This is a genomic window from Pseudomonadota bacterium (assembly GCA_038533575.1).
Classification (GTDB): domain Bacteria; phylum Pseudomonadota; class Alphaproteobacteria; order Rhodobacterales; family Rhodobacteraceae; genus Shimia_B.
Map to the genome: position 1 here is coordinate 51,069 of JBCAYL010000004.1, position 185,777 is coordinate 236,845.

Below are 185,777 nucleotides of genomic sequence, written 5' to 3' on the forward strand. Positions count from 1 at the left end.
GCGCTAGACGTGCTCGGCCCCGGCTTCGGCCGCATGGGGGCCGCGCTCGCGGCGATGGGGCTGGGTGAGGCGGATATCGACACCGTGCTCGTCACCCACATGCATCCCGATCACGTGGGCGGCCTCCTCGGCGAGGGCGGCGCGGCCTTCTCGCAGGCGGAGGTCATCGTCTCAGAAGCCGAAGTCGCCTTCTGGTCGGACGCGTCCATGCGCGCGGCGGCCCCGGCGGAGGCGCAGGGCCTCTTCGATCTCGCCGCCGGGGTCATCGGGGCCTATGGCGACCGTCTCACGCAGGTGGCCGACGGGGCCGAGGTCGCTCCCGGCATCACCCTCATGGTGTCTCCAGGTCACACGATGGGCCACGGCCTTCTCATGATCGATGGCGGGGACGCGCAGGTGCTCATGGTGGCCGATACGCTGCATTCCGCGGATGTGCATACCGTGCTGCCCGACACCGGCTTCGGCTTCGACACCGACCCCGCGCTCGCTGCCGAGAGCCGACGCCGCGTCTTCGACATGGCCGCCGCCGACCAGATGCTCATCGCGGGAAGTCACGTGCATTTCCCGGGCTTCGGGCGCATTCGCGCCGAGGGCGGAGCCTACCGTTACGCGCCGGCCACCTGGCTCTGAGCACGGCGCCGCAGGCCGGTCGCAAAGGGTGAGGCACAAAAAAGGCGGCCAAAGAGGCCGCCTTTTCGAATTCTGCAGGGCGTCGTTTAGAAGCCGAGCCCTTCGTACTTCTTCTTGAACTTCGAGACGCGGCCGCCGGTATCCATGAGCTTGGCATTGCCGCCGGTCCAGGCCGGATGCACGGAAGGGTCGATGTCGAGCGAGATCTGGTCGCCGTCCTTGCCCCAGGTGGAGCGCATCTTCACGATGTCGCCGTTCGTCATCTTGACGTCGATGAAGTGGTAGTCGGGATGGGTATCTTTTTTCATCTGACTTACGCTTTCTTCGGCTTGTAGGTGGTGTCTTCCGCGATCCGGGCGGACTTGCCGCGACGCGAGCGCAGGTAATAGAGCTTGGCACGGCGGACGCGGCCGCGGCGCACGACGGTGATGCTATCGATGTTGGTGGAGTGCAGCGGGAAGACGCGCTCCACGCCTTCGCCGAAGGAGATCTTGCGCACCGTGAAGGAGCCGGCGATGCCCTCGCCGTTCTTGCGCGCGATGCACACACCTTCGTAATTCTGGACGCGGGTCCGGGTGCCTTCGGTCACCTTGTAACCGACGCGCACGGTATCGCCCGCCTTGAAGTCTGGGATGTCTTTCCCGAGGGCGGCGACTTGTTCCGCCTCGAGGGTTGCGATGAGGTCCATCTGGCCTCTCCTTTCCATGTGACGACGCGGTTTGCCCGCGGATGAGTTTGTTCTTTGCTGCGCGGCACGTCCCCGCAAACGACCGAAGCGCCGAGTCACCCCGGCGCCGCGATGTGGCTGCTATACGGAGCGCGGTCGCGCGTGGCAAGGGCGGGATGCCTCTGGCGGCCCTCCGGGGGGAGTATTTTGGGCCAATGGAAGGCGGAACAGATCCCTTCTTCCACTGGCTCCAAATACTCCGGGGAGTGTGAGGGGCTGGCCCCTCACTCCTTGCGGTGCAGCTTGTCCCAGAGGTCGGGGCGGCGCGCCTTGGTCAGCGCCTCGCTCTGCTCCCGTCGCCAGGCCGCGACCTTGCCGTGGTCGCCGCAGGTCAGCACGTCGGGGATCGTGCGGCCCTGCCACTCGGCGGGGCGGGTGAAGTGCGGATGCTCGAGGAGGCCCGCGCTGTGGCTTTCCTCCTCGGTGGACGCTTCGTTACCGAGGACGCCCGGCAGGAGGCGGATGCAGGCGTCGAGCAGGACCTGCGCGGCGAGTTCGCCGCCGGTGAGGACGTAATCGCCGATGGACACTTCCTGCATCCCGTAATGTGCGATCGCGCGCTCATCGACGCCCTCGAAGCGGCCGCAGAGAACAGTACAGCCGGGACCGGCGGCGAGGTCGCGGGCCATGGCCTGGCTGAACGGCGCGCCCCGGGGCGACATGTAGAGGATCGGGCCCGGCCCCGCGGCGGCCTCCACCGCGCGGCCCACGATATCGGCGCGCAGCACCATGCCCGCGCCGCCGCCCGCGGGCTTGTCGTCCACGTTCCGGTGCTTGCCCTCGCCGAAGAGCCGGAGATCGGTGGTGTGGAGCTGCCAGCGGCCCTCCTTGAGCGCCTTGCCGGTGAGCGAGGCCCCGAGAACGCCGGGAAAGGTCTCGGGAAAGAGCGTGATGACCCGCGCGGTCCAGGCGCCCGCGATCTCTTCGCGCTCCATGAGCGCGCGAGGCTCTGCAGTGGCGCGGATGGATTTGCGCCCGTGGGAGAGCGCCATCAGAAGACGCCCTCGGGCGGGTCCGCCACGATCCGCTGTGCCCCGAGATCCACCGTGGGCACGGCCTCCTGCGTGAAGGGCAGGAGCACCGTCTCCGAGGAGCCGGGCAGCTTCACCTCGAGGATGTCCGTGGCCCCGTGGTTGAGCACGGCCTTCACGGTGCCGAGCGTGCCGCCGCCGGGATCGACGACGGCAAGCCCGATGAGGTCGGAGTAGTAGTACTCGTCATCCGGCAGCTGGGGCAGGGCGGCGCGCTCCGCATAGAGCCGCGTGCCCTTGAGCGCATCGGCGTCCTCTTTGGAGCGGACCCCGGAGAGGCGACCGATGAGGCCCTTATCGACCGCACGGTCGATCTGGACGGTGAAGCGCCGCGCACCCGCCTCATCGCTCAACGCGCCGTAATCGCCCAACGCCAGCGGGTCCGCGCAGAAGCTTTTGAGCCGCACTTCGCCGCTCACGCCAAAGGCGCCGGCGATCGCGCCCACGCAGACCCTGTCTTCGGTCATTGGATCACCTCTTCGAGCATCTCCCGCGCGGCGCAGGTGAGCCAGGGCCCCCAATCCGCTTCCACGGCACAGGTCTCGCGGGCCTCGGCGCGCTCGTAGGTGAGCCCCGCGCCGAAGGCCACGCTGACCAGGATCGCCGACCGGATGAGCCGCAGCATGGGGTGCTTACTCCTCTGCCGCTGCCTCTGCGGCCGGTGCCTCCTCGGCGGGGGCTTCCTCAGCCGGTGCTGCGGCGGCTTCAGCGGCTGCTGCAGCCTTTGCGGCCTTCTCCTCGGCGCGCTCCTGGGCTTTCTTGCCGGGCTTGGCTTTCTGCGGATTGTTGCGCTCCGTCTTGTCGCGGGCGCCGGCGGCCTCGAGCATGCGGGCGATCCGGTCGGTGGGCTGCGCGCCCTTGCCGAGCCAGTACTCCACGCGCTCCATGTCCATCTTCACGCGGTCCTCGCTGTCCTTCGGGAGGAGCGGATTGTAGGTGCCGAGCTTTTCGATGAAGCGGCCGTCGCGGGGCATGCGACTGTCGGCGGCGACGATGCGGTAGAACGGGCGCTTCTTGGTGCCGCCGCGGGCGAGACGAATTTTCATGGCCATGGTGTGATTTCCTTCAGGTTCTGTCTTGGTGTGTTTTGTGGTGCTGAATGACTTCAGCGATGATGAAGTTCAGGAACTTCTTGGCGAATTCGGGATCGAGATCCGCGCGCTTCGCCAAATCTTCGAGCCGTGCGATCTGCGCGTCTTCGCGCGCGGGATCGGACGGGGGAAGGTCGTGCTGGGCCTTGAGCACGCCCACGGCCTGGGTGTGCTTGAACCGCTCGCCCAGCGTGTAGACGAGGATCGCGTCGAGGCGGTCGATCGACTCGCGGTGGCCCTTGAGGATCTGGGCGGCTTTCTCGGCATCGCTCATGACCGGGCCTCCTCCTTGATGTAGCGGTAGGTGACGGTGTCGTCGGCTTTCTCCGCATCCGTGTCGCGGGTGCCGCCCAGGCGGGTGGCCAGCGCGATGGAGCGCGTGTTCTCGTGGTCGATATAGGAAACCAGCGTCCTGAGCCCGAGCGCGCTGAAGGCGTAGTCGCGCGCGGCTGTGGCGGCCTCGAAGGCAATGCTTTTGCCCTCGGCCTCCGGCAGGAACATGAAGCCAAGCTCTGGTTCGTCATCGCCCGGCTCGAAGCCGATGAGGACGAAGCCCTGGACCTCACCTTCCGCTTCGACCGTCCAGATGCCGTGGCCGCGCAGGATCCACGTCGCGACGAGCTGGCCAAAATCTGCCCAGGCGTGGTCACGACTGGGGATCTCGCCGTAGATGAAGCGTGCCGAGGGCTGTTCGGCGATCCGCGCATAGGCCGCGAAGTCTTCGATCCGAGGCGCGCGCAACGTCAGGCGCTCCGTCGTGAGAACAGGTACGAGGGCCTGCATGGCGTCCGCCAACACCACGGAGGGCCCGGTGGCCGGGAGCTCGTGAGGCAACGTCATGCCAGCGCCTCCGGCCCCGGGTGGCGCCAGATGTTCATGGTGCCGTAGACCTCGTGGGTGAACGGCCCCTCCTGGGTGCATCCCATCCGTCGCGCCAGCGCTGCGGACGGGCCATTGCCCTCGGCCACGAGGCTGATGACGGTGCTCCAGCCGAGCGTCCCGTAGGCCCAGTTGCGCGTGGCCAGGGCGGCCTCGGTGGCGTAGCCCTTGCCCTCATGGCCGTTCATCAGGTCCCAGCCGAGCTCGGGCTCGGGCCAGCCATGGGGGTTCCACGGGCCGACCAGGCCCACCATCTCGCCTGTTTCGGTCAGCTCAACCGCGAAGCGGCCATAGCCGCGCAGCGTCCAGTGGCCGATCTCGGCGGCCAGCACGCGCCAGCTCCGCTCCGCAGTCAGAGGACCCCCCACGAAGGACGACCGGTCATCCGCGTAGAAGTCGGCAAGCGGCGCGAAGTGGCGTGCGCCGGGCGCGGTGAGCGTGAGCCGTTCGGTCTGGAGGGTCGGGATCATGCCGCCGCCTCCGGGTGCATGTAGACGAGGCAGGGCCCGGTGGAGGGATGCGCGGCCGCGGGATCGAGCCGTGCGCCCATGCGTTCCGCAACGGCGATGGAGGCGGCATTGCCCTCCGCGATGTAGCTGACCACGCGCGTCCAGCCGAGTGTGTCCCGCGCCCAGCCGAGCGCGGCGCGTCCAGCCTCGGTGGCAAAGCCATGGCCTTCATCCTCGGCGCGCCAGATGTGCCAGCCGATCTCATGGTCGGCCCATCCTTCGGGATACCACGGGCCGATGAGGCCGATCGCGCGGTCCTGGTCCTTGCGAATGACGGTAAAGAGCCCGTAGCCCCGGAGGTTCCAATGGCCGAAGAACATCGCCGCCTTGCGCCAGCTGTCGGGACGCGGCGCCGGGCCGCCGACGAAGCGGCTGCGATCGGTCTCGTAGAAGTCCTGCACGGCGGACAGTTCGCTGCCATCGGGCTTGCGCAGGATCAGGCGCTCGGTTTCGATGAAGAACTTGGTCATGCGATCATTCCGCGCCGCGCTTGACCCGGGGCTAGACACAGGGCCTCACGCTCACCTGAAAGAGCGAGGTCCCGGGTCAAGCCCGGGACGGGGAGGGCATGCGTCGCCGTCACTTCTTCTTCCCGAACCCGCTGAGACCCGGGGGCAGGGCGGGCCCGCCAAGGCCGGGCAGACCGCCCGCACCGGTGCCACGGGGCATCGCGCCCATCTTGCCCATCTGCGCCTGCGCGGCGGCGATCTCCGCCTCCGACGGTCCGCCCTTCATGCCGAACATGCCGCCGAGCTGCTTCATGAGGCCCTTGCCGCCCTTGCGGCCGAGCTTCTTCATCATGTCCGACATCTGGCGGTGCTGCTTGAGGAGGCGGTTGAGCTCCTGCACTTCGAGCCCCGCGCCCTTGGCGATGCGCTTCTTGCGGGACGCCTGGAGGAGCTGCGGATTGGCGCGCTCCTTCTTCGTCATGGACTGGATGAGGGCGACCTGCCGCTTGAGCATCTTGTCGTCGATGCCGGCCTCGGCCATCTGCCCCTTCATCTTTCCGACGCCGGGCATCATGGACATCATGCCCTCCATACCGCCCATCTTCATCATCTGCTCGAGCTGCATCTTGAGGTCGTTCATGTTGAACTGGCCCTTCTGGAAGCGCTTCATCATGCGCTCGGCCTGTTCCTGCTCGACGACTTCCTGCGCCTTCTCCACGAGAGAGACGATGTCGCCCATGCCGAGGATGCGGCCCGCGATGCGCTCGGGCTCGAAGGTCTCGAGCGCGTCCATCTTTTCGCCGAGGCCGACGAACTTGATGGGCTTGCCCGTAACCGCGCGCATGGAAAGGGCCGCACCGCCGCGCCCGTCGCCATCCATCCGCGTCAGCACGACGCCGGTGATGCCGATGCGGTCGTCGAAGTTCTGCGCGGTGTTCACGGCGTCCTGGCCGGTGAGGCCGTCGACGACGAGGATGGTTTCGCGCGGGGTGGCCACGTCGCGGACCTGCTCCACCTGCGTCATCAGCTCTTCGTCGATCGAAAGCCTGCCCGCTGTGTCGAGCATGTAGACGTCATAGCCCCCCATCGCGGCCTGCTGCTTGGCGCGCTTGGCGATGGCGACGGGGTCCTGTCCCTTCACGATGGGCAGCGTGTCGACCCCGATTTGGGTGCCCAGGATCGCGAGCTGATCCATGGCCGCCGGGCGGTTAACGTCGAGCGAGGCCATGAGCACGCGCTTGCCTTCGCGCTCGCTCAGCCGTTTGGCGAGCTTCGCCGTCGTCGTCGTCTTACCGCCGCCCTGGAGGCCCACCATGAGGAGCGGCGCGGGCGGGTTATCGATCTTGAGCGACCCAGGCTCTCCTTCGCCTGCAAGGACGTGGACCAGCTCGTCATGGACGATCTTGACGACCTGCTGGCCCGGCGTGACCGATTTCGTCACGGCCTGCCCGGTGGCCTTCTCCTGAACAGCCTTCACGAAGTCCCGCGCCACGGTGAGCGACACATCCGCTTCGAGCAGAGCCACCCGCACCTCGCGGAGCGCGGTCTTGACGTCGTCCTCGCTCAGTGCGCCCTGCTTCGTCAGCCGGTCGAAGACGCCAGAGAGGCGGTCTGACAGATTCTCGAACATGGGCGCAGCCCTCCGTGATGATGCGTCTGGGCCCTATGTGAGCCCTCGGCGGCGAATTCCAAAGGCCCAATGCAGAACGGCCCCCACGGGCGAAACTCGCTGGTGGGGGGCGATCCTGGCCGGAGCCTGAGGACCGGAAAGCACACAACTCTCCGGAATTGGCGGCGCGTATGGCCCAAGGCGTGCCCCGCGTCAAGCGCCGCGCCCGCCCGGTCAGGCAACGATCGGGGCCGAGCCGCAAGACGTCGGGCGCGCGGGCCCGCCTTCTTTGTGCACCGTACCTCGGGGTCCGGGGCAGAGCCCCGGTTCCACCCTCACCTCAGGCGCGGGACCCAGTGCAGCGCGCTGAGCACAAGCGTGGCGATGAGCAGAAGGATGAGGTGGGCGAAGGGCAAGCTCGTGAAGGTCGTGATCGCGGAGAGCCCGGTCACCATCGTGCCCGTCAGCACCAGCGCCGCCCAGCGGGCCGTGAGCGCAGGCCAGAGCGCCAGCGCGCCGAACGTCTCCACGGAGCCCGTCACGAAGCGGATCCACTGCCCGAAGCCGAGCTCGGCATAGAGCATCACGTCCCGCGGATCGCCCGTGAGTTTGCGCAGGCCATAGTAGAGGAAGGCGAGGGAGAGGAGCGCCGTCAGCGCCAGTCGGGTCGGTCTCAGCATGGGAGCGGACATAAGGCAGCGCGCTGAAAAAGCGACAGCCCGCGGCGGAGGGAGGGCGCGCCGCGGGCTGTCTGGTTTGCGTCCTGCGTTGGGAGGGTCGATCCCGCGGACTGCGTGTCTGTTGTTACGGATGTGGGGAGCGCTGTCGAAGGTTCCAGCTTTGTGACAGCGCCCTCACGGGGGCCTGAAGCGTGTTACGCCGCAAGCGCCTCCACCCGATCATTGGCCGATTTCAGGCTCGCCTCAGCATCGAGCGCCATCTGGTCGGCGGCGACGAGCTCCACGTCGGTGATCCCGATGAAGCCCAGGGCGAACTTGAGGTAACCCGTGGCGAAATCGATCTCGGAGCCGACCTTCGTGCCGCCCGAGGCGGTGACGATTATGGCGCGCTTGCCCTCGAGGAGGCCTTGCGGTCCGGTGTCGGTGTATTTGAAGGTGATGCCGGCGCGCGCCACCTGGTCGATCCAGGCCTTCAGAGCGGCGGGGATGCCGAAATTGTAGATCGGTGCGCCGATGACGAGCGTGTCGGCCGCCATAAGTTCTTCGATGAGCGTGTCCGAACCCGCGAGCGCGGCTTTCTGCGCGGCGCTGCGCTCGTTCGGCGCGGTCCAGTTGGCCGCGAGCCAGCCTTCGTCGAGGAGGTCGATCCCGTCGCTGAGGTCGCGGGTGATGACGCGCTCGGCGCCGAGGCGGGCCGTGACCTTCTCGGTGAGGTCGCGGGTCACGGAGCCTTCCTTGCGGGCGGAGGCGTCGATGCGGAGGATGGTCTGTGCCATGTCGGTGTGTCCTTGGTCGGCAGGGCGATGCGCCCCGGGATGCGCGATATTTGCTCCCTCTTGTCGCGCACGCAATCTGCGAATATAGACCTCTCATGTGAGGATTTGCACATGAGGCTTCCATGGATAATTGGGACGAAGTGCGCACCGCCTTCCAGGTGGCGCGGCTGGGGACGGTGAGCGGCGCGGCGGAGGTTCTGGGCGTCCACCACGCCACCGTCATCCGCCATATCGACGCGCTCGAAGGCAAGCTCGGCGTGAAGCTCTTCCAGCGGCACGCGCGGGGTTACACGGCCACGGAGGCCGGCAATGACCTCCTCCTCGTCGCGCAAACCACCGATGACCAATTCGCCCAGCTCGCCGGCCGTCTGAAGGGCCGCGGCGCGTCCGTCACGGGCGAGCTCGTGGTGACCTCGCTGGCCACCTTCTCGCCCATGCTCGCCCCGGTGCTCGCGGCCTTCCGCGAAGAGCATCCTGAGCTCACCGTGCGCTACCTCACCGGCGACCGGCTCTTCCGGCTGGAATACGGAGAGGCCCACGTCGCTATCCGCGCGGGGGCGGCGCCCGATCAGCCCGACAATGTCGTGCAGCCCTTCGTGCGCCAGGGCCTCGCGCTCTACGCTGCCGATTTCTACAAGGAGCGGCACGGCCTCCCGAAGGATGAAAGCGAGTTCAAGGACCACTTCTTCGTAGGCCACGACCAGGAGACGCGCGCGCCCTTCAACATGTGGCTGCGCGATCACGTGCCCATGGAAAACATCGTCTACCGCACTGCAGACAACCGCTCCAACGAGGACGGCGTCGTGGCGGGGGCGGGGATCGGCTTCCTGCCGGTGAAGGTGGCCGAGCGCTACAGCAATCTTACCATGGTCACCCCGCCGCGCCCGGAATGGAGCGCACCGCTCTGGCTCGTCACCCATGTGGACCTGCACCGCACCGCAAAGGTCCAGAGCTTCCTCGCGTTTCTCAAGGAGGCGGCCAAGAGCTGGGAGGCATGAGCGAGGCGCACTGCGGCCACCTCGCGATGCTGGCCTTTTCGGCGCTCGTAGCGGGCTCATTCGCGCTGGGCGCGCAGGCCGCGAACCTTCTCGATCCCGCGGCGCTAAACGCCGTGCGCTTCGTCATCGCCGCCGCCGTCATCGGAGTGCTCGGTCTCGCCACGGGCGCGTTCCGGCCGGGCGATGGCGCGGCGCCTTGGCGCTACCTCGTGCTCGGCGCGCTCTTCTCGGCCTATTTCTACCTCATGTTCGAGGGCCTGAAGACGGCGCCTCCCGTCTCGGCGGCGGCGGTCTTCACGCTAACGCCGCTGATGGCGGCGGGCTTCGGTTGGGTGCTGCTCCGGCAGCGGACGACGGGCCGCATGGCGCTGGCTCTGGCGCTCGGGGCAGCGGGCGCGCTCTGGGTTATTTTTCGCGCGGATCTGGCCGCGCTGCTTGCCTTCGAGATCGGCCGAGGCGAGGCGATCTACTTCTTTGGGTGCCTGGCGCACGCGGTCTACACGCCCATGGTCGCGCGGTTGAACCGCGGCGAGAACCCCATCGCCTTTTCCTTCGGCACGCTCCTCGCCGGCGGTCTTCTCCTCGGCCTCTTTGGCGCGCCGGAGATCCTCTCGGCCGAGTGGGGCGCGCTGCCATCGATCGTCTGGATCACGATCCTCTACACCGCCATCGCCGCCAGCGCGGCGACCTTCGTGCTCCTGCAATACGCGACGCTGCGCCTCCCGTCGGCGAAGGTCATGGCCTACACCTACCTCACGCCGAGCTGGGTCATCCTCTGGCAGATCGCATTGGTGGGCGACGTGCCCGCGCCGCTCGTGCTGGGCGGCGTGGTCCTGACGGCCACCGCGCTCCTCATGCTCCTCAAGAGCGAGGCCGCCCCGCCGTCGGATGGACGAGAGGATCTCGAGGGCCTCGGAGCGGGCCCCCGCTCCTAGCTTTCGGCGGGGGCGTCCGGCAATTCGCGGGCGAGGAAGGCCTCGAAGGCCTCCAGATTGACCGCCTCGAACTGGCCAAAGCTCTGCATCCACACGGATGCGTCGCGCAGCGCGTCCGGCTCGAGCTTGCACCACTTCACCCGGCCCCGCTTTTCCTGGCTGACGAGGCCCGCGGCGGTTAGGACGCCTAGATGCTTGGAAATGGCGGCCAGCGACATCTCGAAGGGCTCGGCCACGTCGGTGACGGCCATGTCGTCCTCCAAGAGCATCTGGAGGATCGCGCGGCGCGTGGGATCGGCGAGGGCAGCGAAGACGGTATCGAGACTGGCCATGGGGCGGCGTAGCCCGGCGCGGGCGGTCGGATCAAGCTCCGGGCCCCGATCCTCAACTGATTGGTTGAATCTTCCGCGCCGGACCTCCGGCGGTGAGGCGTGGCCGATCGTGATCAATGGCTCGAATAATCTGTTTTATTTCCGTAACTTGCCGGCGTCTCCCCGGCCCGTCACCCGCAATTGACTTCACCAGCCCCGTTGCATACCACCTCCGCGAGTTCCGCAGGAGGCTCCGGTGAGCGACGAAAAGCGCATGGCTGAGCTGGAGGCGCGCCTCGCAGCCGCCAAAGCGCGTCACGAGGCCGAGCCGCCCCGCGGAGACGAGCACTATACGATGGCCAATGTGGCCTGGCGCATGGTGATCGAGCTGGTGGCGGGCATCGTCGTCGGTTTCGGGATTGGGATCGGGCTGGACAGCCTCTTCGGCACTACGCCGATCTTCCTTATCCTGTTCATATTGTTTGGCCTTGCGGCGGGCATCAACGTGATGATGCGCACTGCCAAGGAGGTCCAGGAGAAGCAGGCGGCCGAGGCTGCCAAGGAGAACGCGGATGGCTGACGGCACGGAGGGCGGTGGTCTCTCGATCAAGCCCATGGATCAGTTCGAGGTGAAGTCGCTCTTCGGCGCGGGCGACGGTGGCATCGGCATGTTCACCATCACCAACGTCACGCTCTGGATGGCGCTGGCGGTGGTGGCGACGGTGCTGACCTTCGTGGTGGCCACGCGGGGCCGCGCCGTGATCCCGAGCCGCGCACAGTCTGTCGCCGAGCTCTTTTACGGCTTCGTGCACAACATGGTCGTCGATGTGGCGGGCAAGGACGCTGTGAAGTTCTTTCCCTACATCATGACGCTCTTCGTTTTCATCTTCTTCGCGAACTTCCTCGGGCTCATCCCGATGAGCTTCACGACCACCTCGCACATCGCGGTCACGGCCGTCCTCGCGCTCGGCGTCTTTCTGACGGTCACCATCGTGGGCTTCGTCAAGAATGGCGCGGGCTTTCTCAGCCTCTTCTGGGTCTCGGCCGCACCGCTGCCGCTGCGCCCGGTGCTCGCGATCATCGAGATCATCTCTTACTTCGTGCGCCCGGTGAGCCACTCCATTCGTTTGGCCGGCAACATGATGGCCGGTCACGCGGTCCTGAAGGTGTTCGCGGGCTTTGCCGCGGCGGGCATCGCATTCGCACCGGTTTCAGTGATCGCCGTGACGGCGGTCTACGGGCTCGAGGTGCTGGTATCGGCCATCCAGGCCTACGTCTTCACCATTCTCACCTGCGTGTATCTCAAGGACGCACTGCACCCGCATCACTAAGGTTCGGTGCGCGGCTCGCGCACCCTACGATTAACGGCGGACAGCCCGCCAAGGACTTCCAAGCTCAAGGAGATAAGGACATGGAAGGCGATATCGCACAAATGGGTCAATTCATCGGCGCAGGCCTCGCAGCCATCGGCTCGGGCGCAGCTGCCATCGGTGTGGGCCACGTGGCCGGCAACTTCCTCGCCGGCGCCCTGCGCAACCCGTCCGCCGCCGGCGGCCAGACCGCAACGCTCTTCATCGGCATCGCATTCGCAGAAGCGCTCGGGATCTTCTCGTTCCTCGTCGCTCTGCTCCTGATGTTCGCCGTCTGATACTCCGTCCTTTGAGCTGCCCCGGCCCCTCGATGTAGGGTGTCGGGGTGACCTCATCCTGCTAGGAGGACAGCATGGCTGACGAAGCCACCGCGGCAGAGGGCGCAGCAAGCAGCCCGGGCATGCCGCAACTCGATTTCTCGACGTTCCCGAACCAGATCCTTTGGCTCGTGGTGACGCTCGTCGTGATCTACTTCATCCTGGCGCGCGTGGCGTTGCCGCGGATCGGGGGCGTCTTGGCCGAACGTGCCGGGACGATCACCAACGACATCGCCGCGGCGGAGGAGTTGAAATCCCGCGCCGCCGACGCCGAAGAGGCCTACAACAAGGCCCTCGCCGATGCGCGCTCGGAAGCGCAGAAGATCGCCGCCAAGACCAAGGCAGACATTCAGGCGCAGCTCGATAAGGAGCTCGAGAAGGCCGATGCCGAGATCGCGGCCCGCACGGCGGAAAGCGAGAAGGCCATCGCCGCCATCCGTGAAAGCGCCGTTGAGAGCATCGCCGAGGTTGCACGCGACACCGCGGGCGAGATCGTCTCGGCCCTGGGCGGCAAGGCCGACGAGAAGGCCGTGAGCGCTGCTATCGACGACCGGATGAAAGGATAAAGCCATGCGCAAGCTTCTGATCCTCGCCGCCATGGTCGCTGCGAGCCCGGCCCTCGCCTATTCGGAGAAGAACCCCTTCACCGCCCGGTTCTGGTCTCTCGGGAACAGTGACTTCGTCGTCGCGATCTCGTTCTTCGTCTTTATCGGCGTTCTCGTCTACTTCGGCGTGCCGAAGCTCCTGATGAAGATGCTCGATGACCGCGCCGCGGGCATCAAGTCCGAGCTCGACGAGGCCCGCGCGCTCCGCGAGGAGGCGCAGGCGCTGCTCGCATCCTATGAGCGCAAGCAGAAAGATGTGCAGAACCAGGCCGATGACATCGTCGCCAATGCGCGCGAGGAGGCCGAAGCGGCCGCAGAGCAGGCCAAGGCCGACATCTCGCGTTCCGTGGAGCGGCGCCTCGCCGCCGCTGAAGAGCAGATCGCCTCTGCCGAGGCCGCAGCCGTGAAAGAGGTCCGGGACCGCGCCATCGCTGTCGCCGTCGCTGCCGCGGGCGACATCATGGCCAAGGGGCTCTCTGCCGCCGAGGCCAACAAGTTCATCGACGCAGGCATCGCGGAGGTGGAGGCGAAGCTCCACTGAGCGCGCTGAGCATGAATTCAAAAGGCCCTTCCTCGCGCCGCGGGGGAGGGCCTTTCTTTTGTGCGGGGGGCGTCAGCGCGTCTTTTCGTGCTCGAGCCGCTGGCGCGCGATGGTCTCGTGGCGGAGTGCCAGCCGGTGATCGCGCAGGCAGCTTTCGACATAGGCGAGGTGGTCTTCGACCGCTTTCCGCGCCCGGGCTGCATCACGCTCCTGCAGTGCCGCGTTGATGGCGCGGTGCTGGGTGAGAAGCTTCGTGCGCGTGGTGCGCTGGGCGAACATGATCTTCCGGTTGTAAAACACCCCTTCGCGGAGCAGCCCGAACATGGAGCGCATCATGTGCAGCATGACGGTGTTGTGCGAAGCCTCGATGATCGCGAGGTGGAACTCGGCATCGAGCGCCGCCTCGTCCGCGCCGCTGCGCTTCTTGTGCGCGACTTCCATCTTGTCCATGACCTCCGCGATCACGGCGAGGTCCGTTTCCGAGGCGCGGCGGGCCGCGCGTTCGGCAGCCAGCCCCTCGAGATCACGGCGGAAGGACAGGTAGTCGAAGACAGCCTCGTCGTGGCGCTCGAAGAGGCGCACGAGGGCGGGAGAGAAAGCGGGCGTGAGGACGTCGGCGACAAAGACCCCGGCCCCCGCGCGGCTCTCCACGAGCCCGTCCTCCGCGAGGCTCGCGATGGCCTCCCGGAGCGACGGCCGCGAAACCCCCAGCCTGTCGGCAAGGTCGCGCTCCGCCGGAAGCCGCTCTCCCGGCCGCAGGATGCCGCGCAGGATCAAGAGCTCGATCTGCGTGACAACGGCGGCGCTCAGGCGCTCGGACTGGATCTTTTCGAAAGGCATGGCGTCACTCCGGCGCCGAGTATCGGACGCGGCGCCGGAGCGTGCAAGTTCACGCGGTCGGGTTGATGACGATATCGACCCGGCGGTTCTGCCGCTTGCCCTCGGGCGTGAGGTTGTCGGCGATGGGCTGGCTTTCGCCGCGACCCAGCGAGTTGATCCGGAAGCCCGCCACGCCGTTCTGCTGGAGGATACCGGCCACGGAGGCCGCGCGGCGCTCCGAAAGGGCCTGGTTGAACTCGGCGGTGCCGTCGCTGTCGGTGTGGCCGATGACGGTCACGGTGCTGTCGGGGAAGCGCTGGAGGTTGGCCGCGAGGCTGCGGATGTCTCCCTGCAGATCCGGGCGCAGCGTGGCGCTGCCGCTGTCGAAGAGAATGTCCTGGGGCATGCGCACGATGAGCTGGTTGCCCTGGCGGATCACCACGACCTGACCGGAGAGCTGCTGCCTGAGAGCGGCCTCCTGTCTGTCCACCTGCTGGCCGATGACAGCGCCCGCGCCCGCGCCAACGGCGGCCCCGATGATCGCGCCGCGCGCCTCGTTGTCGGAGGTCGCCGCGCCGAGGATGGCGCCGGTCACGGCGCCGGCGAGCGCGCCCTGCTGCGTGCGGTTCTGATCGGGGGCGGCGGGGTCGAAGGTGGCCGGGTCTGTGCAGGCCGCCAGCGCAGTGAGCGAAAGGGCGGCGATGAACATGGGTGCTTTTGGCATGGAGGGTCTCTTTGATGGACAAATGCGTGCCGAGGCCGGGGCCTGACTCGCCCCGTTATGTGGAGGAGAGCCCGCGTTATGCAATAACAAGCTCCTCTTAGCCCGTCGGAGCACGATCAGGCGGCGGTTTCCTGCGCCTCGGACCTTGCCGCCTCGTAGGCGAGAATCGTGCGCTTCACCGGCAGACCCCAATGATATCCGCCCAGCCCGCCGGATTTGCGCAGCGCCCGGTGGCAGGGGATGAGGTAGCTGATCGGATTGCGCCCCACGGCGGTGCCCACGGCGCGGGTGGCCTTGGGCGCGCCCACGGCCTGCGCGATCTCGCTGTAGGTCGTGACCTGTCCGGAGGGGATGCGCATGAGCGCTTCCCAGACCTTGATCTGAAGCGGGCGCCCCACGAGGAGAAGACGCGCCTCGCGCCCGGCCCCGGCGGCGCCCGTCCCGAAGGCCGCGGCAATGTCGGCCGCGAGAACATCCGGCGCCTCAATATAGCGCGCCTCGGGCCAGCGGCTCCGCATGTCGGCCATGGCCTCCGCGCGCCCGCATTCCTCCGCGAAAGCGAGACCGCAGAGGCCGCGCTCCGTCCCCATGGCCAGCGCGTCGCCGAAGGGCGTGTCGAACCAGCCATAGGAAATGACCTGTGCGGCGCCCCCGCGGGCGAAGTCGCCGGGGCTCATCGCCTCCCAACGCAGGAATAGATCGTGGAGCCGGGACGTCCCCGAGAGCCCCACGGCATGGGCCGTCTCAAGCGTGGTGAACCGTTCTTTCAGAAGCGATTTGGCGTGGCCCAGCGTCAGGTATTGCTGGAAGCGCTTGGGCGAGACGCCGGCCCAGGCGGTGAACGTGCGCTGGAAGTGCTCGGGCGAGAGCCCGGCCTCGCGGGCCAGCGCCTCGAGCTTGATCGGGGCATCGGCAGCATCGATGGCCGAGATTGCGCGACCGATGATGTGGTAGTGATAGCTGTGGTCCATGGTGGGGCTCGCATCTGTCATGGCCTAGGACGCTAAGACTTGCGCAGCGCGCCTGCGACCCGATTCTTGACGAAACGGCGTGGGCGCGGAATGGGGCCACACAATGAGGTGCGCGAGCCCCCTGGGCGTAGTCCGGCCCCCGCGGAAGGGCCAAGCGCTGCGGCGCGGCATCCGCCTCGGCGGAAGAGCGCCGCATTTTCGCTAGGATCATGTCCTTTGAGCCTCAGTGGGCGGCCAAGCACGAGAACGTGCATAAGATGTGGTTTTCTTTGGCAAGAACCTATGTATGGATTTCACTACGCCGACCTGGAGCGCCGCGAATGACTGCCAAGACGTTTCTCTTTGCCATGGGGGCCGGAGCCCTCTGCGCTGCGAGTGCGCAAGCGGAGACGTCGCTCGCCTTCTCCTTGGGGGTCGGCGCGCAGGTGCAGCAGGATTACTTCGGCTCCGAGGATTACAGCGTGGGGCCCACGGGCTCCTTCAGCCCGCAATACCTGCGTCTCGGGACGCTGGAATTCGGGAACCAGGACCCGAATGTGGAGACCTTCGGTTTCTTTCCGCGCGGGTCCTTCCGCTTCATCGGGGAGCGCAGCGCCGACGACAATTCCGAACTCACGGGGCTCGAAGACATCGATCTGAGCGTGGAGCTCGGCGGCGGTGTGGGCTTCCGCGGCGAAGCGTTCCAGGCCTTTGCGGACCTGCGCTACGGCGTCGTGGGCCATGAAAGCCTCGTGGCGGAAGTGGGCGCGGACGCGATCCTGCGCCCGGCCAACGACGTGACCCTCACGGTGGGCCCCCGTGCTCTTTGGGGCTCGGAGGACTACGCGCAGACCTACTTTGGCGTGACGGCGGCGGAAGAAGCGGCTTCCGCCTTCACGGAGTTCGAGCCCGACAGCGGGCTTGTGAGCGCGGGCATCGAGGCCGCGATCACCTACGATTTCAATTCCGACTGGGCCCTGCGCGGCACGGCCACGTGGGACCGGTTCGTAGGCGATGCCGCCGACAGCCCCATCGTCGAGGAAGAGGATGCCTTCGGCCTTTCCGTGCAGGTGATCCGCAGCTTCGCCTTCTGATCTGGCGCGCCCGGCAACGGCGCGCTAGGTGACACGGCCATGGCCAAGCCCGCAAAACAACTGAGCTATCCCGTCATGCGCGCGATCTTTGCGCGCTTCGCGGCCGCCGAGCCCGAGCCGCGCGGCGAGCTCGACCATGTGAACGCATTCACGCTCGTCGTTGCCGTCGCGCTTTCGGCGCAGGCCACCGACAAGGGCGTCAACAAGGCCACAGCCACGCTCTTCAAGGTCGCCGACACGCCCGAAAAGATGCTCGCGCTGGGGGAAGAGGGCGTCATCGAGCACATCAAGACGATCGGTCTTTTCCGCAACAAGGCCAAGAACGTCATCAAGCTCTCCCGGATCCTCGTGGAGGAGTATGGCGGCGAGGTCCCCAACAGCCGCGCGGCGCTCGAGAGCCTGCCCGGCGTGGGGCGCAAGACCGCCAACGTGGTGCTCAACATGTGGTGGGGCCACCCCGCGCAGGCGGTGGACACGCATATCTTCCGCGTGGGCAATCGCACGGGCATTGCGCCGGGCAAGGATGTCGTGGCCGTGGAGCGCGCCATCGAGGACAACGTTCCAGTCGACTTCCAGCGCCACGCCCATCACTGGCTTATCCTCCATGGCCGGTATATCTGCACCGCGCGCAAACCTCGCTGCGAGGATTGCGTGATCTCGGATCTGGTGGGCTGCAAGGAGAGCTGTGCGTGACGAAGACCTATGACGTGGTGGGGATGGGCAATGCCGTCTCCGACGTGATCGCCCCGGCCTCCGACGCCTTCCTCGATCACATGGGCATCGAGAAAGGGATCATGCAACTTGTCGAGCAGGCGCGGGCGCAGGTGCTCTATGCCGCCATGGGCGAGCGCACCGAGACGCCCGGGGGCTCTGTGGCCAATACCATCGCGGGGCTCGGATCGCTTGGGTTGAAGACCGCCTTCGTGGGCCGCGTGGCCGATGACAGCCTCGGCCGGACCTACGCCACGGCCATGGCCGAGCAGGGCACGGATTTTCCAAATGCGCCGGTGGCGGGCGCGGGACTGCCCACCTCGCATTCGATGATCTTCGTGTCGCCGGACGGCGAGCGCTCCATGAATACCTATCTCGGGATCTCAGCGGAGGTGGGGCCCGAGCACCTGCCCGACGGCGTCTTCGAGGATTGCGCCTACCTCTTCTTCGAGGGCTACCTCTTCGACAAGGATCCCGGGAAGGCCGCGTTCTACGCGGCGGCCGAGCGGACCCGGGGGGCCGGGGGCAAGGCCGGCATCACGCTCTCGGATCCGTTCTGCGTCGAGCGTCACCGCGCGGATTTCCGGACCCTCGTGGCGGGCGCGCTCGACTACGTCATCGGCAACGAGGCGGAGCTCTTGTCGCTCTACGAGGTGACGGACGTGGATGCGGCCCTCGCGGCGGCCGCGGATGATTGCGAGCTCGTGGTCTGCACGCGATCGGGGCGCGGCGTGGCGATCCAGCGGGGCGCGGAGCGCGTGGATGTGCCGGTGAAGACGGTAACGCCGGTGGATGCCACCGGCGCGGGCGATCAGTTCGCGGCGGGCTTTCTCAACGGTCTCGTGACGGGCCAGTCGCTCGCCGCGGCGGGGCGCATGGGCTGCGTGGCCGCCGCCGAGGTTATCAGCCATATGGGCCCCCGCCCGGAGGCCGACCTGCGCCAGCTCTTCGTCGCCCACGGGATCTGACACGCGCCATGGCGGCCCCGCGGGCCGTCGCGGTCTCCGCTCAGGCCGACCGCGCCGCGGGGCGGTCGATGGCGTGCCCAACCGTGCGGAGCCAGAGGGCATCGATGGCGTCGAGCGCGTCCAGATCCGGCGTGATGTGATCAAAGAACCCGGTGGGTGTCTCGTAGCCGAGCGCCGCCTCCGCGGCCTCGGCCTGTGCGGCGGGTGAAGCATCGAGGACCGGGACGGCGTCGAGGTCCCCCGGCGTGGCGCGCGGGTATGTGAGGCGAGACGGGCCCGAACTCAGGTTGAGAAGGCGGCAGCCCTGCCGCGCGGCGTGCCACTGTGCGCGGGCCGACTTGGCCTCGAGCGACCTCAGCGAGGCGTCGCGGCGCAAGGGGTCAGGGCGGCCTTGCCCGTAGAAATGGGTCTGCCCGGTGGCGGGATAGACCATGTCGCAGCCCAGCACGGCGATGATGCGCGGCCGCAAGGCGTGGAGCGCCCAGTAGGTGGCGGTGAAGGCCATGGTGGCCCCGCCGAAGAGAAAGCCCCCATGGGTGTTCTGAGCGGGAACGAAGGTGGTCTCGTCGATCAGGCGGCCTGTTGGCTGGTCGGGCTTTTTGTCCTCGGGGAAGTCCCGCGGGAACACGAGGTCATCCCAATCCGCGCGCACGCGCCAGGCATTGTTGATCGCGACAACCCTTTCCCACGGAGTGCGAGGCCAGGCCCGGGCGGAGAGCGCGCTCGGCCCGGAGCCGAGGAGGAGAACGATCATGGCCGCGCCTTTCGTGAGCAGCGCCCTTGATAAAACGGCGGGCAGGGCACGACAAGCGCAGGCAGACGGGGACGTGCGCGACAGTCGGCGTGATCCGTGCGGGACGGACCTCTTTCTCCGCTGCGCTTCGAAATTCGACCCGCCCGCCCGAATCCGTCCGAGGCGCTCAGTCGCCGAGCTTGGCGTGGACTTCTTCGAGATCGATCTCGCCCGTGGGCATCTTGTTGGCCGGGTTCTCGAAATCGTAGCGGAAGAGCTCGAAGTCCTTTTTGTAGATCTCGTAGACGAGATGCATGGACAGATCATCAAAGTAGTCTTCCACCGGGAAGGCGCGCTTGGGGCCGTGGCCCTCGCTCTCGTTGAAGCGCGGCACGTCCTTGAGCTTGATCTTTTTCGGCGTCTTGATCGATTTCAGGACGTCCTGCATCCCGTCGTTGAACTGCTCCGTCCAGAAAATCTTGTCGTAGCGCCCGCCATTGACGATGAATGTCGAGATGTGGCCGGACATGGCCGACCAGTGGATGTCGGGCTCCATGGGACGCCGCCAGCGGATCGTGTCGCGCGCGAAGAGCAGGAAGCGGCGGAAGCTCTTGATCTGGTCGAATTCGAAATCGTCCTCCGGCGCGCCCACCTCGATCCCGTATTTCTGGATGAGCAGCGGCACGAGGTTGCCCCGGTAGCGCTTGCCGTTCCTCTGGATGCCGCAGATCTTGTCGAAGAATGAGCTCAGGATGCGGGTGTAGGGATTGCGCACGCAGGTGAAGGCGTAGCTTTTGTGCCCCTCGACATTGGCGGTGATGAGCGGCTGGCTCTTTTCGATGGCCCACTTGTGTAGGCCCGCGGTGGCATCGTGGATATCGCCGTCAAAGAACGTCCCGTGATCCGAATAGAACATGATCTGGCCGATGGTCGAGCAGGCGCATTTGGGCACCACGCGGTACACCACGCTTTCGCTCTCTGTCATCCAGGTGCCTGGAAAGCCCATATGCTCCGCCTCGCTCAGGTCGTCGGCTTTTGTTACGCAATGAATCGCAAACAAAAGCTGTTTATTCAACGGTCGTTCACTTAGCTTTGGCTAAAACCTCACAAGAGGTCACAGGCAGCACCGGAGCCCCATCCATCCATGGCAAAGATCGCCTACATCTTGCTCTGCCATAAGGACCCGAAGTCCGTGATCGAGCAGGCGCGCCGCCTGACGGCGGTGGGGGATGCCGTGTCGATCCATTTCGACAGGAGCGCGAATACCGCCGATTGTGCTCTGATCCGCGAGGCCCTGGGCGAGAACCCCCGGGTGACATTCGCCAAGCGCCGCGTGAAATGCGGGTGGGGAGAATGGTCGCTCGTGCGCGCATCGCTCAACGCGCTCGAGGCGGCGGTGGACGCCTTCCCGCAGGCCACGCACTTCTACATGCTCTCCGGCGATTGCATGCCCACGAAAAGCGCTGAATACGCCCATGCGTTCCTCGATGCGCGCGACGTCGACTACATCGAGAGCTTCGATTTCTTCACCTCCGACTGGATCAAGACCGGCATGAAGGAAGATCGGCTGATCTACCGGCATGTCTTCAACGAGCGGCAGCAGAAGAAGCGCTTTTACTGGTCCTACCACTTCCAGAAATGGGCGGGGCTGACGCGGGAGGTCCCCAGCGACATCCAGATGATGATCGGCTCGCAATGGTGGTGCTTGCGGCGGACCACGGTGGAGAAGGTTCTCGACTTCGCGAAGACGCGCCGGGACGTGATGCGCTTCTTTGCCACCACGTGGATCCCCGACGAGACCTTCTTCCAGACGCTGGTGCGCCATCTCGTGCCCAGCGCGGAGATCGAGGAGCGCTCGCCCACGTTCAAGATGTTCACCGATTACGGGATGCCGCTGACCTTCTACAACGATCAGTACGACCTGCTTCTGAGCCAGGACGCGCTCTTCGCGCGCAAGATCAGCCCCCATGCCAAGGAGCTCAAGACGCGGCTGGGGCGGCTCTACGCGGCCAAGGGCGTGCGCTTTGACATCTCCAACGAGGGCAAGCAGCTCTTCGAGTTCCTCACCGGGCGGGGCCGCGAGGGACGACGCTTCGCGCCGCGCTTCTGGGAGCAGGCCGCGAGCCTCGGGCGCGACCGGGAGCTCATGATCGTCGTCTGTAAGAAGTGGCACGTGGCCAAGCGGCTCATCGCGCGCATCAAGCAGGAGACGAACCTGCCCGTCATCGAGTACCTCTTCCACGAGGAGGACACGCGCCTGCCCGACCTCGGCGGGATCCAGTCCACCCTGGAGAAACGCACGCGCCACCGGCGCGCGCTCATGGGGATGCTCTTCGATTACTACGAGACGGACCGGCTGCTCATCTGCCTCGATCCGTCGAGCTTCGATCTGATGATGGATTTCGAGCATGACCGCTCGAAGACGAAGATCCTCGAGGTCGCCTGCGTCTTCACTGACGAATACCTGCTCGGCCATGCCGCCCGCGTGGGCCTCGCGGGGGACCGTTCTCCGCCCGAGACGATCGAGCGGCTTTTGCCCACGATCCGGCGTGACGTGGTCTTCGAGCACGAGCGGCTGCGCGATGCGGGCTTCAAGCACTACCACCGCATCAGCGAGGGCGAGACGCCGGAGCAGATGGCCGTTCCGCTCGGCGCGTTCCTCGATCTGCCGCCCGACAAGGCGGGCGCGGTGGCTGCGACGGATTACCTCTTCGTGGATTGAGCGCTGGTCCCGCCGGAGTGCCCGCTATGTCGGTGTCCGTAGCACTCCATGGAGGACAGGATGGTTTTAAAGACGATGGTGAAGCTCAAGATGCTCGGTCTGGCCGGGCAGGTGGTGACCGGCGCGTTCATCAACGGCGCGCTCATTGGTGCCGGCGTGACGGCCGCAGGGCTCATGGCCGCCAAGGCCGCGCAGGACAAGAGCAAGACGTCGGGCTGAGGCGCTCCGGAGGACCCGCGGCCGAATAGAGGCGTGCGAGGGGCCCTGCGCCGCTCAGAAAGGCGTTGTGGCCCGTCCCACCCTGGGGAAAGGTGCCCCGGAAGGAGACGATACTCATGCCCTACGCCTACGACCCCGAGAATATCTTCGCCAAGATCCTGCGGGGTGAGATCCCGAATACCACGGTGCTTGAGACCGATCACTCGCTCGCCTTCCGCGACATCAATCCGCTGGCGCCGGAGCACGTGCTCGTCATCCCCAAGGGGGGCTACGTGAATTACGATCACTTTGCCGCCGAAGCCTCCGACGCGGAAATCATAGACTTCACCCGCACTATCCGGGCAGTGACCGAGGCGCTGGGCGTCGAGCCCGGATCGGGCGGCGCTGGCTACCGGCTTCTGTCAAATGCCGGCGAGGACGCGATCCAGGAAGTGCCGCATCTCCATGTGCACGTGGTCGCGGGCCGCAACTTGGGTCGGATGCTGCAGCCCGCGCGCTAGCGCTCAGGCGATCCCGTGGGCCACGACCTGCCCGGGATGCGCCTCGGCCCAGGCCTCAAGGCAGGCCAGAACATCGTCACGCCCCGCATGTCGGATCGCCGGTTCGGGCAACGCCACGCCCGCCCGGAGCGCCATCTCGAGGCAGGCCACGTGGTCCTGATTGTCCACCTGCGGCGCGTTCTCCGAGCCATGGATGATCGTCGACAGGAGCGTCCCGCCATAGCCGTTGATGTGGCTCAGATCCGGCTTCATCTCGAGGAAAAAGGCCATGTTCTCCGGCAGCCCCCACCAGCCCGCGCCTTGGACGGGGGTCATGCCCATCCGGTCGGGCCGGTCCCATTCGAGCCCCGCCGCGAAGAATGCCTTGAGCCTCGGGAGCTGGTCGGTGAAGCCCGCGAGGTCGGCGGCAAGGCTCCGCGCCTCGTCGGGCAGGCGCGCGGGGTCGATGGGCCCGTCGCCCGTCAGGAGCCGCTCGAGCATCTCGGGCATGTCCGTGGGCGCGCCGAGCCGGGCCAGCGCCTCCGCGCCCGCCTCGTTGCCGTAAAGCCGCGCCACCGCGTAGGCCCCAAGCCCGTTGCGCCGCGCGTCGAGATCGGCCCCGCGCGCCACGAGGAGCTCGAACATCGGGGCACCACAGAGCCGCTGGGCCGCGTGGTGCAGTGCCGACAGTCCCACCGCCGCGGGGCCGCTCGGATGGTGAGAAATGCCTTCGTTGACGTCCCAGCCGCTATCGAGCAGCAGCTCGACGGCCCGCACATCGTCAAAATCCATCGCCCGGTAGGGCGCGTTGGTGCCCTCGGGCCGCGCGCCAAAGGCGAGCAGCAGTTCGAGCGCCGCGAGATCGCGCTGCTCTGTGGCGTGGTAGAGCGATTCGTTGTCGTTCGGATCGGCGCCGTGCTCGAGGAGCCACCGCGCGAGATCGAGGTTTCTGGCGTGATCGATCGCGCCGTAGAGCGCGGGCAGGGTGTAGGGTTCGTCGCCGCCCGCCGTGAACGCGTCATTCACATCCGCGTCCGCCGCCACGAGCATCTGCGCCACGCGAACGGCGTCCGCCGGGTCGCCGAAGCCAAGCCGCCCCCACTGCGAAAAGCACAGGTGACACATGGCGCGCCGCGGCCCGTGCTGCGCCACGGCGAGGCTCGCATCCTCGCCGAGCGCGCGCTCCACCGCGTCGAGATCGTAGGTCGCGCAGGCCAGCGCGAAATGCCCCTCCACGAGGTCGGGCGCATCCGCCAGGAGCCGCTCGATCCAGCCTTTCTGCCCGAAAAAGAGCGCGCGCTTGAGCCGCTCCTGCGCTGCAGCGCGCCCCAGGCCACGGGCCTCAACAGCCACCTTCAGCTTCGGCCAGCTCTCAAAGCCGCGCTCGAGCGCCACGGCGTGGAGAAAATCCGCGTGCTTCAGCGGGGATTTCTGCCCCAGCCATTGCGCCACCTGAAGCCGGGCCTGCCGGTCATTGGCGTCGTAGGATTTGTGTAAGAGCTTGGCCTCACGTTTCAGGCCATCGAGCGACAGATCGTTCATCGGGTGTCCTCCGCAATCCGCTCCAAGGTCCGTTCACTGAAGGAGCGCGGGTCCATCCGCTATGTATCTTCCGTCGTATCGGGCGGCGCGAGCTTTCCACGGACCGGCGGCCTGCCCAGGGGCCTTGCCCGAAAAGGTAGCCGATCGCTGGACGCTCCACAACGGCGCGATTAGTCTGGCCCCGCTGCCAGAGGAACCCCCATGACCGAACAAGCCTACCAGGTGCTCGCCCGGAAGTACCGGCCCGAAACCTTCGCCGACCTCGTGGGGCAGGACGCGATGGTGCGCACGCTGAAGAACGCCTTCGAGGCCGACCGGATCGCGCAGGCCTTCATCATGACAGGCATTCGGGGCACGGGCAAAACCACCACCGCGCGGATCATCGCCAAGGGCATGAACTGCATCGGGCCCGACGGGAACGGCGGGCCCACAACGGAGCCCTGCGGGGCGTGCGAGCACTGCACGGCGATCATGGAAGGGCGGCATGTCGACGTCCTCGAGATGGACGCGGCCTCCAATACCGGCGTGGCCAATATCCGCGAGATCATCGACAGCGTGCATTACCGGGCCGCCTCAGCGCGCTACAAGGTCTACATCATCGACGAGGTGCACATGCTGTCGACGGGCGCGTTCAACGCGCTCCTGAAGACGCTGGAAGAGCCCCCCGCCCACGTGAAGTTCATCTTCGCCACGACCGAGATCAGGAAGGTCCCGGTTACGGTGCTGTCGCGCTGCCAGCGCTTTGACCTGCGCCGCATCGAGCCCGAAGACATGGTCTCGATGCTTGCCCGCATCGCCAAGGCCGAGGGCGCCCAGATCGCCGAGGATGCGCTGGCGCTTATCACCCGCGCCGCCGAGGGCTCCGCGCGGGACGCGCAGTCGCTCCTCGATCAGGCGATCTCCCACGGCGCCGGCGAGACGACCGCCGAGCAGGTCCGCGCGATGCTCGGCCTCGCGGACCGGGGAAGGGTGCTCGATCTCTTCGACATGATCATGAAAGGCGATGCCGCGGGCGCGCTCGCCGAGCTCTCGGGCCAATACGCCGACGGGGCAGATCCCATGGCCGTCCTGCGCGATCTGGCCGAGATCACGCACTGGATCAGCGTGGTGAAGATCACGCCAGACGCCGCCGAGGACCCGACCATCGGCCCCGACGAGCGCGCGCGGGGGCAGGCCATGGCCGAGGCGCTGCCCATGCGCGTGCTCACGCGGCAATGGCAGATGCTGCTCACGGCGCTCGACGAGGTGGGGCGCAGCCCCAATGCCATGATGGCTGCGGAGATGGCGATCATCCGTCTGACCCACGTGGCCGAGCTGCCCGCGCCGGACGACCTGGTGCGGAAGCTCAAGGACACTCCCGCACCGCCACCGATGCCTTCCGCGCCCGCTGGGCCTCATGACGGAGGTTCCGGGCCAGGCCCGGGACACGGCATGCCTGCCGATACACCACGCGCCGATGCCCCGCGCGCCGTGGCGCAGCCCTCGGGCGCGGCGACGGCGCTCGCGGCGGCCCCGGCACCGGGCCTCGAACGGTACGCGCGCTTCGAAGACGTGGTCGAACTCATTCGCACCCACCGCGACGGCAAGCTCCTCGTGGACGTGGAGGCGGGCATTCGCCTCGTCTCCTACGCCCCCGGCCGCATCACCTTCACCCCCTCGGAGGAGGCGACGCCGGACCTCGCACAGCGCCTTGGCGCCCGGCTCCAGAGCTGGACGGGCAATCGCTGGGCGGTGATCGTGGAGGATGGCGGCGCGGCTCCTACGCTCAAGGAGACACTGAACGCCGAGCGGATCCGTCTCGAGGACGCGGCCCGTGCCCATCCCATGGTCCAGGCCGTTTTCGAGGCCTTTCCCGGCGCAAAGATCATCGACATCCGCACGCCCGAGGCCATCGCCGCGGAAGCCGAAGGCGAGGCGTTGCAGGCCGTTGAAGACGAATGGGACCCGTTCGACGAGGACTAGCCGCGCCGTCCCGTGACCCCGGATACAGCGGGATGCGCGCCATGGCGGCCCGTCGCTCCCGCCGCCACAATCCGAGCCATTGGTTGCATTGCCGCGCCCATGGCCGCATCTAAGCCAAAAGGAGACCTCACATGCTCAAGGGACTAGGCGGCCTCGGCGACATGGCCGGGATGATGAAGAAGGCGCAGGAGATGCAGTCGAAGATGGCCGAGCTCCAGGAGAGCCTCGCCACGCTCACGGTCGTGGGTGAAAGCGGCGCGGGCCTCGTGAAGGCCACGGCCACGGCCAAGGGCGAGCTCACGGGCCTCGATATCGACCCCTCGATCTTCGATCCCAACGAAAAGGAAGTGGTCGAAGACCTCATCCTCGCCGCCATCAAGGAGGCGCAGGCCAAGGCCCAGCAGAAGAGCCAGGACGAGATGTCGAAGCTCACCCAGGAGATGGGCCTGCCGGCGGACATGAAGCTGCCCTTCTGAGGTCGGACGGAGCGGCACCTAATGGCCGACGATATCTCCTCCCTCGAGACGCTCATCGAGCTGATGGCCCGCTTGCCGGGCCTCGGGCCCCGCTCTGCGCGGCGCGCGGCGCTCCATCTCGTGAAGAAGCGCGGGCAGCTCCTCGGGCCCCTCGCGGAGGCCATGGCGGATGTGGCGCGGAGCGCGCGGGAATGCCTGAATTGCGGCAACATCACCACCTCCGACCGCTGCGCCATCTGCACCTCGCCCAAGCGCGCCACCGGAGAGATCTGCGTGGTCGAGGACGTGGCCGATCTCTGGGCGATGGAGCGCGCGGGCGTGTTTCGCGGGCGCTACCATGTCCTCGGCGGGACGCTCTCGGCGCTCGACGCGGTGGGCCCCGAGGAGCTGCGCATCCCGCGCCTCATGGCGCGTATCCCGGAGGAGGCGGTGACCGAGGTGATCCTCGCGCTCCCCGCCACGGTCGACGGCCAGACGACTGCGCATTACATCGCAAGCGAGCTGCCCGGCGTCACGGTCACGAGCCTCGCGCAGGGGGTGCCCGTGGGCGGCGAACTCGACTATCTCGATGACGGCACCATCTCCGCGGCGCTCAAGGCCCGAAAGAGCTTCTGACAGCGGGTCCGTTGGCGCCATAGGGTCCAAAGACTTTTGGGAAAAGTCTTGGAAAAAGTCTTCGAAGACTTTTTGCGCTCCGCCGCGGGATCAGCGAAAATTGCGAGGTCGGAGGCCCGCTGCCGCATCCTCCGCGAGCGCGGCGATCCGATTGGCCCGCGTCTCGGGCTTCTTGGCGGTCTTGATGAATTCGAGCATCCCGCGTTTCACGCTGCGGGGATAGGCCTCCCACACCGCGCGCGCGGTTCCGGCTGCGTCGAGCGCTTCGGCCAGATCGGTGGGCACCTCAAGGCGCTCCACATCATCGAGAAAACTCCACATGCCGTTCTCTTGCGCCCGCGCGATCGCGGCCTCTCCCGCCGGGGTCATGAGCCCCGCCGCGCGCGCCTCCTCCACCTTCGCCTTGTTCACCGCCGACCACGCGCTCGTGGCGCGCCTCGGGGCCACGCGCACCGACGAGCGGTCGACGTCGACGCCGCGTGTGACGGCGTCCACCCAGCCCCAGCACAGGAGCTCGGAGATGAGATCGCCGATGGGCGTATAATGGTCGGTGTGCTTCTTCCAAAAGACGAGCCAGACGCCGTCCCCGCGCGCGTGATGATCCGCGAGCCAGGCCCGGAGATCGGCGCGGCTTCGCACCTCCACGCTTTCGAGCTCAGCCAAAGCGCGGCGGCCTTTTCTGGATATTGGCGGCCACGGCCTCCATCTGGTTCGGCGTCCCGATGAGCGCGCCCTGAAGCTGGGCCTCGAGGGCGAGGGCCTCGGGCCCGCCGGTCCAGGCCTCCTCGACGAGACGCTTCGAGGCCGCGACCGCGTCGGGCGACCGCGCTGCGATCTCTGCTGCCAGTGCCTCTGCCCGCGCGCGTGGCGCCTCGCTCAGCTCGGTGACGAGCCCGTGGCGCTCCGCCTCCCGGCCGGACATCACACGCCCCGTCATCATCAGCACCTTGGCCGCGTCGGCGCGCAGGAGCCGGGGCAGCGTTGCCGTGATCCCCATGTCGGGGACGAGGCCCCATTTCGCCTCCATGATCGAGAGCCGCGTGTCCGGGTGCACGATGCGAATGTCGGCGCCGAGCGCGAGCTGGAGCCCCGCGCCGAAGCAGAGCCCCTCGACCGCGGCGATCACCGGCACGGGAAGCCGCGTCCAGCAGAGCATGGGAGCCTGGAAGGCATTGGCCCCCTCCGCGTCCCGCGTGGCCAGCATCTGCGAGAGCTTCGCCGGATCGGCTGCCATCTGCCCCATGACGGCCAAGTCGATCCCCGCCGAGAAGACGCCGCCCGCGCCCGTGAGGATCACGGCCCGGAGCCCCGGCTGCGCCTCGAGCGCCGCGCAGGTCGACACGAGGGCCTCCAGCAGCTCGAGGCTCATGGCGTTCTTTTTTTCCGGACGTGACAGCGTGACTGTGGCGATGCCGTCCTCGGTCTCCAGCTTGATCGGCATCAGGGGCGCTCCGTCGTCGTGATCCACTCCCCGGGTTGTAACGCGCCGATCCGCCAGGGCCCAATAGCCACCCGCACCAGACGCAGCGTCGGATGCCCAACCGCTGCCGTCATGCGCCGCACCTGCCGGTTTTTGCCCTCCCGGATCGTGAGCCGGAGCCAGCTGTCAGGCACGGACTTCCGCACCCGCACGGGCGGGTCGCGGGGCCAAAGCGCGGGGGGCGCGATTGGATCGGCCTTGGCCGGGCGGGTGGCCCCGTCCTTGAGTGTCACGCCCTTGCGCAGAGCGGCCAGCGCAGCGTCGTCCGGCACCCCCTCCACCTGCACGAGGTAGGTCTTGGGAAGCTTGAACTTCGGCGACGCGACGCGCGCCTGCAGCCGCCCGTCATCGGTGAGCACGAGGAGCCCCTCGCTGTCCCGGTCGAGCCGCCCCGCGGCGTACACGCCCGGCTGGTCGATGAAGCGCGCGAGACCGGGCCAGCGGCCCTCGTCGGTGAACTGGCTCAGCACGTTCATGGGCTTGTTGAAGAGGACGATCATCGCGTGCTCTCGCTCCCCGGCGCTGCGGTCACGCCGCCTTTCGCGCCCCCGTTCGCGAGGGGCCACGGCGACCCGCTCCCGTCGGCGCCAGCCTCATCGATCAGCGCGCCTCGACCTGCTCGATCACGCTCACGATCCGCTCCGCGATGGCCCTTGATCCCTTGACCGAGGGGTGAATGCGGTCCAATGCGTGAAAGCTCCGGTCGCCCGAGGGCACGAGCGTCCGGTTCGACAGGAGCCAAACCCCGTCCATGCCGCGCGCCATGAGCTCCACGCGGCGCTCCATCTCATCGCCCTCATCCCGGCAATGCTCGATGGGCGAGCCGAAGCCCGGCGAGCGCAGGTAGCCCACATACAGCACGCGCGCGCCATCGTCCCTTATGCGGGCCACGAGCTCCGGCAGGATCCCCGCATCGCCCTCGGGCGTGATCACGCGCGACATCCGCTCGCCGCATCCATCGCAGCCGCAGCCGAGCCACAGATCGTTGCCACCGCCATTGAGCACCACCCAGTCGTGGGCACCGGGCTCGTATTGCCGGCTGATCCCGCGCATCATCGCGCCGGTGAGCGCGTTGTTATCGACGTCCTCGCCCAATCTGCGCTCCACCCAGTTGGGCACCGCGCGGCCGGTGAGCACGTGGGTGGCCATCATCGAATCGCCCAGAAGCTGGATGCGGGGGCCGGTTTCCGCAGCAGCCGACCCGGCCCAGAGGGCGGCAAGAAAAATCACAAAACGCATGTTTCGTCCCTGCAAAACGCCCCGCCCACGTCTGTCTAGCGTAGGCGCGCCCGCTGTTTAAGACGCAATCACGCGAGGGCGCGCACGGGGCCGTCGAGAAGGGCCATGATGTCACTGAAATACCCGCCGGAGCGTGCCGGGCGCGTGGGGTCCGAGGTGAGCGCCACAGCGAGGCCCGCGCGGCGGTCCGCGGCGATGATCTGCCCGCCATAGCCGCGCCCCAGGGCCCAGCCCGAGCGGGAGAGGAACCAGCCGTAGCCATAGCCCAGCCCCGACCAGCGCGAGTGCGTGCGCGGCTCGAGCGAGGCCGCGATCCAGCGCTCGGGGATCACCTCCGCGCCGCCATGGCGGCCGCCATCGCGCAGGAGCGTGGCGATTTCGAGCATGGCGGTGGGGCGGAGCGCCATCTCGTTGCCGCCGAGGTAGTAGCCCTCCGGCGCGCGCGTCCAGGGCGGGATCTCGATGCCGAGCGGCCCGCCAAGCCGCTGCCGGGCCTGCGCCAGGAGGGAGCGGCCCGTGGCTTCCGCGAGTGCGGCGCCCAGCACGTGGGTGGAGCCCGTGGAGTAGAGGAGCGGGCCGCCCGGCGATGCCACGAAGGGGCGCGACAGCGCGTCCCGCACCCAGTTGGGAGAGCTCACCCAGCCGCCGTAATTCGCCCCCGATGTCCGCTCGAGCCCGGCGCGCAGCGTCACGAGGTCCTCGAGCGTGATCGCGCCCGCCCCCGCCGTTGCTCCGGAGAGAAGGCCAGGTGCCACTTCCGAGAGCGGCATCGTCACGCTCTCGATTTCGCCGCGGGCGATGGCCGCGCCGAGAAGGAGCGCCACGATGCTCTTGGAGACCGACTTGATGTTGGCTGGCCGCGCGAGCCCCGGGCCACGCGGCGCGGCGGCAAAGGCGAGCGTGTCACCGACCCGAACCTGGAGGGAGTGAAGCTGCGGCAGTTCAGCGATGGCCGCGGACAGGTCCTGCGCCCGGAGCGGGGCAGGGGCCGCGAGGGCGGCGGCGGAACCGGCAAGGAAAGCGCGACGAGAGATCATGTGTCTTAGCTGGGGGTAGGGCCCGACTTGCCAAGGCCCAAGGCGCTCACGAGCCCGTGGTCTCGGCCTCGATCATGTCCACTCGGGTGGCGTGGCGCCCACCCTCGAAGGCAGTGTCAAGAAAGGCATCCACGATCGCGAGCGCGAGCCCTTCGCCCACCACCCGCGCGCCGAGGCTGAGCATGTTGGCATCGTTGTGGGCCCGGATCATGGCCGCCGAGAACGTGTCGGCGCAGACCCCACACCGGATGCCCGGCACCTTGTTGGCGGCCATCATGATGCCCTGACCGGTGCCGCAGAGGATGATCCCGAGATCCGCGCCACCGGAGGCGACGCGCTCCGCCGCTGCCTTGCCGTGCACGGGATAATGCGTGCTCTCGGGCGTTTCGGGCCCGATATCGCGCACGTCATAGCCGCGCGCCTCGCAATGCCGCGCCACGGCCTGGCGGAGGTCGATGGCCGCGTGATCGGAGGAAAGTACGATGCGTCGTGTCATGGCGCTCCCCTACCGCCTTCCGCCGTCGGCGCAAGCCCCGATCGGCGCGGGGCACGGGCCTTCTTTGTGCCCCGTACCTCCCCCGGAGGGCCGCCGGAGGCATCCTCGGCCGGCCCGGGGCGCTGAGGGGCGCGGAGGCTTGGCTCAATGCGCCTCGGCCCAGTTCGCGCCCCGCCCGGCATCGACGACCAGCGGCACGTCGATCTTCACCGCGGGCATGGCGGCGTTCTCCATCACATCGCGCGCCACACCGATCAGATCGTCCACCGCGCCGTCCTCCACCTCGAAGAGCAGTTCGTCGTGGACCTGGAGCAGCATCTTCGCGGGCAGCTTTTCGATGGCGTCGGGCATGCGGACCATGGCGCGGCGGATGATGTCTGCGGCCGTGCCCTGGATCGGCGCATTGATCGCGGCGCGCTTGGCAAAGCCCGCCGTGGGCCCCTTGGCGTTGATCTCGGGCGTGTGGATGCGGCGGCCGAAAAGCGTCTCGACCCGCATGTGCTCCTTCGCGAAGGCCGTCGTGTCGGCCATGTACTGCTTGATGCCCGGGAAGCGCTCGAAATAGCGGTCGATGAAGCCCTGGGCCTCGTCCCGCGGAATGCGCAGGTTCCGCGCGAGGCCGAAGCCCGAGATGCCGTAGATCACCCCGAAATTGATCGCCTTGGCCTGCCTGCGCACCTCCGGCGTCATCTCGTCGAGGGGCACGTCGAACATCTCGGAGGCCGTCATGGCGTGGATATCGATGCCTTCCTCGAACGCTTTCTTCAGGGCCGGGATATCCGCGATATGGGCGAGGATGCGGAGCTCAATCTGGGAATAGTCGAGCGCCACCAGCGTCTTGCCGTCCTCGGCGACGAAGGCCTCGCGGATCCTGCGGCCCTCCTCCGTGCGGATCGGGATGTTCTGCAGGTTGGGATCGGTGGAAGCGAGCCGCCCGGTATTGGCGCCCGCGATGGAATAGGACGTGTGCACGCGGCCCGTATCGGGGTGGATGTGCTCCTGGAGCGCGTCGGTGTAGGTCGATTTCAGCTTCGAGAGCTGCCGCCAGTCGAGCACGCGGCCTGGCAGGTCATGTTCGGTGGCGAGGTCCTCGAGGATATCCGCGCCAGTGGAATACTTCCCGGTCTTGCCCTTCTTGCCACCCGGCAGGCTCATCTTGTCGAAGAGGATTTCGCCCAGCTGCGCGGGGGAGCCCACGTTGAATTTCTCACCTGCGAGCTCGTGGATCTCGTCCTCGAGCGCGGCCATCTTCTGGCTGAACGCGTTCGACATTCGGCTCAGCGTGTCGCGGTCCACTTTCACGCCCGTCTGCTCCATCTCCGCCAGCACCGGAACGAGCGGGCGCTCCAGCGTTTCGTAGACGGTTGTGACGCGGCTGCGGTGCAGCTTCGGCTTGAACTCCTGCCAGAGGCGCAGCGTGACGTCGGCGTCCTCGGCGGCATAGCGCGTGGCCTCCTCGATGGGCACCTGATCGAAGGTCTTCATGTTCTTGCCGGAACCCAGCAGCGTCTTGATCGGGATCGGCTGGTGCCCGAGGTAGCGCTCGGCGAGCGTGTCCATCCCATGATTGTGGTGTCCGGCATTAAGCACGTAGCTCATCAGCATCGTGTCATCGATGGGCGCAAGCGCGACGCCGTACTTTGCGAAGATCTTCGCGTCGTACTTCATGTTCTGCCCGATCTTCACGATGGCGGCGTCCTCGAGCATGGGCTTGAGCGCCTCGAGCGCCGCGTCGAAATCAATCTGCCCCTCGGCCAGCGCGTCGCTGCCAAAGAGATCGTCCCCGCCCTCCTTGTGCGTAAGCGGCACGTAACAGGCGCGGCCCGGCTCCACGCAGAGGCAGATGCCCACGAGATCCGCACGCATCTCATTCAAGGCCGTCGTCTCTGTATCCACCGCCACATAGCCCCGCTCGTAGACCTGCGCGATCCAGGCCTCCAGCGCTTCCAAGTCACGCACGGTCTCGTAGGCGTCGGGGTCGATGGGGACCTGCTCGGCGGGGGTCTCATCCTCGGCCGTCGCGGGCTCGGGGATCGTGGGGGCCTCCACGCCCAGCGCCTCGGACATGCGGCGTGAGAGCGTGCGGAACTCCATGCGCGCGAGGAACTCCATGAGTGCCTCGGCTTCGGGCTCCTTCACCTCGAGACTGTCGATCTCGTAGTCGAGCTCCATGTCGCAATCGAGCTGCACGAGCTTTTTCGAGAGCTCGATCTGCGCGCGGTGCTCGATCAGCGTCTCGCGGCGCTTGGGCTGCTTGATCTCCTCGGCGCGGTCGAGAAGCTCCTCGAGCGAGCCGAACTCGTTGATGAGGAGGGCCGCGGTCTTGATCCCGATCCCCGGCGCGCCGGGCACGTTGTCGACGCTATCGCCCGCCAGGGCCTGCACGTCCACGACGCGCTCGGGCCCCACGCCGAACTTCTCCTCGACGCCTTCGCGGTCGATGCGCTTGTTCTTCATGGCATCGAGCATCTCGACGCCGCCGCCCACGAGCTGCATGAGGTCCTTGTCCGACGAAATGATGGTGACACGCCCGCCCGCGTCCCGCGCCTTCACGGCCAGCGTGGCGATGATGTCGTCGGCCTCGTAGCCCTCCTGCTCCAGACAGGCGATGTTGAAGGCCACGGTGGCCTCGCGGGTGAGCGGGATCTGCGGGCGCAGGTCCTCGGGCATCTCGTCCCGGTTGGCCTTGTACTGATCGTACATGTCGTTGCGAAAGGTGTGGGAGCCCTTGTCGAAGACGACGGCGCAATGGGTGGGCGCGTCGGCGCCGGTATTGGCGGCGATGTAGCGGCGCAGCATGTCGCAGAAGCCCTGCACCGCGCCCACTGGCAGCCCGTCCGATTTCCGGGTGAGCGGGGGCAGCGCGTGGAACGCGCGGAAGATGAAGGCGGAGCCGTCGATCAGATGCAGGTGGTGGCCTTTGCCGAATGCCATGGATCGGGTCCCTTCTTCTCGCTTGCGGTGTGTTCTGCCATTGCGGGCCATGGTAGGCCAGCCCCGCCCGTGCTCAACGTCTCAGCCCGCCTCGGGACGACGCGGGAATTATCGGCCGCGCCGGGCCAGCGTTCACCAGATATTAGCCCCCGCGCGCCAACAAGGCGCCATGTCCGGCCTTCTTTCCCTGGCGCAGCATGTCGCGCGGCTCAAGGTGCTCGCCCTCGTGGCGGAGTACCGATTCCAGGGCGGGCGCATCGGCTTTTTCGCGATGCTGGCGGCCCATGGGCGCACGGCAGACGAGCGGGCGCATTACGCGCGCGCCGCCGCCGTGGCCCGGGCGCGGGCCGAGCTCGCCCATGGGGCCATGGTGGGGCGCGGCCCGGTCGACGGGTTCGAGGACGAGGCGGTGGACTGGTCGCGAGGGCACGTGGCGCGCTCCGATGGGCTCGCGGAGCGCGTGGCGGCCTTCCACGGCACGCTCGACGCGGCGCTCGGGCTCTCCGAGGGGGACGTGCCCGGCGCGGTCATCGACTACCTGCTCGATGTCACCGACCGAGCCGGTGCGCTCTTCGGAGATCGCTACACCGCGCTTCTCCTGCAGATGGAGGCCGACCTCGAGGAGGTGAATGCCGCGCGGGCCGCAAGCTCCGTGGGGGCCGCGCACCAGGCGCGGGAGGCCATGGCCCGGATCGACGGGATCAGCCGCTCGGTGCGCCTGATCTCGCTCAACGCCGCCGTGGAGGCCGCGCGGGTGGGTGATGCCGGGCGCGGCTTTTCCGTCATCGCCGCTGAGATCAAATCGCTGGCGGAGGCCATCGCCGATGCCTCCCGCGCGGCGGGGAGCTCCATGGGCGACCTCGAGGGGCTGGCCCGGGTGTGAGCGCCCACGCCGCCTGCGCGGCGGCTGCCTCTAGCGTCCGAGCATCCTGTGTGTGGCTGAGCCCTCCGCTTGCCGAGCCGCCGGGCCGGGGCTAGATGCGCGCTATGGATAAAGGCCCCCTCACCGCCGCCGACGCCCATCTCTCTCCTGCCGCGGCCGCACCGCGCCACGCGATCGAGATTAAGGGCTTGCGCAAGACTTATGCCGCCTCCGGGCAGGACCCGGCGAAGGAAGCGCTGAAGGGCGTGGACCTCAAGATCCCGGCGGGATCGGTCTTCGGGCTACTCGGGCCTAACGGGGCTGGCAAATCCACGCTGATCAACATCCTCGCGGGCCTCGTGACGAAGACCGCGGGCGAAGTGCGGATCTGGGGCTTCGACCAGGACCGCAACCCGCGGCAATCACGAGCAGCCATCGGCGTCATGCCCCAGGAGCTCAATCTCGACGCCTTCTTCACCCCGCGCGGCTCGCTCGACGTGCAGGCCGGGCTCTATGGCGTGCCTCGGCGGGAGCGCCGGACCGAGGAGATCCTCGAGATGGTGGGGCTCTCCGCCAAGGCAGACGCCTATGCGCGCTCGCTCTCGGGCGGGATGCGGCGCCGGCTCCTCCTGGGCAAGGCGCTTGTCCACCGGCCCCATATTCTCGTACTCGACGAGCCCACGGCGGGTGTAGACGTGGAACTGCGCCAGATGCTCTGGGGCAATATCCGCCGTCTCAACGCCGAAGAGGGCACGACGATCATCCTGACCACGCATTACCTCGAGGAAGCCGAGGAGATGTGCGACGAGATCGCTATCGTCGGCGACGGCAGCGTGATCGCGCAGGACAGCACAGAGGCCCTGCTCGGGCGGCTCGACACGAAGTCCATGGTGGTGCGGGGGAAAGGCATCTCCGCCGTGCCCACGCTGCCCTCGGGGGTGCGTGGTGAGGTGAAGGAGGGGGCGCTCCATCTCTCCTGGCAGCGGAGCGCTGTGGAGGTCGCAGACATCTTCGAGGCGCTGGCCCATGCAGGCATCCGCGCCGCTGATGTAACGACCGAGGAGCCCCATCTCGAGGAAGTCTTCCTGTCACTCACGCGGAAGGGCGACTGAGACGATGGGACCTGCGCGGGAGCTGTCCCGCGCTAGAGGCTCCAGAGAACGGCGCCTGTTGCCAGCGTCGCGAGGACGAGAAGCGACGTGATCGCCGTGAAGGAGCGTCGGCCATGGGCGGCGGCGTCCTGCGTGGAGAAGCTCTCGCGGGTCTTGCAGGCCTGCCGCCAGGCGACAACGAAGACGAAGAGCGCGAGCGTGAGAAAGAGGCTCGCGACGGCCTTGGCGGCCCAGGTGGGCTCCGTGGCCGAGAAGACCGCGCGCAGGCCGAGCGCGACGCCCACCGCGCCGAGGCCGAACCCGTTGGAGCTGTTGAAGGTGCGTTCCATGGCGAGAACGGTGCGATCCTCGGCCCAATCGGTGCGCTCCTCGGCGAGGATGGTCTTGTTTTCGCTATCCGCCATACCTGGGAAGGTAGGGGCTGGCGCGCTTTTGTCAGCTTGGGGACGCGCGGGCCGTCGGGCGTCCCACCCGCCCACCCCCGCCCGCCGACCCGCGCGCACGGGGCCTCCACACGGCGCGGCGTCGGGCGGTGTGCGCGTGGCGATGATGGGGGACAGCGGTGCTCTGCTCCTGCCCAAAGGTGTCGGACTGGACGCTCTTGGTCATGGGGAGTGGCTGGGTGAGAGATTGGACACGACCCGTACGGGGCTCGTTACGGCTGCTTCCTTCCGGACCTGACCGGGTTGGCGAGGCGCACGCCCGCACCAACCTCTCGAGCGGTGATGTAATCGCCTCCCCTTTGGGATGCAAGGCGCTGGGCACGGGGGGACGGGCGCGCTAGGTGGCCGCGAACGACGCGAAGGAGACAGTCATGCGCGATGCAGAAGCAGTGACATTCGGCGGGTCGGGGCTTGACCGCGCGGCCGAGCTCCGGGGCGTGCCGGAGCTGCCTCCGGGCCGCGCCATCGTGCTCTGGCGCGGCAAACCGGCGCTGGGCGAGGACGGGCGTCTCGTGCGCGTGGACGCCGCGCACGCGCTGCGCCGCCATGCCCCGGCGCCGATCCTGCTCGGGCGCGAAGAGGATGGCACGCTCATCGAGGCGATCGACATCTCCGCCTGGGAGCCTGACGGCGTCGATGCGTCCGCGCTCACCGGCTTCTCGGACCCCTCGCTCCAACGGCATCCCGAGCTGCCCGAGGGGGCCTTCACGGAGCTGCGCATGGCCATGACCAAGCTGAGCGCCCGAGACGCGGAGCTCGCGGCCACGGCGCGCGGCCTTTTCGAATGGCACCGTACTCACGGCTTCTGCGCCCGCTGTGGCGCGCGCTCGGACATGGCACAGCATGGTTGGCAGCGGCTTTGCCCGGCCTGCGGCGCGCATCATTTCCCGCGCACCGATCCCGTGGTCATCATGCTGGTGCTGCGCGGCAATTCCGTGCTCGTGGGGCGCTCGCCGGGCTGGCCCGAGGGGATGTTTTCGCTGCTGGCGGGCTTCGTGGAGCCTGGCGAGACGCTCGAGGCGGCGGTGCGCCGCGAAGTCTTCGAAGAGACACGCGTAGAGATCGGCGAGGTGGGCTACCTCGCGAGCCAGCCCTGGCCCTTTCCGGCCTCGCTCATGTTCGGCTGCATCGCCGAGGCGACCTCCGAGGAGATCACCATCGACCCGGAGGAAATCGAGGAGGCGCGCTGGGTCACTCGGGAGGAGATGGTGGAGGCCATGGCGGGCCGTCACCCGGAGATCACGGGCGCCCGCAAAGGCGCCATCGCGCACTTCCTGATCGCGCGCTGGGTGGCTGACAGGCTCGATTGAGCGTAGTATGCCCGCCGAAACGACGCCGCAGAGCGCAGCCAATGAGACGAGGCAGAGATGAAACTTTCGAGCAGAGAGGACGTGGCCCTCCCCATCGCCGCGATGTTTCGCGCGGTGAGCGATTTCGAGGTCTTCGAGCGACGGGTGCTCCGGCGCGGCGCCGACATTTCCCGCACCGATCCCGAAAGCGGCCCCGGCAAGGGCTCCACCTGGGAGGCGCGATTCCAGTTTCGCGGCCGCGAGCGCGACCTCACCGCCCGGGTCACCGAGTTCGACGCGCCGAGCCTGATCGGCGTCACCTCCATCTCCGGCGGATTGAAGGGTGATTTTACGGTCTCGCTCGTGGCGCTCACCCCGCGAAAGACGCGCATGATCGTGGGGCTCGATCTCACGCCCAACAACCTTTCTGCGCGGCTCTTCGTACAGTCGCTCAAGCTGGCGAAATCCACGATTTCCAAACGGTTCGAGACGGCCGTGGCCGATTACGCCCGCGGGCTCGAACGGAGCCACGCCGAGGCGGAGGCGCGCGCCGCGCTCTCCTAGCGATCCCGGCGGGGATCGGCGGGATAGGTGCCCAGGACTTCGAGCATGTCGGTGAAGAAGCCGAGCTCCTCCAGCGCGAGCTTGACGTTGTCATCGCCCGGATGTCCCTCCACGTCGGCGTAGAATTGCGTCGCCGTGAAATGCCCGCCCACCATGTAGCTTTCGAGCTTCGTCATGTTCACGCCCGCCGTGGCGAAGCCGCCCATGGCCTTGTAGAGAGCGGCGGGGATATTGCGGACCTGGAAGACGAAGGTGGTGATCATCCGTTCGGCGCGCCGGGTCATGTCGGCATAGGGCGCCATGAGGAGGAACCGCGTGGTGTTGTTGGCGTCGTTCTCGATCCGCTCGGCCAGGGGTGCGAGGCCGTAGATCTCTCCCGCGAGCGACGAGGCGAGCGCGGCCTGCGCGGGGTCGCCGCGCTCGGCCACCTCCATGGCCGCGCGGGCATTGTCGGAGGCGATGCGCGGCGCGATCCCGTTGGCCTTCAGGAAGTCCGAGCATTGCGGCAGGATGACAAGATGCCCGTGGGCCTCCCGCACGTCTGCAATGGACGCGCCCGGCACGCCGAGTAGGCTGATCTCCACCCGCACGAAGGTCTCGGCGATGATGTGGAGCCCGCTCTCGGGCAGGAGCCGGTGGATATCGGCCACGCGGCCATAGGTGGAGTTCTCCACCGGCACGATGGCGAGCTGAGCCGCGCCGGATTTCACCGCCTCGATGACATCCTCGAACGTGGCGCAGGGCAGGGGGGTGTGACCGGGCCGGACGGTCAGGCAGGCCTGGTGCCCGTAGGCCCCGAGTTCCCCCTGGAAGGCGATGTGTTTATCGGGCGCGGCAACCATGGCGCTAGCCTTCCTTTCCTTGCGGTCAACGGCATCAGGGCGTTTGGTCGCGGGCTCTACACCTTGCCGCGTGCGGCGCAAAGGCGATAGACCCGGGGCACCATTGTACACCACGGAATGCGACATGCTCGACACGATGACCATGACCAAGGCGACGGCTGCCCTGTGCGGATCGCTCCTTGTCTTTCTCCTGGGCGCCTGGGCGGCGGAGGAGATCTTTCACATGGGTGGGCATGGCCATCACCACGAACAGGCCTACTCGATCGAGGTGCCTGAAAGCGGTGAGGGCGAGGTCGTAGAAGAAGGCCCGTCGGTCGCGGAAATGCTCGCCTCCGCCGATGCGGCCAAGGGTGAGAAGGTCTTCAACAAGTGCCGCGCCTGCCACCAGCTCGCCGCCGGCGAGAACGGCACGGGCCCGCATCTTTATGCCGTGGTGGGCCGCGATATCGCCGTGGTGGACGGCTTCGGCTATTCCGGCAACCTGACCCAGAACGGCACGGTCTGGACCGCTGAAAACCTCTGGGCCTTCCTGGAGAACCCGAAGGGCTTCGCGCCGGGCACGTCCATGAGCTTCTCCGGGCTTCCGAAGCCTGCGGATCGGGCCAATCTGATCGCCTACCTTGAGACCATCGGCGGCTAACGCCGACCCGTTTGAGATCACCGCCCGGTAAATGGGCGGTCACAAACGTATCAGCGCCCCGCCGGGGCGCTTTGTATTCGACATCGCTACAATTACGTTATTTTGTGTCGCGAACGCCTTGGACCGCGAAAGAGGATGTCACCCATGCGCCAGCCGCCCCGCCGCCCCAGAGCCATTGCCAAACACCGGGAAGAGGTCCGTGGGCCATGGCTGAAAGCGGGGCTTCTGGGGCTGGGTCTCATCGCTGCGGCCGGGCTCGTGCGCGCCGAGGGCCATGAGGAGGTCACGATCTCCCATGGCTACAGCTTCTTCGGGGATCTGGCCTATCCCGACCCCGATTTCTCGCATCTGAGCTACGTCAATCCCGATGCGCCCAAGGGTGGCGAGATCAGCATCTGGGCTCAAGGCACCTTCGACAGCTTCAATCCCTACACGCGCAAGGGCAACAACGCGGCCCTGTCCGGGATCGGCGACGAAAGCTTGCTGACCACCTTCGCCGATGATGCCACCTCCACCTACTGCTTCCTCTGCGAGACGCTCGAATACCCGGAGAGCCAGGAGTGGGTGATCTTCAACCTTCGACCGGAAGTGACGTTCTCGGACGGCACGCCAGTGACGGCCGATGACTACGTGTTTTCGTTCAACGAGCTTCTGACGAACGGCATCCCCTCGTTCCGCGCGGCCTTCGGCGCGTTCTTCGAGGACGTCGAGGCGCTCGATACCCACCGGCTCAAGGTCAACTTCAACCCCGAGAGCCCCATCCGCGACCGTATCGAGACGGCGGGCATCTTCTTTCCCATGTCCCAGGCCTGGTACGAAGAGAACGAGACCACCATCGATGCCACGCGCAACGCGCCGCATCCGGGCACTGGCGCCTACGTGCTCGAAAGCTTCGATTTCTCCCGCCAGATCATCTACGCGCGGAACCCGGATTACTGGGGCAACGATCTCAACATCAACCGCGGGCGGCAGAACTTCGACCAGATCCGCGTGGAGTATTTCGGGGATTCGACCGCGGCCTTCGAGGCCTTCAAGGCCGGCGCCTATACCTTCCGGACGGAGAATACCTCCCGTCTCTGGGCCACGGGCTACGAGTTTCCGGCCCTCGAGGACGGCTTCGTCGTGCGCGAGGCGCTGCCCGACGGCTCTCTCGGCCGCAACCAGTCCTTCATCATGAACCTGCGCCGCGAGAAATTTCAGGATGTGCGTGTGCGCGAGGCCGTGCGCCTCATGTTCAACTTCAACTGGTCCAACGAGTCGCTCTTCTTCGGCCTCTACGAGCGCCCGTCGAGCTTCTGGGAATTCTCCGAGAACCAGGCCACCGGTCTGCCCAACGCGGCCGAGCGTGCGATCCTCGAGCCCCTCGCCGAGGAGGGCCTGATCGACGCCGCCCTCATCACAGAGGAGCCCATCATTCCGCCGGCGTCCGGCGCGCGCCAGTTCGACCGCAGGAATGCCGGCGCGGCCCAGGCGCTTCTCGACGAGGCCGGCTGGATGGTGAACCCCTCCACCGGGCTCCGCGAGAAGGATGGCGAGGTCCTCGAGATGGTCTTCCTCGAGAGCTCGCCCAGCTTCGACCGCATCATCAACCCCTACGTCGAGAACCTCCGCAATATCGGCATCGACGCCAAGCTCGAGCGCGTCGACCCCGCCCAGGAGCAGGAGCGCACGCGGGTCTATGATTTCGACATCACGACCATGGGCTGGTCACTGGGTTACGAGCCCTCTACGGGCCTGCGCCAGTGGTTCGCTGGCGAGCTGAAAAACGAAAGCTCCCGCAACCTCGCGGGCGTCGACGATCCTGCCGTGGACCGCATCATCGAACTCGTGGTGGCCGCCGAGACGACCGAGGAACTCCAGACCGCCGTGCGCGCCCTCGACCGCGTCCTGCGCTCCATCAGGTTCAACGTGCCGCAATGGCAGAACACCGAGCACTGGGTCGCCTATTGGGATCAGTACGGCCGCCCGGATCCGCTTCCGCCGCTGGCCCTCGGACAGCTCGATTTCTGGTGGTACGACGCCGAGAAGGCGCAAGCCCTCCGCGACGCCGGCGCGCTCTAGAGACCCATGTCCGCCTATATCCTCCGACGTCTGCTCCTGGTGATCCCCACGCTGTTCGGCGTGATGCTCATCAACTTCGCCCTCGTGCAATTCGTGCCCGGCGGGCCAGTGGAGCAGGTCCTCGCGCAGCTTGAGGGAGAGGGGGATGTGCTCGCGGGCTTCACCGGCAACGACGACCCGATCGATGCCGGCGCTGAGAGCGAATATGCCGGCTCTCGCGGCCTGCCGCAGGAATTCATCGAGGAGCTCGAGCGCGAATTCGGCCTCGACAAGCCGCCCTTCGAGCGCTTCCTGCTCATGATGGGCAACTACATCCGCCTCGATTTCGGGGAGAGCTACTTCCGCGATATCGAGGTCATGGCCCTCGTGGCCGAGAAGCTCCCCGTCTCGATCTCGCTCGGGCTCTGGTCCACCGTGCTGATCTACCTCGTGTCGATCCCCATGGGCATCCGCAAGGCTGTCCATGACGGCTCGAGCTTCGATACCTGGACGTCCGTCGCCATCATCGTGGGCTACGCGATCCCCGGTTTCCTCTTCGCGGTGCTTCTCATCGTGCTCTTCGCGGGGGGCTCGTATCTCCAGATCTTCCCGCTCCGAGGACTGACCTCGGACAATTTCGAGGAGCTGAGCGCGCTGGGCAAGGTGGCCGATTATTTCTGGCACATCACGCTGCCAGTCGTGGCGTCCTCCATCGCGGGCTTTGCCACGCTCACACTGCTCACGAAGAACTCCTTCCTCGACGAGATCAACAAGCAATACGTGATTACCGCCAAGGCCAAGGGCCTGTCGGAAAAGCGCGTGCTCTACGGTCACGTCTTCCGCAACGCGATGCTCATCGTTATCTCGGGCTTCCCGGCGCTCTTCATCGGGATCTTCTTCGGGTCCTCGCTCATCATCGAGGTGCTCTTCTCGCTCGACGGGCTGGGGCGCCTCGGCTTCGAGGCGGCGCTGGAACGCGACTACCCGGTTATCTTCGGCACGCTTTTCGCCTTCGGGCTCGTGGGTCTCGTCGTCGGCATCCTCAGCGATCTCATGTATGTCCTCGTGGATCCCCGCATCGACTTCGAGAGGAGGGGCTGACCATGGCGCTGTCTCCAATCAACCGACGTCGCTGGCAGAACTTCCGCGCCAACAAGCGGGCCTACTGGTCGCTCGTCATCTTCATGGTCCTCTTCACGCTCTCGCTTTTCGCGGAGTTTCTGGCCAACGACAAACCCATCCTCGTGAACTATCGTGGCGAGTACCGGACGCCCATCTTCTCGTTCCACAGCGAGCAAAGCTACGGCGGAGACTTCGCGACCGAGGCGGTTTACCGCGACCCGGAGGTGCAGTGCCTCATCCAGTCGGGCGGGGTGGCCGATGATTGCTTCGACGACCCGCTGGGCACGATCGAGCTTATCGAGGGCGATGCCTACAGCCATCCGGACTTCGTGGAGGGCTGGACGATCTGGCCACCCATCCGCAATTCCTTCGACAATTCCGTCGACCGCCCCGGTGCCGCGCCGCTGCCGCCCAACGGGCAGAACCTGCTCGGCACCGACGACACCAAGCGCGACGTGCTCGCGCGGGTGATCTACGGCTTCAGGCTTTCTATTGTCTTCACGATCATGGTGACCACGGCGGCCTCCATCATCGGCATCATAGCTGGGGCGGTGCAGGGCTATTTCGGCGGCTGGATCGACCTCGGTTTCCAGCGCTTCCTCGAGATCTTCTCGGCGGTGCCATCGCTCTACATCATTATCATCCTCTTCGCGATCTTGGGGCGAAGTTTCTGGCTCCTCGTCATACTCAGTATCTTCTTCGGCTGGCCCGCGTTGACGGGCGTGGTCCGGGCGGAATTCCTGCGCGCGCGGAACTTCGAATATGTCCGCGCGGCGCAGGCGCTGGGCGTCTCGAACTGGACGATCATGTTCCGCCACATGCTGCCGAATGCCATGGTAGCCACGCTCACGCTGCTGCCCTTCATCGTGACGGGCACGATCGGCGCATTGGCCTCGCTCGATTTCCTCGGCTTCGGCCTGCCCTCGTCTGCACCGTCTTTGGGGGAGCTCACGCTCCAGGCCAAACAGAACCTGCAGGCGCCGTGGCTCGGCTTCACGGCCTTTTTCACCTTCGCGATCATGCTCTCGCTCCTCGTCTTCATCTTCGAGGGCGTGCGAGACGCGTTCGATCCCCGTAAGGTCTTCGTGGCCGGCGGCGCGGTGACCGAGACCGACCCGGTGGTCCAACCCGCCCGCAAGGAAGCCGCAGAGTGACGACGCCCGCATCGCTCCGGCGCGCATGCGCCATGCCCGACCTCCCCCCTGGGAGGGCATCCGCAGGTATCGCGGTTAGAATCGGCCTGGGATTTGACGCGGGACAGGCGCTTCAGACCGACATCGCATGCCCCCCCGAGGTCGGGCACGACCCATGCGCGCCGAGGCACACGTCATGACCTCCGTCCTCGAAGTCTCCAACCTCCAGGTTGCTTTTGGGTCCTCTGAGGCGGTCAAAGGTGTCAGCTTCAAGATCGAGAAGGGCGAAACCGTCGCACTCGTGGGCGAGAGCGGGTCCGGCAAATCCGTCACCGCACTCTCCACCGTCTCCCTTCTGGGTTCCAACGCCCGCGTGGCGGGCTCAGTGCGCTACAGCGGCGAAGAGCTCGTGGGGATGAGCGAGCGCGAGCTCATGCGCATCCGCGGCAACGACATCAGCTTCATCTTCCAGGAGCCGATGACCTCGCTCAACCCGCTCCACACGCTCGAAAAGCAGCTCACCGAGAGCCTCGCGCTGCACCAGGGCGTGCAGGGAGAAGAGGCGAGGGCGCGGGTGCTTGACCTGCTGAACAAGGTGGGCATCCGGGACGCCGAGAGCCGCCTCACGGCCTATCCGCACCAGCTGTCGGGCGGGCAGCGGCAGCGCGTGATGATCGCCATGGCGCTGGCCAACGGGCCCGAGCTCCTCATCGCGGACGAGCCCACAACGGCGCTCGACGTCACGATCCAGGCGCAGATCCTCGAGCTCCTCGCCGAGCTCAAGCGCTCCGAGGGCCTCTCCATGCTCTTTATCACCCACGACCTCACGATCGTGCGCCGGTTCGCCGACCGGGTCTGCGTGATGAAGGACGGGCTCATCGTGGAGGCCGGGCGCACGGCGGATGTCTTCGACGCGCCCGAGCACCCCTACACCCAGAAGCTCCTGAACGCAGAGCCCACGGGCCAGCCCGCGCCGGTGCAGAGCGAGGCCCCGGTCGTGGCGGAAACCGAGAACCTGAAGATCTGGTTTCCCATCCAGCGTGGTTTCCTCAAGCGCACGGTGGGCTACGTGAAGGCGGTAAACGACGCCACGCTTTCGGTCCGTGCGGGCGAGACGGTGGGGATCGTCGGCGAGAGCGGCTCCGGCAAGACGACGCTCGCGCTCGCCATCATGCGCCTCATCGGGTCCGAGCATCGCATCAGCTTCCTCGGGCGCGACATCCAGGGCCTCAGGCCCCGGCAGATGCGCCCGCTCAGGAAGGACATGCAGATCGTTTTCCAGGACCCGTTCGGCTCCCTCTCGCCGCGCATGTCGGTGGCCGAGATCGTGGCCGAAGGCCTCGGCGTCCACGGCGTGGAAAAGGGACAGCGCCCGCGAGACATGGTGGCCGCGATCCTCGAGGAAGTGGGGATAGACCCGGCCTCCATGGACCGCTACCCCCATGAATTCTCCGGTGGCCAGCGCCAGCGCATCGCCGTGGCCCGTGCGATGATCCTGCGGCCCAAGCTCGTCATCCTCGATGAGCCCACCTCCGCCCTCGACATGACCGTGCAGAGCCAGATCGTGGATCTCCTCCGCGGCCTCCAGGAGCGCTACGGGCTCGCCTATCTCTTCATCAGCCATGACCTGAAGGTCGTGCGCGCATTGAGCCACAAGGTTATGGTGTTGAAGGACGGGGACGTGGTCGAGGCTGGGACGGTCGATCAGATCTTCGACGCGCCGCGCACGGATTACACGCGTGCGCTCATCTCCGCGGCATTCGAACTGAGCGACGAGGTCGCCTGACCCGCATGCCCCGGTCGCAGGGCAGCGCCGCGAATTTTTGCAAAAAATTGTGGCTCTCGGTGGCTCAGCCCGGGCCCATCATGAAGCATTGCGTGCCTCGGGCCTGCAAACGACGGCAGGCGATGTCGGCGCTGTCGCGCGTCATGCCCGCGAAATTCGCGTCAAAGCCCGCATTGTGCCGTACGACCTTGCGCAGTGTCCCGTCGAGCGTGGCCATCTCCGCCAGCGCGATCTGGAGGAGCGCGCGTTCCGCTGCGAAGCGGGACGGATAGCGCCCCACATTGATGCCCCACTGCTTGCCGCCGGAGGTGGAGGCGCGCGTGACGATCTCGGGCTCGGCCGCCGCTGCGGCGATCTCCGCCGGGCGCTTGCGCGGCAGGATGGAGCTCGCCACCGCCACGTCGGATCCGCTCTCGGCTGGCGCATTCTCCGTGGCCGTCTCCAGCGCTTCAAGGATGTCAGCCTTTGCCACCTTGAGCACCGGCGCAGCGGGCTCCGAGGAGCCCGGGCGGAGCTGTGGGCGCAGGCTCTTGCGGACAGCGGTCTGGATTCGCACGGTCTTGCCTCCGGTGCCGCCAGGGATGGCCTGCAGCACGGGCTTTCGGAGCGCCACGCGCGTGGGCGCGCGGTCAAAGCCCATGTCGAGGAGTTCCGCCACCCGCGCGTTGCGCGTGGCCGTGGAGCGGCCGCCGAAGACCGTGGCGATCACGCGCTCCTGCCCGCGCTCGGCGGAGGCCACGAGATTGAATCCGGCGGCCCGTGTGTAGCCCGTCTTGATCCCGTCGGCGCCGCGATAGGCGTTCAGGAGGCGGCGATTGGTGTTGTAGACCTCGGCAATCCCGGCATGGGTCGAGCGCCGCGAGAAGAGATTGTAGTATTGCGGATAGTCATAGAGCACGTGGCGGCCCAACGTCGTCATGTCCCGCGCCGTGCTCAGGTGCCCGTTTTCCGTGAGGCCGTGCGCGTTCTTGAAGGTGGTGCGCGTCATGCCCATGGCCTTAGCCGTGGCATTCATGCGCCGGGCAAAGGCCGCCTCGGAGCCGGAGATCGCCTCTCCGATGGCCGTGGCGGCATCATTGGCGCTTTTGATCGCGGAGGCGCGGATGAGATAGCGCAGCCGGATTTTCGAGCCCGAGCGCAGCCCGAGCTTCGACGGCGGCTCCGCCGCGGCCTTCCGCGAGATCGTCACCGGCGTGTCGAGCGTGATCTCGCCGCGCTCCACTGCCTGGAACGCGATGTAGAGCGTCATCATTTTCGTCAGGGAGGCGGGGTGGAGCCGGGTATCGGCGTTCCGTGAGTGAAGAACCTCGCCTGAGCGGGCATCGATCACCATGGCGGCGTAGGGTGCCGCCAGGGACTGACCCGCGTAAATGATACAAATGCACATGAGCCCGATGCGGGCTGCCTGAAAAAGACGCTTTATCACGTCACTGCCTCTATCTGCCTCGGGGCCGCAGGTTGTCCCGCGTGCCAATCACCTTTGCGAGGAGCCTAACACACGGACTCCATTGGCAGAACTGAAATTCGTGCCTGAATTGTGGCAATTTCAGGGCGTTTCGCGTGATATCTGGGGTCGCGGCGGCGCTTTGCCCCCAGATGTCCGATCGTGGCGGCTTTGTGGCGGGCATTCAGCCAAATTGTGTCAGGAGCTCCGGCAGCCGCTCTATGGCCTCCACGGTGTGAAACCGCGGGTGATCGGCGGGCGCATCGGCGGCTTCGAGCGCCCATTCGATCTCGAAGGGGATATGCGTGGCAAAGGCCCCGGCAGCGAGCGCGGGCAGGATGTCGGAGCGCATGGAATTGCCCACCATCATGGTGGCCTCCGCCCGGTCCCCGAGACAGCGCCGGTAGGTGCCCGTGTCCTTTTCCGAGACGACATGGACAGCATTGAAGAGATCGCCGAGCCCGGAGGCGGCGAGTTTCTCCTCCTGGTGCAAGAGGTCGCCCTTGGTGATGAGCATGAGGTGATAAGAGCCTGCCACCGCCTCCAGCGTGTCTGCGACGCCGGGCAGAAGTTCGACCGGATGGGCGAGGAGGTCGCGCCCACCCTCGATGATCTCGGAGATGACAGAGGCGGGCACGCGGCCCTCGCTCACCTCGATGGCGACCTCGATCATCGAGAGCGTGAAGCCTTTTACCCCGTAGCCGTAGCGTCCGAGGTTGCGCCGCTCGGTCTCCAGCATACGAGTATGGAGCGTGACGCGGTCGCAATAGGGGGAGAGCAGCCCCTCCACCCGCTCCTGTGTAAGTTGAAAGAACGTCTCGTTGTGCCAGAGCGTATCGTCGGCATCGAAGGCCAGCGTCGTGAGGCTGCGTTTCACCAAAATCCGTTTCCTTCTCGGGCCGGTCGCCGTTTGATCTTTCCATGCCAGCGCGCGGCCTTATATAACAGGGCCGAGCCGCAGAGGATGTCTTCGTGACCCGCATGATCGACCAGTGGAAAGCCGCAGCCGACGACGCCGAGGATGGTGATGCCGGTGTCGTGCTTGAGACCCGCACGAAGACGAAGAAGCCGCCGCTCTACAAGGTGCTGATCCTCAACGATGATTACACGCCCATGGAATTCGTAGTCATGGTGCTCGAGCGGTTTTTCGGGATGACCCATTCCCAGGCGTTCGAGCTGATGCTCACGGTCCACAAGAAGGGCGTGGCGGTCGTGGGCGTCTTCTCGCACGAGATCGCGGAGACGAAGGTGGCCCAAGTGATGGATTTTGCCCGCCGTCACCAGCACCCGCTGCAATGCACCATGGAAAAAGAATAGCGTGAGGCTTGGCCTCGCGCTGGACGAGGGGCTCGGGCTCGCCGGGCCCGTTCTTGTGCGCCATCCCGCGCTCGACACCGATCTCTCCGCGCTGCCGGGTTGCGTCATCGAGACGCCGGATATTCGCGTGGCGGAGCAGTTCGGCGCGACCCATGCGGTGAACCCCGAGGCCCACGCCGACTACGCCGCCGTCCTCGTCGTCCTGCCCCGTTCGAAGGACCTCGCGCGCGATCTCATCGCCACCTCCTTCGTGCTCGCGCCGCGCGTGCTCGTGGACGGGCAGAAGACCGACGGCGTCGACAGCCTCTGGCGCGCGTGCCGGGAGCGGGCCGAAGTGGAGGGCAGCGTGACGAAGGCCCATGGCCGCCTCTTCTGGATGACCGGAAGCGCGGAGTCCTTCGCCGATTGGCTCTACGTCCCGCCGGACGCCTACGGCTTCACGCTGGCGCCTGGCGTCTTCTCCGCCGACGGGATTGACCCGGGCTCCTACGCGCTGGCCGAGGTGATGCCGGAGCGGCTCTCGGGCCGTGTCATCGATCTCGGCGCGGGCTGGGGCTATCTCTCGGCGGTGGCCGAGGCCAGGGGTGCCGACGCTATCGACATGGTGGAGGCGGACGCCACGGCGCTCGCCTGCGCGGAGGCCAATACCCAAAACACCACGCCCCATTGGGCCGATGCCACGCGCTGGCAGGCCCCTGAGAAGGCGCAGCATGTCATCATGAACCCGCCCTTCCACGCCGGCCGCAAGGGCACGCCCGAACTGGGCCAGGCCTTCATCGCCACCGCCGCGCGGAGCCTCTTGCCCGGCGGCACACTCTGGATGGTCGCCAACCGCCACCTCCCCTACGAGGAGACCCTCGCGCGCCACTTCGGTCACGTGACGGAACTCGCCGGTCCCCCCGGCACCGAGGGCTTCAAGCTCTTCCAAGCCACCCGACCGAAGCGCTAAGGTCGCTCGACAAGCCAGATTCGGGACAGCCATGTCATTCTCCATAGCGGGTAAAACCGCCATCGTGACCGGGGCCGCCCACGGCGTCGGTCTCGCCATCGGGCAGCATTTCCTCGATGCCGGCGCCAATGTCATGTTCGCGGACATGGACGAAGACGCCCTCAAGGAGCAGATCGGCGATCTCGTGTCCGACACCTCCACGGCGCAGCTCTACGCCGGCGACCTGAGGGAAAAGCTCACCGTCGCCAATCTCGTCTCGGCCACGCTCGACGCCTTCGACGAGGTCAACATCCTCGTCAACGCCGCGCGCCAGGTGATCCCGTCGGACCCCACGGACCCCGATGACGAAAGCATGGCGCTCTGCCTCGAGCAGAATCTCATGTCCTCGCTGCGGCTGAGCCAGCAGGTGGCCAAGCGGATGATCAAGCAGGGCGAGGACAAGGACGGGAATATCGGCTCCATCGTCAACCTCAGCTCTATCGCCGCCCGCTTCACGCAGCCGGAGCTTCTCGCCTTTTCCGTCTCCACCGCCGCGCTCGACCAGATGACACGTTCGCTCGCCGTGGCCCTCGCCGATCACCGCATCCGGGTCAACGCCGTGGCCTTCGGCTCGGTCATGTCGTCCTTCCTTGAAGAGAAGATGGCCGAGCACAAGGATTACGGGGATACCATCCGCGAGGTGACGCCGCTCTCGCGCATCGCCTCCGCGCGGGAAGTGGCCGAAGCGGTGCAGTTCCTCGCCTCCGACGGGTCGGGCTTCATGACCGGCCAGATCATCACGGTCGATGGCGGGCGCACCCTCATCGACCCGGTCTCCGTCCCGGCCCACTGACCGGGACACTCACCCAGCACGCCGATTTCTTGTTCTGGATCAAGGCGGCGCGGGGCTGGCGAGGCCAGAGAGGCTCTGGTAACTGTCAGCGCAGGGAGACACGACCATGACCGAGATGTTTGACGACCGCAAAGTCAAAGCCGCCGCCTGGTTTCGCCGGCTGCGCGACGATATCGTCGCCGCCTTCGAGGCGCTGGAAGACACGCAGGAGACTGGCCCTTTCGCGGATCGGCCCGCGGGCCGCTTCGAGGTCACGGAGACCTCCCGTACCGCCGAGGATGGCTCGGATGCGGGTGGCGGCCTCATGAGCGTGATGCGCGGCGGGCGCGTCTTCGAGAAGGTCGGCGTCAACGTCTCTACCGTCTACGGCACGCTGGGGGCACGCGCGCAGGCCGCCATGGCCGCGCGAAAGGGCATTCCCGGCATGGCCGAAGACCCGCGCTTCTGGGCCTCCGGCATCTCGCTCGTGGCGCACATGCAGAACCCGCACACGCCGAGCGTTCACATGAACACGCGCATGTTCTGGACCCCCCATGCTTGGTGGTTCGGGGGCGGCTCTGATCTCAACCCGTGCATCGAGTACGACGAGGACACCGCCGATTTCCACCGCGTGCTGAAGGCCCATTGCGACCCGCACGGCGCCGACATCTACGACGAATACAAAGCCTGGGCGGACGAGTATTTCTACGTCCCCCACCGAAAGCGCGCCCGGGGCGTGGGCGGGATCTTCTTCGATGATCGCAACACTGGCGATTGGGAGGCGGATTTCGCGCTGACGCAGGATGTCGGTCGCGCGTTTCTTCCTGCCTATCTGCCGCAGGTCGAAAAGCACCGCGATCAGCCGTGGACAGAGGCCGACAAGGACGCGCAGCTCGTCCACCGCGGGCTCTATGCCGAGTATAATCTCGTCTACGACCGAGGCACCAAGTTCGGCCTAGAGACAGGGCATGATGCGAATGCCGTCCTGATGAGCCTGCCGCCCCTCGCGAAGTGGGCATGAAAAAGCCCCGGGCGTGAGCCAGCGCTCACCCGGGGCTTTTTCTGTTACTCAGAGACGCGTTACTCCGCTGCGATCGCCGCCGGAGATAGCTCCGCGAGCACGGGAGACAGTTCGGGATCATCGGCCGCGAGATGCAGCGTCGCGCGGAGCATGCCAGCCTTGGAGCCGCAATCGAAGCGGAGCCCGGAGAACTGGTAGCCCGCGAGGCCGAGGCTGCCTGCCCCACGTGAAATCGCGTCCGTCAGTTGGATTTCCCCGCCTGCGCCGGGCTCTTGGCTGCGCAGCGCGTCGAAGATGCTGGCATCGAGCACGTAGCGCCCGACGACTGCCTCGCGGCTTGGTGCCTTCGTCGGGTCTGGTTTTTCCACCATCCCCGTCGCGGTGAGCGTGCGGCCATCGCGGCCCGATACGTCGAGGATGCCGTATTTTTTCGTTTCTTCGAGCGGCACCTGCATGGTCGCCACCATGTGTCCAGCGGCGCAATCCTTGTAGGCTGCCACCATTTCTCCAAGAGCGGGTGTGCCGAGGATCAGATCGTCGGGCAGGAGTACGGCCACAGCGCCGTCGAGCACGTGGGGGGCGGCCTGTAGCACGGCGTGACCGAGGCCCAGCGGCTCATGTTGCATGCAGAAGATGACGTCGTCGTCCTGCGGGCAGAGCGCCGCATCCTTCAATTCCTCGGCGAGCGCCTCCTTGCCCTTCTCTCGCAGCGAGCGGCGGAGCTTCACGTCGTCCATCACGTGACGCTCGATGGAGGCTTTGTCCGGATGGCTCACGAAGATCATGCGCTCGATGCCCGCGTCGCGGGCTTCGTCGATAGCATATTGGATGAGCGGCGTATCGAGCACGGGGAGCAGTTCCTTCGGGGTCGCTTTTGTAGCGGGAAGGAAGCGTGTGCCCATGCCGGCAACGGGGAAGATGGCCGTACGAACTGTGCGGGTGTGGTCGGTGCTCATGCTCATGTGTTCCTCGTTTTTCTCGCTGCACTGCAACAATAGGGCAAGTAGCCTGAAAGTTCCGAAAACGACCTTCGGATGTCGCGGGTAAACATTCTGCTTGCCCAGAGACCATGCTTTTCGCTCAAATTTTGAGCATTTGGAGAATGGGCGGGCAGAAATTTCCGGGCGAAGGAACCCATTTTGCATATGCGGCATTAAGTGAGGGATCACACCGCACGACATTTGAGTCTGGCACCTTGGGGTGTCGCCGCTTGAGGGGAATTCATGAGGCATCAGCCATTTCCGGAACAACATCTGCCGTCGGAGGCACCGCGCTACGAGCGGGTCGCCGTGATCGGGGCGGGCTCCTGGGGCACCGCCCTCGCCGCCACGCTCGCCAATGCCGGAGTCGAGACGCGCATCTGGGGCCGGAAAGAGGCTGTGATCGACGAGATCAATGCTCACCACACGACACCCTTCCTGCCCGGCGTGGCACTCCCCTCGCGGCTGCGCGGCGTCCACGAGATGCGCGCGGCGCTGAGCGGTGCCGAGGCTGCCCTCATTGTGGTTCCCTCCCGCGCGATCCGCTCGGTCTCTCGCCAAGTGGCCGAATACGCGGACCCCGGCATCCCCATCGCCATCTGCGCCAAAGGCATCGAGGCGGAGACCGGCCTTCTGATGACACAGGTCGCCGAGGAAGAGCTGCCGGGCCATCCTATCGGCTGCGTATCCGGGCCCACCTTCGCGGTGGAGACAGCGCTGGGCCATCCCACCGCCGCCACCTGCGCGTTTCCCTTCTCCTACGCCGATCGCCTTAAGCCGCAGCACAGCCCCGCTGCGCGCCTTGCCGTCACGCTCACGACCGAAAGCTTCCGCACATATATCTCCGACGATCTCGTGGGCGTGGAGATCGGCGGCGCCGTCAAGAACGTCATCGCCATCGCCTGCGGGATGATGACCGGCGCAGGATTTGCCGAAAACACCCGCGCGGCCCTCATCACCCGCGGCCTCGACGAGCTCAAATCCCTCGCCGAGGCACTCGGCGGGCGGCGCGAGACGGTGACCGGCCTCAGCGGCATCGGCGACCTCGCGCTCACATGTTCTTCGCCCACGTCGCGGAACATGTCGCTCGGTCAGCAGTTAGGACAGGGCATTCCGCGCGCGGAATGCTTCGAGGGGAGGCCCGTCGTTGTCGAAGGTGAAGTGAACGCCAAGAGCGTGACCGACCTCGCCCGCTCCATCGGCGTCGCCATGCCCATCTGTGAAACGGTGCGCGCCATTCTCCATGACGGGGCCGAGCTCGGCCCCGCTTTCGCGGCCCTCTGGGCCAGACCGATCGAAGCCGAACCGAAAGCCATGGACGTGGCCTTCAATCACCCGGCCTCGAACGAAGACATAGCAACACTTGCAGAAAGGATCTCATGACCCGTCACGAGACATTCGACAGCCCCGCAACCGCCACCATCGCCGACAAGGATCTGGTCCTCGCCACCGATCTCGACGGCACCTTCCTCGGTGGCACCGACGAAGACCGCAAGAAGCTCTACCAGTTCATCGAGAGCAATCGCTCCCGCGTGGGCCTCATTTTCGTCACCGGCCGGGACCCGGGCTTCATCAATGATCTCGTCCGCAAGCGCGGCGTCCCGAAGCCCGACTACGTCGTGGCCGATGTGGGCACCACGATCGCGGAGATGGGCGATGATTTTCACCTGCGCCCGATTGATGCCCTCGAGGCGGAGATTTCAGAAAAATGGAACGAAGCCAATGCCCGCGTGCAAGCGGCGTTGCATCACACGAGCGGCCTCAAGCTCCAGAGTACCGGCTTCCGCTTCCGCGTGAGCTACGACATGGATCCGGGCCGCTTTGACAGCAAAGCGCTCGACATCGTCGCCGATCTCGGTCTCGACGCGCTCGTATCCGACGACAAATTCTTCGATGTTCTGCCCAAGGATGTCTCCAAAGGTCCGTCACTACTGCGTCTCCTGTCCCATCTCGGGATCCGCAACGAACGGGTGCTGGTCGCCGGTGACACGCTGAACGATCTTTCCATGCTCTCGCTCGGCCTGCCGGCCGTGGCCGTGGGCGGCTCCGAGCCCGCGCTCATCAAGGAGCTTGAGGGCCATGAGCATGTTCACATCGCCGAGGGGATCGGCGTAGCGGGCATCGCCGAAGCCATCATCAAGAAAGAGATGTTCAAACCCGCCTAAGGAGGCCGCCCATGTCGTCAGAGCTCGTCATCGTCTACCATCGGCAGCCTTACGAGGAGGTCGAGGAAAACGGGAAGATCGTCTTCAAGGAGAACAAGTCTCCAAACGGGATCGTCCCGACGCTGAAGAGCTTTTTCGGCAGTGTGGATCACGGGGCCTGGATTGCGTGGAAGCAATCCGAAGACCTCGAGAATCCGGACTTTGAGCGGAAGGTGGAGATCAAGGATGCCTACGGTGCCTACACAGTCTCCCGCCTTCCGCTCACGGCCGAGCAGGTGCGTGAATTCTACCATGTCACCTCGAAGGAGGCTTTCTGGCCGATCCTTCACGCGTTCAAGGAACGCTACAATTACGACCCGGTCGATTGGCCGAACTTCCAGGAAGTGAACCGGCGCTTTGCCGAGGCCGCCGCCGAAGAAGCGGCGCCCGGCGCGCTCGTCTGGGTCCATGACTACAATCTCTGGCTGGTGCCGGGTTACCTGCGCGAGCTGCGCCCGGATGTGCGCATCGCGTTCTTCCACCACACACCCTTCCCCTCGGCAGACATCTTCAACGTACTGCCGTGGCGAAAGGAGATCATCGGCTCGCTTCTCGCCTGCGATGACGTGGGCTTTCACATCCCGCGCTACGCGTCGAATTTCGTGAGTGTCGCCCGCTCCCTCTTCGATGTGGATGTGAGCGAGCGCATGCGCGTCCCGGCTAAGTGGATCAACGAGGGCACGGCCCTCACCGAACGCTTCGTGCCGACGCTGATCACGGGCGAGGCCCGCACCGTGGCCGTAAGCGTGACGCCCGTGGGCGTCGACACCGCCTTCATCGACGAGAACGCTCGCTCCGAGGAGACCGGCAGCGCGCTGGCGCGGCTCAAAGAGGATCTCGGCGGCCAACGCCTCATTCTCAGCGTCGGACGCACGGATTACACTAAGGGCGGTGTTCAGCAGCTCGAGAGCTTCGAACGGGTGCTGGAGCAGAACCCGGATCTGCGCGGGACGCTGCGCTTGATGCATGTTTCGGTCAGCGCCAATCGCGGCATGACGGCCTATGCCGAAATCCAGAACGAGATCGAAGCGACGGCGGGCCGGATCAATGGCCGCTTCGGCACGCTCGAGTGGCAGCCCGTGGCGCTCATTTCGCGGCCCATCCCCTTCGCGGAGCTCGTGGCCTATTACCGCGCGGCGGACGTGGCATGGATCACGCCGCTGGCCGACGGAATGAACCTCGTCTGCAAGGAGTTCGTCACGAGCCGCGTGGATGGCGACGGTGTCCTCGTCTTGTCCGAGTTCGCAGGGGCCGCCGTGGAATTGCCCGCGGCACTCGAGACGAATCCGTTCTCCCATCGCTCGCTCGACCGGGTGATCCTCCGCGCGCTTGAAATGCCGGAGACCGAGCGCCGCGAGCGGATGACCTCCCTGCGCACGGCTGTTCTGGGCAATGATGTGCGTGAATGGGGGCCGGGGACGCTGAAGCTCCGCGCGGCACCGCCGCCCCCCGATGCGCTGCAGGCCACTGAGGCCGCCTGATCGAGGAGGGGCCCCGCGGGGCCCTTTTTCATGTCTCCGTGTGCGAATGGGACCGGCTGCTGCGTCGCGCGTTTTGCTGCAGATCGCCGCCCAGGACTGGTTTACGCCGAGCGCACGGTCTCGATCATCAGCGCGACATTCTCGGGGTCCGCGTCCGGCGTGATGCCGTGGCCGAGATTGAAGATATGCGGACCATTGCGGAAAGCCTCCACGATGGCGCGGGTCTCGTCCACGAGCGCCTCGCCCCCCGTCACCATGTGGGAAGACGCGAGATTTCCCTGCACGCATCCATCAACCTGCACGTGCTGCGCGGCCCACTCGGCCGAGACGGAATTGTCGAGGGCCACGCAATCGGCCCCGGTCGCCTTGGCAAAGCCCACGTAACCGTCGCCCGCCTCGCGCGGAAAGGCGATGACCGGGATGCCGGGATGCCGCGCCTTGAGCGCCTGGGTGATCACCCGCGCAGGCTCCAATGCATACTTCTGAAAAGCCTCGCCTTTGAGCGATCCGGCCCAGCTGTCAAAGAGCTTCACCACCTCTGCGCCAGCGTCGATCTGGGCTGAGAGATACTCGATCGTGCCCTCCGTCAGCCGCGCCATGAGCGCGTCGAACACCTCCGGCGCCCCCTCGCGCAGCGCATGGGCCGGTGCTTGGTCCGGCGTCCCCCGGCCGGCAATCATGTACGTCGCCACCGTCCATGGCGCGCCCGCAAAGCCAATGAGCGTTGTCTCCTCGGGCAGTTCGCGCGACAGGATCCGCACCGTCTCGTAGACCGGCGCGAGGTGCTCATGGATATCATCCTTGCCCTTCAGCGCTGCCATGCCAGCGGCATCGGTGATCGTCGAGAGCCGCGGACCTTCGCCCGTCACGAACCAGAGATCCGCGCCAAGCGCCTGTGGCAGCAGGAGAATATCGGCAAAGAGGATCGCGGCGTCAAAGCCGTAGCGCCGGATCGGCTGGAGGGTCACCTCCGCCGCGAGGTCCGGCGTGTAGCACAGGGACAGAAAATCCCCGGCCTGCGCGCGCGTGGCGCGATACTCGGGGAGATAGCGGCCCGCCTGCCGCATCATCCAGATGGGCGGCGTGGCCTGCCGCTCGCCCCCGAGCGCCTTGAGGATCGTTTTCTCGGTCATGCGCATGTCTTTCATGGGGCGGCGGGCCTTTTGCAAGTGTCAACTTCAGATGACACTCTACTTGCCAGTCTCTCGCGACGCAATTAGGAAGGGGATATGAGTGATTTGTCCGCAGCATCCCCGCTCAAAATCGGCACGCGTGGCTCACCCCTTGCCTTGGCGCAGGCCCATGAGACGCGTGCGCGGCTCATGGCGGCCCATGAGCTGCCGGAGGAAGCCTTTGAGATCGTTGTCATAAAGACGACCGGGGACAAGATCCTCAACAGACCGCTCAAGGAGATCGGGGGCAAGGGGCTCTTCACGCGGGAGATCGAGGATGACCTCCTCGCTGGCCGTATCGACATCGCTGTGCACTCCATGAAGGACATGCCGACTTTGCAGCCAGACGGGCTGGTGCTCGACTGCTACCTGCCGCGCGAGGACGTGCGGGATGCGTTCGTCTCTCTGGGCGATCATTCCCTCGCCGATCTGCCGCGCGGCGCGCGTGTCGGATCCTCCTCGCTGCGCCGCCGGGCCCAGCTTCTGAGTTACCGGGGCGATCTCGAGGTGGTGGAGTTTCGCGGCAACGTACAGACACGCCTGAAGAAGCTGGAAGACGGTGTGGCGCTCTGCACCTTCCTCGCCATGGCCGGCCTGCGCCGGCTGGCGCTCGAGGATGTCCGGAAGAGCCCCATTGCCCCGGAAGACATGCTGCCGGCAGTGGCGCAAGGCGCCATCGGCATCGAGCGGCGCGCGGATGACGCGAAGATCGCTGACCTGCTCGCACCCATCCATGACCGGGAGACGGGGCAACGGCTCGCTGCGGAGCGCAGCTTTCTCAAAACGCTCGACGGCTCCTGCGAGACCCCCATCGCCGCGCTTGCGGAGCTCGATGGCACTCGGATCCACTTGCGAGGCGAGATCCTGCGCCCCGATGGCTCAGAGCGCCTCGCGGACGAGATTTCAGGCTCCGTCGACCAAGGCACGGATCTCGGCGCGACTCTGGCCGAGAGCTTGCTTGGTCGCGCGGCCCCCGGGTTCTTCGACTGGCGGGAGACGGCCTGAGCCTCCAAGAGACCTGTGCACTGGTGCCCGCGCAGGCTGCCACGCGCTCAGGGCAGCACCTTGCCGGGGTTCATCAGGTTTTCCGGGTCGAGGGACTGTTTGAGCGCGCGCATGGCATCGAGGGCCACGGCATCCTTTCTGCGTGCCATGGAGCCCAGCTTCGACAGGCCGATCCCGTGTTCCGCCGAGAACGATCCCCCAAGGGACAGCGTCAGATCTTCGATGGCTTCGACCATGGCCTGCTTCAGCTCCGCGTCGTCGCGGCTTGGATAGACCGTGTAATGAAGATTGCCGTCGCCCAGGTGGGAGACGACAAAATCCTCCGCGCGATCGTCGAGCGGAGCGAGGCGCGGGCCGATCTCGGCCAGGAAGCTCGGCACCGCGTCAAGTGGCAGGGCGATGTCGGTGTCGACGATGGGCTGGCCCGTGAACGTGAGCTCCGCGGCCATCTCGCGGCGCGCCCACATGGCCCGGCGCTGCGCCTCGTTCTGCGCCACGACGGCGTCTGACAGAACGCCCCTGTCGAGGGCCGATGCAAGATGGCCGGTGACGAGGTCGAGCAGGGCGGATTCGCCGCCGTCTGCGCCGTCTCCGGCGTCGTCCGCCCGGGTCGAGGCCACCTCGATGAGGACGTTCACGGGATGGGCCGCAGTGAAGGGTTCGGCGGCTCCGGTATGTGCGACGTGGCGCTCGATGTAGCGTCGGGGCATGTATTCGAAGGCCTCGACGGCCTGCCCCGTGGCCTCCTGCAGATCGTTGAGGAGGCCGAGCGTGTCCTCCAACCGCTCAAAGGCCGCCATGGCGGTCACGCTGACCTTTGGCGCGGGGAAGAGCTTGAGCGCAGCCGCGGTGATGAAGCCGAGCGTGCCCTCCGCGCCCACGAAGAGCTGCCGGAGCGCGTATCCGGAGTTGTCCTTCCGGAGCTCTGTCATGAGGTCCATGATGCGTCCGTCGGGCATCACCACTTCGAGCCCCAGGCAGAGCTCGCGCGTATTTCCGTAGCGCAGCACGTTGGAGCCGCCCGCATTGGTGGCGAGGGCCCCTCCGATGGTGGCTGATCCCCGTGCGCCGAAGGTGAGGGGGAAGACGAGAGAATGAACGGCCGCGGCGTCATGGATGGACTGCAGGATGGCGCCCGCTTCGACGACGGCCACGCGGGCCTCCGGGGAGATCCGGCGGATGGCGTTCATGCGATCGAGCGAGACCATGATCGCCCCATCGGCGGAGGTCGCCCCGGTAAGCCCGGTATTGCCGCCCACCGGGACCATGGCGACGCCTGCTGCGTGGCAGGCCGAGACGGCGGTGCTGAGCTCTGCCGCGTTGGCAGGACGCAGGACCGCCAAGGGAGCCCAACGATATTTGCCTGTCCAGTCGCTGGCCCATTTGGCGCAGTCTTGGCCAGTCAGAACGTGAGGCGCGCCAAGGATGGCGCGCAGATGATCAAGAAAGTCCATGGCAGACGTAAAAGCGTGGCAGGAGGGGTGCCGCAAGCGTGAATTGCGACTTGACCCTGCACGGCGCGCCGCCTATTCCGCCGCTCCATGGCGCGGTAGCTCAGCTGGTTAGAGCGCTCGACTCATAATCGAGAGGTCGGGAGTTCAAGTCTCCCCCACGCCACCACTTCCCTTCATCTTTTCGGACGGGACGGACCTCTTTCTCCGCTGCGCTCCGAAATTCGACCCGCCCGCCCGAATCCATCGGTCGCGCTGGTCAACCGACGCGGCTGCGGACGCGGTCGCGCATGGGCGGGAGGCCAAATTGCTCCTTGTAGGCGCGGCTGAAGTGCACCGGGCTCGTGAAGCCGCAATCCCGCGCGATCTCGGGCATCGGCCGCGCACTTCGCGTCACCATTTCCCGGGCCCGGTCAAGGCGCAGCATGCGGTAGTACTGGTTGGGTGAGCGGCCGGTATGGCTCCGAAAGAGGCGCTCGAGCTGGCGCTGGGAGAGCTGCGTGACGGACGCAAGCGCGGGAACGGAGAGCGATTGATCGAGCGCGGCGCGCATGTGCTCGATGGCCGACAGGAGCGGCTTCGGCATGCCCTCTCCCAGGGGAGTTTGCGAGCCGCCGGTGACGGCCTGGCTGCCCTCGCGCAGGGGCGGGGCGGCCAGTCTGTCTCGCACGGCACGCACGAGATCGGGCGCGTGGCGCTCGGCGAGGAGGGCGAGGACCATGTCGAGTGCCGCGGCACCGCCCACGCATGTGCGCACGGTACCGGCGGTATCGTAGAGCGTGTTCGAGAGCGTCTCGCGCGGATAGGCCGCGCTGAAGGCACCCTGGTATTCCGCAGCGATGGCCGCCGGCCCTTCGAGGAGCCCGCCATCGGCGAAGGCGAAGGCCGCGCTCTCAAGCCCGATGATGAGCCGCCCCTGGCGGCTCCAGTACCGGAGATGGCGGGCCAGGGGCGCGCCGGTGGCGGCCTCTGGCTCCTGGCTCGTTGAGACGATCACGATGTCGCTGCTGCTCTTGATGAGGTCGACGTCGTCGGTCTCGATAGCAGGGCCCTGGGCGCTTTTGACCGGTCCACCAGCCTTTGATGCATAGACGAGGCGGTAGCGCGGGGCGGTATCGAGCGCGTTCAGCGCCGCGAAGCCGTCCGTCATCAGGAACGTCGTTGTCAGGTTGAACCCGGGGGAAAGGTAGATTGTGACATCTTCCATGGCTGACGCCTGCTTCTGCACGCGCGAAAGGTGCACGCTGCGCTGCAGCATGACACACTTTTCGACAGTCCCAAAATGGATTCGGTTGCGTCAGCTCCGCCCGGCGCCGCCACCGATGGAAATCGCGACATTTTTGGTCTGCACATAGTTGAAAAGCGCCTCGCGGCCCTTTTCGCGACCATAGCCCGACTGTCCGTAGCCTCCGAAGGGGGTCTCGACGCCACCGGCGAACCATTCATTGACGTAGATCTGCCCGGCGCGAAGCTGCTGGGCATCGCGCATGGCCTGATCGAGATTCTTCGTGAAGGTGCCGCCCACGAGACCGTAGGGCGTGCCGTTGGCGATCTGAATGGCTTCCTCGGGCGTCCGGAACTTCATGACGGACACGACCGGCCCGAAGATCTCCTCCTGGGCCACCTCCATGTCGGGCGTGACGTCGGCGAGGACCGTGGGCTCCATGAAGCTGCCGTCGTTGTTGAGCGGACGCCCGCCGGTGACGACGCGCGCGCCTGCCTTTTGCGCGCCCGCCACGAGGCCCACGGCACGGTCGCGCTGCTTGAGCGAAATCATCGCGCCCATATTGGCGCCGAACTCGGGCCGTTCGATGCCGGGACCGACGGAGAGCCCCTTGGCCATGGCGGAGATGTTTTCGACCACCTCGTCGTGACGGTCCTCGTGCACGATGATCCGGCTCATCGCCGAGCAGACCTGACCCGAGTTGAAGTAGATTCCCCAGCGGACATTGTTGGTGAAGCCGTCGATATCGGCATCGGCATGGACGATGCCGGCAGATTTGCCGCCGAGCTCGAGCACGCAGGGCGCGAGGATATCGGCGGCAGCGCGGGCGATGGTCTGGCCCGTCTTGACCGAGCCGGTGAAGACGACCTGCCGCACATCCGGATGGGATGTCAGGGCCGCGCCGGCCACGTTGCCATAGCCGCACACGATGTTCACCGCGCCTGCCGGGAAGCCCGCGGCTTCGGCCGCCTCCGCGTAGATGTAGGACGAGCAGGGGCAGATTTCAGAGCTCTTGACGACGACCGTGTTTCCCGTGGCGAGCGCTGCCGAGATGGATCGGGCGGCCATCTCCACCGGGTAGTTCCACGGGATGATCTGCGCGGAGACGCCGTAGGGCTCGTAAGAGGTAAAGTCGTAGTACTTCTGACCGAGGGGGATCGACTTCCCCTCCACCGTGTCGGCCTGCCCGCCGTAATACTCGAAATACCGGGCTGTGCCTCGGATCTCCTGCTTGGCCTCCCAGAGCGGTTTGCCCTGTTCGAGGGTCAGAAGCTCCGCCACCTCGTCGAGATGCTCGAGAATGTACCGGCCCATGGCCTGCACCATGCGGCCCCGTTCCACTGGGCGCACCATGGTCAGGGCACCGCTCTCATGGACACGCCTGGCGGCCGCCACCGCGCGGGCGACATCGGCCGCGTCGGCCATGGCGTGGGTGGTGAGCTTTACGCCCGTGCCGGGGTTCGTGACTTCGATCCGTCCATCGCCTCCGTCGACCCACTGGCCGTCGATGTAGTTCTGGTAGAATTCCTTTACGGCCATGCGGCCCTCCCTATCGATCGAAGCGTGTGACGACGTTGATGCCCGCGGTCGCGTGGGCCGTCATGGCATGGAAGATCCCTTCCACGTCCGTTAGCGCGATGTGGTCCACGATGAGCGGGCCGAGGTCAAGGCGGCCCTCCTCGATGAGCTTGAGGAGCGGCGGAAAGCTTGCCGCGCCGAGACCTCGCATGCCGTGGATCGACAGCTGGCGCGCATAGACGAGCTCCAGAAGAGGCAGGGGCACCGTCGCATGGGGCCCCGTGGGCATCCCGATCTGGACGTGCCGTCCGAGCTTGCGCAGGGAGCGGAGCGACGCGTCGAAGGTGGCGGTGATCCCGAGGGCATCGAGCGCCACATGGGCGCCGCCTCCAGTGATCTCGAGGAGTTCACCCACCTGTCCGGCATCGAGCGTAATCTCCGCGCCGAGGGATTTTGCGAGGGCGCGCGCCTCCGGCGAGGGATCGATCCCGATGGTGCGTGCCCCGAGGGCGCGTGCGATGAGAAGGGCGCAGAGGCCAACGCCGCCGCAGCCATGGACCGCGATCCACTCCCCCGGCTGGAGCGCCGCCCGATCCACGAGGGCCCGCCAGGCGGTCGTCACGCGGCAGCCCATGGCCGCGGCGACATCGAAGGGGATCGCGTCGGGCAAGGGCACGGCGTTGAAATCGGCTGCGCGGATGGCCAGTCGCTCTGCGAAGGCGCCGGGGCCGTGGAAGCCCGGGCAATACTGGGTGTCGCAGATGGTGGGGCGGCCCGCGCGGCAGTCAGGGCAGTCTCCACAGCTCAGGATGAAGGGGGCCGTCACCCGCTGCCCGGTCTTCAGCGCGCAATCCGGGCCCACCTCCCCGACCACGCCGGCAAATTCATGGCCCATGATATGCGGAAGCATCACGGGATCTCCCCCGCTCCAGCTGTGATGGTCCGACCGGCAGACCCCGCAGGCGGTGACCTCGATGACCACGCCGTCCGCGGGGCAGGCGGGATCTGCCACGTCCTCGAGCGTGAGCGGCCCGCTCAGCTCATGCATCACCAGCGCTTTCATGTGTCCCTCCGTCTCGCGGCCACCGTGCCGGGCGACGCGCGTCTTTTCCAGCGCAATTCTTCGCGGTACCGAAGCAAAGGACGAGGAGGCGCCCCGTGACTGAGACCATTCCCAAAACGATGCGGGCCATGGTGCTGAAGCGCCACGGCGGGCCGGAGGCTCTGGAGTTCGAGCCCGCGTGGCCGGTGCCCCAGATCGGCGCGGAGGAGGTGCTGATCCGCGTGGCGGCCTGCGGGATGAACAATACCGACGTGAACACGCGCGCGGGCTGGTACTCGAAGAGCGTCACCGAAGCCACGACCGGGGCGGCCTATGAGAGCCTCGACGCCGCAGAGGATAACACGTGGGGTGGGGCTGGCGTCGCCTTCCCGAGGATTCAGGGCGCGGATGTCTGCGGCCACGTCGTGGCCGTGGGCGCACGCGCGGACAAAAGCCTCATCGGACGCAGGGTCATCACGGATGCATGGCTGCGCGACTGGGACGACCCGCTCAACCGGGACAAAATGGGCTATTTCGGGTCCGAGGCGGATGGCGGCTTTGCCGAGTATACGAAGACGCATCACCGGAATGCCGTGCCCGTCGAGAGCGACCTGAGCGACGCGGAACTCGCGACATTCTCTTGCTCCTACTCGACTGCCGAAGGGATGCTGACCCGCGCAGAGGTCTCGGCCCGCGACACGGTGTTCGTGACCGGGGCCTCAGGAGGCGTGGGCGGCGCGCTCATACAGCTGGCCAAGAGGCGTGGGGCCCGCGTGGTCGCGCTGGCCTCGGAAACCAAGCACGCGGATGTCGCGCTTTGTGGGCCCGACGCCATCCTGCCGCGCGCGCCCGCCGATCTCCCCGGTGCCCTCGAGGCCGCGATCGGTCAGCGCGATGTGAGCGTCGTGGCCGATATCGTTGCGGGGCAATATTTCAGCATGCTCATCGACGCGCTGTCACGCGGCGGGCGCTACGTGACGTCTGGTGCCATCGCGGGCCCGATCGTCGAGCTCGACATGCGGACGCTCTACCTGAAGGACCTGACGTTCCACGGGTCGACGGCGGTGCCTCCCGAGATCTTCCAAAGGCTTGTGGGCTACATCGAGGCAGGTGAGGTCAAGCCGATGCTCGCGGCGACTTACCCGCTCGAGGCCTTTCACGCGGGACAGGCCGCTTTCATCGAGAAGCGGCATACCGGGAATATCGTGGTGGTGCCCTAGCCGCTCAGAACGCGTCCTTCCGCGATCGAAGCTCCGAGAAAACAGCCGCATCGGGCTCGCCCACCATTCCGAGATGGGCGCGCAGCTCCGCATCCCCGTATCGCAGGAAGGGGTTCGTCGCGAGCTCAAGGGCCATCGTGGTGGGCATGGTCGGCTTTCCCTCGGCCCGCAGGGCATTCACTTCCGCGGCGCGGGCCTTCAGCGCCGCGTTCGCGGGGTCCACGGTCACCGCGAAGCGTGCGTTGGCCACCGTGTATTCGTGGCCGCCATAGACGACCGTGTCGACGGGCATGCCGCGGAGGATTTCCATGCTGCGATACATCTCCTCGTGGGTGCCCTCGAACACCCGCCCGCAGCCCATGGCAAAGAGCGTGTCACCGCTGAAAACAACGCCGTCCTCGGGCAGGTAGTAGTTCACCATGTCCTTCGTGTGCCCCGGCGTGTGAAGCACCTCCACCCGCGTGTCACCGAGCATGAAGCTCTCCCCATGCGAGACGGTTCGATCGAAATCGAAGTTCTTGCCTCCTTTGTAGGCGGGGCCGGTGACCTTGCAGCTCGTGCGCCCCTTGACCGCGGCGAGACCATCGGTGTGATCGTGGTGCCAATGCGTGATCCAGAGATCGCTGAGCTCCCAGCCGGTCTCCTCCAAGGCTGCGAAGACGGCGCCTTCCTCGCCAGCATCCACGCAGGCGCAGGCCCCCGTGGCCTCGTCGCGCACGAGCACGCCGTAATTGTCGCTCAGGTAGGGAAAGAGGTGGAACGCGGCAGGCATGGCCTCTCCTTGATGGCTGTGATTGAACCGCGAGGTAGCCCCGCGGGGCGCGCCCGTCGAGGAGGAAGAGGCCATGGCCGCGAAATGGGAGTTCTGGATCGACCGCGGCGGCACCTTCACCGATATCGTCGCCAAGTCCCCGGACGGGCAGCTCCTGTCGCATAAATTGCTCTCGGAGAACCCGGAGCGCTACGCGGATGCCGCTGTGCAGGGGATCCGCGATCTGGTGGGATCCGAGACGCTTGCGAGCGGCACCATCGGCGCAGTGAAGATGGGCACGACGGTGGCCACCAATGCCTTGCTCGAGCGCAAGGGCGACCCCGTGCTCCTGATGATCACCGAGGGGTTCGGGGACCTGCTCACGCTAGGGTATCAGACCCGCCCCGAGCTTTTCGCGCTCGAGATCAGGCGCCCGAAGCCTTTGTCGGAGCGGGTGGCCGAGGTGCCCGAGCGGCTCGATGCCGAGGGCGCAGTCGTGCGAGAGCTCGACGAGGACGCGGCGCGCACCGCACTGAAGGATGCCTACGACGCAGGCCTGCACGCCGTGGCCATCGCGTTCATGCACGCCCATGTGAACCCTGCGCACGAGGCGCGTGTCGCCGAACTCGCCGCCCAGATCGGCTTCACACAGATCTCGACAAGCCACGCCACCTCGCGCCTGTCCAAGCTCGTGGCCCGCGGCGACACGACGGTCGTCGACGCCTACCTTTCGCCAAAGCTGCGCCGATACGTGGATCAGGTCTCCGGCGCGCTCGATCTCGGCCACGCGACCGAGGCGCTTCTCTTCATGCAGTCGAATGGCGGCCTCGCGGATGCCGCCCAATTCCAGGGAAAGGACGCAATCCTCTCCGGCCCCGCGGGCGGCATCGTGGGGATGGTCGAGACCGGGCGCGCGGCGGGCCATGACCGCCTGATCGGCTTCGACATGGGGGGCACTTCCACGGATGTGAGCCACTTCGCAGGGCACTACGAGCGCAGCTTCGAAACCGAGGTGGCCGGTGTCCGCATGCGTGCGCCCATGATGGATATCCACACGGTTGCGGCAGGCGGCGGGTCTATCTGCAGCTACCGGGATGGCCGCTTCCAAGTGGGCCCCGAGAGCGCAGGCGCCGATCCCGGCCCCGCGGCCTATCGCCGGGGAGGGCCGCCCACTGTCACGGACTGCAACGTCGTCCTCGGCAAGCTCAATCCGGACCATTTCCCGCCAGTCTTTGGCGCGGAGGGTGATGAAAGGCTCGATCTCGAGGCGTCCCGCGCGGCGCTCACGCCGCTCGCCGAAGAGGCGGGCATGTCCGTCGAGGAGGCCGCGCAGGGCTTTCTCCGCATCGCCGTCGACAACATGGCCAACGCCATCAAGAAGATCAGCGTCGAGCGCGGTCACGATGTGTCGGGATACACGCTGCAGAGCTTTGGCGGGGCCGGAGGGCAGCACGCCTGTCTCGTGGCCGAGGCGCTGGGCATGGGCCGGGTCATGATCCATCCGCTCGCCGGCGTGCTGTCGGCCTACGGCATGGGGCTCGCAGATATCCGTGTCATCAAGGAGGCGCAGGTCGATGCGTCCCTCGAAGAGGGCTATGCAGGGGCCGCGGACGCGGTCGCCGAACTGAGCGCCGCTGCAAAAGCCGAAGTCCGCGCGCAAGGCGCCTCCAGTGAAGAGGTGCTGCCGCGCGCGCATCTTCGATACCAGGGCGCCCATCAATCCCTCGAGGTGGCGTTCGGGGAGGCATCGCAGATGCAGCGGGACTTCGAAGTCACCCACAGGGCCCGCTTCGGCTTCACCTCTCCTGAACGCAAGATCGAGATCGAGCTCGTCGCCGCGGAGGCGGTGGGGGCGACCGGGGAGCGCCCGGAGACGAGCTTTGAGACGGGCCGCGGCAAAGCGCATGCCACCGTGCCACTCTACGCCGAGGGCTGGCAGACGGCCCCGCTCTACGACCGCGCCGCCCTTGATCCCGAGACGCCCATTCCCGGACCGGCCATCATCACGGAGCCCACCGGAACCAACATTGTCGAGCCCGGGTGGCAGGCCGCGCTCGATGCGGAGGGCAATCTCATACTGACCCGCGTCGATACGGCTGCTGAGCGTCACGATCCCGCCGAGAGCCCGGTGATGCTCGAAGTCATGTCAAACCTCTTCATGTCCGTCGCTGATCAGATGGGTGCCACGCTGGCCAACACGGCGTGGTCCGTGAACATCAAGGAACGCCTCGATTTTTCCTGCGCGATCTTCGATGGGGCAGGAGAGCTGGTGGCCAACGCGCCACACGTGCCCGTCCATCTCGGATCCATGTCCCATGCCGTGCAGACGGTCATGGCCGCCTTCCCCGATGCCGAGGAGGGGGACGCCTTCGTCCTGAACGCGCCCCACGCGGGCGGCACGCACCTGCCCGACGTCACCGTCGTCACGCCGGTCTTCGTCGGAGGCCGGGCCGTCTATTGGCTCGGATCCCGCGGGCACCACGCCGATATCGGTGGCCGCACGCCGGGATCCGCGCCGCCGGACAGCACCACCATCGAGGAAGAAGGCGTCGTCATCACGGCGCAGCCGCTCCTCCGCCGGGGTGCATTCCTTGAAGACAAGATGCGCGCCCTGCTGGCCTCGGGGCGCTACCCATGTCGCGCGATTGATCAGAACATCGCCGATCTGCAGGCCCAGGTCGCAGCCAACGAGACCGGTCGCGCGGAGCTCCTCGCGCTCGTGGCGCGCCACGGAGAGGCCTCCGTGACACGCTACATGGCCCGGGTGCAGGAAAACGCGGAGGAGACCATGCGCGGGGTGATCCGCGGCCTGCCGGGTGGGCGGTTCAGCTACGCAATGGACGGCGGGCAGCGGATCGAAGTGTCGGTGAGCATCGACGAGGAGAGCGGGAACGCCACCGTCGATTTAACCGGGACCGCGGCCCAGCACCCGCTGAACTACAACGCGCCGCTCGCGGTGACACGCGCGGTCGTCCTCTACTGTTTCCGCACACTCATTGAGAAGAATATCCCGCTCAACGAGGGCTGCCTGCGCCCGATCGAGATCATCGTGCCCGAGGGCTCCATGCTCAATCCTGCACCGGGCGCCGCCGTTATCGCGGGCAATACGGAAGTCAGCCAAGCGGCGTGCAACGCGCTCTTCGGCGCGCTCGGTGTCATCGCCGGCAGCCAGGCAACGATGAACAACTTCGTCTGGGGCAATGCCGACTTCCAGAACTACGAGACGATTTGCGGAGGCACCGGCGCGGGCCCGGGCTTCGACGGGTGCGACGCCGTACAGACCCATATGACGAACACGCTCGCAACGGACCCCGAGGTCCTCGAGCACCGCTTCCCCGTGCGCCTCGAGGAATGGCGCATTCGAGAGGGCTCTGGCGGGGCAGGGAAGTGGCGCGGCGGCGCGGGTTGCTTGCGACGGATCCGCTTTCTCGCGCCGGTGACGGTCACCACGCTTTGCGGTCACCGGGTCGTGCCGCCCTTCGGCGGCGATGGCGGCGCGTCGGGGCAGGTGGGGCGCAACTGGGCGGAGCTGCCGGATGGCTCGATCGTTCCGCAAAAGGGCGACGATGAAATCGACCTCCCCGCAAACAGTGTCTACGGGATGGAGACCCCGGGCGGAGGCGGCTGGGGCAGCCGCGGCGCCTAAGCCGCGGCGAACCCGGCCTCGAGGCTCGCGAGGATCTGGTCGATCTCGGCCTCCGTGATAACGAGCGGCGGCGACATGAAGAAATTGTGCCCGCTCAGGCGTACCATCGTCCCTGCATCATAGGTGGCGTCGAAGATGCGCTTCATCGTGGCCGCGTCCATGGGCGCCTTGGTCTGCGGGTCACTGACGACCTCGATCGCGGTCATCAGACCGTGGCCTCCCCGGACATCGCCGATGATCCCGTGGCGCGCCATGAGCCTGCGGACGCCGTCATGGAGCTGCTTGCCGCGGGCTGCTGCATTCGTTGCCACGTCCAGCCGCTCTGTCTCGGCCAGGCAGGCCACGACCGCCGCCGCTCCCACGGGATGCGCGGAATAGGTGTATCCATGGAAGATCGCGCCCTCGCCTGACTGGTCACTCTCGAAGGCGTCGGCGACTTTCTCGCTGACGAGACATGCCCCCACCGGAAAGTAAGCTGAGGTGATCCCCTTGGCCGTGCACATCATGTCGGGCTTCACGCCCCAGTGCCGTGAGCCCGAGGCGTGGCCGGACCTGCCAAAGCCCGTGATCACCTCGTCGGCAATCATCAGGATCCCATGCCGGTCGCAGATCTCGCGCATCCGGGGCATGAAGCTTTCATGGGGCACGATCACGCCACCTGCGCCCTGGATCGGCTCCATGATGAAGGCGGCGATCGTGTCTGCGCCCTGGAATGCCACCTCGTCCTCGAAGGCTTGCGCCACGAGTTCGGCCAGCCGGGCGGGGTCTGTCTCGTTGAAGGGGTTCCCGTAGGGGTAGGGCGAGGGCAAATGAAAGCAGCCCGGCAGGAGCGGTTCGTAGGCCGTGCGAAAGCGCGGGTTCCCGTTGACCGACGCGCCTCCGAAATGCGTGCCGTGATAGCCTTTCTTTAGGCTCAGGAACTTCGTCCGCGTGGGCTGGCCTCTGAGCCGATGGTACTGCCGGGCGAGGCGGAGCGACGTCTCGACGCTGTCGGAGCCTCCCGCGGTGAAGAAGGCCCGCGCCATGCCATCTTCGGCAAAGAAGGCGCAGAGCGCATGGGCCGCTTCGATGGCAGGCGGGTTCGTCGTGCCGCCGAAGGCGGAGTAGTAGGGCAGGGTATCGAGTTGGCGCGCGATCGCCTCTTTGACGGCCGCGTTCGAGTAGCCGAGATTTGCGCACCAGAGACCGCCCACCGCGTCAACGACGCTGTGTCCGTCGATATCTGTGATGCAACAGCCATCCGCGCTCGCAATGATCTTCGGCGCATTGGCGGCCATGTCCCCCGGATGGGCCATGGGATGCCAGAGGTGCCGAGCATTCTGGGACTTCGTGAAGGCGTGATCACGCATGGGTGCGGCTTTCCTGCGAAACTGGTGTCGCGAGCCTAGCGCCGGACTTCGCCCGAAGTAAGCGGGATTTCAGGAGGCGAAGCTCCAGCGTGTGAGCTGGTGAAAGCGTTCTCCGGGGCGGTAGGCGATCTTTGGAAAATGCGCGTGCGTCGTGGCGCCCGGCCAGCGCTGCGCTTCGAGCGCGAGACCGGAATACCTGCCATAGGCGGCGCCATGATGGGTGGCGAAGCCTGCGCCGTCGATCGTGCCACAATCGTAGACCTGCAGGCCGGGGGCCGTCGTTTCCATGGTCATGCTGACCCCCGACGTGCCGCTCAGCTGCGCCACTTCATGGAGCGCGCGGTCGCCTTCGCAGTAGCAGTAATTCAGGTCGAAGAACTGCGAGGCGTCACCGGCTAGCTCCAGTCCGGCCCGTGCGTCGTAGGGTGTGCCATCCACGTGATTGAGCGTTCCGGTCGGCAGGAGGTCATCTCCGGCCACGAGGTAGCGACCGGCAGGAATGCGCAAGTTGTGGCCCTTGAAGCCCAGTCCGTCGAGCGCCCAGTAGCTGTGATTTGCAAACGAGAAGAGCGTGGGGCGGTCGCTTTCCGCGGTGATCTCGAGGGAGAGAGAGGCGCCTTCGACGGTGTAGATGGCGCGCACCCAGCGATGGCCCGGAAAGCCACCGACGCCGTCTTCGAGCCGAAGGATGAGCGACACTGACGACCCGGATTGCGCCTCGATATCCCAAACCTGCCTATGGCTTCCCGTGCGTCCGGAGTGAAGCGTATGCTTGCCCTCGAAATTCGTCTCGAACGCATGCGAGCGACCGGCGATGATCGCCTGCGCGCCCCTGATCCGGTTAACGACGGGCCCCATGACAGAGCCAAAGCTCTCCAGCGGCCCCTCGTAGGCGGCGAGGTCCGGTGAGCCGAGCGTCAACGGGCGGTCGAGACCAGCGAGGCGCACATCGTTGAGCACGGCGCCGTAGGTGAGGATTGTCGCCTCGAGAGCGTCACTGCGGATGGTGACGGCTTCGACTTGGCGCCTGTCTGTCGTCACGCCGAAAACAGGCATCAGAGCTTTTCCCAAAGGATGTCCGCCGCGCCGATCGTGCGGCCATCGAACGTCACTGGTTCGGCGCCGTAGTTGATCCAGAAACGGTGTTGATCGGTGTCCCGAACGCGGAGGCCCTCCGGCAAAGCCATAGGCGTCAATCCAGCTTTCTCCGCCAAGCGTCGGACGATGCGCGCCATGGCATCAGGATCGGGCCATCCACCGAGGTAGTGGCACTTTCCTGTGCCCACGAGCACCGGTTGGCCATCGGCGGTGAGCTCCTCCGCCGGGGCTGTGCCCTCGAGATGCTCAAACCACTTCCAGATCGCACCGCCTTCCGGAAGCGAAATCGGTTGGGCTGGCGGCAGGCTCTCGACCTGCGTGACCCGCGCATCGAGGCCCTCGATACCGGGCCCGAGTGGAAGGGCGATCGAGAGTTCCGGTGTTTTCAGTCCGGTCCGTGGCCCAAGAACCAGGGTTGCGCCAGATGCCCTGAGTACCGATTGCCGCGCGGCATCGATATGAAGGAGCCCGGGCGCGAAGATGAGCGTGTAGCCCTCAAATGAGGGCTGATCGGGGGGCACGATGTCTATGTTGAGACCAGCAGCCCGCAATGCGCGGTAGGTTTCGTAGACAAGATGGAAGTAGTCGAAATCCGCGCCTTGCGGTTGGGCTTCCCAGGCATAGGCGCTTTCGTAATCGAAAATCAGCGCGACCTGCGCCGCAGCGGTGCCGACATCCGGGAGCTCTTCGATCTCGCGCGCCACGGCAGCGGCCTCGGACTGGCCGGGAGCGGGCGCGTCATCCGGTAGGCGCAGCCCCGCGTGGTGCTGCTCCTGGGCGAAGGGTGCCTGCCGCCAGCGGAAATAGCACACGGTCTCCGCGCCGTGGGCAAAGGCCTCCCAGGCCCACAGCCGCACCATGCCGGGCAGCGGGGCGGGGTTCCACGGCGCCCAGTTCACCGGTCCGGGTTGCTGCTCCATCACCCACCAGCGGCCCTCGCGAGTTGGCGCCTTCTCACGCACGGCCCCGCAGCTGCGATAGAGATCATGGTGAAAGGCCTGAAAATCCGGATCGCCCTGCCGCGCGAAGCGCGCCTTGAACGCGTCCGGCGCATCGTTGCGGTCCATCAGGAAGCCCAGCGGGTAGCTGTCCCAGCTCGCGATATCGAGATCGGCGGAGACGTCGTAATGGTCGAAGGCCGTGATGCGGCCCATGAAGTTGTGGATGATCGGCGCGGCGGAATGGGCCCTGATCGCCTCGCATTGCACACGGTTGAAACGCGCCACCTGATCCGAGGAGAAACGCCGGAAGGCGAGGACATGGGCGGGATTGGGCTCGGTGACTGTGAGGTTCGGCAGGCCGATCTCCGAGAAATCACCGTACTCCATCGACCAGAAGACGTTCCCCCAGGCCCGGTTCAAAGCATCGGGTGATTGGTAGCGTTGCGCGCACCAATCCTGGAAGGCGGACTTTGCACTCGGAGAGTAGGAAAGCGCCGTGTCGTGGCAATCGTACTCGTTGTCCGTTTGCCAGGCCTCGACCGTGCTCCCGTATCGCTCGGCAAAGAGCGTTGCGATGCGGCGGGCTTCGTCCCGATAGCCGTCGTGAGAGAAGCAGTAGTGACGGCGGGAGCCAAAGCCCCGTGGCCGCCCCTCTGCGTCGTGGGCGAGCATGTCCGGGTGCTTCTCCAGCATCCAGCGCGGGGGCGTGGCGGTGGGCGTGCCGAGGATCACGCAGAGGCCGGCGTTCTGAAGCACCGCGATCGCGTCGTCGAGCCAATCCCATCGAAAGGTGTTCGGCTCAGGCTCGATGCGCGACCATGCGAATTCGCCGATCCGGACCCAGGAGATGCCCGTCTCGATCATTTCGGCGGCATCGCGCTCCCACATGGCGCGCGGCCAGTGCTCCGGGTAGTAGCACACCCCGATGGATCGTTTCACAGGATCACCTGGTATTCAGGCCGCCCAAGACCCGCATTTTCAATCATGTACGTCCTGCCTTCCGCGTCGCCCGTAAGCCCCTCCGCTGCCGTGGTCACGTAAAGCGTCGAGAGGTCTGGGCCGCCGAATGCAGGGCAGGAGCTTTGTGCCCCGCCCACGGAGACCGCCCGCAGGAAACGGCCGTCCGGCGCATAGCAGGCCACGCGCGCGCTGCCCCATTGCGCGTTCCAAATATTGCCGTCGGCATCGGTCACAGCGCCGTCGGGCCGGAAGTCTGTCCCGCGCAGGTCGATCAGTGTTTCGGCGGTGCCGTCCGGCCAGCCGTCCTCGGCCGAAAGCGGCTGTCGCATGATCCTTTGATCCTCCGTGTCGCACCAATACGCGGCGCTGCGGTCTGGGGCGAAACAGATCGCATTGGGCACGGTGATCTCGCCGTGAAGCTTGCGGAGGTGGCCGCGATAGAATCGGTAGATCGCGCCGGCGCCCGGCTCCAGCTTTACTCCCATCGTGCCGATCCAGAAGCCGCCCCACGGGTCCGCACGCCCGTCATTCGAGCGCGTGACGGGGTTTTCCGCCTCGAGTGGGACCAGCGGCTCGGATTCGCCACTGGCGATGTCAAAGCGGCTGAGCGCGCTCGCCGAGGCGATGAGGAGGGTATCGGCATCCACCCAGCCTGCGGCGGACACGTATTCCTCGAAGGGCCAGGTGCGGTCCCGCGTCCGCAGTTTCTTACCGATAATGTCGAACCAGAAGAGCTCTTGGCGTTCGGGATGCCAAAGGGGCCCCTCGCCGAGCGTGCAAGCGTGAGCATCGTAAATCTCAGCCATGGGCCGCCTCGAATGCCGACACGATCTCGCGGGCACGGTCGCCGACCTCGCTCGGAGACATGCCCGGCGTGTAGAGCGCCGAGCCGATGCCAAAGCCATCGGCGCTCGCGGCGAGCCAGTCCGAGAAGTTCTCTGGGCCCGCGCCGCCCACGGCGAAGACCTCGGTTCCCTTGGGCAGCACCGCCCGCAGGGCCTTGAGGCCGCCCGGGCCAGCCATATTGCCGGGAAAGAGCTTCAGCCCCGTCGCGCCTGCCGCGAGTGCAGCGAAGGCTTCGCTCGGCGTGAAAATCCCCGGCCAGGATTGCATGCCCGCGGCGCGGGTGGCTGAGATCACCGCCGGGTTGCAATTGGGCGCGACGATGAGAGCGCCGCCGGCACTCTTCACGGACGCGACCTCTGCTTCCGAGAGGACAGTCCCTGCGCCGATGAGCGCGTCTGATCCATGGGCTTCCGCCATGGCCGCGATGGAGGCCAAAGGCTCCGGCGAGTTGAGCGGAACTTCGATCCGGTCGATCCCGGCCTCGATCAGCGCAGCAGTGACAGGGACAGCCTCGGCTGGGGTGATGCCCCGCAGGATGGCGATGATCGGACGCGACATCAGGACCGTAACTCCTTGTAGGCTGCGTTGAGCCCCGCGAGCGTCATGGCCGGGCCGTCGGCAATGGTCGCTGGAACGGCCTGCGCCGCGAGGGCGTCTCCGTAGATCCGGGCGATGGCCGCCGCGCCGATGACTGCGATGTCGCGGCCCAGCCAATAGGGACGGGCCGCAGCGAGCTCTGCCCCGATGAGAAACCCGGAAAGGCGTGCGCGCGACGTCGCTCCGCCAAGATCGTGGAGCAAACTCTCGGCGCGCAGAGAAAAGAGCCGTGCCGCGAGCCGCTCCGGCTTTGAAATCGCGTCATCCACCGCCTCCGAGAATGCGTCCGCGTCCCAGCCCTCCGGCGCAACGGAATGCCGGAGCACGGAGTGGGTTGAAAGAAGGGCAAACAGCTCCCCGGTCATGGCGGTCTGAAAGCTCACGATTTCGCCGGCGCTCACCTCGACCCATTTCGTGTGCGTCCCCGGCAGGCACATGACACCATCCCATCCGGGATTGAGCGCAAGAAAGCCCGCGATCTGTGTCTCTTCTCCGCGCATGACGTCAGCGGGGGTTTCCTGCTTCACGCCCGGGATGATGTGCACGCGGAGCCGCGGATCGTTGGTCTGTGCTCGGGTAAAGCCCGACGGCCGGGCCGGGCAGGGGCATGCTGTGTACGGGGCTTCCGCCCAGCCCTGACGCGAGCCCACCATGCCGCAGGCGACCACATCGAGCGGCTCGGTGCCGAGCGACGGTGCGACGACCTCGAGCAATGCGCCTTCGAAATCGTGGCGCGCGAGGGCGGACATGCCCATGTCCGACCCGCCGGACCAAAGCGCCGTCCCTGACCGGCTCATGGCCCAGGCGCGCAGGTTGGAGGTGCCCCAGTCCACGGCGATCCAGTCAGCAGTTTGGACGGCGCTGCTCATCCGGTGACCACCACCCCGCCATCGATGACGAGCGATTGCCCGGTCATCATTTTCGCACTGTCGGAGGCAAGGAAGAGGACGCCGCCCGTGATGTCTTCGGGCGCCAGCGTATCCTTCAGGCATTGGCGTTCGAGATGCGCAGCAAGGCCCTCTTCGGTGACCCACATGTCCTTCTGTTTCTGGGTCAGCACCCAGCCGGGGGCGAGCGCGTTCACACGGATCTTTTCAGGCCCGAATTCGCGCGCGAGGCTGCGCGTCATGCCGTTGATCGCCGAATTGGCGGCCGTGTAGATCGGGTATCCGGCATTGCCCATCATGTAGCTGATCGAGCTGAAATTGATGATCGAGCCGCCGCCCTGCATCATGGCCTGAACGTGTTGGCATGCGAAGAAATATGCCTTGAGATTGATGGCGATCATCCAATCCCAGAAATCCTCGTCGACGGCAGAGGTCGTGTGGCGCTGATCATTGGCCGCGTTGTTCACGAGCACCTTGATGGGCCCATGCTGTGCCGCCGCGGCGTCCATCGAGGCCCGGAGAGCGGTAGTGTCGGTGATGTCGCCCTGGATGAAGAGCGGGCGGTTGCCGTGCTTATCCGCCATCTCGTCTACAAAGTCGCTCGCATCCGAGCGGCCGATGAAGGTCACCTTGGCCCCTTGGGCGAGGAACCCTTCCGTGAGTGCCGCGCCAATGCCTGATCCGCCGCCCGTGATATAGACGGAAGCGCCATCGAGATCGGGATAGTTCGCTGATGTCATAGGCGTTCTCCTTCCAGGACCCACATCGTGCAGGGATTGACGCAAGGCAGCGTGACCCCGTGACCCATGAGCCAGGCGCCGGATGTCTCGATGTCATCGTTCTTCAGGGCTGGCATACCACGGGATGGTCCCGGCGCCATATCGCGGCTGACAAGGCGCAGGCGGTAGCGTGCGTCTCGCTCGAGCTCCGTGAGCCTGAGAGGACGCGGCGCGATCTGGGTGGACGTGTCTTGCGTCCCAGCGAAGACCACGAAGCGTGCGCCATCCTGGGCGAGCTGTTGTTCTGCCAGAACGGCTGGGTCGGCGCTGTCGAGCCTCAGGATGCGGGCGCGGTGCATCCAGTCCCGATTGGCCTTGTACCACTCCGTGACCCGGCGGAGCACAGCCTCTTCGCGGGCATCAAGCTCTCGCGGGTCCATCTCGAAGCCCATGTGGCGCTGGGCGGCAACCCACGCGCGGAATGCGATGTCATGGACGCGGCCCGAGGTGTGGCAGTGCCTCGGGCCCACATGGGAGCCTGTGACGATCGACGGCAGAAAAAGAGCGGCGTCGTGTTGGATGCGCAGACGTTCGAGCGCGTCATTGGAGTCGCTGAGCCAGACGCGATGCGTGCGGCTCAAGATGCCGACGTCGATACGGCCCCCTCCGGATGCGCAGCTTTCGATTTCGACCGCCGGAAACCTCTGGCGCAGGTCGTCCAGCAAGGCATAGGTGCCGCGGGTTTGCGCTGCGTCCGGCAGCGGCAGGACGCGATTGTGATCCCATTTCACGTAGTCGATCTCGTGCGCGTCCAAAATGCCTGAGATTTTCTCGAAGAGGTGGGCGCGCACGTCTGGCCTCGCCATGTCGAGGACCATCTGCCGGCGGCCCAGCGTCTGATCGGCGGGGCCGAGCACCCAATCAGAGTGGGCGCGATAAAGATCCGAGGTTGGATTGATCATTTCGGGTTCGAACCAAAGGCCGAAATGCATACCCGACGCTCGGACATGGTCGATCAGCGGTGTGAGCCCGTCCGGCCATTTTCGGCGATCAATGTCCCAATCGCCCAGCGACGTGGTGTCGTCATCCCGCCGGCCGAACCAACCGTCATCGAGCACGAAGCGCTCGGCACCGAGGGCCGCGGCACGCGTCGCGATGTCCTTGAGCGTTGCGAGGTCGTGTTTGAAATACACCGCCTCCCAGCAATTGTAATGCACCGGCCGCGGGCGCGCGGGGGCCGGAAGCTCGAGGACGCGATCCCGAAGGTGGCTTTGAAAGGACGTCGCGCAGCCGTTCAGACCGTCTGGGGAGTAGGTGGCATAGAGGGTCGCGGTGCGAAAGCTCGTGGCCGGCGCGGTCTCCAGTCCGGGTGCGTGCCCAAACTGTATCTGTCGGCGCCCATCCGGCAGCTCCTCTGCGATCATCCTGTGCCCACCGGACCAGCCGTAGTGAAACGCGTGAGCATCACCACCCGTATTCGTCGCGCCGCGCCCGCGGACAATCAGCCCCGGGAAGTGCTCGTGCCCGGTGCGCCCGGTCCTGTTCTCTCGCACGCGCTGGCCCGGCGACCATGCTGTCTCGACGGCCTGAAACTCGCGGCACCAACGCCCTGCGAAATCGGTCATGTGGTCCGAGTGCTGCGATGCGGGGAAGACGGGCGCGGCCAGCCAGTGCAGGCGCATCGGTTCCGTCGCCTCGATCGCGGCCTCCGCCGTGATCATGTGCGTGGCGGCATCAACGGCGAAGCGCGCCGTATAGGTGAGGCCCAGATTTTCGTCTGAGTAGATGAGGTCGAGAGCATCCGCGGAGGGTCGGGCCTCTCGCTGGAAGGCAAAACTCGGCAATAACGGAGAGCCGTCGACCCCGTGGGCGATGAGCCCGGGATGACCCGGATAGGTCCGTGACGCCTCCGGGCAAATCGACAGATCGGGATTGGCATCAAGCATGCCGCCGCTCCGGTCGATGGCATGGGCATCAGCAAGCGCCCCGAGATCCTCGTTCATCGGAAGCGCATCGGCCCAATAAACGATCTCGGGAAGCCGACCCTCCCGCGCCGCCAGAACGAGGGTCTGTCGGGTCGTGTCTAGTCTCCAGGTCTGCAAGTTACTTCACGGCCCCGAGGGTGAGCCCTGCAATGAAGTGACGCTGCATAACGAAGAACATGACCACGGGCGGCACGGCGGCCAGAAGCGAGGCGGCGGAGACGAGATGCCAGTTGTTGACGAATTGGCCGTTCAGTGCCCGGACGCCTGCGGTGATGGGCTTCGCCTGTTCGCCCTGCGTGAGCACGTTTGCCCAGAAGAAATCGTTCCAGACGAAGGTAAATATGAGCACCGCGAGCGCTGCGATAGCGGGACGCACGAGTGGCAAGACGACAAACCAGAAGATCTGCCATTCCTTCACGCCCTCGACCCGCGCGGATTCGATGAGATCGAAGGGCAGGGCCTTGATGAAATTGCGCATGAAGAGCGTGCAGAAGCCCGTCTGGAACGCGGCATGGAAGAGGAACTGGCCCGCGATCGTGTCATAGAGCCCGGTTTGAACGGACATGTCACGCACCGGCACCATGAGGATCTGGAACGGGATGAAGTTGCCCGCCACGAAAAGAAAGAAGAGCGGCAGCGCCACGCGGAAGCGATAGATCGCCAGAGCATAGCCCGCGAGACACGCGAGCGTCACCGAAATGAGCACCGTGGGCACGGTGATGAGGACCGAGTTCAGGAGGTAGAGACCCGCCTGGCTCTGGGTGAAGACGGCGGTGTAGTTCTCGAACAGAACGAATTGCGAGGGCCATCCGAAGACATTGCCTGAATTGATGTCAGACCCAGGCCGGATCGACGTAAGAAAGATCGCGATGAGCGGGATGAGCCAGATCAGCAACGCCACCGGCAAGAAGGCCTGGTAGCTGATCCCTTTGGGGGAGGCGGCGGCGATGGGGCGTGGGAACATCAGGCGCTCCTTTCCGGCAATGCGTCGCGGACGGCCTTTTTCAGGCTCTTGCGAATGAGGTCGTAGGAGACATGGATACGGTGCTCGGCATAGCCACGGTCGGTGGAGCCGAAATCGAGACGGACCCAGCTGCGATGAAAATAGGGAGCCTTGATGGCCTCGCCGGCATCGATGAGCATTTGCGCGGTCTCGATGTCAGCGGTTTTCACCGACACACCGCCGAATTCCCCCTCGAAGTCACCGAAGCAGGCAAACATCTTGTCGCCGACCTTCCAGCTCACGAGCTCCGGCGGCTCAGAGTAACGCGCCCCGGGCAAGGCTGCGCACATGGCATCGACATCGGCGCGCGTGATCATCGCGTGCCCTTCTCGTCCTGATACATCCGCCACAGGAAGTAGGAGATGTAGATCAGCATGATCGCGAAGAGCACCACGGCCACCGCCGAGCCGTAGCCGTACCGCTCCCCGAACTCGGAGATGGCCACCTCGAACATGTAATAGGCCAGCACGTTGGTGGACCCGAAGGGCCCGCCCTGGGTCATGATCGCGATCATGTCGAAGCTTCGCAGCGCGCCGATGACGGTCACGACGACGGCGATAAACGTGGCAGGACGCAGCTGCGGCAGCACGACGTACCAGAGCATTTTCCAGCCCTTGGCGCCGTCGAGCCGCGCGGCCTCGATCTGGTCGCTCGCCACGTTGTTGAGCCCGGTAAGGTAGAGGATCATGCAATAGGCGATCTGCGGCCAGAGGCCGGCGGCGATGATGCCGTAGGTGGCCCATTCCGGCGAGGACAGGATATCGGGCGCGGGCCGCGAGCAGGTGAAGGTCACATTGCCGATGAAGTTCACCGTTTCTTCGCAAAAGAGCGCCTTCCAGACGGTGCCCACGACGCCGAAATCGGGGTTGTAAAACCATCCGAAGATCAGGCCCACGACGACCTGACTGATGACGAAGGGAAAGAAGAAAAGCGACTTGTAGAGCCGCATGCCCGGCACATCCTGATTGAGGAAGAGCGCGATCAAAAGACCGACTGGCACGGCCAGCATGTAGAGCACCAGCCAGGCGACGTTGTTGCGCAGCGAGGTCCAGAAGTTCGGATCGTCCCAAAGCTTCACGTAATTGTCGAAGCCGATATAGACGGCGGTGGAATTGCCCTGCGCGTCATAGAGCCCGTTCCACTCGAAGAGCGAGAGGTAAAGGCTCTCGAAGATCGGGATGACGACGTAGATCGCGAAGAAGACAAGCGCCGGTGCAAGAAAGAACCACGGTGCGATGGAGAGTTTGTTGCGCTTGACCCAGCCCGCTCTCGGCGCGGCGTCTACTGTCATCTGTGATGTGTCGGTGACGGCCATGGCAGGGTCTCCGTCTTGTTTGAGGGCAGATGAGACTTGGTCGTTGGCGGTTGGTGCGCAGTGCGCACCCTACGGAATGAGGCACGTAGGGTGCGCACTGCGCACCGCCGAGGGAAAACAGGGCGCGCGTCGCCACGCGCCCTGCCACGTCTGATCCTAGTAGACCTCGGCCTGAACGGTATCGAGGCGCTCGAGGATTTCCATCTTCTTGGACGGGTCCAGCATGAACTCCTGGAAGCCTTTCATGCCCTCGGAGGCCATGGCTGCCGGTGCGTCGCGGTCATAGAACTGCGCGAGGCCCGCCGCGGTGGACACCGTCTGGAAGCCTTCCTGGATGAACTTGTCATCGGACACCGTCGCCTCGGAGTTCGGCGGAAGCTGACCGATGGTCTCGTTCCACTCGGATTGCACGTCCGCACGCGCCACGAAGGCCAAGAACTTCTTGGCATCTTCGACGTTCGTTGCGTTCGTCGGGATGAAGAACGCGTCCGCCGGTGCTTCCTCGGCACGCGCCACTTCCGGGTTGATGGACGGGAACGGCATGTAGTCGATCTGGTCGTCGGTGAGGCCAGCATCCTTCATGGCGGCCACGGCGAAGTTGCCCATCACGTACATGCCGGCATCGCCATTCACGAACGGTGCCAGCGCATCCTGCCAGGACATGGAGGCGTGGTTCTCGACGAAGCCGCACTCGTTGATGAGCTGCTCCCAGTTCGCGAACGTCTGCACGATGCGCGGGTCCGTGTAGGCGATCTCGCCATCGGTCAGCGCGTTGTGCACGTCATAGCCGTTGGTGCGCAGGTTGATGTAGTCGAAGACGCCCGCCGCGGTCCAAAGAAACTGCGTGCCGATGGTGAAGGGGGTTACGCCCACTTCCTTCATGGCCGCGCAGCCTGCGAGCATGTCGTCCCAGCTTTCAAACTCTTCGAGACCGAGACCGTCGAAGACGTCCTTCCGGTAGTAGATGCCCCACTGGTAGTAGGAATAGGGCACACCGTAGGTGACACCGTCGCGCGTCATCGTAGGCTCGATGGCCGCAAACGTCTCGCGGAGGCCATTCTCGTCCCAGACATCATCGACGGACTGGAAGAGGCCAGTATCCGTGAAGGGCGCCATGCGGTTGCCCGGGTACCAGGAGGTCACGTCCGGCGCGTCCGCGGTCAGGAAGTTCCGGATCGCCGTCTTGTGGGCTTCGCGATCATTGATGTTGGTGATCACGTTGATGTCGGGGTTCTCTTCGGCGAACTGCGCGATGGCGGCCTCGAACGCGGCCTTGGGCGCCGGGTTCAGGTCATCGAAGTTGATCACGAGATCGCGCTGCTGTGCCACAGCGGGCACCGCGATGGCGATCGCCATCACGGAGGTGAGAATGGAACGCATGTTTTCCTCCCTATGCTTCCACGAAACCTGGCCTGTGAATTTCCATCGCGTCTCGCGAGGGTTTCACTATTTGAAACCAAGTTTTATATGTTGAAATGATAATCTCGACTCGCCTAGGCTTGTCAACTGTAGAGGTTGGTCACTCCAAAAGCCCCGAGACAGGGGCAGGGCCGTACCTCGGGAGGACAGATGAAAGACGCACACACCAGCACCGTGGGTGGTGCGGGCACCGTGGGCAAGGCCCTCGAGGTGCTCGACCAGGTCGCCAGCTTCGGCCGCCCCGTGCGCTTTGGAGAGTTGCTCTCCGCGTCTCGCTTCCCGAAGGCCACGCTCTACCGCTTCGTGCAGACGCTCACACAGGAAGGCATGCTGACCTTCGACGGGGAGCGCCAGACCTACGCCATGGGCGTTCGCCTCGTGCGGCTCGCCCACGCGGCTTGGGCCCAGTCTTCCCTCGCGCCTGTCGCGCGCCGTCATCTCGAGCGCCTTTCCCAGACGGTAGGAGAGACCATCCACCTCGCGCAGCTCGATCACGCCTCGGTGCTCTACGTCGACAAGGTGAGCGCGCACGAGCCTTTGCCCATGTTCTCGCAGGCAGGGAAGGTCGGGCCGGCCTATTGCACCGGCGTCGGCAAGGTGATGCTCGCCTTTCTCCCCGAAGAGCAACTGGCGCGGGTGATTGCCCAGCAGAGCTTCCATCGGTTCACGGAGCACACGCTCGCCTCGGAATTTGCCTTGCGGGAGGAGATCACGGAGATCCGGTCCCGCGGCTACGGCTTTGACCGGGAGGAGCATGAGCCGGGCATCATTTGCCTCGCCATGCCCATCCTCACCGTTCACGGACGCATGCTCGGCGCGCTTTCGGTGACCTCCTCCACGGCCCGCACAGATCTCTCAGCGCTCGAGCGCCATGCGCCCGCGTTGCGCGAGGCCGCACAAGCCATCGCCGAAGACGCCGCGCAGTGGCGCTTCCCCGAGCCCCAGTCCACCTAACCGGAATTCACAGCAGCGAGGCCAATATGACAGGTGTCACCCTCAACCAGGTCATCAAGCGCTACGGCGAGGTGCAGGTCATCCACGGCGTGGACCTCGACATCGCCGACGGCGAATTCTGCGTCTTCGTGGGGCCGTCCGGCTGCGGTAAGTCCACGCTCCTGCGCATGGTGGCGGGGCTGGAAGAGACGAGCGAAGGTCAGATCAATATCGGCAAGCGCGACGTCACCCATCTCGATCCGGCAGAACGGGGCGTGGCCATGGTCTTCCAGACCTATGCGCTCTACCCGCACATGACTGTCGAGGAGAACATGGGGTTCGGGCTCAAGATGAACGGGGTGGAAAAGGGCGCTATCGCCGAAAAGGTCAATGGCGCGTCGAAAATCCTGCGTCTTGACGAGTACCTCAAGCGGAAGCCGGCGGCCCTTTCAGGCGGTCAGCGGCAGCGGGTGGCCATCGGACGCGCCATCGTGCGAGGGCCGGAGGTGTTCCTCTTCGACGAGCCGCTCTCGAACCTCGACGCCGAACTGCGCGTGGAGATGCGGGTGGAGATCGCGCGACTCCATTCTGAGATCGGCGCGACGATGATCTACGTGACCCACGACCAGGTGGAGGCCATGACGCTGGCGGACAAGATCGTGGTGCTGCGTGCGGGTGTCATCGAGCAGGTGGGCGCGCCCATGGATCTCTACCGCGACCCGGACAACAAGTTCGTGGCAGGCTTCATCGGCTCGCCCTCCATGAATTTCGTGGAAGGCACTGTCGCGGGCGGCAAGATCGCCGTTCCCTCGCTCAAGGCCGATGCGGCGCTCAACGTGAGCCTTCCCTCGGAGGGGAGTGCGGTGCATCTCGGGCTGCGCCCTGAGCACATCACGATCGAGCGCGGAGGGTCGACGCACAAGGTGGACCTCACCGAGGCGCTGGGCGGTGTTTCCTATGCCTATCTCGTGGCAGAGAACGGCGAGCGCCTCATCGTGGAAGAGCGGGGCGAGGACCGCGTGAAGGCGGGGCAGACGGTGGGCGTGTCCTACGATGCCAGCCAAGCGCGCCTTTTCGATGCAAACACGGAGCAGCGTATCCGCTAGGCGCCCGCGTGACGTCGAAGCCGCCTGAACGCGCTTCGAAAGGCCCTAATGAGGCCCTTATCCGCGCTCAGTGGAGCGCGTTGGCCTCGGCTACGATGTCCCGGTCGGCCTGAAGAAAGAGGTCTATCAGATCGATGAAGACCCAGTTCTCCATGAGCTTCGCCCCCGCCACGCGGTAAAAATCCATCACGCGCATGGTCACAGGCCCGCCCGTGGCTTTAACGCCGAGGTAGTCCTGTGCAAACGTGGCGTGAATGGATGGCCAGCCGCCCATGACCGCGAAGGGCCCGTCACCGAAGCGGCAAAAGTGATTGCCGCCCTTTCGATCCGGGAAGGCCGTGAGAAAGGGCGCGCGGTGGTCCTGTACGAACCCTTCCCAGCGCGTGTTCGAACCGATCCCACCCGGGCCGTACCACATCATGTTGTCTGCCCAGACGCCGTCGGGCCCGGTTTGCCCGACCGAGTTCCACGTGCCGGGTGTGTAGGAGCCGAGCGTCGCCATCATCCGGTCCACGAGGTCGAAGGCGTCGGTCTGCGCGGGAGGCGGGCAGAGCCCGTCCTGCGTCGCAGGTGCGGGGAAGGTGATCTCGTCCCCGATGGAGCCGAGCGGCATGCGTCTCGCTTGGACCATGACGTCGATGAGGTCGAATATCACCTTCGCTTCGAGGATCTTTCCGGCATCGTCGAGGCGGTAGAATTCGCCCGAACGCAGGAAGATCATCGAGCCGGACGGCTTGATCCCGAAGAGCGGGGCAGTGAACGTGCCGACATAATGCGTGATGGTCGCGACCCAGCGCCCCTCTTCATGGAGCCGGTTCTTTCCCCCCACGAAGATGATATCCCGCCGCTCGACGTCGGAGAGCCCGGCCCTGAGCGGGGAAAAGAAGCCATCGATCACGGCCTGCGGTCCGACCAACCGATTCACGGGCTGCGCGGCGTCCCATACGCAGTCCGCACTGATATGGCGGTCTGCAGCCGAGGGATCGGCCAGAAGCTCCGCCAAAACGCGCCGGAAATCTTGGCGAAAATCGGTGCTCGCACCGCTGGTTTTTGAATCAAGCATCTGATTAGCTGTAGCTCGGAGGGAAAAGGGTTGGCAATTGCCGCTTTGAGCGGTTAGCGTTTTTTGCATACCATTGCAAAATGGTCGCGGGAGTTGGGAGGCTCGCGCGGAAACCTCGGGGAGACGAAACGGCAAATGGCTGAAATCAGGCTGGAAAACGTGTCGAAGCGATGGGGCTCCTTCGTGGGCGTACAGGATTTCGATCTGACAATCGCGGACCAGGAGTTCCTCGTGCTGCTTGGCCCCTCGGGCTGCGGCAAAACGACCACGATGCGCATGATCGCAGGTCTCGAGGATCCGTCGGGCGGGGACATCATGATCGACGGCAAGCGCGTCAACGATCTTGAGCCCAAGGACCGTGACATTTCCATGGTATTCCAGTCCTACGGTCTTTATCCCAACATGAACGTCTACGAGAACATCCGCTTCCCCTTGAAGGTGCGGAAGGTCCCGCAGGGCGAACATGACGAGCGCGTCATGCGCGCTTCGGCTATGGTGGAGCTCGATGACTTTCTCCACCGGAAGCCAGCCGCTCTTTCGGGTGGACAAAGGCAGAGGGTCGCGCTCGCGCGTGCGATCGTGCGCGAGCCCAACGTCTTCCTCATGGACGAGCCCCTTTCCAATCTCGATGCCAAGCTTCGCGTATCCACGCGCGCCCAGATCAAGAACCTGAGCCACGAGCTGAAGGTGACGACGATCTACGTCACCCATGACCAGATCGAAGCAATGACGCTCGCTGACCGCGTGGTCGTGATGAACAAGGGCGTCGTTCAGCAAGTGGGCACCCCGACGGAGATCTACGACAATCCGGCCAACACTTTTGTGGCGAGCTTCATCGGCAATCCGGCCATGAACCTCGTCGATGGCACGCTCAAGGGCGGCACGTTCGAAGCGAAGGGGATCAGTATCCCCGGGTTCAGTGGCCCCGATGGCCCGGTGACGCTCGGCTTCCGCGCCGAGGATGCGGAGGTGGTCGACAGCGGCGGGCAGCTCAACAGTCCGGTATACTCCATGGAGTTGCTTGGCGACGCGACGATGGTCAGCGTGCGCAGTGCCGGGGCACTTCTGAGCGTCAAGGCGCTCAAGGACTATCGCACCGAGATCGGTGCGCCCGTGAGCGTGTCCATCCCGGCGAGCATTTGTCACCTTTTCAGCGCCCAGGATGGCGCGAGGATCGGGAGCTGAAACGCTTCTGGAACCGGTGTGCCGCGCCCTGGGGTGCGGTAGCCAAAGCCGGAGCCTGTGCGGGAGGCGCAGCTCCACTCAAAATGGAAACAGGGAGAAGAAGATGTTTCTGAAAAAGTTTGCAGCCGTGAGCGCCGTGGCGCTCATGGGCACGACTGCGATGGCCGGGGGCCACGCGGCCTGCCCGACGGAAGGTCGTGTGTCGATCGTGGGCAACGAGTTCCCGGCGATCCAGACCGTGGGTGCCGGTGCAATGGCATGCGCCGGTGACAGCGTGGAAGTCTCCACCAACCTCACCGCCGATCACCAGACGATCAACGTGCCCGGCATGCAGGGCAACCCGGCTGAATACACGTCCGCGATCATCGCGAACTCGTCCATCGTCGCCCTGATGAACGAGGATGTCATCCGTCCGCTCGACGATCTCGTGGCCGAGCACGGTGATGGCCTCCAGCCGAACCAGCTGATCACGATCAACGGTCAGGTGATGGCGGTGGCCTTCATGGCGAATGCCCAGCACCTCGTTTATCGCGCCGACGTGCTCGAAGAGGTGGGCCTCGAGCCGCCGACCACCTACGAGGAGATGCTCGCCGCAGCAGAAGCGATCCGCGCAGCTGGTATCATGGAAAACCCCGTTGGTGGCGCCTACGCGGCGGGATGGAACCTCGCGCAGGAATTCAACAACATGTTCCTCGGCTACGGTGGCTCCCACTTCAAGCCCGGAACGGCCGAGCCCAACATCAACAACGAAGCCGGCGTGAACGCGCTCAACATGATGAAGGCGCTGTCGGAGTACATGAACCCCGACTTCCTCACGCATGACTCGAACGCGACCAATGCCGAGTACCGCGCCGGCAACACTGCGCTCATGAACATGTGGGGCTCCCGCGCCGCCACGCTCGTGACCGCCGAAGGTGTCCCGCAGGAAGTGATCGACGGCTTCGCCATCGCGGGCCCGATGACCGTGGGCGGCGGCGACACGCCGGCGACGACGCTGTGGTGGGACGGCTTTACCGTGGCCAAGAACATCTCTGACGAGGATGCCGTGGCGACCTTCAAGGCGCTCAAGAACGCCATCGACCCGTCGATCCTGACGGGCGACGTGCCCACGCAGGCCGTGTGGCTCATCGACGGCTACGAGCCCACCGAGGCGGCCGTGGGCGTGTTCGCGGCGGCCAATGCGGGCTCCGTGCCTTACCCGATGCTCCCCTTCATGGGCCTGATGCATACCGCGCTCGGTAACGAGCTTGCGGACTTCATGCAGGGCAACGAGAGCGCCGAGCAAGCGCTGGCGGACGTCGAAGCAGCCTACACCGCTGCCGCGCGCGAGCAGGGCTTCCTGAACTAAAAATTCAGGGCGGGGCCGGTCAAAGGACCGGCCCCGTCCCACCCAAGGGGCCGTGGCCCCGACCCGTTTTTTCAAGGCGCGCTGAGCGCCAACACGAGGAAGGGCACAGATGAAACACCGCACATTCATTTGGTTCTTCATGCCGACGGCCGCGGCGATGCTCCTCTTCATCGCGTTTCCGATCGTTTCCGTCGTCACCCAGTCGTTCTTCACGCCCCACGAAGCCGTGCTGATCGAGGTCGAGAATTGCGGCCCGTTCGGATGCACCACCGAGACGTCGATCGATCAGGAAGCAACGCAGGCCATACGCGATGCTGCCCCGCTCGGGCGTTTCGTCGGCTTCGATATCTATAGCGACCGTGGTCACCTCGCGTTCGGTGAATTGAGCGATGCCTGGCGTAGCTCAGCCGATTTTGGAGGGTTCGTGGACCGCGTTATGAACCTGCCGTTCTATGGCGCGCTGGCCTTTACACTCACCTACACGTTCATCTGCACCCCATTTCTCATAGCGCTGGGCTTCGCCATTGCCGTGGCCGTGAACTCGCTTCACCGGCGACTGAAGGGGCTGATGATCTTTTTCTCGCTCCTTCCCATGATCGTGACCCCGCTCATCGGTGCTTTGGTCCTGTCCTGGATGGTGGATAGCCGAGGGATCCTTGGGAACTTCCTCTCGTGGCTCGTGAGCGATCCGGACCTGTCCGTGAAGGCGTCCACCCCGCTCATGTGGATCTGCCTTATCGTCTACGGCATCTGGTCGTCGGCGCCCTTTGCCTTCGTCGTTTTCTACGCGGGTCTGCAGACCGTGCCGCAGGACACGCTGGAGAGTGCGCAGATCGACGGGGCCACGCGCTGGCAACAGATCCGCTTCGTGATCATCCCGCACCTCGCGCCGCTGGTGACCTTCGTGGCGCTCATTCAGCTCATGGATAACTTCCGCGTGCTCGAGCCGATCCTAGGCTTCCAGGCGCAGGCCCACGCGCAATCGCTGTCCACCTTTATCCTGAGCGATCTCAGTGGGGAGACGCGGCAGCTCAGCTCCGCCGCGACGACCTCTGTCCTCACGATCATCGGGATCGCGATCCTTCTGACACCCGTCCTGATCCGCACCTGGCGGGACTTCAACGCAAAGAGCCACTGAGATGTCGACGCCCGCAGCACAACGCCGTCCGCTCCCGCTCCAGCTTTTCCTTTGGGCTTTCGTGGCTCTCTGGTTCGTGGTGGCGGCCTTTCCGTTCATGTGGACACTCTGGGGATCCTTCAAGGTCGAGCTCGATTTCTTCTCGATCGCCGACTGGACGAACGCCCTCGTGGGCCGAAACACGCAGGCGACCTACGGCAGCTCGTTCACGAGTGCGGGCTATGAAGGTGCCTTCGGCCTGAACGAATTCTGGCGCAACATGATCAACACGCTCATCGTGTGCGTCTGCGTTGTGTCGATCTCGCTCACCATCGGCACGCTCGGGGGCTATGCCCTGTCCCGGTCGGGCTACAAGTACGTCTTCTGGCTCCTGATCATCGCGCTCATGTTCCGCGCGCTGCCCCAGATCACGCTCGTGTCGGGGTACCTCCCCGTCTTCTTCGATTGGAATGTCTGGGGGTTCCTGCCCACGGCCATCCTCGTGCTCGTTGCCATCAATCAGCCCTTCACGCTCTGGATGCTCCACTCGTTCTTCGAATCCATTCCAAAGGATCTCGACGAGGCGGCGAAGGTGGATGGCTGCACCCAGTTCCAGGCCTTTCGCCACGTGATCATTCCGGTCATGTGGCCGGGTGTGATCACCACGGGGCTCTTCTCCTTTCTCCTGGCGTACAATGACTTCGTGGTGACCGCGCTGATCCTGAACGAGTCGAACCGGACCATGATCCCGCAGATCAATGCGTTCCTCGGAACGACGTATACCGAGGGCAACGTGATGTTCGCGGTCGCAGCGGTGGTCTCGGCCACGGCGCCGCTCTTTGTCCTCGTGATGTTCTTCCAGCGGCAGATCGTGTCGGGCCTGACGGCAGGCGCAGTGAAGGGGTGAGGCTCGCCGGGTTGGCTCTCAGCCTGCCTGAGCCACCGACAATCAGGAGAGCCAGATGCCCTATGATGTGATCGTCGTCGGCGCGGGATCGGCCGGATGCGTGGCCGCCGCCGAGCTCCACCGTCGGGGCGTTGGACGGGTCCTCGTGCTGGAAGCGGGCGGTTCTGATCTCCACCCACTCGTGGCCATGCCAATGGGCCTGACATGGCTGATGGGCTCTTCACGAGATTGGAACCTGAAATCCATGCCGATGGAAGCCGCTGGAGGGCGCCGGGTTGCCGCGCCACGCGGCAGGATGGTTGGCGGGTCTGGCTCGATCAATTCGATGGTCTGGTTTCGAGGTCGCGCCTCCGATTTTGATGCTTGGGGAGTTGAGAGCTGGTCCTACGCGGATGTCGAGGGGGCTTTCGCGGCGGTGGAAGAAAAGCTCGCGCCGGTAAAGCTCGAAAACACGCACCCGCTGACGCATGGCCTCGAGGCCATGTTGCCCACCAACAGTGGAACTCCGACACCTGAACGGGAGAGCGCGGGCATCTTCTCCCACAATATCAAGGGCGGTCGCCGCAACTCCGCCGCGCGCGCGTTTCTCCGGCAATACGACATTCCCACGGTCACCGGGGCTCCCGTCGATCGTCTTACCTGGCGAGAGGGCCGCGTTGCAGGCGTCAGGCTTTCGGACGGGTCTCAGATCAATGCGTCAAAGGGCGTGGTGCTGGCGGCGGGGTCCTTCATGTCTCCTGCGATCCTCCTCCGGTCGGGCATCGGCCCCGCCAAAGCGCTCGCCAAGCTGGGCATCAGGCAGCGGGCAGAGAGCCCGGAGGTCGGCGAAAACCTGCATGATCATCCGGGCTTTGGGCTTCATTTCGAGGGCGCGGGCACCGGCTACGGCCTCGAGCCCGCACAATGGGTGAATTGGACGCGTGCGCCCTTGGATCTCCTCTTCGGGCGCGGTCCGCTCGCCTCGCCCACGGTCGAAGGGGGCGCGTTCTTCAATGCGAGGGGGGCGTCGGCCGAGCCCGACGTGCAGAGCCATTTCATCCCGTTCCACCTCGACCACGCGGGGAGGAAATACGCCCTGAAGAGCGGGTATTTCGCGGATGTCTGTCTGTGCCAGCCTAAGTCCCGCGGCGCCCTTCGCTTGGCGTCTTCTGACCCTTCGACACCACCGGTCTTTGATCTCGGCCTCTTCCGGGAGGAGGCCGATCTCGACACGCTGACCGCGGGCGTCGAGCGGCTCCGGCAGCTTCTCGAGAACGCGGACTTCGGCGGAAAGCGCGGGCGCGAGGCGGGGCCATCCAAGGGCAAGACCGGCGCCGACCTCAAGGAGGTCATCCGCCACCGTGCCGGCACGGCCTACCATCCCGTCGGCACCTGCCGCATGGGGGCCGATGAGAGCGCCGTCGTCACCCCGCGTCTCGCGGTGCGGGGCGTGGAGGGGGCGTGGGTCGCGGATGCCTCGATCATGCCGCGGGTCACCTCCGCCAACACCAATGCCCCGTCGATGATGATCGGCTGGAAGGGCGCGGAGATGATCGCCGCAGATCTCCCGAGCGCCCATGGCGTCTAGCGCATCCGAAAAGGAAAATTCATGAGAGGCTCGCGCCCCGAACAGGCCGTCCTGACCAAGGACACCGACATGTCGAAGACGGAGGAAACCCGGGCCGTCATCGAGGGCATGGTCGACGGCCTCAACGATCACCGCATCGCAGATATCGGCGAGTTCTTCGCGGAGAGCTTCCGCTGGCTGGGAAACACGGGCTGCGGCACCAAAGACGGGCTTCGCGCCTTTCAGGACAATTGGCAGAAGCCCTTTCAGGCCGCCTTCCACGACAAGGTCTGCGTGGACGAGGCGCGCATGTACATGGGGGAATGGGCCGCTGCGTTCGGGCGCCAGGAAGTGACGCATGGCGGTGAGTTCATGGGCATTCCAGCCACCGGGAAGCGCATCACCGTGCGCTACATGGACTTCTGGAAGGTGGTCGATGGGAAGATCGTCGACAACTACGTCATGGTCGATTTCCCGCACGTGTTGGCCCAGCTCGGTGTCGACGTGTTTGATGGCAAGGGGTGGGAAGCCTTTGACAGGGGAGAACAGACCCCGCCTGCTCCCGCCTAGTCCAGAATGCGGCGCGCCTCATCGGCGATGAAGCGCTCCTCGTCTGCCGGGACCCACCAAAGGCCCAAGGCTGAGGCGTCGGAGTGGAGAGCGCGCTCTTGAGCAGCATTGCGCGTCGGATCCAAGTCAGCCCCCGCCCAGCTGAGGCCGGCGCAGATACGCGCGCGAATGGGTGGCGCGTGCTCTCCAATCCCGCCAGTGAAGGCGACGGCGTCGATCCCGCCCATGGCAGCAATGAGCGATCCACCATGGCGGATTGCCCAGTGGCAGAAGTGCTCGACAGCAAAGCTCGCCCGCGGCGCGCCCGAGGCCAGGAGCGTCCGCATATCGGAGCTTTCGCCAGAGAGCCCGAGGAGCCCGCTCTCATGGTTCAGGATCTCCCGCGTGCGCTGAATGCCCAGCCGATCAGCGAGGTGAAGGACGGCGTTCGCGTCGATTCCGCCGACGCGCGTTCCCATGGTCAGCCCTTCAAGCGGTGAAAATCCCATGGTTGTGGCGATGCTTTTTCCATCTACGATCGCAGCGGCGCTCGCGCCGTTTCCCAGATGGTAGGCCAAGAGGCGTCTTGGAAGCGGCTTCCTCGCCAAGTCCGGCAGTCGAGCCACAAGCGAGGCATAAGACAGTCCGTGGAACCCGTAGCGGCGGATTCCCTCGTCTTCGGCGAGGGGCCATGGCAGCGCGTAGTCCCGCGCGGTGGCAGGCATCGTTGCATGAAAGGCCGTGTCGAAGCATGCCACCTGAGGAAGCTCCGGGGCATGCGCCTGAAGGGCCAGTATGCCTCGCAGATTGTGAGGGTTGTGCAGTGGGGCGAGGCTGCTCGCCGCCTCGATTTCAGCGATGATCTCCGGTGTGATCACTTCTGGCGCCGTCAGCCGCGGCCCGCCGTGGACGACGCGATGCGCCACGGCTTGCAGATCGGCTTGTCCAAAGCCCGCATCTTGGACGGCCTTTATGACCGCTTTGAAAGCTGTGTCATGGTCCGGGAGTGCCATCTCCGCTGCGGCGCCATTGAGCGTCATGGTGGAGTGCCCGCCGATCTCCGAGGCTGCGCCGTGGAAAAGGCGCGTCCCATGCGCGTCGAAGACCGCGAACTTTACGGACGACGACCCGGCGTTGAGGACGAGAACGGTCATCCCGACACGCGTCGAAGGGCTACTCCGCCGCCTCGGCCGTCACCCGCGTCTGAGGCACCATGTCCGCGCGATCAATACCTGCCACGACCACCGGCTTTTTCATCGCGTCCCGGCGGAAGGGCTCGCCAAGCTCCTGGTTGATCATCCCTTCGATCAGCGTGGTCTTCCCGTGTTGCATCTGGTCTGTGATCGCCTGCGCGAGCGCCGCGGTCAGCTCGTCCATCGTGCGAGCGACGACGCCCTGAAGCCCGCAGGCCTGTGCGATCCCGGCGTAGCTCACGTCTTCGTCGAGTTCCGTGCCGACGAAGTTGTCGTCGAACCAAAGCGTCGAGTTCCGTTTCTCTGCGCCCCACTGGTAATTGCGGAAGACGATCTGCGTGATCGCGGGCCACTCGCCGCGTCCGATCGCCGTGAGCTCGGTGACGGCGATGCCGAAGGCACCGTCCCCGGCGAAGCCGACCACCGGGACCTCCGGGCACCCGATTTTTGCTCCGACGATCGAAGGCAGGCCGTACCCGCAAGGGCCAAAGAGTCCGGGGGCGAGGTATTTCCGGCCCGCGTCGAAGTCGGGATACGCGTTACCAATGGCGCAGTTATTGCCGATATCAGAGGAAATGATCGCCTCCCGCGGAAGAGCGGCCTGTATGGCGCGCCAGGCCATGCGCGGGCTCATCCATTCAGGCTTTGCCGCACGGGCGCGCTCATTCCATGTCGTGCCGGGGTCGTCGTCCTCGTGATCCATGGAGCTGAGCTGTTGCTTCCATGCGCTTTTGACCTTTGCGATCTTCTCGGTGCGTGCGGCGCGTCCTTCATCGCCTGCTTCGGGTGCCAGTGCTCCGAGGATGCCCCGTGCGACCTTCGCCGCATCGCCCACGATGCCCACCGTGATCGCCTTCGTCAGCCCGATGCGGTCGGGATTGAGATCGACCTGGATGATCTTTGCCGCGCCGGGCCAATACTCCATGCCGTAGCCGGGCAACGTGGAGAACGGATTGAGGCGTGTGCCGAGCGCGAGTACCACGTCGGCGTCTCGAATGAGCTCCATGGCGGCCTTCGAACCATTGTATCCCAGTGGTCCGGCAAAGAGCGGGTGGGAGCCCGGAAAGGCGTCGTTGTGCTGGTATCCCACGCAGACCGGGGCATCGAGGCGCTCCGCAAGGGCGCGCGAGGCGGAAATGCCGCCGTCTGAAAGCACGACCCCCGCGCCGTTGAGGATGACCGGCGCTTTCGCCTCCGAAAGAAGCGCTGCGGCCTTCGCAACAGAGTTTTCTCCGCCGGGCGATTGTTCGAATTCGATCGGGGAGGGTACATCGATATCGATGACTTGCGTCCACATATCGCGGGGAATGTTGATCTGTGCGGGTCCGGACAGGCGCTTTGCCTGAGCGATGACGCGGGTCAGGACCTCGGCCACGCGGGACGGGTCCCTGACCTCTTCCTGGTACGCAACCATGTCCTGGAAGAGTGCCATCTGCTCCACTTCCTGGAAGCCGCCCTGGCCGATGGTCTTGTTGGCGGCCTGCGGGGTGACGAGGAGGAGGGGCGTGTGGTTCCAGTAGGCCGTCTTCACGGCTGTGACGAAATTGGTGATGCCGGGGCCGTTCTGGGCAATCATCATCGACATCTGGCCGGTGGCGCGGGTGAACCCATCGGCCATGAAGCCCGCGGAGCCTTCATGGGCGCAGTCCCAGAAGGTGATCCCGGCTGCCGGAAAAAGGTCGGAAATCGGCATCATGGCAGATCCGATGATCCCGAAGGCATGGGCGATGCCATGCTTCTGGAGGACCTTGATGAAGGCTTCTTCGGTGGTCATCTTCATGGCGCGCACTCCGGGCTCTGGGCGATGGCCTCAGCCTAGCCAAGAGGGCCATCCGGGCGCGAGTGAAATTCTGCCCTATTTTTTCACGGGACCGCGAAATCTTGCAAAAATTCGTGTTGCCCGGCCGGACCTCAGCCGAAGACGCGTGTGAGTGCCTCGTTCACGCCCGCGGTGATCGCATCGATATCGTCGGCGGTGGAAATGAGCGCTGGCGAGAAGCATAGCGTGTTGTTCTTTCCCTCGAAGCTGCGGTTGGTCGCGCCGATGACGAGACCTTGCGCCATGCAGTCCTTCACCACGGCTTGCACCTGTGCCTCGGCGGCAGGTTCCTTCGTGTCGCGGTCTGCCACGAGCTCCGCACCGCAGAAGAGACCCTTGCCTCGGACGCTTCCGATGATGGCATGCCTTTCGGCCAGCGCCTCGAGATTGTCGACGAGGCGGGCGCCCATGGCGACCGTGTTCTCCCGGAGCCCTTCTTCCTCGATGATCTTCATGTTCTCGATGGCCGCTGCTGGCCCAGCGGTGCAGCCTCCGAATGTCGAAATATCGCGGAAATAGTTCAGCGGATCGGAGGCGTCGTCCTTGAACATCTGGAAGACCTCCTCGGTCGTGACGGTGCAGGAGATCGCCGCGTAGCCCGAGGCCACGCCTTTCGCCATGGAGACGATATCGGGCTCGACGCCGTAGTTCTGATATCCAAACCATGCACCCGTTCGGCCCACGCCGCAGACGACTTCGTCGATGATCAGCAGCACGTTGTATTTCTTGCAGATCTCCTGAACGCGCGGCCAGTACCCCGGCGGTGGCGGGATGACGCCTCCGCCCGCGGTGACGGGCTCTAGGACAAGGCCGCCGACGGTGTCGGCGCCTTCCCGAAGGATGACCTTTTCGATCTGGTCAGCGGCCGCGATGCCGTAATCCTCGCCGGATAGGCCCTCGGCCCAATCCTGCTCATGCTTCCGATATTCGAGGCAATGCGGGACCTCGACGAAGCCCGCCGGAAAGGGGCCATACTGCGCATTGCGCTGATGATGCCCGCCCGATGCCATCGCAGCGATTGTCGTCCCGTGGTAGTCCCGCTCCCGGAAGAGGATCTTGTGCTTCTTGCCACCGTAGCGCTTATGCGCGATCTGGCGGACCATCTTGTAGGCCTTCTCGTTGGCCTCGGAGCCGCTATTGGAGAAGTAGACGCGGGACATGCCCGGCATCTTTTCGGTGAGCATGGCTGCGAATGTCGCGCCGGGGATCGAACCCGCAGCACCGGCAAAAAAGTTCATTTTCACCAGTTGATCACGGACCGCGTTGGCGATGCGTTCGCGGCCATAACCGACATTGACCGTCCACACGCCGCCGGACACGGCGTCGATATGCTCCTTGCCGTCCTGGTCCCAGACGCGGAGGCCTTTGCCTTCGACGATGATTTTCGGGTCCACCGTCTCGAAGGGGGCGTGTTGGATGAGGTGATGCCAAACATGGGCGCGGTCGTTTTCGACGATTTGGCTCAGGTCGTTGATGTTGCCGTCCATGTCACGCCTCCATGCTCAAGACCTCGGCATGAGAGCAGGGTTTTGGAAATTTGCAAGGGGGGCGGCGCCCGCCCGCCCACCCCGCCGCCCCCCTTGGCGCCCGAGGCGCGAGCGACGCACTGTCTCCAGCGGGGTGCAGGTGGCGGGAAGGGATGCCTCCGGCGGAAACCAGGGCATGAACGAGACCGGGCGGGCGCGGCCCCAGACACAGAAGCTTGCGTGGCGGACGCGGTTAGTTCTCCACCTCGGTCCCGGTGAGGACGCCGTCGATGCGGGCCTTGGATTCCGGCGTCTTGGCGAGGCGCAAGAAGGCGGCGCGCTCTCGGTCGAGCATGTCCTGCTCGCTTTGCTCGTGTGGGGTATCAGCGTCCGTGTTCACGACGATGGTGGCGATTTCCATGGCGGTCGTCTTGTTGTGCGGGGTGAACCAGCCCTTTGCGACGCCCTTGTCCATGAAGCTCTCCATCTCGGCGAGAATGCTCCTGCCAGGAAGCGTGAAGCGAGGCGCCTCGGGAGGCCGGTAGCCGGACCAGCCATCGATGCGCGCGGTGGCCGTTGTGATGAGCTTGTCTCGGTTCATGACCGTGGAATCGCGGCCTTCGAGGAAATACTTGAGCGGCGTGGCTTCCTCGGGCGAGGCTCCCGTCTTCCCGTAGCCCACCTGCATCCATGTTTCCCACGCGGCTTTCTCCGGGTCACCCGTGGCCTCCTGCCAGCGGAGGAACGTCTCCTTCACCCCGCCACCGGAGGGCACGAGGCCGACGCCCGCCTCCACGAGGCCCAGAACAGAATTCGCATGGGTGACGAGCGCGTCGCAGTGCATCAGCACTTCGAACCCACCGCCCAGAGCGAGGCCCGAGGGCGCGCCGATGACCGGGACAGGGGCGTATTTCAGGCGCAGGCAGGCCTGCTGAAAGTCGTGGAGGAACGCGTCCATGTCAGCCCAGTCACCGGCTTCGATGAACGCGGCAAAACGATTGAGATCCACGCCCGCCGAATAGTGCTGTGCATCGTTGTGGACGAGGATGCCGCGGCCGGGATCGTCTGCAGCGGCGTGGACAATTGCCATGCTTTCGCCCGTCAGAGCGTTGGCTTTCGAATGAAACTCGATGAGGCGGATCCCATCGAGATCCCAGAGCGACGCCGCCGCGTTCGTGGCCATCGGCGTGAGTGTCTTGCGCGTCAGGGAAAAGCGCTCCGTGCCCTCGGGAAGCGCGATCGGCCGGTAGCCATCTGTCGTGCGGACCTGAAGCCTGCCATCGGCCTTGTAGAACGGTGCGGGGTTTTCGAGGGCAGGAGGGACGTCGGCTCCTGCTTCTCTGGCGAGCGTGACCACCTCTCCCGCACCAAGGGCGTCGATCATCTCGAACGGGCCCCGGATCCAGTTGAAGCCCATCTTCATGGCGTCATCGATGTCCTGCGGGGTCTTCGTGACATCGGGCAGAAGCGACGCGGCGTAGGCCAGGACGCGGCCGAGGAAGTTGCGTGCAAAGCGCGTCTGCGCGTCGTCGCCGCGGATCAGGTCCGTCAGCGTCTCCGCGTTCTGCGCGAGCTGCTTGGCGGCATGCCGCGCTTTCGCGGGCAGCTCCACGACGCGCGGGCGCAGGGAGCCGTCGAGGTTCATCGCCATATCGTCGCGGTAAAAACCGCCCTTGCCAGATTTCTGGCCGGTGAAGCCTTCGGCGATCATGGCGTCGATCATCGGCTTGGCCGGGTTGTTCGAGCGGCCCACCGCGTGGAAGGGATCGCCCTCGGGGAGAATGTCGCCCAGCGTGTCGACGACGTCAGACATGAGGTCCACGCCGATGAGATCGTAGAGCCCGAAGACGCCGGTTTTCGGTATCCCCATGGGGCGCCCCATGATCGCGTCTGCTTCTTCGATGGTTAGGCCCTGCTTAAAGGCCTCGTCGAGACCCACTTGTAGCGCGAAGACGCCGACCCGGTTGCCGAGAAATCCCGGGGTGTCTGCGCACGGCACGACGCCCTTGCCGAGGATCTCGTCGTTGTAGTGCGCAAGGCGGTCCATCGCATCTTGGCTCGTATGCGCGCCGCGTACGAGCTCGAGGAGACGCATGTAGCGCACCGGGTTGAAGTAGTGCGTGATGGCGAAGCGCTCTTGGAAGCTCTGCGAGCGGCCCTCTGTCAGAAGGCTGATCGGAATGGTGGACGTGTTCGACGTCACAAGGCAGCCGTCCGAGACGGTCGATTCAAGCCGCGCGTAGAGGTCACGCTTCAGGTCGAGGCGCTCCACGATGGCTTCCACGATCCAGTCGCATTCTCCGAGCTTGTCGAAATCGCTCTCAATCGTGCCGGTATGGATGCGTGAGAGGCACTCTTTGGAGTGAAGGGCAGGGGGATCGGATTTCTTCAGGCGCTCAAGGGCGTAGTCCGTTGCCTCTTTGGTGAGATCGAGGAGGAGGACGTCCTGCCCAGCATTCGCGATTTGTCCCGCGATGCCCGAGCCCATGGTGCCCGCGCCGATGACGGCGATCTTATTGAAAGTCATGGTTGAGTTCCTTGGTTCGGGCAACGTCCCGCAAGTGATGCCCGCGAGCGTTCACAACAGCAAGCCGGGCACCAGGGACGAGCAGAGGCGACCGGTGGGCTGGGATCTCCGCGGTGGCGTGGTGCTCCATCGTCTCTGATCAAGAAGGCGAGCACGACATCGAGGCTAGGCCGCGGTGCGCTGTGTTTCGAGGAAGCGGCGCAGGGGCTGTGTCACCTCCCACGGTTGCTCGGTGATGGACATGTGGCCCGAGTGGGGGATCTCCGAGAGCATGCCGCCCAAGGCTTCGTGCAGTTTGCGACCCGCTTTGATCGGGGTCATCTTGTCTTCGCCGCTCAGGATGCAGAGCGTCGGGCAGGTGATCTGGGCAGCCGCCTCCGCGCCGCCCCGGTACTCATTGCACGCGTTCAGGTCCGCGAAGAGGGCGCCCGGGCGATTGGATGCCATGAGCTGCCCGCCCATGATCATGTGGCTTGCGCCCGGCATGGTGTGGTCGTGGACATGGCCCGTGGCGCCATGTCCCCAATCCATCATGGCTTTGATCGCCTTTGGTTCCTTGTTCTCCGCGAGACCGAGCAAGTAGTCATTGACCGGAATGGCGAGGGCGCTGGCAATGAATGTCGCAGAGCGCACCTTCCGGGGGAAACGCGCGGCGAGCTCCAGGGCCACGAGGGCGCCTTGCGAATGCCCTGCGATGTGCGCCTTCTCGATGCCGGCTGCCTCCATGAACTCTGCGAGCCAATCGGCCATGGCTTCAATGGACGCGAGCGGCGCGCCGTCCGACTGGCCATGGCCGGGAAAATCTGGCGTGATCGCTTGCCAGCCACGATTGGCGAGGAAGCGATGCTGAAGCATGAAGCCGAGGTGGTTTTGCCCCGAGCCGTGGATGAAGAGGATCACATCGCCAGAGGGATCGAAAGCGCGCCCACCGGTGGACGCGAAGATCTCTGTGCCTTGGACTTGGAGTTTCATTCCGCGGCCACCTTCGGTGCGGCGCGGCCTGCGGCCTTCAGTGCTTGCGTGAAATCAGCGGCGATGTCGTCGAAATCTTCGAGACCCACCGAGATACGGACGAGATCGTCGGTCAGGCCGGCGGCCTCCATGGCCTCCGCCGTGATGTGGCTGTGGGTGGTCGAGCCCGGGTGGATGACCAAGGTCTTCGCATCGCCGACATTGGCGAGATGAGACGCGAGGCCCACACTCTCGATGAAGGCCGAGGCCGCCGCACGCCCTCCGCGCACGCCCATCGAAATGATCGAGCCCTGGCCCTTGGGCATCAGCCGCAGGGCCGTCTCGTGGTCAGGATGGTCCGACAGGGCAGGGTGTTTGACCCAGCTGACCTGCTCATGGGCCGCCAGGAATTCCAGCATCCTGGCGGTGTTCGACATATGCCGCTCCATGCGGAGCGGGAGCGTTTCGATGCCCTGCAGGATGTAGAAGGCGTTCTGCGGTGCAAGGCAGGGACCGGCATTCATCATGCCTTCGGTTCTCACCCGCGTGGAGAAAGCCATGGGGCCGAATTCTTCCCAAAGGTTCACGCCTTGGTAGCCAAAGTGCGCTTCCGTCATCGTCGGGAATTTCCCGGGCGTCACGCCCCAGTCAAAGTTGCCGCCGTCGATCACGGCGCCACCGAGAGCGACGCCATGTCCGCCCATCCACTTGGTTAGTGAATGGATCACGATGTTGGCCCCGTGCTCGATGGGCTTGATCATCCAGGGCGTGTTGAACGTCGCGTCGATGACGAGAGGCACATTCGCCTCCTTGGTGACCTTGGCCACCGCGGGCACGTCCATGATGTCCATGCCCGGATTTCCGATCACCTCGCCAAACACCATCTTCGTGTTCGTGCGGATCGCACCACGGATGGCCTCGGGGTCTCGCGGCGAGACGAAGGTCGTCTCGATGCCGTAGCGCGAGAGCGTGTGTTGGAAGAGGTTGATGTTGGCCCCGTACATTTGCGAGGAGGCCACGACGTGATCTCCCGCAGAGCAGATCGCGAGGACCGTGACAAAAAGCGCAGACATGCCGGAGGCCGTCGCGACCGCAGCAACGCCCCCATCGAGCGCCGCAAGCCGCTGCTCCAGGACGGCGACCGTCGGGTTCGTGAGACGCGTGTAGATGTGTCCGCCGATCTCCATGTTGAAGAGGGCCGCCGCCTGTTCGGTATCCTGAAACACGTAAGAGGTCGTCTGATGGATCGGCACAGCCCGCGAGCCGAAGCGGCTATCGGGCGACTGCCCTGCATGCAGGCTCAGCGTATCGAACTTGTAATCGGCCATGGGTTTCTCCTCGGGCGGAAACTGCACCGTGTATTGCCCATCTCTGCGAAGCGGAGCAAGGGGCGGCGATGTACGAAAGAGCCGCGGACGGCCGGTCAAAGCGCTGCGGATTTTTCAGCTTTCGTCCCGGCGCGATCCGGGCTTCTTTGGGCGCGAGCATCCTGGAGAGCGCCGCAATGATAGATCCGCAGCCCAAAGCCTCCCACTTCGTGAACGGCGCATACCTCGAAGACACCGCCGGTGACGTGATCGATGTGGTCTATGCCTTTACCGGAGAGAAGATCGCCCACGTTCACGCAGCGACGCCGACCGTGATCGACGCGGCGATCGAGGCAGCGCGCGCGGCCCAGCCAGCGTGGGCCGCCATGACGGGCACGGAGCGTGGCCGCATCCTGCGCCGTGCGGCGGATATGATCCGTGAGCGAAATCGCGAGCTGTCGATCCTCGAGACCTTTGACACGGGCAAGCCGCTGCAAGAGACGCTGGAAGTCGATGCAACGTCCGCCGCCGATGCGCTGGAGTACTTTGGCGGGCTCGCGGGAGCACTGACAGGCGAGCACATCCCCTTGGGCTGCGACTGGGCTTATACCGTCCGCACGCCCCTCGGTGTCTGTGTCGGTATCGGTGCGTGGAATTACCCGACACAGATCGCCGCGTGGAAAGGCGCGCCTGCGCTTTGCTGCGGGAACGCGATGATCTTCAAGCCTTCCGAAGTCACGCCGCTTTGCGCGTTGAAACTGGCGGAAATTCTCTGTGACGCGGGCCTGCCGCCCGGGCTCTACAATGTTGTGCAAGGCATGGGCGCTGTCGGAAGTGCGCTCGTGGAAGACCCCCGCGTGGCCAAGGTTTCACTGACGGGATCGGCGCCGACGGGCAAACGCGTCTACGAAGCGGCTGCGGCGGGCATGAAGCACGTGACGATGGAACTCGGGGGCAAGAGCCCCCTGATCGTCTTTGACGACGCGAATGTGGACGATGCCGTCTCTGGCGCGATCCTGGGGAACTTCTACTCCTCGGGGCAGGTCTGTTCGAACGGCACGCGCGTCTTTGTGCAAGGGGGGATCAAGGATGCCTTCTTGGCGTGTCTGAAGGAGCGCGTCGAAGGGGCCAGGCTGGGCGATCCCATGGATGAAGACACGAACTTCGGGCCCATGGTGTCAGAGCGCCAGCTCCGGATCGTGGAGGGCTTCATCGAGGCAGGGCAGAAGGAGGGGGCAACGCTCCTGACCGGCGGAAAGCGCGCTGACCTTCCCGGATACTTCCTCGAGCCCACGATCTTCACAGACGTCACGGATGACATGACGATCGCACGGGAAGAGATTTTCGGGCCTGTACTCTCGGTGCTCGACTTCGAAACGGAGGAAGAGGTGATCCGGAGGGCAAATGACACTGACCTCGGGCTCGCGGGCGGCGTTTTCACGACGGACCTCGCCCGTGCGCACCGTGTCGTGGGCGCGCTTGAGGCGGGAACCTGCTGGATCAACCAGTACAATCCTGCTCCGGTCGAAATGCCCTTCGGCGGCATGAAGGGCTCCGGGCTCGGGCGAGAGAACTCGAAGGCCGCGATCGAACATTATTCCCAGCTCAAGACCATCTATGTCGGCATGGGCGCGGTCGAGGCGCCGTTCTAGGTGGAGGCCGACTACGTCATCGTTGGCGCAGGCTCAGCAGGCTGCGCGCTGGCGTTCCGACTGACCGAGGCCGGCCATTCGGTCGCCGTAGTCGAATACGGCGGCTCTGATCGGGGGCCGCTCATCAACATGCCCGGCGCGCTGTCTTATCCCATGAACATGAAGCGCTACGACTGGGGGTATCGAACAGAGCCCGAGCCCCATCTCGGTGGTCGTCGCCTGGCATGTCCGCGTGGGAAGGTCTTGGGCGGATCGTCTTCGATCAACGGCATGATCTACGTGCGCGGGCACGCGAAAGACTTCGATCATTGGCGGGATCAAGGCGCGGAGGGTTGGGGCTACGCCGATGTCCTTCCGTACTTCAATCGCATGGAGCACTGGCACGGCGGCGAGACACCGGAATGGCGCGGCACGAAGGGCCCGCTTCACGTGACCCGCGGTGCCGGGGACAATCCGCTCGTTAAAGCCTTCCTCGCGGCAGGCAGGGAGGCAGGCTACGAGGCGACGAGCGACTACAATGGCGAGCAGCAAGAAGGCTTCGGCCCCTTCGACCGCACGATCTGGGAGGGCGAGCGGTGGTCAGCTGCAAAAGCCTACCTGCGCCCGGCACAAGCCACGGGGCGGTGCCTCGTGGCCCAGGGGCTCGCGCATCGCATCGCCATGGACGGCGCGCGCGCCACGGGCGTCGACATGGGCAGCTACACCATCAAGGCCCGCTCCGAGGTGATCATTGCAGCATCCGCGATCAATGCGCCAAAGCTCCTGATGCTTTCGGGCATCGGACCCGCGGCACACCTGGCGGATCATGGGATCACGCCGGTCGCGGATCGCCCGGGCGTTGGCCAGAACCTCCAGGACCACCTTGAACTCTATATCCAGATGGCGGCCTCTCAGCCTGTCTCCCTTTTCAAGTACTGGAACCTTCTGGGCAAAGCATATGTGGGCGCGCGTTGGCTGCTGACGAAAACCGGTCCCGGTGCTTCGAATGGCTTCGAGGCTGCGGCTTTCATCCGGTCCGCGCCGGGCGTGGATTATCCGGACTTGCAGTACCACTTCTTACCCATGGCCGTGCGCTACGACGGGCGTGCAGCTGCCGAGGGGCATGGCTTTCAGGCCCATGTGGGCCCCATGCGCTCGCCCTCTCGCGGCAGTGTGACGCTGCGCTCCAAAGATCCCGACGCCGCCCCGAAGATCGCTTTCAACTACATGGCTCACGAACAGGACTGGCAGGATTTCCGAAAAGGCATTCGGTTGACGCGGGAGATCTTCGGCCAGCCAGCCTTCGCCGAGTTCGCGAAGCACGAGATCCAACCCGGCGCAGACGCTCAGTCGGACGAGGACTTGGACGCGTTCATTCGTGACCACGTCGAAAGCGCGTATCATCCCTGCGGGACCTGCAAGATGGGCCGCGCGGACGATCCCATGGCCGTGGTCGATCCGGATTGCCGCGTCATAGGAGCAGAGCGTTTGCGCGTTGCCGACAGCTCCATCTTTCCTCGGATCACTAACGGCAATCTGAATGCGCCCTCGATCATGGTGGGGGAAAAAGCCGCCGATCATATCCTTGGCCGCAGTCTGCCCGCTTCAAATGCGGAACCTTGGGAGCATCCATCGTGGCAACACTCGCAACGCTAGGGCGCATCCTGCCCCAAGTGGATGAGAGCACCGTTTGTAAGGGCCCGAGCCGTGGAAGTCGCACCGCTGAGGGCATCCTCGCTTGCCGGTGATCCCTTCCGTCTCTAGCAAAGCGGAAAACGGAGATACGCGATGCTTGCAGTAGGCGGAGAGAACCTGATCGACTTCGTGCAGGAGGAGGATGGGCGAGATCCACCTGCCTACATTGCCCATCCGGGCGGCTCCCCGATGAACGTTGCGATGGCCGCTGCACGGCAGGGCATGGAGACGCATTATCTCACGCCCGTCAGCCAGGACAGCTTGGGCTCCCTCATTGCCGCGCGCCTCGAAGCGGACAACGTGCACCTCGCCACGCCACGCCGTCCCGAGCCCACGTCTCTCGCGGTCGTCTCTCTTGAAGAGGGGGCTGCGACTTATGAGTTTTATCGCGATGGTACAGCCGAGCGGCAGGTGAGCGTGTCGCAGCTAGAAGCTGCTGCGCCACAGGGCATGACCGTGTTTCACATCGGCTCACTCGCGGTCACAGGCGGAGAAGACGCGCCCGCATACGAGAGTTTTCACAGGGCCTGTTTCGAGCGGGGGCTGCTCACGAGCTACGATCCCAATGTTCGGCCTTCGCTCACGCCTGACAAAGAGGGGTTCATCGCACGGCTCGAGCGCATCGCGACCCATACAACGCTCCTAAAGCTCTCGGACGAGGATTTGCACTGGCTCTATCCCCACATGACCGAAGCAGACGCATTTCAACGGCTGGCAGCCCTCTCCGGTGCGCCGGTGGTCGTCCTGACGCGGGGGCCTGACGGCGCGATGGGGCGCGCCGGGGATGCCCATGCCGAGGTGCCCGCGGCGCCGGTCGACCCGCTCGTCGATACCGTAGGTGCCGGCGACACCTTCATGGCGACACTGATCCGCCAGCTCGCCGAGCGGAAAGGCAACTACGCGATTGGCGAAGATGCCCTCCGCGCCATTCTGACCACGGCGTCGCGCGCTGCGGCGATCAATTGCACCCGTGCGGGCTGCAACCCGCCGACGCTGGCGGAGCTTGGCTAGAGCGTCAGGTGCGATTGGGCCCATCGCACGAACATGATGGTCAGGACGATGCGTATGAGGTGATGCGCGGTGATGATGACGGGGCTAATATCGAGCGAGAGCGCGATGAGCCCCATCTCCGCCACGCCGCCCGGGGCAAAACTGATGAACGCCTCATCGAAACCGAGTGGTGTATTGCGCGCGACGGCCGACGCAATCAGCGCGGCGGCGGCAAACATCGCGCCGACGGCTACCATCGTCAGCCCAAATGCGCGACCGAGAACCCTTGGCGTGGCACCGGCAAACTGGGTGGCAAGGCTCGTCCCGACGACGAGCTGAGCCAAAGCCACCAACCAGGCAGGGCTTTCGAGCGCCATGAGCCCCGCACCGTGCAGAGCGGCGGCAACGAGAAGCGGGCCTGTCAGATGGCCGGCGGGAAGACGGACGAGGCGGCTGAGCGACAATCCCGCGAGGGTGACCGCGACGAGGCCCAAAACATCCGTCAGGCCCCCGCCACCCGACGCCAACGCCAGCCCTGAAGAGCTCCCGACCAATTCCCCGGAAAACACGGCGAAAAGAAGCGGCACCGTGAAGACGACGATCACGATGCGAGCGAAGTGATGCACGGTGAGGAGCATGACATCCCCACCAGCCTTTTCGCCGAGGGCGACGCCTTCGATCAGCCCACCCGGCATGGAGCCGTAAAGAGATGTGACACGGTCGTAGCCGCCAAGCCTGCGATAAACGAGATAGCCGGCGAGATGCGCAACGACGACAAAAAGACCGACGCCGAGGAGCGACACCCAGAGAGACGGCAGGATACCGACGAGCTCCGGGGTGAAGCCTGCGCCGATGAGGGCACCGATCCCGCCGACAAATGCAAATCGCAGGGACGTCGGAAATTCGAGTGTGGCTCGACCGGAGGCACCCTGCCAGATCACCAAGGGGGCCACGGCCACGAGCGCGCCCAGCAGAAACGGCATTGGCAGTCCGGCCACTGAGGCGAGATATCCACCCACCGCGCCCAAGGCGAGATGGGCCAGGAGTGACAGGATCACCGCTTGATCGGCGTCTTGAGCGCCTCACTGGCCTGTCGCATGCGCCGCACGCTTTGCTCTGCGCCCACCGCGTCCCGGATGAGCACGAAGGTGCCGTGCTCCCAGGGTGAGTTCGGGATCGTCCACGTCCCCTGAACCCGGGTGAATTGCGGGTCGATCTTGCCCTCGTATTCGATCCGTGGCGCGTCGATGTCGGAGTAGTTCTTCGTGAAACGGACGATGCGCCCTTCGCGGACACCGATGATGCCTGCGATCAGGCTGTCGATGTCCACGTCAGAGAAGCTGTTGGGCTCTATGGTTTCCCCCGAAAGATCGCCACTGTCATCAACGAGCGTCGCATTGAAGGCCACGGGCGGCAGCGCGCGGGTGACGTAGTTGTATCGCCCCATCCAGGGCCCGGTCAGGCGCAGGCGCTTCGTATCCATCCGTCTATCCTACTCGCGCATGCAGGAATGCCTATAGATATCATGCCTATTGCATTATCGGGCTTGCCTGCGTCGGCGCCTCCGCGCCACTGTCCGCGGTGTGACGAAAGCACCAATCATCGATGCGCTTCAATTCACGCGCCCGTGTCGCAGCATCTACGAGGAGATGCGCGCCGGCGGGGTCGATGCCGTTCACATGACCGTCTCCTACCACGAAGGCTTCCGCGCGACGGTCGCTGCGTTGGCGGACTGGAACAGGGAGTTCGAGCAGAACGGCGACGTGATCCTGCGCGCCACCCACGTGGACGACATTCGCGTGGCACAGGAGACGGGTCGCACGGCGATCTTTTTCGGTGCGCAGAACCCGGCGCCGATGGAGGACGATCTCGGCCTGATCGAAATCCTGCATCAGCTCGGTCTTCGCTTCATGCAATTGAGTTACAACAACCAGTCGCTCCTGTGTTCGGGCTGTTACGAGCCAGACGACACCGGGCTGACCAACATGGGGCGCGAAGCGGTCGCTGAAATGAACCGCGTCGGTCTCGTGATCGACATGTCCCATTCCGGCGATCGCTCCCGGCGAGAGGCGATCGAAGCTTCCGCGCGTCCCATAGCCATCACGCATGCCAACCCCGCCCATTGGCACGATGTGCCCCGGAACGTGCGCCCCGAAACCCTCGACGCCTTGGTGGAGAGCGGTGGTATGCTCGGCTTTTCACTTTACCCGCTGCACCTGCGCGCGGGCTCTGACTGCACGCTCGAGAGCTTTTGCACCATGGTCGCGCGCCTGGCAGAGCGGGTCGGGACGGCAGGCATCGGCATCGGTTCGGATCTCTGCCAGGGCCAGCCGGACAGTGCGCTAGCGTGGATGCGCGATGGGCGTTGGAAGAAAGTCAGAGGACAGGAAGCCAGATTTCCACCACAGCCGGCATTCTTTGAAAGCAACAGGGACTTCACCGGACTGAAGCAGGGCCTGAGTGAAGTGGGCTTCGACGCAGAAGAGGTTTCGGCTATCTTGGGTGGAAACTGGATGCGTTTCTTCGAAAAGAGCTTCGGCCCCACATGAAAGATCTTTCGCCTCCCCGTGCCTTGCGGTCTGCCGACAAGGTCATGAGCCTCGCCCATCTCGGCGCGATGCAGCCCACGCGCCTGTCTTTCCTCAGGGTTCTGATGCGCGACCTTGCACGCCTAGAAGCGCAGGTCACGCGCACCGCTTGGAAGATGGATGAGGAGGGTCACGGCCACGCCACCTATACCGTCTCCATGGGCCCCCACAGCTATACACTGATCGCGTTTTCTCAGGCGCTCTCCGATGAGGAGCGCACGGACCGCGTGATCGCGACGGCGTGGGATGCAGCGTTTGTCCTCTTCGACGGCATCCCGGCAGAGGCCGACATCGCCCGTCTTGCAGAGGCTGTCCCGCGCCAGGAGGAGGGGCGGCTGACAGACACCGAGCTCGTTCTCAGCCGCGCAAACAAGAGCGTGCGCCTCTTCGCGCACGTGGTCGATGCGTTGCGCACGGGGGCTCAGCCCGACGCCGAGATGCTCGCAAAGACGGGCTACCTCATGCGCACGACGGCCGTGTACGGAAACGGAAAATTCGGCCTGGCAGACAGATCACGGATCGAAGACCGCCCCGGTTTGAGCGGGCCCTTCGCGGCAGAGATGCTCACGGTCTGGCTCATCCGCGGCTTCACCCATGATCTTGCAGAGCATTTGGGCGGGGCCCCCTTGGCGAGCCGTGTGAAGCGGATGCTGGGCGTCGGGAACGCCACCGGCCTTGGCATGGCACCGTTTCTGGTGTCGCACCCGCTCCTCCTCGATGCGTGGATGCAGGTGCGCGAGACGGCACTTTCCCGGGTTCTTAATCAACCCACGATCACGGAGGGCGAGGCTGCGGAACTCGTCTCGCTCGCAGCTCACGCGGCGGCCTATCTGCAGACATGGGAGGTCGCCGATGCGGACGCGATGGAGGATATCCGGCGTTTGAGGTCTGACTGGGCCGCGTTGACCGGCGCGTTGGACGTGGGAAGCCTGCAGGAGCCCGGCGCGCTCTCGGCGCTGCTGGATCGTTGCGAGACGCCGGCGCTGGAGGAACTGGCTGTCTCGTGGCTGCTGGAACCCTTCGGACACCTCGTCGATGACCTTGCAGAGTGCCAGGCGAGCCCCTTCGAGCCCGAGCTCGACGCGCGTCAGACGTGCGGAGCGCTCAAGGCGGAGATCGAGCTGCACGCGCCTTGGGCGCTGTGCTGTGATTTCGAGAAGGCCGAGGAGTCCGCGCAGTTCTGGTACGTGTCAGAGGAAAAGCTGGAGCCGCGCCTTGGCGACAGGGAAGCGGATCCCGGCGCCGAGAAGGAGACACCGCTCGACTCAGCTCGGCAGATCTGCGCGCTGCACGCGGCTTTGCCACAGGACGCGACCCCGCTCTGGCAGTTCTTCGCCAGCAGGCCAGAGCATCGATCCGTGGCCCGCCGCGTACAGGCTCTGGCCACGCATCCTTACGCGGAAGTACGTGCAAATCTTTTGCACGGCGATGCAGCGCCCATTCACCTCCTCCGCGCAAAGCTGTCTTGCTTCGGCGCGTCGCGCTTTGACCCCAAAAGCCGCCTTTGGACCCGTGTCACGCTGGCGCAGGGGCTTCCGCTCGCCGACGAGATTGGCGACACTACGGGATGGCTTCCGCATCTCTGACGCTTCCCCGTTCTGAATTGCATGCTCTCCTTCTGCGCGCTGCGCGGGGCGCGGGGGTGCCCCAATCTCACGGAGAAGATCTCGCGCGCGCCATCGCATCCCATGGTGGCGCCCGCGCCGTCTCCGCTGCGAGCCGCGCGCTGGGCCGGCGCTGGCGCGTGCCAGGATACGATCTTGACGGCAACACCGTGATTTTCCCGCGCGCGCGCGCGGTGGAATGTCTTCCGGTCGCAATCGACGCTCTTCAAGCGGATGTCGACATGGCGAAGCTCACCGACATCGATGAGCCCGATCTGGTGGAACCCTTCGTCGCGCAGGCCGCGCGCGTCGGCCGAGCCAATCTGGCGGTGCGGGCAACCGAGAACAGCGTCGTTCTTGAGCACGGCCGAAAGGACCTGCCGGCACCACGTAAAGGGCGGGTCGAAGTCGCCTGCGACGTGCTCGACCGGCTCAGTCGCTTTGCATCGCGCACTTACGTGGCAGCGACGGCGGCGTCCCGCTCTGGCGCTGGCGCCGGGGCGATCGATAACGACTAGGCAAACGGGTCCACGGGGTAGCGCACGCTCTTGAGAGCGAGGCCGTGGGGCGGCGAGACAGGCCCACATTGGCTCCGGTCGGCAGCTGCGAGAGCTGTCTTTACCCGGTCAGGAGACCACGCTCCCGACCCCACGCGCTCCAGCGTGCCCACGAAACTCCGCACCTGATTGTGCAAGAAGCTCCGTGCACGCAGGTGAAAGCGATATTCCTGCCCACCCGGGTAGCTCAGTTCTTCGACGTCGAGCGCGTCCAGCGTCTTGACCGGCGAGGCCGCCTGGCAAATCGAGGCGCGGAAGGTCGTGAAATCGTGCCGCCCGACGAGATGTGCCGCTGCCTCCCGCATGGGGGCGAGATCGAGCGGTCCTGCCACCTGCCAGACTTTGCCGGCATCGAGTGTCACCGGCCCACGACGGACGACAAGACGGAAGACATACGCCCTTTCCACCGCGGAAAAGCGGGCGTGCCAGTCTTCATGCGGCGCGGGTGCGCAGGCGGTGACGGCGACGGGAAGGGGCTTTAGGTGATGGTTCAGCGCCTCTGACAGTCGGAAAGGAGACCAGTCCTTGGCCAGGTCGCACTGCGCCACTTGCCCCCATGCATGGACGCCCGCATCCGTCCGCCCCGCCGCCGCAACCGAGGGAACCCCCGTTTCCAACTGAGCAAGGGCATTTTCCAGTGCGCCCTGCACAGAAGGCTGATCGGCCTGACGCTGCCATCCGGCAAAAGGGGCGCCGTCGTATTCGACCCTGAGAGCATAGCGTGGCATGGCGCGGCCCTACCGCCACCCGGCAAATGGCGCAAGCTCTGGGCATTGCGGGCGGCCATGCCTATCTTGGGCCCGTTAGCCGGGGGCGCGAGTGGTACTTCAAGCAATGGCAGATGGCGTCGGTCGCGCGCTCGAGACGGTGACCGCGCCGGTCACCGGTCTGTTCGGAGATGCCACGATCCGGCTCGGCGTCACCGGGCTGAGCCGGGCAGGCAAGACCGTGTTCATCACGGCCCTTGTCGCAAATCTCCTGGATCGCGGTCGTATGCCCGGGCTGTCGGCTGCGACTTCAGGCTCCATCCAGCACGCCTATCTCCAGCCCCAGCCGGACGACACGATCCCGCGCTTCGAGTATGAAACCCATCTCGCCGCCATGACGGGCACGGCGCCCCGCTGGCCAGAAAGCACGCGTGCGGTGAGCGAGCTCCGGCTTTCGCTCCGCATTCAGCCGCAAGGCATGATCGGAGCCCTTTCGGGGCCGAAGACCGTGCACTTGGACATCATCGACTATCCCGGCGAGTGGCTTTTGGACCTTGGGCTCTTGGAGAAGACCTATTCCGATTGGTCCAACGAGGTCCTCGCACGGATGAAGACGCGAAAGGCCGCGCAGGCTTTCGTGGATGCCACCGAAGGCCTGGCCGCTGACATGCCCTTTGCCGAAGCGCACGCCAAAACCCTCGCAGGAGCATTTACGGCTTACTTGCACGCAGCCCGCGCTGCCGGGTTCTCGGATTGCACACCGGGGCGTTTTCTTCTGCCGGGTGAGCTTGAGGGATCACCCGTGCTGACTTTCGGTCCGCTGGCGGGCTCGGCGGGCCGCGGCAGCCTCGCGCGGGAGATGGAGCGGCGTTTCGAGGCCTATAAGACCAAGGTCGTGAAGCCCTTCTTCCGCGAGCACTTTGCGCGCCTCGACCGGCAGGTCGTCCTCGTTGACGTACTGGGTGCCATTCATGACGGGCCGAAGGCGGTGGAAGCGCTGCGGCAGACCATGGCAGATATCCTTGTGGCGTTCCGGCCCGGCCGCAACGCGTGGCTCACATCGCTGCTCTTGGGAAAGCGCGTGGATCGCATCCTCTTTGCGGCGACGAAAGCCGATCACCTCCATCACGAACAGCACGGGCGCCTGACCGCCATCATGGAGGCCCTGACACGGGAGGCCAGCGATCGCGCGCTCTTCAACGGCGCTCTGACCAAGGCGCTCTCAATTGCGGCTCTGCGCACGACGACCGAGACCGAGGTCACCCATGGGAGCGAGACGCTCGCGGCGGTTGCGGGCCTGACCGAGGCGGGCAAACGGGCGGCGTTCTACCCGGGCGAGTTGCCGAGTGACCCGGCGCGCATCATGAACCCGGCACGGGAAGCTGCGGAAACCTGGCCGTTCGGGAATGTCGAGGTCACCCGTTTCGTCCCACCCAAGCAGACGATCGCGCCGGGCGATGGCCCGCCTCATATCAGGCTCGACAAGGCCGCGGAGTTTTTGCTCGGGGATCGGCTGAGATGACGGAGAAGACGAAGGGCCCCGTTCTTGTCGAACTGGATGAGACCGCCGAGCAGGTGACGCCCGCAGACGCGCCTTCAATCGAGGACGCCCCACCTCGGGGTGCGGCCATGCAAAGCGTGGCAAGCCTCGCGGCGCGGCGCCGGTCGCCGCTTGTGCGATGGTTCTGGGGGCTGCTGGTTGCGGTCATCGGCTTCTTCGTGTCGCTTTCGGCCTGGAACGCGCTCTCGTCTCTTCTCACGAGCAATCCGATCCTTGGCTTTGCCGCCACACTCCTCCTCGGCGCCTTCGTCCTCGTCGCCCTCGCCGTCGTCGTGCGCGAGCTTTCGGCCTTCTCCCGTCTCGGCCGGATCGACCGGGTGTCGGTGGCCGCCGAGGCAGCGCTGACGGCGGGCGATCTCAAGGGCGCGCGCGCGGTCCTAAAGGACCTCACCCGCCTCTACCGCCCAAGGCCAGAGGCCAAATGGGCGCTCGAGCGGATCGCGGAACGCGAGGCGGAGATGCTCGACGCAGACAGCCTCCTGGCGCTTGCCGAGCGCGAACTTCTCACGCCGCTCGACGCCGCCGCCCTGAAAGAGGTGGAGGCCGCCGCGCGGCAGGTCGCCACCGTCACCGCCCTCGTGCCTCTCGCGCTCGCCGATGTCGTGGCCGCGCTCACGGCCAATATCCGCATGATCCGGCGCGTGGCCGAGATCTATGGCGGGCGCTCGGGCACCTTCGGGGCCTGGCGGCTCACGCGCGCGGTCTTCGGCCATCTCGTGGCCACCGGCGCGCTCGCGGCGGGAGACGATCTCATCGGCTCCGTCGCCGGGGGCTCGATCCTTTCCAAGGTCTCGCGTAGGTTCGGCGAAGGGCTCGTGAATGCCGCGCTCACCGCGCGCGTTGGCGTGGCCGCCATGGAAGTTTGCCGCCCACTCGCCTTCCGCGCTGCCAAACGCCCGGGCGTCACATCCCTCGTCCGCCGTGCCCTCACTGGGCTCTTCGATTTCAAGGAGTAAGACTGCATGGAAACCCTCGCCATCGACCTTACCACCTATCAGCGCCGCCCCATCGACCCCGCGCATCTCGCGCGGATGCACGACGTGGGCGAGGTGCGCGAGCACGGACCGGGCACAATGCTCCAGGAACTCGGCAAGCCCTATGCGGAGTTTCTCTACGTCGAGGATGGCGAGGTCGAGGCCGTCCACCCCCTCACCGGGGAGCGCTATGGCGGCGCGACGCTCGGGCCCACACAGTTCTTCGGCGAGGTGGGCTTCATCAACGATGCCCGCGCTTCCATCGGGGCGCGCACGGTCGTGCCCTCGCGCATCCTCCATGTCCCGCGCGCCGAGATGCTGCGCCTCATGAGCCAGATCCCCGAACTCTCGGACCTCATCATCACCGTCTTCGCGGCCCGCCGCCGCAGGCAGATCGAGGCCGAAGACGGCGCGCTCATGCTCATCGGGGCTGACGTCGACCGCAACATACGCCAGATCGCGGCCTTTGCTGGTCGCAACAAGATCCCTTACCGCTCCATCGAGATCGGCTCGGGCGAGGCGGTGGAGCTCTCCGACACCTGCAGCTTCAATCCGCAGAAGCCCGCCGTGCTCTACGGCGAGAAAAAGCTCATCGAGGACCCCACGCCCGCCAAGGTGGCGCAGCTCTTCGGGCTCGATCTCTCGCTCGAGGATCACGAGGAATGCGACGTGCTGATCGTGGGGGCAGGGCCCGCAGGCACGGCCGCCGGCGTCTATGCGGGCTCCGAGGGCATGAGCGCGCTGGTGCTGGAGGATTCGACGATTGGCGGTCAAGCAGGGACATCGAGCCGGATCGAGAATTACATGGGCTTTCCAACGGGGATCTCCGGCGCGGATCTCGTTTGGCGGGGCGAGGTCCAGGCCATGAAATTTGGCACGCGGTTCGCGGTGCCCCGGCGCGCGGTCAAGGTTGAGAAACATGGCGAGCTGTTCGATGTGACCTTGGGCGACGGCATGGTCGTGTGTGCGCGTGCCCTCGTGGTAGCCACCGGCGTGCAATACCGCCGGCTTCCCATAAAGGGGCTCGAGGAACTCGAAGGCGCTGGCATTTACTATGCGGCCACCGAGGTCGAGGCGCGATACTGCCGGGGAAGCGATGCCGTGGTGATCGGGGGCGGCAACTCGGCGGGACAAGCCGCGATGTATCTCTCGCGCTCCTCCTCCCATGTCCACGTACTCGTGCGCGGCAAGTCGCTCGCCGCGTCCATGTCCGACTACCTGTCGTCACGCCTCGAGGCGGACGCGCGGATCACCATCCACTACGAGGCCGAGATGACGGAGGTTCATGGCGAGGGTGGGCATCTGAAGGCCATAACCGTCCGTGACAAGTCCTCCGGTGAGGAGCGGCGTCTCGAGACCTGCGGCACCTTCATCATGGTGGGCGCTGCGCCCAATACAGGTTGGCTGTCAGGCCTTGTGGAGCTCGATGACAAGGGCTTCGTGAAGACCGGCATCGATGTCGGGACGAACTCTGCCTATGCCACGTCCCATCCCGGCATCTTCGCGGTGGGGGATGTCCGTGCAGGCTCCGTCAAACGTGTGGCGAGCGCAGTGGGAGAAGGCTCCGTCGTGATCAGCCGCGTTTGGGAGTATCTCAATCCCTGACCTTCGGTCGCCTTTGGCGAGGGTTCAACTTTCTTGCTCCCCCCCGAAGGCCCGCCTATAAGCCCTGCGACATGGCTCGCACGGTTCACATACGGCGAATTACGGGCCCGGCGGACTGAGGTTTCAGACGCCGGGATCACATCGCCATTCCGAGCCAAACATCCAAATTCTGCGAGCCTAATCATGTCTGATTACAAAGACACCTTGAACCTGCCTGAAACCGACTTCCCGATGCGCGCCGGGCTGCCCAAGCGGGAGCCCGACTGGCTCGCGCGCTGGGCCGATCTCGATGTCTACGGGAAGCTCCGCGAGAAGTCCGGCCGTCAGCCTTTCACGCTGCACGATGGCCCGCCCTACGCCAACGGGCATCTCCATATCGGGCACGCGCTCAACAAGACGATCAAGGACATGATCGTGCGGTCCCACCAGATGATGGGGCGGGACGCGCGCTATATCCCCGGCTGGGATTGTCATGGCCTGCCCATCGAGTGGAAGATCGAGGAAGAGTACCGCAAGAAAGGTCGCAACAAGGATGCGGTGCCGATCAACGAGTTTCGCGCGGAATGCCGGAAGTTCGCGGAGCACTGGGTGGGCGTGCAGACCGAGGAGTTCCAGCGCCTGGGTGTCACCGGCAACTGGGCAAAGCCCTACCTCACCATGGATTTCCATGCCGAGCGTGTGATTGCGGAAGAATTCATGAAGTTCCTCATGAACGGGACTTTGTACCAAGGCTCGAAGCCCGTCATGTGGTCCCCCATGGAGCAGACCGCGCTTGCCGAAGCGGAGGTCGAATACCACGACAAGGACAGCTTCACGATCTGGGTGAAGTTCCGCGTGGCGCCTCTGCGGTTGAGAGCAGCGATGGTCTCGCCGGGAGAGAGGGCGGCGGCCTTTATTGAGGAAGAGATGGATCGGCAGGCTGCTTTCCCGCGCGATCTCGCCAATGCCTATGTCGTGATCTGGACGACGACGCCCTGGACGATCCCGTCGAACCGGGGTGTGGTCTATGGGCCCGATATCTCCTATGGGCTCTACGAAGTGCATGACACGCCCGCGGAATGCTGGGCCAATGCGGGCGAACGGTATCTCGTGGCCGACAAGCTCGCCGAGGATGTCTTCGCCAAGGCGCGGCTGGAAAGCGGCATGTGGCGGCGCATCCGGGACGTCGAACAGCACGAGCTCGAAGGCGTCTCGCTCTATCACCCGCTCGCGGGCACGCAGGGCGGCGAGGCCTACTGGGACGAACCGCGCGACTTCCGGCCTGCGCCGTTCGTGACGGACACCGAGGGCACCGGTTTCGTCCACTGCGCCCCGTCCCACGGCATGGAGGAATACGAGCTTTACCGCGACGCGGGGATGCTCCAGCAGGTCATCACCTACAACGTCATGGATGACGGCTCCTTCCGCGAAGACCTGCCGTTCTTCGGCGGCACCTACATCCTCTCCCGCAAGGGCAAGGAGGGCGACGCCAACACCGCGGTGATAGACAAGCTGGCGGAGGTGGGCGGCCTTCTTGCGCGGGGCAAGATCCACCATTCCTATCCCCATTCCTGGCGCTCCAAAGCGCCGGTGATCTACCGCAACACGCCGCAATGGTTCGCCGCCATCGACAAGCCCGTGGGCGACGGGATGGACCAGCACAGCAAGACCATCCGGGAACGTGCGCTGACGGAGATCGACAACGTAAAGTGGACCCCGGCCAGCGGGCGGAACCGCCTCCATTCCATGATGGAGCAGCGCCCCGACTGGGTGCTCTCGCGCCAGCGGGCCTGGGGCGTGCCGCTCACCTGCTTCACGAAGAAGGGCGCGCTGCCGACGGACCCGGATTTCCTCCTCCGCAATGAGGAGGTCAACGCTCGCATCGTGGAGGCCTTTGAGGCGGAAGGCGCAGATGCATGGTACGAGGACGGCGCGAAGGAGCGCTTCCTCGCAGGGATCGTGGACCCGGACGCCTACGACCAGGTGATGGACATCCTCGACGTGTGGTTTGACAGCGGCTCCACCCACGCCTTCACGCTCCGCGACCGCGAAGACGGCACCGAGGACGGCATCGCCGATGTCTACATGGAGGGCACGGACCAGCACCGCGGCTGGTTCCATTCCTCGCTGCTCCAATCGGTGGGGACGCAGGGCCGCGCGCCCTATCGCAACGTGGTCACGCACGGCTTCACGCTCGATGAAAAGGGCCTGAAGATGTCGAAATCCATCGGCAACACGATCGTGCCCGAGGAAGTCATCAGGCAGTATGGCGCGGATATCCTGCGCCTCTGGGTGGCGCAGACGGATTACACCGCCGACCAGAGGATCGGACCGGAGATCCTGAAGGGCGTGGCTGACAGCTACCGCCGCCTGCGCAACACCTTCCGGTATTTGCTGGGCAACCGAGTGGAGGGCACACCCGCGGTGCCGGTCGCCGAGATGCCCGAACTGGAGCGCTGGGTGCTGCACCGCCTGTCAGAACTCGATGAACAAGTCCACGCGGGCTATGCCGCCTTCGATTTCCAGCGGGTTTTTCAATCGATCTTCACCTTCGCCACGGTGGAGCTGTCGGCCTTCTACTTCGACGTGAGGAAGGACGCGCTCTACTGCGACGGCTCCACGGCGCGGCGGGCGGCTGCGCGCCATGTGCTCGATCTGATCCTCGCGCGGCTCAACACCTGGCTCGCGCCCGTGCTCGTCTTCACGATGGAGGAGGTCTGGCTGGAGCGCTCTGGCGGCAAGGGCTCGATCCATCTGGAGGACATCCCCGAAACGCCGGCTGACTGGCGCGATGACGCGCTGGCAGAGAAGTGGGCCACGATCCGCCGCGCGCGTCGTGTGGTGACAGGCGCGCTCGAGGTGGAGCGGAGGGAGAAGACCATCGGCTCAAGCCTTGAAGCTGCCCCGGCGGTCTATGTCGATGAAGCCACGGCAGACATCCTGCGCAGCGTGGAATTCGCAGATGTGTGCATCACGTCCGATATCGAGATCCTCGCGGAAGAAACACCCCAGGGGGCCTTCACGATGGCCGAGGTGCCGGGCGTTGCTGTTGTCTTCAAGAAGGCCGAGGGCGGAAAATGCCAGCGCTCTTGGCGCATCACGCCGGAGGTGGGGCAGTACGAGCCCAAGGATGTGTGCAGGCGCTGCTCGGAAGCGCTGGCCGAGATGGGCCACGTCGCCTGAGCATGGTGTCCGACGCGGCCATCCGCGCGGCTTTGCGCAAGATGGCGGCGTCGCGGTCACCCAGATCATTTTGCCCGTCCGAGGTCGCTCGGGCGGTCAGCGATGATTGGCGGCCTCTGATGCCGCGCGTGCGTTCCGTCGCGAAAGACGAAGGGCTCGTGGCGACCCAGAAGGGCGAGAGGGTGGACCCGGTCGCTGCGAAAGGACCGATCAGGCTGTCTCGGTGAGCTGCTGTGCGGCGCCTGCGAGAAGCAGGTATGCCGTCGTGACCAGGAGCCCCAGCTCGGCGAGCACGGCCACGTCGAAATTGCCCCAGGCAGCCCACGCGGCAAAGCCTGTCCATGCGAAGGCCATGGGCAAAGTGACTCCGCGCCACCGCTTCGTGCGCACCGGATGGACGAACTTCACGGGGACAAACATCGCCGCGGCAAGCGTGACCGTGATCGCCAGTGTGACCCAGTGATTTGGTTCAACCGCAAAGATCACGAGAATTGCCATGTTCCAGCATCCGGGGAAGCCGGAGAACGAATTGTCCTTCGTCTTCATCCTCGTGTCGCAGAAATAGAGCGCGGAGGTGAACGTGATCACGATGAGCACCGCCCAGCCCGTCCATCCTGACATGAGGCCCGACGTGTACAACGCGTAAGCGGGAATGAAGACGTAAGTCAGGTAGTCGATGATGAGATCGAGCAGGACCCCGTCGAACTGTTTGGCGTGCGCCTTCACGTTGTATTTGCGGGCAAGTGGCCCGTCGATGCCGTCGACGATGAACGCCACGACGAGCCACAAGAACATCATGTCCCATTTCCCCGCAGTCGCCTCGAGCATGGCGAGCATGGCGAAAACGGCGCCCGACGCGGTGAAGAGATGGACGCTGAGCGCCTTGGCTGCGGCTGTCATGAAACTGTCATGGCCCAAGGCCGCGTGGCCCGCAACCCTACCCGGCGGACCGAGGATGGGCTGCCGCGTAGACCTCCATGAGCCTTGCCGTATCGACGGCTGTGTAGGCCTGTGTCGTCGAAAGCGAGGCATGCCCGAGGAGCTCTTGAATGGTGCGAAGATCGCCGCCAGCCGAAAGGAGGTGGGTTGCGAAGGAATGGCGAAGTGCGTGCGGCGTAGCCGTGGCGGGAAGGCCGAGATACAAGCGAACCTCTTCCATCGTCTTCTGGATCGAACGAGGACCGAGGGCGCCGCCCCGGACGCCACGGAAAAGCGGCTTCGCCGCGCGCAATTCGAACGGGCAGGTGGCGACGTATTGCGCCACCGCGGCACGCGCGACGGGCAGAACGGGGACAATTCGCTCTTTCCCTCCCTTGCCGGTGATCCGGAGAGTGTCGGGCAGCGGGTGCGCGTCTCCCTTGAGCGAAAGCGCTTCCGAGATGCGGAGGCCGCACGCATAGAGCAGCGTCACAACGGCGACATCACGTGCCGCGATCCACGGCTCCCGCGCCGTACGCGCTACCGCAGAAAGCACGTCCTTCGCGGCATCCTGAGCGAGGGGACGGGGCAGTTTTCGTTGAAACTTGGGAGAGCGCACGCTGAGGACGGCTGTCGGCTCGAAACCTTCTTTCTCTGCAAGCCACCTGTAGAAGGTTTTCACCGCCGAAAGCGCACGCGCGAGGGACCGCGCGCCGACGCCCCGCCGCCTCTCGGAGCTCATCCAGGCGCGCATGTCAGAGATGCCGAGCTGGCTTAGCGCCGACACCCCCTCCGACCCACCATGATGATTGGCCATGAAGGCCAGGAAGCCACGGACATCGCGGCCATAGGCCTCGATCGTATTCGCGGATGCGCCTTTCAGTGATTTTTCCCGCGCGAGCCAAGCCTCGAGCGCGTCGCGCATCTGTGGGGAGATGAGGCTCACGCCTCGCTCACGACAGGTAGCGCCGCATCGTCCGCTCGAAGACGCCCGCGAAGAAGGCGAGCAGGTCGGTGCCCTGATTTGGCGAGAAGAGGTGCGGATCCTCGGATCCCATGACGAGCATTCCCGGAAGTCTGCCCTCTCCGAAGTCGAGACGAAGACACGCCTCCGACTTGATCCAATCGCTCTCTCCATAGAGCGTAGGATCACTGTCGGACAGTTGGCGGAGCACGACTTGCCGCGGTTGGCCACGTCGGCCCTGGCCGCAATACTCGTCAATGAAGCCGGGCTGCGCCACGGTGAGCACATCACCAAGCTGTTCAAGGACGGCGTCCTTTTCGGAAACGCTCTCCAAGACCAAGCGCATGAAGTCCACGCGCAGGATGTCGGCGACGTCACCGGAGAGATCCTTCAGGAACACATCGAAACGATTTGAATCGAGCAGGCGGAGCACGGCCCGCTGGACCTGATTGGTGCCCGCGAGGTTCTCATAGGCTGCGGCGATGACGGTTCGGTGGGTTTCCTCGAGGCGGTCGAGCCGGTGCTCGAGCCGCTCCATGGCGATCCCGCGTAGGTCCACGATGTTGCCACCCATGGTCTTCTCATGGGCCGCCACGAGGGCGCGCATCACCGCCTGATCCTCAAGAAGCATGTCAGGACGAGACAGGATCTCGTCCCGAAGGACGTTATCAATCAGGGGACCACTCATCATCTGCCTTTCACTCAGGTCTTGCGCCTGTGTTGTGGATAAATCCTTAACACAGGCCCGCCGTCCCGGGAAAGCGCAGAAATCAGACGATCTTGATGCCGGCGGCCTTGGCGTCTTTCAGGAACGCATCGAGGCCCTTGTCAGTGAGCGGATGCGAGGCGAGCTTCTGGATGACCTCTGGCGGCGCGGTGATCACGTCAGCACCGATGAGTGCCGCCTCCTGCACGTGATTGATCGAGCGGATCGAGGCCGCGAGGATCTCGGTTTCGAAGCCGAAATTGTCGTAGATCGTGCGGATGTCCTGGATCAGCTCCATACCGTCGAGGGAAATGTCATCGAGGCGGCCGATGAAGGGGGAGATGAAAGTGGCACCGGCTTTTGCGGCGAGCAGTGCCTGATTGGCAGAGAAGCAGAGCGTGACATTGACCTTTTTGCCCTCGTTGGTGAGGACGTTGCAGGCCTTCAACCCGTCCCATGTAAGGGGCAGTTTCACCGTGATGTTGGGTGCGATCTCGGCGAGCTTGCGGCCCTCGGCGAGCATGGCGTCCGCCTCCGTCGCGACGACCTCTGCGCTCACGGGGCCGTCAACGAGGTCACAGATTTCCTTGGTCACTTCGAGGATGTCGCGGCCGGACTTCTTGATCAGTGAGGGGTTCGTGGTCACCCCGTCGACCATGCCGGTTTCGTTGAGCTCGCGGATTGCGTCGATGTCGGCGGTGTCTACGAAGAATTTCATCTGAGCCTCTCAAGTTGCGTTGGGGCGCTTGGCCTCGTTTCACGGCTCGTTTAACCCAAGGGCAGCATGGCCGAAACCCCGACACTGCTCTCTGCGATACCGCTAACATGACTGCCTTTTTCGATGAGGGCACCCTCGTGGGCGTGCTCACCACCCAGCCGCTGGATCGCGTGCTCGATTACAAGGCGCCGGAGGGCGGCTGCTGGGAAGGTGCGTTCGTCGAAGTCCCGTTGGGCCCGCGCAAGGTGATCGGCGTGGTCTGGGGGGCCGGGCGCGGTGACTACGATTATACCAAGATCCGGCCGGTTTCGCGGGTGCTCGATGCACCTCCAATGACCGAAGACATGCGAGAATTTATCTTGCGCGCGGCTGAATACACACTGACCCCGCTGCCCGCGATGCTCCGTTTGGCGACGCGCGCACCGGGGCTGGGCGACCCGCCATCCATGCGGCATGTCTACCGGCTGGGCGATGGAGAGCCCGCGCGGATGACCCAGCCGCGGGAGCGGGTGCTCCAGGTCCTGCGAGACTTTGGCGGGCTGGCCTTTACCCTCGTCGAGCTTGCGGAGAGCGCAGGCGTGACGTCTTCCGTCGTCAAAGGCCTGGTGAAGGCGGGAGCCGTGCTCGAGGTTGAGAGTCCACGTGACCTGCCCTTTCAACGCCTCGATCCGGACCTGCCCGGAAAGGAGCTTTCCGAGGCCCAAGGTCTAGCGGCCTCCGAGCTCCGCGATGCCCTTTCGCAAGGTGGGTATGGGACGACGCTGCTGAAAGGGGTCACCGGCTCCGGGAAAACGGAGGTTTATCTGGAGGCGATCGCCCAGTGCCTTCGATCGGGAAGACAGGCGCTGGTTCTTCTTCCGGAAATTGCCCTGACCGCTGAATTTCTCGCGCGCGTGGAGGCGCGTTTCGGCGCGCGGCCAGCGGAATGGCATTCCGGGATCACGCTGACCGAGCGTCGTCGGACATGGAAAATGGTCAGCGAGGGCCAGGCGCAGCTCGTGGTCGGTGCGCGCTCAGCGCTTTTTTTGCCGTTCCAGCGGCTCGGTCTCATCGTCGTCGATGAAGAGCACGATACGTCCTACAAGCAGGAGGACGGCGTTCTTTACAACGCGCGGGACATGGCCGTACTTCGCGCGTCGATCCTCGGTGCTCAAGTGGTGCTCGCCTCTGCGACGCCCTCGCTCGAAAGCTGGGCCAATGCGGAGGCTGGCAAGTATCGGCGGCTCGAGCTCACGGCGCGTTTCGGCACGGCGTCCTTGCCGGAGATGCGCCCCATCGACATGCGCGCGGAGGCGCTCGAGTCAGGAAAATGGATCTCGCCCACGCTGCGCCGGGCCGTGGAGGCGCGGCTCAAAGCCGGCGAGCAATCGCTGCTCTTCATCAATCGTCGCGGATACGCGCCCGTCACGCTCTGCCGGGCCTGCGGTCAGCAGATCGGCTGCGACCAATGCGACGCCCGCATGGTCGAGCACCGCTTCCTGAAGCGGCTGATGTGTCATCAATGCGGGGCGACCTCACCGATCCCGGACGCCTGTCCGTCTTGCGGCGCCGAGGATCGGCTGTCTGCCGTTGGTCCCGGTGTTGAACGACTGGCGGAGGAAGCGTCAGCCGCCTTCCCGGAGGCGCGGATCGCTGTCCTGTCCTCCGATCTCTTCGGGTCTGCGAGAGCGCTCAAGGCACAGATCGAAGACATCGCCGCCGGTGGTGCGGATATCGTGATCGGCACACAACTCGTCGCCAAGGGACACAATTTCCCCCTTCTGACGCTCGTGGGCGTGATAGACGCGGATCTCGGGCTGCAGGGCTCGGACCTCCGGGCCGCCGAGCGGACCTTTCAGCTCATCCGGCAAGTTGCAGGCCGTGCCGGACGGGACATGCGCCCGGGCATGGCGCTCCTGCAGACGCACCAGCCAGAGCATCCGGTGATGCGCGCCATCGTGGCAGACGATGAAGAGGCGTTCTGGGCCGCCGAGGCGGCGGAGCGTCAGGCTGCCGGGGTGCCGCCCTATGGACGCATGGCCGGAATCGTGCTGAGCTCTCCCAATGTGCAGGAGGTGTTCGACGTCGGCACCGAGATGGCTCGGAATGCTGCGCCCCTGCGCGCCGCGGGGGCAGAGGTCTTCGGCCCGGCGGCAGCGCCCATTGCGCGCATTCGAGGCCGGCACCGTGTCCGGCTCCTCGTGAAGGCGGCCAAGGGTGCGCCGCTTCAAAGAGCGGTCGCCGAATGGGTGGCTCAGTTCAAGCTGCCCTCGAGCCTGCGCCTGACGATCGACATCGATCCGCAGAGCTTCTTTTGACAGCACGGCATTTGCGTGAGCATGCGGTGGCGATTGGTCTGAGCGAGAGCTATTCCGCAGCGACCGGTTCTGGCTCCGCGAGGGCCACGATATCAAACATGATCCGGTTCAGCTCGAAATCCTTCGGGGTATAGACCTTCGCCACCCCCATGGCGCGAAGACGCGTGGCATCTTCATCCGGGATGATCCCGCCGACAACGACCGGGATCTTGATGCCCTCCTCCCGGAAGCGGCGCATGAGGTCTTCCACGAGAGGGATGTGTGACCCCGAGAGGATCGAGAGGCCGATCACGTGCGGGTCTTCGTTGCGGGCGGCAGCGACGATCTCGGCAGGCGTGAGGCGGATGCCTTCATAGGCGATCTCCATCCCGCAATCGCGGGCGCGGGCGGCGATCTGTTCGGCGCCATTCGAATGCCCGTCGAGGCCGGGCTTGCCCATGAGGAACTTGAGCTTGCGACCGAGACGGGTCGAGGCCGTGGCGACCGCGTCGCGGATCTCTTCGAGGCCTTCGGTCCGGTTCGAGGGGTTGGACGAGACGCCAGTGGGGCCGCGATACTGGCCGAAGGCGGCGCGCACGACGTCGCCCCATTCGCCGGTCGTCACACCCACGCGGGCGGCGTGGATGGAGGCGGGCATGATGTTGGTGCCGGTCTTCGCGGCCTCGCGCAAGTCCGCGAGGGCGGCGCGCACCGCGCCTTCGTCGCGCTGGGCTTTCCAGGCCTCGAGGCGGGCGATCTGGTCGGCCTCCACGGCGGGGTCGACGACCATAATCGCGTCATCGCCCGCAGTGAGGGGGGAGGGCTCGCCCGCCTGATACTTGTTGACGCCGACGACGGTCGTTTCACCGCCCTCGATGCCCTGGATGCGCTCGGCATTGGCCTCCACGAGACGGGACTTCATGTATTCGATTGCATTCACGGCGCCGCCCATGGCGTCGATCTGCGTGAGTTCGGCCCGCGCGCCGTCTTTGAGTTCCTCCACTTTGGCATCGACGGCGGGGTTGCCGTCGAAGAGGTCGGGGTATTCGAGAAGGTCGGTTTCGAGCGCGAGGATCTGCTGCATGCGCAGGCTCCACTGCTGATCCCAGGGGCGGGGCAGCCCGAGTGCCTCGTTCCACGCGGGGAGCTGGACGGCGCGGGCGCGGGCTTTTTTGGAAAGCGTGACCGCCAGCATCTCGATCAGGATGCGGTAGACGTTGTTCTCCGGCTGCTGCTCCGTGAGGCCGAGGCTGTTGACCTGCACGCCGTAGCGGAAGCGGCGGAATTTCTCCTCTTCCACGCCGTAGCGCTCGCGGCAGATCTCGTCCCAGAGATCGACGAAGGCGCGCATCTTGCACATCTCGGTGACGAAGCGGATGCCGGCGTTCACGAAGAACGAGATGCGGCCCACCATGGCCGGGAAGTGCGCCTCGGGAACCTTCGTTTTCAGGTCATCCAGCACGGCCGTGGCGGTGGCCAGCGCGAAAGCAAGCTCCTGCTCCGGCGTCGCCCCGGCCTCCTGCAGGTGGTAGGAGCACACGTTCATCGGGTTCCACTTGGGCAGATGCTCGCGGGTATAGGCCGCGACGTCCGTAATCATCCGCATGGAGGGCTGCGGTGGACACACATAGGTGCCGCGCGAGAGGTATTCCTTGATGATGTCGTTCTGCACGGTCCCTTGCAGCTTCGAGACATCCGCGCCCTGCTCCTCGGCCACGGCGATGTAGAGCGCGAGCAGCCACGGCGCGGTGGCATTGATCGTCATCGAGGTATTCATCTGCTCGAGCGGGATCTGGTCGAAGAGCGTGCGCATGTCGCCCAGATGGCTCACCGGCACGCCGACCTTGCCCACTTCGCCGCGCGAGAGCTCATGGTCGCTGTCATAGCCCGTCTGCGTCGGCAGGTCGAAAGCCACCGAAAGGCCCGTCTGCCCCTTCGCGAGGTTGCCGCGATAAAGCGCGTTGGAGGCCTTGGCGGTGGAATGGCCGGCATAGGTGCGGAACATCCAAGGCCGGTCCTTCTGCCGCTCTTGGTCTGCGGCGCCGTTGTTGCGCTGTGACATGCATGCCTCCGACGGAATCTATTTGCGCAATAATATTACGCTTGCAGCCTACTAGGTGGAATAAAACAATTCGTCAATGTGCTGCGATGCGGCAAGACTTCGTCTCGAGGCGGAGGCAACGCCGCCATCATCGGTGTGCGATCGACCTAAAGTGTCGGCATGGGGCTGATGCCACCGGTGCGCCTCAAGATGCCAATCGCGCTTGCTATGCTCTGGGCGCGCATGAAGCCGCCCCATGAGACCGCAGAGTGGAGACTGCAGAGCGGCGTAGACAGCGCGTCCAAATTTTGGGCAGAGTCTTCAGGCGATGTTTCAAACCGTCTCCCTGCCGCTTTGGCTTTTTGTCCTGATCCTTCTTTTTGCGGTGGTCACCTTCGCGTCGCACTTTCTCTTCCCAAGCGTGCGCTGGTTCTTCCGCCGCCGGGCGGAGCGCGTCGTCGAAGAGGTCAACAAGCGGCTCGAGAGACCGATCGAGCCGTTCAAGCTCGCGCGGCGCTACGACACCATCCAGCGGCTCATCTACGATCCCGAGGTGGCGCAGGCCGTTGTGGAGCACGCCGCTGAAACCGGGGTCAGGGAAGACGTGGCTTTCGAAGAAGCCCGCGCCTTCGCGCAGGAGATCGTGCCGTCCTTCTCGGCCTCCGCCTACTTTCGCATCGGGACGCGCGGGGCAAAATGGCTGAGCCGGGCCCTCTACCGGGTGCGCCTCGCCCACTATGACCAGGCCTTGAGTGAAGTGAGCCCGGACGCGACCGTCGTCTTTGTCATGAACCACCGGTCCAACATGGACTATGTCCTCGTGACCTACCTCGCCTCGGAGCGCTCGGCGTTAAGCTATGCCGTCGGCGAGTGGGCGCGGGTCTGGCCCCTCTCACGGCTCATTCGGACGATGGGCGCCTATTTCATCCGCCGAAAATCCCGCTCGCCGCTCTATCGCAAGGTTCTGGCGCGCTACGTCAGGATGGCCACGGCGAATGGTGTGACGCAGGCGATTTTTCCGGAAGGCGGACTGAGCCTTGACGGGCGGACAGCGCCGCCGAAGATGGGGCTCCTGAATTACGTGATGGAAGGGGCTGCGGCCTCCGGGCGTGACGTCGTCTTCGTGCCCGTTGCCCTCAATTATGATCGCGTCCTCGAGGACCGCATTCTCATGGCGGCGGGCGCGTCGGGTGATCGACGCTTCCGGGCCCGGATCTCCGTGGTGGCTGGTTTCGCGCTCAAGCAGTTCTGGCTGCGGATCACAGGCCGTTTTTTCCGTTTCGGGTACGCGGCGGTGAGCTTTGGCCAGCCGCTCTCGCTCATGTCGCTAGGGCAAGTCTCGACCGAAGCTGTGGCAGGCGAACTCATGTCGCGCATCAGGGCCGTCATTCCCGTCCTGCCGGTGCCGCTCGTGGCCCGCGCGCTTCTCAGCGGTGCCTCGGATCGGACGTCCGTCGAACACTACGCCGCGGCCCTCGTGAGGCGTGCGCAGGACGCTCATATCCACCTGCCGAGGAGCTCGGTGTCCTATGCTGTCGAGGTGGGGCTGAGAAACCTCGCGCTGCGCGAGGCCGTGGATGTGAGCGGCGATAAGGGAAAGGTCGCCGTTATCGACGCGGCGCTTCTCGAATACTACGCGGCGTCGGTGGAGCAGTTTGCGCCGGATGACGTGGAAGCAGGCGCTGCGCAATAAAATTTCAATACTGATCTTTCTGGTGTTGCTATGTTGCGCCGCGAGCGCTAAATCCTCTGCCACGGCCCATGATTCTGCGCCGCAGCGAGATTGACGAGGAGAGACGCCATGGCACTCGACGCCCAAGAGACGACGGTCTTCACCTACGAGGCCCCGGAGAAGGATCTCTATGAAGTGGGCGAAATGCCTCCGATGGGTTTCGTGCCAAAGCAAATGTATGCGTGGACCATCCGCCGGGAGCGCCACGGAGAGCCGGACAAGGCCTTCGAAGTGGAGGTCGTGGACGTGCCCGTACTCGACTCCAACGAAGTGCTGGTGCTCGTGATGGCGGCGGGCGTGAACTACAACGGTGTCTGGGCGGGTCTCGGTCAGCCCATCTCTCCTTTCGATGGGCATGGCGCGCCTTACCACATCGCGGGCTCCGATGCTTCGGGCATCGTGTGGGCCGTTGGTGACAAGGTGAAGCGCTGGAAAGTGGGCGACGAGGTCGTGATCCACTGCAACCAAGATGACGGCGATGATGAGGAGTGCAACGGCGGCGATCCGATGTACTCCACCTCCCAGCGCATCTGGGGATACGAAACGCCGGACGGCTCCTTCGCGCAATTCACCAATGTCCAGGCACAGCAGCTGATGCCGCGCCCAAAGCATCTCACCTGGGAGGAAGCGGCCTGCTACACACTGACCCTCGCCACAGCCTACCGGATGCTCTTTGGACACGAGCCGCATGATCTGAAGCCCGGCCAGAACGTTCTGGTCTGGGGCGCATCGGGCGGCCTCGGGTCCTACGCCATTCAGCTCATCAACACGGCCGGCGCCAATGCAATCGGCGTGATCTCGGACGAATCGAAGCGCGATTTCGTGATGGGTTTGGGCGCGAAGGGCGTCCTCAATCGGAAAGACTTCAACTGCTGGGGCCAATTGCCCACCGTGAACACGCCCGAATACGCGGAGTGGTTCAAGGAAGCGCGGAAGTTCGGCAAGGCCATCTGGGACATCACGGGCAAGGGGCAGAACGTCGACATGGTGTTCGAGCACCCCGGCGAGAGCACGTTCCCGGTGTCTACCTTCGTCTGCAAGAAGGGCGGCATGGTTGTCATCTGCGCGGGCACCACCGGCTTCAATTGCACCTTCGACGTCCGCTACATGTGGATGCACCAGAAGCGCCTGCAGGGCTCGCATTTCGCGCATCTCAAGCAAGCGAGCGCGGCCAACAAGCTGATGGTCGAGCGGCGCCTCGATCCCTGCATGTCCGAGGTGTTTCCGTGGGCGGAGATCCCCGAGGCGCACATGAAGATGCTGCGCAACGAGCACAAGCCCGGCAACATGTCGGTCCTCGTTCAGGCCCCGGTCACCGGCCTCCGCACCCTCGAGGACGTCCTGGCACACGGGACCCACTGAGAGATTCATCCGTAGCGCGAAAGCCGCCGGTACCCTGCCGGCGGCTTTTTCATGTCTTCCGACATACGTCAGAGCCTTGCGCGCGCCTCCCTCGCCAGATCTGGGGAGGGAAAAACCGCGAATGGTGAGAAAACATCATACAGGCTAGGGTTGTATTAACTGTCTGTTAACTTTCCTTAATGAGGTTGTTCCGTGGATACGAAGTGGATGATTGACGTCTTGGACGATCTCCAGGCCTTCGCGGAGCGCAACAATATGCCCGCGTTGGGACGGCAGCTGGAGAAGGCGATCGTCGTTGCCCATTCCGATATCTCTCGCTTGGCAAGGGGAGGCCGCCTAGAGGTGGTTCGTGACAGGGATGGAGCAACTCAGACAACGCTTTATCGAAAAGCTGGAGACCGCTCAGACACTTGAGGATCTCCAGGAGCGCGCGACCGCGCTCAGGGCGTACTACGCCGTCGATCATATCATCTATCATTGGGTTTCCTCGAAAGGGGAGCAGTACGGCTGCGGCACGTATTCGGAGGCGTGGCGGGCGCGGTATCTTGAGAAGGACTACCTGCGCGTCGATCCGGTCGTGGTCGGATGCTATGCACGCTTCCACCCCGTCGATTGGAAGCGGCTAGACTGGACGACGAAAGCGGCGCGCGCCTTCTTCCTCGATGCCATCGACCACGGGGTCGGAAACCAGGGCTTCTCGATCCCGATCCGCGGCCCGAACGGGCAATTTGCACTCTTCACGGTCAACCACAGATGCAGCGACGCGGAATGGGAGGCGTTTTGCGAGGCGCACAGGCGCGAGCTCATTCTGGTCGCCCACATCTTCAATCAGAAAGCGCTCGAGTTTGAAGGCATCGCTGAAAAGGGTCCGAGGAAAGGCCTGTCCCCGCGCGAGGTCGATGCCATGACGCTGCTCGCCGTGGGATACAGTCGCGCCCAGGTCGCCGAATGCCTGTCGATCTCGGAGCATACCCTGCGCGTCTACATCGAAAGTGCCCGCTTCAAACTTGGCGCGATGAACACGACCCATGCCGTCGCGCGCGCAATGCAACAAGGATACATCGTCGTGTGATATACTGCGCGGGTCGGTGGAGGCGCCTTGGAGGCTCGCGACCAGATGAAACGCCCTGCGCAGCCCATGCCGGACTTCGTGTCCGCGGCGCTGGAGGCGCATGGCCTCCGAGAGCGCTACGATGAGCGGCCTTGGTATCAGCGAAATGACTATCTCGGCTGGATCAATCGAGCGCAGCGGCGCGACACCAAGCAGAAACGGCTCGAACAGATGCTGGAGGAGCTCAGGTCCGGCGGTGTCTACATGCGCATGGCGTGGAGACCGCGCGCCTGACGCACCGCTCTTTAGAATAGTTCTAAACACCTTGACCCTTCAGTGCCGACTTCGCATATTTGGAGCAGAGCCCAAGGAGGCAAGGAATGTTCATCCAAACCGAAGCCACGCCGAATCCGTCCACTGTGAAGTTCCTGCCGGGGCAGACCGTGCTCGAAGCAGGGACGGCGGATTTCCCATCGGCAGAAGCGGCGGAGGCATCTCCGCTGGCAGCCCGTGTCTTCAAGGTCGCGGGCGTGACCAATGTCTTTCTGGGGTACGATTTTGCGTCGGTGACGAAGGCTGACGATGCCGACTGGGATGATATCAAGCCTGCCATCCTCGGCGCGGTCATGGAGCATTTCAGCTCCGGCGATCCGGTCATGGCGGGGGAGCTGGACACCTCGTCCGGCCATGCCGATTTCGACGGTGAAGACGCGCATGTCGTCGGCCAGATCAAGGAGCTGCTGGACACGCGCGTGCGCCCTGCCGTGGCGCAGGACGGTGGCGACATCACGTTCCACGGCTTCGACCGGGGCGTGGTTTACCTGCATATGCAAGGGGCCTGCGCGGGCTGCCCGTCCTCCACGCTCACGTTGAAAATGGGCATCGAGAACCTTCTGCGGCACTACATTCCTGAAGTGGCCGAGGTGCGCCCGGTCGCCGTTTGATCGCGCCGGTGGGCACGTTCCAAGAGCCCGTCATCGCCTTCGATTGCGCCGGCCCCCATCTGGTGGCGGCGGTCGGCGTGGGGCAGAAGGTCTTGAGCCAGCATCACGTGGATATGGCCCGCGGGCAGGGGGAAGCGCTGCTCCCGTTTCTGGAGCAGCGTCTCTCGGATGCCGGGATGGTCTGGAAAGACCTCGGCGCAATAGTTGTCGGCGTGGGCCCCGGGAATTTCACGGGCATTCGCATCGCTGTTTCTGCTGCCCGGGGGCTTTCACTCGGGCTCGGCATTCCAGCGGTCGGCGTATCAGCCTTCGAATGCCTCGGGAGAGCCGAGGAGGGCGCCGGTAGCAGGGGCGTCGAGCTTCGCGTGTTGCCGGCTCCGCGCGGCGCCGCCTATGGCCAGATGTTCCAGCAGGGTCAGCCGGACGGACCGCCGGAGATGTTCGAGCCCCACGCGCCACCGCGCCAATTCCAGCGAGGTGGTCTCTCCGTGCTGGGCTACCGAGCACCGGAGATCGCGGCGCGCCTCAATGGCGAAGGAGAGGAACGCGCAACGCCTCTGCCTGACCTCGCAACACGCCTCCTCGACCATGGAGCGCTCAAGCTTTCCCGCGAAGCTCAGCTGGACCGACCCGCACCGCTTTACGTAAAGCCCGCGGACGCCGCCCCGCCGCGCGATGCGCCGCCGGTGCTGATTGACTGACGCCGCCTCCCTGGACGCGCTCCACTCGCGGGCCTTCGGACATGCCGGTGCGCATGGCTGGCGAGAGGCCGACTTTGAAGAAGCCCTCACCGACCCCTCGATGACAGTCGTGGACAGCCAAAACGGGTATGCGCTTGCGCGGACGATACTCGATGAAGCTGAGCTCCTTCTCATCGCCGTTCTGCCCGAAGCACGGCGCGCGGGGCATGGTGGGGCGCTTTTGGCTGCGCTGGAGCAGGCCCTCGTGGCTCGGGGTGTGAAGCGCCTCTTTCTCGAGGTCATGGAGGCGAATACCGCGGCCGTCGCATTCTATCGTAGACGGGGCTTCAAGGAGACCGGGAGACGCGCCGAATACTACGGCCGCGGCACCGGACACGACGCCCAGCTCTTCGAGAAGCCGCTCAAAAGCTGAACAAATCTCCGCCGCGCCCGCCAAGTGACGCGAGAAACCGGTTGACGCCCCGCGCTCCCTACGCTGAACTTTCCGCCAGATCATAAGATCCAGAGGTGCGCGCTGCTGCGCGCCCATCCAACAGGGGAAATAGAATGACTGCATTCACCAAACTGCTCGGCGGCGCCGCCGCGCTTGCTATCTCTGCATCCGCACTGGCGGCAGAGCCGGCCATCATCTTCGATCTCGGCGGCAAGTTCGACAAATCCTTCAACGAGGCCGCGTTCAATGGTGCAACGCGCTGGGCCGAGGAGAACGGTGGCGAGTTCCGCGAAGTGGAGCTTCAGAACGAGGCCCAGCGTGAGCAGGCGCTTCGCCGCTTCGCAGAGGCCGGTTCCAACCCGATCGTCATGGCCGGCTTCGCCTTTGGCGGTGCGCTCGGTGAAGTGGCTCCGGACTACCCGGATACCTCCTTCGTCATCATCGACATGGTCGTTGACGCACCCAACGTGCGCTCGGTGGTCTTCAACGAGCACGAAGGCTCCTACCTCGTCGGCATGCTCGCAGCCATGGCTTCCGAGTCGGACACCGTGGGCTTCATCGGGGGCATGGACATCCCGCTCATCCGTAAGTTCGCGTGTGGCTATGCGCAGGGCGTGAAGGCCGTGAACCCCGATGCGACGATCATTGCCAACATGACGGGCACGACGCCCGCGGCCTGGAACGATCCCGTGAAAGGCTCCGAGCTGACGCTGGCGCAGATTTCCCAGGGTGCAGACGTGGTCTATGCCGCGGCAGGCGGCACCGGCGTGGGCGTGCTTCAGACCGCTGCGGACGAGGACATCCTCTCCATCGGTGTCGACAGCAACCAGAACTACCTGCATCCCGGCGAAGTGCTGACCTCCATGCTCAAGCGCGTGGACAACGCCGTCTACACCGCGTTCTCCGACGGCCCGGGCCTCGAGACCGGTTTCCAGGTGCAGGGTCTGGCCAATGACGGCGTGGGCTATGCCCTCGACGAGTTCAACGCGGAGCTGATCTCCGAGGACATGGTCGCGACCGTGGAAGCGGCCAAGGCTTCCATCGTCTCCGGGGACGTGATGGTGCACGACTACACGTCCGACGAGACCTGCCCGGCGCTGTCCTTCTAATCAGGGCCAACTCAAAGGCGCGCGCGGGCATCTCGCGCGCGCCATGCACTTTCTAGGATCGACGCGGTGAAACTTTCTCTCTCCGAGCTCTTCAGTGCATGGGCGACGCCCAACGAAGAGGATCGGGAAGCCCTCGTACGCCCACTTGTGAGCGAAGATATCGTCTACGCAGATGCCCACGCTCCCATGAGCTTCACCGGCGCCGATGCGTTTCTCGAGTTTTTGAAAGTCTTCAACGAGAATGTACCCGATGCCGAGGTTCGCGTGATCGGCGCGACCGAGGTCCATGGATTTACCCGCGCCACGGTCGCCCTGTCGCGCGCGCGTGCGCCGTTGGCAACCGTACAATACTTCATCGAAGCCGACGAGGACGGCCGGGTGACGCGGCTCGTGGGCTTTGACGGCACGGAGGACACCCCATGACCGCTCCAGCCATCGAGCTGCAGGGCATCTCAAAGGCGTTCGGCCCGGTACAGGCCAACAAGGATATCTCCATTTCAGTGCAGCCGGGCACGATCCACGGGATCATCGGCGAAAACGGCGCGGGGAAATCCACGCTGATGTCGATCCTCTACGGCTTCTACAAGGCCGACGCGGGGGAGATTTTCATCCGCGGTCAGAAGACGCTGATCCCAGATAGCCAAGCAGCCATTGCAGCGGGCATCGGGATGGTCTTCCAGCACTTCAAGCTCGTGGAGAACTTCACGGTCCTCGAGAATATCATCCTCGGAGCGGAAGATGGCGGTCTCCTCAAGCCGTCGCTCGCCAAGGCGCGCAAGCTCTTGAAAGAGCTCGCCGATGACTACGGGCTCAACGTTGATCCGGATGCCAAGGTGGAAAACCTCTCCGTGGGCTATCAGCAGCGGATCGAGATCCTGAAGGCGCTCTACCGACAGGCGGACATCCTCATCCTCGACGAGCCCACGGGCGTCCTCACACCTGCCGAGGCGGACCAGCTCTTCCGTATTCTTGGCCGGCTGCGCGAGGAGGGAAAGACAATCATCCTCATCACGCACAAGCTGCGCGAGATCATGGATATCACCGACACCGTGAGCGTGATGCGGCGGGGAGAGATGACGGCGACGGTAAAGACGTTGGAGACCTCTCCCACCGAGCTCGCGGAGCTCATGGTGGGCCGGAAGGTTCTGCTCCGCGTCGACAAGAGACCCGCGAGGCCCGGTGCCGCCGTCCTGAAGGTGCAAGGCCTGCGCGTCTCGGATGACAAGGGCGTGGAGCGGGTCAAGGGCATCAGCTTCGACGTCCGCGCTGGGGAAATTCTGGGTCTCGCTGGAGTGGCTGGAAACGGGCAGTCGGAGCTTCTCGAAGTGCTCGGCGGCTACCGCGCCGCCACGGGCCAGATCGTCATGAACAATGAGGAAATTGACCTCACGGGAGCAAAGTCTGACGGGCAATCGCGCCGCGCGAGAGGCATTGCGCATGTGCCCGAGGATCGCCAGCGCGAGGGCCTGATCATGGATTTCATGGCCTGGGAAAACACGGCTTTCGGCTACCACAAGGATGGGCGCTATACGCGCGGTCTCTTCACGGACAATGCCGGTATCCGCAGCGACACGGCGGAAAAAATGGAGCGCTTCGACGTCAGGCCGCCCAACCCAAAGCTTGCCGCCAAGAACTTCTCAGGTGGGAACCAGCAGAAAATCGTGCTCGCGAGAGAGATCGAGCGGAACCCTGACCTCCTCCTCATCGGCCAGCCCACGCGCGGCGTGGATATCGGCGCCATCGAGTTCATCCACCAGCAGATCGTTGCCCTGCGTGACCAGGGAAAGGCGATCCTGCTCGTGTCCGTGGAGCTCGACGAGATTCTGAGCCTGTCTGACCGGATCGCGGTCATGTTCGACGGCAAGATCATGGGGGAACGGATGCCTGACCAGACCGATGAGGGCGAGCTCGGCCTCCTCATGGCCGGCGTTGTCCCCGAGGCAGCGGCGTGACGGCCGTGAACGCCCCAATGCAGAGCGCCACTGAGGCGCGCAGAGACCCTTGCCCGCAGAGAGGTAACTTCCATGGATAGGATGCCGCGCTGGGCAGATGTTTTGCTCGTGCCCCTCATCTCGCTCCTGCTTGCAGCCGTCCTTTCGGCGCTGGTGATCCTCGGGATCGGCGAAAACCCCATAGAAGCCTTGGGCTACATGATCGACGGGGCGCTCGGGTCATCCAACGGGTGGTCCTACACCCTCTATTACGCGACCAACTTCATCTTCACGGGCCTCGCCGTGGCCGTCGCGTTCCACGCCTCGCTGTTCAACATCGGCGGCGAAGGCCAGGCCACGCTCGGCGGCCTCGGTGTTGCGCTCGTGTGCCTTGCCTTGCCTTGGCCCCATTGGACACTCGCGCTCCCGGCGGCCATCGCGGGTGGCGCGCTTTTCGGCGCGGGTTGGGCCCTGATCCCCGCGTACCTACAGGCAAAGCGTGGCAGTCACATCGTCATCACGACGATCATGTTCAATTACATCGCCTTCGCGCTCATCATCTATCTGCTGAACAACGGCCTAAAGCCCGTGGGCCAAATGGAAAGCTCCTCGGCGCGCTTCCCCGAAGGTGCCCACCTTCCGACCCTCGAAGACATCGCGGCCCTCGTGGGCGTCGAGGCATTCGAACGCGCGCCCGCCAATGTGTCGCTCTTTCTCGCGCTTCTTGCCGCCTACGGTGTCTGGCTTCTCTTGTGGCGCACGCCCCTCGGCTTCGAAATCCGTGCCTACGGAAAATCAGAGCCAGCCGGGCGCTATGCCGGTATTTCCCCGACCAAGATCATCATGATAACGATGCTCATCTCGGGCGGGCTGGCCGGGCTCATGGCCGTCAACACCGTGATGGGTGAGGCGGAGCGCCTCGTGAACAACTCGGTGCAGAATGCCGGGTTCATCGGGATCGCCGTTGCGCTCATGGGGCGGTCACATCCCCTTGGCATCCTCCTCGCAGGTCTCCTCTTCGGCTTCCTAGTCCAGGGCGGCGCAGAGCTGGCCTTCTGGACGTCGATCCCCACGGAACTCATCATCGTGATCCAAGCGCTCGTGATCCTCTTCACCGGTGCGCTCGACAACATGGTGCGGATGCCCGTCGAGGCCCTCTTCAACCGGCGCCGCCAGACCGCACCGCCCAAAGCCACCACGCCGGCGGAGTAAGCCCATGGATTTCGCGACGCTTCTCCAGATCCTCGACTCCACGATCCGTCTTGCCACGCCGCTTCTGCTAGCGTGCCTCGCGGGTCTTTATTCCGAGCGGGCTGGCATTTTCGACATTGGCCTCGAGGGCAAGATGTTGGCCGCCGCGTTTCTTAGCGCGGCGGTGGCCTTCGTCACGGGCTCCGTATGGCTGGGCTTGCTGGCGGGCGTCGCGGCGTCCATGGCACTCAGCGCGATCCACGGGCTCGCCTCGATCACCTTCCGCGGCAACCAGTTGATCTCGGGGGTCGCGATCAACTTCTTGGCCTCCGGGCTCACCGTCCTGATCGCGCAAGCCTGGTTCTCCCAAGGCGGCAGGACGCCGTCGCTTTCTGGGGCAGGGCGCTTTTCTCCTTGGGAATGGCCATTCGCTGAGGCCATCATTCCCGTACCGGTCGTGGGGCCTGTCTATTCCGAGCTCGTCTCCGGTCACACCGCGATTGTCTACCTCGCCTTGGCGATGGTGCCGATCTCTTGGTACGTCCTGTTCCGGACCCGCTTCGGCCTGCGACTGCGCGCGGTGGGAGAGAACCCGGCAGCCGTCGACACCGCGGGCGTCTCGGTGGTGGGACTGCGGTTCGCGGCGGTCGCGATTTGCGGTGTCCTTTGCGGCATAGCGGGCGCCTATCTCGCGACATCCCTTCAGGCTGGCTTTGTGAAAGAGATGACGGCAGGGCGCGGCTACATCGCACTTGCCGCGCTTATCTTCGCCAAGTGGCGGCCATGGTACGCGCTCTATGCCTGCCTGCTCTTCGGCTTCCTCCAGGCGATCGCACTGCGCTTCCAGAATCTCGATCTCGGCCTCTTTGTGGTCCCCGTCGAGTTCATGGACGCGCTGCCCTACATCCTGACGGTGGTGATCCTCGCGGGCTTCGTGGGCAAGGCCATCCCACCGCGGGCAGGCGGGCAGCCCTACGTGAAGGAGCGCTGAGCCCCGCCGCATCGCAGCAGAGAGTGGACGCGCGCCCTAGACCCGTGTCATGCATGGGAAAAGTCGCTCGAGACATCACCTATGCAGATTTACCTCCCCATCGCCGAGGTGTCGGTGAACGCTTTTCTCCTCCTGGGGTTGGGCGGCGCGGTGGGCGTGCTCTCGGGAATGTTTGGCGTGGGCGGCGGGTTCCTCATGACCCCGCTGCTCTTCTTCATCGGGATCCCCCCGGCTGTTGCCGTCGCCACCGAGGCCAATCAGATCGTGGCGTCGTCCTTTTCAGGCGTCCTCGCGCATCTGAGGCGCAGATCTGTGGATCTCAAGATGGGGACTGTCCTCCTCGTCGGCGGCCTTGTCGGGGCGGCCGTGGGCGTGGTCATCTTCAACACGCTGCGTGCCTTGGGGCAGGTCGATCTCCTCGTGCGGCTCAGCTATGTCGTCTTCCTCGGTGTCGTCGGGTCGCTCATGTTCGTGGAGAGCCTCAATGCCATCCGCCGCGCGCGCCAGCCAGCGGCGCGTCCGGTGCGAAAGAAGCACGGGCTCATTCACGCGCTCCCGTTCAAGATGCGCTTTCGGGTGTCTGGCCTTTACATCTCGGTGATCCCACCGCTACTCGTCGGGCTTGTTGTCGGTATTCTCGCGGCGATCATGGGGGTCGGAGGCGGCTTCATCATGGTCCCGGCCATGATCTACCTGCTTGGCATGCCCACGAAGGTCGTCGTGGGCACCTCGCTCTTTCAGATCATTTTCGTCACCGGTTTCACGACGCTTTTGCATGCAACCACCAATTTCACGGTGGACGTGGTGCTTGCCGTGCTTCTCCTCGTGGGGGGCGTCATCGGAGCACAGTTCGGTACGATGATCGGCGCGCGGCTCAAGGCTGAACAGCTGCGCATCCTCCTTGCCGGGATGGTCCTCCTCGTCTGTGGACGCTTGGCAATGGACCTGCTTCTGATGCCCGATGAACTCTACTCCATCGGGGAGGGCGGGCATTGATCCGCGCCCTCTGCCTCCTTCTCCTCTGGGCTGGTTCGGCGCTGGCCCAGGAGGATATCGTTGCCGATCTGAGCCAGAAGCAAGTTGCGATCACGACCACGTTCACCGGCTCCGAGATCCTGATCTTCGGCGCGGTACGCCGTGGCGGGTCGGTCGACGTGACCTTCCCCCTCGAGGCTGTCGTCACCGTTTCCGGGCCCTCAGAGCCAGTGACGGTGAGACGCAAGGACCGCGTGGCCGGGATCTGGGTGAACATGGCAGAGGTCGAGGTGGACGCCGCGCCTTCTTTCTACGCGATCGCATCTTCCGCACCGCTTTTTGACGTGCTGAGCCATACGGAGGATCTGCGCCATGGTATCTCAAAGGCCCGTGCGATCCGGCTGGTCGGTGCAGCCGGACAGGTGGACAACCCGACAGATTTTCGGGAGGCACTGATCCGCATCAGGGAATCCGAGGGCACCTACAATCGCGATGAGAGCGGGGTGACGGTCCTCGAGGAGACCCTCCTGCGCGCCTCCGTGGGCCTCCCGGCGAACCTCGTGGAAGGGGACTATGCCGTGCGCATTTTCCTCACCCGCAATCGCGAGGTGGTCAGCACGTTCGAGACGACGATCGCGGTCGAGAAAGTGGGTCTCGAGCGCTTTCTCTACAACTTGGCCCATGACCAGCCATTGGTTTATGGGATCATGTCCCTCGTCATCGCCATCGCCGCAGGGTGGCTCGCCTCCGCCGCGTTCCGCCTCGTCCGAAGCTGAGGAATCCTCAAGGGATGGAAACCGCGTGAAGCTGCCTGAAAGCGCCGTTTCACCCTCGGCCGATGAACGGCATCTTGGTGGCCATCACGGTCATGAACTGGACATTCGCTTCCGGAGGCAGCTCCGCCATGTGCAGCACGGCGCGCGCGGCCTCCATCACGTGCATCGAAGGGACTTTCGACAGTCCCTTGGCCTCGCGGCGGGCATCCAGCTCCTCGACCATGGGCGTCCGCGCGTTGCCGATATCGATTTGCCCGCAGGCGATGTCGAAGTCGCGTCCATCGAGTGAAAGCGTCTTCGTCAGGCCGGTAATCGCGTGCTTCGTCGTCGTGTAGGCCACCGAGCCTTCACGGGGCGTATGCGCGGAGATCGAACCGTTATTGATGATGCGCCCGCCCTGGGGGGATTGTGTACGCATCTGGCGAAAGGCCGCACGGGCCGCGAGGAACATGCCGTGCAGGTTCACATCCACCACCTCCCGCCAGGCGTCAAAGCTCACCTCATCGATGGTGGTCTGCGGACCGAACATGCCCGCATTGTTGAAGAGCGCGTCCAGGCGGCCGGTGCGGGCGACGAGCGTGGCGACAGCCGTGTCGACCTGTACTTCGTTCGTCACATCGGCGGGCAGGACCGTTGCCGCGCGGCCCTCGGCCATGGCCTCGAGCGGCTCGCGGCGCCTGGCTAGCAGGCCCACATGCCAACCCGCGTCGAGAAAGACCTCTGCCGTTGCAGCGCCGATGCCCTGACTGGCGCCCGTGATGAGGATTGTCTTCATGCCTCGCCTTCCGTGAGCTCAAGCGGGACCGAGGCTGGAGTGAGATCATCTACCGCCAGCGGTCCGGTGGGTTTGGCCAGCCTGTTCCGCACCACCCAGTGCAGGCGCTCCGATGCGCGTGTTATGGCAACGTAGGCCAGCCGCTTCCAAAGCTGCGTTCCCGCCTCCATGCGCCCCATCCTCGCGGCCACGAAGATGTCGGGGGCAAAGACCTGTACGTCGTCCCACTGGCTGCCCTGTGCCTTGTGGATCGTGACCGCGGCACCATGGAGAAACGTGGCGCCCATCCGGGCCGCGAAGGGGATGAAGGGCTCCTCCTCGTCAGGTTTCTCGATCTTCACGATGCTGGCGGCGTTGACCTGAGGATCCTGCGCTCCAACGACGTGAAGGCGGGAGAAGCCGGGTCTCCGCCCCGGGCCCATGTAGATGACCTGCGCGCCCTTGATCAGCCCCCGCGCCTCGAGGTCGAGCCTCTTCTTGCGATGCTTCATGGGGAGCTCGATGCCGTCGCAAATGAGCGGCTCACCCGCGATGAGGTCGTCTTCCGGGGCACCGTAGGCGCCGCGAAAGGCCTGAATGAGGCGGATGCGGGTTTGGTTGCGCCACACGAGCACGGGCGAGCGCGCCATCATATCGGCTTCCACCCGCTGGGCGAACACCACGCGGTCATCTCTCTGGGCAGCTTCGCCAACCATTTGCTCAAACTCATGGAACTCGAGCGCCGGATCGGCGAGCGCGTGCGCGAGATCGAGGATCGGATTGTCCTCCGCCTGCCGATGGACGCGCCCGAGGCTGAGCTTGCGCGGTTCCGGCAGCCCGTCGAAGACCATGGAGCCCGACTGGTTCACTGGCGCAAGCTGTGCGGGGTCCCCGAAAAGCAGGAGCGTCGGAAAGATCTCTTTGAGGTCTTCGAATTGCCGCGTGTCGAGCATGGAGGCTTCATCAATGAAGCCGATATCGAGTGGGTCTTCGCGCCGTTTCCAGCCGGTGATGAAGTCCGATCCCCGCAGGCCCGCAGCCGCGAGCGCGCCAGGCATGGATTTGTTGCCCTCGTAGAAGCGCGCCGCGCGGGCGAGCGCCTCCTCGGTGAGCCCTTCGATGTCGGGTTTCTCGCCATTGCCGGCAAGCCAGTCCGCGATGCGCTCGTATTCGGGGTCGTAGACTGGCGTGTAGAGGATGCGGTGGATCGTCGTGGCAGGCACGCCTCGCATCCGCAAGACGGAGGCCGCCTTGTTGGTGGGGGCGAGGATCGCGAGCGTCCGGCGGTCCTTGCGCTTGCGCCCCTCGTAATCCCCGCTCACGACCTCGACGCCGGCGGCATGGAGTGCCTTGTAGAGTTCGGCCAGAAGAAGCGTCTTGCCCGATCCAGCTTTCCCGATGACGGCGAGCACGCTCTCCTGCCCGTCCCGGGGGGGCAGGAGTGTCCCTTCATCGAGGTCGACCCCCGCCTGTCTCAGGCTCTGGGCAATCGTGTCGTGGGCCTCGGCCTGGTCTGAGGAGAGCATGAGCGCGGTCATGGCCGCGACCATAGGGGGCTCTGGGAAGCGTCACCAGAGCGGAAGAGGCTTTCCCTTAGGCTGCGACGTCTCGGGCGATGGCATGGCCGAAGGCGCGGTTGAACCAGTGGCGCGCCATGGTCGGGCTCGCGCCGGCCTGCCGCGCGACACGGGCCTGTGCGGCCTTGTTGAAGTGCCACAGCCCCACAGCGATCATCTCGCGTCCCTTGCCTTCCGAGCCGAGGATTTCCGGTGAGGAGCCGATGCGGGAGTAGATGCGGACCATGCGCGCATCGAATACGCCCACATAGGACAGGAGCCCGAAGCCTTCGAGGATCTCGCCGCCCGCGAGCATCAAGGCCGCCGCGGTCCGGGGCGAGGCGTTGCGCGAAAGGCAAAAGCGCGTGCATTCCCAGACCCGAGGCGACGCAACGCGAACGCCCTCCGTGAGGTGCAGGAAGTGATCATTGACCATGGTTGGCCCGGTCGTGGGCAGGAGCCGCATCGAACCGCCATGGCTGCCGTCCTGGTTCTCCCAGATGACGTAGAGCGGGTTGAGCGCGTCATAGGCGTCCGTCTCCCACCCGTTCTCGTCGACGGTCACATCCCATCCGAGCCGCGTCTTGAATTGCCAGGCCCGGTCTTCGTGCATGCTGCGCTTGAGCTTCGGGAACGTGTCGAGTTGGTCACCGTAGATGAAGCGGATCATGGCGCGTCCTTTCCGTGCTGGCTCGCCGGAAAGGTGTAAGTGTTAATGGTTAGCAACCTTTCGCCCCTGACGCGCGTGGCGGTAAGGATCGGTTAACCGCTGGCGCTCAGGTGACGGCCTCGAGCCGCTCTTTCGACATATCTCCGGGGACAATCGTGACAGGGATTTCGAGCGAGCCGGAGTTCTTGGACAGCTGAGTGACCAGGGGGCCCGGCCCGCCGGAATCAGTGCCCGCGCCCAGAACGAGGACGCCGATCTCTCCATCTTCCCGGACTTGGGCCATGATTTCCGGCACAGCCTCGCCCTCGCGAATGATGAGCTCGGGATCAATGCCCTGCCTGTCCCGCATCCATTTCGCGAAGACCTCGAAATGGGCTTCTATCCTCTCGCGCGCCTCCGCGCGCATCACCTCGCCCACGCCGATCCAATGGTTGAACTCGTCTGGAGGAATGATGGCGAGGACGGCGACTCCACCACCGGTATTGGCCGCGCGCATGGCCGCGAAACGCATGGCGTTGAGGCATTCGCGGCTGTCATCGAGCACCACGAGGAACTTGCGCATGTCGTCTCTCCCTTGCGGCGCAGTCTGGCTGGAGCATGGGGGCCGCGCAAGCAAAAGCGCCCCCGCTGGGAGAGCGGGGGCGCAGCGTCTGAGGCTAAGGGGCAGACGCCTTGGGGCGGGCTCCCGCACGCTTTGAAATGGGAGCGCGGAGGGAGGGGGACGGGACCCACATGTGACCGCAATTGCCACGCGCGCAGGCTAGTCCGCGTAAGTATCAGATTCGTGACTTGATGCTGTCGAACGCGTACCCCGTGGCGCGCTGCCCGTCTTCCCAGACCTGTCACCGCGCCTTGTCTCTCGAGGTGTGGCCAGTACGAGCTCCCGTACGCTACCTGACCATTCCCAGAATGTCGTAGGTCTTGGCAAGAATTGGCTCCGCGATGGCGCGGGCGCGCTCAGCCCCGCTGGCGAGCATCCGATCGATCTCGCCAGTGTCGCTCATCAGGCGGTCCATCTCCTTCCCGATGGGGCCCATCGTCTCCACGGCGAGGTCCGCGAGCGCGGGTTTGAAGCTGCCGAATTGCTGGGCGCCGTACTCTGCGAGCACGCCCGCTGCATCCGTGCCCGCAAGGGACGCGTAGATGTTCACCAGATTTCGCGCCTCGGGGCGCTCGGCGAGGCCTTCGACGGTCTCAGGGAGAGGCTCGGGGTCCGTTTTGGCCTTGCGGAATTTCTTGGCGATCTCGTCGGGCCCGTCGGTCAGGTTGATCCGGCTCATATCCGAGGGATCGGATTTCGACATTTTCTTTGTCCCGTCGCGCAGGCTCATGATCCGCGCCTCCGCATCGCCGATGAGCGGCTCGGTCACCGGGAAGAAATCCACACCGAAGTCATTGTTGAACTTGATCGCGATGTCCCGCGTGAGCTCGAGGTGCTGCTTTTGATCATCGCCCACCGGCACGTGTGTGGCGTGGTAGACTAGGATATCGGCGGCCATGAGCGCCGGGTAGGCAAAGAGCCCGAGCGAGGCATTCTGCGCGTTCTTCCCGGCCTTGTCCTTCCACTGGGTCATGCGCTGCATCCATCCCATCCGCGCCACGCAGGAAAACACCCAGCCAAGCTGCGTATGCTCGGGCACTTGGCTCTGGTTGAAGAGCGTGGATTTCGCCGGGTCCATGCCTGACGCGATGAAGCCCGCTGCGAGCTCCCGTGTCTGCTGGCGAAGCTTCTCAGGGTCCTGCCAGACCGTGATCGCGTGGAGATCGACCATGCAGTAGAGCGTTTCGAATTCGCCACTGTCCTGCAGCGCGACCGAGGGCCGGATCATCCCGAGGTAATTGCCGAGCGTGAGGCCGCCCGAGGGCTGGACACCGGATAGGATCCGCTTCGTAAAATCTGCCATGGGGCATTCCTCTGGTGAGCCTGCGGCGCATCGCTTAAGCCGGGGTGGAAGACCCGTCAAGGAACCCGCCATGTCAGATCCTCAAGACGTGCCCTCGCCGGTCAACAATGTCCCTCCGGCGATCCTCGCCCTCACTGCGGTGGTCATCGGGATCGAGATCCTCTTTCTCGCCGGGACGCGAGGCATCATCGGTGGCCCCCAAGCCGAGGCATGGCGTGTCTTGGCCGTGACGGACTTTGGTTTTGCGCCGCGACTGTGGGCGTTCATGGGAGCAACGGGCCAATGGTCATTTGACGGCGTGGCCCGCGTGGTGAGCTATGCCTTCCTGAACCAGAGCTTCGTCAGTGCCGTGTTCGCCTGCGTGTTCATCCTCGCCTTTGGGAAGTTCGTCGGGGATGTCATAGGCGGGGCGCGGGCTCTCCTGATCTACCTCGTCAGTGCCGCCGGCGCGGCGGTGCTCTACGGCACGGTCTTTCCGGATCAGGGTGTCCTTGTCGGGTCATTCCCCGGCGCATACGGCCTTCTCGGAGCCTACACGTTCATCCTTTTTCTCTCCCTCGAGCATGCCAATGAAAACAAGTTGCAGGCCTTTCGGCTGGTGGGCGTCCTCGCGGCGCTCCAGCTCGTCTTCGGCGTGATCTTCGCGGGCCCGCCGTGGTGGCTCGCAGACCTCGGGGGCGCGGGCATCGGTTTCGTTACCGCAGCAGCCATGGCGCCCGGAGGCCTACTGCGTTGGATCAGGCGGCGCTGAGCGCCTGAGCCCTGCGCGCAACTCCGAAAGCTGAAACGCCCCGGTGGCCTGAGCGGCAGCCGCGTAGCTCAGAACCCCGGCCAAAATCAGCGCGGCGAGTGCCACATAGCGCCAGCCGGGCAGGACGAGCGCGCCCTCCAAGAGCCACGCCCCAACGAGCAGCACGCCGCCCATGATCGCAGAGGAGATGATGATCCTCGGAATACGCTCTCTCACGCGATCATCGAGGGCTGCCGATGGCCCCATGGCCCGGGTCCCCCTCCAAAGCAGCCAGGCCATGCCCCAGCCCGCGAGCGTCGCACCGATCGCCGCTGCCAGAAACCCGACCAAAGGGGCGAGCCCGATCGCGAGGACCGCGTTTATCCCGAGCGCCACGAGGGCAAATCGAAACGGACTGCGCGTATCTTCCCGCGCGAAGTAGAGCGGCTGCAGGACCTTCTGCAAAACAAAGGCAGGAAGCCCTGCACCGTAAACCGCACAGGCAAGCGCCGTGGGCAGGGCGTCGTCTCTCGTGAAGGCCCCCCGCTCGAACAGCACAGAGATGAGGGGAAGCGGGATGATCAAGAGCGCCACCGCCGCGGGCAGCGTGAGCGCCATGGACACCTCCGTCGCACGGGAAAACGCATGCTGACTTCCCGCCTCGTCCCCGGCTTGAAGCCGCCGCGAGAGGTCAGGCAAGAGGACGACACCGATGGCAATGCCGACGACGCCGAGCGGCAATTGGTAAAGCCGATCAGCGTAGTAGAGCCATGCCGCCGCACCTTCGAAATAACTCGCGACCTGTCGACCGACGAGGAGGTTGACCTGCACGACCCCGCCAGCCAGTGCCGCGGGCGCGGCGATGATCGCGAGGCGTTTCAGTTCGGGTGTGAGCCGGGGGCGTCGCGGCAGCAGCCTAAATCCCACGCGCCGCGCCGCCTCCCAAACCAGGGCAAGCTGCGCAAGGCCGGCGAGCGGCACCGTCCAGGCGAGCGTGAGGCCCGCGGGCCAGCCGAGAGCGCCCGCTAGGAGAAGGGCCCCGATGAAGAGTGCGTTGAGGAGGACAGGCGCGGCGGCAGCGGCCACGAAATGCCGGTTGGCGTTGAGGACGCCCGATGCCAGCGCCGCAAGAGAGATGAAGAGGATGTAGGGAAAGGCGATCCGCCCGAACGTCACGGCAAGGTCAAATCGCTCATCACCGGCAAAGCCCGACGCCATGGCAAGCACGAGCCAGGGCATCGCGAGCATCGCCACAAGGGTGAAGAGGACGAGAACGAGCCCCAGCCCCGTCAGGGCGTCCCGTGCGAAGCCGTCTGGATCATCCCCTGCCTCGAGTTTCTTCGAGAAGAGCGGAATGAAGGCCATGTTGAAGGCACCTTCCGCGAAGAAGCGACGGAACATGTTCGGAAGCGCGAAGGCAATGACGAAGGCCTCCGCCACGGGGCCCGCGCCGAGAAACGCCGCGATCATGATGTCGCGGACAAAGCCGAGGACGCGGCTCAGCATGGTCCAGAGACCCACTGTCGCCAGCGCCCGCATCATCGGCGGCGCGCTCCCGCGGGATGCGTCCGAGGTCGCGCGCGAAGCGCGCCACCGCCGCGCACGGAAGAGTTTTCGCAAGACTCTTCCATCGGTTCAGTAGCATTGTGGAGGCTCATGCGCGCGCGGCCATGGCCACGTCGACCCATGAGACATGCCAGGATCCGCAGTGCAGATCGCGCGCCGTGTCTGCGCCTCATCCGCGCGCTCGCTCCGCGCCCAGGGCGATCGCCTCGCGAAGCTTCTTCTCGAGCGAGCGCTGGCGTCCCTCGGCATGGAGCTTCAGCCCGAACATGTCCTTCACGTAGAAACTGTCGACGACCTGTTCGCCGTAGGTCGCGATCACGGCACTGGCGATGTAGATGTTGGCGCCCGCCAGGGTCCGGCACAGATCGTGAAGAAGGCCGGGGCGATCCCGCGTGTCCACTTCGATGATCGTGTAGATATCGGAGCCTTCGTTATCGAACGTGATATGCGTCGGCACAGTGAAGGGACGCTCGCGTTTCTTGAGCTTGTCCCGATCCTTCAGCGCCTCCTGTGCCACCACGACACCGCCAAGCGTCTTGTGGATCATGCCTTCGAGCCGCTTCAGGCGCGACGCTTCATAGGGCGCGCCCTCGGCGTCCTGCACCCAGAACGCCGCCACCGCGAACCCGTCCTTGGTCGTGAATGTCCGTGCATCGACCACGTTCGCGCCCACCAGGGCCAGCGCGCCAGTCATGCGCGCAAAGATCCCAGGATGGTCGGCCATCGTAAAGCAGACGCGCGTGGCGTCGCGCTCCTCGTCCGGCTGGAGGTCCACGCGCACTTCCTCGTCGCCGATATCCTTCAGGAGCTCGGCAAAGACGACATGCGCCGTAACATGAAGGCCCTGCCAGTAGGGGCCATAGTGCCGTGCCTGTTCGCGGCGGAGCTCTGTCTCCGACCAATGCGGAAGCGCGGCTGCGAGGTTCCGCTTGGCCTCCGCGCCGCGGTTTTCGCGGTTGAGCGCCTCCATGCCATCCTCGAGCCCGCGCCTCGTCTGCCGGTAAAGCGCGCGGATCAGGACGGCCTTCCAGTTGTTCCAGGTGGTGGGTGAGACGCCGCGGATGTCACACACCGTCAGCACGGTGAGGAGATCCAGCCGTTTCACCGTCTTTACGGCCTTGGCGAAGTCCCGCACCGTCCGAGGATCGGCGATGTCGCGCTTCTGCGCCATGTCCGACATCAAGAGGTGGTAGCGGATCAGCCATTCGACCGTTTCCACCTCCTTCTTCTTCAGTCCGAGCCGCGTGGCCACCTCGCGCCCGATCCGCGCGCCGAGGATCGAGTGATCTTCGGGCCGGCCCTTCCCGATGTCGTGGCAGAGCAGCGCCACGTAGAGCACTTTCCGGTTCACGCGCCCGGACCTCAGGATCGAGGACACCACCGGCAGATCTTCTTCGAGTTCGCCCCGCTCGATCTGGGCGAGGGTCTTGATGCATTGGATCGTGTGCTCGTCGACGGTGTAGGCGTGGTACATGTTGAATTGCATCATCGCCACGATGGGCTCGAACTCGGGCACGAATGCCGAGAGCATGCCAACCTCGTTCATGCGCCTGAGCGCCCGCTCCGGATTGCCGTGCTTGAGCAGCGTATCGAGAAAGATCTGGCAGGCCACCGGGTCGCGCCGCATGGCGTCGTCCACCAGGGGCAGGCTCGCGGAGACGATGCGCATGGCATCGGGATGGATGAGCGTGCCGGTGCGGAGCGCTTCTTCGAAGAGGCGCAGGAGATTGAGCTTGTCGGACAGAAAATCATCGGTCCTGCCGATGGTCAGCCTGTTCTGCTTGATGGCGTAGGGCGGATTGGCCGTCTTTGTTCGCTGGAAAAGCCTCAGCAGCGCGGGTTGGGTCTTCACATGGGCCTCTTCGAGGGCCGTCAGGAAGATCCGCGTGAGGTCTCCCACCTGCGTGGCCTGCCGGAAGTAGTCCTGCATGAAGCGCTCGACGCCGCGCCTGCCGCGACCGTCCTCGTAGCCCATCCGTTCGGCCACCTCGACCTGCAAGTCGAAGGTGAGCTGGTCAGCCGCGCGCCCCGTAATGAGATGCAGATGGCAACGGATGGCCCACAGGAACTGCTCGGCCTTGAGGAAGGTCTCGAACTCCTCCTTCGTGAACAGGCCGAGCGGAACGAGGTCTGCTGCATTGCTGACGCCGTGGATGTATTTTGCGATCCAGAAAAGGGACTGGAGATCGCGCAGACCGCCTTTTCCCTCCTTGACGTTGGGCTCGACAACGTAGCGCTGCCCGCCCTGCTTGCGGTGTCGCGCGCTCCGCTCTTCGAGCTTGGCCTCGATGAAATCGCGGGCCGTGGAGCGAAAGAGGTCCGTCCAGAGCTTGCTGCGGAGGTCTTCGAAGAGGGCCGGGTTGCCGCCGAGATCGCGCATCTCCACGAGGCTCGTACGGATCGTATAATCCTCTCGCGCCAACCGGATGCACTCCCTCACGCTCCGTGTGGCGTGTCCCACTTTGAGCTTCAGGTCCCAAAGGATGTAGAGCATCTGCTCCACGACGGCCTCGGCCCGCGTCGCCCCGCTCGTTGGCGTCAAAAAGAGTAGGTCCACATCCGAGAAGGGTGCCATTTCACCCCGGCCGTAGCCGCCCACGGCGAGGATCGCCATGTTCTCCTCGGCGGGGATCTCTGGCCCTGGGACGAGATACGCCGCCGCCATGTCATGGGCCAAGCGCACGACCTCGTCGGTGATGCGCGCATAGGCCGTGGTCGCCTCGCCCGATCGGCGCGGCGTCTCTTGGAAGCGGTCCGCGATGTTGGATCTGGCGCGGGAAAGGGCCGGCGAGATGGTCGTCACGATCGCGCGGCGGCGGTCCACGGGGTCGCCTATGTCAGCCACGCGTTGCATGATCTCCATGGAGAGCTGCGCGACATCAAGCGCTTCGGGCGCGGGCGCGGAAAGCCCGACCTCCATGGCGGGCCCTGAAGACCCGACGTCCGCTGCGTCCAGCTCCGCTCCCGGGAACGGTGGTGTGCCGTTCTCAGAGGCCAGCGCCGCCAAACCCTTGGGGAGCGGCATCGAGCGTCACGACCTGGCCGCCCTGAATGGACCCGATGGCGAGGCCGCGTTCGTTGGTCCCGTTGGCGCGCAGACGGACGATACCAGTGGAGCCCTGGAAACCCTGGGGGCGTGTGAGCCCGGCACCATTGAGCGCGCGCACGCCGCTTTGGTTCACAAGGGCGCCGATGATCGCGATGCCGTCATAGGCGGTGAAAGCCAGCGGATGCGGGTTCGAGCCGTAAGCCGCGCTGTAGCGACTAGAGAATGCCCCGGCGCGGGCGCGGTCCGGCATGGAGAACCAGCCGCCCTGTACGCCCGACAAGCTGAAGAGCCGGGTATCGAGGTCCCAGCGCGACAACCCCAGATACTGGATCGTGTCGGGCGCAAGTCCCGCTTCGGGCAGCAGGTCCGCGAGGATCGGCAGCGCGCCGGCGGTATTTGACGTCAGGAAAATCGCGTCCGCCCCGGAGGCCGCTGCCGTGCCGCGAATGCGGCTCGCGGCAGAGGAGATGCCGGTGAGGGTATTCTCGTAGCTTTCAGTCCCCGCGATCCCGAGGCCATTTCGGACGAGAGCTTGTGTCACCGCCGCACGCCCGGCGTCTCCGGCGACCGTCTGGGCATGCACCACCATGACGTTGTTCAGCCCTTGGGTCGAAGCGAAGCGGGCCACTCGGCTGGCACTGTCCTCGAATGTCTGTCCGAGGAGGTAGACGTTTCCGCCTGCAATCGCGGTGTTGTTCGAGAAGGTCAGAACCGACGTGTTCGAGCCACGGACTGCAAGGCCGACGGCCGCCGCGATTTCCCCGTCTAGTGGTCCAAGGATGACATCCGCGCCATTTGACACGGCTTGCTGCGCCGCCGCGACGGCCGTGGCCGCGTTGCGCTGCGTGCTGAGAACCGTGAGGTTCACGTCGACACCGTTGAGGTCCCCCGCGGCAAGCCGAGCGGCACGCTCGAGGCTGGCCGCGATTGCGTCGAGCTCGGCCGTGCCGGAGCCGGAGGGGACGAGCAGCGCCACGTCGACTGAGCTGCCCCCCTGTCCACCGATGGGGCCGGTCGTCACCGGAATGGGCTCGCATGCCAGCAGGAAGAGAGATGTCAGGAGGGCGAAGCATGCCCGTGCCGCGTTGCCAATTCCCATGAAACCCGCCACCATCATATCGCCCTTTGTAGTGTGCAGGCCACGCCGCCCGCGTTGCGCCGCATCATAGTCGCCGGGGGGGTGGGGTCGAGTCATGAATTACCGGAAGACGACGCTCGCGCCCGGATTGCATCTGGTCTCGACACCCATCGGCAATGCCCGCGATATAACACTGCGCGCGCTCGATACGCTGGCCTCCGCCGATCTTCTGGCGGCAGAGGACACGCGTATGCTCCTGAAACTCATGAATATTCATGGGATCCCCCTGGAGGGTCGCCGGATCCATGCCTTCCACGATCATTCCAAGAGTGGCGATCGGCAAAGGCTCCTCGATGCCATGGTGTCCGGGCAGTCGGTCGCCTACGCGACGGATGCCGGGACGCCACTTATCGCCGATCCGGGCTACACCCTCGTGAGCGAGGCCCGCGCCAAGGGCGTCGTGGTCACGGCGGCGCCGGGCCCCTCGGCGCTGACCATGGCGCTCTCGGTGGCGGGCCTGCCGACGGACCGGTTTTCGTTTCGGGGTTTTGCGCCCCCGGCCCGAGCGGCGCGCATCGCATTCCTGACTGAGCTCGCGCGGGCGCGCGAGACGACTGTTTTCTACGAGACACCGCGCAGGATCGCGGATTGCCTCTCTGATTCGCGCGATGCCCTCGGTCCGGACAGGGTCGCCGTCGTCTGTCGCGAGCTCACGAAGAGGTTCGAAGAGGTCAGGTCTGGCAGCCTCAATGACCTCGCCGAGCATTTTGGCGCGTCCACGCCGAAGGGAGAGCTCGTGGTCCTGCTCGCTCCGGCCGAAGAGACTGCGCCGGTGGAAGCTGACGTGGATGCGGCGATTATCGAGGCGTTAACCACCATGCGGGTAAAGGATGCGGCAGACGCCGTGGCAGGCAGCCTTGGCCTGCCTCGTCGTGATGTCTATCAAAGAGCCCTGCGGCTCAAATCGGGAGAAGCGAACTGAGCCACGATCGCGCTGTCCGGGGCCTAGTTTCCCACGTTAAAGGCATGGCGGCGGAAGCAGCCGTCGCGCGGCGTTATCAGGCGATGGGCTATCACGTGATGGCCGAGCGCTGGAGAGGGCCGCACGGGGAGATCGACCTGATCCTTGAGGACGATGACGGTGCGCTCGTTTTCGTCGAAGTGAAATGCGCGAAGCACCTGGATCAGGCGCTATCCTCGCTTGGCCGACGCCAGCAGCAGAGGCTGCTCGACAGCGCCACCGTGTTTCTGGGGCTCATGCCGCAAGGGCTGCGGACGGCCTGCAGGATCGATCTTGCAGCATGTGACGGCACAGGCGCCATGCACATCGTCGAAAACGCCCTCGCCGCCTGACCTTGTACCCTGCGCGACCCTGCGCCATGAAAGCGCTGAGCTAGCAGGAGAGCATTGTGCGCGTCGCATTCCAAATGGACCCGATCGAGCATGTCGATATCGACGCCGACAGCTCCTTTCGCCTTGCCGAGGAGGCCGAGGCGCGCGGCCACGAGCTCTTCGTCTATACGCCCGACCGCCTCGTCTTTGATAGCGGGGCAGTCTCGGCGACCGGTCGGGCGGTGAACGTGACCCGCCAAAAGGGCAATCACGTGAGCTTCGGGCCCTGGGAGACCCGCAACCTGCGCGATCTGGACGTGGTCTGGCTCCGCCAGGATCCCCCGTTCGACATGGGCTACATCACCACCACCCACGTCCTCGAAATGGTCCATCCCCACACCTTGGTGGTCAATGATCCGTTCTGGGTCCGCAACTTCCCCGAGAAGCTGCTGGTGCTCGAATTCACCGACCTGACGCCCCCGACGATGATCGCGCGGTCGCTCGAAGCGCTTCGCGACTTCCGAAAGCGACATGGCGACATCATCGTAAAGCCGCTTTACGGCAATGGGGGTGCGGGGGTCTTTCGTCTGCGCCCGGAGGACGGCAACCTCGCCTCCCTCCACGAGCTGTTTGCCGTCATCAATCGCGAGCCGCTCATCGCACAGAAATTCCTGCCGGATGTCAGCCAGGGAGATAAGCGGATCATCCTCGTGGACGGCGAGCCCGTGGGCGCGATCAACCGCGTGCCCGCGCAGGGCGAAACCCGCTCCAACATGCATGTGGGCGGACGACCGGAGAAGATAGGCCTGACGGATCGCGAAAGGGACATCTGCGCGCGGATCGGGCCAAAGCTTCGGGAGCATGGACAGATCTTCGTGGGCATCGACGTCATTGGCGGCTGGCTCACGGAAATCAACGTGACCTCGCCCACCGGCATCCAAGAGCTGGAGCGTTTCGACGGGATCAACGTCGCCGCGAAGATCTGGGACGCCATCGAGGCGCGGGCGGCTACTGCGGACCCACAGTCAGCCGGTAGCTGATCGCCTCCGCGATATGGTGGCGTTCCACCGGGACGGAGTCTTCGAGGTCGGCGATGGTGCGTGCCACCCGCATGACGCGATGATAGCCGCGGGCGGAGAAGCCGAATTTCTCCGCGGCCCGGCGCAGGAGGTCCTTGCCCTCGGATGACGGTGCGGCGACTTCCTGGAGGAGGTTGCCTTCGATATCCGCGTTCATCTCGGTGTGTTCGTTCTCTGAATATCGCTCGGCTTGCTTGGCTCTGGCCTTGGCGACGCGGGCGCCGATTTCCCCCGAGGTCTCGCCCGTGGCCGGCAGATCGAGATCCGAGAAGCTCACGGGCGGCACCTCCACACGCAGGTCAAAGCGGTCCATGAGCGGCCCTGAGATCCGCCCCATGTAGTCCTCGGCGCATTTCGCACCGCGACTACAGACAAAGCCCGGTTCGCCCGATTGCCCGCAGCGGCATGGGTTTGCCGCCGCGATCAGCATGAAGCGGGACGGATAGCGCACGTGGTGATTGGCGCGGGCCACCATGACCGAGCCCGTCTCGATGGGCTGCCGGAGCGTCTCGAGCACAGTGCGTGGGAACTCGGGGAACTCGTCCATGAAGAGGACACCGTTATGGGCAAGGGAAATCTCCCCGGGTTTCGCGCCGCGGCCCCCGCCCACGATGGCCGCCATGGATGCGGTGTGGTGCGGCTCCCTGAAGGGGCGCGCGCGCGAGATGCCCCCCTCGTCCAGAAGCCCGGACAAGGAGTGGATCATCGAGGTCTCGAGCGCCTCGGCGGCCGACAGGGGCGGGAGGATCCCCGGAATGCGCGCCGCGATCATGGATTTGCCGGAGCCCGGCGCGCCGACGAGCAGCACGTGATGACGGCCCGCCGCGGCGATCTCCACGGCCCGTTTCGCGCGCTCCTGTCCCTTCACCTCGGCCATGTCCCGGGAGCCATGGGGCAGCGTGACTTCACCGGGGTCAGCGGGCGTGATGGGAGATTGCCCGGAGAAATGTCGGACGACAGCGGTCAGGGAGTGCGCCGCAATGACATCCGTCGCGCCCACCCAGGCGGCTTCCGCGCCCACGGCCGCGGGGCAAAGGAGGAGACGCCCCTCCTGGGCCGCGGCCATGGCAGCAGGCAATGCGCCCACCACGCCGACGAGATCGCCGTTCAACGAAAGCTCGCCCAAGGCAACCGTGCGTGCGACGCCCTCCTTCGGAACCATGTCGATCGCCGCCAGAAGAGCGAGTGCGATGGGCAGGTCGAAGTGAGAGCCGTCCTTGGGCAGGTCGGCGGGCGATAGATTGATCGTGATGCGCTTCGAAGGGAGCGCGATAGACAGCGCATCGAGCGCGGCGCGCACGCGGTCCCGCGCCTCGCTCACGGCCTTGTTGGGCAGCCCCACAATCGAGAAGGACGGCAAGCCCGCCGTGATAGCGCATTGGACCTCGACGAGGCGGGCATCGACGCCCTCGAAGGCGACGGTATAGGCGACAGCGACCATGCGGGCTCCCGTAAAGCTTGGTTAACGGTACCGCGGCAGGTCTGAAGGATTGGTTAACTCGAAGCCGGCGCGGCCTGCGCCGCCACGAGCGCGGTGAAGGCGGGCCAGGCCTCGGGGTCATTGACCGTCTTGTCCCGGCAGAACGCGTTGCAGAAGCCATACGTGATATCTGCGAAGCGGAGGAAGTGCGTCACGGGCTCGCCCGAGTAGGGGCACAGCGCGTTGCAGGCGTCTGCCCCGTCTTCCGTGGCCTCAGCGTGTGCGGGTTCAGGTCCCGGCCAGGCTCGTGTTTCATAGTCCCGCTTGTACCTTTGCAGCTCCGCGCCCTCTGCGAGGGCCATGGCGCGCCACTGGCGGAACGGGAGATGCGCCAGATGCGCCGTGACATAGGCTTGGGCTTTTGGCCCGACGGGCAATCCGTAGCCCGCAATGCGCATGGCAACAGGGGCGTAGAAGGCATCGGCAATCGAATACGCACCGCAGAGCCACGGGCCCCCCGTCGCGTCTTGCGCGGCGCTCCATATCGTTTCGATCCGCGAGAGATCTTCCAGCACCTCTGCCGTCGGCTGGTAGCTGCTGTAGGCCACGCGCAAGTTCATCGGGCACGCGCCGCGCAGCGCCGCGAAGCTCGTATTCATCTCCGCCGCAAGAGTGCGGCCGATGGCGCGAGCCGCGGGGTCCTCGGGCCAGAGGCCCGCCTCGGGAAATCGGGTCGCCAGCTCCTCCGCGATGGCGAGGGATTCGCTCACGATCGCGCCCTCGGGGGTCACCAAAGTCGGGACGGTGCGCGCCGGAGCGACATGAGAAAGCTGCGTGCGGACATCGGCGCCGCTGAAGTCGACCCAACGATAGGAGGCCGGCTTGCCCGCCATTTCGGCGATGAGCCACGCCCGCAGAGACCAAGAGGAATAGGCGCGATCTCCGAGGAAGAGGGTATACGTCATCCCGTGAGCCTACGCGCTCCTGCGCCGCGCCGTCCAATTCGCAATCGGAAAGGATGCCATCACGGGCAGTGATTGATGATCTCGGGAGGCCTGTCGCCGGGAAGGTGCGTCACGCTGAGATTGTCGATCTTCTGAGCGAGGACCTCGTAGGCGCTGCAGGCCCGCGCGCGGCGGAGCTGCGTGAGAATGGCGCCGAAATGCGCGACCACGATCAGCGGACCGTCGACGTCCCGAGCGATGCCGTCGATGGCAGCACTCACCCGCGCCTCGGCCCCGTTCCAGCTTTCGCCGTCAGGGGCCGCGATGTCTCCCGGCTCCTCCCAGAAGCGGCGCGACAGATCCGGCCAACGGGCCGCGATGGCGTCGAAGGCCATGCCGTCCCAACTGCCGAAATCGATCTCGCGGAGGCCCGGATGGTCGGGCAACCGCAGGCGCGCGCCCTGGATAGCATCGGCCGTGGTGCGCGCGCGTTGCAAGTCCGAGGAGACGACAGCGGCCTCGCGCGGCAGGAAGTCCGACAGACGAGCCAACGCAGCGCTGTTGGAAAGGTCCGCGGGGACGTCGCGCCACCCCGTGAAGACCTTTTCATGAGTTGGGCCATGGCGCACCCACCAGACGCTCATGCGCCTGCCCCTTTCAACACGCGCGGGATCCCGGCCGTGACGAAGATCACGGTGTCGGCTTGGGCTGCGAGGCGCTGGTTGAGCTGGCCCTGAGCGTCCCGGAAGCGGCGCCCGAGAGCGTATTCCGGCACGATCCCGTGGCCGACCTCGTTCGAGACCACCACCAGCGGGGCAGCGCAGGCCGACACGGCGGCGAGGAAGGTTTCGCACGCTTCGCCCATGTCGCGTTCGGCCAGAAGCTGGTTGCTGAGCCACATCGTGGCACAGTCGAGAAGGACGACGTGTTCGGCCGGAATGGCGCCGAGCGCAGAGAGATCAAGCGGCGCGTCATGGGTTTGCCAAGCCTCTCCACGGGCCGCGCGATGGGCTGCGATCTTTGCCTCCATTTCGCTGTCGAAAGCCTGCGCCGTGGCCACGTAATGCCGCGACTGGCTGATGTCGGCGACGAGCGTTTCCGCCACCTTGGATTTCCCGGAACTGGCGCCACCTAGGATGAGGCTCAGGGGGGGCAACAATTTCTTCATATAATTTCTGATCCACCGCCGATTGCGCCGCGTAACTCTCACAATACCCAATGAGGGGCGCGCCACTCGCCCCCACTCACATTCAAGATCAGGGGGCCTTCGACTGATGGCATTGGATAGCGGCTACGATCAATCCCTCTCCCGGAGAGCGATGAAAGCAGAACTCCTCGACGCCGAGACAGAACTTCGTCTCGCTTACGCCTGGAGGGACGAACGATGTGAAGAAAGCCTGCACCGCCTGATCACCGCGTATATGCGCCTCGCCATCTCCATGGCCGCCAAGTTCAAGCGCTATGGCGCACCGATGAACGACCTGATCCAGGAGGCCGGGCTCGGTCTCATGAAGGCGGCGGACAAGTTTGACCCCGATCGGGGCGTGCGCTTCTCCACGTATGCCGTGTGGTGGATCAAGGCATCCATCCAGGATTATGTGATGCGGAACTGGTCCATGGTGCGCACCGGGTCCACGTCTTCGCAGAAGTCTCTCTTCTTCAACATGCGCCGCGTTCAGGCCCGTCTCGAGCGCGAAGCAGCATCCTCCGGCGAGTCCCTCGACAAGCATCAGCTGCGCCAGATGATTGCCACGGAGGTCGGTGTACCCCTCCATGACGTCGAGATGATGGAAGGCCGCCTTGCGGGATCGGACTTCTCCCTCAACGCGACGCAGTCGACCGACGAGGAAGGCCGCGAATGGATTGACGCGCTCGAAGACGATCGCGAGCAGGCGGCCGAGACGGTGGCCCATGATCACGACGTCGACACGCTGCGCGGCTGGCTTGTGACGGCACTGTCCGCCTTGAACGAGCGCGAGCAGTTCATCGTGCGGGAGCGGAAGCTGCGCGATGCCCCCCGCACTTTGGAGAGCCTCGGCAACGAGCTTGGCCTCTCCAAGGAGCGTGTGCGCCAGCTTGAGGCTGCGGCCTTCGGCAAGATGCGCAAGTCGCTCGAGGCGCAGTCGCGCGAAGTGCACGAGTTCTTCGCCTAACTTGCACAGCGCGTGGGCGCGTCTATGGTGCGCCCATGCTGGCCGGTAAGCGCATATTACTGATCATTTCCGGCGGAGTGGCGGCCTACAAGGCGCTGCTCCTCGTTCGTTTGCTCAAGGAGAGCGGCGCGGCGGTGACGCCGGTCCTCACACGGGCAGCAGAGGAATTCGTCACGCCGGTGAGCGTGGGCGCCCTCGCCGGAGAAAAGGTCTACCGCGATCTCTTCGACCTCACCGATGAGGCGGAGATGGGCCATATCGAGCTCTCTCGCTCCGCGGACCTCGTGGTCGTCGCGCCCGCCTCGGCGGACCTGATGGCCAAAATGGCAGCGGGGCTCGCCAATGATCTCGCCTCCACGGTTCTGCTCGCCACCGACACGCCCGTCCTGATCGCGCCGGCGATGAACGTTCGGATGTGGGAACATGCCGCCACCCAGCGCAACATCGAGACATTGAAGAAGGATGGGGTGAGGTTCGTCGGGCCGGCGGAAGGTGCCATGGCCTGCGGAGAATTCGGGCCGGGCCGCCTATCGGAGCCCGCGGAGATCCTCGCCGCAATTGAAGCCCACTTCTCTGACGGGCCGCTCAAGGGTCGCCACGTGCTCGTCACGTCAGGACCGACCCACGAGCCCATCGACCCCGTCCGCTATATCGCCAACAGAAGCTCAGGCGCGCAGGGCACGGCCATTGCCGAGGCGCTCTTGAAGCTCGGCGCCGACGTCTCCTTCATCACAGGCCCGGCTTCTGTCCCGCCTCCCCACGGGGCTCGCCTGACCCGCGTGGAGACCGCGCGAGAGATGCTCGCCGCCGTGGATGCCGCGCTGCCCGCCGATGCCGCGATCTTCGCGGCCGCCGTGGCCGACTGGCATGTGACCGGCGCTTCAGACCAGAAGCTCAAGAAAACGAACGGCGGTGCGCCGGCCCTCGATTTCGCGGAGAACCCCGACATCCTCGCCACCACAGCGAAACGCAACGCCCATCGGCCCGCGCTCGTCGTGGGCTTTGCGGCGGAGACTGAGAACGTGGAGGCGCATGCCACGGCCAAGCGCGCGCGCAAGGGCTGCGACTGGATCGTCGCCAACGACGTGAGCCCGGTCACCGGGATCATGGGCGGCACGGAGAACGCCGTCATACTGATCACCGAAAGCGGCGCTGAGGCCTGGCCGCGCATGTCGAAAGCCGCTGTGGCGCAGAAGCTCGCGGCGCGCATCGCAGAGGCCCTCGGTGGCTGAGATTGCCGTTCGGATCCTGCGAGAGGAGGGCGCTCCCCGCGATCTTCCCCTGCCGAGCTATGAAACAGCCGGTGCCGCCGGGGCTGACTTGCGGGCCTGTCTGGATGCGCCCCGAACGCTCGCCCCCGGCGAGCGCGCGCTTCTTCCCACCGGGCTTCGGATCGAGCTTCCAGCGGGCTACGAGGCTCAGATCAGGCCGCGTTCGGGCCTCGCTCTGAAGCAGGGGCTCACGCTCCTCAACACGCCGGGCACCATCGATGCGGATTACCGGGGGCCGCTCGGTGTCATCCTCGTCAATCTGGGCGCCGCGCCGGTCACGATCGCCCATGGGGATCGCATCGCGCAAATGGTCATCGCTCCCGTCGTGCGCGCAACCTTCCGCGAAGTCGAGGCGTTGTCCGACACGCACCGGGGCCAGGGGGGCTTCGGCTCCACGGGGACAGGCTGAGAGAGACCGCATGATCGTCGTATTTTCCATGGCCGCCACGCTCTGGCTCATTGGCGCTGCGATGAAGACGCCGCATCAGGCGCGGTGGATTATGATCGGGCTTCTGTTCCTCGCGGTGCTCGCGATCCATATCGTGTTGCCCGATGGCCATCCCCTGCGCGAGGGCACGGGCGGAAGCGCCGCGCTGTGGCTCATTCTCGCGGGCTTGGGCGGCGTGGCATTTCTCTACTCGCGCGGCCTCAAATATCTCAGGACCATGGCTCAGCCCGAGCCCGAGACACCCTTTGAAGCCGTCGAGCGCGCAGGCGCCATGAGCGAAGTGGAGCTCGAGCGGTATTCCCGTCACATCGTCCTGCGCGAGATCGGCGGCCCCGGTCAGACGAAGCTGAAGCGCGCGAAAGTGCTCGTCGTCGGGGCAGGGGGGCTGGGCTCGCCCGTGCTGCAATACCTCGCGGCGGCGGGTGTCGGTGTCATCGGCGTCATCGATGACGACACGGTCGAGCATACCAATCTCCAGCGGCAGGTGATCCACCGCGACGCCAATACCGGCGCGCAAAAGACCCGGAGCGTCGAAGAGACCCTCGCCGCGCAGAACCCCTATGTCGAAGTGCGCCCCTATACCCGCAGGCTCACGGAGAGCATCGCGGCCGACCTCTTCGACGATTACGATCTCATCGTGGATGCCGTGGACAACCAGGATACGCGCCGCCTCATCAGCCGCACCGCCCACGCGCTGGGCCTCCCTGTGGTGCACGGGGCCATCAGCCAATGGGAGGGGCAGGTGGCGGTCTGGGACACCGCCTTCAAGGGCCCGTGTTACGATTGCGTCTTCCCGGAGGATCCCGCGGCAGGGCAGGCGCCCAGCTGCGCAGAGGCGGGCGTGGCTGGCCCCTTGCCGGGCGTCATCGGCACCCTCATGGCCACGGAGGCCCTCAAGCGGATCACGGGGGCGGGCACGCCGCTCATCGGCACTATGTTGATCTATGACGCGCTCGATGCCGAGCCGCGCAAGATCAAGATCAAGCGACGCGAGGACTGCCCCACTTGCGGGGCCAGGAAGGATGCTGCATGACCAACCCCCTTCTCGCCCCATGGGATGGCCCGCTCGGTCTGCCCCGATACGAGCTTTTCTCGGACGACATGTTCGAACCCGCGATGGAGGCGGCGCTAGAAAGCGGGCGGGCGGAGATCGCGGCCATAGCTGATAACACGGATGCGCCGACGCTTGAGAATACGATCCAGGCCATGGAGCTTGCGGGCAAGGAGCTCGACCGCGTGGCCTCCGTCTTCTTCAACCTCATCGGCACCGATGCGACGCCCGAGCGCGAGAAGATGCAGCGCGGCTTCGTTGCCGCGCTTTCGGCCTACAATGCGGAAGTGATCTCGAACCCGAAGCTCTTCGCGCGCATCGAGGCCTTGCACGACACGCTCGATCAGTACGACGGCGAGGATGCCCGCGTGATCGCGCTGTATCACCGCAATTTCACGCGCGCCGGCGCGGCACTGACGGGGGAGGCCTCGGCCCGGATGACGGCCATCAAGGCGCGTCTCGCGGAGCTCGGGACGGCCTTCACGCAAAATCTGCTCGCCGATGAGCGCACGTGGCACATGGAACTCTCGGAGGACCAACTGGCGGGCCTTCCCCCCTTCCTCGTGTCGGCTGCCAAATCCGCTGCAGAGGCCAAGGGGATCGACGGCTGGATCATCACCACCTCGCGCTCGCTCATGACGCCCTTCCTGCAGTTTTGTCCGGACCGTGCGTTGCGCGAGACGGCACAGAAAGCCTGGTCGTCGCGCGGGGCCAATGGCGGCGACACGGACAATCGCGAGATCGCCACGGAAATCCTCGCGCTCCGCGAGGAGCGGGCAAAGCTCTTGGGCTACAAGACCTTCGCCGCCTACAAGCTCGAACCCGAGATGGCCAAGACCCCGGAGGCCGTGCGCGGCCTGCTCAACAAGGTCTGGGAGCCCGCCAAGGCAAAGGCCGAAGAGGACGCGGGGAAGCTCACCGACATGATGGCCGCCGACGGGATCAACGGCCCTCTCGCGCCCTGGGACTGGCGCTACTATTCCGAGAAACGCCGCGTGGCGGAGCACGATCTCAACGAGAGCGAGCTCAAACCCTACTTCCAGCTCGAGAAGATGATCGAGGCGGCTTTCGACACCTCCGCGCGTCTCTTCGGGCTGGAGTTCTCCGCACTTGACGTGCCGCTGCCCCATCCCGATGCCCGCGCCTGGGAGGTGACCCGGGACGGCCAGCACATGGCGGTGTTCATCGGCGATTACTTCGCGCGTGCGGGCAAGCGGTCCGGTGCGTGGTGCTCGGGGCTCCGGTCAGGACACAGGCTCGAGGGCGATGTGCGCCCGATCACGATCAATGTCTGCAACTTCGCAAAGCCTGCGGCGGGTGAGCCCGCGTTGCTCAGTTTCGACGATGCGCGCACGCTCTTTCACGAGTTCGGCCACGCGCTGCACCACATGCTCAGCGAGGTGCGCTACCCGATGATCTCGGGCACGTCAGTGGCGCGAGACTTCGTGGAGCTGCCGAGCCAGCTCTATGAGCACTGGCTCGAGGTGCCCGAAGTGCTGGAGCGCTACGCGATCCATGCCGAGACGGGCGAAAAGATGCCGCGCGATCTGCTTGACCGCGTGCTGGCGGCCTCGACCTACGACATGGGCTTTTCGACCGTGGAATACGTGGCCTCCGCGCTGGTCGATCTGGCCTTTCACGATGGGCCCGCGCCGGCCGATCCCATGGCGCGGCAGGCCGAGGTACTTTCCGATCTGGGCATGCCGCCGGCCATCGAGATGCGCCATGCCACGCCGCATTTCGCCCATGTCTTCGCGGGGGATGGCTATTCCAGCGGGTATTATTCCTACATGTGGTCCGAGGTGATGGACGCCGACGCCTTCGCCGCCTTCGAGGAAGCGGGCGGCGCCTTCGATGAAGGCACGGCCAAGAAACTCGAGACCTTCATCCTGTCCGCGGGTGGCAGCGCGCCGCCGGAAGAGCTTTACACCAAGTTCCGTGGACGGATGCCCGGCGTGGACGCGCTCCTCAAAGGCCGCGGCCTCGCGGCCTGAGGGCTCAGAGAAAGCACTTCGCCGCGATCCGGGCCCACGCCCTTTCCGCAAAGCCCTCGGCCTGCGGTTCGAGGCAGAGGTCATGCAGGAACCAATAGAAGTACTTCTGGTAGTCGAAGCCGTCGAAATGCCCCGCGCCCTCCCGCAGGTGGCGGCGCAGGTCTTCCTCGCTGTGCGCCACGAGGCTCGCATGGTGATAATCGCTCGGCCCGCAGGTGATGATCTTCTTGCGCTGCATGAGCGCCTCGAACCCCGCCGCGGAATTCTGGCTGATGACCCAGTCCGAGGTGGCGATCAGATCATGGACCGAGGCTTCCGAGATCCGGATGTTGGGATCGTTCTCGGCCAGATGCTCGATCCGGCGGCGGGCTCCGTCGGATTGCGCGGGATGCGGTTTGACGTAGACGATCCCGCCTCCAGCCGCCCGGGCGGCGTTGCGGATCATCTGGTCGGTGGTGAGGTAGTGGGCGCGGGGCCTGCGCTCTTCGACTTCCTGGCAGAAGATGACCGACTGAGCGGGCTCGAGGTGCTCTGTCCCACGGTCAGCCTGGGGCAGGCGCGAGACGTTGCGCTCGAGGTTCCACGAGCTCACACCGTTGAAGAACCATTCCGCATGGCCAGCATCCACCGCCTCGGGGTGGTAGTTGCGGAAGCGGAGGGAACTGTTGGCATTGATGCCGAGCTCGTCGAGATACCAAAAGCCCCACAGATAGGCGGGCGAGACATGCAATAGGTTCGGGCGATAGTCCGGCCGGTCGCCGAGGAGCAGGTGAATATGGTTTTGCTCCATGATCGCCTTCGAGAGCTCCGAGCCCAGGGTGACGATGACAGGCGCCACGCTGCGTTCCTTGAGGGCGGGCTCGAGCTTTGTGAAGAAATCGAAGTGCCCGCCTTCGACCGCGTCGATCCAGCCGTCTTCGGCGTGGAGCACGAGAAGCTTCTGCGAGTTGGTGTAGGCCTTGAGTTCCGTGGCGCGCGTGACGTGTTTCATCTGATCTCTCCCAGGGCGCGCATGGCTGCGATGCCGGACTAGCGTACTTCGTCCGGGGCGACGCCCCAAAGGGCGGTCTTCGGGGCCCAGCCGCGATAGCCGCCCGCGCTGATGCGGCAATGGGAGACCTCGCAGGCCCCGAGCCGGGCGACGACACCGCGCTGCAGTTGCGCGACGACCTGCCCCTGGCTCTCCGGACGCGGGTATATCGCGAGAAGGTCATCTTCTACGATCACCGTGCGCGTGCCGGACAAAAGCGAGTAATGGATCCACCCGCCCTGTCCGTCGCGATCTTCCACGCGGCGCCAATGCCCGTGCTCGGCGGTGATCTGGAGCGGCATGTCGCGACGCTTGAAGACCCAGTCGACCCGGTGGCTGAGCGAGGGCCCGCGGCGCACATTGGCCTCCACGGCCTTCATCGACACGAAGCGCGGGATGGGAAAGTTGGTCACCGGCCCCAGGCGCACGTCCTCGGCCACGCCCAGCGAAGGCACACTGAGAAGCAGCGCTGCAAGAAGCGGTTTCAACATGCTCGGCCTCGTTGGGTGCCGTGGTTTCTTGTGCCCGCGGCGTTACGCGCTAACGTGCCAGAAACGCCCTGGCCGGGGAAGGGGAGGAAGACGCCGCCATGCCATCGAAACGCTTGAGTGTTGTCGTGACGCGACGGTTGCCCGACGTGGTGGAAACGCGGCTCGCGGAGCTCTTCGACGTGCGGCTCAGGGAGACCGACGAGCCCATGACCCGCGCGCAGCTCGTCGAGGCCATGAAAGAGGCGGACGTGCTCGTCCCCACGGTCACCGATACCATCGATGCGGGGCTCCTCGGGCAAGCGGGCGAGCGGCTCAAGCTCATCGCCAGCTACGGCAGCGGGGTCGATCACATCGACGTGGCGACGGCCCGGCAGCGGGGCATCCTCGTCTCCAACACCCCGGGCGTTGTCACCGACGATACCGCCGACATGGCCATGGCGCTGATGCTCGCTGTCACGCGCCGCATTCCGGAAGGGCTTAGCCTCATGCAGCAGGGCGACTGGGAGGGATGGTCCCCCACCGCCATGCTCGGCGGACGCCTTGGCGGGCGCAGGCTCGGCATTCTGGGCATGGGGCGGATCGGTCAGGCGGTGGCCCGGCGCGCGGCGGCTTTCGGGATGCAGGTCCATTACCACAACCGCACGCGGTTGCGCCCGGAGGTCGAAGAGCCGCTCGAGGCCACCTATTGGGAGAGCCTCGACCAGATGATCTCCCGCATGGATGTCATCAGCGTGAATTGCCCGCATACCCCCGCCACCTTCCATCTCATCAATGCGCGGCGGCTCAAGCTCATGAAGTCCTCGGCCGTTCTCGTGAACACGTCCCGCGGCGAGGTCATCGACGAGAACGCGCTGACACGGACGCTGCGCGCGGGCGAGATCGCGGGGGCGGGCCTCGATGTCTACGAGAAGGGGCAGGACATCAATCCGCGCCTGCGCGAGCTGCCCAATGTCGTGCTCCTCCCGCATATGGGCTCGGCCACCGTGGAGGGCCGGGCAGAGATGGGGGAGAAGGTCATCATCAACATCAAGACCTTCGATGACGGGCACCGCCCCCCGGATCTCGTGATCCCGGCCATGGTCTGAGGCGCGCCGCGTTTGACCCCTTTCGCGCCGCGGGCTAGGGCACGGAAATGACCGTAGAGCTCTCAATCGTTGTGCCCATGAAGAACGAGGCTGAGAATGTCGGCCCGCTCGTGGACGCCATCGAGGCCGCCTGCGCGGGCCAACGGTTCGAGATCCTTTTGGTCGACGACGGCTCTACCGACGGGACTGCGGAGGTCATCCGCGGATTACAGGAAACGCGCCCCGCGCTCCGCCTGCTCCAACACGGAGTGTCGGCGGGTCAATCCGCGGCTGTGCATTCCGGCGTGACCGCGGCCAAGGCCCCCATCATCTGCACGATGGACGGCGACGGGCAAAACCCGCCCTCGAACGTGCCCGCGCTCGTCGCGCCCTTCGCGGAGGGCGACCCGTCCCTCGGCCTCGTGGCGGGGCAACGCGTGGCGCGGCAGGACACGGTCTGGAAGCTCTGGGCCTCCAAAGCGGCCAACGTGCTGCGCGGCTGGCTCCTGAATGACGAGACCCGCGACACGGGCTGTGGCCTCAAGGCATTCCGGCGCGAGGCTTTCCTCGCGCTGCCCTATTTCGATCACATGCACCGCTACCTGCCCGCGCTCTTCAAGGCCCATGGCTGGCGCGTCGCTCACGTGGACGTCTCCCATGCCGCGCGTCTGGCGGGCACGTCGAACTACACCAATCTCGCCCGCGCGCTGGCCGGAGCCTACGATCTGATCGGCGTGGCCTGGCTCATCAAGCGGCGCAAGAAGGCCGCGCCCCTGCCGGAGAGCCGCGGCTGATGCAGGCGATTCTCGAGTATTTCCGCATCGACACGGCGCGCGAGCTCTGGTGGCTCATCTTCGGGCTCGCGGCGCAGAGCATGTTCTTCATGCGCTTTCTCGTGCAGTGGGTGAGCTCGGAGCGGGCGCGGGCCTCGGTGATGCCCCGCGCCTTCTGGTGGTTCTCGCTCTTGGGCGGCCTGATGCTTCTGGTCTACGGCTTTGCCCAGCGGGAGCCGATCATCATCATCGGGCAGGCCGTGGGGATCGTCATTTACCTCCGCAATCTCTGGTTCATCTATGTCGTCCGGCTCTGAGGCGATCCGCGCATCCGTGATCTTCATCGCGCTGGTGACAGTTTGGCGCGTGGGGACGCTCTGGTTCAATGCCACCGACCTGTTCACCGACGAGGCGCAGTACTGGGCCTGGGGCAAGCATCTGGACTTGGGGTATTTCTCCAAACCGCCCCTCATCGGCTGGCTCATCGGAGGGGTGACCGCGCTGACCGGGTCGGACACGGCCTTCGTGGTCCGGTTCCCTGCGCCGCTGCTCCATGGCCTCACGGCGCTCCTCGTCATCTGGGCCGGGCGCGCCTTCGTCGACGGCTGGGTCGCGGCCTGGGCGGGGGCGCTCTATGCCTCAATGCCGCTCATCGCGGTGGGGTCGGCGCTCATGTCCACCGACACCGTGATGCTGCCCTTCTTTGCCTTGGCGCTGGGGCTTTACGGGCGGCTGGTCGAGGCGTCTTCGCTTGGGCGTGCTGCGGCGCTTGGCGCGGCGGTGGGCGCGGGGCTCCTAGCGAAATACGCGATGATCTACTTCGTGCTGGGCGCAGTGCTTGTCTGGCTGTTCCAACCTGTGCAGAGGATCCGGCTGCGCGAGGCGGGTCTTGCCACGCTCACAGCACTCGCGGTCTTCTCCCCCAACATCTGGTGGAACATCGCAAATGGCGGGCAGACCGTGCGGCACGTGCTGGAAGACAATGCCGACGTGGACGAGATCGACCCCATGCTCTCGGAGGGGGCGATCTTCCTAGCCGAGCAGGCGGGCATCTTCGGCCCGATCCTTTTCTTGGCCCTCCTCGTCGCGGCCTTCCGCAGACCGCGAGGCGGGGAGCTGTCGCTCCTCCTCTTTTCGTTGCCAACCATCGGGGTCGTGACGGTGCAGGCCGTCCTGAGCGGGGCCTTGGCCAATTGGGCGGCAGCGGCCTATGTCGCCGCACCCATCGTGGCGGCCAGCGTGCTGCAAATGCGGCGGGGGCTCCTCGTGGCCTCGGCTCTCTACGGCGTTGGATTCGCCGTGGCGATCCCGCTCCTGATGATGTTTCCCGACGCTGTGCTGCGCACCAATGGGGAGCCTCTCGCCAACAGGTATCTGGGCCTCCATGCCGTCAGTGACATCGCCGCCGAGAAAGCGCGCGAGGCCGGCCTTTCCACAATCACGGCGCGGGAGCGCGGGCTGCTGGCCGATCTCACATATACGCTCCACGAAGAGGGCTTCGATGTCCGCGCCTGGGGAGACCCGGCTGTCGCGCCAAAGAGCTGGTATCACGCGGAATTTCTCGTCTCCCGGCCCACAGAGGGACCGGTGGCCTTTCTCGGGCACAGGGCCCCCGATTGTGCGGACCTTGCGCTTCTCGGGCCCGTCGATCCGGGCTTTGGCGATTGGGCGGGGCGCGGGCTCAAACTTTGGCGGGTCGAAGCGGGCTGCTAGGCCGCCTCGGAACTTCGCGTCGGTCGAGCCGTTGGTTTAGGGCAACAGCCTCGAAAGGAGCGACGACATGACTGCCGACGCATTCAAAGGCAAGTGGAAAGAAATGAAGGGCAAGCTGCGCACCGAATTCGGTGAGCTGACCGATGACGAGCTCGAAGCCGTCAAGGGTGATCGCGAGCAGCTCGAGGGCCTGATCCAGAAACGTTACGGCAAGGCCAAGGCCGAAGTTCGTGACATGATCGACGACCTCGCAAAGGCCGCCTAAGCATCGCAACCGATAAAGGAGGCAGCCATGCTTGGTTGGTCCGCAACTTTCTTTGTCATCGCGATCGTCGCAGGGGTTTTCGGCTTCGCCGGGGTAGCTTCGGCCAGCACCGGCATCGCCCAGATCCTCTTCGTGCTCTTCCTCATTCTCGGGGGGCTCAGCCTCCTCAAGAGTGTGTTTGACCGCTAACGATCAGCGATAGACTTGCGCCTCGCCGGGAAACTGGCGGGCGCGCACCTCATCTGCATAGGCCTTGACCGAGGCCTCTATCTGGGCACCCAAATCCCCGTAGACCTTGACGAATTTCGGGGCGCGTGGGCTGAGGCCCAGCATATCTTCCAGCACCAAAATCTGCCCGTCGCATTGCGCAGAGGCACCGATCCCGATTGTGGGGATGGCGACTTGCTGCGTGATCTTTGCCGCCAGCGGTTCCACCATGCCCTCGAGGACGAGTGCGAAGGCGCCGGCCTCCGTCACCGCCTGCGCATCAGCCTCGTGGGCGGCCCATGTGTCCTCCTCGCGGCCCTGGGTCTTGAAGCCGCCCATGACATGGCTCGATTGCGGGGTGAGGCCGATATGAGCCATGACGGGGATGCCCCGCTGGACAAGAAAGGTGATCGTCTCGGCCATGCGCGCGCCGCCTTCGAGCTTGACCGCGCCGCAGCCCGTCTCCTTCAGGATCTTCGCCGCGTTGCGGAAGGCGACCTCGGGGCTCTCCTCGTAGGTGCCGAAGGGCATGTCGACGACGATGAGCGCGCGGCTCGTGCCGCGCACCACCGCCTTGCCGTGCATGATCATGAGGTCGATGGGCACGCCCACGGTCGTCTCCATCCCGTGCATGACCATCCCGAGGCTGTCGCCCACGAGGATGAAATCGGCGTGCCCGTCCACGATGGCGGCCGTATGCGCGTGATAGGAGGTCAGCGAGACGATGGGATCGCCGCCCTTCATGGCGGTGATCTGGGGGCAGGTTTTGCGGCGCACAGGTTTCTGGGTGCTCATAACGCGTCCTTATCGGGGCCTATTACCCGGTTATCTATTAGCAGGATTTCACCGAAGCGCACGGAGAGGAGTATCACCGCGGGCCGCTCGAGGCGCCCGTAGAAGGGCGCGAGCGTGGCGGCGTCGCGGATGTCGATGGCGCGGATATCGGCGCGCGGCTCCCGGGCAATGTGCTCGCGCACGAGGGCGCGGAATTCCTCGGCGGTGAGGGGGTCGGTTTCGTGTCTTTCGGCGAGATCAAGAGCTCGGCTCAAGACGACACTGGCCGCGCGATCCTCTCGTGTCAGCCGCACGTTGCGCGAGGACATGGCGAGACCGTCCCTTTCGCGGATCGTGGGCAGGCCGATCACACGGATGGGCATGGCCATGTCGCGGACCATTTGCCGAATGATTGCAAGTTGTTGGTAGTCCTTTTGCCCGAAGACGGTGACGTCCGGCTCGAGGATGTGGAAGAGCTTGGAGACCACGGTCGTGACGCCCTGGAAATGCCCGGGCCGGACCTTGCCCTGCAGGATGTCCGACAGGCCCACCACAGTGACGACGGTGTCCGCGCCCTCGGGATACATGATCTCCGGCGCGGGCAGGAAGGCCGCTCTCACGCCCGCGGCGCGCAGCTTTTCCAGATCTCCCTCGATATCAGAGGGATAGGCGTCGAGGTCTTCTTTCTCGCCGAACTGTGTCGGGTTCACGAAGATCGAGACGCAGACTTCGTCCACGTGCCGCAGGCACTCGGCAATGAGGGCCATATGGCCGTCATGGAGAAAGCCCATCGTGAGCACGCAGCCCACGGACTGCCCCTGCGCCTTGAGCGCGCGGACATGGCCGCGCATGGCGTCGATATCGCTGTGGACGTCCATGGCGCGGTTTGTGCGCGGCACGGGCCCCTAACGCAACCGTTGAGACTGCGTGCAGTGCGCTAGGGGTTGTGGAGCGGGGCGGAGCTTTTCCGAATTCTACCGAGGCGGACGCCATCGCGCCTCGAGAGCTCGCCTGCATGCACACAGGAACAACTCAAGCGAAGCGAGGCGCAATTCAGACAGCGCCGCGTGGCGGGGCGTCGCATTCGGGGCGTCAAACGTCGGCTGGCCTTGGCGGAATAGCGCCCGAGAGGGCATGATTTCGACCGAGAGAGAGGGAGTCGGGCCCATGAAAACGCATGTCAAAGCTCTGGTGATCGGCGGCGGCGCCGTGGGGACATCCATCGCCTACCATCTGGGCAAGGCGGGCTGGGACACGATGCAGGTCGAGCGCGACGCGCTCACCGCGGGCTCCACGTGGCACGCGGCGGGGCTGCTGCCGTATTTCAACATGAGCTACGCCACGACCCATATCCACGACTACTCCATCAACTTCTACAAGACGCTGAAGGAGGAGACGGGGCAGGACCCGGGATTTTACGTGGTGGGCAATCTCCGCATGGCGCAGTCTCAGTCGCGGATGGACGAGTACATGCTCTATGCCTCCACCGCCGAGACATGCGGCGTGCCCTACGAATGGCTGACGCCCGCGCAGATCAAGGAGCGCTATCCGCTCGTCCGCACCGACGATCTCGTCGGCGCAATCTACCACCCGACGGATGGCTACATAAATCCCGCCGATGTGACGAACGCCATGGCCGCGGGCGCGCGGCAGCTCGGCGTGAAGATCGAGCAGCGCTGGCAGGCCGATGCCTTCGAATGGACGGGCTCGGAGTGGCGCGTGACGCTCACTAAGATGGTGGAGAAGGGCGGCAACCTCGTGCAGAGCGAGGAGCAGGTCGTGGTGACCGCCGAACACGTGGTCACGGCCTCCGGCAACCACGCCCCGCGCACGGCGCGCCTCCTCGGCCTCAAGACGCCCGCCATCGTCGTCGAGCATCAGTACATCGTCACGGAGCCCGATCCTGCCCTCGTGGAATGGCGCAAAACGAACCCCCAGCACCCGGTGCTGCGGGACGCCGACGCGAAGTGGTACGTGCGCGAAGAGCGTGGCGGCTGGATCCTCGGCCCCTACGAGGAAGGCGCGCCCGCCCGGTTCGAATACGGGGTGCCCGAAAGCTTCCGCGCCGATCTCTACCCCCTCGATCTGGAGCGGATCGAGGAGGAATACATGTCCATGATCCACCGCATCCCATCCTCGGAAGAGGTGGGTCTGAAGGACGACTATAACGGGCCCATTTGCTACACGCCCGACGGCAATCCGCTCATCGGCCCGGCGCCGGGGCTGCGCAACATGTGGCTGGCGGAGGGCTTCTCCTTCGGGATCACGGCGGCGGGTGGCGCGGGCCACTACCTCGCGCAGATGATGGTGGAAGGCGAGGCGGAGATCGACATGGCCTCCCTCGATCCCAAGCGCTACGGCCAGGATTGGATGACGACGGAGTACGCCGCCCGGAAAAACGAGGAATGCTATTCCCACGTCTACATCCTCCACCACCCCGACGAGGAGCGGGAGGCCTGCCGCCCGCTTCGCACCAACCCCGCCTATGACCGGCAAAAGGCGCTCGGCGCGCAGTTCGGCTGCGTGAACGGCTGGGAGCGACCGAACTACTACGGGCCTCAGGACGCGCCCTCGCATTTCGACCACGACGCGCGGAGCTTCCGGCGCGGCGGCTGGTGGGAGTATGCGCGTGCCGAGGCCGAGGCGATCCGCGCGGGGGTGGGGCTCATCGATGCCTCCGCCTTCGCCAAGCATTCGGTGAAGGGGCGCGATGCAACCGAGTTCCTCGATTGGTTCACGACGAACAAGCTCCCCAAGGTCGGCCGCATCAACCTGACCTATGCGCTCACCTCCGCGGGCACCACGCGCTCTGAATACACGATCGTGCGTATGGGCGAGAACGATTACTACCTCGTGAGCGCCGGCGGCTGGGCAGCTTACGATCAGGACTACCTGATCAAAGCGGCGGAAGATTTCTGCGCCGGTGGCAAATCCGTCATGGTCTCTGACGTGACCTCCAGATACGGCGTCTTCGCCATCGCCGGGCCGCGCTCTCGCGACGTTCTACAAAAGCTCGTCCGCGACCCCGAGCCCGAGACCGCGCTTTCCAACAAGCGCTTCCCTTGGCTCTCGGCGCGCAACATTGAGCTGAAAATGTGCCCGGTGACGGCGGTGCGCGTGGCCTATACCGGCGAGCTGGGCTGGGAGCTGCACCACCCGATGGAGATGCAGAATTACCTCTGGGATCAGCTCATGGAGGCGGGAGCGGAGTTTGGCCTCGCGCCCGTGGGCGCGCGGGCGCAGAACTGGCTGCGGCAGGAGAAGTCTTACCGCGCCTTCGGCACGGAGCTTGGCCGTGATGCCACGCCGCTCGAGGCCGGGCTCGACCGTTTCGTCGATCTCTCGAAGGAGTTCCACGGCAAGGAGGCCATGGTGGCCAAGGGCGTTCGCTCGCTCTGCGTTACGCTCAAGATCGACGGGCCCGAGGATGCCGATCCCTGGGGCCGCGAGGCACTCTATCACGGCGAAGAGCGGGTGGGGCGGCTCACCTCGGGGGGATATTCCGTCCACTTCGGGCAGTCTATCGGCATGGGCTACGTGCGGCCCGATCTCGCGAAGGCGGGCACGAAGCTCCGCGTGAAGATGTTCGACCGGCTCTGGGACGCGGAGATCACTGAGGACAGCCCCTATGACCCGCAAAACGCCACGATCCGTGTCGATGCCGGGGCGCCGATGCTGAAGGCCGCCGAGTAGTCACCTGCCACGGGCCGCTCATTGCCGCGCGGCGCGGGCGTTACTCGCTGGCCATCAGCGCGTCCATCACGCCGGGCTGGGAGAAGACCTCCATGAAGCCTGTCTCGGCCATGATCTCCTGGGTGATTTCCACGGTATTGCAGGCGTCGATAGCCCCGAGCATCGCGTCGCCCGCGGGCCCTTCGGGCCCCGTGCCCAGGTCGGTAAGGGATTTGATTTCGGTCCGGGCGGCGTCCTCGAGCCAGGTGATGAGGCCGAGCGCGCCCTCTTCTCCAGTGGTGTCGCGGATATAATCGAAGGTGCAGCCCATGATCTCCTGCGCGCGGGGGTCCTCGGTAAAGGTCGGGACCTTGCCCTCGAGCGCCGGCACGCGCGCGATATAGAACGCATTGACGTGACGCTCATAGGCTTGCTGCGCGGCGAAGTATCGGTCGAAAAGCGCATCCGCGTGGGCGGCGGTGCCCGCGGCGAGGAAGAACAGTGTCGTCAATGAAAGGCGCATGGAAAATCCCTGAAAAAGGTCTGTGCCAAGGACGCTAGGCGGCAAATCTCGCGGGGTCGAGGGCTGCGCGCGTGGCTGCGTCGATCTGCGGGGGACGCCCCAGGATCAGATCGGCGCCGTAGGTGCTCGCGGCGGGCGATGTCTGGAAGCCGTAGCCGCCTTGCCCTGCCTGCCAGAAGAAGCCGGGATTGCGCGCGTCGAAGCCGATCACGAGGTTGCGGTCGGGCGCGAAAGTGCGAAGCCCCGCCCAGCTCGCAAGCGGGCGCGTGACAGGCTCCGTCACCGCCGCCTCGTAGCGCGCGAGGCCCTCGGCTAGCACTTCGTCCTCGGGCCAGGCATCCATGGGCGCGCAGGCATCCTCGTCGGCCGGTGAGACGAGGAGCGCGCCCGCGTCGGGCTTGGCGTACCAGCTCTCCCCGGGGCCGAACATCATGGGCCAGCCGCTCACGTCATGGCCACCCGGCGCCGCGATGCGCGCCATGGAGCGGCGGAGCGGCGTGAAGCCCAGCGGCGTCACGCCCGCCATCTCCGCGATCCGGTCCACCCAGGCGCCTGCCGCGTTGCACAGGAGCCGCGCCTCGAAATTGCCCTTCACTGTGTGCACGAGCCAGCCCGCGGCCGTCGCCTCGATGCCGCTCACGGCGGCGCCGGGTCGGACGGTGCCACCATGGGCGCGGATCTCGCGCGCGAAATGCTGGAGGAGCCGGTCGGTGTCGATGTCCCAGGCCTCGGCGTGAAAGCCCGCCCGGCGCACCTTGGCGCGATCGATAATGGGCACCTTGGCCATCGCCTCGTCCACGCCAATTTCGGCCATCTTCATCGTCTCGAGGTCGCGCTCGAAAGCGGCGCTCTCGCCGGTGTCGAGAAGCATCAGCCCCCGCGGCTTCAGGAGATCGCCACCGGCCAGCGTGAAGTGATCGGACTTGGAGGCCTCGTTGAGCGCCACCGTCGAGGGCAGGCCGTAGGTCTCCTCGAAGAGCGCCGCCGAGCGGCCCGACGCGTGGTATCCCAACACGGGCTCTGCCTCGAGGAGCGTAACGCCCATGTGGGGCGCAAGCCGCGCGCCGAGCGACACCCCGGCGATCCCGCCCCCGATGATGATCACGTCGTCCATGGTGCCGGCCTTCCTCCCCGTGGCGTTCGCCCCTCTTTTCCGCGATTGTGGCAAGACTTAAAGCCCCCTCTCGACGCGGTCCTCGCGCGGCCGGACCAACGCGCGGGGCGGGCTCAGGGGCGCGCTCCCGGTTTCTTTGTGCCCCGTACCTCCGCCGGAGGCATCCGCCCGTGCCCCGCGCGCTGAGCAATGAAAAACGCCCGGCCGTGGCAGCCGGGCGTCTCGGTGTTACAGTCTCCGAACGGTCGGGATCAGTTGGGGATCTCGCCCGTCAGGCCTTCGATGTAGAAATCCATCCCGAGGAGCGTGCCATCATCGGCCACTTCGCCTTCGGCGAGCCAGACCGAGCCGTCCTGCCGGTTGATGGGCCCGGTGAAGGGGTGGTACTCGCCCGCCGTGATCTGGGCGATCATGTCCATGGCTTCGGCCTTGATATCGGCGGGCACGGCGTCGGTGATCTCGCCGATCTCGACCATGCCGGTATCCATGCCGTCCCAGGTATCCACGCTCTCCCAGGTGCCATCCATGACGGCGCGCACGCGCTCGATGTAGTACGGTGCCCAGTTGTCGATGATCGAGCTCACGCGCGGGGCGGGCTTGAATTGCGCCATGTCGGAGGCCTGGCCAAAGCCGATGACTCCGTCCACCTCGGAGGCCGCCGCGAGGGGCGCGGTGGAATCGGTGTGCTGGAGGATCACGTCAGCGCCCTGGTCGATGAGCGCGCGCGCGGCGTCGGCTTCCTTCGTCGGGTCGAACCAAGTGAAGACCCAGATCACGTTGAACTCCACCTCCGGGTTCACGCGCTTGGCGTGGAGGTAGGCCGCGTTGATGCCGCGGATCACTTCCGGGATCGGGAAGGAGGCGATGTAGCCCACCTGGTTCGTCTGGGTCATCTTGCCCGCGATGTGGCCTTGCACGGCGCGGCCTTCATAGAAGCGCGCGGAATAGGTGGATACATTGTCGGCGCGCTTGTAGCCGGTGGCGTGCTCGAACACGACTTCCGGGAAGTTGGCGGCCACGTTGATCGTGGGATCCATGTATCCGAAGGACGTGGTGAAGATGATGTCGGCGCCCTGCAGCGCCATCTGCGTCATCACGCGCTCCGCATCGGCGCCCTCGGGCACGCTCTCGACGAAGGTGGTCTCGACCGCGTCGCCGAATTCCTCTTCCACCGCCAGGAGCCCCTGATGGTGTTCGTAGGTCCAGCCGCCGTCACCGATCGGGCCGACATAGACGAAGCCCACGGTGGTCTTCTCGTGACCGTCTGCCAGGGCCGGGCCCGCGGCAGCGAGGGCCAGTGCGGCAAGTAGCGATTTGAAGTGCATTCGTTTTCCCCTGTTGTGCCCGCGTCCCGCGCGGGCGGATAGGCCTCAGCGTGAGGCGTGAAAAACTTGGCCCAAGGCGGCAGGCGCTCCCAGTGCCCGCGCCCGCCCCGCCGAGATCAGGACCAGCACGAGGATGGTGATCAGGTAGGGGCTCATGGACAAGTACTCGACCGGTATCTTGATGCCGGCGGCTTGTAAATTGAGCTGGAGCACGGTGACACCGCCGAAAAGATAGGCACCGACCATGACCCGGCCCGCCCGCCAGGCCCCGAAGACCACGATGGCGAGCGCGATCCAGCCCGCGCCCGCGGTCATGCCGTCCACCCATTGCGGTACGCGCACCATGGAGATGTAGGCCCCGCCGACGCCCGCGCAGGCTCCACCGAAGGCGATGGCGGCCATGCGGATGAGCTTGACCTTGTAGCCCAGCGCATGGGCGGCTTCCGCATTCTCCCCGCAGGAGCGCAGGATGAGCCCGGCGCGGGTGTATTTCAGAAAGGCCCAGACGGCGGCGACCGTGGCGAGCGAGAGATAGACGATGGCGTCCTGGCTGAATAGGATCGTGCCGAGGACGGGGATGTCGGAGAGCGGGCCGAGATCGAGCTTGGAGGTGAGCGGCGGACGGATCCCCTGGTAGCCCTGGCCCATGAGGCTCGAGAGGCCGAGGCCGAAGAGCGTGAGCGCGAGGCCCGTGGCCACCTGGTTGGCCAGGAAGAAGAGCGTGATGGCGGCGAAGACGAGCGAGAGGAGCGCGCCGCCCACGGCCGCGAAGAGGAAGCCCAACGTGGGCGATCCGGTTTCCACGGCGGCGATGAAGCCAGCGATGGCGCCCACGATCATCATGCCCTCGACGCCGAGATTGAGGACGCCGGATTTCTCCACCACGAGCTCGCCGATGGCGGCGAGCAGGATGGGGGTGGAGGCCACCATGAGGGCCGCGACGAGAAGGACGGGGTTGATGCTGCTCAGGTCCATGGATGCTCCATCCCGAAGGCGAGGGGGCAGGCGAGGCAGATGACGGAAAAGCCGAGTGCAAGGCCCAAGCCCATCAGGCCCATGTGACGCGGGCTCGGGCGGTGTTGCGGCAGGCGCGCGCGGAGGGCAGGCACCAGAAGCGCGAGCGCGGCGATGAGGCAGAGCGCGGCGACATGCGCCGCGATGAAGAGCACGGCCCCAAGTCCGCCGGTCTCGTGCAGCATGAAGGGGAGCATGAGGCCCATGGCGCTTCCGATCACGATAGGCCTTGCGACTACGCTCATGCCGCCAACCTCGCCACGCGCACGCGGAACTGGGTCAGCAGATCGAAAGCCAGAAGGAAGAAAAGGAGCATCCCCTGGAACGCCTGAATCGCCGCGCCGGGGAGGCCGATCCCGGCCTGCGCCGCGTCGCCGCCAATGTAGGTGAGCCCGATCAGGAGCCCCGCCGCCAGGATGCCCAGCGGATTGAGCCGCCCCAGGAAGGCCACGATGATGGCCACGAAGCCGTAGCCCACGTTGAAGCTGTCGGTGATCTGGCCGGAGGGGCCGGTGACCTCGAAAAGGCCAGCCAGCCCCGCCAGTCCGCCCGAGATGCCGAGGCAGAGAAAGACCATCCTGTTGCGGTTCACACCGGAAAAGGCGGCGGCCTTCGGCGCCACGCCCATGAGCTTGATGTCAAAGCCCACGCGGTGCCGCGAGAGAAGGATGGCGGCCAGAAGCACGGCGATGATCGCGGCCACGACGCCCAGATGCGCCCCGGTGCCCGCGATGAGCTCCGGGTTCTGCGCGCTTTCCCAGCGTGCCAGATTGCGGGAGCCGGGGAAGCCCTGACCGTCGGGATTGCGCAGGAGCCCGAAGGACATCATCGCAAGGATCTGTTCGGCCACGTAGACGAGCAGCAGCGAGACGAGGATCTCGTTGGTGTTGAACCGGGTCTTGAGGAGCGCAGGGATCATCGCCCAGAGAAAGCCCCCCAACGCACCGAAGAGCACCATCAGCGGAAAGACGAGCCAACGCGCCTCCATCGGGTAGAGGGCGAGCCCCACCGCGGCGCCGAAGATCGCGCCCATGATGTATTGCCCCTCGGCCCCGATGTTCCAGATGCCCGCGCGGAAGCCGAGCGAGAGCCCGATGGCGATGAGGATGAGCGGGCCTGCCTTGATGAGCAGCTGTTGGCGGTAATAGAACGCGAAATCGCCGAAGAGCGGGTCCCAGAAGATCAGCTTGAGGGATTGGAACGGGTCCTTGCCCAGCGCGGCGAACATGAGCCCGCCCGCGATCATGGTGGCGATGACCGCGATGACCGGCGTCAGGTAGCCCCAGGCGGCCGAGGGCGACGGGCGTTTTTCGATGACGATCATGCCGCGCTTCCCGCTGCCTCGGCGGCCCGGCTCTCTCCGGCCCCGTGGCCATCGGGGGCCTCTCCGTGCACCCCGCCGAGCATCAGGCCGATCTGCTCCATGGTCAGCTCGCCCATGGGGCGCGCCTGCGACAGACGGCCCTCGTTGAGCGCGGCGAAGCGGTCGGCGATCTCGAAGAGTTCGTCGAGGTCCTGACTGATGACGAGAAGGCCCACGCCTTCCTCCGCGAGTTGGATGAGCTTTTGCCGGATGGAGGCGGCGGCGGCCGCGTCGACGCCCCATGTGGGCTGGTTGATGACGAGCGCGGTGGGGCGCTGGAGCATCTCCCGGCCCATGACGAATTTCTGCAGATTTCCGCCGGATAGCGCTTGGGCGGCCACGTCCGGCCCCGGCGTGCGGACATCGAAGCCCTCGATCACCCGCTCGGCATAAGCACGCACGCGGGACCAGTCTATGAAGCCGCGGGTGCTGAGGCCTTCGCGGGTATCCGCCGTCAGAAGCGCATTCTCGGTGAGCGAGAGCGTGGGCGCCGCCGCGTGGCCCAGCCGCTCCTCCGGCCCCACGCAAAGCCCGGCCGCCCGCCTCGCGCGCGGTCCAAGATTGCCGATCGCCGCATTGCCCAGCGTCACCGTGCCCGGCGCGCTTCGCGCCTCGCCGGACAGCGCCGCCAGAAGCTCGTCCTGCCCGTTGCCCGCCACGCCGCCGATGCCCAAGATCTCGCCCCCCGCCACGGAGAGCGAGACATCCTTGAGCGCGGTGCCGAAGGGCGAGGTCGCCGCGAGAGAGAGACCGGAGACCGAGAGCACCGGCGCGCCCGCCGCGCGCACGGAGCGGGTCGCCGAGGCGAAGCTCTTGCCCACCATCATCTCGGCGAGCGCGCGCGCTGTTTCCTGCCGTGGATCGCAGGTCGCCACGACCTTGCCGCCCCGCAGGATGGTCGCACGTTCGCAGAGCGCGCGGATCTCCTCGAGCTTGTGAGAGATGTAGAGGATCGCCGTGCCTTCTGCGCTCAGCTTGCGCAGCGTCGTGAAGAGGATGTCGACCTCCTGCGGGGTCAGAACGCTCGTCGGCTCGTCCATGACGAGGAGCCGCGGGTTCTGCAGGAGGCAGCGGATGATCTCCACGCGCTGCCGCTCGCCCGCGCTCAAAGTGCCCACGGTGCGGTCCGGATTGAGAGGCAGCCCGTAGGTCTCCGACACCTCCCTGATCTGGCGCGAAAGCACGCGCGGCTTCGGCGGGTCCTCCATGCCGAGTGCGATGTTCTCGGCCACGGTGAGCGCCTCGAAGAGCGAGAAATGCTGGAAGACCATCCCGATCCCGGCGCCCCGTGCCGCGCGGGGATCGGCGGGCTCGAAAGGCGCCCCGAGGAGCGACATCGCGCCCGCATCGGGCTTCACGAGGCCGTAGATCATCTTCACGAGCGTGGATTTTCCCGCGCCGTTTTCCCCAAGGAGGGCATGGACCTCGCCTGCGCGGACGGTGAGGGAGACGTCATCATTGGCCACGACGCCCGGATAGGCTTTCGTCAGCCCCTTAAGCGCGAGCAGGTCTTGCGTCACCGATCGTCCCCCGTTCTCCCGAAGCGGAGACTAGGGCATGGGCCACGCCAATCGCAATGGCCTGCGGGTGCTTCCCAAGCGTCGGGTCCCCGATCGGGCAGGCGATGCGCGCGATTTCAGCATCGCCGTGCCCCAGGGCGCCGAGGCGCTTGCGGAAACGCGCCCACTTGGTGGCGGAGCCGATGAGCCCGCAGCCGCGGAAGCCGCGCCGAAGCGCCGCATCACAGAGCGCGAGGTCGAGCGCGTGGGAATAGGTCACGATGAGGTGTTCCGCCGTCTCGGGCGCGTGTGCCATGAGAAGCTCGGGCTTCGCCGCGCTGACCTGCGTGACGCCATCGGGGATGGCCGGGAAGCGGTCAGGTGCGGTGTCGATCCAGGTCAGCGCGAGGTCGGGCAGGGGCGCGAGCACCTGCGTGAGGGCGCGGCCCACATGGCCTGCGCCCCAGATCCAGATCTCCCGCGTGGGCGCGAGCGGACGCTCGAGAAACCAGCCATCCACGAGGCGCGCCCGGTCGTCGCCGCTGCCGTTGCGGAGTGCCTGCTTGACGCGCTCGACGGCGAGCGTTGCGGGTGCGTCACCCAGCGGGATGGCGCGGAGGCCCGGCTCCGGCGCCTCGGCGAGGATCTCCGTGACGAGGGTCACCGCCCCCCCGCAGCATTGCCCGAGATCGGGGCCGAGCGCATGCGTCGTGGCAAAGGCGCGCGCGGCCGGATCACGTACGAGCGCGGCGCGGGCGGCTTCGCTTGCCTCGTATTCAAGCGTCCCGCCGCCGATGGTGCCGTGCTGGCCGCCGTCCCGCGCCTTGTCGGCCCAGACCCACATCTCCGCGCCCACCTCGCGCGGGGCCGAGCCGCGGACCTCCGCCACGATCACCCGGGCGAGGGGCCCGTGGCCGAGGGCATCGGCGAGCCTCATGGCCGGTCCAGCGTCGTCAGGATGCGCTCCGGCGTGGCGGGCGCATCGAGCGCCGGGTAGTCCCCGCGGCACTGGGCGATAGCGTCCGACAGCGCCAGGAAGACGCTGATCCCGTGCATGAAGGGCGGCTCCCCCACCGCCTTCGAGCGGTAGATCGTGTCGGAGGCGTTCTCCCCGTCCCAGAGGTCCACGTTGAAGACCTCCGGCCGGTCGGACATGGCGGGGATCTTGTAGGTGGCGGGGGCATGGGTCTTGAGCGCGCCGCGGTCGTCCCAGACGAGCTCTTCCATCGTGAGCCAGCCCGCGCCCTGCACGAAGCCGCCCTCGATCTGGCCCCGGTCGAGCGCGGGGTTCAGCGAGCGCCCGCAATCGTGGAGGATATCGGTGCGCAGGATGCGGTTCTCGCCGGTGAGGGCGTCCACCACGACCTCCGAGACCGACGCGCCATAGGCGAAGTAGAAAAACGGCCGCCCCTTGCCCTTGATGCGGTCCCATTCGATCTCGGGCGTCTTGTAGAACCCCGTGGAGGAAAGCGAGACCCGCCCCTGGTAGCATATCGAGGCCGCCTCTCCGAAGCTCATGTCGCCGGCGCCCGCCCGCACGCGGCCCCCTGCAAAGACCACGTCCGCGGGCTTCACCTGATGGAGCTGGGCCAGGTGCTCGGCCATGCGGTCCCGGATCGTGTCGCAGGCGGCCTTCACGGCCATGCCATTGAGGTCCGAGCCCGAGGAGGCGGCGGTGGCCGACGTATTGGGCACCTTCCCGGTATCGGTGGCGGTGATCTTCACCGCCCCTACCTCGACGCCGAAGCGGTCCGCGGCGACCTGCGCCACCTTCTGGAAGAGGCCCTGGCCCATCTCGGTGCCGCCATGATTGAGATGGATCGAGCCGTCGGCATAGACATGGACGAGCGCGCCCGCCTGATTGAGATGGGTGAGCGTAAAGGAGATGCCGAATTTCACCGGCGTCAGCGCGATGCCCTTCTTCAGGATCGGGTTCTCGGCGTTCCACGCCCGCACCGCCGCCCGCCGCGCAGCGTAATCGGACCGGGTGGCAAGATCGGCCACGAGCTCCGCTATGACGCTGTCGGTGACGGCCATGCCATAGGGCGTGGTGCCCGTCTTCTTTGTGCCTCGTACCTCCCCCGGAGGGCCCCCTGCAGCCCCGTGCGCCGGGGTCTGATCATGTGAGGCGGAGGGATAGAAATTCACCTGCCGCACGCGCAAGGGATCGACAGAGAGGTGATGGGCGATGTGATCCATCACCCGCTCGATCCCCACCATCCCCTGCGGCCCGCCGAACCCGCGAAACGCGGTGGCGCTCTGCGTGTTGGTCTTGAGCCGGTGCGAGGTGATGCGCGCGGCGGGAAGGTCATAGGCATTATCGGCGTGAAGCATCGCGCGGTCGGCCACCGGCAGCGAAAGATCCTGCGCCCAGCCGCAGCGGATGTAATGGGTGAAATCCACCCCCGCGAGGCGGCCTTCGTCGTCGAAGCCCGCCACGTATTCGATGCGCGCATCGTGGCGCTTGCCGGTGATGACCATGTCGTCGTCGCGGTCATAGCGCATCTTGCAGGGCCGGCCTGTGCGCGTGGCGGCGATGGCGCAGGCCACGGCGAGCGCGTTGCCCTGGCTTTCCTTGCCGCCGAAGCCGCCGCCCATGCGCCGCACCTCGGTGCGCACGGCGTGGAACGGCTGGCCCAGCGCCTCGGCTACCTTGTGCTGGATCTCGGTGGGGTGCTGGGTGGAGCAATGCACGGTGACATCGCCCGCCTCGCCGGGCACGACGAGGGAGGATTGCCCCTCGAGATAGAAGTGCTCCTGCCCGCCCAGCTCGAGCGTGCCCCGCACCTGATGCGGGGCCTCCGCCAGCGCGCGGGTGACGTCGCCTTTGGCATAGATGCGCGGGCCGTCTTCGAAGCGGCTCCCTGCGGCGAGCGCCTCGTCGATCGTCAGGAGCGGGGTCTCCTCCGCGTAGGTGATCTGCCCCAGCCGCGCCGCGGCGCGGGCCGCGAGATGCGTGTGCGCTACGACGCAGAAGATCGGCTGGCCGAGATAGTGGATGGTCCCGTCACTCAGGAGGGGCTCGTCATGGGCCGAGGGGCTCACATCGTTGGCGAAGGGCAGGTCATCGGCCATCAGCACATCCACGACGCCGGGCGCCGCGCGCACGGCCGCGAGATCCATTCCGGTGATGCGGCCCTTCGCGATCTCGGAGAGCCCGAAGGCGAGGTGGAGCGTGTTTGCGGGAGCGGGGATGTCGTCGGTGTAGCGCGCGGTGCCCGCCACGTGGAGGAGGGCCGCATCGTGGGGCAGGGGCTTGGCGACTGTCATGCCCGCACCTGCCGGATATCAAGGAGCTCGCCGTCATCGGACATGACCGCGCGCAGTGCCATGTTCTGCGCGGTCTTGAGGCGGTAGGCGGCCGAGGCGCGCATGTCCGAGAGTGGCTGGTAGTCCTCGGCGAGGGCGTGCAGCGCGGCCTCCACCGCGGCGCGGGTCCAGGGCTTGCCGTCGATGGCGGCTTCGAAACAGGCGGCGCGTTTGGGCGTGCCCGCCATGCCGCCGAAGGCCACGCGCGGGGCGCGGGCGATACCGTCCTCGTCCACCGGCACGTAGAAGGCACCGCACACGGCGGAGATATCCTGGTCGACGCGCTTCGAGAGCTTGTAGACGCGGAGCCTGTCGGGGCGCTTGGGCACGCTCACGGCTTCGACGAACTCGCCCTCGGCGCGGTCCTGCTTGCCATAGTCCAGGAAGAAATCCTCCAGCGGCATCTCGCGGCGGGCCTCACCGCGCCGCAAGTGCAGCGTCGCCCCGAGCGCGATGAGCGCGGGCGGGCTGTCGCCGATGGGGGAGCCGTTGGCGATATTGCCCCCGATGGTGGCGGCGTTGCGCACCTGGGTGGAGCCGTAGCGGCGGAACATCTCGTGAAGCTCGGCGTAAGGCAGCGCCTCCATGGCGCGGCTGATCGTGACGGCCGCGCCGAGGCGGATGTGGCTCTCGGTCTCCTCGACTTGCTTGAGGTCCGCGCAGGCATGGAGGAAGGCCATCGGCCCGAGTTCGGCGAAGTGCTTCGTCACCCAGAGCCCGACATCCGTCGCGCCCGCGACGATGGTGCCCTGCGGGTGCTCGAGCGCCCAGGCGGCGAGCTCGTCGCTGCTTGTGGGCATGGCATGGGGGCCAGCTTCCACACTCCCGAAGCTCTTCGAGAAAGATGAAGGTGGAGTGTCGCGCATGTGGTCGGGCACGGGGGCGGGCTCGGCATCGCGGGCGGCGCGGTGGATGGGCGCGTAGCCGGTGCAACGGCAGAGGTTGCCGGCGAGCGTCGTGTCGTGGTCGGTCGATCCGTTCAGGTGATCGCAGGCCATAGAGACGATGAAGCCCGGCGTGCAGAAGCCGCATTGCGAGCCGTGGCAGGACACCATGGCCTCCTGCACGGGATGGGCTGTGCCGTCGGGGGCGGCGATGCCTTCCACGGTGCGCACGGCCTTGCCGTGAAGCTGCGGCAGGAAAAGGATGCAGGCATTGAGCGTCTTCGCGCCCTCTTCGTCGGTGACCATGACCGTGCAGGCGCCGCAATCGCCCTCGTTGCAGCCCTCCTTGGTGCCGGTGAGGCCGCGTTTGTCGCGCAGCCAGTCGAGCACGGTGCGCGTCGGCGCTTCGTCAGAAATGGTCACGTCGTCGCCGTTCAGGCGGAAAGTGATCTCCATGGGTGCCAAAAGCCGCGGTACCTAGGTGGCGGGGGGACCGGCTCTCGATGCGGCGTAGAGAGCGCGCCCGTTTGAATAGTTCATAGCGGGCGCACGGGAATTGCAAGGGATTTGGGCAGGTTGCGTCAGAGCGTGGCAGCCAGATTGCCCAATTGCTCAGCGGTTTGGGCCCATCCGTCGTGAGAGCCCATCGCTTCGTGGGCAGCGCGCCCGGCCGCGTCGGCATGTATCACTTCGGCGCGGTAGCGTGTGCCCTCCGCCGGGGCTTCCAAAGGCGCAAGCGTTATGATCGCGGTGAAATGAAATGCGCCCTCGGCGGGAGCGGGATTGGGCGCAAAGCCCGGGCCCAGCGCCGAGGTCCAGGTCAGGCGTTTCTCCGGCACGGCCTCGAGAACGCAGCCCGCCACCCCCTCGATATCGCCCACGTCGGGGACGTCCATGACGAGGTGGAAGGCCCCGCCGGGCCGGGCTTCCACATCGACATGGGTCACGGTGACGGGCGCGGGAGCAAACCAGCGGGCGATGAGCGCCGGTTCGGTCATGCACCGCCAGACGTGGCCTGGCGGTGCCTTGAGCGTCCGTTGCACGGTCAAGGTGTGCATCAGGCCGGCGCGGTCTGCGCGGCGGCGAGCTTTTCGAGCTGCGCCAATCCGCCCTCCCAGCCGCCCTGCACCTCGCCGATCATGCTCTCATCGCCGAAGGCCGAGACGGCCACGGTGACATGGAGGTCACAGCCTTCGCCCTTGGGGGTGAGGGCGTAGGTGACTAGGCTCGTGAAGTGGCTTTCGCCGCCGATGACCAGCGTCTCGGAATAGCATGCGCCTTCGTCTTCCATGAGCTTGTACCAGCGGGTGTCGATGGTGAATTCAGGGTTGTCGACGGGCCCGCAATGGTGGCGTTCGAAACCGCCCTCACGCAGGTCCGAAATCTCCATCTTGAGGACCATGTCCTCGCTGGGCGCGCCCCAGGCCTCCCGCATGTTGCCGTCCGTGAGGAGGTGCCAGAGGCGGGAAGGCGAGACCGTGAAACTGCGGTCGAAGCTCAGCTCTGCGGTGTGAAGTGTCATGGCTTGGGTCCTTTCGATGGGAATGAAGGTCAGTGTGTGTCGGAGAGTTTCGCGGCCAGCCGTTCGAGCCGGTCGAGGCGGCCCTCCCAAAGGTTACGCTGTTTCGAAATCCAGGCCTCGGCGGCCGCCAGCGGGCCCGCCTCGATATGGACAGTGCGAACGCGGCCTTTTTTCTCGCTTCTGACGAGACCGGCGGCTTCCAGCTTGGAGAGGTGTTTCATAAATGTGGGGAGCGCGATGTCGTGGGGCGCGTGAAGCTCCGTCACCGGCGCCGGGCCCTCGGTGAGCCGTTCGATCACGGCGCGGCGCGTGGGGTCGGAAAGGGCGGAGAAGAAGGTATCTAGATTATTAGCCATATGGCTTAGTAATCCGCACCGACCGCCCCGTCAAGACATTTAGCTAAACGGCTCGAAGTGCTGCTCGCATCCGTACAGGCCCCCTGGGCGCGCAAGGGCACGCGGCTCCGCTACCTGGTGCTG

The 185,777-nt window shown here is 65.5% G+C and carries 180 protein-coding genes, 1 tRNA gene and 1 other RNA gene (1 of these 182 only partly in view); 87 read left to right on the forward strand and 95 right to left on the reverse strand.

Annotation, left to right across the window (positions count from 1 at the left end):
- Window positions 1-630 carry the 3' portion of an MBL fold metallo-hydrolase gene (locus AAFM92_15520; protein MEL7301786.1) on the forward strand. The gene continues 321 nt to the left of window position 1, outside the view, so only the last 630 of its 951 coding nucleotides appear in the window; the start codon falls outside the window, past its left edge; the stop codon is at window positions 628-630.
- A gap of 86 nt (window positions 631-716) precedes the next feature.
- Here AAFM92_15520 and rpmE read toward each other — a convergent pair whose 3' ends face one another.
- The 13 genes from rpmE to AAFM92_15585 form a co-directional block, all read right to left on the reverse strand.
- Window positions 717-938 (reverse strand): 50S ribosomal protein L31, encoded by a 222-nt coding sequence (rpmE, locus tag AAFM92_15525; protein MEL7301787.1) that lies wholly within the window; start codon window positions 936-938, stop codon window positions 717-719.
- A gap of 5 nt (window positions 939-943) precedes the next feature.
- On the reverse strand, window positions 944-1,318 hold the full coding sequence (gene rplS, locus AAFM92_15530) for a 50S ribosomal protein L19 (protein ID MEL7301788.1): 375 nt from the start codon (window positions 1,316-1,318) through the stop codon (window positions 944-946).
- Window positions 1,319-1,581: 263 nt separating this feature from the next.
- Window positions 1,582-2,349, reverse strand: coding sequence for a tRNA (guanosine(37)-N1)-methyltransferase TrmD (gene trmD / locus AAFM92_15535; protein ID MEL7301789.1), 768 nt, complete (start codon window positions 2,347-2,349; stop codon window positions 1,582-1,584).
- Window positions 2,349-2,855, reverse strand: coding sequence for a ribosome maturation factor RimM (gene rimM, locus AAFM92_15540; protein MEL7301790.1), 507 nt, complete (start codon window positions 2,853-2,855; stop codon window positions 2,349-2,351). Before rimM ends, trmD begins: the two co-directional genes overlap by 1 nt.
- Window positions 2,852-3,013: a hypothetical protein gene (locus AAFM92_15545; protein ID MEL7301791.1), complete on the reverse strand. Its 162-nt coding sequence runs from the start codon at window positions 3,011-3,013 to the stop codon at window positions 2,852-2,854. The genes rimM and AAFM92_15545 overlap by 4 nt, the downstream gene beginning before the upstream one ends.
- Before the next feature lie 7 nt (window positions 3,014-3,020).
- Window positions 3,021-3,440 (reverse strand): 30S ribosomal protein S16, encoded by a 420-nt coding sequence (gene rpsP / locus AAFM92_15550; GenBank protein MEL7301792.1) that lies wholly within the window; start codon window positions 3,438-3,440, stop codon window positions 3,021-3,023.
- A gap of 13 nt (window positions 3,441-3,453) precedes the next feature.
- Window positions 3,454-3,753 (reverse strand): chorismate mutase, encoded by a 300-nt coding sequence (locus tag AAFM92_15555; GenBank protein ID MEL7301793.1) that lies wholly within the window; start codon window positions 3,751-3,753, stop codon window positions 3,454-3,456.
- On the reverse strand, window positions 3,750-4,319 hold the full coding sequence (locus tag AAFM92_15560) for a GNAT family N-acetyltransferase (protein MEL7301794.1): 570 nt from the start codon (window positions 4,317-4,319) through the stop codon (window positions 3,750-3,752). The genes AAFM92_15555 and AAFM92_15560 overlap by 4 nt, the downstream gene beginning before the upstream one ends.
- Entirely contained in the window at window positions 4,316-4,828 is a 513-nt protein-coding gene (locus tag AAFM92_15565) for a GNAT family N-acetyltransferase (protein MEL7301795.1), read from the reverse strand. Before AAFM92_15565 ends, AAFM92_15560 begins: the two co-directional genes overlap by 4 nt.
- On the reverse strand, window positions 4,825-5,337 hold the full coding sequence (locus AAFM92_15570; protein ID MEL7301796.1) for a GNAT family N-acetyltransferase: 513 nt from the start codon (window positions 5,335-5,337) through the stop codon (window positions 4,825-4,827). Before AAFM92_15570 ends, AAFM92_15565 begins: the two co-directional genes overlap by 4 nt.
- A gap of 109 nt (window positions 5,338-5,446) precedes the next feature.
- Window positions 5,447-6,946: a signal recognition particle protein gene (ffh, locus tag AAFM92_15575; GenBank protein MEL7301797.1), complete on the reverse strand. Its 1,500-nt coding sequence runs from the start codon at window positions 6,944-6,946 to the stop codon at window positions 5,447-5,449.
- Between the two features lie 314 nt (window positions 6,947-7,260).
- Window positions 7,261-7,605, reverse strand: a complete 345-nt coding sequence (locus AAFM92_15580; protein MEL7301798.1) for a DoxX family protein — start codon at window positions 7,603-7,605, stop codon at window positions 7,261-7,263.
- A 194-nt stretch (window positions 7,606-7,799) separates the two neighbouring features.
- A complete protein-coding gene (locus tag AAFM92_15585; protein ID MEL7301799.1) occupies window positions 7,800-8,381 on the reverse strand; it encodes an NAD(P)H-dependent oxidoreductase in 582 nt (193 codons plus the stop codon).
- Between the two features lie 122 nt (window positions 8,382-8,503).
- On the opposite strand from AAFM92_15585, the gene AAFM92_15590 reads away from it, so the two are divergent.
- Entirely contained in the window at window positions 8,504-9,379 is an 876-nt protein-coding gene (locus AAFM92_15590) for a LysR family transcriptional regulator (GenBank protein ID MEL7301800.1), read from the forward strand.
- Window positions 9,376-10,314, forward strand: coding sequence for a DMT family transporter (locus tag AAFM92_15595; GenBank protein MEL7301801.1), 939 nt, complete (start codon window positions 9,376-9,378; stop codon window positions 10,312-10,314). Before AAFM92_15590 ends, AAFM92_15595 begins: the two co-directional genes overlap by 4 nt.
- Here the strand turns inward: AAFM92_15595 and AAFM92_15600 are convergent.
- A complete protein-coding gene (locus tag AAFM92_15600) occupies window positions 10,311-10,646 on the reverse strand; it encodes a metalloregulator ArsR/SmtB family transcription factor (protein ID MEL7301802.1) in 336 nt (111 codons plus the stop codon). The two genes, AAFM92_15595 and AAFM92_15600, sit on opposite strands and share 4 nt — an antisense overlap.
- 253 nt (window positions 10,647-10,899) lie before the next feature.
- Here AAFM92_15600 and AAFM92_15605 point away from each other — a divergent pair, with 253 nt between their 5' ends.
- From AAFM92_15605 to AAFM92_15625, 5 genes are all read left to right on the forward strand, one after another.
- Window positions 10,900-11,205, forward strand: coding sequence for an AtpZ/AtpI family protein (locus tag AAFM92_15605; protein ID MEL7301803.1), 306 nt, complete (start codon window positions 10,900-10,902; stop codon window positions 11,203-11,205).
- Entirely contained in the window at window positions 11,198-11,956 is a 759-nt protein-coding gene (locus tag AAFM92_15610) for a F0F1 ATP synthase subunit A (GenBank protein ID MEL7301804.1), read from the forward strand. Before AAFM92_15605 ends, AAFM92_15610 begins: the two co-directional genes overlap by 8 nt.
- Window positions 11,957-12,036: 80 nt before the next feature.
- The gene (locus AAFM92_15615) at window positions 12,037-12,273 is read left to right on the forward strand and encodes a F0F1 ATP synthase subunit C (GenBank protein MEL7301805.1); all 237 of its coding nucleotides are present in this window, start codon (window positions 12,037-12,039) and stop codon (window positions 12,271-12,273) included.
- 74 nt (window positions 12,274-12,347) lie between these two features.
- A complete protein-coding gene (locus AAFM92_15620; GenBank protein MEL7301806.1) occupies window positions 12,348-12,878 on the forward strand; it encodes a F0F1 ATP synthase subunit B' in 531 nt (176 codons plus the stop codon).
- Window positions 12,879-12,882: 4 nt separating this feature from the next.
- A complete protein-coding gene (locus AAFM92_15625) occupies window positions 12,883-13,458 on the forward strand; it encodes a F0F1 ATP synthase subunit B (GenBank protein ID MEL7301807.1) in 576 nt (191 codons plus the stop codon).
- 72 nt (window positions 13,459-13,530) lie between these two features.
- Here AAFM92_15625 and AAFM92_15630 read toward each other — a convergent pair whose 3' ends face one another.
- The 3 genes from AAFM92_15630 to AAFM92_15640 form a co-directional block, all read right to left on the reverse strand.
- Window positions 13,531-14,298: an FCD domain-containing protein gene (locus tag AAFM92_15630; protein MEL7301808.1), complete on the reverse strand. Its 768-nt coding sequence runs from the start codon at window positions 14,296-14,298 to the stop codon at window positions 13,531-13,533.
- Window positions 14,299-14,347: 49 nt separating this feature from the next.
- Entirely contained in the window at window positions 14,348-15,001 is a 654-nt protein-coding gene (locus tag AAFM92_15635) for an OmpA family protein (protein MEL7301809.1), read from the reverse strand.
- A gap of 116 nt (window positions 15,002-15,117) precedes the next feature.
- Window positions 15,118-15,993 carry a bifunctional helix-turn-helix domain-containing protein/methylated-DNA--[protein]-cysteine S-methyltransferase gene (locus AAFM92_15640; GenBank protein ID MEL7301810.1) on the reverse strand — a complete coding sequence of 292 codons (876 nt, stop codon included), beginning with the start codon at window positions 15,991-15,993 and terminating at the stop codon, window positions 15,118-15,120.
- Between the two features lie 299 nt (window positions 15,994-16,292).
- Between AAFM92_15640 and AAFM92_15645 the strand changes: the two genes are divergently transcribed.
- Genes AAFM92_15645 through AAFM92_15655 form a run of 3 tightly spaced genes read left to right on the forward strand, consistent with a single transcriptional unit; the run spans window position 16,293 to window position 18,724 of the window.
- Window positions 16,293-17,045: a MipA/OmpV family protein gene (locus AAFM92_15645; protein ID MEL7301811.1), complete on the forward strand. Its 753-nt coding sequence runs from the start codon at window positions 16,293-16,295 to the stop codon at window positions 17,043-17,045.
- 39 nt (window positions 17,046-17,084) lie between these two features.
- Complete coding sequence (nth, locus tag AAFM92_15650) at window positions 17,085-17,738, forward strand: endonuclease III (GenBank protein ID MEL7301812.1); 654 nt, start codon at window positions 17,085-17,087, stop codon at window positions 17,736-17,738.
- A gap of 23 nt (window positions 17,739-17,761) precedes the next feature.
- A complete protein-coding gene (locus AAFM92_15655; GenBank protein ID MEL7301813.1) occupies window positions 17,762-18,724 on the forward strand; it encodes an adenosine kinase in 963 nt (320 codons plus the stop codon).
- 40 nt (window positions 18,725-18,764) lie between these two features.
- Here AAFM92_15655 and AAFM92_15660 read toward each other — a convergent pair whose 3' ends face one another.
- Entirely contained in the window at window positions 18,765-19,478 is a 714-nt protein-coding gene (locus tag AAFM92_15660) for a hypothetical protein (protein MEL7301814.1), read from the reverse strand.
- Between the two features lie 166 nt (window positions 19,479-19,644).
- Window positions 19,645-20,463, reverse strand: a complete 819-nt coding sequence (locus tag AAFM92_15665) for a sulfotransferase family protein (protein ID MEL7301815.1) — start codon at window positions 20,461-20,463, stop codon at window positions 19,645-19,647.
- A gap of 138 nt (window positions 20,464-20,601) precedes the next feature.
- Here AAFM92_15665 and AAFM92_15670 point away from each other — a divergent pair, with 138 nt between their 5' ends.
- The 3 genes from AAFM92_15670 to AAFM92_15680 all read left to right on the forward strand — a co-directional run bounded on the left by AAFM92_15670 (window position 20,602) and on the right by AAFM92_15680 (window position 22,898).
- Window positions 20,602-22,179: a DUF5928 domain-containing protein gene (locus AAFM92_15670; GenBank protein ID MEL7301816.1), complete on the forward strand. Its 1,578-nt coding sequence runs from the start codon at window positions 20,602-20,604 to the stop codon at window positions 22,177-22,179.
- A gap of 60 nt (window positions 22,180-22,239) precedes the next feature.
- Window positions 22,240-22,398, forward strand: coding sequence for a hypothetical protein (locus AAFM92_15675; GenBank protein ID MEL7301817.1), 159 nt, complete (start codon window positions 22,240-22,242; stop codon window positions 22,396-22,398).
- 116 nt (window positions 22,399-22,514) lie between these two features.
- Complete coding sequence (locus AAFM92_15680; GenBank protein MEL7301818.1) at window positions 22,515-22,898, forward strand: HIT domain-containing protein; 384 nt, start codon at window positions 22,515-22,517, stop codon at window positions 22,896-22,898.
- 3 nt (window positions 22,899-22,901) lie between these two features.
- On the opposite strand, the gene AAFM92_15685 is transcribed toward AAFM92_15680, so the two are convergent.
- On the reverse strand, window positions 22,902-24,419 hold the full coding sequence (locus tag AAFM92_15685; protein ID MEL7301819.1) for a hypothetical protein: 1,518 nt from the start codon (window positions 24,417-24,419) through the stop codon (window positions 22,902-22,904).
- Window positions 24,420-24,620: 201 nt separating this feature from the next.
- Here AAFM92_15685 and AAFM92_15690 point away from each other — a divergent pair, with 201 nt between their 5' ends.
- The 3 genes from AAFM92_15690 (at window position 24,621) to recR (ending at window position 27,472) form a co-directional block, all read left to right on the forward strand.
- Window positions 24,621-26,381, forward strand: coding sequence for a DNA polymerase III subunit gamma/tau (locus tag AAFM92_15690; GenBank protein ID MEL7301820.1), 1,761 nt, complete (start codon window positions 24,621-24,623; stop codon window positions 26,379-26,381).
- 131 nt (window positions 26,382-26,512) lie between these two features.
- Entirely contained in the window at window positions 26,513-26,857 is a 345-nt protein-coding gene (locus AAFM92_15695; GenBank protein MEL7301821.1) for a YbaB/EbfC family nucleoid-associated protein, read from the forward strand.
- Between the two features lie 21 nt (window positions 26,858-26,878).
- Window positions 26,879-27,472 carry a recombination mediator RecR gene (gene recR, locus AAFM92_15700; protein ID MEL7301822.1) on the forward strand — a complete coding sequence of 198 codons (594 nt, stop codon included), beginning with the start codon at window positions 26,879-26,881 and terminating at the stop codon, window positions 27,470-27,472.
- Between the two features lie 90 nt (window positions 27,473-27,562).
- On the opposite strand, the gene AAFM92_15705 is transcribed toward recR, so the two are convergent.
- The 7 genes from AAFM92_15705 to polA form a co-directional block, all read right to left on the reverse strand.
- A complete protein-coding gene (locus tag AAFM92_15705) occupies window positions 27,563-28,135 on the reverse strand; it encodes a YdeI/OmpD-associated family protein (GenBank protein ID MEL7301823.1) in 573 nt (190 codons plus the stop codon).
- Window positions 28,128-28,913: a crotonase/enoyl-CoA hydratase family protein gene (locus tag AAFM92_15710; protein MEL7301824.1), complete on the reverse strand. Its 786-nt coding sequence runs from the start codon at window positions 28,911-28,913 to the stop codon at window positions 28,128-28,130. Before AAFM92_15710 ends, AAFM92_15705 begins: the two co-directional genes overlap by 8 nt.
- A complete protein-coding gene (locus AAFM92_15715; GenBank protein ID MEL7301825.1) occupies window positions 28,913-29,452 on the reverse strand; it encodes a pseudouridine synthase in 540 nt (179 codons plus the stop codon). The genes AAFM92_15710 and AAFM92_15715 overlap by 1 nt, the downstream gene beginning before the upstream one ends.
- A 100-nt stretch (window positions 29,453-29,552) precedes the next feature.
- Complete coding sequence (locus AAFM92_15720) at window positions 29,553-30,191, reverse strand: SGNH/GDSL hydrolase family protein (protein MEL7301826.1); 639 nt, start codon at window positions 30,189-30,191, stop codon at window positions 29,553-29,555.
- 68 nt (window positions 30,192-30,259) lie between these two features.
- A complete protein-coding gene (locus AAFM92_15725) occupies window positions 30,260-31,228 on the reverse strand; it encodes a serine hydrolase (GenBank protein ID MEL7301827.1) in 969 nt (322 codons plus the stop codon).
- 46 nt (window positions 31,229-31,274) lie between these two features.
- On the reverse strand, window positions 31,275-31,724 hold the full coding sequence (rpiB, locus tag AAFM92_15730; GenBank protein MEL7301828.1) for a ribose 5-phosphate isomerase B: 450 nt from the start codon (window positions 31,722-31,724) through the stop codon (window positions 31,275-31,277).
- A 144-nt stretch (window positions 31,725-31,868) separates the two neighbouring features.
- The gene (polA, locus tag AAFM92_15735; GenBank protein ID MEL7301829.1) at window positions 31,869-34,658 is read right to left on the reverse strand and encodes a DNA polymerase I; all 2,790 of its coding nucleotides are present in this window, start codon (window positions 34,656-34,658) and stop codon (window positions 31,869-31,871) included.
- A gap of 169 nt (window positions 34,659-34,827) precedes the next feature.
- On the opposite strand from polA, the gene AAFM92_15740 reads away from it, so the two are divergent.
- Window positions 34,828-35,541, forward strand: coding sequence for a methyl-accepting chemotaxis protein (locus AAFM92_15740; protein ID MEL7301830.1), 714 nt, complete (start codon window positions 34,828-34,830; stop codon window positions 35,539-35,541).
- A gap of 104 nt (window positions 35,542-35,645) precedes the next feature.
- Entirely contained in the window at window positions 35,646-36,632 is a 987-nt protein-coding gene (locus tag AAFM92_15745; protein ID MEL7301831.1) for an ABC transporter ATP-binding protein, read from the forward strand.
- A 32-nt stretch (window positions 36,633-36,664) separates the two neighbouring features.
- Here the strand turns inward: AAFM92_15745 and AAFM92_15750 are convergent, their stop codons facing one another.
- Both AAFM92_15750 and ffs read right to left on the reverse strand, forming a co-directional pair.
- A complete protein-coding gene (locus AAFM92_15750; protein MEL7301832.1) occupies window positions 36,665-37,036 on the reverse strand; it encodes a DUF202 domain-containing protein in 372 nt (123 codons plus the stop codon).
- 216 nt (window positions 37,037-37,252) lie between these two features.
- An RNA gene (ffs, locus tag AAFM92_15755) (signal recognition particle sRNA small type) lies at window positions 37,253-37,350 on the reverse strand.
- Window positions 37,351-37,446: 96 nt separating this feature from the next.
- Here ffs and nudC point away from each other — a divergent pair.
- Both nudC and AAFM92_15765 read left to right on the forward strand, forming a co-directional pair.
- Window positions 37,447-38,385, forward strand: a complete 939-nt coding sequence (gene nudC, locus AAFM92_15760; protein ID MEL7301833.1) for an NAD(+) diphosphatase — start codon at window positions 37,447-37,449, stop codon at window positions 38,383-38,385.
- 57 nt (window positions 38,386-38,442) lie between these two features.
- On the forward strand, window positions 38,443-38,928 hold the full coding sequence (locus AAFM92_15765) for an SRPBCC family protein (GenBank protein MEL7301834.1): 486 nt from the start codon (window positions 38,443-38,445) through the stop codon (window positions 38,926-38,928).
- Here AAFM92_15765 and AAFM92_15770 read toward each other — a convergent pair.
- Complete coding sequence (locus AAFM92_15770) at window positions 38,925-39,770, reverse strand: prephenate dehydratase (GenBank protein MEL7301835.1); 846 nt, start codon at window positions 39,768-39,770, stop codon at window positions 38,925-38,927. The two genes, AAFM92_15765 and AAFM92_15770, sit on opposite strands and share 4 nt — an antisense overlap.
- A 124-nt stretch (window positions 39,771-39,894) precedes the next feature.
- Between AAFM92_15770 and AAFM92_15775 the strand changes: the two genes are divergently transcribed.
- From AAFM92_15775 to AAFM92_15795, 5 genes are all read left to right on the forward strand, one after another.
- Entirely contained in the window at window positions 39,895-40,410 is a 516-nt protein-coding gene (locus AAFM92_15775; protein MEL7301836.1) for a cytochrome c family protein, read from the forward strand.
- A gap of 144 nt (window positions 40,411-40,554) precedes the next feature.
- A complete protein-coding gene (locus tag AAFM92_15780) occupies window positions 40,555-42,471 on the forward strand; it encodes an extracellular solute-binding protein (protein ID MEL7301837.1) in 1,917 nt (638 codons plus the stop codon).
- A gap of 6 nt (window positions 42,472-42,477) precedes the next feature.
- Window positions 42,478-43,551, forward strand: a complete 1,074-nt coding sequence (locus AAFM92_15785) for a microcin C ABC transporter permease YejB (GenBank protein MEL7301838.1) — start codon at window positions 42,478-42,480, stop codon at window positions 43,549-43,551.
- Between the two features lie 2 nt (window positions 43,552-43,553).
- Entirely contained in the window at window positions 43,554-44,726 is a 1,173-nt protein-coding gene (locus tag AAFM92_15790) for an ABC transporter permease (protein MEL7301839.1), read from the forward strand.
- A gap of 175 nt (window positions 44,727-44,901) precedes the next feature.
- Window positions 44,902-46,491, forward strand: a complete 1,590-nt coding sequence (locus AAFM92_15795) for an ABC transporter ATP-binding protein (protein MEL7301840.1) — start codon at window positions 44,902-44,904, stop codon at window positions 46,489-46,491.
- Between the two features lie 64 nt (window positions 46,492-46,555).
- On the opposite strand, the gene AAFM92_15800 is transcribed toward AAFM92_15795, so the two are convergent.
- The gene (locus AAFM92_15800; protein ID MEL7301841.1) at window positions 46,556-47,878 is read right to left on the reverse strand and encodes a D-alanyl-D-alanine carboxypeptidase family protein; all 1,323 of its coding nucleotides are present in this window, start codon (window positions 47,876-47,878) and stop codon (window positions 46,556-46,558) included.
- A gap of 241 nt (window positions 47,879-48,119) precedes the next feature.
- On the reverse strand, window positions 48,120-48,812 hold the full coding sequence (locus tag AAFM92_15805; protein ID MEL7301842.1) for an HAD family hydrolase: 693 nt from the start codon (window positions 48,810-48,812) through the stop codon (window positions 48,120-48,122).
- A gap of 104 nt (window positions 48,813-48,916) precedes the next feature.
- On the opposite strand from AAFM92_15805, the gene clpS reads away from it, so the two are divergent.
- From clpS to hemF, 4 genes are all read left to right on the forward strand, one after another.
- On the forward strand, window positions 48,917-49,252 hold the full coding sequence (gene clpS / locus AAFM92_15810) for an ATP-dependent Clp protease adapter ClpS (protein ID MEL7301843.1): 336 nt from the start codon (window positions 48,917-48,919) through the stop codon (window positions 49,250-49,252).
- A gap of 1 nt (window position 49,253) precedes the next feature.
- Complete coding sequence (locus AAFM92_15815; protein ID MEL7301844.1) at window positions 49,254-50,201, forward strand: methyltransferase; 948 nt, start codon at window positions 49,254-49,256, stop codon at window positions 50,199-50,201.
- Window positions 50,202-50,232: 31 nt separating this feature from the next.
- Window positions 50,233-51,033 (forward strand): SDR family oxidoreductase, encoded by an 801-nt coding sequence (locus AAFM92_15820; protein ID MEL7301845.1) that lies wholly within the window; start codon window positions 50,233-50,235, stop codon window positions 51,031-51,033.
- 106 nt (window positions 51,034-51,139) lie between these two features.
- Complete coding sequence (hemF, locus tag AAFM92_15825) at window positions 51,140-52,033, forward strand: oxygen-dependent coproporphyrinogen oxidase (protein MEL7301846.1); 894 nt, start codon at window positions 51,140-51,142, stop codon at window positions 52,031-52,033.
- 59 nt (window positions 52,034-52,092) lie between these two features.
- Here the strand turns inward: hemF and AAFM92_15830 are convergent, their stop codons facing one another.
- Entirely contained in the window at window positions 52,093-52,995 is a 903-nt protein-coding gene (locus AAFM92_15830) for a UTP--glucose-1-phosphate uridylyltransferase (GenBank protein ID MEL7301847.1), read from the reverse strand.
- A gap of 261 nt (window positions 52,996-53,256) precedes the next feature.
- Here AAFM92_15830 and AAFM92_15835 point away from each other — a divergent pair, with 261 nt between their 5' ends.
- The 3 genes from AAFM92_15835 to ggpS are packed head-to-tail and all read left to right on the forward strand — an operon-like array spanning window position 53,257 to window position 56,698.
- The gene (locus AAFM92_15835) at window positions 53,257-54,396 is read left to right on the forward strand and encodes an NAD(P)H-dependent glycerol-3-phosphate dehydrogenase (GenBank protein ID MEL7301848.1); all 1,140 of its coding nucleotides are present in this window, start codon (window positions 53,257-53,259) and stop codon (window positions 54,394-54,396) included.
- The gene (locus AAFM92_15840; GenBank protein ID MEL7301849.1) at window positions 54,393-55,178 is read left to right on the forward strand and encodes an HAD-IIB family hydrolase; all 786 of its coding nucleotides are present in this window, start codon (window positions 54,393-54,395) and stop codon (window positions 55,176-55,178) included. The genes AAFM92_15835 and AAFM92_15840 overlap by 4 nt, the downstream gene beginning before the upstream one ends.
- Before the next feature lie 11 nt (window positions 55,179-55,189).
- A complete protein-coding gene (gene ggpS, locus AAFM92_15845) occupies window positions 55,190-56,698 on the forward strand; it encodes a glucosylglycerol-phosphate synthase (protein MEL7301850.1) in 1,509 nt (502 codons plus the stop codon).
- Between the two features lie 101 nt (window positions 56,699-56,799).
- Here ggpS and hemE read toward each other — a convergent pair whose 3' ends face one another.
- On the reverse strand, window positions 56,800-57,831 hold the full coding sequence (hemE, locus tag AAFM92_15850; protein ID MEL7301851.1) for a uroporphyrinogen decarboxylase: 1,032 nt from the start codon (window positions 57,829-57,831) through the stop codon (window positions 56,800-56,802).
- Between the two features lie 96 nt (window positions 57,832-57,927).
- Between hemE and hemC the strand changes: the two genes are divergently transcribed.
- Window positions 57,928-58,875, forward strand: a complete 948-nt coding sequence (hemC, locus tag AAFM92_15855; protein MEL7301852.1) for a hydroxymethylbilane synthase — start codon at window positions 57,928-57,930, stop codon at window positions 58,873-58,875.
- A 47-nt stretch (window positions 58,876-58,922) separates the two neighbouring features.
- Here hemC and AAFM92_15860 read toward each other — a convergent pair whose 3' ends face one another.
- Entirely contained in the window at window positions 58,923-60,329 is a 1,407-nt protein-coding gene (locus AAFM92_15860; protein ID MEL7301853.1) for an FAD-binding oxidoreductase, read from the reverse strand.
- 89 nt (window positions 60,330-60,418) lie between these two features.
- Here AAFM92_15860 and AAFM92_15865 point away from each other — a divergent pair.
- A tRNA-Met gene (locus tag AAFM92_15865) sits at window positions 60,419-60,495 on the forward strand.
- A 90-nt stretch (window positions 60,496-60,585) separates the two neighbouring features.
- Here the strand turns inward: AAFM92_15865 and AAFM92_15870 are convergent.
- The 3 genes from AAFM92_15870 to AAFM92_15880 form a co-directional block, all read right to left on the reverse strand.
- A complete protein-coding gene (locus AAFM92_15870; protein MEL7301854.1) occupies window positions 60,586-61,533 on the reverse strand; it encodes a helix-turn-helix domain-containing protein in 948 nt (315 codons plus the stop codon).
- A 90-nt stretch (window positions 61,534-61,623) separates the two neighbouring features.
- Window positions 61,624-63,090, reverse strand: coding sequence for an aldehyde dehydrogenase family protein (locus AAFM92_15875; GenBank protein MEL7301855.1), 1,467 nt, complete (start codon window positions 63,088-63,090; stop codon window positions 61,624-61,626).
- A 10-nt stretch (window positions 63,091-63,100) separates the two neighbouring features.
- Window positions 63,101-64,132 (reverse strand): alcohol dehydrogenase catalytic domain-containing protein, encoded by a 1,032-nt coding sequence (locus AAFM92_15880; protein MEL7301856.1) that lies wholly within the window; start codon window positions 64,130-64,132, stop codon window positions 63,101-63,103.
- Between the two features lie 119 nt (window positions 64,133-64,251).
- On the opposite strand from AAFM92_15880, the gene AAFM92_15885 reads away from it, so the two are divergent.
- Entirely contained in the window at window positions 64,252-65,331 is a 1,080-nt protein-coding gene (locus AAFM92_15885; protein MEL7301857.1) for an alcohol dehydrogenase family protein, read from the forward strand.
- A gap of 4 nt (window positions 65,332-65,335) precedes the next feature.
- Here AAFM92_15885 and gloB read toward each other — a convergent pair whose 3' ends face one another.
- On the reverse strand, window positions 65,336-66,103 hold the full coding sequence (gene gloB / locus AAFM92_15890; GenBank protein ID MEL7301858.1) for a hydroxyacylglutathione hydrolase: 768 nt from the start codon (window positions 66,101-66,103) through the stop codon (window positions 65,336-65,338).
- A gap of 73 nt (window positions 66,104-66,176) precedes the next feature.
- Here gloB and AAFM92_15895 point away from each other — a divergent pair, with 73 nt between their 5' ends.
- Window positions 66,177-69,728 (forward strand): hydantoinase B/oxoprolinase family protein, encoded by a 3,552-nt coding sequence (locus AAFM92_15895; protein ID MEL7301859.1) that lies wholly within the window; start codon window positions 66,177-66,179, stop codon window positions 69,726-69,728.
- Here the strand turns inward: AAFM92_15895 and AAFM92_15900 are convergent.
- From AAFM92_15900 to AAFM92_15955, 12 genes are all read right to left on the reverse strand, one after another.
- Complete coding sequence (locus AAFM92_15900; protein ID MEL7301860.1) at window positions 69,725-71,077, reverse strand: aminotransferase class III-fold pyridoxal phosphate-dependent enzyme; 1,353 nt, start codon at window positions 71,075-71,077, stop codon at window positions 69,725-69,727. The genes AAFM92_15895 and AAFM92_15900 overlap by 4 nt on opposite strands.
- 69 nt (window positions 71,078-71,146) lie before the next feature.
- Window positions 71,147-72,133, reverse strand: a complete 987-nt coding sequence (locus AAFM92_15905) for an aldose epimerase family protein (GenBank protein ID MEL7301861.1) — start codon at window positions 72,131-72,133, stop codon at window positions 71,147-71,149.
- Entirely contained in the window at window positions 72,133-74,055 is a 1,923-nt protein-coding gene (locus AAFM92_15910) for a beta-galactosidase (GenBank protein ID MEL7301862.1), read from the reverse strand. The genes AAFM92_15905 and AAFM92_15910 overlap by 1 nt, the downstream gene beginning before the upstream one ends.
- Window positions 74,052-74,882 (reverse strand): SMP-30/gluconolactonase/LRE family protein, encoded by an 831-nt coding sequence (locus tag AAFM92_15915; GenBank protein MEL7301863.1) that lies wholly within the window; start codon window positions 74,880-74,882, stop codon window positions 74,052-74,054. The genes AAFM92_15910 and AAFM92_15915 overlap by 4 nt, the downstream gene beginning before the upstream one ends.
- On the reverse strand, window positions 74,875-75,480 hold the full coding sequence (locus AAFM92_15920) for a 2-dehydro-3-deoxy-6-phosphogalactonate aldolase (protein MEL7301864.1): 606 nt from the start codon (window positions 75,478-75,480) through the stop codon (window positions 74,875-74,877). The genes AAFM92_15915 and AAFM92_15920 overlap by 8 nt, the downstream gene beginning before the upstream one ends.
- Window positions 75,480-76,388: a 2-dehydro-3-deoxygalactonokinase gene (locus tag AAFM92_15925; GenBank protein ID MEL7301865.1), complete on the reverse strand. Its 909-nt coding sequence runs from the start codon at window positions 76,386-76,388 to the stop codon at window positions 75,480-75,482. Before AAFM92_15925 ends, AAFM92_15920 begins: the two co-directional genes overlap by 1 nt.
- Entirely contained in the window at window positions 76,385-77,146 is a 762-nt protein-coding gene (locus tag AAFM92_15930; protein ID MEL7301866.1) for an SDR family oxidoreductase, read from the reverse strand. Before AAFM92_15930 ends, AAFM92_15925 begins: the two co-directional genes overlap by 4 nt.
- A complete protein-coding gene (locus AAFM92_15935) occupies window positions 77,143-79,227 on the reverse strand; it encodes an alpha-galactosidase (GenBank protein MEL7301867.1) in 2,085 nt (694 codons plus the stop codon). Before AAFM92_15935 ends, AAFM92_15930 begins: the two co-directional genes overlap by 4 nt.
- 1 nt (window position 79,228) lies before the next feature.
- The gene (locus AAFM92_15940) at window positions 79,229-80,074 is read right to left on the reverse strand and encodes a carbohydrate ABC transporter permease (protein ID MEL7301868.1); all 846 of its coding nucleotides are present in this window, start codon (window positions 80,072-80,074) and stop codon (window positions 79,229-79,231) included.
- Window positions 80,074-80,430, reverse strand: coding sequence for an MmcQ/YjbR family DNA-binding protein (locus tag AAFM92_15945; protein ID MEL7301869.1), 357 nt, complete (start codon window positions 80,428-80,430; stop codon window positions 80,074-80,076). Before AAFM92_15945 ends, AAFM92_15940 begins: the two co-directional genes overlap by 1 nt.
- Window positions 80,427-81,428: a sugar ABC transporter permease gene (locus AAFM92_15950; protein ID MEL7301870.1), complete on the reverse strand. Its 1,002-nt coding sequence runs from the start codon at window positions 81,426-81,428 to the stop codon at window positions 80,427-80,429. The genes AAFM92_15945 and AAFM92_15950 overlap by 4 nt, the downstream gene beginning before the upstream one ends.
- 156 nt (window positions 81,429-81,584) lie before the next feature.
- Complete coding sequence (locus AAFM92_15955) at window positions 81,585-82,808, reverse strand: extracellular solute-binding protein (GenBank protein ID MEL7301871.1); 1,224 nt, start codon at window positions 82,806-82,808, stop codon at window positions 81,585-81,587.
- Window positions 82,809-82,997: 189 nt separating this feature from the next.
- Between AAFM92_15955 and AAFM92_15960 the strand changes: the two genes are divergently transcribed.
- Both AAFM92_15960 and ugpC read left to right on the forward strand, forming a co-directional pair.
- Entirely contained in the window at window positions 82,998-83,801 is an 804-nt protein-coding gene (locus tag AAFM92_15960; protein ID MEL7301872.1) for an IclR family transcriptional regulator, read from the forward strand.
- 26 nt (window positions 83,802-83,827) lie between these two features.
- Window positions 83,828-84,886 carry a sn-glycerol-3-phosphate ABC transporter ATP-binding protein UgpC gene (gene ugpC / locus AAFM92_15965; GenBank protein ID MEL7301873.1) on the forward strand — a complete coding sequence of 353 codons (1,059 nt, stop codon included), beginning with the start codon at window positions 83,828-83,830 and terminating at the stop codon, window positions 84,884-84,886.
- Window positions 84,887-84,953: 67 nt separating this feature from the next.
- Here ugpC and AAFM92_15970 read toward each other — a convergent pair whose 3' ends face one another.
- Window positions 84,954-85,949: an ester cyclase gene (locus AAFM92_15970; GenBank protein MEL7301874.1), complete on the reverse strand. Its 996-nt coding sequence runs from the start codon at window positions 85,947-85,949 to the stop codon at window positions 84,954-84,956.
- 135 nt (window positions 85,950-86,084) lie between these two features.
- On the opposite strand from AAFM92_15970, the gene AAFM92_15975 reads away from it, so the two are divergent.
- The 6 genes from AAFM92_15975 to AAFM92_16000 all read left to right on the forward strand — a co-directional run bounded on the left by AAFM92_15975 (window position 86,085) and on the right by AAFM92_16000 (window position 92,622).
- Window positions 86,085-87,134: an ABC transporter ATP-binding protein gene (locus AAFM92_15975; GenBank protein MEL7301875.1), complete on the forward strand. Its 1,050-nt coding sequence runs from the start codon at window positions 86,085-86,087 to the stop codon at window positions 87,132-87,134.
- A 103-nt stretch (window positions 87,135-87,237) separates the two neighbouring features.
- Window positions 87,238-88,482: an extracellular solute-binding protein gene (locus tag AAFM92_15980; protein MEL7301876.1), complete on the forward strand. Its 1,245-nt coding sequence runs from the start codon at window positions 87,238-87,240 to the stop codon at window positions 88,480-88,482.
- 109 nt (window positions 88,483-88,591) lie between these two features.
- Window positions 88,592-89,620 carry a sugar ABC transporter permease gene (locus tag AAFM92_15985; protein MEL7301877.1) on the forward strand — a complete coding sequence of 343 codons (1,029 nt, stop codon included), beginning with the start codon at window positions 88,592-88,594 and terminating at the stop codon, window positions 89,618-89,620.
- Window position 89,621: 1 nt separating this feature from the next.
- Window positions 89,622-90,506 carry a carbohydrate ABC transporter permease gene (locus AAFM92_15990; protein MEL7301878.1) on the forward strand — a complete coding sequence of 295 codons (885 nt, stop codon included), beginning with the start codon at window positions 89,622-89,624 and terminating at the stop codon, window positions 90,504-90,506.
- 55 nt (window positions 90,507-90,561) lie between these two features.
- Entirely contained in the window at window positions 90,562-92,073 is a 1,512-nt protein-coding gene (locus AAFM92_15995; GenBank protein ID MEL7301879.1) for a GMC oxidoreductase, read from the forward strand.
- A gap of 21 nt (window positions 92,074-92,094) precedes the next feature.
- Window positions 92,095-92,622, forward strand: a complete 528-nt coding sequence (locus AAFM92_16000) for an ester cyclase (GenBank protein ID MEL7301880.1) — start codon at window positions 92,095-92,097, stop codon at window positions 92,620-92,622.
- Here the strand turns inward: AAFM92_16000 and AAFM92_16005 are convergent.
- The 6 genes from AAFM92_16005 to AAFM92_16030 all read right to left on the reverse strand — a co-directional run bounded on the left by AAFM92_16005 (window position 92,619) and on the right by AAFM92_16030 (window position 101,885).
- Window positions 92,619-93,755 carry an acetate/propionate family kinase gene (locus tag AAFM92_16005; protein ID MEL7301881.1) on the reverse strand — a complete coding sequence of 379 codons (1,137 nt, stop codon included), beginning with the start codon at window positions 93,753-93,755 and terminating at the stop codon, window positions 92,619-92,621. The two genes, AAFM92_16000 and AAFM92_16005, sit on opposite strands and share 4 nt — an antisense overlap.
- Before the next feature lie 19 nt (window positions 93,756-93,774).
- Window positions 93,775-95,574 carry a sulfoacetaldehyde acetyltransferase gene (gene xsc / locus AAFM92_16010; protein ID MEL7301882.1) on the reverse strand — a complete coding sequence of 600 codons (1,800 nt, stop codon included), beginning with the start codon at window positions 95,572-95,574 and terminating at the stop codon, window positions 93,775-93,777.
- Window positions 95,575-95,705: 131 nt separating this feature from the next.
- The gene (locus AAFM92_16015; protein ID MEL7301883.1) at window positions 95,706-97,100 is read right to left on the reverse strand and encodes an aminotransferase class III-fold pyridoxal phosphate-dependent enzyme; all 1,395 of its coding nucleotides are present in this window, start codon (window positions 97,098-97,100) and stop codon (window positions 95,706-95,708) included.
- 232 nt (window positions 97,101-97,332) lie between these two features.
- Window positions 97,333-99,606 (reverse strand): 3-hydroxyacyl-CoA dehydrogenase NAD-binding domain-containing protein, encoded by a 2,274-nt coding sequence (locus tag AAFM92_16020; GenBank protein MEL7301884.1) that lies wholly within the window; start codon window positions 99,604-99,606, stop codon window positions 97,333-97,335.
- Window positions 99,607-99,771: 165 nt separating this feature from the next.
- Window positions 99,772-100,578 carry an alpha/beta hydrolase gene (locus AAFM92_16025; protein MEL7301885.1) on the reverse strand — a complete coding sequence of 269 codons (807 nt, stop codon included), beginning with the start codon at window positions 100,576-100,578 and terminating at the stop codon, window positions 99,772-99,774.
- Window positions 100,575-101,885 carry an O-acetylhomoserine aminocarboxypropyltransferase gene (locus tag AAFM92_16030; protein ID MEL7301886.1) on the reverse strand — a complete coding sequence of 437 codons (1,311 nt, stop codon included), beginning with the start codon at window positions 101,883-101,885 and terminating at the stop codon, window positions 100,575-100,577. The genes AAFM92_16025 and AAFM92_16030 overlap by 4 nt, the downstream gene beginning before the upstream one ends.
- Before the next feature lie 176 nt (window positions 101,886-102,061).
- On the opposite strand from AAFM92_16030, the gene betB reads away from it, so the two are divergent.
- The 3 genes from betB (at window position 102,062) to AAFM92_16045 (ending at window position 106,201) form a co-directional block, all read left to right on the forward strand.
- A complete protein-coding gene (betB, locus tag AAFM92_16035) occupies window positions 102,062-103,516 on the forward strand; it encodes a betaine-aldehyde dehydrogenase (GenBank protein MEL7301887.1) in 1,455 nt (484 codons plus the stop codon).
- Entirely contained in the window at window positions 103,517-105,151 is a 1,635-nt protein-coding gene (betA, locus tag AAFM92_16040) for a choline dehydrogenase (GenBank protein ID MEL7301888.1), read from the forward strand.
- Window positions 105,152-105,283: 132 nt separating this feature from the next.
- Entirely contained in the window at window positions 105,284-106,201 is a 918-nt protein-coding gene (locus AAFM92_16045; GenBank protein ID MEL7301889.1) for a carbohydrate kinase, read from the forward strand.
- Here AAFM92_16045 and AAFM92_16050 read toward each other — a convergent pair.
- Window positions 106,198-107,238: an AbrB family transcriptional regulator gene (locus tag AAFM92_16050; GenBank protein ID MEL7301890.1), complete on the reverse strand. Its 1,041-nt coding sequence runs from the start codon at window positions 107,236-107,238 to the stop codon at window positions 106,198-106,200. The two genes, AAFM92_16045 and AAFM92_16050, sit on opposite strands and share 4 nt — an antisense overlap.
- Entirely contained in the window at window positions 107,235-107,663 is a 429-nt protein-coding gene (locus tag AAFM92_16055; protein MEL7301891.1) for a hypothetical protein, read from the reverse strand. The genes AAFM92_16050 and AAFM92_16055 overlap by 4 nt, the downstream gene beginning before the upstream one ends.
- 100 nt (window positions 107,664-107,763) lie before the next feature.
- Here AAFM92_16055 and AAFM92_16060 point away from each other — a divergent pair, with 100 nt between their 5' ends.
- The 3 genes from AAFM92_16060 to AAFM92_16070 all read left to right on the forward strand — a co-directional run bounded on the left by AAFM92_16060 (window position 107,764) and on the right by AAFM92_16070 (window position 110,890).
- Window positions 107,764-108,729, forward strand: coding sequence for a membrane dipeptidase (locus tag AAFM92_16060; protein MEL7301892.1), 966 nt, complete (start codon window positions 107,764-107,766; stop codon window positions 108,727-108,729).
- Window positions 108,726-110,354, forward strand: coding sequence for a hypothetical protein (locus AAFM92_16065; protein MEL7301893.1), 1,629 nt, complete (start codon window positions 108,726-108,728; stop codon window positions 110,352-110,354). The genes AAFM92_16060 and AAFM92_16065 overlap by 4 nt, the downstream gene beginning before the upstream one ends.
- Window positions 110,355-110,512: 158 nt before the next feature.
- Window positions 110,513-110,890: a hypothetical protein gene (locus AAFM92_16070; protein MEL7301894.1), complete on the forward strand. Its 378-nt coding sequence runs from the start codon at window positions 110,513-110,515 to the stop codon at window positions 110,888-110,890.
- Here the strand turns inward: AAFM92_16070 and truA are convergent.
- The gene (truA, locus tag AAFM92_16075; GenBank protein MEL7301895.1) at window positions 110,887-111,657 is read right to left on the reverse strand and encodes a tRNA pseudouridine(38-40) synthase TruA; all 771 of its coding nucleotides are present in this window, start codon (window positions 111,655-111,657) and stop codon (window positions 110,887-110,889) included. The two genes, AAFM92_16070 and truA, sit on opposite strands and share 4 nt — an antisense overlap.
- A 91-nt stretch (window positions 111,658-111,748) precedes the next feature.
- On the opposite strand from truA, the gene AAFM92_16080 reads away from it, so the two are divergent.
- The 5 genes from AAFM92_16080 to AAFM92_16100 all read left to right on the forward strand — a co-directional run bounded on the left by AAFM92_16080 (window position 111,749) and on the right by AAFM92_16100 (window position 119,165).
- The gene (locus tag AAFM92_16080; GenBank protein MEL7301896.1) at window positions 111,749-113,158 is read left to right on the forward strand and encodes a YcjX family protein; all 1,410 of its coding nucleotides are present in this window, start codon (window positions 111,749-111,751) and stop codon (window positions 113,156-113,158) included.
- A complete protein-coding gene (locus AAFM92_16085; protein MEL7301897.1) occupies window positions 113,155-114,153 on the forward strand; it encodes a TIGR01620 family protein in 999 nt (332 codons plus the stop codon). The genes AAFM92_16080 and AAFM92_16085 overlap by 4 nt, the downstream gene beginning before the upstream one ends.
- Window positions 114,154-114,159: 6 nt before the next feature.
- The gene (locus AAFM92_16090) at window positions 114,160-115,776 is read left to right on the forward strand and encodes an FAD-dependent oxidoreductase (GenBank protein MEL7301898.1); all 1,617 of its coding nucleotides are present in this window, start codon (window positions 114,160-114,162) and stop codon (window positions 115,774-115,776) included.
- Window positions 115,777-115,959: 183 nt separating this feature from the next.
- The gene (gene ileS, locus AAFM92_16095) at window positions 115,960-118,938 is read left to right on the forward strand and encodes an isoleucine--tRNA ligase (protein MEL7301899.1); all 2,979 of its coding nucleotides are present in this window, start codon (window positions 115,960-115,962) and stop codon (window positions 118,936-118,938) included.
- A gap of 41 nt (window positions 118,939-118,979) precedes the next feature.
- Window positions 118,980-119,165, forward strand: coding sequence for a DUF3253 domain-containing protein (locus AAFM92_16100; protein ID MEL7301900.1), 186 nt, complete (start codon window positions 118,980-118,982; stop codon window positions 119,163-119,165).
- Here AAFM92_16100 and AAFM92_16105 read toward each other — a convergent pair.
- From AAFM92_16105 to fsa, 4 genes are all read right to left on the reverse strand, one after another.
- The gene (locus AAFM92_16105) at window positions 119,149-119,838 is read right to left on the reverse strand and encodes a CDP-alcohol phosphatidyltransferase family protein (protein MEL7301901.1); all 690 of its coding nucleotides are present in this window, start codon (window positions 119,836-119,838) and stop codon (window positions 119,149-119,151) included. The two genes, AAFM92_16100 and AAFM92_16105, sit on opposite strands and share 17 nt — an antisense overlap.
- Before the next feature lie 37 nt (window positions 119,839-119,875).
- Window positions 119,876-120,781 (reverse strand): tyrosine recombinase XerC, encoded by a 906-nt coding sequence (locus tag AAFM92_16110; protein ID MEL7301902.1) that lies wholly within the window; start codon window positions 120,779-120,781, stop codon window positions 119,876-119,878.
- 28 nt (window positions 120,782-120,809) lie between these two features.
- Complete coding sequence (locus tag AAFM92_16115; protein ID MEL7301903.1) at window positions 120,810-121,511, reverse strand: DUF484 family protein; 702 nt, start codon at window positions 121,509-121,511, stop codon at window positions 120,810-120,812.
- 79 nt (window positions 121,512-121,590) lie between these two features.
- The gene (gene fsa / locus AAFM92_16120) at window positions 121,591-122,244 is read right to left on the reverse strand and encodes a fructose-6-phosphate aldolase (protein ID MEL7301904.1); all 654 of its coding nucleotides are present in this window, start codon (window positions 122,242-122,244) and stop codon (window positions 121,591-121,593) included.
- A gap of 107 nt (window positions 122,245-122,351) precedes the next feature.
- Between fsa and AAFM92_16125 the strand changes: the two genes are divergently transcribed.
- The gene (locus tag AAFM92_16125) at window positions 122,352-124,541 is read left to right on the forward strand and encodes a primosomal protein N' (GenBank protein ID MEL7301905.1); all 2,190 of its coding nucleotides are present in this window, start codon (window positions 122,352-122,354) and stop codon (window positions 124,539-124,541) included.
- Between the two features lie 49 nt (window positions 124,542-124,590).
- Here AAFM92_16125 and AAFM92_16130 read toward each other — a convergent pair whose 3' ends face one another.
- On the reverse strand, window positions 124,591-126,582 hold the full coding sequence (locus AAFM92_16130; protein MEL7301906.1) for a protein meaA: 1,992 nt from the start codon (window positions 126,580-126,582) through the stop codon (window positions 124,591-124,593).
- Between the two features lie 307 nt (window positions 126,583-126,889).
- Here AAFM92_16130 and AAFM92_16135 point away from each other — a divergent pair, with 307 nt between their 5' ends.
- From AAFM92_16135 to AAFM92_16200, 14 genes are all read left to right on the forward strand, one after another.
- Complete coding sequence (locus AAFM92_16135; protein ID MEL7301907.1) at window positions 126,890-128,254, forward strand: 1-acyl-sn-glycerol-3-phosphate acyltransferase; 1,365 nt, start codon at window positions 126,890-126,892, stop codon at window positions 128,252-128,254.
- 108 nt (window positions 128,255-128,362) lie between these two features.
- Window positions 128,363-129,655 carry a crotonyl-CoA carboxylase/reductase gene (ccrA, locus tag AAFM92_16140; protein MEL7301908.1) on the forward strand — a complete coding sequence of 431 codons (1,293 nt, stop codon included), beginning with the start codon at window positions 128,363-128,365 and terminating at the stop codon, window positions 129,653-129,655.
- A 358-nt stretch (window positions 129,656-130,013) separates the two neighbouring features.
- Window positions 130,014-130,727 (forward strand): autoinducer binding domain-containing protein, encoded by a 714-nt coding sequence (locus tag AAFM92_16145; GenBank protein ID MEL7301909.1) that lies wholly within the window; start codon window positions 130,014-130,016, stop codon window positions 130,725-130,727.
- A gap of 45 nt (window positions 130,728-130,772) precedes the next feature.
- On the forward strand, window positions 130,773-131,000 hold the full coding sequence (locus AAFM92_16150; GenBank protein MEL7301910.1) for a YdeI/OmpD-associated family protein: 228 nt from the start codon (window positions 130,773-130,775) through the stop codon (window positions 130,998-131,000).
- 86 nt (window positions 131,001-131,086) lie between these two features.
- A complete protein-coding gene (locus AAFM92_16155; protein ID MEL7301911.1) occupies window positions 131,087-131,650 on the forward strand; it encodes a NifU family protein in 564 nt (187 codons plus the stop codon).
- Between the two features lie 8 nt (window positions 131,651-131,658).
- Window positions 131,659-132,351 carry a tRNA (adenosine(37)-N6)-threonylcarbamoyltransferase complex dimerization subunit type 1 TsaB gene (gene tsaB, locus AAFM92_16160; GenBank protein ID MEL7301912.1) on the forward strand — a complete coding sequence of 231 codons (693 nt, stop codon included), beginning with the start codon at window positions 131,659-131,661 and terminating at the stop codon, window positions 132,349-132,351.
- Window positions 132,344-132,763 carry a GNAT family N-acetyltransferase gene (locus AAFM92_16165; protein ID MEL7301913.1) on the forward strand — a complete coding sequence of 140 codons (420 nt, stop codon included), beginning with the start codon at window positions 132,344-132,346 and terminating at the stop codon, window positions 132,761-132,763. Before tsaB ends, AAFM92_16165 begins: the two co-directional genes overlap by 8 nt.
- 134 nt (window positions 132,764-132,897) lie before the next feature.
- Window positions 132,898-133,893, forward strand: a complete 996-nt coding sequence (locus tag AAFM92_16170) for a BMP family ABC transporter substrate-binding protein (protein MEL7301914.1) — start codon at window positions 132,898-132,900, stop codon at window positions 133,891-133,893.
- Between the two features lie 66 nt (window positions 133,894-133,959).
- Window positions 133,960-134,316, forward strand: a complete 357-nt coding sequence (locus tag AAFM92_16175; protein ID MEL7301915.1) for a hypothetical protein — start codon at window positions 133,960-133,962, stop codon at window positions 134,314-134,316.
- Window positions 134,313-135,845, forward strand: a complete 1,533-nt coding sequence (locus AAFM92_16180) for an ABC transporter ATP-binding protein (GenBank protein ID MEL7301916.1) — start codon at window positions 134,313-134,315, stop codon at window positions 135,843-135,845. The genes AAFM92_16175 and AAFM92_16180 overlap by 4 nt, the downstream gene beginning before the upstream one ends.
- Before the next feature lie 72 nt (window positions 135,846-135,917).
- Window positions 135,918-137,036, forward strand: a complete 1,119-nt coding sequence (locus tag AAFM92_16185) for an ABC transporter permease (GenBank protein MEL7301917.1) — start codon at window positions 135,918-135,920, stop codon at window positions 137,034-137,036.
- Between the two features lie 4 nt (window positions 137,037-137,040).
- Window positions 137,041-138,006, forward strand: coding sequence for an ABC transporter permease (locus tag AAFM92_16190; GenBank protein MEL7301918.1), 966 nt, complete (start codon window positions 137,041-137,043; stop codon window positions 138,004-138,006).
- Between the two features lie 81 nt (window positions 138,007-138,087).
- Window positions 138,088-139,002 (forward strand): sulfite exporter TauE/SafE family protein, encoded by a 915-nt coding sequence (locus AAFM92_16195; GenBank protein ID MEL7301919.1) that lies wholly within the window; start codon window positions 138,088-138,090, stop codon window positions 139,000-139,002.
- Window positions 138,999-139,757, forward strand: a complete 759-nt coding sequence (locus AAFM92_16200; protein MEL7301920.1) for a TIGR02186 family protein — start codon at window positions 138,999-139,001, stop codon at window positions 139,755-139,757. Before AAFM92_16195 ends, AAFM92_16200 begins: the two co-directional genes overlap by 4 nt.
- Window positions 139,758-139,806: 49 nt before the next feature.
- Here the strand turns inward: AAFM92_16200 and AAFM92_16205 are convergent, their stop codons facing one another.
- The 5 genes from AAFM92_16205 to trpS form a co-directional block, all read right to left on the reverse strand.
- A complete protein-coding gene (locus AAFM92_16205; protein MEL7301921.1) occupies window positions 139,807-140,532 on the reverse strand; it encodes an SDR family oxidoreductase in 726 nt (241 codons plus the stop codon).
- On the reverse strand, window positions 140,529-142,049 hold the full coding sequence (locus AAFM92_16210) for an AAA family ATPase (GenBank protein ID MEL7301922.1): 1,521 nt from the start codon (window positions 142,047-142,049) through the stop codon (window positions 140,529-140,531). Before AAFM92_16210 ends, AAFM92_16205 begins: the two co-directional genes overlap by 4 nt.
- 55 nt (window positions 142,050-142,104) lie before the next feature.
- Window positions 142,105-142,737, reverse strand: a complete 633-nt coding sequence (locus AAFM92_16215; protein MEL7301923.1) for an acyl-homoserine-lactone synthase — start codon at window positions 142,735-142,737, stop codon at window positions 142,105-142,107.
- 106 nt (window positions 142,738-142,843) lie between these two features.
- The gene (locus tag AAFM92_16220) at window positions 142,844-143,299 is read right to left on the reverse strand and encodes a universal stress protein (protein ID MEL7301924.1); all 456 of its coding nucleotides are present in this window, start codon (window positions 143,297-143,299) and stop codon (window positions 142,844-142,846) included.
- A gap of 328 nt (window positions 143,300-143,627) precedes the next feature.
- Window positions 143,628-144,641: a tryptophan--tRNA ligase gene (gene trpS / locus AAFM92_16225; protein ID MEL7301925.1), complete on the reverse strand. Its 1,014-nt coding sequence runs from the start codon at window positions 144,639-144,641 to the stop codon at window positions 143,628-143,630.
- Window positions 144,642-144,711: 70 nt separating this feature from the next.
- Here trpS and AAFM92_16230 point away from each other — a divergent pair, with 70 nt between their 5' ends.
- Window positions 144,712-145,392 (forward strand): rhomboid family intramembrane serine protease, encoded by a 681-nt coding sequence (locus tag AAFM92_16230; protein ID MEL7301926.1) that lies wholly within the window; start codon window positions 144,712-144,714, stop codon window positions 145,390-145,392.
- On the opposite strand, the gene murJ is transcribed toward AAFM92_16230, so the two are convergent.
- The 3 genes from murJ to AAFM92_16245 all read right to left on the reverse strand — a co-directional run bounded on the left by murJ (window position 145,366) and on the right by AAFM92_16245 (window position 151,085).
- Complete coding sequence (gene murJ, locus AAFM92_16235; protein MEL7301927.1) at window positions 145,366-146,913, reverse strand: murein biosynthesis integral membrane protein MurJ; 1,548 nt, start codon at window positions 146,911-146,913, stop codon at window positions 145,366-145,368. The genes AAFM92_16230 and murJ overlap by 27 nt on opposite strands.
- Window positions 146,914-147,106: 193 nt before the next feature.
- A complete protein-coding gene (locus AAFM92_16240; protein ID MEL7301928.1) occupies window positions 147,107-149,857 on the reverse strand; it encodes a [protein-PII] uridylyltransferase in 2,751 nt (916 codons plus the stop codon).
- 67 nt (window positions 149,858-149,924) lie between these two features.
- Window positions 149,925-151,085 carry a penicillin-binding protein activator gene (locus tag AAFM92_16245; protein ID MEL7301929.1) on the reverse strand — a complete coding sequence of 387 codons (1,161 nt, stop codon included), beginning with the start codon at window positions 151,083-151,085 and terminating at the stop codon, window positions 149,925-149,927.
- A 94-nt stretch (window positions 151,086-151,179) separates the two neighbouring features.
- Here AAFM92_16245 and rsmI point away from each other — a divergent pair, with 94 nt between their 5' ends.
- The 3 genes from rsmI to gshB are packed head-to-tail and all read left to right on the forward strand — an operon-like array spanning window position 151,180 to window position 153,436.
- Window positions 151,180-152,046, forward strand: coding sequence for a 16S rRNA (cytidine(1402)-2'-O)-methyltransferase (rsmI, locus tag AAFM92_16250; GenBank protein ID MEL7301930.1), 867 nt, complete (start codon window positions 151,180-151,182; stop codon window positions 152,044-152,046).
- A 44-nt stretch (window positions 152,047-152,090) separates the two neighbouring features.
- Entirely contained in the window at window positions 152,091-152,417 is a 327-nt protein-coding gene (locus AAFM92_16255) for a YraN family protein (GenBank protein ID MEL7301931.1), read from the forward strand.
- Window positions 152,418-152,473: 56 nt separating this feature from the next.
- Window positions 152,474-153,436 carry a glutathione synthase gene (gshB, locus tag AAFM92_16260; protein MEL7301932.1) on the forward strand — a complete coding sequence of 321 codons (963 nt, stop codon included), beginning with the start codon at window positions 152,474-152,476 and terminating at the stop codon, window positions 153,434-153,436.
- On the opposite strand, the gene AAFM92_16265 is transcribed toward gshB, so the two are convergent.
- From AAFM92_16265 to cobU, 4 genes are read right to left on the reverse strand one after another with little or no spacing between them, the layout of a single operon-like run.
- Entirely contained in the window at window positions 153,405-154,916 is a 1,512-nt protein-coding gene (locus AAFM92_16265; protein ID MEL7301933.1) for a YifB family Mg chelatase-like AAA ATPase, read from the reverse strand. The two genes, gshB and AAFM92_16265, sit on opposite strands and share 32 nt — an antisense overlap.
- A gap of 53 nt (window positions 154,917-154,969) precedes the next feature.
- Window positions 154,970-155,860 carry a glutathione S-transferase gene (locus AAFM92_16270; protein ID MEL7301934.1) on the reverse strand — a complete coding sequence of 297 codons (891 nt, stop codon included), beginning with the start codon at window positions 155,858-155,860 and terminating at the stop codon, window positions 154,970-154,972.
- Between the two features lie 59 nt (window positions 155,861-155,919).
- Window positions 155,920-156,483, reverse strand: coding sequence for a histidine phosphatase family protein (locus AAFM92_16275; protein MEL7301935.1), 564 nt, complete (start codon window positions 156,481-156,483; stop codon window positions 155,920-155,922).
- Window positions 156,480-157,007, reverse strand: coding sequence for a bifunctional adenosylcobinamide kinase/adenosylcobinamide-phosphate guanylyltransferase (gene cobU / locus AAFM92_16280; protein MEL7301936.1), 528 nt, complete (start codon window positions 157,005-157,007; stop codon window positions 156,480-156,482). The genes AAFM92_16275 and cobU overlap by 4 nt, the downstream gene beginning before the upstream one ends.
- A gap of 106 nt (window positions 157,008-157,113) precedes the next feature.
- On the opposite strand from cobU, the gene AAFM92_16285 reads away from it, so the two are divergent.
- From AAFM92_16285 to AAFM92_16305, 5 genes are read left to right on the forward strand one after another with little or no spacing between them, the layout of a single operon-like run.
- On the forward strand, window positions 157,114-157,992 hold the full coding sequence (locus tag AAFM92_16285) for an RNA polymerase factor sigma-32 (GenBank protein MEL7301937.1): 879 nt from the start codon (window positions 157,114-157,116) through the stop codon (window positions 157,990-157,992).
- Between the two features lie 35 nt (window positions 157,993-158,027).
- The gene (coaBC, locus tag AAFM92_16290; GenBank protein ID MEL7301938.1) at window positions 158,028-159,224 is read left to right on the forward strand and encodes a bifunctional phosphopantothenoylcysteine decarboxylase/phosphopantothenate--cysteine ligase CoaBC; all 1,197 of its coding nucleotides are present in this window, start codon (window positions 158,028-158,030) and stop codon (window positions 159,222-159,224) included.
- Window positions 159,217-159,672, forward strand: coding sequence for a dUTP diphosphatase (dut, locus tag AAFM92_16295; GenBank protein MEL7301939.1), 456 nt, complete (start codon window positions 159,217-159,219; stop codon window positions 159,670-159,672). Before coaBC ends, dut begins: the two co-directional genes overlap by 8 nt.
- A gap of 10 nt (window positions 159,673-159,682) precedes the next feature.
- Window positions 159,683-160,744 carry a HesA/MoeB/ThiF family protein gene (locus AAFM92_16300; protein MEL7301940.1) on the forward strand — a complete coding sequence of 354 codons (1,062 nt, stop codon included), beginning with the start codon at window positions 159,683-159,685 and terminating at the stop codon, window positions 160,742-160,744.
- On the forward strand, window positions 160,741-162,756 hold the full coding sequence (locus AAFM92_16305) for a M3 family metallopeptidase (GenBank protein MEL7301941.1): 2,016 nt from the start codon (window positions 160,741-160,743) through the stop codon (window positions 162,754-162,756). Before AAFM92_16300 ends, AAFM92_16305 begins: the two co-directional genes overlap by 4 nt.
- Before the next feature lie 4 nt (window positions 162,757-162,760).
- Here the strand turns inward: AAFM92_16305 and AAFM92_16310 are convergent, their stop codons facing one another.
- Together AAFM92_16310 and AAFM92_16315 are read right to left on the reverse strand one after the other, a co-directional pair.
- Window positions 162,761-163,747: a hypothetical protein gene (locus AAFM92_16310; protein ID MEL7301942.1), complete on the reverse strand. Its 987-nt coding sequence runs from the start codon at window positions 163,745-163,747 to the stop codon at window positions 162,761-162,763.
- 38 nt (window positions 163,748-163,785) lie between these two features.
- Window positions 163,786-164,277 carry an SH3 domain-containing protein gene (locus tag AAFM92_16315; GenBank protein ID MEL7301943.1) on the reverse strand — a complete coding sequence of 164 codons (492 nt, stop codon included), beginning with the start codon at window positions 164,275-164,277 and terminating at the stop codon, window positions 163,786-163,788.
- Window positions 164,278-164,375: 98 nt separating this feature from the next.
- On the opposite strand from AAFM92_16315, the gene AAFM92_16320 reads away from it, so the two are divergent.
- The 6 genes from AAFM92_16320 (at window position 164,376) to AAFM92_16345 (ending at window position 168,281) form a co-directional block, all read left to right on the forward strand.
- Window positions 164,376-165,362 carry a D-glycerate dehydrogenase gene (locus AAFM92_16320; GenBank protein ID MEL7301944.1) on the forward strand — a complete coding sequence of 329 codons (987 nt, stop codon included), beginning with the start codon at window positions 164,376-164,378 and terminating at the stop codon, window positions 165,360-165,362.
- 47 nt (window positions 165,363-165,409) lie between these two features.
- Entirely contained in the window at window positions 165,410-166,135 is a 726-nt protein-coding gene (locus AAFM92_16325; GenBank protein MEL7301945.1) for a glycosyltransferase family 2 protein, read from the forward strand.
- A complete protein-coding gene (locus AAFM92_16330) occupies window positions 166,135-166,431 on the forward strand; it encodes a lipid-A-disaccharide synthase N-terminal domain-containing protein (GenBank protein MEL7301946.1) in 297 nt (98 codons plus the stop codon). Before AAFM92_16325 ends, AAFM92_16330 begins: the two co-directional genes overlap by 1 nt.
- Window positions 166,415-167,827 carry a glycosyltransferase family 39 protein gene (locus AAFM92_16335; GenBank protein ID MEL7301947.1) on the forward strand — a complete coding sequence of 471 codons (1,413 nt, stop codon included), beginning with the start codon at window positions 166,415-166,417 and terminating at the stop codon, window positions 167,825-167,827. Before AAFM92_16330 ends, AAFM92_16335 begins: the two co-directional genes overlap by 17 nt.
- 67 nt (window positions 167,828-167,894) lie before the next feature.
- Window positions 167,895-168,092 carry a CsbD family protein gene (locus AAFM92_16340; GenBank protein ID MEL7301948.1) on the forward strand — a complete coding sequence of 66 codons (198 nt, stop codon included), beginning with the start codon at window positions 167,895-167,897 and terminating at the stop codon, window positions 168,090-168,092.
- A gap of 27 nt (window positions 168,093-168,119) precedes the next feature.
- On the forward strand, window positions 168,120-168,281 hold the full coding sequence (locus AAFM92_16345; protein MEL7301949.1) for a DUF1328 domain-containing protein: 162 nt from the start codon (window positions 168,120-168,122) through the stop codon (window positions 168,279-168,281).
- 3 nt (window positions 168,282-168,284) lie between these two features.
- Here the strand turns inward: AAFM92_16345 and panB are convergent, their stop codons facing one another.
- Together panB and panC are read right to left on the reverse strand one after the other, a co-directional pair.
- Window positions 168,285-169,094, reverse strand: a complete 810-nt coding sequence (panB, locus tag AAFM92_16350) for a 3-methyl-2-oxobutanoate hydroxymethyltransferase (protein ID MEL7301950.1) — start codon at window positions 169,092-169,094, stop codon at window positions 168,285-168,287.
- Complete coding sequence (gene panC, locus AAFM92_16355) at window positions 169,091-169,951, reverse strand: pantoate--beta-alanine ligase (protein MEL7301951.1); 861 nt, start codon at window positions 169,949-169,951, stop codon at window positions 169,091-169,093. The genes panB and panC overlap by 4 nt, the downstream gene beginning before the upstream one ends.
- A gap of 289 nt (window positions 169,952-170,240) precedes the next feature.
- On the opposite strand from panC, the gene AAFM92_16360 reads away from it, so the two are divergent.
- Window positions 170,241-172,766 carry an FAD-dependent oxidoreductase gene (locus AAFM92_16360; GenBank protein MEL7301952.1) on the forward strand — a complete coding sequence of 842 codons (2,526 nt, stop codon included), beginning with the start codon at window positions 170,241-170,243 and terminating at the stop codon, window positions 172,764-172,766.
- A 40-nt stretch (window positions 172,767-172,806) separates the two neighbouring features.
- Here AAFM92_16360 and AAFM92_16365 read toward each other — a convergent pair whose 3' ends face one another.
- The 13 genes from AAFM92_16365 to AAFM92_16425 form a co-directional block, all read right to left on the reverse strand.
- On the reverse strand, window positions 172,807-173,268 hold the full coding sequence (locus AAFM92_16365; GenBank protein MEL7301953.1) for a hypothetical protein: 462 nt from the start codon (window positions 173,266-173,268) through the stop codon (window positions 172,807-172,809).
- Between the two features lie 34 nt (window positions 173,269-173,302).
- Complete coding sequence (locus AAFM92_16370; GenBank protein MEL7301954.1) at window positions 173,303-174,382, reverse strand: FAD-binding oxidoreductase; 1,080 nt, start codon at window positions 174,380-174,382, stop codon at window positions 173,303-173,305.
- A 251-nt stretch (window positions 174,383-174,633) separates the two neighbouring features.
- Window positions 174,634-175,707, reverse strand: a complete 1,074-nt coding sequence (locus tag AAFM92_16375) for a BMP family ABC transporter substrate-binding protein (protein ID MEL7301955.1) — start codon at window positions 175,705-175,707, stop codon at window positions 174,634-174,636.
- A gap of 45 nt (window positions 175,708-175,752) precedes the next feature.
- Window positions 175,753-176,682: an ABC transporter permease gene (locus AAFM92_16380; protein ID MEL7301956.1), complete on the reverse strand. Its 930-nt coding sequence runs from the start codon at window positions 176,680-176,682 to the stop codon at window positions 175,753-175,755.
- Window positions 176,673-176,966 (reverse strand): hypothetical protein, encoded by a 294-nt coding sequence (locus AAFM92_16385; protein ID MEL7301957.1) that lies wholly within the window; start codon window positions 176,964-176,966, stop codon window positions 176,673-176,675. Before AAFM92_16385 ends, AAFM92_16380 begins: the two co-directional genes overlap by 10 nt.
- Window positions 176,963-178,045 carry an ABC transporter permease gene (locus AAFM92_16390; GenBank protein ID MEL7301958.1) on the reverse strand — a complete coding sequence of 361 codons (1,083 nt, stop codon included), beginning with the start codon at window positions 178,043-178,045 and terminating at the stop codon, window positions 176,963-176,965. The genes AAFM92_16385 and AAFM92_16390 overlap by 4 nt, the downstream gene beginning before the upstream one ends.
- Window positions 178,042-179,604, reverse strand: a complete 1,563-nt coding sequence (locus tag AAFM92_16395; protein MEL7301959.1) for an ABC transporter ATP-binding protein — start codon at window positions 179,602-179,604, stop codon at window positions 178,042-178,044. The genes AAFM92_16390 and AAFM92_16395 overlap by 4 nt, the downstream gene beginning before the upstream one ends.
- A complete protein-coding gene (xdhC, locus tag AAFM92_16400; protein MEL7301960.1) occupies window positions 179,579-180,520 on the reverse strand; it encodes a xanthine dehydrogenase accessory protein XdhC in 942 nt (313 codons plus the stop codon). Before xdhC ends, AAFM92_16395 begins: the two co-directional genes overlap by 26 nt.
- Window positions 180,517-182,853, reverse strand: a complete 2,337-nt coding sequence (gene xdhB, locus AAFM92_16405; GenBank protein MEL7301961.1) for a xanthine dehydrogenase molybdopterin binding subunit — start codon at window positions 182,851-182,853, stop codon at window positions 180,517-180,519. The genes xdhC and xdhB overlap by 4 nt, the downstream gene beginning before the upstream one ends.
- The gene (gene xdhA, locus AAFM92_16410; GenBank protein ID MEL7301962.1) at window positions 182,850-184,232 is read right to left on the reverse strand and encodes a xanthine dehydrogenase small subunit; all 1,383 of its coding nucleotides are present in this window, start codon (window positions 184,230-184,232) and stop codon (window positions 182,850-182,852) included. The genes xdhB and xdhA overlap by 4 nt, the downstream gene beginning before the upstream one ends.
- A gap of 125 nt (window positions 184,233-184,357) precedes the next feature.
- Entirely contained in the window at window positions 184,358-184,834 is a 477-nt protein-coding gene (locus tag AAFM92_16415; protein ID MEL7301963.1) for an SRPBCC domain-containing protein, read from the reverse strand.
- The gene (locus AAFM92_16420) at window positions 184,834-185,298 is read right to left on the reverse strand and encodes an SRPBCC domain-containing protein (protein MEL7301964.1); all 465 of its coding nucleotides are present in this window, start codon (window positions 185,296-185,298) and stop codon (window positions 184,834-184,836) included. The genes AAFM92_16415 and AAFM92_16420 overlap by 1 nt, the downstream gene beginning before the upstream one ends.
- A 29-nt stretch (window positions 185,299-185,327) precedes the next feature.
- Entirely contained in the window at window positions 185,328-185,654 is a 327-nt protein-coding gene (locus AAFM92_16425) for a metalloregulator ArsR/SmtB family transcription factor (GenBank protein MEL7301965.1), read from the reverse strand.
- Window positions 185,655-185,777 lie beyond the last annotated feature (123 nt).

Coding starts and splice junctions, on each gene's coding strand:
- ccrA (MEL7301908.1), top strand. CDS start 128,363: ATGGCACTCGACGCCCAAGAGACGACGGTCTTCACCTACGAGGCCCCG.
- AAFM92_16185 (MEL7301917.1), top strand. CDS start 135,918: ATGGATAGGATGCCGCGCTGGGCAGATGTTTTGCTCGTGCCCCTCATC.
- panB (MEL7301950.1), bottom strand. CDS start 169,094: ATGAGCACCCAGAAACCTGTGCGCCGCAAAACCTGCCCCCAGATCACC.
- hemF (MEL7301846.1), top strand. CDS start 51,140: ATGACCGAGATGTTTGACGACCGCAAAGTCAAAGCCGCCGCCTGGTTT.
- AAFM92_15830 (MEL7301847.1), bottom strand. CDS start 52,995: ATGAGCATGAGCACCGACCACACCCGCACAGTTCGTACGGCCATCTTC.
- AAFM92_15940 (MEL7301868.1), bottom strand. CDS start 80,074: ATGTTCCCACGCCCCATCGCCGCCGCCTCCCCCAAAGGGATCAGCTAC.
- AAFM92_16330 (MEL7301946.1), top strand. CDS start 166,135: ATGCAGGCGATTCTCGAGTATTTCCGCATCGACACGGCGCGCGAGCTC.
- AAFM92_15710 (MEL7301824.1), bottom strand. CDS start 28,913: ATGCCGATCAAGCTGGAGACCGAGGACGGCATCGCCACAGTCACGCTG.
- AAFM92_16065 (MEL7301893.1), top strand. CDS start 108,726: ATGAAAGATCTTTCGCCTCCCCGTGCCTTGCGGTCTGCCGACAAGGTC.
- AAFM92_15620 (MEL7301806.1), top strand. CDS start 12,348: ATGGCTGACGAAGCCACCGCGGCAGAGGGCGCAGCAAGCAGCCCGGGC.
- AAFM92_15545 (MEL7301791.1), bottom strand. CDS start 3,013: ATGCTGCGGCTCATCCGGTCGGCGATCCTGGTCAGCGTGGCCTTCGGC.
- AAFM92_16365 (MEL7301953.1), bottom strand. CDS start 173,268: ATGCGCCTTTCATTGACGACACTGTTCTTCCTCGCCGCGGGCACCGCC.
- AAFM92_15905 (MEL7301861.1), bottom strand. CDS start 72,133: ATGCCTGTTTTCGGCGTGACGACAGACAGGCGCCAAGTCGAAGCCGTC.
- AAFM92_15560 (MEL7301794.1), bottom strand. CDS start 4,319: ATGACGTTGCCTCACGAGCTCCCGGCCACCGGGCCCTCCGTGGTGTTG.
- AAFM92_16230 (MEL7301926.1), top strand. CDS start 144,712: ATGTCAGATCCTCAAGACGTGCCCTCGCCGGTCAACAATGTCCCTCCG.
- AAFM92_16210 (MEL7301922.1), bottom strand. CDS start 142,049: ATGACCGCGCTCATGCTCTCCTCAGACCAGGCCGAGGCCCACGACACG.
- AAFM92_16170 (MEL7301914.1), top strand. CDS start 132,898: ATGACTGCATTCACCAAACTGCTCGGCGGCGCCGCCGCGCTTGCTATC.
- ugpC (MEL7301873.1), top strand. CDS start 83,828: ATGACAGGTGTCACCCTCAACCAGGTCATCAAGCGCTACGGCGAGGTG.
- AAFM92_16205 (MEL7301921.1), bottom strand. CDS start 140,532: ATGAAGACAATCCTCATCACGGGCGCCAGTCAGGGCATCGGCGCTGCA.
- AAFM92_15795 (MEL7301840.1), top strand. CDS start 44,902: ATGACCTCCGTCCTCGAAGTCTCCAACCTCCAGGTTGCTTTTGGGTCC.
- AAFM92_16345 (MEL7301949.1), top strand. CDS start 168,120: ATGCTTGGTTGGTCCGCAACTTTCTTTGTCATCGCGATCGTCGCAGGG.
- AAFM92_15915 (MEL7301863.1), bottom strand. CDS start 74,882: ATGGCTGAGATTTACGATGCTCACGCTTGCACGCTCGGCGAGGGGCCC.
- AAFM92_16195 (MEL7301919.1), top strand. CDS start 138,088: ATGCAGATTTACCTCCCCATCGCCGAGGTGTCGGTGAACGCTTTTCTC.
- AAFM92_16305 (MEL7301941.1), top strand. CDS start 160,741: ATGACCAACCCCCTTCTCGCCCCATGGGATGGCCCGCTCGGTCTGCCC.
- cobU (MEL7301936.1), bottom strand. CDS start 157,007: ATGAAGAAATTGTTGCCCCCCCTGAGCCTCATCCTAGGTGGCGCCAGT.
- trmD (MEL7301789.1), bottom strand. CDS start 2,349: ATGGCGCTCTCCCACGGGCGCAAATCCATCCGCGCCACTGCAGAGCCT.
- AAFM92_16155 (MEL7301911.1), top strand. CDS start 131,087: ATGTTCATCCAAACCGAAGCCACGCCGAATCCGTCCACTGTGAAGTTC.
- AAFM92_15615 (MEL7301805.1), top strand. CDS start 12,037: ATGGAAGGCGATATCGCACAAATGGGTCAATTCATCGGCGCAGGCCTC.
- AAFM92_16110 (MEL7301902.1), bottom strand. CDS start 120,781: ATGCGCGACGCGCTCGAGGCTTGGCTCGCGCGGGAAAAATCACTGAAA.
- AAFM92_15960 (MEL7301872.1), top strand. CDS start 82,998: ATGAAAGACGCACACACCAGCACCGTGGGTGGTGCGGGCACCGTGGGC.
- AAFM92_16030 (MEL7301886.1), bottom strand. CDS start 101,885: ATGGCCGATTACAAGTTCGATACGCTGAGCCTGCATGCAGGGCAGTCG.
- AAFM92_15665 (MEL7301815.1), bottom strand. CDS start 20,463: ATGGGCTTTCCAGGCACCTGGATGACAGAGAGCGAAAGCGTGGTGTAC.
- AAFM92_15880 (MEL7301856.1), bottom strand. CDS start 64,132: ATGAAAGCGCTGGTGATGCATGAGCTGAGCGGGCCGCTCACGCTCGAG.
- AAFM92_15745 (MEL7301831.1), top strand. CDS start 35,646: ATGGATAAAGGCCCCCTCACCGCCGCCGACGCCCATCTCTCTCCTGCC.
- rimM (MEL7301790.1), bottom strand. CDS start 2,855: ATGACCGAAGACAGGGTCTGCGTGGGCGCGATCGCCGGCGCCTTTGGC.
- AAFM92_16005 (MEL7301881.1), bottom strand. CDS start 93,755: ATGACCGTTCTCGTCCTCAACGCCGGGTCGTCGTCCGTAAAGTTCGCG.
- AAFM92_15595 (MEL7301801.1), top strand. CDS start 9,376: ATGAGCGAGGCGCACTGCGGCCACCTCGCGATGCTGGCCTTTTCGGCG.
- AAFM92_16190 (MEL7301918.1), top strand. CDS start 137,041: ATGGATTTCGCGACGCTTCTCCAGATCCTCGACTCCACGATCCGTCTT.
- xdhA (MEL7301962.1), bottom strand. CDS start 184,232: ATGGAGATCACTTTCCGCCTGAACGGCGACGACGTGACCATTTCTGAC.
- AAFM92_16025 (MEL7301885.1), bottom strand. CDS start 100,578: ATGAAACTCCAAGTCCAAGGCACAGAGATCTTCGCGTCCACCGGTGGG.
- rplS (MEL7301788.1), bottom strand. CDS start 1,318: ATGGACCTCATCGCAACCCTCGAGGCGGAACAAGTCGCCGCCCTCGGG.
- nth (MEL7301812.1), top strand. CDS start 17,085: ATGGCCAAGCCCGCAAAACAACTGAGCTATCCCGTCATGCGCGCGATC.
- AAFM92_16180 (MEL7301916.1), top strand. CDS start 134,313: ATGACCGCTCCAGCCATCGAGCTGCAGGGCATCTCAAAGGCGTTCGGC.
- AAFM92_15645 (MEL7301811.1), top strand. CDS start 16,293: ATGACTGCCAAGACGTTTCTCTTTGCCATGGGGGCCGGAGCCCTCTGC.
- AAFM92_16335 (MEL7301947.1), top strand. CDS start 166,415: ATGTCGTCCGGCTCTGAGGCGATCCGCGCATCCGTGATCTTCATCGCG.
- AAFM92_15770 (MEL7301835.1), bottom strand. CDS start 39,770: ATGGTTGCCGCGCCCGATAAACACATCGCCTTCCAGGGGGAACTCGGG.
- AAFM92_16085 (MEL7301897.1), top strand. CDS start 113,155: ATGACGGAGAAGACGAAGGGCCCCGTTCTTGTCGAACTGGATGAGACC.
- AAFM92_16045 (MEL7301889.1), top strand. CDS start 105,284: ATGCTTGCAGTAGGCGGAGAGAACCTGATCGACTTCGTGCAGGAGGAG.
- AAFM92_15925 (MEL7301865.1), bottom strand. CDS start 76,388: ATGAGCAGCGCCGTCCAAACTGCTGACTGGATCGCCGTGGACTGGGGC.
- AAFM92_16425 (MEL7301965.1), bottom strand. CDS start 185,654: ATGGCTAATAATCTAGATACCTTCTTCTCCGCCCTTTCCGACCCCACG.
- AAFM92_16360 (MEL7301952.1), top strand. CDS start 170,241: ATGAAAACGCATGTCAAAGCTCTGGTGATCGGCGGCGGCGCCGTGGGG.
- AAFM92_15630 (MEL7301808.1), bottom strand. CDS start 14,298: ATGCCTTTCGAAAAGATCCAGTCCGAGCGCCTGAGCGCCGCCGTTGTC.
- AAFM92_15605 (MEL7301803.1), top strand. CDS start 10,900: ATGGCTGAGCTGGAGGCGCGCCTCGCAGCCGCCAAAGCGCGTCACGAG.
- recR (MEL7301822.1), top strand. CDS start 26,879: ATGGCCGACGATATCTCCTCCCTCGAGACGCTCATCGAGCTGATGGCC.
- AAFM92_15580 (MEL7301798.1), bottom strand. CDS start 7,605: ATGCTGAGACCGACCCGACTGGCGCTGACGGCGCTCCTCTCCCTCGCC.
- AAFM92_15775 (MEL7301836.1), top strand. CDS start 39,895: ATGCTCGACACGATGACCATGACCAAGGCGACGGCTGCCCTGTGCGGA.
- AAFM92_15570 (MEL7301796.1), bottom strand. CDS start 5,337: ATGACCAAGTTCTTCATCGAAACCGAGCGCCTGATCCTGCGCAAGCCC.
- AAFM92_16285 (MEL7301937.1), top strand. CDS start 157,114: ATGGCATTGGATAGCGGCTACGATCAATCCCTCTCCCGGAGAGCGATG.
- AAFM92_15995 (MEL7301879.1), top strand. CDS start 90,562: ATGCCCTATGATGTGATCGTCGTCGGCGCGGGATCGGCCGGATGCGTG.
- AAFM92_15885 (MEL7301857.1), top strand. CDS start 64,252: ATGCGGGCCATGGTGCTGAAGCGCCACGGCGGGCCGGAGGCTCTGGAG.
- AAFM92_15670 (MEL7301816.1), top strand. CDS start 20,602: ATGGCAAAGATCGCCTACATCTTGCTCTGCCATAAGGACCCGAAGTCC.
- AAFM92_15740 (MEL7301830.1), top strand. CDS start 34,828: ATGTCCGGCCTTCTTTCCCTGGCGCAGCATGTCGCGCGGCTCAAGGTG.
- AAFM92_15750 (MEL7301832.1), bottom strand. CDS start 37,036: ATGGCGGATAGCGAAAACAAGACCATCCTCGCCGAGGAGCGCACCGAT.
- AAFM92_15640 (MEL7301810.1), bottom strand. CDS start 15,993: ATGACAGATGCGAGCCCCACCATGGACCACAGCTATCACTACCACATC.
- AAFM92_16245 (MEL7301929.1), bottom strand. CDS start 151,085: ATGGGAATTGGCAACGCGGCACGGGCATGCTTCGCCCTCCTGACATCT.
- AAFM92_16275 (MEL7301935.1), bottom strand. CDS start 156,483: ATGAGCGTCTGGTGGGTGCGCCATGGCCCAACTCATGAAAAGGTCTTC.
- rpsP (MEL7301792.1), bottom strand. CDS start 3,440: ATGGCCATGAAAATTCGTCTCGCCCGCGGCGGCACCAAGAAGCGCCCG.
- AAFM92_15955 (MEL7301871.1), bottom strand. CDS start 82,808: ATGCGTTCCATTCTCACCTCCGTGATGGCGATCGCCATCGCGGTGCCC.
- AAFM92_16385 (MEL7301957.1), bottom strand. CDS start 176,966: ATGAGCGTAGTCGCAAGGCCTATCGTGATCGGAAGCGCCATGGGCCTC.
- trpS (MEL7301925.1), bottom strand. CDS start 144,641: ATGGCAGATTTTACGAAGCGGATCCTATCCGGTGTCCAGCCCTCGGGC.
- AAFM92_16375 (MEL7301955.1), bottom strand. CDS start 175,707: ATGCACTTCAAATCGCTACTTGCCGCACTGGCCCTCGCTGCCGCGGGC.
- murJ (MEL7301927.1), bottom strand. CDS start 146,913: ATGATGCGGGCGCTGGCGACAGTGGGTCTCTGGACCATGCTGAGCCGC.
- AAFM92_15600 (MEL7301802.1), bottom strand. CDS start 10,646: ATGGCCAGTCTCGATACCGTCTTCGCTGCCCTCGCCGATCCCACGCGC.
- panC (MEL7301951.1), bottom strand. CDS start 169,951: ATGGACGTCCACAGCGATATCGACGCCATGCGCGGCCATGTCCGCGCG.
- fsa (MEL7301904.1), bottom strand. CDS start 122,244: ATGAAATTCTTCGTAGACACCGCCGACATCGACGCAATCCGCGAGCTC.
- AAFM92_15930 (MEL7301866.1), bottom strand. CDS start 77,146: ATGACATCAGCGAACTATCCCGATCTCGATGGCGCTTCCGTCTATATC.
- AAFM92_16390 (MEL7301958.1), bottom strand. CDS start 178,045: ATGATCGTCATCGAAAAACGCCCGTCGCCCTCGGCCGCCTGGGGCTAC.
- AAFM92_16015 (MEL7301883.1), bottom strand. CDS start 97,100: ATGGACGGCAACATCAACGACCTGAGCCAAATCGTCGAAAACGACCGC.
- AAFM92_16255 (MEL7301931.1), top strand. CDS start 152,091: ATGGCGGCGGAAGCAGCCGTCGCGCGGCGTTATCAGGCGATGGGCTAT.
- AAFM92_15555 (MEL7301793.1), bottom strand. CDS start 3,753: ATGAGCGATGCCGAGAAAGCCGCCCAGATCCTCAAGGGCCACCGCGAG.
- AAFM92_15765 (MEL7301834.1), top strand. CDS start 38,443: ATGAAACTTTCGAGCAGAGAGGACGTGGCCCTCCCCATCGCCGCGATG.
- clpS (MEL7301843.1), top strand. CDS start 48,917: ATGATCGACCAGTGGAAAGCCGCAGCCGACGACGCCGAGGATGGTGAT.
- AAFM92_15975 (MEL7301875.1), top strand. CDS start 86,085: ATGGCTGAAATCAGGCTGGAAAACGTGTCGAAGCGATGGGGCTCCTTC.
- AAFM92_15800 (MEL7301841.1), bottom strand. CDS start 47,878: ATGTGCATTTGTATCATTTACGCGGGTCAGTCCCTGGCGGCACCCTAC.
- AAFM92_15870 (MEL7301854.1), bottom strand. CDS start 61,533: ATGGAAGATGTCACAATCTACCTTTCCCCCGGGTTCAACCTGACAACG.
- AAFM92_15920 (MEL7301864.1), bottom strand. CDS start 75,480: ATGTCGCGTCCGATCATCGCCATCCTGCGGGGCATCACCCCAGCCGAG.
- xdhC (MEL7301960.1), bottom strand. CDS start 180,520: ATGAGGCTCGCCGATGCCCTCGGCCACGGGCCCCTCGCCCGGGTGATC.
- AAFM92_15875 (MEL7301855.1), bottom strand. CDS start 63,090: ATGGCCGTAAAGGAATTCTACCAGAACTACATCGACGGCCAGTGGGTC.
- xsc (MEL7301882.1), bottom strand. CDS start 95,574: ATGAAGATGACCACCGAAGAAGCCTTCATCAAGGTCCTCCAGAAGCAT.
- AAFM92_15655 (MEL7301813.1), top strand. CDS start 17,762: ATGGGCAATGCCGTCTCCGACGTGATCGCCCCGGCCTCCGACGCCTTC.
- AAFM92_16150 (MEL7301910.1), top strand. CDS start 130,773: ATGAAACGCCCTGCGCAGCCCATGCCGGACTTCGTGTCCGCGGCGCTG.
- AAFM92_15720 (MEL7301826.1), bottom strand. CDS start 30,191: ATGCGTTTTGTGATTTTTCTTGCCGCCCTCTGGGCCGGGTCGGCTGCT.
- AAFM92_15660 (MEL7301814.1), bottom strand. CDS start 19,478: ATGATCGTTCTCCTCCTCGGCTCCGGGCCGAGCGCGCTCTCCGCCCGG.
- AAFM92_16420 (MEL7301964.1), bottom strand. CDS start 185,298: ATGACACTTCACACCGCAGAGCTGAGCTTCGACCGCAGTTTCACGGTC.
- truA (MEL7301895.1), bottom strand. CDS start 111,657: ATGCCACGCTATGCTCTCAGGGTCGAATACGACGGCGCCCCTTTTGCC.
- AAFM92_16130 (MEL7301906.1), bottom strand. CDS start 126,582: ATGTCACAGCGCAACAACGGCGCCGCAGACCAAGAGCGGCAGAAGGAC.
- AAFM92_16380 (MEL7301956.1), bottom strand. CDS start 176,682: ATGGACCTGAGCAGCATCAACCCCGTCCTTCTCGTCGCGGCCCTCATG.
- AAFM92_15970 (MEL7301874.1), bottom strand. CDS start 85,949: ATGCTTGATTCAAAAACCAGCGGTGCGAGCACCGATTTTCGCCAAGAT.
- AAFM92_15690 (MEL7301820.1), top strand. CDS start 24,621: ATGACCGAACAAGCCTACCAGGTGCTCGCCCGGAAGTACCGGCCCGAA.
- AAFM92_15610 (MEL7301804.1), top strand. CDS start 11,198: ATGGCTGACGGCACGGAGGGCGGTGGTCTCTCGATCAAGCCCATGGAT.
- AAFM92_16145 (MEL7301909.1), top strand. CDS start 130,014: ATGGAGCAACTCAGACAACGCTTTATCGAAAAGCTGGAGACCGCTCAG.
- ileS (MEL7301899.1), top strand. CDS start 115,960: ATGTCTGATTACAAAGACACCTTGAACCTGCCTGAAACCGACTTCCCG.
- coaBC (MEL7301938.1), top strand. CDS start 158,028: ATGCTGGCCGGTAAGCGCATATTACTGATCATTTCCGGCGGAGTGGCG.
- xdhB (MEL7301961.1), bottom strand. CDS start 182,853: ATGACAGTCGCCAAGCCCCTGCCCCACGATGCGGCCCTCCTCCACGTG.
- AAFM92_16125 (MEL7301905.1), top strand. CDS start 122,352: ATGACTGCCTTTTTCGATGAGGGCACCCTCGTGGGCGTGCTCACCACC.
- AAFM92_15780 (MEL7301837.1), top strand. CDS start 40,555: ATGCGCCAGCCGCCCCGCCGCCCCAGAGCCATTGCCAAACACCGGGAA.
- AAFM92_15785 (MEL7301838.1), top strand. CDS start 42,478: ATGTCCGCCTATATCCTCCGACGTCTGCTCCTGGTGATCCCCACGCTG.
- ffh (MEL7301797.1), bottom strand. CDS start 6,946: ATGTTCGAGAATCTGTCAGACCGCCTCTCTGGCGTCTTCGACCGGCTG.
- AAFM92_15990 (MEL7301878.1), top strand. CDS start 89,622: ATGTCGACGCCCGCAGCACAACGCCGTCCGCTCCCGCTCCAGCTTTTC.
- AAFM92_16055 (MEL7301891.1), bottom strand. CDS start 107,663: ATGGATACGAAGCGCCTGCGCCTGACCGGGCCCTGGATGGGGCGATAC.
- AAFM92_15895 (MEL7301859.1), top strand. CDS start 66,177: ATGGCCGCGAAATGGGAGTTCTGGATCGACCGCGGCGGCACCTTCACC.
- AAFM92_15860 (MEL7301853.1), bottom strand. CDS start 60,329: ATGGACTTTCTTGATCATCTGCGCGCCATCCTTGGCGCGCCTCACGTT.
- AAFM92_15980 (MEL7301876.1), top strand. CDS start 87,238: ATGTTTCTGAAAAAGTTTGCAGCCGTGAGCGCCGTGGCGCTCATGGGC.
- gloB (MEL7301858.1), bottom strand. CDS start 66,103: ATGCCTGCCGCGTTCCACCTCTTTCCCTACCTGAGCGACAATTACGGC.
- AAFM92_16135 (MEL7301907.1), top strand. CDS start 126,890: ATGTTTCAAACCGTCTCCCTGCCGCTTTGGCTTTTTGTCCTGATCCTT.
- betB (MEL7301887.1), top strand. CDS start 102,062: ATGATAGATCCGCAGCCCAAAGCCTCCCACTTCGTGAACGGCGCATAC.
- AAFM92_15635 (MEL7301809.1), bottom strand. CDS start 15,001: ATGCCAAAAGCACCCATGTTCATCGCCGCCCTTTCGCTCACTGCGCTG.
- AAFM92_15695 (MEL7301821.1), top strand. CDS start 26,513: ATGCTCAAGGGACTAGGCGGCCTCGGCGACATGGCCGGGATGATGAAG.
- AAFM92_15835 (MEL7301848.1), top strand. CDS start 53,257: ATGAGGCATCAGCCATTTCCGGAACAACATCTGCCGTCGGAGGCACCG.
- AAFM92_16100 (MEL7301900.1), top strand. CDS start 118,980: ATGGCGGCGTCGCGGTCACCCAGATCATTTTGCCCGTCCGAGGTCGCT.
- AAFM92_15840 (MEL7301849.1), top strand. CDS start 54,393: ATGACCCGTCACGAGACATTCGACAGCCCCGCAACCGCCACCATCGCC.
- AAFM92_15945 (MEL7301869.1), bottom strand. CDS start 80,430: ATGATCACGCGCGCCGATGTCGATGCCATGTGCGCAGCCTTGCCCGGG.
- AAFM92_16105 (MEL7301901.1), bottom strand. CDS start 119,838: ATGACAGCCGCAGCCAAGGCGCTCAGCGTCCATCTCTTCACCGCGTCG.
- AAFM92_16265 (MEL7301933.1), bottom strand. CDS start 154,916: ATGGTCGCTGTCGCCTATACCGTCGCCTTCGAGGGCGTCGATGCCCGC.
- AAFM92_15625 (MEL7301807.1), top strand. CDS start 12,883: ATGCGCAAGCTTCTGATCCTCGCCGCCATGGTCGCTGCGAGCCCGGCC.
- AAFM92_16300 (MEL7301940.1), top strand. CDS start 159,683: ATGATCGTCGTATTTTCCATGGCCGCCACGCTCTGGCTCATTGGCGCT.
- AAFM92_16220 (MEL7301924.1), bottom strand. CDS start 143,299: ATGCGCAAGTTCCTCGTGGTGCTCGATGACAGCCGCGAATGCCTCAAC.
- AAFM92_15820 (MEL7301845.1), top strand. CDS start 50,233: ATGTCATTCTCCATAGCGGGTAAAACCGCCATCGTGACCGGGGCCGCC.
- AAFM92_15685 (MEL7301819.1), bottom strand. CDS start 24,419: ATGAACGATCTGTCGCTCGATGGCCTGAAACGTGAGGCCAAGCTCTTA.
- AAFM92_16240 (MEL7301928.1), bottom strand. CDS start 149,857: ATGGAGGTCGGGCTTTCCGCGCCCGCGCCCGAAGCGCTTGATGTCGCG.
- hemC (MEL7301852.1), top strand. CDS start 57,928: ATGAGTGATTTGTCCGCAGCATCCCCGCTCAAAATCGGCACGCGTGGC.
- AAFM92_16215 (MEL7301923.1), bottom strand. CDS start 142,737: ATGATCCGCTTCATCTACGGTGACCAACTCGACACGTTCCCGAAGCTC.
- AAFM92_16370 (MEL7301954.1), bottom strand. CDS start 174,382: ATGGACGACGTGATCATCATCGGGGGCGGGATCGCCGGGGTGTCGCTC.
- AAFM92_15900 (MEL7301860.1), bottom strand. CDS start 71,077: ATGCGTGATCACGCCTTCACGAAGTCCCAGAATGCTCGGCACCTCTGG.
- AAFM92_16115 (MEL7301903.1), bottom strand. CDS start 121,511: ATGATGAGTGGTCCCCTGATTGATAACGTCCTTCGGGACGAGATCCTG.
- hemE (MEL7301851.1), bottom strand. CDS start 57,831: ATGACCGAGAAAACGATCCTCAAGGCGCTCGGGGGCGAGCGGCAGGCC.
- AAFM92_16000 (MEL7301880.1), top strand. CDS start 92,095: ATGAGAGGCTCGCGCCCCGAACAGGCCGTCCTGACCAAGGACACCGAC.
- AAFM92_15675 (MEL7301817.1), top strand. CDS start 22,240: ATGGTTTTAAAGACGATGGTGAAGCTCAAGATGCTCGGTCTGGCCGGG.
- AAFM92_15725 (MEL7301827.1), bottom strand. CDS start 31,228: ATGATCTCTCGTCGCGCTTTCCTTGCCGGTTCCGCCGCCGCCCTCGCG.
- rpiB (MEL7301828.1), bottom strand. CDS start 31,724: ATGACACGACGCATCGTACTTTCCTCCGATCACGCGGCCATCGACCTC.
- nudC (MEL7301833.1), top strand. CDS start 37,447: ATGCGCGATGCAGAAGCAGTGACATTCGGCGGGTCGGGGCTTGACCGC.
- AAFM92_16340 (MEL7301948.1), top strand. CDS start 167,895: ATGACTGCCGACGCATTCAAAGGCAAGTGGAAAGAAATGAAGGGCAAG.
- AAFM92_16020 (MEL7301884.1), bottom strand. CDS start 99,606: ATGACTTTCAATAAGATCGCCGTCATCGGCGCGGGCACCATGGGCTCG.
- AAFM92_15985 (MEL7301877.1), top strand. CDS start 88,592: ATGAAACACCGCACATTCATTTGGTTCTTCATGCCGACGGCCGCGGCG.
- AAFM92_16315 (MEL7301943.1), bottom strand. CDS start 164,277: ATGTTGAAACCGCTTCTTGCAGCGCTGCTTCTCAGTGTGCCTTCGCTG.
- AAFM92_16270 (MEL7301934.1), bottom strand. CDS start 155,860: ATGACGTATACCCTCTTCCTCGGAGATCGCGCCTATTCCTCTTGGTCT.
- AAFM92_16320 (MEL7301944.1), top strand. CDS start 164,376: ATGCCATCGAAACGCTTGAGTGTTGTCGTGACGCGACGGTTGCCCGAC.
- rpmE (MEL7301787.1), bottom strand. CDS start 938: ATGAAAAAAGATACCCATCCCGACTACCACTTCATCGACGTCAAGATG.
- ggpS (MEL7301850.1), top strand. CDS start 55,190: ATGTCGTCAGAGCTCGTCATCGTCTACCATCGGCAGCCTTACGAGGAG.
- AAFM92_15565 (MEL7301795.1), bottom strand. CDS start 4,828: ATGATCCCGACCCTCCAGACCGAACGGCTCACGCTCACCGCGCCCGGC.
- AAFM92_16090 (MEL7301898.1), top strand. CDS start 114,160: ATGGAAACCCTCGCCATCGACCTTACCACCTATCAGCGCCGCCCCATC.
- polA (MEL7301829.1), bottom strand. CDS start 34,658: ATGGCATTCGGCAAAGGCCACCACCTGCATCTGATCGACGGCTCCGCC.
- AAFM92_16325 (MEL7301945.1), top strand. CDS start 165,410: ATGACCGTAGAGCTCTCAATCGTTGTGCCCATGAAGAACGAGGCTGAG.
- AAFM92_16415 (MEL7301963.1), bottom strand. CDS start 184,834: ATGCACACCTTGACCGTGCAACGGACGCTCAAGGCACCGCCAGGCCAC.
- rsmI (MEL7301930.1), top strand. CDS start 151,180: ATGAATTACCGGAAGACGACGCTCGCGCCCGGATTGCATCTGGTCTCG.
- AAFM92_15950 (MEL7301870.1), bottom strand. CDS start 81,428: ATGGCCGTCACCGACACATCACAGATGACAGTAGACGCCGCGCCGAGA.
- AAFM92_16310 (MEL7301942.1), bottom strand. CDS start 163,747: ATGAAACACGTCACGCGCGCCACGGAACTCAAGGCCTACACCAACTCG.
- AAFM92_15680 (MEL7301818.1), top strand. CDS start 22,515: ATGCCCTACGCCTACGACCCCGAGAATATCTTCGCCAAGATCCTGCGG.
- AAFM92_15715 (MEL7301825.1), bottom strand. CDS start 29,452: ATGATCGTCCTCTTCAACAAGCCCATGAACGTGCTGAGCCAGTTCACC.
- AAFM92_15790 (MEL7301839.1), top strand. CDS start 43,554: ATGGCGCTGTCTCCAATCAACCGACGTCGCTGGCAGAACTTCCGCGCC.
- AAFM92_15585 (MEL7301799.1), bottom strand. CDS start 8,381: ATGGCACAGACCATCCTCCGCATCGACGCCTCCGCCCGCAAGGAAGGC.
- AAFM92_15590 (MEL7301800.1), top strand. CDS start 8,504: ATGGATAATTGGGACGAAGTGCGCACCGCCTTCCAGGTGGCGCGGCTG.